The sequence below is a fragment of the Burkholderia sp. AU19243 genome (assembly GCF_018148075.1).
GTDB classification, from domain to species: domain Bacteria; phylum Pseudomonadota; class Gammaproteobacteria; order Burkholderiales; family Burkholderiaceae; genus Burkholderia; species Burkholderia latens_A.
On sequence record NZ_JAGSTV010000006.1, the window covers coordinates 57,672 to 286,528 of the forward strand.

The 228,857-nt window shown below is 66.6% G+C and carries 197 protein-coding genes, 1 tRNA gene and 4 pseudogenes (1 of these 202 only partly in view); 118 read left to right on the plus strand and 84 right to left on the minus strand.

Features of this window, described 5'->3' with window-relative positions:
• From KDW55_RS13425 to KDW55_RS13455, 7 genes are all read left to right on the plus strand, one after another.
• Positions 1-22, plus strand: the end of a protein-coding gene (locus KDW55_RS13425) for an isovaleryl-CoA dehydrogenase (protein ID WP_040138680.1). Its footprint begins 1,160 nt before the window's first position; the window shows 22 of its 1,182 coding nt (coding positions 1,161-1,182); the start codon falls outside the window, past its left edge; its stop codon occupies positions 20-22.
• Positions 23-53: 31 nt separating this feature from the next.
• A complete protein-coding gene (locus KDW55_RS13430; protein WP_040138679.1) occupies positions 54-1,661 on the plus strand; it encodes a carboxyl transferase domain-containing protein in 1,608 nt (535 codons plus the stop codon).
• Between the two features lie 19 nt (positions 1,662-1,680).
• Positions 1,681-2,466, plus strand: a complete 786-nt coding sequence (locus tag KDW55_RS13435; RefSeq protein WP_209821957.1) for an enoyl-CoA hydratase/isomerase family protein — start codon at positions 1,681-1,683, stop codon at positions 2,464-2,466.
• Between the two features lie 36 nt (positions 2,467-2,502).
• A complete protein-coding gene (locus KDW55_RS13440) occupies positions 2,503-4,503 on the plus strand; it encodes an acetyl/propionyl/methylcrotonyl-CoA carboxylase subunit alpha (protein ID WP_212160423.1) in 2,001 nt (666 codons plus the stop codon).
• Between the two features lie 255 nt (positions 4,504-4,758).
• Positions 4,759-5,901: a DUF2827 domain-containing protein gene (locus KDW55_RS13445; RefSeq protein WP_212160422.1), complete on the plus strand. Its 1,143-nt coding sequence runs from the start codon at positions 4,759-4,761 to the stop codon at positions 5,899-5,901.
• Between the two features lie 741 nt (positions 5,902-6,642).
• On the plus strand, positions 6,643-7,446 hold the full coding sequence (locus tag KDW55_RS13450) for an EAL domain-containing protein (protein ID WP_040140818.1): 804 nt from the start codon (positions 6,643-6,645) through the stop codon (positions 7,444-7,446).
• 81 nt (positions 7,447-7,527) lie between these two features.
• A complete protein-coding gene (locus tag KDW55_RS13455; protein ID WP_212160420.1) occupies positions 7,528-7,977 on the plus strand; it encodes a hypothetical protein in 450 nt (149 codons plus the stop codon).
• Between the two features lie 183 nt (positions 7,978-8,160).
• Here KDW55_RS13455 and KDW55_RS13460 read toward each other — a convergent pair whose 3' ends face one another.
• From KDW55_RS13460 to KDW55_RS13510, 11 genes are all read right to left on the minus strand, one after another.
• A complete protein-coding gene (locus tag KDW55_RS13460) occupies positions 8,161-9,297 on the minus strand; it encodes a DUF2827 family protein (protein WP_212160419.1) in 1,137 nt (378 codons plus the stop codon).
• A 28-nt stretch (positions 9,298-9,325) separates the two neighbouring features.
• The gene (locus KDW55_RS13465; protein ID WP_212160418.1) at positions 9,326-9,793 is read right to left on the minus strand and encodes a DUF4019 domain-containing protein; all 468 of its coding nucleotides are present in this window, start codon (positions 9,791-9,793) and stop codon (positions 9,326-9,328) included.
• 26 nt (positions 9,794-9,819) lie between these two features.
• Positions 9,820-10,974, minus strand: coding sequence for a DUF2827 domain-containing protein (locus KDW55_RS13470; protein ID WP_059548594.1), 1,155 nt, complete (start codon positions 10,972-10,974; stop codon positions 9,820-9,822).
• 14 nt (positions 10,975-10,988) lie between these two features.
• A complete protein-coding gene (locus tag KDW55_RS13475) occupies positions 10,989-12,134 on the minus strand; it encodes a DUF2827 domain-containing protein (RefSeq protein ID WP_212160417.1) in 1,146 nt (381 codons plus the stop codon).
• A 400-nt stretch (positions 12,135-12,534) separates the two neighbouring features.
• A complete protein-coding gene (locus tag KDW55_RS13480) occupies positions 12,535-13,206 on the minus strand; it encodes an OmpA family protein (RefSeq protein ID WP_212160416.1) in 672 nt (223 codons plus the stop codon).
• A 124-nt stretch (positions 13,207-13,330) separates the two neighbouring features.
• Positions 13,331-20,608 carry a YadA-like family protein gene (locus KDW55_RS13485; protein WP_212160455.1) on the minus strand — a complete coding sequence of 2,426 codons (7,278 nt, stop codon included), beginning with the start codon at positions 20,606-20,608 and terminating at the stop codon, positions 13,331-13,333.
• Positions 20,609-21,737: 1,129 nt separating this feature from the next.
• Positions 21,738-22,640: a hypothetical protein gene (locus KDW55_RS13490; protein WP_059544555.1), complete on the minus strand. Its 903-nt coding sequence runs from the start codon at positions 22,638-22,640 to the stop codon at positions 21,738-21,740.
• A gap of 94 nt (positions 22,641-22,734) precedes the next feature.
• Entirely contained in the window at positions 22,735-22,953 is a 219-nt protein-coding gene (locus KDW55_RS13495) for a hypothetical protein (protein ID WP_006749916.1), read from the minus strand.
• 225 nt (positions 22,954-23,178) lie between these two features.
• Complete coding sequence (locus KDW55_RS13500; RefSeq protein ID WP_040138668.1) at positions 23,179-23,829, minus strand: NAD(P)H-dependent oxidoreductase; 651 nt, start codon at positions 23,827-23,829, stop codon at positions 23,179-23,181.
• A 338-nt stretch (positions 23,830-24,167) separates the two neighbouring features.
• Complete coding sequence (locus KDW55_RS13505) at positions 24,168-25,520, minus strand: DUF3999 domain-containing protein (protein ID WP_040138667.1); 1,353 nt, start codon at positions 25,518-25,520, stop codon at positions 24,168-24,170.
• The gene (locus KDW55_RS13510) at positions 25,517-28,522 is read right to left on the minus strand and encodes a DUF2339 domain-containing protein (protein ID WP_212197973.1); all 3,006 of its coding nucleotides are present in this window, start codon (positions 28,520-28,522) and stop codon (positions 25,517-25,519) included. The genes KDW55_RS13505 and KDW55_RS13510 overlap by 4 nt, the downstream gene beginning before the upstream one ends.
• 476 nt (positions 28,523-28,998) lie before the next feature.
• Here KDW55_RS13510 and KDW55_RS13515 point away from each other — a divergent pair.
• The 4 genes and pseudogenes from KDW55_RS13515 to KDW55_RS13530 all read left to right on the plus strand — a co-directional run.
• Positions 28,999-30,291, plus strand: a pseudogene (locus KDW55_RS13515) (glycine betaine/L-proline ABC transporter ATP-binding protein); the annotation flags it as partial.
• On the plus strand, positions 30,284-31,180 hold the full coding sequence (gene choW / locus KDW55_RS13520; protein WP_040138664.1) for a choline ABC transporter permease subunit: 897 nt from the start codon (positions 30,284-30,286) through the stop codon (positions 31,178-31,180). The pseudogene KDW55_RS13515 and the gene choW, both read left to right, overlap by 8 nt.
• A gap of 118 nt (positions 31,181-31,298) precedes the next feature.
• Positions 31,299-32,300: a GlxA family transcriptional regulator gene (locus tag KDW55_RS13525; protein WP_040138663.1), complete on the plus strand. Its 1,002-nt coding sequence runs from the start codon at positions 31,299-31,301 to the stop codon at positions 32,298-32,300.
• A gap of 110 nt (positions 32,301-32,410) precedes the next feature.
• Complete coding sequence (locus tag KDW55_RS13530) at positions 32,411-33,358, plus strand: choline ABC transporter substrate-binding protein (RefSeq protein WP_040138662.1); 948 nt, start codon at positions 32,411-32,413, stop codon at positions 33,356-33,358.
• 148 nt (positions 33,359-33,506) lie between these two features.
• Here KDW55_RS13530 and KDW55_RS13535 read toward each other — a convergent pair whose 3' ends face one another.
• The 3 genes from KDW55_RS13535 to KDW55_RS13545 all read right to left on the minus strand — a co-directional run bounded on the left by KDW55_RS13535 (position 33,507) and on the right by KDW55_RS13545 (position 35,534).
• Positions 33,507-34,661, minus strand: coding sequence for a sialidase (locus tag KDW55_RS13535; protein WP_069243317.1), 1,155 nt, complete (start codon positions 34,659-34,661; stop codon positions 33,507-33,509).
• 54 nt (positions 34,662-34,715) lie between these two features.
• On the minus strand, positions 34,716-34,985 hold the full coding sequence (locus KDW55_RS13540) for a MoaD/ThiS family protein (RefSeq protein WP_212148445.1): 270 nt from the start codon (positions 34,983-34,985) through the stop codon (positions 34,716-34,718).
• A 150-nt stretch (positions 34,986-35,135) separates the two neighbouring features.
• Entirely contained in the window at positions 35,136-35,534 is a 399-nt protein-coding gene (locus KDW55_RS13545; RefSeq protein ID WP_059544546.1) for a nuclear transport factor 2 family protein, read from the minus strand.
• Between the two features lie 77 nt (positions 35,535-35,611).
• On the opposite strand from KDW55_RS13545, the gene KDW55_RS13550 reads away from it, so the two are divergent.
• On the plus strand, positions 35,612-36,553 hold the full coding sequence (locus tag KDW55_RS13550) for a LysR substrate-binding domain-containing protein (RefSeq protein ID WP_212160412.1): 942 nt from the start codon (positions 35,612-35,614) through the stop codon (positions 36,551-36,553).
• 26 nt (positions 36,554-36,579) lie between these two features.
• Here KDW55_RS13550 and KDW55_RS13555 read toward each other — a convergent pair whose 3' ends face one another.
• Positions 36,580-37,269, minus strand: coding sequence for an aspartyl/asparaginyl beta-hydroxylase domain-containing protein (locus KDW55_RS13555; protein ID WP_212160410.1), 690 nt, complete (start codon positions 37,267-37,269; stop codon positions 36,580-36,582).
• Between the two features lie 204 nt (positions 37,270-37,473).
• Here KDW55_RS13555 and KDW55_RS13560 point away from each other — a divergent pair, with 204 nt between their 5' ends.
• Together KDW55_RS13560 and KDW55_RS13565 are read left to right on the plus strand one after the other, a co-directional pair.
• A complete protein-coding gene (locus KDW55_RS13560; protein WP_212160408.1) occupies positions 37,474-37,818 on the plus strand; it encodes a DUF4148 domain-containing protein in 345 nt (114 codons plus the stop codon).
• Positions 37,819-37,890: 72 nt separating this feature from the next.
• Positions 37,891-38,151, plus strand: coding sequence for a DUF4148 domain-containing protein (locus KDW55_RS13565; RefSeq protein WP_069243573.1), 261 nt, complete (start codon positions 37,891-37,893; stop codon positions 38,149-38,151).
• Between the two features lie 184 nt (positions 38,152-38,335).
• Here the strand turns inward: KDW55_RS13565 and denD are convergent, their stop codons facing one another.
• The 8 genes from denD to KDW55_RS13605 form a co-directional block, all read right to left on the minus strand.
• Positions 38,336-39,307 (minus strand): D-erythronate dehydrogenase, encoded by a 972-nt coding sequence (denD, locus tag KDW55_RS13570; protein WP_212197974.1) that lies wholly within the window; start codon positions 39,305-39,307, stop codon positions 38,336-38,338.
• A 28-nt stretch (positions 39,308-39,335) separates the two neighbouring features.
• Positions 39,336-40,112 (minus strand): 2-oxo-tetronate isomerase, encoded by a 777-nt coding sequence (gene otnI / locus KDW55_RS13575; RefSeq protein WP_069243314.1) that lies wholly within the window; start codon positions 40,110-40,112, stop codon positions 39,336-39,338.
• A gap of 67 nt (positions 40,113-40,179) precedes the next feature.
• A complete protein-coding gene (locus KDW55_RS13580) occupies positions 40,180-41,505 on the minus strand; it encodes an MFS transporter (RefSeq protein ID WP_040138654.1) in 1,326 nt (441 codons plus the stop codon).
• Positions 41,506-41,655: 150 nt separating this feature from the next.
• Positions 41,656-42,294, minus strand: a complete 639-nt coding sequence (locus tag KDW55_RS13585) for an aldolase (RefSeq protein WP_040140805.1) — start codon at positions 42,292-42,294, stop codon at positions 41,656-41,658.
• Entirely contained in the window at positions 42,294-43,592 is a 1,299-nt protein-coding gene (gene otnK, locus KDW55_RS13590) for a 3-oxo-tetronate kinase (RefSeq protein ID WP_212160406.1), read from the minus strand. The genes KDW55_RS13585 and otnK overlap by 1 nt, the downstream gene beginning before the upstream one ends.
• A gap of 19 nt (positions 43,593-43,611) precedes the next feature.
• Positions 43,612-44,661 (minus strand): L-threonate dehydrogenase, encoded by a 1,050-nt coding sequence (gene ltnD, locus KDW55_RS13595; protein ID WP_257785764.1) that lies wholly within the window; start codon positions 44,659-44,661, stop codon positions 43,612-43,614.
• Positions 44,564-45,268, minus strand: a complete 705-nt coding sequence (locus tag KDW55_RS13600) for an FCD domain-containing protein (protein ID WP_069243312.1) — start codon at positions 45,266-45,268, stop codon at positions 44,564-44,566. The genes ltnD and KDW55_RS13600 overlap by 98 nt, the downstream gene beginning before the upstream one ends.
• A gap of 218 nt (positions 45,269-45,486) precedes the next feature.
• Entirely contained in the window at positions 45,487-46,560 is a 1,074-nt protein-coding gene (locus KDW55_RS13605; RefSeq protein ID WP_059544540.1) for a GlxA family transcriptional regulator, read from the minus strand.
• A 245-nt stretch (positions 46,561-46,805) separates the two neighbouring features.
• Between KDW55_RS13605 and KDW55_RS13610 the strand changes: the two genes are divergently transcribed.
• From KDW55_RS13610 to KDW55_RS13635, 6 genes are read left to right on the plus strand one after another with little or no spacing between them, the layout of a single operon-like run.
• Complete coding sequence (locus KDW55_RS13610; RefSeq protein ID WP_040138649.1) at positions 46,806-48,191, plus strand: L-serine ammonia-lyase; 1,386 nt, start codon at positions 46,806-46,808, stop codon at positions 48,189-48,191.
• 15 nt (positions 48,192-48,206) lie between these two features.
• Entirely contained in the window at positions 48,207-49,451 is a 1,245-nt protein-coding gene (locus KDW55_RS13615) for a sarcosine oxidase subunit beta family protein (RefSeq protein WP_034204196.1), read from the plus strand.
• 26 nt (positions 49,452-49,477) lie between these two features.
• Complete coding sequence (locus tag KDW55_RS13620; protein WP_040138648.1) at positions 49,478-49,789, plus strand: sarcosine oxidase subunit delta; 312 nt, start codon at positions 49,478-49,480, stop codon at positions 49,787-49,789.
• A complete protein-coding gene (locus KDW55_RS13625; RefSeq protein WP_040138647.1) occupies positions 49,786-52,797 on the plus strand; it encodes a sarcosine oxidase subunit alpha family protein in 3,012 nt (1,003 codons plus the stop codon). The genes KDW55_RS13620 and KDW55_RS13625 overlap by 4 nt, the downstream gene beginning before the upstream one ends.
• A complete protein-coding gene (locus KDW55_RS13630; protein ID WP_212160404.1) occupies positions 52,787-53,416 on the plus strand; it encodes a sarcosine oxidase subunit gamma in 630 nt (209 codons plus the stop codon). Before KDW55_RS13625 ends, KDW55_RS13630 begins: the two co-directional genes overlap by 11 nt.
• A complete protein-coding gene (locus KDW55_RS13635; protein WP_212160403.1) occupies positions 53,413-53,847 on the plus strand; it encodes a dihydroneopterin aldolase in 435 nt (144 codons plus the stop codon). Before KDW55_RS13630 ends, KDW55_RS13635 begins: the two co-directional genes overlap by 4 nt.
• A gap of 212 nt (positions 53,848-54,059) precedes the next feature.
• Here KDW55_RS13635 and KDW55_RS13640 read toward each other — a convergent pair whose 3' ends face one another.
• From KDW55_RS13640 to KDW55_RS13665, 6 genes are all read right to left on the minus strand, one after another.
• Entirely contained in the window at positions 54,060-54,719 is a 660-nt protein-coding gene (locus KDW55_RS13640) for a lytic transglycosylase domain-containing protein (RefSeq protein WP_209821942.1), read from the minus strand.
• 229 nt (positions 54,720-54,948) lie between these two features.
• Positions 54,949-55,344, minus strand: a complete 396-nt coding sequence (gene arr, locus KDW55_RS13645) for an NAD(+)--rifampin ADP-ribosyltransferase (RefSeq protein ID WP_212197975.1) — start codon at positions 55,342-55,344, stop codon at positions 54,949-54,951.
• Between the two features lie 32 nt (positions 55,345-55,376).
• Entirely contained in the window at positions 55,377-56,144 is a 768-nt protein-coding gene (locus tag KDW55_RS13650) for an ABC transporter permease (protein ID WP_212160401.1), read from the minus strand.
• Positions 56,141-57,079, minus strand: a complete 939-nt coding sequence (locus KDW55_RS13655) for an ABC transporter ATP-binding protein (RefSeq protein ID WP_069243306.1) — start codon at positions 57,077-57,079, stop codon at positions 56,141-56,143. The genes KDW55_RS13650 and KDW55_RS13655 overlap by 4 nt, the downstream gene beginning before the upstream one ends.
• Complete coding sequence (locus KDW55_RS13660) at positions 57,076-58,254, minus strand: ABC transporter permease (protein WP_040138641.1); 1,179 nt, start codon at positions 58,252-58,254, stop codon at positions 57,076-57,078. Before KDW55_RS13660 ends, KDW55_RS13655 begins: the two co-directional genes overlap by 4 nt.
• On the minus strand, positions 58,251-59,174 hold the full coding sequence (locus tag KDW55_RS13665) for an ABC transporter substrate-binding protein (protein WP_040138640.1): 924 nt from the start codon (positions 59,172-59,174) through the stop codon (positions 58,251-58,253). The genes KDW55_RS13660 and KDW55_RS13665 overlap by 4 nt, the downstream gene beginning before the upstream one ends.
• Positions 59,175-59,340: 166 nt before the next feature.
• On the opposite strand from KDW55_RS13665, the gene KDW55_RS13670 reads away from it, so the two are divergent.
• Complete coding sequence (locus KDW55_RS13670; protein ID WP_212160400.1) at positions 59,341-60,270, plus strand: 2-hydroxyacid dehydrogenase; 930 nt, start codon at positions 59,341-59,343, stop codon at positions 60,268-60,270.
• A gap of 333 nt (positions 60,271-60,603) precedes the next feature.
• Here KDW55_RS13670 and KDW55_RS13675 read toward each other — a convergent pair whose 3' ends face one another.
• A complete protein-coding gene (locus tag KDW55_RS13675) occupies positions 60,604-62,550 on the minus strand; it encodes a Xaa-Pro dipeptidyl-peptidase (protein WP_212160399.1) in 1,947 nt (648 codons plus the stop codon).
• 599 nt (positions 62,551-63,149) lie between these two features.
• Entirely contained in the window at positions 63,150-63,488 is a 339-nt protein-coding gene (locus KDW55_RS13680; protein WP_040138636.1) for a helix-turn-helix transcriptional regulator, read from the minus strand.
• A 78-nt stretch (positions 63,489-63,566) separates the two neighbouring features.
• On the opposite strand from KDW55_RS13680, the gene KDW55_RS13685 reads away from it, so the two are divergent.
• Both KDW55_RS13685 and KDW55_RS13690 read left to right on the plus strand, forming a co-directional pair.
• The gene (locus tag KDW55_RS13685) at positions 63,567-64,472 is read left to right on the plus strand and encodes a hypothetical protein (protein WP_040138635.1); all 906 of its coding nucleotides are present in this window, start codon (positions 63,567-63,569) and stop codon (positions 64,470-64,472) included.
• 275 nt (positions 64,473-64,747) lie between these two features.
• Entirely contained in the window at positions 64,748-64,978 is a 231-nt protein-coding gene (locus tag KDW55_RS13690) for a hypothetical protein (protein ID WP_040138634.1), read from the plus strand.
• Between the two features lie 271 nt (positions 64,979-65,249).
• Here the strand turns inward: KDW55_RS13690 and KDW55_RS13695 are convergent, their stop codons facing one another.
• From KDW55_RS13695 to KDW55_RS13705, 3 genes are all read right to left on the minus strand, one after another.
• Complete coding sequence (locus KDW55_RS13695; RefSeq protein WP_212160453.1) at positions 65,250-66,098, minus strand: alpha/beta hydrolase family protein; 849 nt, start codon at positions 66,096-66,098, stop codon at positions 65,250-65,252.
• Positions 66,099-66,243: 145 nt separating this feature from the next.
• Positions 66,244-66,675 (minus strand): YciI family protein, encoded by a 432-nt coding sequence (locus KDW55_RS13700; RefSeq protein WP_040138632.1) that lies wholly within the window; start codon positions 66,673-66,675, stop codon positions 66,244-66,246.
• Between the two features lie 178 nt (positions 66,676-66,853).
• The gene (locus KDW55_RS13705; RefSeq protein ID WP_212160398.1) at positions 66,854-68,623 is read right to left on the minus strand and encodes an ATP-binding protein; all 1,770 of its coding nucleotides are present in this window, start codon (positions 68,621-68,623) and stop codon (positions 66,854-66,856) included.
• A 153-nt stretch (positions 68,624-68,776) separates the two neighbouring features.
• Here KDW55_RS13705 and KDW55_RS13710 point away from each other — a divergent pair, with 153 nt between their 5' ends.
• The gene (locus tag KDW55_RS13710) at positions 68,777-69,007 is read left to right on the plus strand and encodes a hypothetical protein (protein WP_040138630.1); all 231 of its coding nucleotides are present in this window, start codon (positions 68,777-68,779) and stop codon (positions 69,005-69,007) included.
• A gap of 36 nt (positions 69,008-69,043) precedes the next feature.
• Here KDW55_RS13710 and KDW55_RS13715 read toward each other — a convergent pair whose 3' ends face one another.
• From KDW55_RS13715 to KDW55_RS13725, 3 genes are all read right to left on the minus strand, one after another.
• Positions 69,044-69,745, minus strand: coding sequence for an MBL fold metallo-hydrolase (locus KDW55_RS13715; RefSeq protein ID WP_040138629.1), 702 nt, complete (start codon positions 69,743-69,745; stop codon positions 69,044-69,046).
• 146 nt (positions 69,746-69,891) lie between these two features.
• Positions 69,892-70,662: an ABC transporter permease gene (locus KDW55_RS13720; RefSeq protein ID WP_040138628.1), complete on the minus strand. Its 771-nt coding sequence runs from the start codon at positions 70,660-70,662 to the stop codon at positions 69,892-69,894.
• Between the two features lie 5 nt (positions 70,663-70,667).
• The gene (locus KDW55_RS13725) at positions 70,668-71,612 is read right to left on the minus strand and encodes an ABC transporter ATP-binding protein (RefSeq protein ID WP_040138627.1); all 945 of its coding nucleotides are present in this window, start codon (positions 71,610-71,612) and stop codon (positions 70,668-70,670) included.
• Positions 71,613-72,041: 429 nt separating this feature from the next.
• On the opposite strand from KDW55_RS13725, the gene KDW55_RS13730 reads away from it, so the two are divergent.
• The 6 genes from KDW55_RS13730 to KDW55_RS13755 all read left to right on the plus strand — a co-directional run bounded on the left by KDW55_RS13730 (position 72,042) and on the right by KDW55_RS13755 (position 78,721).
• Positions 72,042-72,338: a cupin domain-containing protein gene (locus KDW55_RS13730; protein WP_040138626.1), complete on the plus strand. Its 297-nt coding sequence runs from the start codon at positions 72,042-72,044 to the stop codon at positions 72,336-72,338.
• Positions 72,339-72,930: 592 nt separating this feature from the next.
• Positions 72,931-74,529, plus strand: coding sequence for a DUF2957 domain-containing protein (locus KDW55_RS13735; protein WP_212160397.1), 1,599 nt, complete (start codon positions 72,931-72,933; stop codon positions 74,527-74,529).
• Positions 74,530-74,600: 71 nt separating this feature from the next.
• Positions 74,601-75,848, plus strand: coding sequence for a DUF2957 domain-containing protein (locus KDW55_RS13740; RefSeq protein WP_212160396.1), 1,248 nt, complete (start codon positions 74,601-74,603; stop codon positions 75,846-75,848).
• Positions 75,849-75,924: 76 nt separating this feature from the next.
• A complete protein-coding gene (locus KDW55_RS13745; RefSeq protein WP_040138623.1) occupies positions 75,925-76,749 on the plus strand; it encodes an OmpW family outer membrane protein in 825 nt (274 codons plus the stop codon).
• A gap of 122 nt (positions 76,750-76,871) precedes the next feature.
• Positions 76,872-77,375 carry a hypothetical protein gene (locus tag KDW55_RS13750; RefSeq protein WP_040138622.1) on the plus strand — a complete coding sequence of 168 codons (504 nt, stop codon included), beginning with the start codon at positions 76,872-76,874 and terminating at the stop codon, positions 77,373-77,375.
• A gap of 224 nt (positions 77,376-77,599) precedes the next feature.
• Positions 77,600-78,721, plus strand: a complete 1,122-nt coding sequence (locus tag KDW55_RS13755; RefSeq protein ID WP_212160395.1) for a hypothetical protein — start codon at positions 77,600-77,602, stop codon at positions 78,719-78,721.
• A 79-nt stretch (positions 78,722-78,800) separates the two neighbouring features.
• Here KDW55_RS13755 and betA read toward each other — a convergent pair whose 3' ends face one another.
• From betA to betI, 3 genes are read right to left on the minus strand one after another with little or no spacing between them, the layout of a single operon-like run.
• Positions 78,801-80,501, minus strand: coding sequence for a choline dehydrogenase (gene betA, locus KDW55_RS13760; protein ID WP_209825385.1), 1,701 nt, complete (start codon positions 80,499-80,501; stop codon positions 78,801-78,803).
• A gap of 22 nt (positions 80,502-80,523) precedes the next feature.
• Complete coding sequence (gene betB, locus KDW55_RS13765; RefSeq protein ID WP_212160394.1) at positions 80,524-81,993, minus strand: betaine-aldehyde dehydrogenase; 1,470 nt, start codon at positions 81,991-81,993, stop codon at positions 80,524-80,526.
• Between the two features lie 32 nt (positions 81,994-82,025).
• Positions 82,026-82,610: a transcriptional regulator BetI gene (gene betI, locus KDW55_RS13770; RefSeq protein WP_040138618.1), complete on the minus strand. Its 585-nt coding sequence runs from the start codon at positions 82,608-82,610 to the stop codon at positions 82,026-82,028.
• 719 nt (positions 82,611-83,329) lie between these two features.
• Between betI and KDW55_RS13775 the strand changes: the two genes are divergently transcribed.
• From KDW55_RS13775 to fdhA, 8 genes are all read left to right on the plus strand, one after another.
• Positions 83,330-84,232 carry an alpha/beta hydrolase gene (locus KDW55_RS13775; protein WP_069243570.1) on the plus strand — a complete coding sequence of 301 codons (903 nt, stop codon included), beginning with the start codon at positions 83,330-83,332 and terminating at the stop codon, positions 84,230-84,232.
• Positions 84,233-84,298: 66 nt separating this feature from the next.
• Entirely contained in the window at positions 84,299-84,868 is a 570-nt protein-coding gene (locus tag KDW55_RS13780; protein ID WP_040138616.1) for an isoprenylcysteine carboxylmethyltransferase family protein, read from the plus strand.
• Positions 84,869-84,885: 17 nt separating this feature from the next.
• Entirely contained in the window at positions 84,886-86,169 is a 1,284-nt protein-coding gene (locus KDW55_RS13785; protein ID WP_212160392.1) for a nucleotide disphospho-sugar-binding domain-containing protein, read from the plus strand.
• Positions 86,166-87,755 carry a DHA2 family efflux MFS transporter permease subunit gene (locus tag KDW55_RS13790; protein WP_059544527.1) on the plus strand — a complete coding sequence of 530 codons (1,590 nt, stop codon included), beginning with the start codon at positions 86,166-86,168 and terminating at the stop codon, positions 87,753-87,755. The genes KDW55_RS13785 and KDW55_RS13790 overlap by 4 nt, the downstream gene beginning before the upstream one ends.
• Positions 87,756-87,766: 11 nt before the next feature.
• A complete protein-coding gene (locus tag KDW55_RS13795; protein WP_040138613.1) occupies positions 87,767-88,705 on the plus strand; it encodes a glycosyltransferase family 2 protein in 939 nt (312 codons plus the stop codon).
• Positions 88,706-88,713: 8 nt separating this feature from the next.
• A complete protein-coding gene (locus tag KDW55_RS13800) occupies positions 88,714-90,540 on the plus strand; it encodes an efflux transporter outer membrane subunit (protein WP_212160391.1) in 1,827 nt (608 codons plus the stop codon).
• Positions 90,540-91,730, plus strand: a complete 1,191-nt coding sequence (locus KDW55_RS13805) for an HlyD family efflux transporter periplasmic adaptor subunit (protein WP_212160390.1) — start codon at positions 90,540-90,542, stop codon at positions 91,728-91,730. The genes KDW55_RS13800 and KDW55_RS13805 overlap by 1 nt, the downstream gene beginning before the upstream one ends.
• Before the next feature lie 297 nt (positions 91,731-92,027).
• Positions 92,028-93,224 (plus strand): formaldehyde dehydrogenase, glutathione-independent, encoded by a 1,197-nt coding sequence (gene fdhA, locus KDW55_RS13810; RefSeq protein WP_151062825.1) that lies wholly within the window; start codon positions 92,028-92,030, stop codon positions 93,222-93,224.
• Positions 93,225-93,378: 154 nt separating this feature from the next.
• Here fdhA and KDW55_RS13815 read toward each other — a convergent pair whose 3' ends face one another.
• A complete protein-coding gene (locus KDW55_RS13815) occupies positions 93,379-94,206 on the minus strand; it encodes an ATP-dependent serine protease (protein WP_212160388.1) in 828 nt (275 codons plus the stop codon).
• A gap of 8 nt (positions 94,207-94,214) precedes the next feature.
• Positions 94,215-95,636, minus strand: a complete 1,422-nt coding sequence (locus tag KDW55_RS13820; protein ID WP_040138608.1) for a PLP-dependent aminotransferase family protein — start codon at positions 95,634-95,636, stop codon at positions 94,215-94,217.
• A 292-nt stretch (positions 95,637-95,928) separates the two neighbouring features.
• On the opposite strand from KDW55_RS13820, the gene KDW55_RS13825 reads away from it, so the two are divergent.
• Positions 95,929-97,341: a discoidin domain-containing protein gene (locus tag KDW55_RS13825; RefSeq protein ID WP_069243291.1), complete on the plus strand. Its 1,413-nt coding sequence runs from the start codon at positions 95,929-95,931 to the stop codon at positions 97,339-97,341.
• A 54-nt stretch (positions 97,342-97,395) separates the two neighbouring features.
• On the opposite strand, the gene KDW55_RS13830 is transcribed toward KDW55_RS13825, so the two are convergent.
• Complete coding sequence (locus tag KDW55_RS13830; protein ID WP_040138606.1) at positions 97,396-98,427, minus strand: GlxA family transcriptional regulator; 1,032 nt, start codon at positions 98,425-98,427, stop codon at positions 97,396-97,398.
• A 447-nt stretch (positions 98,428-98,874) separates the two neighbouring features.
• Here KDW55_RS13830 and KDW55_RS13835 point away from each other — a divergent pair, with 447 nt between their 5' ends.
• From KDW55_RS13835 to KDW55_RS13885, 11 genes are all read left to right on the plus strand, one after another.
• A complete protein-coding gene (locus tag KDW55_RS13835) occupies positions 98,875-100,149 on the plus strand; it encodes a serine hydroxymethyltransferase (protein WP_069243290.1) in 1,275 nt (424 codons plus the stop codon).
• A 42-nt stretch (positions 100,150-100,191) separates the two neighbouring features.
• On the plus strand, positions 100,192-101,163 hold the full coding sequence (locus KDW55_RS13840) for a dipeptidase (protein WP_040138604.1): 972 nt from the start codon (positions 100,192-100,194) through the stop codon (positions 101,161-101,163).
• 139 nt (positions 101,164-101,302) lie between these two features.
• Entirely contained in the window at positions 101,303-101,836 is a 534-nt protein-coding gene (locus KDW55_RS13845; protein ID WP_209825390.1) for a DUF5943 domain-containing protein, read from the plus strand.
• Positions 101,837-101,918: 82 nt separating this feature from the next.
• On the plus strand, positions 101,919-103,982 hold the full coding sequence (locus KDW55_RS13850; RefSeq protein WP_040138602.1) for an NADH:flavin oxidoreductase: 2,064 nt from the start codon (positions 101,919-101,921) through the stop codon (positions 103,980-103,982).
• A gap of 3 nt (positions 103,983-103,985) precedes the next feature.
• On the plus strand, positions 103,986-105,911 hold the full coding sequence (locus KDW55_RS13855; RefSeq protein WP_212160386.1) for a (Fe-S)-binding protein: 1,926 nt from the start codon (positions 103,986-103,988) through the stop codon (positions 105,909-105,911).
• Between the two features lie 4 nt (positions 105,912-105,915).
• Positions 105,916-107,085: an electron transfer flavoprotein subunit alpha/FixB family protein gene (locus tag KDW55_RS13860; protein WP_040138600.1), complete on the plus strand. Its 1,170-nt coding sequence runs from the start codon at positions 105,916-105,918 to the stop codon at positions 107,083-107,085.
• Complete coding sequence (locus KDW55_RS13865) at positions 107,082-107,867, plus strand: electron transfer flavoprotein subunit beta/FixA family protein (RefSeq protein ID WP_212160384.1); 786 nt, start codon at positions 107,082-107,084, stop codon at positions 107,865-107,867. Before KDW55_RS13860 ends, KDW55_RS13865 begins: the two co-directional genes overlap by 4 nt.
• Positions 107,868-107,919: 52 nt before the next feature.
• The gene (locus KDW55_RS13870; protein ID WP_040138598.1) at positions 107,920-109,161 is read left to right on the plus strand and encodes an aromatic ring-hydroxylating dioxygenase subunit alpha; all 1,242 of its coding nucleotides are present in this window, start codon (positions 107,920-107,922) and stop codon (positions 109,159-109,161) included.
• A gap of 36 nt (positions 109,162-109,197) precedes the next feature.
• On the plus strand, positions 109,198-110,346 hold the full coding sequence (locus KDW55_RS13875) for a hybrid-cluster NAD(P)-dependent oxidoreductase (RefSeq protein ID WP_040140803.1): 1,149 nt from the start codon (positions 109,198-109,200) through the stop codon (positions 110,344-110,346).
• 133 nt (positions 110,347-110,479) lie between these two features.
• Positions 110,480-111,343, plus strand: a complete 864-nt coding sequence (locus tag KDW55_RS13880) for a glycine betaine ABC transporter substrate-binding protein (protein WP_040140802.1) — start codon at positions 110,480-110,482, stop codon at positions 111,341-111,343.
• A 225-nt stretch (positions 111,344-111,568) separates the two neighbouring features.
• Entirely contained in the window at positions 111,569-113,224 is a 1,656-nt protein-coding gene (locus KDW55_RS13885; protein WP_069243287.1) for an APC family permease, read from the plus strand.
• 137 nt (positions 113,225-113,361) lie between these two features.
• On the opposite strand, the gene purU is transcribed toward KDW55_RS13885, so the two are convergent.
• Both purU and KDW55_RS13895 read right to left on the minus strand, forming a co-directional pair.
• On the minus strand, positions 113,362-114,246 hold the full coding sequence (gene purU / locus KDW55_RS13890; RefSeq protein ID WP_040140800.1) for a formyltetrahydrofolate deformylase: 885 nt from the start codon (positions 114,244-114,246) through the stop codon (positions 113,362-113,364).
• A gap of 229 nt (positions 114,247-114,475) precedes the next feature.
• Complete coding sequence (locus tag KDW55_RS13895) at positions 114,476-115,402, minus strand: LysR family transcriptional regulator (protein ID WP_209821920.1); 927 nt, start codon at positions 115,400-115,402, stop codon at positions 114,476-114,478.
• 200 nt (positions 115,403-115,602) lie between these two features.
• On the opposite strand from KDW55_RS13895, the gene betC reads away from it, so the two are divergent.
• From betC to KDW55_RS13915, 4 genes are all read left to right on the plus strand, one after another.
• Positions 115,603-117,138, plus strand: a complete 1,536-nt coding sequence (betC, locus tag KDW55_RS13900) for a choline-sulfatase (protein ID WP_059544514.1) — start codon at positions 115,603-115,605, stop codon at positions 117,136-117,138.
• 45 nt (positions 117,139-117,183) lie between these two features.
• The gene (gene choX, locus KDW55_RS13905; protein WP_040140798.1) at positions 117,184-118,155 is read left to right on the plus strand and encodes a choline ABC transporter substrate-binding protein; all 972 of its coding nucleotides are present in this window, start codon (positions 117,184-117,186) and stop codon (positions 118,153-118,155) included.
• Positions 118,156-118,409: 254 nt separating this feature from the next.
• Positions 118,410-119,549: a porin gene (locus tag KDW55_RS13910; protein ID WP_040140797.1), complete on the plus strand. Its 1,140-nt coding sequence runs from the start codon at positions 118,410-118,412 to the stop codon at positions 119,547-119,549.
• A gap of 198 nt (positions 119,550-119,747) precedes the next feature.
• Entirely contained in the window at positions 119,748-120,998 is a 1,251-nt protein-coding gene (locus KDW55_RS13915) for an MFS transporter (RefSeq protein WP_059544511.1), read from the plus strand.
• A gap of 139 nt (positions 120,999-121,137) precedes the next feature.
• Here the strand turns inward: KDW55_RS13915 and KDW55_RS13920 are convergent, their stop codons facing one another.
• From KDW55_RS13920 to KDW55_RS13945, 6 genes and pseudogenes are all read right to left on the minus strand, one after another.
• Complete coding sequence (locus KDW55_RS13920) at positions 121,138-121,506, minus strand: YbjQ family protein (protein WP_040140794.1); 369 nt, start codon at positions 121,504-121,506, stop codon at positions 121,138-121,140.
• A 148-nt stretch (positions 121,507-121,654) separates the two neighbouring features.
• Positions 121,655-121,805: pseudogene (locus KDW55_RS13925) on the minus strand (M20/M25/M40 family metallo-hydrolase); the annotation flags it as partial.
• A 5-nt stretch (positions 121,806-121,810) separates the two neighbouring features.
• Positions 121,811-122,755, minus strand: a complete 945-nt coding sequence (locus KDW55_RS13930; RefSeq protein ID WP_040140792.1) for a GlxA family transcriptional regulator — start codon at positions 122,753-122,755, stop codon at positions 121,811-121,813.
• Between the two features lie 260 nt (positions 122,756-123,015).
• Positions 123,016-124,542 carry a CYTH and CHAD domain-containing protein gene (locus tag KDW55_RS13935; protein WP_040140790.1) on the minus strand — a complete coding sequence of 509 codons (1,527 nt, stop codon included), beginning with the start codon at positions 124,540-124,542 and terminating at the stop codon, positions 123,016-123,018.
• A gap of 22 nt (positions 124,543-124,564) precedes the next feature.
• Complete coding sequence (locus tag KDW55_RS13940) at positions 124,565-126,355, minus strand: SulP family inorganic anion transporter (RefSeq protein WP_212160383.1); 1,791 nt, start codon at positions 126,353-126,355, stop codon at positions 124,565-124,567.
• Between the two features lie 150 nt (positions 126,356-126,505).
• Positions 126,506-127,270, minus strand: a complete 765-nt coding sequence (locus tag KDW55_RS13945; protein ID WP_069243280.1) for an SDR family oxidoreductase — start codon at positions 127,268-127,270, stop codon at positions 126,506-126,508.
• A gap of 139 nt (positions 127,271-127,409) precedes the next feature.
• On the opposite strand from KDW55_RS13945, the gene KDW55_RS13950 reads away from it, so the two are divergent.
• Together KDW55_RS13950 and KDW55_RS13955 are read left to right on the plus strand one after the other, a co-directional pair.
• Positions 127,410-128,327 carry a LysR family transcriptional regulator gene (locus KDW55_RS13950; RefSeq protein ID WP_040140784.1) on the plus strand — a complete coding sequence of 306 codons (918 nt, stop codon included), beginning with the start codon at positions 127,410-127,412 and terminating at the stop codon, positions 128,325-128,327.
• A gap of 164 nt (positions 128,328-128,491) precedes the next feature.
• A complete protein-coding gene (locus tag KDW55_RS13955) occupies positions 128,492-129,619 on the plus strand; it encodes an aminotransferase class V-fold PLP-dependent enzyme (protein ID WP_212160382.1) in 1,128 nt (375 codons plus the stop codon).
• 318 nt (positions 129,620-129,937) lie between these two features.
• Here KDW55_RS13955 and KDW55_RS13960 read toward each other — a convergent pair whose 3' ends face one another.
• Positions 129,938-130,750: a DNA-binding transcriptional regulator gene (locus KDW55_RS13960; RefSeq protein WP_212148546.1), complete on the minus strand. Its 813-nt coding sequence runs from the start codon at positions 130,748-130,750 to the stop codon at positions 129,938-129,940.
• 163 nt (positions 130,751-130,913) lie between these two features.
• Between KDW55_RS13960 and KDW55_RS13965 the strand changes: the two genes are divergently transcribed.
• The 7 genes from KDW55_RS13965 to KDW55_RS13995 are packed head-to-tail and all read left to right on the plus strand — an operon-like array spanning position 130,914 to position 138,735.
• A complete protein-coding gene (locus KDW55_RS13965) occupies positions 130,914-132,761 on the plus strand; it encodes a bifunctional 3-(3-hydroxy-phenyl)propionate/3-hydroxycinnamic acid hydroxylase (RefSeq protein ID WP_069243278.1) in 1,848 nt (615 codons plus the stop codon).
• Position 132,762: 1 nt separating this feature from the next.
• Positions 132,763-133,716, plus strand: coding sequence for a 3-carboxyethylcatechol 2,3-dioxygenase (locus KDW55_RS13970; protein WP_069243277.1), 954 nt, complete (start codon positions 132,763-132,765; stop codon positions 133,714-133,716).
• 4 nt (positions 133,717-133,720) lie between these two features.
• Complete coding sequence (gene mhpD / locus KDW55_RS13975) at positions 133,721-134,509, plus strand: 2-keto-4-pentenoate hydratase (RefSeq protein WP_040140774.1); 789 nt, start codon at positions 133,721-133,723, stop codon at positions 134,507-134,509.
• Between the two features lie 17 nt (positions 134,510-134,526).
• The gene (locus tag KDW55_RS13980) at positions 134,527-135,474 is read left to right on the plus strand and encodes an acetaldehyde dehydrogenase (acetylating) (protein ID WP_040140772.1); all 948 of its coding nucleotides are present in this window, start codon (positions 134,527-134,529) and stop codon (positions 135,472-135,474) included.
• A gap of 15 nt (positions 135,475-135,489) precedes the next feature.
• Complete coding sequence (dmpG, locus tag KDW55_RS13985) at positions 135,490-136,512, plus strand: 4-hydroxy-2-oxovalerate aldolase (RefSeq protein WP_349252601.1); 1,023 nt, start codon at positions 135,490-135,492, stop codon at positions 136,510-136,512.
• Positions 136,513-136,570: 58 nt separating this feature from the next.
• Entirely contained in the window at positions 136,571-137,824 is a 1,254-nt protein-coding gene (gene mhpT, locus KDW55_RS13990; RefSeq protein WP_212160380.1) for a 3-(3-hydroxy-phenyl)propionate transporter MhpT, read from the plus strand.
• Between the two features lie 14 nt (positions 137,825-137,838).
• Positions 137,839-138,735 carry an alpha/beta fold hydrolase gene (locus KDW55_RS13995; protein WP_212160379.1) on the plus strand — a complete coding sequence of 299 codons (897 nt, stop codon included), beginning with the start codon at positions 137,839-137,841 and terminating at the stop codon, positions 138,733-138,735.
• 224 nt (positions 138,736-138,959) lie between these two features.
• Here KDW55_RS13995 and KDW55_RS14000 read toward each other — a convergent pair whose 3' ends face one another.
• The gene (locus KDW55_RS14000) at positions 138,960-141,260 is read right to left on the minus strand and encodes an NADP-dependent malic enzyme (protein ID WP_040141282.1); all 2,301 of its coding nucleotides are present in this window, start codon (positions 141,258-141,260) and stop codon (positions 138,960-138,962) included.
• Between the two features lie 136 nt (positions 141,261-141,396).
• Between KDW55_RS14000 and KDW55_RS14005 the strand changes: the two genes are divergently transcribed.
• From KDW55_RS14005 to KDW55_RS14035, 7 genes are all read left to right on the plus strand, one after another.
• A complete protein-coding gene (locus tag KDW55_RS14005; protein ID WP_069243274.1) occupies positions 141,397-142,368 on the plus strand; it encodes a LysR substrate-binding domain-containing protein in 972 nt (323 codons plus the stop codon).
• 322 nt (positions 142,369-142,690) lie between these two features.
• Entirely contained in the window at positions 142,691-143,644 is a 954-nt protein-coding gene (locus tag KDW55_RS14010) for a choline ABC transporter substrate-binding protein (protein ID WP_040140764.1), read from the plus strand.
• 131 nt (positions 143,645-143,775) lie between these two features.
• A complete protein-coding gene (locus KDW55_RS14015) occupies positions 143,776-144,705 on the plus strand; it encodes a 3-keto-5-aminohexanoate cleavage protein (protein WP_040140762.1) in 930 nt (309 codons plus the stop codon).
• 87 nt (positions 144,706-144,792) lie between these two features.
• Positions 144,793-145,758, plus strand: coding sequence for an L-carnitine dehydrogenase (locus tag KDW55_RS14020; protein WP_069243272.1), 966 nt, complete (start codon positions 144,793-144,795; stop codon positions 145,756-145,758).
• 6 nt (positions 145,759-145,764) lie between these two features.
• On the plus strand, positions 145,765-146,253 hold the full coding sequence (locus tag KDW55_RS14025; RefSeq protein ID WP_069243271.1) for a thioesterase family protein: 489 nt from the start codon (positions 145,765-145,767) through the stop codon (positions 146,251-146,253).
• A 51-nt stretch (positions 146,254-146,304) separates the two neighbouring features.
• Positions 146,305-147,261: an alpha/beta hydrolase gene (locus tag KDW55_RS14030; protein ID WP_212160377.1), complete on the plus strand. Its 957-nt coding sequence runs from the start codon at positions 146,305-146,307 to the stop codon at positions 147,259-147,261.
• 22 nt (positions 147,262-147,283) lie between these two features.
• Positions 147,284-148,477, plus strand: a complete 1,194-nt coding sequence (locus tag KDW55_RS14035; RefSeq protein ID WP_212160376.1) for a TauD/TfdA family dioxygenase — start codon at positions 147,284-147,286, stop codon at positions 148,475-148,477.
• 193 nt (positions 148,478-148,670) lie between these two features.
• On the opposite strand, the gene KDW55_RS14040 is transcribed toward KDW55_RS14035, so the two are convergent.
• The 3 genes and pseudogenes from KDW55_RS14040 to KDW55_RS14050 form a co-directional block, all read right to left on the minus strand.
• Entirely contained in the window at positions 148,671-148,973 is a 303-nt protein-coding gene (locus KDW55_RS14040; protein WP_040141280.1) for a DUF4148 domain-containing protein, read from the minus strand.
• A 215-nt stretch (positions 148,974-149,188) separates the two neighbouring features.
• A pseudogene (locus tag KDW55_RS14045) lies at positions 149,189-150,174 on the minus strand (oxidoreductase).
• Positions 150,175-150,343: 169 nt separating this feature from the next.
• The gene (locus KDW55_RS14050) at positions 150,344-150,631 is read right to left on the minus strand and encodes a DUF3331 domain-containing protein (protein WP_040140750.1); all 288 of its coding nucleotides are present in this window, start codon (positions 150,629-150,631) and stop codon (positions 150,344-150,346) included.
• Positions 150,632-150,711: 80 nt separating this feature from the next.
• On the opposite strand from KDW55_RS14050, the gene KDW55_RS14055 reads away from it, so the two are divergent.
• The 10 genes from KDW55_RS14055 (at position 150,712) to KDW55_RS14100 (ending at position 160,573) form a co-directional block, all read left to right on the plus strand.
• On the plus strand, positions 150,712-151,203 hold the full coding sequence (locus KDW55_RS14055) for a hypothetical protein (protein ID WP_209821907.1): 492 nt from the start codon (positions 150,712-150,714) through the stop codon (positions 151,201-151,203).
• A 107-nt stretch (positions 151,204-151,310) separates the two neighbouring features.
• The gene (locus KDW55_RS14060) at positions 151,311-152,075 is read left to right on the plus strand and encodes an SDR family oxidoreductase (RefSeq protein ID WP_212160372.1); all 765 of its coding nucleotides are present in this window, start codon (positions 151,311-151,313) and stop codon (positions 152,073-152,075) included.
• Positions 152,076-152,152: 77 nt separating this feature from the next.
• Positions 152,153-152,995: an ureidoglycolate lyase gene (locus tag KDW55_RS14065; RefSeq protein ID WP_040140746.1), complete on the plus strand. Its 843-nt coding sequence runs from the start codon at positions 152,153-152,155 to the stop codon at positions 152,993-152,995.
• A 22-nt stretch (positions 152,996-153,017) separates the two neighbouring features.
• Entirely contained in the window at positions 153,018-154,295 is a 1,278-nt protein-coding gene (locus KDW55_RS14070) for an L-fuconate dehydratase (RefSeq protein ID WP_040140744.1), read from the plus strand.
• A gap of 72 nt (positions 154,296-154,367) precedes the next feature.
• On the plus strand, positions 154,368-155,144 hold the full coding sequence (locus KDW55_RS14075; protein WP_069243266.1) for an SDR family oxidoreductase: 777 nt from the start codon (positions 154,368-154,370) through the stop codon (positions 155,142-155,144).
• Positions 155,145-155,156: 12 nt separating this feature from the next.
• Positions 155,157-156,704, plus strand: a complete 1,548-nt coding sequence (locus tag KDW55_RS14080) for a sugar ABC transporter ATP-binding protein (RefSeq protein WP_069243265.1) — start codon at positions 155,157-155,159, stop codon at positions 156,702-156,704.
• A 26-nt stretch (positions 156,705-156,730) separates the two neighbouring features.
• On the plus strand, positions 156,731-157,768 hold the full coding sequence (locus tag KDW55_RS14085; protein WP_209821903.1) for an ABC transporter permease: 1,038 nt from the start codon (positions 156,731-156,733) through the stop codon (positions 157,766-157,768).
• 90 nt (positions 157,769-157,858) lie between these two features.
• Positions 157,859-158,800: an ABC transporter substrate-binding protein gene (locus KDW55_RS14090; protein ID WP_040140737.1), complete on the plus strand. Its 942-nt coding sequence runs from the start codon at positions 157,859-157,861 to the stop codon at positions 158,798-158,800.
• Positions 158,801-158,843: 43 nt separating this feature from the next.
• Positions 158,844-159,734, plus strand: a complete 891-nt coding sequence (locus KDW55_RS14095) for an amidohydrolase family protein (protein ID WP_212160371.1) — start codon at positions 158,844-158,846, stop codon at positions 159,732-159,734.
• 77 nt (positions 159,735-159,811) lie between these two features.
• The gene (locus KDW55_RS14100; protein WP_040140733.1) at positions 159,812-160,573 is read left to right on the plus strand and encodes a FadR/GntR family transcriptional regulator; all 762 of its coding nucleotides are present in this window, start codon (positions 159,812-159,814) and stop codon (positions 160,571-160,573) included.
• A 48-nt stretch (positions 160,574-160,621) separates the two neighbouring features.
• Here KDW55_RS14100 and KDW55_RS14105 read toward each other — a convergent pair whose 3' ends face one another.
• Entirely contained in the window at positions 160,622-161,863 is a 1,242-nt protein-coding gene (locus tag KDW55_RS14105) for an FAD-binding oxidoreductase (RefSeq protein WP_212160370.1), read from the minus strand.
• A gap of 492 nt (positions 161,864-162,355) precedes the next feature.
• Between KDW55_RS14105 and KDW55_RS14110 the strand changes: the two genes are divergently transcribed.
• The 3 genes from KDW55_RS14110 (at position 162,356) to KDW55_RS14120 (ending at position 164,922) form a co-directional block, all read left to right on the plus strand.
• Positions 162,356-163,063 carry a YfiR family protein gene (locus KDW55_RS14110; RefSeq protein ID WP_212160369.1) on the plus strand — a complete coding sequence of 236 codons (708 nt, stop codon included), beginning with the start codon at positions 162,356-162,358 and terminating at the stop codon, positions 163,061-163,063.
• The gene (locus tag KDW55_RS14115) at positions 163,060-164,328 is read left to right on the plus strand and encodes a diguanylate cyclase (protein ID WP_040140727.1); all 1,269 of its coding nucleotides are present in this window, start codon (positions 163,060-163,062) and stop codon (positions 164,326-164,328) included. The genes KDW55_RS14110 and KDW55_RS14115 overlap by 4 nt, the downstream gene beginning before the upstream one ends.
• An 84-nt stretch (positions 164,329-164,412) precedes the next feature.
• Entirely contained in the window at positions 164,413-164,922 is a 510-nt protein-coding gene (locus KDW55_RS14120) for an OmpA family protein (protein WP_040140725.1), read from the plus strand.
• Between the two features lie 13 nt (positions 164,923-164,935).
• On the opposite strand, the gene KDW55_RS14125 is transcribed toward KDW55_RS14120, so the two are convergent.
• On the minus strand, positions 164,936-165,649 hold the full coding sequence (locus KDW55_RS14125) for an IclR family transcriptional regulator (RefSeq protein WP_040140723.1): 714 nt from the start codon (positions 165,647-165,649) through the stop codon (positions 164,936-164,938).
• 165 nt (positions 165,650-165,814) lie between these two features.
• On the opposite strand from KDW55_RS14125, the gene KDW55_RS14130 reads away from it, so the two are divergent.
• The 10 genes from KDW55_RS14130 (at position 165,815) to KDW55_RS14175 (ending at position 176,913) form a co-directional block, all read left to right on the plus strand.
• Complete coding sequence (locus tag KDW55_RS14130; RefSeq protein WP_209822802.1) at positions 165,815-166,513, plus strand: RraA family protein; 699 nt, start codon at positions 165,815-165,817, stop codon at positions 166,511-166,513.
• Positions 166,513-167,460 (plus strand): hydroxyacid dehydrogenase, encoded by a 948-nt coding sequence (locus KDW55_RS14135; RefSeq protein WP_040140719.1) that lies wholly within the window; start codon positions 166,513-166,515, stop codon positions 167,458-167,460. Before KDW55_RS14130 ends, KDW55_RS14135 begins: the two co-directional genes overlap by 1 nt.
• A gap of 21 nt (positions 167,461-167,481) precedes the next feature.
• Complete coding sequence (locus KDW55_RS14140) at positions 167,482-168,411, plus strand: SMP-30/gluconolactonase/LRE family protein (protein WP_059544477.1); 930 nt, start codon at positions 167,482-167,484, stop codon at positions 168,409-168,411.
• Between the two features lie 86 nt (positions 168,412-168,497).
• Positions 168,498-169,877 (plus strand): MFS transporter, encoded by a 1,380-nt coding sequence (locus tag KDW55_RS14145; RefSeq protein ID WP_040140715.1) that lies wholly within the window; start codon positions 168,498-168,500, stop codon positions 169,875-169,877.
• Between the two features lie 46 nt (positions 169,878-169,923).
• Complete coding sequence (locus KDW55_RS14150; protein ID WP_212160368.1) at positions 169,924-171,075, plus strand: porin; 1,152 nt, start codon at positions 169,924-169,926, stop codon at positions 171,073-171,075.
• 10 nt (positions 171,076-171,085) lie between these two features.
• On the plus strand, positions 171,086-172,132 hold the full coding sequence (locus KDW55_RS14155) for an amidohydrolase family protein (protein ID WP_040140711.1): 1,047 nt from the start codon (positions 171,086-171,088) through the stop codon (positions 172,130-172,132).
• Complete coding sequence (locus KDW55_RS14160; RefSeq protein ID WP_212160366.1) at positions 172,129-173,409, plus strand: MFS transporter; 1,281 nt, start codon at positions 172,129-172,131, stop codon at positions 173,407-173,409. The genes KDW55_RS14155 and KDW55_RS14160 overlap by 4 nt, the downstream gene beginning before the upstream one ends.
• The gene (locus KDW55_RS14165; RefSeq protein ID WP_212160365.1) at positions 173,406-174,644 is read left to right on the plus strand and encodes an MFS transporter; all 1,239 of its coding nucleotides are present in this window, start codon (positions 173,406-173,408) and stop codon (positions 174,642-174,644) included. Before KDW55_RS14160 ends, KDW55_RS14165 begins: the two co-directional genes overlap by 4 nt.
• An 11-nt stretch (positions 174,645-174,655) precedes the next feature.
• The gene (locus tag KDW55_RS14170) at positions 174,656-175,978 is read left to right on the plus strand and encodes an MFS transporter (RefSeq protein WP_069243256.1); all 1,323 of its coding nucleotides are present in this window, start codon (positions 174,656-174,658) and stop codon (positions 175,976-175,978) included.
• A gap of 2 nt (positions 175,979-175,980) precedes the next feature.
• The gene (locus KDW55_RS14175) at positions 175,981-176,913 is read left to right on the plus strand and encodes an amidohydrolase family protein (RefSeq protein WP_040140703.1); all 933 of its coding nucleotides are present in this window, start codon (positions 175,981-175,983) and stop codon (positions 176,911-176,913) included.
• Between the two features lie 87 nt (positions 176,914-177,000).
• Here the strand turns inward: KDW55_RS14175 and KDW55_RS14180 are convergent, their stop codons facing one another.
• Positions 177,001-177,573, minus strand: a complete 573-nt coding sequence (locus KDW55_RS14180; protein ID WP_249173892.1) for a hypothetical protein — start codon at positions 177,571-177,573, stop codon at positions 177,001-177,003.
• A gap of 765 nt (positions 177,574-178,338) precedes the next feature.
• Here KDW55_RS14180 and KDW55_RS14185 point away from each other — a divergent pair.
• The 5 genes from KDW55_RS14185 to KDW55_RS14205 all read left to right on the plus strand — a co-directional run bounded on the left by KDW55_RS14185 (position 178,339) and on the right by KDW55_RS14205 (position 183,323).
• A complete protein-coding gene (locus KDW55_RS14185; RefSeq protein ID WP_040140699.1) occupies positions 178,339-179,457 on the plus strand; it encodes a branched-chain amino acid ABC transporter substrate-binding protein in 1,119 nt (372 codons plus the stop codon).
• A gap of 185 nt (positions 179,458-179,642) precedes the next feature.
• Positions 179,643-180,569, plus strand: a complete 927-nt coding sequence (gene livH / locus KDW55_RS14190) for a high-affinity branched-chain amino acid ABC transporter permease LivH (RefSeq protein WP_040140697.1) — start codon at positions 179,643-179,645, stop codon at positions 180,567-180,569.
• Positions 180,570-180,580: 11 nt separating this feature from the next.
• Positions 180,581-181,852: a high-affinity branched-chain amino acid ABC transporter permease LivM gene (locus KDW55_RS14195; RefSeq protein ID WP_040140694.1), complete on the plus strand. Its 1,272-nt coding sequence runs from the start codon at positions 180,581-180,583 to the stop codon at positions 181,850-181,852.
• Positions 181,849-182,622, plus strand: coding sequence for a high-affinity branched-chain amino acid ABC transporter ATP-binding protein LivG (gene livG / locus KDW55_RS14200; protein WP_040140691.1), 774 nt, complete (start codon positions 181,849-181,851; stop codon positions 182,620-182,622). Before KDW55_RS14195 ends, livG begins: the two co-directional genes overlap by 4 nt.
• On the plus strand, positions 182,622-183,323 hold the full coding sequence (locus KDW55_RS14205) for an ABC transporter ATP-binding protein (protein ID WP_040140689.1): 702 nt from the start codon (positions 182,622-182,624) through the stop codon (positions 183,321-183,323). Before livG ends, KDW55_RS14205 begins: the two co-directional genes overlap by 1 nt.
• Before the next feature lie 168 nt (positions 183,324-183,491).
• Here the strand turns inward: KDW55_RS14205 and KDW55_RS14210 are convergent, their stop codons facing one another.
• The 3 genes from KDW55_RS14210 to KDW55_RS14220 form a co-directional block, all read right to left on the minus strand.
• A complete protein-coding gene (locus KDW55_RS14210) occupies positions 183,492-183,899 on the minus strand; it encodes a DUF2000 domain-containing protein (RefSeq protein WP_040140687.1) in 408 nt (135 codons plus the stop codon).
• Positions 183,900-183,943: 44 nt separating this feature from the next.
• A complete protein-coding gene (locus tag KDW55_RS14215; RefSeq protein ID WP_069243252.1) occupies positions 183,944-184,801 on the minus strand; it encodes an AraC family transcriptional regulator in 858 nt (285 codons plus the stop codon).
• A gap of 91 nt (positions 184,802-184,892) precedes the next feature.
• Positions 184,893-186,194 (minus strand): aspartate aminotransferase family protein, encoded by a 1,302-nt coding sequence (locus KDW55_RS14220; protein WP_059544463.1) that lies wholly within the window; start codon positions 186,192-186,194, stop codon positions 184,893-184,895.
• A gap of 102 nt (positions 186,195-186,296) precedes the next feature.
• On the opposite strand from KDW55_RS14220, the pseudogene KDW55_RS14225 reads away from it, so the two are divergent.
• From KDW55_RS14225 to KDW55_RS14250, 6 genes and pseudogenes are all read left to right on the plus strand, one after another.
• Positions 186,297-187,141, plus strand: a pseudogene (locus KDW55_RS14225) (LysR family transcriptional regulator).
• 195 nt (positions 187,142-187,336) lie between these two features.
• Complete coding sequence (locus tag KDW55_RS14230; RefSeq protein ID WP_059544462.1) at positions 187,337-188,236, plus strand: LysR substrate-binding domain-containing protein; 900 nt, start codon at positions 187,337-187,339, stop codon at positions 188,234-188,236.
• A gap of 164 nt (positions 188,237-188,400) precedes the next feature.
• The gene (locus KDW55_RS14235; RefSeq protein ID WP_069243249.1) at positions 188,401-189,150 is read left to right on the plus strand and encodes a glucose 1-dehydrogenase; all 750 of its coding nucleotides are present in this window, start codon (positions 188,401-188,403) and stop codon (positions 189,148-189,150) included.
• A 74-nt stretch (positions 189,151-189,224) separates the two neighbouring features.
• A complete protein-coding gene (locus KDW55_RS14240; protein WP_059544458.1) occupies positions 189,225-190,550 on the plus strand; it encodes an MFS transporter in 1,326 nt (441 codons plus the stop codon).
• A 40-nt stretch (positions 190,551-190,590) separates the two neighbouring features.
• The gene (locus tag KDW55_RS14245; RefSeq protein WP_040140675.1) at positions 190,591-191,436 is read left to right on the plus strand and encodes a transketolase; all 846 of its coding nucleotides are present in this window, start codon (positions 190,591-190,593) and stop codon (positions 191,434-191,436) included.
• Complete coding sequence (locus KDW55_RS14250; RefSeq protein ID WP_040140670.1) at positions 191,433-192,431, plus strand: transketolase family protein; 999 nt, start codon at positions 191,433-191,435, stop codon at positions 192,429-192,431. Before KDW55_RS14245 ends, KDW55_RS14250 begins: the two co-directional genes overlap by 4 nt.
• Positions 192,432-192,587: 156 nt before the next feature.
• On the opposite strand, the gene KDW55_RS14255 is transcribed toward KDW55_RS14250, so the two are convergent.
• Positions 192,588-192,672, minus strand: a tRNA-Leu gene (locus tag KDW55_RS14255).
• A 149-nt stretch (positions 192,673-192,821) separates the two neighbouring features.
• Here KDW55_RS14255 and KDW55_RS14260 point away from each other — a divergent pair.
• Positions 192,822-194,147, plus strand: coding sequence for a leucine-rich repeat-containing protein kinase family protein (locus tag KDW55_RS14260; RefSeq protein WP_212160363.1), 1,326 nt, complete (start codon positions 192,822-192,824; stop codon positions 194,145-194,147).
• Positions 194,148-194,177: 30 nt separating this feature from the next.
• Here KDW55_RS14260 and KDW55_RS14265 read toward each other — a convergent pair whose 3' ends face one another.
• From KDW55_RS14265 to KDW55_RS29640, 8 genes are all read right to left on the minus strand, one after another.
• The gene (locus KDW55_RS14265) at positions 194,178-194,807 is read right to left on the minus strand and encodes a LysE family translocator (protein WP_040140664.1); all 630 of its coding nucleotides are present in this window, start codon (positions 194,805-194,807) and stop codon (positions 194,178-194,180) included.
• An 87-nt stretch (positions 194,808-194,894) separates the two neighbouring features.
• Positions 194,895-195,071: a hypothetical protein gene (locus KDW55_RS14270; protein ID WP_167432681.1), complete on the minus strand. Its 177-nt coding sequence runs from the start codon at positions 195,069-195,071 to the stop codon at positions 194,895-194,897.
• A gap of 30 nt (positions 195,072-195,101) precedes the next feature.
• Positions 195,102-195,548 carry a copper chaperone PCu(A)C gene (locus KDW55_RS14275; protein WP_209825406.1) on the minus strand — a complete coding sequence of 149 codons (447 nt, stop codon included), beginning with the start codon at positions 195,546-195,548 and terminating at the stop codon, positions 195,102-195,104.
• A 52-nt stretch (positions 195,549-195,600) separates the two neighbouring features.
• A complete protein-coding gene (copC, locus tag KDW55_RS14280) occupies positions 195,601-195,966 on the minus strand; it encodes a copper homeostasis periplasmic binding protein CopC (RefSeq protein ID WP_040140658.1) in 366 nt (121 codons plus the stop codon).
• A gap of 222 nt (positions 195,967-196,188) precedes the next feature.
• Complete coding sequence (locus KDW55_RS14285; RefSeq protein WP_040141274.1) at positions 196,189-196,566, minus strand: DUF2946 domain-containing protein; 378 nt, start codon at positions 196,564-196,566, stop codon at positions 196,189-196,191.
• A 218-nt stretch (positions 196,567-196,784) separates the two neighbouring features.
• Positions 196,785-197,087: a 2Fe-2S iron-sulfur cluster-binding protein gene (locus KDW55_RS14290; RefSeq protein WP_040140656.1), complete on the minus strand. Its 303-nt coding sequence runs from the start codon at positions 197,085-197,087 to the stop codon at positions 196,785-196,787.
• 107 nt (positions 197,088-197,194) lie between these two features.
• The gene (locus tag KDW55_RS14295) at positions 197,195-199,087 is read right to left on the minus strand and encodes a sigma-54-dependent Fis family transcriptional regulator (RefSeq protein ID WP_212160362.1); all 1,893 of its coding nucleotides are present in this window, start codon (positions 199,085-199,087) and stop codon (positions 197,195-197,197) included.
• A 178-nt stretch (positions 199,088-199,265) separates the two neighbouring features.
• Positions 199,266-199,394 carry a hypothetical protein gene (locus KDW55_RS29640; protein ID WP_282972513.1) on the minus strand — a complete coding sequence of 43 codons (129 nt, stop codon included), beginning with the start codon at positions 199,392-199,394 and terminating at the stop codon, positions 199,266-199,268.
• A 123-nt stretch (positions 199,395-199,517) separates the two neighbouring features.
• On the opposite strand from KDW55_RS29640, the gene KDW55_RS29430 reads away from it, so the two are divergent.
• Positions 199,518-199,793: a DUF2964 family protein gene (locus tag KDW55_RS29430; RefSeq protein ID WP_315854907.1), complete on the plus strand. Its 276-nt coding sequence runs from the start codon at positions 199,518-199,520 to the stop codon at positions 199,791-199,793.
• A 244-nt stretch (positions 199,794-200,037) separates the two neighbouring features.
• Positions 200,038-200,325 carry a DUF1488 domain-containing protein gene (locus KDW55_RS14305; protein WP_014898618.1) on the plus strand — a complete coding sequence of 96 codons (288 nt, stop codon included), beginning with the start codon at positions 200,038-200,040 and terminating at the stop codon, positions 200,323-200,325.
• Positions 200,326-200,637: 312 nt separating this feature from the next.
• Here KDW55_RS14305 and KDW55_RS14310 read toward each other — a convergent pair whose 3' ends face one another.
• Complete coding sequence (locus KDW55_RS14310) at positions 200,638-201,939, minus strand: NCS2 family permease (protein ID WP_040140648.1); 1,302 nt, start codon at positions 201,937-201,939, stop codon at positions 200,638-200,640.
• 790 nt (positions 201,940-202,729) lie between these two features.
• Between KDW55_RS14310 and KDW55_RS14315 the strand changes: the two genes are divergently transcribed.
• Positions 202,730-203,011 (plus strand): hypothetical protein, encoded by a 282-nt coding sequence (locus tag KDW55_RS14315; protein WP_040141270.1) that lies wholly within the window; start codon positions 202,730-202,732, stop codon positions 203,009-203,011.
• A gap of 173 nt (positions 203,012-203,184) precedes the next feature.
• Here the strand turns inward: KDW55_RS14315 and KDW55_RS14320 are convergent, their stop codons facing one another.
• From KDW55_RS14320 to KDW55_RS14340, 5 genes are all read right to left on the minus strand, one after another.
• Positions 203,185-203,568, minus strand: coding sequence for a DUF2917 domain-containing protein (locus KDW55_RS14320; RefSeq protein WP_069243565.1), 384 nt, complete (start codon positions 203,566-203,568; stop codon positions 203,185-203,187).
• A gap of 251 nt (positions 203,569-203,819) precedes the next feature.
• A complete protein-coding gene (locus KDW55_RS14325; RefSeq protein ID WP_040140647.1) occupies positions 203,820-204,107 on the minus strand; it encodes a hypothetical protein in 288 nt (95 codons plus the stop codon).
• A 91-nt stretch (positions 204,108-204,198) separates the two neighbouring features.
• Complete coding sequence (locus tag KDW55_RS14330; RefSeq protein ID WP_212160360.1) at positions 204,199-205,104, minus strand: metal-dependent hydrolase; 906 nt, start codon at positions 205,102-205,104, stop codon at positions 204,199-204,201.
• A gap of 34 nt (positions 205,105-205,138) precedes the next feature.
• Positions 205,139-206,926, minus strand: coding sequence for an SDR family oxidoreductase (locus tag KDW55_RS14335; protein WP_212160359.1), 1,788 nt, complete (start codon positions 206,924-206,926; stop codon positions 205,139-205,141).
• 47 nt (positions 206,927-206,973) lie between these two features.
• Positions 206,974-207,873, minus strand: coding sequence for a M24 family metallopeptidase (locus tag KDW55_RS14340; protein WP_212197976.1), 900 nt, complete (start codon positions 207,871-207,873; stop codon positions 206,974-206,976).
• A gap of 488 nt (positions 207,874-208,361) precedes the next feature.
• Here KDW55_RS14340 and KDW55_RS14345 point away from each other — a divergent pair, with 488 nt between their 5' ends.
• Positions 208,362-209,639 (plus strand): haloacid dehalogenase-like hydrolase, encoded by a 1,278-nt coding sequence (locus KDW55_RS14345; protein WP_040140641.1) that lies wholly within the window; start codon positions 208,362-208,364, stop codon positions 209,637-209,639.
• A gap of 116 nt (positions 209,640-209,755) precedes the next feature.
• Here KDW55_RS14345 and KDW55_RS14350 read toward each other — a convergent pair whose 3' ends face one another.
• From KDW55_RS14350 to KDW55_RS14360, 3 genes are all read right to left on the minus strand, one after another.
• A complete protein-coding gene (locus KDW55_RS14350; protein ID WP_212197977.1) occupies positions 209,756-210,529 on the minus strand; it encodes a slipin family protein in 774 nt (257 codons plus the stop codon).
• Positions 210,526-212,094 (minus strand): nodulation protein NfeD, encoded by a 1,569-nt coding sequence (locus KDW55_RS14355; protein WP_212160357.1) that lies wholly within the window; start codon positions 212,092-212,094, stop codon positions 210,526-210,528. The genes KDW55_RS14350 and KDW55_RS14355 overlap by 4 nt, the downstream gene beginning before the upstream one ends.
• A gap of 121 nt (positions 212,095-212,215) precedes the next feature.
• Positions 212,216-213,253: an AraC family transcriptional regulator gene (locus tag KDW55_RS14360; RefSeq protein ID WP_209825412.1), complete on the minus strand. Its 1,038-nt coding sequence runs from the start codon at positions 213,251-213,253 to the stop codon at positions 212,216-212,218.
• A 137-nt stretch (positions 213,254-213,390) separates the two neighbouring features.
• Here KDW55_RS14360 and KDW55_RS14365 point away from each other — a divergent pair, with 137 nt between their 5' ends.
• From KDW55_RS14365 to KDW55_RS14390, 6 genes are all read left to right on the plus strand, one after another.
• Entirely contained in the window at positions 213,391-214,524 is a 1,134-nt protein-coding gene (locus tag KDW55_RS14365; RefSeq protein ID WP_059544579.1) for an acyl-CoA dehydrogenase family protein, read from the plus strand.
• Positions 214,525-214,748: 224 nt separating this feature from the next.
• Entirely contained in the window at positions 214,749-216,455 is a 1,707-nt protein-coding gene (locus KDW55_RS14370) for an AMP-binding protein (RefSeq protein ID WP_040140633.1), read from the plus strand.
• Positions 216,456-216,573: 118 nt separating this feature from the next.
• On the plus strand, positions 216,574-218,103 hold the full coding sequence (locus tag KDW55_RS14375; RefSeq protein ID WP_212160355.1) for a CoA-acylating methylmalonate-semialdehyde dehydrogenase: 1,530 nt from the start codon (positions 216,574-216,576) through the stop codon (positions 218,101-218,103).
• Positions 218,104-218,121: 18 nt separating this feature from the next.
• On the plus strand, positions 218,122-219,021 hold the full coding sequence (gene mmsB, locus KDW55_RS14380) for a 3-hydroxyisobutyrate dehydrogenase (RefSeq protein WP_212160354.1): 900 nt from the start codon (positions 218,122-218,124) through the stop codon (positions 219,019-219,021).
• Entirely contained in the window at positions 219,021-219,812 is a 792-nt protein-coding gene (locus KDW55_RS14385; protein WP_059544437.1) for an enoyl-CoA hydratase, read from the plus strand. Before mmsB ends, KDW55_RS14385 begins: the two co-directional genes overlap by 1 nt.
• Positions 219,809-220,948 (plus strand): enoyl-CoA hydratase/isomerase family protein, encoded by a 1,140-nt coding sequence (locus KDW55_RS14390; protein WP_059544435.1) that lies wholly within the window; start codon positions 219,809-219,811, stop codon positions 220,946-220,948. Before KDW55_RS14385 ends, KDW55_RS14390 begins: the two co-directional genes overlap by 4 nt.
• Before the next feature lie 42 nt (positions 220,949-220,990).
• Here the strand turns inward: KDW55_RS14390 and KDW55_RS14395 are convergent, their stop codons facing one another.
• A complete protein-coding gene (locus KDW55_RS14395; protein WP_059544434.1) occupies positions 220,991-221,926 on the minus strand; it encodes a LysR family transcriptional regulator in 936 nt (311 codons plus the stop codon).
• 186 nt (positions 221,927-222,112) lie between these two features.
• Between KDW55_RS14395 and KDW55_RS14400 the strand changes: the two genes are divergently transcribed.
• The gene (locus KDW55_RS14400) at positions 222,113-223,651 is read left to right on the plus strand and encodes an MFS transporter (protein WP_212160353.1); all 1,539 of its coding nucleotides are present in this window, start codon (positions 222,113-222,115) and stop codon (positions 223,649-223,651) included.
• 255 nt (positions 223,652-223,906) lie between these two features.
• Here KDW55_RS14400 and KDW55_RS14410 read toward each other — a convergent pair whose 3' ends face one another.
• Together KDW55_RS14410 and KDW55_RS14415 are read right to left on the minus strand one after the other, a co-directional pair.
• The gene (locus KDW55_RS14410; RefSeq protein ID WP_059544430.1) at positions 223,907-224,488 is read right to left on the minus strand and encodes an HD domain-containing protein; all 582 of its coding nucleotides are present in this window, start codon (positions 224,486-224,488) and stop codon (positions 223,907-223,909) included.
• Between the two features lie 107 nt (positions 224,489-224,595).
• Positions 224,596-225,153: a helix-turn-helix transcriptional regulator gene (locus KDW55_RS14415; RefSeq protein WP_209825415.1), complete on the minus strand. Its 558-nt coding sequence runs from the start codon at positions 225,151-225,153 to the stop codon at positions 224,596-224,598.
• 326 nt (positions 225,154-225,479) lie between these two features.
• On the opposite strand from KDW55_RS14415, the gene KDW55_RS14420 reads away from it, so the two are divergent.
• On the plus strand, positions 225,480-226,883 hold the full coding sequence (locus tag KDW55_RS14420) for a DUF308 domain-containing protein (protein WP_212160350.1): 1,404 nt from the start codon (positions 225,480-225,482) through the stop codon (positions 226,881-226,883).
• A 204-nt stretch (positions 226,884-227,087) separates the two neighbouring features.
• A complete protein-coding gene (locus KDW55_RS14425) occupies positions 227,088-227,819 on the plus strand; it encodes a ribonuclease T2 (RefSeq protein WP_212160349.1) in 732 nt (243 codons plus the stop codon).
• Positions 227,820-227,903: 84 nt separating this feature from the next.
• On the opposite strand, the gene KDW55_RS14430 is transcribed toward KDW55_RS14425, so the two are convergent.
• Complete coding sequence (locus tag KDW55_RS14430) at positions 227,904-228,539, minus strand: isochorismatase family cysteine hydrolase (RefSeq protein WP_059544425.1); 636 nt, start codon at positions 228,537-228,539, stop codon at positions 227,904-227,906.
• Positions 228,540-228,857 lie beyond the last annotated feature (318 nt).

Genomic DNA, 228,857 nt, shown 5'->3' on the forward strand with positions numbered 1-228,857 from the left:
GCTGTTCGCGGAAACGATGTAACGCCCCACGTCACGCGAACGGAGCCCCGTCGATGCCGATCATCGAATCGAAACTGAACCCGCGTTCGGAAGATTTCCGCGCGAACGCCGCGGCGCTCGAGGCGGTCGTCGCCGACCTGCGCGCGAAGATCGAACAGCTTGCGCAAGGCGGCGGTCAGGCCGCGCGGGACAAGCACCTCGCGCGCGGCAAACTGCTGCCGCGCGACCGGATCGCGCAACTGCTCGATCCCGGCGCGCCGTTCCTCGAGTTCTCGCAACTCGCGGCGAACGGCATGTACAACGACGACGCGCCGGGCGCGGGCGTGATTACCGGCATCGGCCGGATCGCGGGCCGCGAGTGCGTGATCGTGTGCAACGACGCGACGGTCAAGGGCGGCACCTACTACCCGATGACCGTGAAGAAGCACGTGCGCGCGCAGGAAATCGCCGCGGAAAACCGGCTGCCGTGCGTGTATCTCGTCGACTCGGGCGGTGCGAACCTGCCGAATCAGGACGACGTGTTTCCCGATCGCGACCACTTCGGCCGCATCTTCTTCAACCAGGCGACGATGTCCGCGGCGGGGATCGCGCAGATCGCGGTCGTGATGGGCTCGTGCACGGCAGGCGGCGCATACGTGCCGGCGATGAGCGACGAATCGATCATCGTGAAGAACCAGGGCACGATTTTCCTCGGCGGCCCGCCGCTCGTGAAGGCCGCCACCGGCGAGGAAGTGAGCGCCGAGGATCTCGGCGGCGGCGACGTGCACACGCGCCTGTCGGGCGTGGCCGATCATCTCGCGCAGAACGATTCGCACGCGCTGTCGATCGCGCGCAACATCGTCAGTCATCTCGCACCGAAGATCGCGCCGCCAGTGACGCTGCGCGAACCGAAGCCGCCGCGTTACGACGCGAAGAGCCTGTACGGCGTGATTCCGGTCGACACGCGCAAGCCGTTCGACGTACGCGAGGTGATCGCACGCATCGTCGACGATTCGGAGTTCGACGAATTCAAGGCGCGCTTCGGCACCACGCTCGTCACGGGCTTCGCGCACATCTGGGGGCATCCGGTCGGGATCGTCGCGAACAACGGGATCCTGTTCTCGGAATCCGCCGTGAAGGGCGCGCATTTCATCGAGCTGTGCTGCCAGCGCAAGATTCCGCTGGTGTTCCTGCAGAACATCACGGGCTTCATGGTCGGCCGCAAGTACGAGAACGAAGGCATCGCGCGTCACGGCGCGAAGATGGTGACGGCCGTGTCGAACGCGAAGGTGCCGAAGTTCACGGTCATCATCGGCGGCTCGTTCGGCGCCGGCAACTACGGGATGTGCGGCCGCGCGTTCGGTCCGCGCTTTCTGTGGATGTGGCCGAATGCGCGGATCTCGGTGATGGGCGGCGAGCAGGCCGCATCGGTGCTCGCGACGGTGCGCCGCGACGGGATCGAGGCGAAGGGCGGCACGTGGTCGGCCGACGACGAGGATGCGTTCAAGCAGCCGATCCGCGACCAGTACGAGCGCCAGGGGCATCCGTATTACGCGAGCGCACGACTGTGGGACGACGGCGTAATCGATCCGGCGCAGACGCGCGACGTGCTGGGGCTCGGGCTTGCGGCGTCGATGAACGCACCGATCGAAGACACGCGCTTCGGCGTGTTCCGCATGTGACGGCCCGGAGGACTGACCGATGCGATACGAAACGATCAAGGTAAGCGACGCCGGCCGCGTGGCGACCGTCACGCTCGCGCGGCCAGACGTGCGCAACGCGTTCAACGAGACGACGATCGCCGAGCTGACCACCGCGTTCGAGTGGCTCGACGCGCACGAAGGCGTGCGCGCGGTCGTGCTCGCCGCCGAAGGCGCGGCATTCTGCGCGGGCGCGGACCTGAACTGGATGAAGAAGATGGCCGGGTACTCGGACGACGAGAACCGCGCCGATGCGCGCAAGCTCGCGCGGATGCTCGAGGCGATCCATCGCTGCGGCAAGCCGGTGATCGCGCGCGTGCACGGCGACGCGTATGCGGGCGGCGTGGGGCTCGTCGCGGCGGCCGACATCGCGATCGCCGCCGACGGCGCTAAGTTCTGCCTGTCCGAGGCGCGGCTGGGCCTGATTCCGGCGACGATCGCGCCGTACGTCGTGCGTGCGATGGGCGAGCGCGCGGCGCGCCGCTACTTCACGACGGCCGAGGTGTTCGACAGCGCACGTGCGGCGTCGCTCGGCTTCGTTCACGACGCGGTGCCGGCCGATGCGCTCGACGACACGGTCGCGCAGCTGGCCGCGGCAGTCGTCGCGAACGGTCCCGCCGCGGTGCGCGCGTGCAAGCGGCTCGTCGCCGACGTGGCCGGCCGGCCGCTCGACGCGGCGTTGATCGAGCAGACCGCCGACTGGATTGCGCGCACCCGCGCAGGCGCGGAAGCGCGCGAGGGGATCGCATCCTTCCTCGAGAAGCGCACGCCTTCGTGGCGTGAATGACGGCGTGCCCCTAACTTTCCGGACGACATCGAAGCCATGTTCGACAAGATTCTGATCGCCAACCGCGGCGAAATCGCGTGCCGCGTCGCCGCGACGTGCAAACGTCTCGGGATCGCGAGCGTCGCCGTTTATTCCGACGCGGACGCAAACGCGAAGCACGTCGCCGCTTGCGACGAAGCGGTGCACATCGGCGGCTCGGCCGCCGCGGACAGTTACCTGCGCATCGAGCGCATCATCGAGGCCGCGCGCGCGACCGGCGCGCAGGCCATCCACCCGGGCTACGGCTTCCTGTCGGAGAACGAGGATTTCGCGCATGCGTGCGAAGCGGCCGGCATCGTGTTCATCGGGCCGCCGGTCGACGCGATCGCGGCGATGGGCTCGAAGGCGGCCGCCAAGGCGCTGATGCATGCGGCCGCGGTGCCGCTCGTGCCGGGTTATCACGGCGACGACCAGGACGCGCACAACCTGCATCGCGAAGCGGACCGGATCGGCTATCCGGTGCTGCTGAAGGCGAGCGCGGGCGGCGGCGGCAAGGGCATGCGCGTGGTCGAGCGCTCGGAGGATTTCCTGGCGGCGCTGGCATCGTGCCAGCGCGAGGCCGCGAGCAGCTTCGGCAACGACCGCGTGCTGATCGAGAAATACCTGACGCGTCCGCGTCACGTCGAAGTGCAGGTGTTCGGCGACACGCACGGCAACACCGTGTACCTGTTCGATCGCGATTGCTCGGTGCAGCGCCGTCATCAGAAGGTGCTCGAGGAAGCGCCGGCGCCGGGCCTGCATCCGGACGTGCGGCAGGCGATGGGCGAGGCGGCCGTCGCGGCCGCGCGCGCGGTGCATTATGTCGGCGCGGGCACCGTCGAATTCATCATGACGGGCGAAGCGTTCTACTTCATGGAGATGAACACGCGCCTGCAGGTCGAGCATCCGGTCACGGAGATGGTCACGGGGCTCGATCTCGTCGAGTGGCAGCTGCGCGTCGCCGCGGGCGAGCCGCTGCCGCTGAAGCAGGACGAGCTGCGCGTGCACGGGCATGCGATCGAGGCGCGTCTTTACGCGGAGAACCCGGCGCGCGGTTTCCTGCCGTCGACGGGCACGCTGAAGCACCTGCGGCTGCCGGACGGCGTCGAGTTCGCGATCGGTGCGCCGGTGCGCGTCGACAGCGGCGTGCGCGAAGGCGATGCGATCACGCCGTTCTACGATCCGATGATCGCGAAGCTGATCGTGCACGGCGCAGACCGTGCCGAAGCGCTGGGCCGGATGCTGCGCGCGCTGCAGGCCTGCGAGGTGGTCGGCTTGCACACCAATGCCGCGTTCCTGCAGCGGATCGTCGCGTGTCAGCCGTTTGCGATCGCCGATCTCGACACGGGCCTGATCGAGCGCAACCACGACGTGCTGTTTGCGCCGCAACAGCCGCCGCGCGCGACGCTCGCGCTCGCCTGCGCGGCGCTCCTCGCGCGGGAGCGCGATGCGGCCGGGGGGCAGCGCACGTCGCCGTGGAGCGCGCTGCCTGACTGGCGGCTGAACGGCGGATATCGGCGCACGCTCGAATGGCATGCGCCGGAACGCGAAGCGGACGTGACGGTCACCTATGAAGACGATGGCGGCGGCGCGCGTGTCGCGACCGGCGATGCGCCCGCGCAGTCGTTCGCGTGGACGCGCGGCGCGACGCCGCTCGACTTCGACGTGACGCTCGGCGGCGTGCGCAGCAGCGGGCGCGTGTATGCGGACGGCGACAGTTTCCACGTGTTCACGCAGGGCGTGGCCGAGACGTTCGAGTGGCGCAACGTGCTCGCGCACGCGGGCGATGCCGAGCACGGCGGCGGCCGCCTCACCGCGCCGATGCCCGGCAAGGTGATCGCGGTGCTGGTCGAGGCCGGCCAGAAGGTCGACGCCGGCACGCCGCTGATCGTGATGGAGGCGATGAAGATGGAGCACACGATCGGCGCGCCGGGTGCGGGCGTCGTCACGGAAGTGCTCTACGGCGTCGGCGATCAGGTCGCCGACGGCGCGCAGTTGCTGGTGATGGCGCAAGCGTAAACCGCGTATTGGCGATGCACGGGCCGGCGTAGCGTGTTGCAGCGCGACGCCGGCCTTGTCGCGTCCGGCGGGCGCGTCGATCGCAGTCGAGCGGCGTGAGGCGCGCGCATCGCGCATCGCGTGCGGAACGTTCGACACCGCGCATGACGATCCATGACAGTTCGTTGGCGCGCGCTTCGCTACACTGGCGGATTGCTCGCGCGGCTGCGTGCCGCGCGCTACACTGCGTCCATTCACTCTCCCATCCCGCCGACGATGACGTCTCCTGTCCTGACCGGCCTGCGCATCGGTATCACGATCGGACTGCGCGCCCCCGACGAAAGCCTGTGGATCAACGGCATCAAGCAGAACGCGTTGTTCCTCGCGAAGCTGCTGATGGCGTCGCCGCACGGCTACCGCGTGACGCTGGTCAATACGACCGACGTGCCGCTCACCGATGCACTGTCGTGGGATCGCACCGTGTACGACACGCGCGCGTTCGCGGACATGAAAGACGCACTCGACGTGCTGATCGAGCTCGGCGGCCAGATCGACGCCGCACAGACCGCTTATCTGAAGGCGCGCGGCGCGAAGATCGTCAGCTATTGCTGCGGCGTCGAGTACATCAACGCGATGGAGTCGATGCTGTTCGGCCGCCGGCTGTGGGATTCGCTGTTCATCAACCGCGGCTACGACGAGGTGTGGGCGATTCCGCAGATCGCGCCGTCGTCGCTGCCGTTCCTGCAGTCGTTGCGCCGCTGCCCGGGGCGCGTCGTGCCGTTCGTGTGGGATCCGATGTTCCTGACCGAGCGGGCGGCGCCGCTCCCCGAGCACGGCGAGTACCGGCCGCGCGGCGAGCCCGGCAAGCGGCTCACGGTGATGGAGCCGAACCACAACGTGGTCAAGTTCTGCGTGTACCCGATGCTGATCATCGACGAGGCGTACCGCCGCGACCCCGATGCGATCTGCTTCACGCACGTGACGAATGCCGACCGTCTCGCGCACGACAGCCCGGAGTTCGTGATGCTGATGAACTACCTCGACATCGTGCGCGCGGGCAAGGCGAGTTTCGTGGGCCGTTTCGATACGCCGCTGTTTCTCGCCGACCTGACCGACGTTGTCGTATCGCATCAATGGTCGAACCCGCTCAACTACTTCTATTTCGATGTGTGCTGGCAGGGCTATCCGCTCGTGCACAACGCTAGCCTTGCGCCCGATCTCGGCTACTACTACCCGGACAACGATGTGCAGAAGGGTGCGGACGCACTGCTGCACGCGCTCCACACGCACGACGACGACTGGGAAGGGTACACGCGGCGCCAGCGCGAGATACTCGGCCGCTACACGTCGGCCAACCCCGCACTGGTCGCCGAGTACGACGCGTTGCTCGCGAACCTGATTGGCGCGACGGCTGCGTGAGATCGTGCGCGTGGCGTCGCCCGCATTATTTCCGGTTAATGTCTGAAGAAAGCGCGGCGTTAAAAAAGAAACCGCCGAGCCGGGGAGACTCGACGGTTTTTGAAGGCACGAATTCGACGGCTCCGAGGGAAGTCCGTCCGGAATTATTTTAGAGGTTAACAAGCTGAAAAGATTGTTAAAGATCTTTCAATCGGTTGATGTCATATAATCAAGCGACCGATATCTATTCGATGCCGCGGCCATTGTCTTGCGGGTATTTTCAATATCGTTTGAAACGACGAAATTAGTTTCGACAATGATCGAATGCCGACGGGAACGCTCGTTCCGTGGCCATGCATGGCACGCACCGCGTCCGGGCGGTCCGCGACGGCACGATTCCGACGATCGATATACTCATACCAAATAACGAGCCATCGTGCATGTGAAACGGAAATTCCGGCAAATCGGGCGCGCGGCGTAGTTTAAAGGCGTCAAATAAACGCTTATCTGCGATAAATCAATGATGGTTTTATGTAACCTGTCGCACAATCGCCGGTTCTCATGCGTGGTGTATTTGTCGTGTTTGAATATCGTTAACAATATCGGATTTGACGGCGCGACGAAATGAAAAGTACGCTCCCGGAAAAGATCGAAACAAGAGGTTGGGCCGGGTAGGCAGTGGCGCGCGTCGTGGTCGGCTCGCTCCACGAGTATCGATAGCGCGGGCCGTCGCCGACGGCCCGACACTTGCCGGAGCGCCGGATGAATGCGGTCGAACCTCGCCTGGAGGCGAACAGGGTAGCGAATCCAAACGAGATCGAACTCGTGTTTGGCGCACCCGACGATCACCCCGACCTCGCGTCGGTACGCAGTTTCGTCGAAAGCCGGCTTGCGTTTGCACGCGAGCCGGTGTGCCGGGCCGATCTGTCGGGCGGCGTGCTGTATCACGAATGCCTTGCGCGGTTGCGCTGGGGCGCGCACGACGCGTTGCCGCCGATCGCGTTCCTGCCCCGGATCGAGTCGCTCGGGCTGATGCGCTGGTTCGACCGGCTCGTGGTCGGCCGGACGATCGACGCGCTGCGCGCCGAGGCGAACGCCGTGTACGGCTGCAACATCGCGGCGGCGAGCGCGGTCGTCGACGACGCGTGGTTGCCGATCTTCAGGCGGCTCGAGCGCGAGCCGTCAGTGGCGGCGCGGCTCGTCGTCGAAATCACCGAGACGGGGCCGCTGAACCCCGTCGCGGGCCGGTCGTTCGTCAATCGGTTCCGGCAGGCCGGATGCCGCGTCGCGATCGACGATTTCGGCGTCGGCTTCAGCGCGCTGAACAATCTCGTGATCGGCAACCCCGACATCGTGAAGCTCGACCGGTCGGTGCTGTCGTTGATCAAGCGCAACGCGATCGGACGCTACCAGTTTCGCCGGCTGATTGCGTTCGCGCACGAAAGCGCGCGGCACGTCGTCGTCGAAGGCGTCGAGAACGAGGTCGATCGGCAAATCATCCTGGATTCCGGCGTCGCGTGGGCGCAGGGAATCCGCTTTTCGAGGCGGTCGCCAGCGGCTGCATGAGCTTGCGTGAGGCCGTACGAGCCCATCGCGGGCAGCGCATTCCGGCATCGCGCAAGGACGGATTCTAAAAGGGGCGTGGGCATGATGAGGACGAAGGCGTGGGGCGGGCACGGAGCGGGCACGCGGGCGGCTGGCGCGCACGCGCTCGTCGCAATCGGCGAATTGGCGGACGTGCTGCGCCAGATCGGCGCCGACCTCGCCGAAAGCGCCGATGTACGCGATACGCCCGATGCGCCGACGGACGTCGAGCTGCTTCTAGACGGCCTTGGCCGCGTCTCGCAACTGATTTACCGGATGAAGCCACTCGATGCCGATGGCCGCGAGCGCGCTGCGCGACACTATTTCGCCGGCGTGTTCGCGGGCGCGTGCGGCGACGATTCGGCGATCGCGTGCGGCGTCGCGGGCAGCCTCGCGCAGCAGGCGGGCGCGGTCAGCCCCGCTGCGGCCCGCTGTTTCGCAACGCTCGCACGCGTCGGCCGGCGTCATGGCCGCATGTTTGCAGAATGGCGGGGGCAGCGCGTGCCGGCATAGCGCGTGTTTGCACGCCGGGCCGTCGTCGCGATGTGAACGAGCGGATAGCGAGTGCTTGCGCTTTGATCCGTGGGCCGCTTGCCGGGGCGATGTATCTGTCGATGGCGAACGGGCCGTGGATCCGGTCGATCACCGCGCAATTTCAAACGGTGTCCTTAATCGGCGAAACGCGCGCCGGCGCGCTCAGCCGAGCGCACGCGCGCCGAACAAACGCTGGATCTGCCCGGAATATGCGCCGACGTTGTGATCTGCGAGCGCGTCGACCCGCTGCAGGCAGCGGCGGGATGCCGTCGCGTATTCGTCGAGCCGCGCGTCGTGCGTCTGCGCGGCGGTTGCGATCGCACGCGCGGCGTCGAATATCTCGAAGTCCGGGTAGTAGTAGCCGACGTCGCGCAGGAACGGCGAGTTGTGCACGAGCGGGTAGTTGCCGTACAGCGCGTCGTACAGCAGGTAGTTCAAGCCGTTTTCCCAGTGGTGCGATACGACGATGTCGGTGTGGTGCGCGGCCCATGCAACGAACGGCGCGCGCACGTCGGCCGTCGCCTTGCCGTCGCGCACCATCTCGAGCCCGAGCGCGAGATGCTTGAAGGCGACGTTTTCCTTCTTGTCGAACGTATTGGTCATGTACACGTGCTCGACCAGCTCGGGATGGTCCACATAGCAGGCGTTTGCGGCCAGCATCGGGACGATCGAACTCTTCACGACGTTCAGGTTCGGTTCGAAGAACGCGATTCGCTTCGCCGGGCCGCGGTTGCGGTAGCCGAAACGCGCCTTCAATTCCGGATCGGCGTCGAGGCTGCGTTCGATGAAGTACGGCGACCAGATGTGCGGCAGCTCGATTACCGGTGCGCGATAGACGGCCTGAAAGTATGCCGCGCACGTATGCATGTGCTGCGGGTTGGTCCAGATCTCGTCGAACTGCACGCGCTGCGGGTTCGGCCGCCAGTCGTTCTTCTCGAAGTTGATCGTTTCGACGGCGATCACGTAATCGTTGCCGAAGCGGTAAGACACGCACTTGCCGCCGCGCCGGCGCACCGCGTCCGTGTGCGACGGATCGATGAACGCGTTCATCTCGATCAGCAGGTCGGTCTGATGGACGATCGCCGACAGCGGCCGCAGCGCGTCGCCGAATGCATCCATCATCAGCGCCTGCGGGTAGTCGGTGATGCCGTCGTCGTGCGCGAGCCACACTTCGCCGATCAGCGGCGAACGCTTGAGCAGCATGTACAGGTACACGCAATGCTGGTTCGCGCCGTTGTACCAGATCGACTGCGTCGCGTCGCGCTGAACGTTCATCGTAATCGCGACATTGATTTTCATCGGCGGCTCCGGGCGGACGGTGCGCGGTTCAAGGCGTGTAGTTCTGCGACTGGCGCGGCACGTAGCCGGTCAGGTGCCAGCGGCCGTCGTCGCCGAGGCGAAAGCTCAGTTTTTCGTACACGGTCGTCCCGGTCGCGAGCGTCGTTGCATAGTCGACGTTCGCATAGAGCCCGTCGGGCATCGACGATGAATTCGTGTAGCGAATTCGCGTGATCTGCGCCCAGCCGCGATGGCCGACCATGCCGACCGACTGGCGCGCGCGCTGCATGTCCAGCGCGAACTGGTCCTGCTTGATGCGCGCCTTCACGAACGCGGCGGCGTCGTTCCACACCGCACCGTACTGGCCCGCGTCGAGCTGCCTGAAGACTGCATCGGCGTCGCGCAGCAGCGCGTCGGCAGATTCGCCGTCGGATTGCGCATGCGCACCGATCGCGATCGACGCGACGGCGCAGCCGATCAGCCATTTCGTGCGAGAGACGGGCGGATGTGCGTTCATGTCGGAGTCCGGGGGAAGGCGGCGCGTCATGCGTCGCGATAGAGCGACGCGATCGCGTCGGAATACGCGGCGACGTTGCCGGGGTTGTAGATGCTGACCGAGTCGAGCACGTGCTTCGATTGCTCGCGGTACGCGTCGAGGTTCGCATCGTGCTCGGCAAACGCCTGCAGCAGCGCGCGGCCGCCGGCCTGGCAGTCGAAGTCCGGATAGAAATACCCGGCCTTGCCGAGGAACGGCGAGTTGTGGATCAGCGGGTAGTCGCCGTACAACAGTTCGTAGTACAGGTAGTTCTGCGCGTTTTCCCACGTGTGGGACACCACGGCGTCGCCGTACGCGGCCATGAACTCGTACACCGCATAGCGGCTTTCGAACGTCGTGATTCCGTGGTTCACGATATCGAGGCTTTTCGCGAAGTGGACGAACGTCGCGTGTTCCTTCAGGTGCAGCGTGTTGCACACGCGCACGAACTCGAGGAACGCAGGCTTCGCGCGGTACGCTTCCTCGGTCACCAGCATCGGGATGATGCTCGTCTTCACCATGCAGATGTTCGGCTCGAACATCGTCACGCGCCAGCGCGGCTTGCCCGGCCGATAGCCGAATGACAAACCGGCGCCAAGCGTCGCACGCGCCTTGTCGAACAGCATCGGATGCCAGATGTGCGGAACGATCGTCACCGGCGCGCGCAGGCCCGTCTGGTAATAGTGCAGGCAAGAGCGCTCGAATTCCGGAATCGTCCACACCGCGTCGTACGGCGCGCCCGAGAACAGGAAGCCCGACGGCTTGTCGAACATCGCACGCTCGATGTCGATCACGTAGTCGTTGCCGACCCGCATCGTGACGACCTTGCCGCCGCGCGCGCGGAACGCGCGCAGGTAGTCCGCGCCGAACTGCGCACTCATTTCGATCAGCACGTCGCAGCGTTGCAACGCTTCGTCCATCGACAGCAGCGGCACGTTCCACTCGCCGAGCATCATCTGCGGATCGGCGACCTGTTCGCCGCCGTTCACCATCACGGCGTCCGCGACGAGCGGTGACTGACGCAGCAGCAGGATCAGCAGCAGGCAGTTCTGGAAAATGCCGTTTTCCCACAGCGACTGGCCCGCGCCGCGCACGAACAGCGATACGCCGACGACGAGACGTTTGCCGTCGCCGGGCGCTTGACGGGCATTGGAGTCCGACATGCGTGTGCTCCGGTTCAGGCGACCAGGCGCGCGACGAACGCGTCCAGGTTCGCGGGGTTGTCGATCGAGACCGACCGCAGCAGCCGGCCGGCTTTCGCGCGATAGTCGTCGAGCCGCTCGTCGTGATGCAGCCACGCGTCATACAGCGCGCGGGCGCCGGAGACGGAATCGAAATCCGGGTAGTAGTAGCCGGCGTCGCCGAGCAGCGTCGAGTTGTGGATCAGCGGATAGCCGCCGTACAGCACGTCGTAATAGAGGTAGTTCTGCGGATTTTCCCAGTGATGCGATACCACGGCATCCGCATGGCGCGCCATGAAGCCCGGCAGATCGAGGCGCGGTTCGAACGTCGCCTTGTGCTGGCGCACCAGCTCGAGGCTGTTCGCGAAGTGCACGAAGGTTGGATGCGCCTTCATGTGCAGCGAGTTGACGACGAACAGATGCTGCACGGCGTCCGGATGCGCGCGATAGAACTCGTCGCACGCGAGCATCGGGTAGTGACAGGACTTCACAACCGAGATGTTCGGCTCGAGCGTCGCGAGACGCCATGGGCGGCGGCCACGGCGATAGCCGAAGGTCACGCCCTCGTTCGCGAGCGCGGCGATGCGGCGATCGAGGAAGTACGGCGACCAAAGATGAGGAATCGTATAGACCGGCGCGCGGGTGAGCGTGCGCAACAGCGGCACGTCGATCTTCTGCGACTTCTCGAGCACCCACACTTCGTCGAATTGCGTGCCGTTGAAGATGTGGCCCGACGGCTTGCCGAAGATCGGCGTCTCGGCGAGACCGCTGTACGTATGACCGACATAGCACGCGACGAGCTTCGTGCCGAGCGCCTTCACGTGCCGCATCCATTCGACCGGCAACTGCGCGCCCATCTCGATCACGACATCCAGTGCGTGCGTGACGTCGGCGGGTTTGACGAGCGGCACGTCGAGTCCGTCGAGTTCGAGGCCGGCCGGCAGTGCGTTCGCGTCGCCGCCATTCAGGAAATAGACGGGGCCGACGTGGTCCGAGCGTTTCAGCATCATCGCGAGGTACGCGATGTTCTGGTGGATGCCGTTTTCCCAGATCGCCTGGCCGTCGCGCGCAAACAGCGAGATGCCGACGGCCGGCCGTTGCGTGCGCGTGCTGCCCGAGGCGGTTTGATCGATGTCCGTCACCGGTTGGTTTCCTCTGCGGCGCCGCGCGTTCGGCGGGGGCGTCGAGCGCCGGGCCGCGAAACGGCGCGCCGTGGATTGTCGTGGTTGCGTTCGCGTCGGCGCATGCGGGAATACGAGTCGGGCTGCGCGGAGCGCTGAGCGGCCGCCGGATTCCGCGGTTGCGTCGGGCGCGATTGGCACGGCGCGCGACGCGGGCGGAACGGCCCGGCAACTGTCTGCGGCGATTGTGGCACGGAAGTCGCCGGTTTGTGGAGGGGCATGACGAACTTTGACATACCGTCCGGCGCGGACTCGCGCGGACGGGTGGCAAGCCGCGCCCGCGTGGTTCGGCAGTGCGTCGGCCGGGCGGGAATGCGCAGCCGGTGCCGGCCGCCGCGCAAGGATCGCCGCGGCCGGGCGCTCAGCGCTGCAGCGAGATCTCGACGCGGCGGTTGCTCGCGCGGCCTTCGGCCGTCGCGTTGGATGCGACCGGATCGGTCTTGCCGCGGCCGGAGACCGTCATCGAGCCGGCCTTCAGCCCATGCGCGTTCAGATAGGATGCGACCGCTTCGGCGCGGCGCTTGGACAGCGCGAGGTTCGACGCATCGCTGCCGACCGAGTCCGTATAGCCGGTGACCGACACCTGGGTATATGTGCGGTCCTCGCGTTCGCTCAGCAGTTTGTCGAGCGAGGCGCGCGCGGCGGGCGTCAACGTGGCCTGGCCGGTTGCGAACAGCGCGTCGCCCGCGAGGTTCACGTGTTCGACCGCGGCGGATGCAGGGGCCGGCGCCGAAGCTGCGGGCGCCGCTTCGGCCGGCGCCGCGCCGCACTGGAATATCAGCGTCGCGGGATCCGCGCCGTCGCGCCGCGCGCGGGCCGAGTCGATCGTGCGTACCGGCTGGTCCGCGCAGATCTTGCGTGCGGCTCTCATGCACGTCTGCGGGCCCGACAGCAGGCCATGGCAGTCCACCTGGAACGTGCGCACGCCGTCGCGCGGCTGCAGTTCGGATGCGCTGTAGGTCGGGCCCGATGCGGTCGAGCACGCGGCGAGGCCGATCGCGGAAAGTGCGAACGCCAGAGCGAGTTTGTTCACGGTTACATCCTCAAAACTGTGGTTGACTGAAGCGCACCGCACGATGGGCGGTGCGCTCGTCCTGCCGTCGTGGCCGCCGCGCGCGACCCGGCTCGCAAGCCGGGCGGCGTGGCGTCGCGACCGGTTACTTCCACTGATACAGCATGCCGGCGCCGATCACCTTCTGACCGCCGCTGAAGCCGCCGTTGATCGACGCCTTCAGGTTTTCCGTGATGCGAGCCTGCATGTTGACCGCCATGGCCTTCTGGCCGAGGAAGGTCGACGTGCCGACCCCCATCCCGAAGTTGGCGTCGCGGTCCAGCTGCGGAATCGACGCCATCGCACCGACCGCCGCGATACCCTGCTTCGCCATCTGGTCGGTCTGCTGCAGCTGCGAGCCCAGCGAGTTGATCTGCGCCTGCTGGCCCGACAGTGCCGTCGACAGCGTCGTCTGCACCTGCGTCAGCTGGTTCACGTTCACCGCATCGGTGCCTTGCGTGCCCGGCGCGACGTTCGTGATCTGGCGTTGCTGCTGGTCGCTGCCCACCGACACCACGTTCGAGCGACCGCCGTCGTTCGACGCCGCACCGATCGCCACCGAGTTCGAGCCGGCCGTGACGACGGGCCTGTCGTTGCCGGTGCCGTTCATGTCGGCGGCGATGCCGTTGTTGTTCGCCGTGCGGGTCGTGTTGTTGATCGTCGTCGACAATTGGCTCAGCTGGTTGTTGAGGTTGGTCACGCCCGTCGACAGCGACGCCACAGTGCTGTTGGTCGAGCTCAGGCCGGTCGACAGCGAGCCGATGCCCGTCGACGTCGACGTGGACAGCGACGTGAGGTTGCTGTTGGTCGAGCTCAGGCCGGTCGACAGCGAGCCGATCGCCGTCGACGTCGACGTGGACAGCGACGTGAGGTTGCTGTTGGTCGAGCTCAGGCCCGTCGACAGCGAACCGATGCCGGTCGACAGCGACGAGATGTTCGACGCGGTCGACGTCGACAGGCTCGTGATCGCCTGGTTCGTCGCGTTGAGCTGGCTGCCGTTGATCGCGTCCGTGCTCGTGGCCGAGATCTGGCCGGCCGACACGTTCGTGATCTGGCGCGTGGCGCCCGTGGCCGCGTCGCCGACGCTGACCACGCCTGCCGGCGAACTGCCCGCGAAGAAGTACGTGACGCCGCCAATCGTTGCGCTCGACGTGCCGACTGCGTTGCCCGTGACCGAGTTCGCGCCGAGGGCGATCGAGTTCGCGACGTTGGCCGTGGCGTTCGAGCCGAACGCGAGGGCGTCGGTTGCCGTAGCCTTTGCGTTCGAACCGTAGGCCTGCGCGCCGATTGCGCTGGCCGTCGCCTGGTTGCCGAGCGCGATCGTGTTGTCCGCGGTGGCCTGGTTCGCGCTGCCGAGGGCCAGCGCGCCGTTGCCGGTTGCGGTGTTCGCGTTGCCGAGCGCCACTGCGCCGGTGCCGGTCGCGGTGTCGTTTGCGCCCATCGCGACTGCGCCGGTGCCCGTTGCAACACTCGGGTCGCCGATCGCGACCGCGCCGTCGCCGCTCGCGGTGTTGCCGGAGCCGATCGACACCGCCTTGCCGCCTGCGGCCGATGCATTTTGGCCGATCGCGACCGCACCTGCCGTTTGCGCGTTCGAGCCGTCGCCAACCGCCACGCTGCTGGCGCCGGCCGCGCTGGCATTCGCGCCGGCGGCGAGTGCGTTGACGCCGGTTGCGCCGTCATTTGCGTAGTTGCCTTGCTGCGTGCCGTTGTCGTTGACGCTGAAGTAGTGCGTCTTCGCGGCTTCGATCGCGGTCGACGTCGACGTGGACAGCGACGTGATCGAGCTGGTGGCCGACGACAGGCCGGTCGATGTGGACGTGGACAGCGACAGGATCGTGCTGGCAGCCGTCGACAGACCGGTCGAGGTCGACGTCGACAGGGAGGCGATCGAGCTGGCAGCCGACGACAGGCCGGTCGACGTCGAGGTCGACAGTGAAGCGACGGAGCTGTTGGTCGAGCTCAGGCCCGTGGACAGCGACGTGACGCTGCTGGCGGTCGACGTGGACAACGACGTGAGCGAGCTGTTCGTCGTGCTCAGGCCGGTGGACAGCGAGCCGATCGAGCTGGTTGCCGACGAGAGGCCGGTCGACGTCGACGTCGACAGGGAGCTGATCGAACTCGTAGCCGACGAGAGGCCGGTCGACGTGGAGGTCGACAGCGATGCCACCGAGCTGTCGGTCGAGCTGAGGCCGGTCGACAGCGAGCTGATGCCGGTCGAAGTCGAGGTGGACAGCGAGCTGATCGAGCTGGTCGCCGACGACAGGCCCGTTGACGTGGAAGTCGACAGCGAAGCGACGGAGCTGTCGGTCGAGCTGAGGCCGGTGGACAGCGAGCTGATGCCGGTCGACGTCGACGTGGAAAGCGAGCCGATCGAGCTGTTTGCCGACGAGAGGCCCGTTGACGTGGAAGTCGACAGCGAAGCGACGGAGCTATTGGTCGAGCTGATGCCGGTCGACAGCGAGCTGATGCCGGTCGAAGTCGAGGTGGAGAGAGACGAGATCGAGCTGTTGGCAGACGAGAGGCCGGTGGAGGTCGACGTCGACAGGGAGCTGATCGAACTCGTAGCCGACGACAGACCGGTCGACGTGGAGGTCGACAGCGATGCCACTGAGCTATCGGTCGAACTGAGGCCAGTGGACAGCGAGCTAATGCCGGTCGACGTCGAGGTGGACAGCGAGCCGATCGAGCTGTTTGCCGACGAGAGACCGGTCGACGTGGAGGTCGACAGCGATGCCACCGAGCTGTCGGTCGAGCTGAGGCCGGTCGACAGCGAGCTGATGCCGGTCGAAGTCGAGGTGGACAGCGAGCTGATCGAGCTGGTTGCCGACGACAGGCCGGTCGACGTCGAAGTCGAGAGCGACGCCACGGTGCTATCGGTCGAGCTGAGGCCCGTCGACAACGAGTTGATGCCGGTCGAGGTCGACGTCGACAGCGAGCTGATCGAGCTGGTTGCTGACGAGAGACCCGTCGACGTGGAAGTCGACAGTGAGGCAACCGAACTATTGGTCGAGCTGATGCCGGTCGAAGTCGACGTGGAGAGCGACGAGATCGAGCTGTTGGCAGACGAGAGGCCGGTGGAGGTCGACGTCGACAGGGAGCTGATCGAACTCGTAGCCGACGACAGCCCGGTCGACGTGGAGGTCGACAGCGATGCCACTGAGCTATCGGTCGAACTGAGGCCAGTGGACAGCGAGCTAATGCCGGTCGACGTCGAGGTGGACAGCGAGCCGATCGAGCTGGTTGCCGACGAGAGACCGGTCGACGTGGAGGTCGACAGCGACGCCACCGAGCTGTCGGTCGAGCTGAGGCCCGTCGACAACGAGTTGATGCCGGTGGAGGTCGACGTCGACAGGGAGCTGATCGAACTCGTAGCCGACGAGAGGCCCGTTGACGTCGAGGTTGACAGCGACGCTACCGAGCTATCGGTCGAGCTCAGGCCGGTCGACAACGAGCTAATGCCCGTCGAAGTCGACGTGGAAAGCGAACTGATCGAGCTGGTGGCCGACGACAAGCCCGTTGACGTCGACGTCGACAGCGAAGTGACGGAGCTGTCGGTCGAGCTGAGGCCGGTGGACAGCGAGCTGATGCCGGTCGACGTCGACGTGGAAAGCGAGCCGATCGAGCTGTTTGCCGACGAGAGGCCCGTTGACGTGGAAGTCGACAGCGAAGCAACGGAGCTATTGGTCGAGCTGATGCCTGTGGACAACGAGTTGATGCCGGTCGACGTCGACGTGGACAACGAGCTGATCGAGCTGTTTGCCGATGACAGACCCGTCGACGTGGAAGTCGACAGCGAAGCAACCGAGCTATTGGTCGAGCTGATGCCGGTGGACAACGAGCTGATGCCGGTCGACGTCGAGGTGGAAAGCGAGCCGATCGAGCTGTTTGCCGACGACAACCCCGTCGACGTGGAGGTCGACAGCGAAGCAACCGAGCTATTGGTCGAGCTGATGCCGGTGGACAACGAGCTGATGCCGGTCGACGTCGACGTGGAAAGCGAGCCGATCGAGCTGTTTGCCGATGACAGACCCGTCGACGTGGAAGTCGACAGCGAAGCAACCGAGCTATTGGTCGAGCTGATGCCGGTGGACAACGAGCTGATGCCGGTGGACAACGAGCTGATGCCGGTCGACGTCGAGGTGGAAAGCGAGCCGATCGAGCTGGTTGCCGACGACAACCCCGTCGACGTGGAAGTCGACAGCGAAGCGACCGAGCTGTTGGTCGAGCTGAGACCGGTCGACAGCGAATTGATCCCCGTCGAAGTCGACGTGGAGAGCGAAGCGATCGAGCTGTTCGCCGACGACAACCCCGTCGAAGTCGACGACGACAGCGAGGTCACCGAGCTATTGGTCGAACTGAGCCCCGTCGACAACGAGGTGATGCCAGTCGACAGCGACGAGATCGCGCTGCTGGACGACGATACCGTCGTTGACAGCGAATCCACGATGGAATTGGTCGCGAAGAGTTGGGAGCCGTTGATCGCGTCCGTGCTGGTCGGCGTTATTTGGCCTGCCGCGACATTGGTGATCTGGCGTGTGGTGCCCGTGCTCGCATTGCCGACGCTCACCACGCTGCTCGGGTTGCCCCCCGCGAACGTGGAGGTCACGCCGCCAACGGTACCCGTGGGCGTCGGGGCGGGCGCGCCGGTAACGGAGCCGCTGCCGAGTGCGACGTCGCCCGCGTGGTTGGCGATCGCATTCGGGCCGATCGCGACCGAGTCGGTGCCGAGTGCCTGGCTGTCGGCTGCCGTCGAATTCGCGTGGAAGTACTTGATGCCCTGGTTGTTGATGCTGTTGATCGCCGAGCCAACACTGTTGGCGGTCGACGTCGTGCCGTTCGCGTTGTACGTCGTGTACGACGGAGCGGAAACGGTGCCGGTTGCCGGGTTATAGCTTGAACCGCCGCCGAGGGCCGCGGCCGTGCTGTTGCCGAGATTGTCGGTCTTGGTGGTAACCGTGCTGAGGCCGGTCGACAGCGAGCTGATCGAGCTATTGGCCGATGAGAGGCCGGTCGATGTAGAAGTCGACAGCGAAGCGACCGAACTATTGGTCGAGCTGAGGCCTGTCGACAGAGAATTGATGCCCGTCGAAGTCGAGGTAGACAGCGAGCCGATCGAGCTGTTAGCCGACGACAGCCCCGTCGACGTGGAAGTCGACAGCGAGGCAACCGAGCTATTGGCCGAGCTGAGGCCGGTCGACAGCGAGTTGATCCCCGTCGAGGTAGAGGTGGACAGCGAGGCGACCGAGCTATTTGCCGAGCTGAGCCCGGTCGACAGAGAATTGATGCCCGTCGAAGTCGAGGTAGACAGCGAGCCGATTGAGCTATTAGCCGACGACAGCCCCGTCGACGTGGAGGTCGACAGCGAGCTGATCGAGCTGTTAGCCGACGACAGACCGGTCGACGTGGAAGTTGACAGCGAAGCGACCGAGCTATTGGTCGCGCTGAGGCCGGTCGAGGTCGAGGTGGACAGCGAGCTGATCGAGCTGTTAGCCGACGACAGCCCCGTCGACGTGGAAGTCGACAGCGAGGCAACCGAGCTATTGGCCGAGCTGAGGCCGGTCGACAGCGAGCTGATCCCCGTCGACGTCGAGGTAGACAGCGAGGCAACCGAGCTATTGGTCGACGACAGACCGGTCGACGTGGAGGTAGACAGCGAGCTGATCGAGCTATTAGCCGACGACAGCCCCGTCGACGTGGAAGTCGACAGCGAGGCGACCGAGCTATTCGCCGAGCTGAGGCCGGTCGACAGCGAGTTGATCCCCGTCGACGTGGAGGTAGAAAGCGAGCTGATCGAGCTATTAGCCGACGACAACCCCGTCGACGTGGAAGTCGACAGCGAAGCGACCGAGCTATTGGTCGAGCTGAGGCCGGTCGACAGCGAGCTGATCCCCGTCGACGTCGAGGTAGACAACGAGGTGACCGAGCTATTGGTCGACGACAGACCGGTCGACGTCGAGGTAGACAGCGAGCTGATCGAGCTATTAGCCGACGACAGCCCCGTCGAGGTGGAAGTCGACAGCGAATTGATGCCCGTCGAGGTCGAGGTGGACAGGGAGCCGATCGAGCTATTAGCCGACAACAGCCCCGTCGAGGTGGAAGTCGACAGCGAAGCAACCGAGCTATTGGTCGAACTGAGGCCGGTCGAAGTCGAGGTGGACAGCGACGAGATCGAGCTGTTAGCCGACGACAGCCCCGTCGAGGTGGAAGTCGACAGCGAGGCGACCGAGCTATTCGCTGAGCTGAGGCCGGTCGACAGCGAGTTGATCCCGGTCGAAGTCGAGGTGGACAGCGACGAGATCGAGCTGTTGGCCGACGACAGCCCCGTCGACGTGGAAGTCGACAGCGAGGCAATCGAACTCTTGGTCGAACTGAGGCCGGTCGAGGTCGATGTGGACAGCGACGAGATCGAGCTGTTGGCTGACGAAAGCCCCGTCGACGTCGACGTCGACAAGCTGCTGATCGCACTGGTCGTCGTGCTCATCCCGGTGCTGAGCTGAGCCACGGTGACCGCATCCTGAGGTGCAGAGCCGTCGGCGACGTTCGTGATGCGACGCAGCGCCGTCGAACTGCCGACCGACACTTCCGACGTCGGGGCGGTGCTGCCCGTCAGATACCCCGTTCCCGTCGGTGCCGCCGCGCCGGTCACGCTGCCTGCACCGATTGCGACACTCGACGTGTAGTTGGCCGTGCCGCCGAGCGCGATCGCGTTGGTGCCCGTCGCCGTAGCGCCATTGCCGAGGGCGGTTGCGCCGGAGCCCGCTGCCGTGGCTGCCGAACCGAGCGCCGTGCCGTTGGTGCCAACCGACGTGACCGTCGCATTCGAACCGATTGCTATACCTGACGTCGTCGCCGCGTTGACGTTCGAAAACCGACCCAGTGCGATCGCGTTGCTGCCGGCTGCCACCGCCCCGCCCGAGCCCGAGCTGTTGCCGCCGCCAATTGCGATCGAGCTGGAGCCCGAAGCGGTCGCGTCGTTGCCGACCGCGGTCGCGCCCGTGTTGAGTGCCTTCGCGCCGGAGCCTATCCCGATCGCGCTCGAGCCGGTCGCCGTCGTGGCCTGACCGAAAGCTTGCGAGTAGTTGCCGGACGCCGTGGCGTTCGCGCCGATTGCAATCGACGTAGCCCCGCTCGCCGTCGTGGTGCTGCCGCCATTGCCGCCGATCGCAATGCCCTGCGTGCCGGTGCCCGTGACAGTGCCGCCGCCAGCCGCGTACTGCGCGTACACGATGTTGCTATTGGCGACGCCGGCAACGAGCGCGGCGGCGGCGACCGCCTTCACGACGGCCGACTTGTTCGGCTTGCCCCGTGCCGAATCGTGTTCGGATGCCGCGACCCAGGCGCCAAGGGCTTCGTTCCAGATCGAACGGTATGTGCGGTTCATGTCGTACTACCTCCAAATAAGCACGTCACACACCGGTCTCTTTCGTTAGATGAATCTGCCGTGCGCCGCGCGAATCTCAAAAATGATGGGCGGAGTTTATTGGAGGCGTTATTTTGAGATTGATAAACAGTGAAAAATTGCTGGTCGGAAAAGTTAAAGAATGGTTAATGAATCGCGCTTTGATGTATTGAGGGGTCGTTAAGTCGATAACTCGTAGAGAGTTGAGGGTGGGCGGCTTCTCAACGCGAGGATTGGTGTGAAAATCCTTAAAAATCAATGCCTTATTATGTTTTGGGGTCTCTTTGGCCACTCACGAACATCAGAAAAGTACGACGAATTCGAGCGCAAACGTTTGCGCAACCGAGATTTCTTTCTGTTCTGTAAGATTTCTGTCATGCTAGTTGATAATGGTTTTGCGTATCTATTAACTTATTATATTTTTGTTTTATGGATGGTTTTCGTCGGATTCAGTGCGTATCTCTAAAATGGAATAAAAGTTAAAGGCGTATTGCCCGAGTGTGCCGATTTGCGCATCGCATCGGTCCCAGTTGCCCGTCGGACGGGCGTTTCGTTGCCCCCGCTTTCATGAAGTTGTAAAAAAATGCAACGAGCGCATCGGTGCCGTGAACGGGATTCGGCTATCGAATAGCGCGCAAAGGCGGCATTCATATGCGGGTTCAGGTTCGGCGATGAGCCGAGGCCTCTGTGGCGCCTGGCGCGGGCGGCCCGCATGCGCGGCCATTGCGGCGGCGACCGACTTTCGCAATCGTTTGCATGTGAAGCGGAAGGTCGGTGTTACGGGGGGACGTAGGGGAATGTCGGATCCGCTCCACGCCGACGACGCTGTCCGGCTCGGGCGCGGATGCAGTCCGCCGGAGCCGGGAACGGACGTGCAACGTGCGATGCGCGTGCAGTCGTGCCCGGCGGGCCGCTGCACCCTTGCAACGTCGGCGCCGGCCGAGTCAATCTGCGGCGGTAAGATTTGCGGCGGGCGCGCGTATCGATTCGATGGACGGGCGCGGATGACGGCAGGGGCGAAACCCGCTCCCGCCGCCCAGTTCCGGCACCGAAGCAGACCGCCGCGCGCGATTGGCATTCGCGCCTCGGCCCGCTACGGGCCGCCGCAGCGCTACTTCCGCATGAAGCGCAGCGCGAGGCGCGCCATGCGTGGTACGAACATCGGACGCAGCAACCGTTTGTCGTAGCCGGCCATACGGCGCTCGTTCTCGACGAGGCACAACTCGATCAGCTCGCGCGGGTTAAGCGATTCGCCGATGTCCGCCGTGCTCGTCGCCGGGAAGTTCGCGTCGCGGGCGACGCCGTCGGCGTCGATGCCGCGCGCGATGCTGACGCGCTCGCGAATCAGGAACGCCCACACGGCCGCGACGCGTGCGAAGAACCACGGCCGACGCCACCACGGCAGGTTGCGCCAGTACCACGCATACCAGTTCACGAAAAACAGGATGTGGCGACCTTCCTCCTGGATCACGGGTTCGAAGGTATCGACGAGTTCGGTCGGGAAATAGCCGGAGCGCTGCGCGGAACGGAACAGGCCGAATGCGAAGAAGCTGTCGATGCATTCGCTGAAGCCGGTCACCATCCACGCCCATTCGGGATCCTTCGGCGCCGGATAGGGCGGTTCGGGGGCGAGATCGATCCCGTATGCCTCGACGAGCTTCGACAGCACGACCTTGTGCCGGGCCTCCTCGCCGCCGTCCATCTCGAGCGCGCGGCGCAGCAGCGGATCGTCGACGGTGGCCGCGAACGTGGCAACGCGGATCGACGCGCGGCCTTCCGTTTGCACGGCAATGTCCCAGATCGGCAGCGACGTGAGCCGCTTGAGTTCGTCGGGCTTGAGCGGCGGCCAATCGATGACGGCCGGCTTGTACGGGTTGTGCGTGTCGAGCAGCATGCGGCAGAACATTTGCCTGTGCGCATCGGAACCGATCCGGATTGGGCCCGGATGCTCGAAGGTCCAGTTGCGCATTGCGTGATCTGCCGCCGCATGTTCGTGCTGCAGCGTGTCGGACATGGCTGTTGTTATGCGATTACGAGACGAAAGATTCTTGCATAGCTTCCGTAATCGCGCATTTTCGTGCGGCCGTCCGCGCCGCCGCGCGCGGCGTTTACGCTTGCGTATCGACCCACAGGCGTCCCCAGCGGGACGCATACGCGAGCGCGTGTTCCTCTTCGAAGAAGAAGTCGATGGCGTCGAACGACACGGCGCGCGGCGACGGGCCGCCGCTTGCCTTCTCGATCGTCAGGTTCGCGGCGAACAGCCCATTCGGCAGCCGGGCGGCGGCGGGGGCGACTTCGTAGCCCTTGTAGCGGATCGTGCGGTTCATGGCGGGCACATAGCAAGTACGGGCTTTCAGCGTACGAAAACCCGCGGTCCGCGTGAACCAATCTTTCGGCCAATGCAAATCACGTGGCGAGCCGAATTGTTATCGGGCGGGAAACCGGGATGCGTGCGGGTGTCGGGGCAGTGCGCGCCGGCCGGAGGGCCGGATGCGCGCCGCCAGCACGCGGCGAGCGTCGCCGGCCGGGTGCGGGCGGTGCAAAGGCGGGCGTTACTGATTGGCGATCTTCAGCACGGGCGCGAGCGCATCGACCGATGCGGCGTGCGTGGCCGCACGATGCGATGCGAACGCGAGCGCGAATTCGGCCGCCTGCGCGCCGACGGTCTCGAGCTGCGCGACGACTTTCGGGTCCGAGCAGCTGTCGGCACTGTCGAAGCGCGTTTCGAGCGTATTCACGGTGGCGCCGAACGGCGTCGGCCAGCCGCGCAAAGCATGCACGATCGAACGCAGCGACGTAAGCACGGTGCCCGCGGCCTGCCAGCCGTACGCGGTGACGATCAGGCCGACCGCGCGGCCGTCGAGATACGGGCGCTCGTCGGCGCGCAGTTCCTCGAGCGTGTCGAGTGCGTTCTTCACGAGACCTGAAACGCCGCCGTGATAACCGGGCGTCGCAATGATGATTGCGTCGGCTTCGCGCACGGTGTCGATCAGTTCGCGCTGCGAGTCGGTCAGCGTTTTATGCTCGGGGGCGTAGTGCGGCAGCGTATGCAGGAACGGGCCGTCGAACAGGCGCGTGCGTGCGCCGGCGGCCTGTGCGCCGCGCAGCGCGAACGAAAGCGCGCGCTCGGTCGACGACGCGGCCCGGGTGGTGCCGCCGATGCCGACCACGAACGGGCGGCGGTGTTGATCGAATGCAGTCAAGGGGCGCTCCTTGGGGTGGCTTGCCCGGCTAAGCACAGGCTTAAAACCAGATGGTAACGACCCCGCCGCCACTGTGAAAACGACTTTTCGTTCTATCGATATGCGCTGCATGCGGGGCGAGTGTACGCGCGGCGAAGCAGATGAATAGCAGAAAAGCTTGGTTGGGGCGGCGCGCCGGGCTCGATAAGATGGGCCTGTCTCCTCCATGATGTCTCTACTGACATGGGTTGGCCCCGCCACGCGGATGCAGGCGGGGCTTTTTTTCGTCCTGCGCCGGCGAAGCGGGGCGCGATGCTCGGACGCGCGCCACGCAGCGGCCGCTGCACGATCGGGATACCCTATTCGTCGCGCTTGCGTGTGCCGGTGCCGCCGCGCGCGACGCGCAATGCGATCGTGCCGAGCACACCGACCGCCACCACAAGCGCGCCCCACAGCACGTAGCGGCGTGTCGCATCCGCATCGTTGAGCAAATCCGGCTGCATCGGCGATGCCGGCAACGCGTCGCCGACGCGCGCGGGCCGCACTTCCGGCGCCATCCCGACCAGCAGCGCGTCGCGACTCACGGCCGACGACGACAGCGACGCATTGCCGACGCCGAGCGTGAACGGCGCCGTGCCGCGCGCGACGAAGGTCAGCGCGGCAGGATGCCAGCCAACCGCGACGGCCGGCTGGCCGCCGCCGAAGCCGCCGTTGCGCATGTCGACGACGATCCGCCACGCGCGATCGCTGTCCGGCGCGAACGCCAGCGGCGCGTTGCGCTGCTCGCCGCCGTTGCCCTGCAGCCGGAACAGCACCGCGCCGGCGACGTCGCGCCACGGCGTCTGCGCGTCGGCGCGGCTCTGCAGCGTTGCGCGCGCAACCGTGTTTGGCTGCGGCAGGTCGATGCGCACCCGATCGACGGGATATGCACCGTCGGTGTCGAACAGATACTCGCCGGGTGCGCCGCCTGCCCGCACGCGCACGGCGTCGCGCCATTGGCGCGGCACCGCCGCGGTGTCGGCCGTGCGCGCATCGCGCGGCTGCGTTTCGATGTCGATCGACTCGATCGCGGGTACACCGTCGAGCCAGCCGAGCCGTACGTAGCGCGGCACCGTGCCTTCGAGCGCGATGCGCTCCTGCACCAGCATGTCGTTGCCGCGCCCGACTTTGAGCAGTTGCGTGGTGCCGAGTGCGCGCCAGCTGCGCAGGTCGTCGCTCGCTTCGACGGCGACGCGCCCTTGATAGCTGGCGTCGCTCACGTGCACGAGCAGCGCGCCGACTTCGCCGTCCGCATGCGACAGGTCGACGAGATCGGCCGCGTGCTTCGCGTGCAGCGGCGCGGTGGCGGCCGCGCGCAGCGAACCGTCCGGTGCGACCGACACGCCGAGCGGCGCATGACCGTCGTCGGTGCGCGGCGGCGGCAGCGGAAACCAGTGCGCGGGCATGCGCGACGGCGGCACGGCGGCCGCTGCCGGTGCGTCGAGCGAATACGGGACGGGCTCGCCTGCGGCGTTGAAGATGCGCACGTCGCCGAGATCGCTGCGCCGGCTGGCTGCATACACGGCTTGCGGCACGGTGAGCTGGTAATACGCGGCGCTGCCGTCGAGGTCGAGTGCGAAGCGTCGTGCGACGCGTTCGGCGCCGGGTGTGCCGCCCGCTGCCGCGAACGACGTCAGCAGGCTCAAACCGAGCAGGGCTGCGAATCGTTTCATGGTCGGGTGCCGTTCCGGGGGGCCGCGGCCTTTGGCGGCAGCGGCGAGAAATAGCCGATCAACAGCAGCAGCACACCGATGCCGATGAACGACACGATGCGTTCGATGCCGGTGACGTGCGACAGGTCGAACAGGAACAGTTTGATCACGGTGAGCGCGAGCAGTGCCGCGCCGACGAACCACAGAGGACGCAAGCCGCGACGCGTGGCCCAGATCGTCGTCGCAAGCGCGCAGAGCGTCCAGTAGACGGAAACGGACGCCTGCACGAGCGTCGATGCCGCCATCGCTTCGACTGTATACGGCACGCCCGTCCAGTGATGCAGCGTGCGCAGCAGCAGCGCGTTGAACCACAGGAAAGCGATCGCGAGCACCGCAAGCCCGGACGCGAGCGGATGTATGTTGACGTCGAGCGTCTTCACGCGGCGCAGCCAGGCGGCGAACGCGACGAAGATCAGCAACTGCGCGACATCGAGCGGGTTGAGCAGCGGCAACCATAACAGCGGCGACGCATCGCCGTCGCTTGCGGTGCTGGCGATGCTCCACAGCCACAACAGCGCGGCGAGCGGCGCGGCGCCCCATAACTGATACGCACGCGGGAATGCCGCGACCGGCCAGCGCAGGCGCGAGCCGGGGCCGGACACCAGCAGAAGCAGCGCGCCGAAGCCGTAGGCCCACGCGCTCCAGCTCCATGCGCCTTCAGGCACGAACGCGCGCAGGCGCCAGAACCCTTCGAGCGAGCACAGGCCGCACAACGTCCAGAACATCAGCGTGTGCAGCGGCGCGATGACCGGCGTCGGGATGGATGTTACGGCCGACGTGGCTGATGTGGCTGATGTGCCGGCGCCGGCCGTCGCCGACCCGGCGCCGCCCGCCGCCGACCCGGCGGCCGCTGCGCCGCGCGACTGACGCAGCAGCAGCGCATAGCATGCAATGACGGCGGCCGGCCATGCGAATGCGCCGATGCCGGACAGCGGCGGTTGATGCGAATCGAACGCACGCAATGCGAGCAACGCGAGCACCGGCGTCAGCGCGAGCGCCGGCCATTCGGCGATCGGCCATGCGAGCTTGCGGCGTGCGACGTGCGCGAGCCACGCGGTGGCCGCGGCGAACAGCGCGGTTGCATCGACGACGAAGCGGTCCGCATGCAGGTCGACGTGGCGGCTCGCATAGACGAGGATCTCGTGCAGCCCGCCGCTCAGCCACCACAGCAGCCCCCACGCAGCGGCGGCTATGCCGAGGTCCGGCATCCACGGATGCCACGCGCGCGCCTCCCCGCGCCCGTGCAGCCACCAGCCGGTAAATAACCCGGCGAGTGCGATCAGCAGCATCGCGATGTATCCACTGTTGAGCACCGGCAGCGCGTTCGTATCGGCCGGCCCGAGCAGGCTCGTGAAGAACGCGCCGGCCGCGGCGAGCTGCATCGCAAGGCCGAAGCCGAACGCCAGCACGCGTTTCTGGCGCACGCCCAGCCACACGACGGCCGCGCCTTCGATGGCCCACGCGGCGCTCGTTGTCGGCCCCGAGAATGCGAGCGGCACCGCGAGCGTCGCGAAGATCGCCGCGAGCGCGAGCATCGATTCGAACAGCAGCCCGAGCCGATCGCGGCGCCTCGAAAGCCATGCGGCCACCGCCACGTAAAACGCCGACAGTGCGACCGCGCTCCACGCGAGCGCGAACGGCATGTCCTTCACGAGGGATGCCTGAAGCGCAGTCGCGACGATCGGCGTGCCGAACACGAGCGTGCCGTCCACGTAGTGGCGCAGCGCCAGCTCGCGCTTGATCGCGTACAGCAGCGCGATGCCGGCATACATCAGGAAGAACAGGATCAGGAACGGCTCGGTGGTGGCGAACAGCTCGGGGCGATAAGCGGTCACGCCCCATGCCGAGCCGATCGTGAACGTGAACACGAACCCGAGCAGGTTCAGCGGCCGCCACGCCTTGAACCATGCGATCGCGAAGATGCCGGCGTTCAGCAGCGCGTAATAGCTGAACAGTGCGATGTGGCTGCCGTGCCCGGTCGACAGCAGTACGGGCGCGAGAAAGCCGCCGGCACTTCCCATGAACGCGAGCGGCAGCGCATTCTGCTTCACCGCGAGAAACGCGCTCAGCGCGCATACCGCAACCATCAGCGGGAACGCGGCGCCGACTGGCAGCAGCGCGTAGAGCTTGGTCGCGGCGAAGATCGTCAGGTACAGGATGCCGACTCCGCCGCCTTGCAGCACGAGGCCGTACGCGGCGCGGCGCGCGCGCACGCGCCAGCCGATCGCGAGCAGCGCCCCCGCGGCGAGTGCTGTGCCGGCCAGGCGGAATTCGATCGGCAGCATGTCGTTGTCGGCCGCGTACTTGAGCAGGAACGCGACGCCGAAGAACAGCACGATGACGCCGACGCGCACCACCGTGTTGCCGCCGAGCAGCCAGTCGCGCGCCGCCTGTAGTGCGCGTTCGACGATGCCTGGCTCGCGCGGCTGCGCGGTAGCAGGATGTTCTGTCGTTGCACGTGCATCGATCTCTGCTGCGGCAGTGACAGCGGCGGTGGCGGCGGCCGGCCCTTCGCTCGCGCGCGCGGCAAACGGTTGCGTCGGCGCAGGCGTCGATATCGACGATGCCGTGCCGGCACTGGCGGCGGCCGGCTGCGCGACGGGGAACGGTGGCGTGGCAGCGGGCGTTGTTGACGGCGCGGGCGCGGCGCCGCTTGCTGCCGTCGCTGTAACCTGCGTGCCGGCGAGCTGCGTGCGCAGCATGTCGAGCTCGCGTGTAAGCGCATCGACGGTCGTTTCGAGGCGCGCGACGCGCTCCGCAAGCGGCACGGGCGGGGGCGCCGGCGGCATCGCCGAGGTGCCGGTCGCCGCGCCGCCGCTCTCGCGATTGCGCTGTTGCAGCACGCGGCCGATGGCGAACCCGAGCGCCGCGCCGAGCAGCATGCCGCTGGCGGCCGGGAAATCCCCGAACAATGCGGCGATACCGCCCACGATGAAACCGATTGCGGCAAAGGCCCAATTCATCGCCTAGCTTCCTCTCTCATTTCGTTATCGTCCTTCGATCGTCGCGCGGCCGATCGAGGCTGTATCGGCAAGGCCGGCAGGCGAACCGGCGTCCGTGTATCGCCGGCACGCCGCGGCGCGCAAAGGTGCGCGGCGAGGTCGCAACCGGTGTGGCTGCCGGCAATGTATCACAGCGCCCATGCGGGATTTTCTGGGTTGCCGGCGCGGTCGAAAACATGACTCGCGCGCGTTCGTGGTGCATGTTTTCGTACGACCATTCGCTTTGTGCGCTCGACGCAGCCGGCTCAGTCCGATCGGACGTGAAATTGTCGCAAAGCGACGCGCGCCCGCTGGCGATTGTCGCAAAACGACCGCGCATTCGTGTCGCGCTGCTTCGCACAACGCCGGCGGGCGATGCCCGTCGTTGTTGGGCGCGCGCGTACTGCATTGCCGCAATCAGGTGCGCTCGGGCGCAGCGCCCCGCCTGGCGCGGCTGTCGGGCGTGTCGTATTTGCGCAAGCGTTTGTCGTAATTCGTCGGCAGGTCGGGGTTTTTTCTGGCAACTATGTAGGCACGCTAGGAACACGCGTGAGTCCCCGCTACACGAGGAGAAGGTTTCGATGGATGCCCCCAAGGTCGTGGTCGAAGGTCTGTGCAAGGTGTTTGGAAGCAACCCGCAACAGGCGCTCGACATGCTCGCCGCCGGTGCGACGAAAGACGATGTGCTCAAGCGTACCGGCCAGGTGGTCGGCGTGCACAACGTGTCGTTCAATGTGCAGGAAGGCGAAATATTCGTGCTGATGGGCCTGTCCGGCTCCGGCAAATCCACATTGATCCGCCTCGTGAACCGGCTGGTCGATCCAAGCGCCGGCAAGGTGCTGATCGACGGGCTCGACGTCGCATCGGCCCGCCGCTCGGCGCTGACCGCGCTGCGCCGCAAGGACATGAGCATGGTGTTCCAGTCGTTCGCGCTGATGCCGCATCGCACCGTGGTGTCCAACGCCGCGTTCGGCCTCGAAGTTGCGGGCGTCGGCAAGAAGGAGCGCGAGCGCCGCGCGATGGAAGTGCTGGAACAGGTCGGTCTCGCACCGTTCTGCCACAAGCTGCCGTCCGAGCTGTCCGGCGGGATGCAGCAGCGCGTCGGCCTTGCCCGCGCGCTTGCCGTGAACCCGTCGCTGATGATCATGGACGAGGCATTCTCCGCGCTCGATCCGCTCAAGCGCCGCGAAATGCAGGATGTGCTGCTGCAACTGCAGAAGGAACAGCGCCGCACGATCATGTTCGTGTCGCACGACCTCGAAGAGGCACTGCGCATCGGCAACCGCATCGCGATCATGGAGGGCGGCCGCCTCGTGCAGGTCGGCACGCCGCAGGACATCATCGCAAACCCGACCGACGATTACGTGCGCGCATTCTTCGACGGCATCGACACGAGCCGCTACCTGACGGCTGGGGACCTGATGCAGACGGGCGCCGTGCCGGTCGTGTCGAAGTGCGATGCCGCGCACGTCGCGGCGACGCTGAACGGCAGCGCCGAATACGCATTCGTGCTCGACGCCCAGCGCAAGATCCGCGGCTTCGTCACGCGTGAGGCGATCGGCCAGGACACGCCGTCCGTGCGGCCGATCGAAAGCATTCGCCGCGACGCGTCGCTCGAACACGTCGTCGCGCGCGTCGTCGCGAGTCCGAATGCACTGCCCGTCGTCGACGACGACGGCTGCTACTGCGGCTCGGTCGACCGTGCACTCATCCTGAAGGCCATCACGCGTTCGCGAGGCTCCCATGTCTGAAATGATTCCGCTCGGCAGCTGGGTCGACCAGTCCGTTCATTACCTGCTCGACCATGACGCGGCGACGTTCGATGCGATCGGCCGCGCGATCGAAGGGCTTGCCGCATTCGTCGAGCACAGCCTGCAGGCGGTTCCGATGTGGCTGATGATGGCCGTCTTCATCGGCGTGGGTTTGTGGCGCGTGGGCTGGCGCTTCGCGCTGTTTACCACACTGTCGTTGCTGCTGATCTTCGCGACGGGCTTCTGGGATCAGACGGTCATCACGCTCGGCCTCACGCTGTCGTCGACGATCATCAGCCTCGTGCTCGGCATTCCGCTCGGCATCTGGGCCGCGAAGAGCAAGTGGGTCGCCGCGATCGTGCGTCCGATTCTCGACCTGATGCAGACGATGCCCGCATTCGTCTACCTGATTCCGGCTGCGATGCTGTTCGGTCTCGGCCGCGTGCCGGGGATCCTGTCGACGGTGATCTTCGCGATGCCGCCGGCCGTGCGGCTGACGAGCCTCGGCATCCGGCACGTGAATCGCGAGATCGTCGAGGCCGGCCAGGCATTCGGCTGCACGCCGTGGCAGTTGCTGTACAAGGTGCAGTTCCCGAACGCGCTGCCGTCGATCATGCAGGGCGTGAACCAGACGATCATGATGGCGCTGTCGATGGTGATCATCGCGTCGATGGTCGGCGCCGGCGGCCTCGGCAACGACGTGCTCGCGAGCATCCAGCGCCTCGACATCGGTCTTGGCTTCGAAAGCGGTCTGTCGGTCGTGCTGCTCGCGATCATTCTCGACCGCATCACCGAGAGCTTCGGCCGCGCGCCGGGCACCGTGAAAGCACCGCTGTTCTCGGGCCTGAAGCAGCTGTTCCGCGCGAAGGGCGCGCCCGTTCAAGCCTGATTCACCGGCGGCCGGCGCGTCTGCCGGCCGCCTTCCCGATTCGACTCCGGCCCTCCGCTGCATATGCCGCGGGGGCTGGCATCCTGCAACCTGCTCAACCGTTCGTCAGGAGCCCGATGTGACGTCCGCCGCCGCCGCCGCCGTGCCCGCCGCTTGCGTTTCACCGGTTTCGTCGCTTGCCCATTTCGGTTTCCTCACGCTGCCGAACTTTTCGATGATCGCGTTCTCGAGCGCCGTCGAAGTGCTTCGGATGGCGAACTACGTCGGACGTGCGGACCATTACCGCTGGTCGATCTATTCGCTCGACGGTGCGCCGGTCCATGCGAGCAATGGAATCGCCGTGCGGCCGACCCAGGCGCTCGACTACACGAACCTGCCCGACGTGATGATCGTGTGCGGCGGAATCCGCATCCGCGACGTCGTCGACGACCGTGCGCGCGACACGCTCGCGGCGCTCGCCGAACGCGGGTTGCCGCTCGGCGGCATCTGTACCGGCGCGTACGCGTTGATGTCCGGCGGGCTGCTCGACGGCTATCGCTGCACCGTCCACTGGGAAAACCTGTCCGCGCTGCATGCGGAATTTCCGCAGGTCGGGTTTGCCGACGAGCTGTTCGTCGTCGATCGCGACCGCCTCACGTGCACCGGCGGAACCGCGCCGCTCGACCTGATGCTCAACCTCGTCGGGATGCGCTTCGGCCAGCAGCTGGCCGCGCAGGTGTCCGAACAGTTCATCCTCGAGCGCATCCGCAGCTCGACCGACACGCAGCCGATTCCGGTCGATGCACGCGTCGGATTCTCGCGCGCGGAGCTGATCGAGGTCGTGCGGCTGATGGAGGCGAACATCGAGGAACCGCTGTCGCTGGAGGAACTCGCGCGGCTCGTGCGGCTGTCGCAGCGGCACCTGCAGCGGATGTTCAAGGTGTACCTGAACGTTTCGCCGACGCACTATTACCTGACCCTGCGGTTGAAACGCGCGCGCGATTTGCTGCGCACGACCGATGCGTCGATCGCACGCGTGACGACGACGTGCGGCTTCCATTCGCCGTGTCACTTCAGCAAGGCGTATCGCGCGCAGTTCGGTCACGCGCCGAGCTACGAGCGCCGGCTGCCGGGGCGCTGATGCGACCGGCGCGAACCACTTGCGCCGCGACGCCGCCGGGATCGCGGCGCGCGGTTTCAATCATCGATCCCGCACCCATGAAAAACGACGTCACTTTGAGGAGAAGACAGATGAAGCGCCTATTGATCGCAGCGGTATGCGGGATCGGAATTGCCGCGCCGACGTCGGCCGTATATGCGGCCGATCCGCCCGTGTGCAAGAACGTGCGCTTCGCGGACGTCGGCTGGACCGACATCGCGGCCACCACCGGCCTCGCGGCCACGATGCTGCAGGGGCTTGGCTATACGCCGACGAAGACGATCGCGTCGGTGCCGATCACGTTCGCCGGCATCAAGAGCAAGCAGATCGACGTGTTCCTCGGCTACTGGTCGCCGACGATGGACCCGATCATTCAGCCGTTCACGAAGGCCGGCACGATCAAGGTGCTTGCCACGCCAAACCTGACCGGCGCGAAATACACGCTCGCGGTGCCCGACTACGTGTACCAGGGCGGCTTGAAGTCGTTCGCCGATATCCAGAAGTACGCGGACAAGCTCAACGGCAAGATCTACGGGATCGAGCCGGGTAACGACGGCAATGCGCTGATCAAGAAGATGATCGACGGCAACCAGTTCGGTCTCGGCAAGTTCAAGCTGGTCGAATCGAGCGAAGCCGGGATGCTCGTCGAGGTGAATCGCGCGATTCGCGACAAGCAGTGGATCGTGTTCCTCGGGTGGGAACCGCATCCGATGAACGTGCAGATGAAGATCGACTACTTGAGCGGCGGCGACGACGTGTTCGGCCCGAACTACGGCGAAGCGAAGGTGCTGACGGCCACGCCGCCCGACTATGCGCAGCGCTGCCCGAACGTCGCGAAGTTCGTGTCGAATCTGCAGTTCACGACGTCGATCGAGAACCACGTGATGGTGCCGATCATGAACAAGGAAGACCCGAACAAGGCCGCTGCCGCGTGGCTGAAGGCGAACCCGCAATCGCTCGACAAGTGGCTGGCCGGCGTGACGACGATCGACGGCAAGCCGGGCCTGCCGGCGGTGAAGGCGTATCTCGGCGTGCATTGATCGACGCGCGCGGGCTTGCCGGACGTCGCCGGCAAGCCCGGGTCGATATCGCGCCGCCGGTGGCAGGGCAGACGTCCTGCTGCCGGCGGCTTTGTCATTTTCTGCGCGCAGCGCGGCGCGCTTTGCGTCGTTCCACGTTCGCCGAGCGTCACCCGAAGCGTACGCAATACACGGGCGGCAAATGTGCGGAAATCTGCCGCCAGTGGTCGCCGCCATCCTCGGACGTCCATAGTCCACCCGTCGTCGACGCCATCGCGACACGCGTGCCCGAGTCGTCCACCGCGAGCCCGTGCCGGTACACGAGGTCGTAGGCGGGCGCCGGCGGCAAGCCGTTCGACAGGATCTCGAAACTGCGCCCGCCGTCGCGCGTGCGCGTGACGACCAACCGGCCGTTCACCGGAATCCGGCACGCATCCTTCACGGCCGGCACGAACCACGCGGTGTCGGGATCGCGCGGATGGACGGCCACCGCGAAGCCGAAGCTCGACGGCTGCGCTTCGATCCGTTGCCAATGCGCGCCGCCGTCGGTCGAGCGGAAGATCGCGCAGTGATGCTGGGTCCACAGCACGTCCGGGTTGGCCGCGCACTGGACGACGCGATGCGGATCCTGCACGTTGGGCTCGCCGCGCCGCTCGGGCGGCATGTAGTCGGCCTCCATGCCGTCTGCGCTGACGCGCCACGTCGCGCCGCCATCGACGGTCTGCCACACGCCGCCGCACGAGATGCCGATCGTCACGTGCCTGCTGTCGCGCGGATCCACCATCACCGAATGGATGCCCGGCGCGTCGTAGCCGCCGCCGAACCACTCCAGCCGCTCCGGACGGTCCCACAGCGCGCGGTCGAGCACCCACGAATCGCCGCCGTCGCCGGAGCGGAACAGCCCGCCCGGGATCGTGCCGGCCCACAATACGCCGGGCTCGTCGGCGCCGCCGGTTTCGAGCGACCAGATCTGCTGGAGTGTCCACGGCGGGCGCGGCGGCGCGGGCGCTTCGTCCGCGGCGTCGGCGTCGCCCGTGCGCGCATGTGCGCCGGTGTCGGCCCGCGGCGGCTCGGCGGGCTGCGGCGGATAGACGGGCACCGCGCATTCTTCCCATTCTGCCGCGCCGGCGCGACGACGATGCAGCTTCACGCCGAAATGGCCGAGATTGAGCGCCGCATACAGCGTGCCGTCGCGCGGGTCGGCCAGCGCCATGCTGACGGGTTCGCCGATGAAGTCGGGTTCGCCGAGCGACCAGCCGCCATTACCGTCGGCGTGAAGCACGAACAGGCCCTTGCGGGTCGCGACGAGCAGTCGATCGTTCATGTCGGGTGTCTCCTGGGGCGCGATCGGGCGCTGGCTACGGTGCGGATACGCGAGTTACCCGCCGGACAATGCCTGCACGACGTACACGCGGCTCTCCGTACCGAGCGGATCCGACAGATGTTGCCGGTCGCGCGCCGGCTGGCCGTCGATGAACACCGACAGGTGCTTTCGCAGCGCGCCCTGGTCGTCGACGATATAGCCGCGCAGCCGCGGCTGTTCGCCGAACACGGATTCGAGCGCTTCGCCGAGCGTGCGCGCGTCGACGTCGCGCTCGGGCGTGTCGATGTGCCGCTGGATCGATGCCGCGAAGAAGATGTGGGCCATGTCAGTGGCTGGCAGGAGCCGCGCGGAGCCGGAATCGTCTGTAGTGTAGGCGATCGATCGGGCCGATGGCGGCACAGTCGTACGCGTCAGTCGCTGGCGAGGTTGCTGCGGCGCGCCATTGCCCGGGGCGTCCGGGCGCGCGCCGCCGCGTCATGCATACTTGTCGCCGACCGTACTGCGGATCGGATACGTGTCGTAGACGATGATCATGCGCTCGATGCGCGCGTCCTCTGCGAATTCGAATACGTCGACGCACTCGAACCGCACGGCGGAGCCGTCTTTCAGTCCCCAGTCGTAGACGAAATAGCCGGTGGCCCGGCGTGCGCCCGTCGTGCTGACGCAGATGTCGATCGGCGTGATCCGGCTTTGTCCCGATGCGGCCACGACCTTGTCGAAGAACGGCTGCGGCGACATCCATCCGAGGAATGGCGAAAATATCTGCGCGTCCGGCGTGAACAATGCACAGATCTCGGCTGCATCGCCGCGTTCGAGCGTTTTCAGGTAGGTATCGACCTGCCGCGTGTATAGTGCGCTGGACGATTCGACCATGGTATTTCTCCGCTGAGTGTTGAAGGGCCATCGCGACCGCGGTCGCGATGCGGTCCAACCACGATAGCGATGCAGCGATGACCGAACAAACGAAAAATCCGCAATCCGGGTATGCCGGACGCGCATATCCGCTCGCGGACCTCACCCGCGCGCTGCCGCCGCTGACGGCGTTCCAGGTCTTTGTCGCTGCCGCCGAACTTGGCAGTTTCAATCGCGCAGCCGAACATCTGTGCCGGACGCAAGGCGCGGTGAGCCGGCAGGTGCAGCAGCTCGAAGCGCATTACCGGTGCGCATTGTTCGTGCGCCATCCGTCGGGGCTCACGCTGACCGCCGAAGGCACCGCATTGCTGGCAGTCGCCGTCGACGTGCTCGCGCAACTGGCGCGACACGCGCATGCCCACGCGCACGCTGCGTCGACGCTTACGTTGCGCTTGCCGTCGACGTTCGCGATTCGCTGGCTGCTGCCGCGGCTGGCGGCGCTCAATCATGCGTTGCCGCGCACCGAGCTGCGCATTCACACATCGGCCGACGACACGCCGGATTTCACCGACGCCGGTTTCGACGCGATCGTCGTGCGCGGCAGCGGACACTGGACGGGCATCGTGGCGGTGCCGCTGTTCGACGAATGCCTGACGCCGCTGTGCACGCGCGAGACCGGCGCGTCGTTGAAGTCCGCCGCCGATCTTGCACGGGCGACGCTGCTGCATCCGGCGGGCAACCGCGACGAATGGCGATGCTGGTTGAACGCCGTCGGCGCGGTGCAGGTCGACCCAGCTACCGGGCTGGTGTTCGATACGCTCGAACTGACGCTGACGGCCGCGGCACAGGGGCATGGCGTTGCGATAGGCGATCCGCGCATGGCGGCGGACCGGCTCGCGGCCGGAACGCTGGTTGCGCCGTTTCCGGAGGTGGTGCGCAATGGTCTCGGCTACTACCTCGTCTATCCGGCGCAGCGTGCCGCGCAACCGGCGATTCAGGCGCTTGCGGACGTACTGACGCGGCTCGCGCGCGAGGACTGAATGCGCAGCGCGCGTGTGCCGGCCCGCTAGACCGGAATCGACTGCCCGCGCACGCGAATCCCGAGCCGCACGATGCCGATCACAGCGTCCGACAGCCACGTGAGCACGCGCGGCATTCCGCGCCGGCGGATATCGAGCAGCAGCACGATCCGCACTTCGTCGCTGTCGTTCCAGACCTCGTGCACGAACGTGTCGTCCCACAGCAGGAAACGGCCTTCTTCGAGCCGATATTCGCGGCCGTCGACCTTGAGCACGGCAGCCGGCGTGCCATCTGCGCGCTTCGGCATCGACAGCACCAGATAGCCGCGCAGAATGCCGCGGAACGGCCCGCGATGCGGCGGGATGTACTTGCCCGGCGCAAGGAACGACAGCGACGCGGACAGCACGTCCGGCGACGCCGCGACGATTGCTGCGACGGTCGGGCAGCGCGACAGGTTGCGCGGAAACGGCTGTCCGTAAGCCTGCATGATGAACATTCGCCAGTCGCGCGCATCGTTGGCCGAGATGTCGCGCTGCTCGCGCATGATCTCGTGAAAGCGCGGGATGCGCGGCAGATCGCGCGCGACGTCGAGCGCTTCTGCGCGAATGGCCGGCCACGCGCGAACGAAACGTTCGGCGTCGGGGAATGCGGCCGTATCGAGTACGGCGCCGCTGTCGATATGGCGGTCGTACAGCCTGCGAAGCAGGCCGGCTGCATAGTCGTATACGACGGACATGGTCGGTGAGCGGTCCACAAGGTGTCGTCAGTCTGCCCCACGCAAGGTGGGGCCTGCGTTACGTCAGGTTACGCCGGCTGACGAAAGAATGACAGCACGCGGAAATCCGGCGCATGCAGCGCGCGACTGCGGGAATAAACACCCATCGGGCGTCGTCATACGGGATGTAGCACGTCGTCTCGTTGACTTCCGAAGGAGCTGAGCATGAATACGTATTGGCTGGTGGCCGCCACGGTGGCGGCAATTTCCGTCGCGAGTGTCGCGACGCCCGCGTCGGCACAGGCGCTGACGCGCGCGCAGGTCAGGCAGAAATTGATCGACGCCGAAAACGACGGGTTGCGCTTCGTGACCGACACGTCATACCCGGCGGTGAGCCCGATGTTCGAGCGGCAAGCCGCGCAAATGCCGCAACGGCAGGCGGAGACTGCGCTCGGCAGCGCGCCGGCCGCGACGACCGATGCGGGCAAGCCGGCAATGCCCGCGCCGAGTGCGCGCACGGCAGCATGCGTGGGTCCCGAGAGCTTCTGCACGCTGTACTTCGGAAGCTGAGCGGGCGGCACGCTTCGCCGTATTCTCGTCTTCACCTCGTTTGATCAGCAAGGAAAACTGCAGGAGCCGATGATGAAAACTTGTATCGCACTACTGATCGTGGCCGGCGCGTGTGCCGCTCAAGCGTCGTTCGCGCAATCGAATACGCCGCTGACGCGCGCGCAGGTTCGTGAAGAGTTGATGCGTCTGGAGGCGGCCGGGTACGACCCGTCGAAAGGCGACGACGGCGAATATCCGGCGGACATTCAGGCGGCACAAGCGCGGGTGGCCGCGAACGAGCATGCACGAATGGCGGCGTCTGCCGCTGGCGCGCCGGTCCCGCTCGGAAACTAGATGGCGATGTGCCCGTACATGCTTGCCGGTCGCCCAGCATCCGGACCCGCTCGGGCGCGCATGTCGCGGCGCGCACCCGTGGACACTACCGCGCCGTGCGTCGGCGGCGCGGCGCGCGCGTGGCGTCATGCGGGCTGCATGCGCCCTTCGCGCCGCGTGCCGCGCCGGCCGATGGGCGCGGCCGTCAATGCCGTTCGTCGGCGATGTAGCTGCGAATCACGTCTACGAACGACGTATCGCCCTTCAGTCCGAGCGCTTCCGCGCGCGTCGTGTCCCAGCGGCCCGGCCAGCTGCCGACGATCTTCTCGATGCGTTCGTCCGGCGCATGGCGGATCAGTTTCACGACGTCGTTGCCGGCGACTTCGCGCAGCGCGTCGATCATTTCATCGACCGACACCGACAGGCCCGGCAGGTTGATCGCACGCTTGTTGCCAAGCCGCGCGCCGTCGAGCTCGCACCCGGCGACGAGCGCTTCGATCGCGCCGCGCGGCGACAGCAGCCACAACCGGGTCGAGCCTGGCACCGGGCACACGCTTTCCTCGCCGTTCAGCGGCTCGCGGATGATGCCGCTCGCGAACGACGACGCTGCCGCGTTCGGGCGGCCTGGCCGCACGCTGATGGTCGGCAGCCGCAGCACGCGGCCGTCGACGAAGCCGCGGCGCGCGTAGTCGCACAGCAGCAGTTCGGCGATCGCCTTCTCGGCGCCGTACGACGATTGCGGGTTCAGTTCGGTGTCGTCCTGCACGACGTCGGGCAGCGCGCCGCCGTAGACGGCTACCGAGCTCGTGAACACGACGCGCGGCTTGTGGCCGCGCGCGCGGCACACTTCGAGCAGCGTGCGCGACGCATCGAGATTGATCCGCATGCCGAGATCGAAATCGGCTTCGGCCTGGCCGCTGACGATTGCCGCGAGGTGGAAGATCGCGCCCGTCTGCGTGTCGATCGCACGCTCGAGCACCGCGCGGTCTGCGATGTCACCGACGATGGACGTCACGCGTGCATCGCCGAAGTCGCTGCCCTGGACGACATCGAGCAGCACCAGCTCATCGATCTTGCCGGTCCGGCCGTCGGGGCCGGTCAGTTCTCCGCGCTCGAGCAGCTTGCGCGCGAGACGCTGGCCGAGAAAGCCGGCGCCGCCGGTGATCAGTACTTTCATGTTCGTTGCCCTCGTTGAAATACTTGAATTACAGGTACGGCTTCAGCCAGCCCAGGCCTTCCGACGTGCCGGCCTTCGGCCGATATTCGCAGCCGATCCAGCCGTCGTAGCCGAGCGCGTCGATCAGCGCGAACAGATACGGGTAGTTCAGTTCGCCGACGTCCGGCTCGTGACGCTCGGGCACGCCGGCGATCTGGATGTGGCCGATGCCCGCGAAATCGCGCTTGAGCTTCATCGCGAGATCGCCCTCGACGATCTGACAGTGATAGCAGTCGAACTGCACCTTCAGGTTCGGCGCGCCGACTTCCGCACAGATGTCGTGCGCGTCGTCCTGGCGGCTCAGGAAATAGCCGGGCATGTCGCGCTGGTTGATCGGTTCGATCAGGACGGTGATACCGAATGCGGCTGCGGCCTGCGTCGCATGGCGCAGGTTCGCGACATAGGTGTCGCGATGGCGCGCGCGGTCCGCGCCCGGCAGCACCATCCCGGCCATCACGTGCAGCTTCTTGTTGCCGAGCACGCGTGCATAGTCGAGCGCCTGATCGATGCCGCGCCGGAATTCTTCCTCGCGGCCGGGCAGCGACGCAATTCCGCGTTCGCCTGCAGCCCAGTCGCCCGGCGGCGCATTGAACAGTGCCTGCTCGAGGTTGTGCGCATCGAGGCGTGCGCGGATATCGTCCGCGGCGAAGTCGTACGGGAACAGGTATTCGACGGCCTTGAAGCCGTCATGCGCGGCGGCGGCGAAGCGGTCGAGGAACGCGTGCTCGTTGTACATCATCGAGAGATTGGCGGCGAAGCGGGGCATGGCAGCAGGTCCTGTGAATGAATGAGCGGGGCGCTCGGCACCCCGCGTCGAATGGCAAATCGTCGGCTCAGCGGTTCACGAGTTTGGCCGGCGTGAGCCACACGGCGATCGCGCCGATCACGAGCATCCCGGCGAGCACGTACATGCCGGACGACGTGCTGTGCGTGAGGTCCTTCAGATAGCCGATCACGTACGGGCTCGCGAACCCGGCGAGGTTGCCGACCGAGTTGATGATCGCGATCCCGGCCGCCGCGGCGGAGCCGGCGAGAAACGCGGTCGGCAGCGACCAGAACAGCGGTGCGCAGGTCAGCACGCCGCCCGCCGCGAGCGACAGGAACACGATCGACACCGCCGTATTGTGCGAGTACGACGCGGCGACCGCAAACCCGATCGCACCCATCAGCGCGGGCACGATCAGGTGCCAGCGGCGTTCGCGACGTTTGTCCGCGCTGTGGCCGAACACGTTCATCACGACGATCGCGACGACGAACGGAATGGCGGACAGCAGACCGATCTGGAACGTATCGGTGATACCGGTCGACTTGACGAGCGTCGGCATCCAGAACGTGAGCCCGTACTGGCCGGTGACGAACGCGAAATAGATCAGCGACATCCACCACATGCGCGGGTCGGCGAACACGGCTTTCAGCGTGTGACCGTGCTTGTGCTGTTCCTGCGGCTGCGCGGCGATTTCATCCTCGAGCAGTTGCTTCTCGCGCTCGTCGAGCCACTTCGCGCTGCGGATGCCGTTGTCGAGATACAGGATCGTTGCAATGCCGATCAGCAGGGCCGGGACGGCCTCGATCACGAACATCCATTGCCAGCCGTGAAAGCCCGAGCCGCCGTGAAAGCGCTCCATGATCCAGCCCGACAGCGGATTGCCGAAAATGCCCGATACCGGAATCGCCGACATGAACACCGCGATGATTTTCGCGCGGCGATGCGACGGGAACCAGTACGTGAGGTACAGGATCACGCCCGGATAGAAGCCGGCTTCCGCGAGGCCCAGCAGGAAGCGCAGCACGTAGAACTGCGTCGGCGTCTTCACGAACGCGAACAGTGCGGACAGCAGCCCCCACGTAATCATGATCCGCGCGATCCAGATGCGCGCGCCGATGCGATGCATCAGCATGTTGCTCGGCAGCTCGAACAGGAAGTAGCCAAGGAAGAAGATGCCGGCGCCGAGGCCGAACACCGTTTCGCTGAACGCGAGATCCTGCGACATCTGCAGCTTCGCGAAGCCGACGTTCACGCGGTCGAGATACGCGACCACGTAGCAGAGCATCAGGAACGGCACGATGCGCCAGAAAACCTTCTTGTAGGTGCGGTCGAGTTCGCCCGCTTGGGCGGCCGCGGCGGTTGAGCGGCTTGCGGCCGCGTCGAGAGCAGTCATCGTTGTCTCCAATGATGTCGTGTGCCGGCGGCGCGTACGCCGCCGGATCGTGTGTGTGCTGACGGAAGGGCCCACGCACACGGCGGGCGAGATAATCGGTTGGTAGTCCTCTATGACGCGCAATGCACGATGCGTGCGATGTACGTTGGGCTACCAGCGCGCGCCGAAGGTTTCGCGAAGTTCGTCGAGCGCAGTGCCGGAAAGCGGTTCCGGTTTCGGGTTCGACATCAGCCACAGCTTCGCCGTTTCCTCGAGTTCCTCGAGCGCGTACGACGCATGCGATACCGACGGTCCCCACATCACCGGGCCGAGGCGCTCGAGCAGCACGCCGCGCACCTGGTCGGCGAGCGCCGCGACTTCGGCCGCGACGGCCGGATCGCCGGGGCGGCGATAGCGGATCAGCGGAACGTGGCCGACTTTCATCACGTAGTACGGCGTGATCGGCGGCAGCACGTCGGTGTCGCGCCACACGCCCGCGAGTGTCAGCGCGACGAGATGCGTCGAATGCGTGTGGACGACGCCGTTGGCTTGCGTGTTGCGTGCGTAGATCCCGCGATGCAGCGCGAGCGTCTTCGACGGCTTGCCGCCCGAGACGGGCTGGCCATCGAGGCCGACCTTCGCGATGTCGGTCGGATCGAGGCGGCCGAGGCAGGCGTCGGTCGGCGTGATCAGCCAGCCGTCGGCAACCCGCGCGCTGATGTTGCCGGCGCTGCCGACCGCATGCCCGCGCGCATACAGGCTCGCGCCGACGACGCAGATTTCTTCGCGCAGTTTCGCTTCGTTGCTCATCATGCGGCTCCGTCGAACGCGCGCAGCGCCTTGTCGAAAAAGTCCACGGCGCCGAAGTTGCCGGATTTCAGTGCGAGGCCGAGCGGCTGCGCGCCGATGGTGGCGGTGGCCGGCACACCCGGATCGATCTGTGCGCCGATCTGCAGCGATTTCACGTCGAGCGCCTGCACGACCGCGCCGGACGTCTCGCCGCCCGCGACGACGAACTTGCGCACGCCAAGCTCGCGCAGCCCGCGCGCGATCGCCGCGAGTGTGGTTTCGACAAGGTGGCCGGCCGCTTCGACGCCGAGTGCGTGCTGAACGGCCCTCACTTCGTCGGGCGTCGCGGTCGCATAGATCAGCACGGGCTGCGGCAGATGCGAACGCGCGAAGGCGAGCGCTTCGCCGACGACGGGTTCGCCGCGCGCTGCGGCAAGCGGATCGATCCGGAAGCTCGGGCGGCTTTCGCGCCAGGCGGCAACCTGGGCATTCGTCGCCTTCGACGCGCTGCCGGCGAGCACTGCCGACAGCCCGTCGATGCGGGGCAGCGATGCCGCGTTGTCGCGCTGCGGCAGCAGCCCCGCGCGGCGGAAATTCTCCGGCAGGCCGAGTGCGATACCCGAGCCGCCGGTGACGAGCGGCAGGTTCGCGCACGCTTCGCCGAGCACGTGAAGATCGTGGTCCGACAGCGCATCGGCAATCGCGAAGCGCACGCCATCCGCGCGCAGCGCGTCGATGCGCGCACGCACGGCCGCTGCACCCTGCGCGATCGTGTCGTAGCGGATCAGGCCCACCGGCGACTTCGTCTGTTGCTGCAGCACGCGCACGAGGTTCGCGTCCTTCATCGGCGTGAGCGGATGATGCTCCATTCCCGATTCGTTCAGCAGCACGTCGCCGACGAACAGGTGGCCGCGAAAGATCGTGCGGCCGTTCTCGGGGAACGCCGGACACGCGATCGTGAAGGCGTCGCCGGCCGCATCGAGCAGCGCGTCGCCAACCGGCCCGATGTTGCCGGCATCGGTCGAGTCGAACGTCGAGCAGTACTTGAAGAAGAACTGCCGGCAGCCTTGCGCGCGCAGCCATGCGTACGCGGCGAGCGATTGCGCGACGGCGTCGGCCGCGGGAATCGTACGCGACTTCAGCGCGACGACGATCGCGTCGGCGTCGATCGGCGTGTCGATCGCGGCGCCGTCGGCGGGCACGCCGATCGTCTGCACGGTGCGCATGCCGCTTTTGACGAGCATGTTCGCGAGATCGGTCGCACCGGTGAAATCGTCGGCGATGCAGCCGAGCAAGGGACGGAAAGCGGAAGCGGTCATGGCAGGTACGTCGTTCGAATCAGCGGGCGGGCGGCAGCGTGATGCCGGGGAAAGTCTTGATCACGGCGGAATCGTCCTCGCCGCCGTGGCCGGCGCTCGACGCATTCATGAACATCTGGTGCGCGGTAGCCGACAGCGGCAGCGGGAACTTGCTGCGGCGCGCGGTATCGAGCACGAGGCCGAGATCCTTCACGAAGATGTCGACGGCGGACAGCGGCGTGTAGTCGCCGTTCAGGATGTGCGGCACGCGGTTCTCGAACATCCACGAATTTCCCGCGCTGTGCGTGATCACGTCGTACAGCGCGTCCGCATCGACGCCTTCGCGCAACCCGAGCGCCATCGCCTCGGCCGCCGCCGCGATATGCACGCCGGCCAGCAACTGGTTGATGATCTTCACCTTCGAGCCGATGCCGTGCGCGTCGCCGAGACGGTAGACCTTGCCGGCGATCGCGGCGAGCACGTCGTCGCACGCCGCGTACGCGGCGGCAGGGCCCGACGTCATCATCGTCATTTCGCCCGACGCCGCGCGCGCGGCGCCGCCGGACACCGGCGCATCGAGCATCTGCAAGCCCGCGGCTTCGATGCGCGCACCGAGCGCGACCGCGAAATCGGGCGCGACGGTCGCGCTCGCGATCACGACGCCGCCGGGCTTCATCGCAGCGACCGCGCCGTGTTCACCGAACAGCACCGTGTCGGTCTGCGCGGCATTGACGACGAGCGTGACGACGACGTCGCACCGCGCGCCGAGTTCGGCCGGCGTCGCGCACGCGACGCCGCCTTCTGCCGCGAATGCCTGCAATACGGTGTCGCGCACGTCGCACGCGTGTACGCGGAACCCCGCGCGCAGCAGCGAGCGGGCGACGCCGAGGCCCATCGCGCCGAGGCCGATGACTCCAACATTTCGTGACATGGTCAACCTTGATCGATTCGATAGAGATTCGGGACAACGGCGACGCGCGCGCCGCCGGGCTTCAACAGATGCCGGCTTCCGCGAGACGGCGGGCGGCGTTGTACATGTGCGTGCGCGCCGCGTTGCGCGCCGCCATCGGGTCGCGCGCGCGGATCGCATCCGCGATCGCCGCGTGTTCGTCGCGCACCTGCCGCGAGAAATCCTCGCGCGTTGCTTCGTTGCGACGCGTGACCTTCACGCCGGCCTCGAGGTACTGGTTCAGGAACTGCAGCGTCTTGAGGAAATACGGATTACCGGTGACGCCCGCGATCGTGCGGTGAAACGCGACGTCTTCGGCGACGCCGTCGCGCCCTTCGGCCACCGCGTCGTCGATTTTGCGCAGCGCGTCGTCGATGTCGGCCATGTCGTCGGCGGTGTGGTGCAGCGCGGCTTCGGCCGCGACTTCAGCCTCGATCGCGCGGCGCACCGCGAGCAGGTGCGGCAGCGAACTCGCCTCGACGGCTTCCGCGTAATCGATCCGCAGCGGCCGGATCGCGCCGTGCTGGTTCACGAACACGCCGCTGCCCTGGCGCGGCTCGACCACGCCCTCGTTCTTCAGCCGCGAGATCGCTTCGCGAATCACGGTGCGGCTCACGCCGAATTCCTGCGCGAGCACGGCTTCCGTCGGCAGCTTGCCAGTGGCCGAGAAACTGCCGGCTTCGATCTGCTTGAGCAGTTGCTGCGCGACGTGGTCGCTCATCGCACGGGCGGGAATTTTCTCGAACATGGCGCAATGGTTTGTAAGGTGATGTGGTCATCATACAAATTTGTGCGCGCGTGTCAGTATCGGGAATAACCCTCGGTCAGCGACGCTCAACGTCGGCCAATTTGACTGGAACCGGTTTCAATCGGTGCTGATTTGCGGCGATCCTGATGGGTGTGGTCCGCGGGGACAAGTGAGATGAGGCGAATGCGCGCGGCAGCGTCTGCGGCGGCGCGCAATCGTCAGTCGGCGATGTCTTCAACGGGATCGGCGTCGGTCGCGGCCGGCACGCCGGCGTCCGCGACGTCCGCGCCGCGCTCCCGGTACGTCGCGGGCGGCACGCCGAATTGCTTGCGGAATTCGCGGCCGAGGTGCGACGCATCGGCGAACCCGCAGCTCGACGCGATATCGGCGACGGTGCGGTCGGAGCTCGTCAGCAGCCACGCGGCCGTGCGCAGCCGGACCTGCTTCGCGAATGCCTGCGGGCTCTTGCCGGTCTCGGCCTTGAACAGCCGCTCGAGCTGGCGCGTCGACATGTCGAGCTTGCACGCGAGTTCCTCGAGCGGCAGCGCGCGCCCGACATGCTGTTCCATCAGAAGAATCGCGCGCTTGACCTTCGGGTGCGTGGCCGGCTCCAGGCCCGGCGGATGCGGCTGCGGCGCGTTGCCTTTCTGCATCTCGCCGACGAGCAAGATCCGCAGTGCCTTCTGCACGGTCGCGTGGTCGAAATGGCGCAGCAGGATCGCGGCGGCGACGTCGATCGAGGCGCGCCCGCCCGAGCAGGTGATCCGGCGTCGGTCGATCACGAACAGACGGTCGGCGATCAGCATGTCGGGGGCGGCGTTCGGGAAGCGTTCGATGAAGTCCCAGTAGTGGAACCAGCTTACGCACGTGCGGTAGCCGTCGAGCACGTTTGCACGCATCAGCGTAAACACGCCCGTGCAGATCCCGACGATCGTCGCGCCGCCGCCCGCCGCGCGGCGGATGAACTCGAGCGTTTCGGGGCCGGCTTGCGGGCCCGAATGCAACAACCCGCCGACCACGACCACGTAATCGAACGGTTCCGCGCTGTCGAAGGTTTCCCACGGCGTGATCTGGATCCCGCAGCTCGCGCGCACCGGCGCCAGCGTTTCGCCGATCACGCTCCATGCGCAGCGCACCGGCTTGCTGTAATCGCCGTCGTCGGCGGACAGGCGCAGCATGTCGACGAAGCCCGAGAACGCCGTGAGCGTGAAGTTCGGCAGCAGCACGATTCCGAAGCGGATGCGCTGCGGCGGCGGTTCGGCGATCGGGGAAGCGGGTACGTCGGGTGTCATTGCGGTCAATCTCGTCACGCCCGGAAGGCGGGTCTCACTCGGTTCATTCACTCTGCGGGCACTGCTCGCGGCCGACTTGTGGTTTTTCGTCGTCAATCATCGCCAAAACGCACTTTCCGACCATCCGTCGCGGCGCTTGGCGGCGGTATCCCACGCCGATGCCGTTTTTGTTCTATCGGCCAATTTTACGCTTTGATGTACTGACGCCAACGACATTTCACGTACGCCCACCCAGAGGAAGCCAGATGAACGTCAGCGCGTTCGACCTGTTCAAGATCGGCATCGGCCCGTCCAGCTCGCATACGGTCGGCCCGATGATCGCCGCCTGCCGTTTCGCGTCGCACATCGAAGACGCGAACCTGCTTGGCTTCGTGCGCCGCGTGCGGGTCGAACTATACGGCTCGCTCGGTGCGACGGGCAAGGGCCACGGCACCGACAAGGCGGTGTTGCTCGGTCTCGAGGGCCATCTGCCGGACACTATCGATCCCGACCTGATCGAGCCGCGGCTCGCCGCGATCCGCGCGGAGAAGTCGCTGTCGCTGCTCGGCAAGCAGACGATCCGCTTCGACGAGAAGGAGAACATCGGCTTCTACCGCAAGCTGATGAGCGGCACGAGCATCGTGCATCCGAACGGGATGCGCTTCCAGGCGTTCGACGAGCACGGCCAGCTGCTCGTGGAGAAGGAGTATTACTCGGTAGGCGGCGGCTTCGTCGTAAACCGCGACGGCGATCGCGTGAACGGCGTGCGTGCGGCCGCCGAGGTCCCGTATCCGTTCCGCACCGGCGACGACCTGATGCGCCAGTGCCGCGAACACGGGCTGTCGATCGCCGAAGTGATGCTGCGCAACGAATGTGCGCTGCGCTCCGAAGACGAGGTGCGCGCCGGGCTGCTCGCGATCTGGCGCACGATGGCCGCCTGCGTCGAGCGCGGCTGCAAGGTCGAAGGCGACCTGCCGGGCCCGATGCGCGTGAAGCGCCGTGCGGCGGAACTGAACGGGCGCCTGCGTGCGCGCTCCGAGGAGTCGCTGCGCGATCCGCTGTCGATGCTCGACTGGGTCAACCTGTATGCGATGGCCGTCAACGAAGAAAACGCGGCGGGCGGCCGTGTCGTCACCGCGCCGACGAATGGCGCGGCCGGCGTGATTCCCGCGGTGCTGCACTACTACGTGAAATTCGTGCCGGGCTCGAACGAAGCCGGCATCGTCGAGTTCCTGCTGACGGCCGCCGCAATCGGGATCATCTACAAGGAAACCGCGTCGATTTCCGGCGCGGAAGTCGGTTGCCAGGGCGAAGTCGGCGTCGCGTGCTCGATGGCCGCGGCCGCACTCGCCGCGGTGATGGGCGGTACGCCGGACCAGGTCGAAAACGCGGCGGAGATCGGCATGGAACACAACCTCGGGATGACTTGCGACCCGGTCGGCGGGCTCGTGCAGATTCCGTGCATCGAACGCAACGCGATGGGCGCGATCAAGGCGCTGAACGCGTCGCGCATGGCGCTCAAGGGCAACGGCCAGCATTACGTGTCGCTCGATTCGGTCATCAAGACGATGCGCGAGACGGGTGCCGACATGAAGACGAAATACAAGGAAACGTCGCGCGGCGGCCTCGCCGTGAACGTCATCGAATGCTAACGAAGGATCACTAACATGAGCCGCTACTCGATATTCAGCCTGTTCCGCAACGGCCTCTCGTATCACGAGAACTGGGAAAAGCAGTGGAAGAGCCCGGAACCGAAGAAGGAATACGACGTCGTGATCGTCGGCGGCGGCGGCCACGGCCTCGCGACTGCCTACTATCTCGCGAAGGAACACGGGATCACGAACGTCGCGATCCTCGAGAAGGGCTGGATCGGCGGCGGGAACACCGCGCGCAACACGACGATCGTGCGCTCCAACTACTTGTGGGACGAATCGGCCGCGCTGTACGAGAAGGCGATGAAGCTGTGGGAAGGGCTGTCGCAGGATCTCAACTACAACGTGATGTTCAGCCAGCGCGGCGTGATGAACCTCGCGCACACGCTGCAGGACGTGCGTGACACCGAGCGGCGCGTGAACGCGAACCGGCTGAACGGCGTCGACGCCGAATTCCTGACGCCCGCGCAGATCAAGGAAATCGAACCGACGATCAATCTGAACAGCCGCTACCCGGTGCTCGGCGCATCGATCCAGCGCCGTGCCGGCGTCGCGCGTCACGACGCGGTGGCCTGGGGCTTCGCGCGCGGCGCCGACCGCGCCGGTGTCGACATCATCCAGAACTGCCAGGTGACGGGCATTCGCCGCGAAGGCGGCGCGGTGGTCGGCGTCGATACGGTGAAGGGCTTCATCAAGGCGAAGAAGGTCGCGGTGGTGGCCGCCGGCAACACGACGACGCTCGCCGACATGGCCGGCATCCGCCTGCCGATCGAGAGCCACCCGCTGCAGGCGCTGGTGTCTGAGCCGATCAAGCCGGTCGTGAACTCGGTGATCATGTCGAACGCGGTGCACGCGTACATCAGCCAGTCAGACAAGGGCGACCTCGTGATCGGCGCGGGTATCGACCAGTACACGGGCTTCGGCCAGCGCGGCAGCTTCCACATCATCGAAAGCACGCTGCAGGCGATCATCGAGATGTTCCCGGTGTTCTCGCGCGTGCGGATGAACCGCCAGTGGGGCGGCATCGTCGACGTGTCGCCGGATGCATGCCCGATCATCACCAAGACCGACGTTAAGGGCCTGTATTTCAACTGCGGCTGGGGTACCGGCGGCTTCAAGGCGACGCCCGGCTCGGGTTGGGTGTTCGCGCACACGATCGCCCGCGACGAACCGCATCCGCTGAACGCACCGTTCGCGCTCGACCGCTTCTACACGGGCCACCTGATCGACGAGCACGGCGCAGCCGCCGTCGCGCACTAACCCCCCGCACTGAAGGAGAAAGAAACATGTTGCTGATCGAATGTCCGTGGTGCGGGCCGCGCGCCGAATCCGAGTTCACGTGCGGCGGTGAAGCCGACATCGTGCGCCCGGTCGCAAACGAGACCATGACCGACCGCGAATGGGGCGAATACGTGTTCATGCGCGAGAACAAGCGCGGTGTTCACCGCGAGCAGTGGCTGCACACGCAAGGCTGCCGCCGCTGGTTCAAGGTGACGCGCGATACGGTCACTTACGATATCAAGGGCTACGAAAAGTTCGGCGGAGCTGCCAATGGCGCGGCTGCCGGCAACGCACACGAAGAGGGCACCAGCAAATGAGCCAGAAAGACCGCCTCGGCACCGGTGGCCGCATCAACCGCGCGATTCCGTTGACGTTCACGTTCAACGGCCGCACGTATCAGGGCTTCCAGGGCGACACGCTCGCGTCCGCGCTGCTCGCAAACGGCGTGCACTTCGTCGCACGCAGCTTCAAGTACCACCGTCCGCGCGGGATCGTGACGGCCGACGTCGCGGAACCGAATGCCGTCGTGCAGCTCGAGACCGGCCCGTACACGGTGCCGAACGCGCGCGCGACCGAGATCGAGCTGTACCAGGGCCTCGTCGCGACGAGCGTGAACGCGGAGCCGTCGCTCGAGAACGACAAGTACGCGATCAACCAGAAGCTGTCGCGCTTCATGCCGGCCGGCTTCTACTACAAGACGTTCATGTGGCCGCGCAACATGTGGCCGAAGTATGAAGAGAAGATCCGCGAGGCCGCCGGCCTCGGCAAGGCGCCGGAGGTGCTCGACGCCGACCGTTACGACAAGTGCTACGCGCACTGCGACGTGCTCGTGGTGGGCGGCGGTCCGTCGGGTCTCGCGGCCGCGCATGCGGCAGCGATCGCCGGCGCGCGCGTGATCCTCGTCGACGACCAGCGCGAGCTGGGCGGCAGCCTGCTGTCGTGCCGTGCGGAAATCGACGCGAAGCCCGCGCTGCAGTGGGTCGAGAAGATCGAGGCCGAACTGCGCAAGTTGCCGGACGTGACGATCCTGTCGCGCAGCACCGCATTCGGCTACCAGGACCACAACCTCGTGACGATCACGCAGCGCCTGACCGATCACCAGCCGGTGTCGATGCGCAAGGGCACGCGCGAGCTGCTGTGGAAAGTCCGCGCGAAACGCGTGATCCTCGCGACCGGTGCGCACGAGCGTCCGATCGTGTTCGGCAACAACGACCTGCCGGGCGTGATGCTGGCGGGCGCGGTGTCCACCTACATTCATCGCTACGGCGTGCTGCCGGGCCGCAACGCGGTCGTGTTCACGAACAACGACCGCGCGTATCAGACGGCGCTCGACCTGAAGGCATGCGGTGCGAAAGTGACGGTCGTCGATTCGCGCGCGTCGTCGAACGGCGCGCTGCCCGCCGCCGCGAAGCGGCAGGGCGTGACGGTGATGAGCGGTGCGGTCGTGACGGCCGCTTCGGGCAAGTGGCGCGTATCGTCGGTCGACGTCGCGTCCTACTCGAACGGCCAGACGGGCGGCAAGCTGCAGTCGCTGGCGTGCGACCTCGTCGCGATGTCGGGCGGCTTCAGCCCGGTGCTGCACCTGTTCGCGCAGTCCGGCGGCAAGGCGTGCTGGAACGACGAAAAGGCGTGCTTCCTGCCGGGCAAGCCCGTGCAGGCCGAGGCGAGCGTCGGCGCGGCCGCGGGCGAGTTCGGTCTCGCCCGTGCGCTGCGGCTCGCGGTCGACGCGGGCGCCGAAGCGGCGAACGCGGCAGGCTTCACGGCCGCGCAGCGTCCGGTCGCACCGCAGGTTGCGGAGACGGTCGAAGGCGCACTGCAGCCATTGTGGCTGGTCGGCAGTCGCGAGGCCGCCGCACGCGGTCCGAAGCAGTTCGTTGACTTCCAGAACGATGTGGCCGCGGCCGACATCCTGCTGGCCGCACGCGAAGGCTTCGAATCGGTCGAGCACGTGAAGCGCTACACCGCGATGGGCTTCGGCACCGACCAGGGCAAGCTCGGCAACATCAACGGGATGGCGATCCTCGCGCAGGCGCTCGGCAAGACGATTCCGGAAACGGGTACGACGACGTTCCGCCCGAACTACACGCCCGTGTCGTTCGGCACGTTCGCCGGCCGCGAGACGGGCGACTTCCTCGATCCGATCCGCAAGACATGCGTGCACGAGTGGCACGTCGAGCACGGCGCGATGTTCGAGGACGTCGGCAACTGGAAACGGCCGTGGTATTTCCCGAAGAACGGCGAGGATCTGCATGCGGCCGTGAAGCGCGAATGCCTCGCGGTGCGCAACAGCGTCGGCATACTCGATGCGTCGACGCTCGGCAAGATCGACATCCAGGGCCCCGACGCAGTGAAGCTGCTGAACTGGATGTACACGAACCCGTGGAACAAGCTCGAAGTCGGCAAGTGCCGCTACGGGCTGATGCTCGACGAGAACGGGATGGTGTTCGACGACGGCGTGACGGTGCGCCTCGCCGACCAGCATTTCATGATGACGACGACGACCGGCGGCGCGGCGCGCGTGCTCACGTGGCTCGAACGCTGGCTGCAGACCGAATGGCCGGACATGAAGGTGCGGCTCGCGTCCGTCACCGATCACTGGGCGACGTTCGCGGTGGTTGGCCCGAAGAGCCGCAAGGTCGTGCAGAAGGTGTGCCAGGACATCGACTTCGGCAACGACGCATTCCCGTTCATGAGCTACCGGAACGGCACCGTCGCCGGCGTGAAGGCGCGCGTGATGCGGATCAGCTTCTCGGGCGAACTCGCGTATGAAGTGAACGTGCCGGCCAACGCGGGCCGCGCGGTGTGGGAAGCATTGATGGCGGCCGGGGCCGAGTTCGACATCACGCCGTACGGCACGGAAACGATGCACGTGCTGCGTGCTGAGAAGGGCTACATCATCGTCGGTCAGGATACGGACGGCTCGATCACGCCGTACGACCTCGGGATGGGCGGGCTCGTCGCGAAGTCGAAGGACTTCCTCGGCAAGCGGTCGCTGTCGCGCTCGGATACCGCGAAGGAGGGCCGCAAGCAGTTCGTCGGCCTGCTGACCGAAGACGAACAGTTCGTGTTGCCGGAAGGCGCGCAGATCATCGCGAAGGACACGCAGGTGTCGGCGGTCGATCCGACGCCGATGATCGGCCACGTGACGTCGAGTTATTACAGCCCGATCCTGAAGCGCTCGATCGCGCTCGCGGTGGTGAAGGGCGGTCTGAACAAGATGGGCGAGAGCGTCGTGATTCCGCTGGCCAACGGCAAGCGCATCACCGCGAAGATTTCGAGCCCGGTTTTCTACGATACCGAAGGGGTGCGCCAGCATGTGGAATGAAACGAGAACCCAGACGCCGGTGGCGGGCGCGGGCGTGACGCTTGAATCGCCGTTCGTCGGCGCGGCCGATGTGCTGAAGCCGCATCACGCACGCGCATCGAAGAAGTTCACGCTGCGTGAACGGGCGTTCCTCGATCTCGTCAACGTGCGCGGCGAGCTGAGCGACCCGGCATTCGTCAGCGCGTTCGAGCGCGTGGTCGGCTGCCTGCCGCCGTCGGTGCCGAACACCGTCGCGCGCGGCGCCGAGTACGACGTGCTGTGGCTCGGCCCCGACGAGTGGCTCGTGCGCTCGAACGGCCCGGTGCAGGCCGGCGTGCTCGAGGCTCGCCTTGCCGAGGCGGTGCAGGGCTCGTATGCGGCGGCGGTCGACGTCGGCAGCGGCTACACGGTCGTCGAGGTCACCGGCGAGCGCGTGCGCGACGTAATCGCGCGCGGCTGCCCGCTCGATCTGCATCCGCGCGTGTTCAAGCAGGGCCAGTGCGCGCAGTCGCATTATTTCAAGTCGCCGATCACGCTGATCGCGACCGGCGACGATACGTTCGAGATCGTGGTGCGCCGCAGCTTCGCCGACTATTTCGTGCGCATCATGCTCGACGCCGCGGCGCCGCTCGTATCATGAAGCCGTTCGACGAACCGTTCGTGGCGATCGACACGCCGCGCCTGCGCGGGGCTGGCTGGAGCGTGTTCGTCGACGAATTGAAGGTGCCCGCGCGGATCGGGATCCACGCACACGAGCACGAGGCGCCGCAACCGGTCGTGATCGATGCGCGGCTCGGGTATCGGTGCGAGCCGAGCGAGCAGGGCGAGTGGATCGACTATGACGGGTACTGCGCACGCGTTGCATCATTCTTGTCGCACAAGCCGCACACGCGGTTGCTCGAAACGCTCGTCTCGGATGTCGCGGTAATGTCCTTCCGCGAGTGGCCCGCGCTGGAGTCGCTGACGCTGTCGATGTACAAGCCGAAGATCCGGCCGGGGACGAAGCGGGTCGGCGTGTCGCTCGACTGGACGCGCGGGGATTACCTGCGGTGGACGGAGGCGGCGGGGTAGTCGCGATTCGAAGGAGCCGCGGCAGGCCCCCGTGCTCCGCTGGGCGTCGTTACGGCTGCTGATTCGATGGACACCCTCTGGCCGTGTGGCGTGAACCTTCGTGAGGCGCGAACGCACATCGGCACAGGCCGGCGGTACTCGCGCTTCGTGTTGCCATGATGGACGATGCTGGCCTGCAGAGGCGGCGCGCCGCGAACGCGCGTGCGCGTTGCTTACTTCACGTTGCGGCCTGCGGCCGGCATCGCGCCGGACGGATCGCTGACCGGCACCATGCGCGCCTTCCCGTCGCTTGCCGCGTTCGCGCCGTCTTCCGGTTCGAGCACGAACCGGAACGCGTCCACGCGCTGCATCACCTTCGCCGCATACGCATTGGATCCGCCATAGCTCTTCAGCCCGGCCTGCACGTTGCCGCCGGCCGCCTTCACGTAGCCCGACAGGATCCGCGAGCCGGCTTCGACGTTCGCATTCGGTTCGGTCAGGTCCTTCACGTCTCGCAGCATGCCGCGGTGCGCCGACGGCACGACCTGCATCAGACCAGTCGCGCCGTGCTGGCCGCGCGCCTTTTCCTGGAAGCGCGATTCGATCGAGATAATCGCGTAAACGAGTGCCGGAGGCAGCGAATATTTCGTCGCGGTTACGCTCACGATATCGGCGAGCTTCGCGGCCTTTTCCTTCGCGACACCGAATTTCTTCGTGAGGTACGACGTGATGCGGCGGTTTTCTTCGTTCGGCTGATCGTTCGCAAGCGGCGCGGACGCCGCGGATGCGGCCGCTTCGGGCGCGGACGCAGTCAGCGCGGGCGCCTGCTGCGCCGACGCCTGTTGCGCAATGCCGAGCGAAAGCACGATCAGCCAGAAAAACCGTCGTCGCATGGTCGTGTACGGGGAAATGGAAGGCGCATAGTATATCGGCCAATCGACGCGTGCGGTCGAGCGCCGGCTCGAATGAAAGCCGCGTGTAGGCTTGTTGCGTTCGCAATGGTCGGCGCGCCGGCCGTTGCACGCACACGCATCGCAGTCCGGACGACCAACGCGCATGCCGCTCGCTTGCGTCATTCCGCGCGCGGTTCGCGCGTTGCTGACGAAGCGGCCAGCCGCGACGCTAGTTGATGATCTCGCCCATGCCGGTTTCGATGCGACTCCTGAGTTGCGCGATGAACTCCGGGTCGTACGGTTCCCAGCTATCGAGTTCGCCGACGATCTTCAACGGGCGTGCGCTTCGATACGATCGCGTGGGATTGCCCGGGAATTTCTTGTTCGTCACGTTCGGATCGTTTTCGAATTCCCCGGTCGGTTCGACGATGTAGACGCGTGGCTTACCGTCGCCTTTGGCCATTTCCGCCGCGAGGCCGGCGCCTTTGGGCAGCGCAGTGAAATACACGTGATTCATCACGACGTCGTCGCGATAATTCGACCGGAAACCCGCGGTCAGCAGGTCGCCGATCCGCAGATTCGCTTTCGTGCCGTGAAAGAATGGGCCGGTGTCCAGGACAGCCATGGCGTCTCCTTCGTAAAGTCTCGCGGCGGCTTCTACGTGCGCCGCGCGCGCATCATTCGCCCGAGCGTGCCGATCGCATCGCTGACCAGCACGGCGAGCAACCCGACGATCACGCCGCCTTGCAGGACGAACGCGGTGTTCGACGTCTGCAGCCCGGCGATGATCACGTCGCCGAGACCGCGCGCGGCAACCGTCGAGCCGATCGTCGCGGTGCCGAGATTGATTACGATCGCGAGCCGGATCCCGTTCACGATCACTGGAAGCGCGAGCGGCAGTTCGACCGACACCAACTGCTGCCAGCCGCTCATCCCCATCCCGCGTGCGGCTTCGACGACATCGCGCGGCACGTCTTCGAGCCCCGCGATCGTGCTCTCGAAAATCGGCAGGAGCCCGTACAGTACGAGCGCGATCAATACGGGCTTCAGCCCGAAGCCCACGGCCGGCACGGCGAGCGCGAGCACCGCGACGGGCGGAAACGTCTGGCCGATGTCGACGATGCTGCGTGCGAGCGGCAGGAAATCCGAACCCGCCGGCCGCGTGACCGTGATGCCGGCGGCGACCGCGACGAGCGTGCCGATCAGGCTCGACAGTGCGACGGTGCCGAGGTGCGCGAGCGTCAGGTCGAGCAGGCTCGCGCGATCGTAGATGACGGGCGCGCCGTTGTCCGCGAACGGCGCGAACAGCCCTTGCAGCCACGCAGGGCGCAACAACAGCACGAGCAACAGTGCAAGCGCGGCCGCGCGCGCGACATATGCCGGCAGCCGATGCGGCAGCGTCGGACCCGCTGGCCGCGCCGTCATGCGGGCTGCCTCGCATGCGCGCGAATCGCATCGAGCGTGATGCGGCGCGCCGCGTGTCCGTTGCCGTCGTCGACGGGCAATGCGTCGGCGCCGCGCCACAGCAGTTCCGAGACCGCATCGCGCAGCGTGCGCGTCGCGGCGATCGGCTCGCCATCGGCGTGACCCGGTTCGGCCACCGCGTCGACCGGTGTCAGCGCGAGCAGGCGCAGCGGCCGGTCGACACCGGCGACGAGCTGTTCGACGACACCCGGCGCCGGCTTGCCGAGAATCTCGGCCGGTGACGCAACCTGCAGCAGCCGACCGCCGTCCATCACCGCGATGGTATCGCCGAGCTTCAATGCTTCCTCGATATCGTGCGTGACGATCACGATCGTGATCCCGAGGCGGCGCTGCAATGCGTACAGATCGTCCTGGGCCTTGGTGCGGATGATCGGGTCGAGCGCGCCGAACGGCTCGTCCATCAGCAGCATCGCGGGCTCGGCCGCGAGCGCGCGCGCGACGCCGACGCGCTGCTGTTGTCCGCCGGACAGTTCGTGCGGCAGCTTGTCCGCGAACTCGGCAGGGGCGAGGTCGAACAGCTCGAGCAGCTCATGCACACGCGCATCGATGCGCTGCGCGGGCCAGCCGAGCAGGCGCGGTACGGTCGCGATATTGCGCGCGACGCTCCAGTGCGGAAACAGGCCATGCCCCTGGATCACATAGCCGATGCGCCGCCGCAACTGCTCTGGCGGCACGCTTGCGGTGTCGACGCCGTCGATGCGGATCGTGCCGCTGCTCGGTGCGATGAGCCGATTGATCATCCGCAGCAGCGTCGATTTGCCGCTGCCCGAGGCGCCGACGAGTGCGGTGATCGTGCATTGCTTCATCGTCAGCGACACGTCGTCGACCGCGACGATATCGCCGAAGCGTTTGCCGATGCGTTCGATCTCGATCATGCGGTGCGTCCCTTCGCGAGTGTGGTCGCTGCTTCGAACACGACGGCGGCCGCCAGTGCGAGCGCGATGGTCGGAATCGCGCCGAGCAGCACGAGGTCGGCGGCCGCTTGTCCGATCCCCTGGAAGATGAAAGTGCCGAACCCGCCGCCGCCGATCAGCGCGGCGACCGCGGTCAGCCCTATGTTCTGCACGAGCACGATGCGCACGCCGCTCAGGATCACCGGCAGCGCGAGCGCGAGATCGACGCGCACGAGCCGCTGCGTTCGCGTCATCCCCATTGCGCGCGCCGCTTCGGTCACGTGCGGCGGCACCTGTTCGAGGCCGACCACGACGCTCGACGCGATCGGCAGCAGCGAATAGAGAAACAGCGCGAGCGCTGCCGGTGCGATGCCGATTCCGCGAATACCGAGCGCGGCCGCGAGCGGCACGTGTGCGGCAAGCAGGCCGAGCGGCGCCATCATCAGCCCGTACATCGCGATGCTCGGGATCGTCTGCACGATATTGAGCACCGGCATCACGACGGTGCGCAGGGGTGCGATCCGCGCGCATGCAATGCCGAGCGGCAGGCCCGCGACGAGCGCGGCCGCGACCGAGCCGCCCGCGAGCGAGACGTGCCGGATCGCCTCGCGCCAGAAATCGTCGCTGCGCACCGCGTATTCGCGCATCACCGACAGCCCGTCCCACCAGCCGCTCGCGAGCGGCAGCGAAATCGCTGCTATCGCGACGGCGAGCGCGACGACGCGTCGCCACGGGCCGAACGCGAGCCGTGCAAGCGCGTCGGCGACGAGCACTGTCCATGCGAACAGCAGCATCCACACGCCGGCCGCAGGCGACACGCGCGCGAGCATGTCGTCGGGCGCGACGACGTGCGCCGCTGCCGCGCCCACCGCATACGCGAGGGTCGTGAGCCCCGTGCAGCCGGCCGCGAGTCGCCACGCGGGGCGGCTCGCCGTCATCGCCCACAGCGCGCCGGCGATCCACAGCGCGGCGAGCGCGGCCCCCTGCATCGCGGGCAGCGCGGCGAACACCGACAGCCCGGTGCCGGCCGCGATGCGGTTCGGCCGCAGCACGATGAATGGCATCGCGGAAACCGCGGCGATCGTCAGCACACCGATCAGGATGCCGACCTTGTCGAGCGTGACGCGCCGCGCGGACGCCATCGCGCGTCCCGTCACTTAACGAAGCCCTTCGACTTCAGGTAGCTCTTCGCGACGCCGGCGGCCGGTTCGCCGTTGATCTGGATGCGTGCGTTCAGCATTTGCAGCGTCTTCAGGTCGAGGCTCGCGAACACCGGTTTCAGATAATCGGCGATTTGCGGATGCGCGTTCAGCACGGCTTCGCGAATCACCGGCGTCGGCGCATAGACGGGCTGCACGTGCTTGTCGTCGTCGAGCACGGCGAGACCGCTCGACGAAATCCCGCCGTCGGTGCCGTACACCATCGCCGCATTCACGCCGTCGGTCTGATTCGCGGCGGCCTTGATCGTCGCGGCCGTGTCGCCGCCGGACAGCACGACGAGCTGGTCGGGTTTCAGCTTGAAACCGTACGCCTTCTCGAACGACGGCAGCGCCGATGCGCTGTTCACGAATTCGGCCGATGCCGCAAGTTTCAGCTTGCCGCCGCCCGCGACCCATTTGCCGAGATCGGAGAAAGTCTTCAAATGCTGGGATTGCGCGACCTGCGCGAGCACGGCCACGCCCCACGTATTGTTCGCAGGCGCCGGTGCGAGCCAGACGAGATGATTCGCCGCATAGTCGAGCTTCTTAGCGGTCTCGTAGCCCTGGGTTGCGTTCTTCCACACGGGATCGTCGGCCTTGTTGAAGAAGAACGCGGCGTTGCCCGTGTATTCGGGGTAGATGTCGATTTCGCCGCTCGTGAGCGCCTTGCGCACAATCGGCGTCGTGCCGAGCGCGATTTTTTCGGTGACGGGAACGCCGTGCGCCTTCAACACCTGCGCGATGACATTGCCGAGCAGGTTGCCTTCGGTGTCGATCTTCGACGACACGACGACGGGAGTATCGGCGTGCGCGCCGGGTGCGACGACGGCGGCGGCGAACGCGAAGCCCAGGATTCGGGCGGGCAGGGCGAGCTTCATCGGGGCCAATCTCCAGAATGCGGACGTACGCCGAAAGTTACTTGAGTGAGTCGGCTTTGGCAAACCGCGTGCGGCGGCGCGCCCACAGCGAGCGTGGGGATAACCGGCGCGCGTCACACGCCGTTGTTACACTGGAGCGCATTACCGCCTGCGGACATTTGCTGACATGAAGCCCGAGCTGCTGGCCCTGATCGCGCTGCGCGGCGACGCGCACCGCCGGATTGCCGCGTCGTACGACGTGCACTACGCGCCCACCATCGACGAACGCGAGCGCGCGGTCGTCGAACATGGCGGCACGATTCGCGCGGTGCTCACCAACGGCAGCACGGGCCTGACTGCCGCCGAGATCGACCGGCTGCCGCAACTCACGTTCGTCAGCGCGCTCGGGGCGGGCTACGAGCACATCGATGTCGCGCATGCGAAGGCGCGCGGCGTCACGGTGGTCACGGGGGCCGGCACCAACGACGATTGCGTCGCCGATCACGCGTTCGCGCTGCTGCTCGCCGTCGTCCGCAACGTCGTGCAGCTCGATGCGAAAACCCGCGCAGGCGTGTGGCGCGACGGGCTCGCGATGCCGCCGAACGTGTCGGGCAAGAAGCTCGGCATCGTCGGGCTCGGCAAGATCGGCGAGAAATGCGCGCGTCGGGCGGCCGGCTTCGATATCGAAATCGCTTATCACAATCGCACGGCGAAGCCCGTGCCGTATCGCTATTTCGACCGGGTGGACGCGCTCGCGCAATGGGCCGATTTCCTGATCGTCGCGACGCCGGGCGGCGCAGGCACGCGCCATCTGATCGACCGCGCGGTGCTCGATGCGTTGGGCCCCGGCGGTTTTCTCGTGAACGTGTCGCGCGGCAGTGTTGTCGATACCGCTGCTTTGGCGGACGCGCTGCGCGAACGGCGCATCGCGGGCGCGGGGCTCGACGTGTACGAAGGCGAACCCGAACCGCCGCGCATGCTGACGGACCTCGACAATGTCGTGCTGACGCCGCACATGGGCGGCTGGTCGCCGGAGGCGCTCGATCGTTCCGTGCAGCAGTTTCTCGACAATGCCGCGCGGCATTTCGCGGGGGAGCCGGTGCTTACGCCGCTGTAAGCGGGGCGGATGTGCGTCTGCCGAACCGGATACGAGCCGTTTCTTCCGCGAGCGGCGCGCGAAGGCTGTAGAAAACTGCAATGCGGCTGCAAGCCAGCGGCCGGAACATCCATCCCGGGGAAACGACGTTTTGCCTCATGCAGCCGGACAGTGGCGGACCCGTGCCGGTACTGCAGATCGCAGATAACGGACGACTTTCTCTGTAGTCAGGCCGCTGCGCCGCGTCGACGCCGGATCGCGAGCCGATGCGTGCGCGGCCGCGGCCGCGAAGCGAACCCGGTCGCCGCACGCGTGCGATCGTTTGCGATCGCACGCGCTTCACGTCGAATACGCTCAGGACGTAACCAGCGGCACGGTCACCGACGTTCCCGCTGGATCCAGCGCAAGGCCGGTGCCCGGCGTCGGCCGCAGCGTCGCTTCGTTGTCGCTCGACAGCACGACGAGGCCGAGCTTGTGGCCCGCCTGGAGCGTGTAGTCTCGTGGCATGAAGGTCAGCTTCAGGTCATACGGCATCCCCGGCAACAGCGGTTCGGAGAACCAGTCCGACACGCGATTGCGCGGATCGGTCCACGCGCGTGTGACGATCGTCGCCGTGCCGTCCGGTGCGCGGTCGACCAGCAGCGCCGTCACGTTCGCGACACCGGTGAACGTCAGTCGCACGCGCGCTGTCGCGGTGCCGGCCAGGCGCGTCGCGGTTGCGAACGGCGCGGTCTCGAAGCGGCTGCGATGCTCGCCCGTCGTCGCGTTCGCCAGCGTGAGCGCCGGAATCGTCGCGTCGTCGGTGAAGCGTGCAAGCGGGCCGCCGCTCGGTGTGCGCAACAGCGTGCCGGTGCCAGCGCCGTCGCCGCCCGCGAAGTACGCAACCGGCGTCGCGCGCCGGGCGGCCCAGTCGGTTTCCTTCAGCAGCGTGCCGTCCGTCTGCTCGACCACCGCGCGCGGATCGCGTTCGACGTCGTTGTCGACGCCGATCAGATAGCGCGTGAACCAGCGGTTCACCTCGGCAGTCCACGCGTCGGCCATCGCCGGCACGCGGGTCGGGTCGGTATGCTTCAGGCGATGCAGCCACAGCTGTGTCGGCACGCCCTGGCGGCGCATCGCGAGATACCACGACGTCGACTGGTCGACACGCACGTTGTCGTCGGTCAGCCCTTGCGCGACCAGCGCAGGCGCGACCGCGCGCGCGGTCGGAATGTCGCGCGCGGCCCAGAACGGCGAGTAGTCGCCGGTCTTGCGGTCTTCCTGTTGCAGCGCTTCGTCGACCAGGTGCGCGCAGCGTTCCGGATGCGCATTCGTCAGCAGCGCCTTGATGTAGACGTCGACGTCCTCGCCTTGGTACCCGTCCGGCGCGCGCACGAGCCCGCCCGAACGGTAGTAGCCATACATGTTCGACAGCCCGGCGACCGGCACGATCGCGTCGAGCCCGCGCGTGCGCAGGCTCGCGACCATCTTCGGCAGCGTGCCGTCGTACGACACGCCGTACATGCCGACGTGGCCCGTCGACCAGCTCGCGACGACGGGCTTGCCGCTCGCGTCCTTCGCGGTCGCATCGCGGCCGAGCCAGCGAATCACCGACGCCATCGCGACGGATTCGTCACGCGTGAGGATCGTCGGGCAGCCGTCGGAACCGGCGGTGCCCAGGGAATCCGCATAGACGATCGTGAAGCCGCGCGGGATGAAATAGCCTTCGATCCATGAACGGCCAGCCGCGGCCGCTTCGAGCTGCTGCAGTATCCGCAGCTGCGGCGCCGCAGCCATCACGCGTGCGGATGCGCCGCCGGCGGCCGCTGACGTTGCGACGGGATGCGGCGTGCCGTCGAGTTCGACGTCGACGTCGTGGTTCGGGCTGTCGGCCAGCCCCGCGTAGTACGGGCTCGCGAGCACGATGACCGGCGTGCGGGCGCCGTTCGCGGTTTCGGACGGACGCACGATGCGAACGTGAATCCGGTCTTTCGTGCCGTCGCCGTCGGAATCGACCGGCGTGTCGACCCACGCGTTTTCCTCGATCGTGCCGCCCGATAACGATGGCTGCACCTGGCCGTTGCTGATCACCGGCTTGTAGCGGCCGCCGCTGGCCGGGTTCGCATACGGAACGCCGGACGGCGACACGCGCCGCTGCGCGGCGCCATCGGCCTGTTGATCCTGAGCCTGACCTTGATTTTGCGCGAGCGCGGACACGCCGGCCACGCTGCCGCCGTCATCGCCGCCGCAAGCGGCGAGCGTCGCGGCGGCGACGAGCGCGGGTAGCCATGCGCGACGCGATCCTCTGACATGAATTTGCATTGCCGACCTCGTTCTTGTGTTTGTGTAAATGCGACCGTTCCGCGAGACGCCCCCTGCGGGCCGGGCCGATTACTGCATGAAACGAAGACCAAAACTGCGCACTAGGAACAGCGCCGCGGCGCAATGCGCCGGCGCCGTACCGCTGTCATGCAGGACTACGAATCAAAAATGCGCATGCCGCACATCCTTCCAGATGAAACGGAACGACATCGTTCGACGAGGCGGGGATGATGCGAGCTGCGGTGCTGCGCTGCGGAAACACACGACGCGACGCGCGTGCGGCGGCGGAAGGAAACGGATCGGCGGTTTCGGCCGCGCCGCGCATCGTGATGGCTTGCCGGTTTGCATTTGCTTTCCGGAAGCTTGCACAAAAGTTATCTCAGGGAAAACGGCGTGTCAAACTTTTTTAACTGACGGCAAAAAAGTTTCGATAGTGGGACGCGCAGGCCGTGCGGCGCGCGTGCGGCGCGCTTGCCGTTGCTTTGGTGCGGACGCCCGACGCAAATGCAGAACGGGCGGTCGCGAATCGTATTCGCCATCGCCCGTTCTGCGGATGCCTGCATTCGTGTTCGATTCAAGCCATCGAAGCCTGCGCGCCATCAGCCGTCATCCGCCTTCGCCTGCAGATCCTTCAATCCCTGAATCACGACCAGCAGGGCGCGCCCGTGCTCGTCGGAGCCGTCCCATGCGTCGACGATCGCGTCGCGCAGCAGGTCGTTATAGCGGCGGCGTGCCGGGCCGGTATCGACGCCATAGAAATTGCATAGCTTATTGAATGGCGCACTGCGTCGCAGCCGGCGCCCGTTCGATAGCCGCAAGCGCGACACCGTCGGTTGACTGACCCCGGAAAGCCGCGCTATTTCGCTGGACGAACGCGTATCCGCCATCAAGCGGCGTAACAGGTCTTGAACAGGAAAATCGTGATCCGGGGCTTCCATGCGATGCATTATACCTATACAGTTACGGTTGTTGAATGGGCTTGCTGTCACCGGCGAGGCTGTATCCCGAGAAAGTTGATGACACTGAAACACCTCCCTCCCACGTTCTGCTGGACGAAGATCGGTACCGAGTCCGGCGAGGAACTGCCGACCGTCGTGCTCCGCAAGGAATGGGAGCGACGGCTGGGTGGCGGGCGTTTTCTGTGGGGCATCAGCCAGCCGCTCGGCAGCAGTGCGCAGGTGGCCGCGCACCGCACCGGTTCGCTGCTCGCGCTGTTCTCGCCGGTTGCGTCGCGCACGCGTGCCGGCGAGCGCAAGCGTGAGGACGCGCTGCTATGGAATGCATGGGTCGACGCCGGCGGCCAGGTGCGGCCGCTGCCGCCGCACACGTTCATCGCGAGCCGCGCCACGCTGCCGTCGGGCCGCCGTCGCGAGCAGCACTACGCGCTGGTTTGCGCATCGTCCACTGCGTTGACGGTCGGCACGCAATTGCGCGTATTTCCCGATCATCTGCGTAGCGTGAGCACCGGCAAGCCGCTTGGCGTCGCGCAAGGCGCGGCCGTGGTCGACTGCATCGGGCGTGCGAAGGAGCAAACGGGCAGAAGTTATCCGCTCGCGCTGTCCGTGGAACTCGAGGCGCCGTATTTCGTGCGGCTCGCGCAGCCATGCGTGCTGAAGGCGCGAGATCTCGCAGAGGTAAACAAGGCGACGCGCGCCGGCGATTTCGATCGGTTCGTTGAACTGGTCGCGCGTTTGCGGGGCAGGTCGCCAACGGATGCCGTGCGCGGCGTCACGCGAGATCTGTTCGACGTCCCGCCGATCGAAACGGCGGCCGCCTATGTCGCCCCCGCACATGCGGTTCGGCTGCGCAGCCGGCCCGCGGCCGAGCATCCGGGTGAACTCACCGGCGATCTGTTCGATCTGTCGCCCGCCGACGCGGCCGCGTTCGGCGGTCTCGCGCATTCGCGCATCGGGCGCGCGTGACGTGCGTGCCGGCGATGTTCGGCGCGTGATGTGAAGCAGTGCAGCGTTACGACCGTGCAGCGACGCGCGCCAATGCGAGCGCGATTCGATACGCAAGAATTTGTTGCAATCTCGCCGTAGCGGATCGACGAGTGTGGCGCGACAATCGCGACGAAGCGGGCTGCGCGGCGATCGTGCGACGGCACGTCCGCTGTCGTCGGTCACGTCGACGACATGCGCTGCACGCACACTGAGTGCCGGCTCGCTTCACACAGCAACCTGAGGGAGAAGTGTCGATGCCGACTCATGTCTGTTCGCGGGAAGCCCGGGCTGCACAACGCTTCGTCGAAGCGACGCGCAACGTCGACCAGGCGTTTCGCGCCGTGCGCGGCGAAGGCGACGACGACATCTCGTCGGCCGAATATGCACGCGCGATGTCGCGCCTCGATCGTGCGCTCGCCGAATTGGCGCGTGCGCAGGAATTCTTCGATCGCGTGGTGAGCGCCGACGCGGCGCACGGGAATTGAACTTCAGCCGCGGGCGATTTCCGTTTTCCGCTTTGTTTTCACGTCGCGTCGCGCGATGTCGGGCGCACCGCACGTCCACGCGCCGGATGATCGCGCCGGCCATGTCGTTCATCCATCGGCGCAATCGGCAATGCGGAACCGGCAGCCGGCGAGCCCGGGTAGAGCGAGAGGCGGTTGATCGCGTCGATCAGCGCGTCGCGCGCGGTGCCGTTATGGGGCGTCTTTTTCAGATGAAATTGCGAGTCGTTGGCACACTATGGCGTGACGAGTGCTATGCGTAGCCGCTGTGCTGGAACGACGTCGCGAAGAAACGCATTTGGTAGCGGATCGCATGCGCCCAGTAGTCCCACGTATGGCCGCCCGGACGTTCCGCATAGTCGTGCGGCACGCCGAGCGCGACGAGCCGCTCGTGCAGCGTGCGGTTCGAGCCGACGAACGAGTCGTCGCGGCCGCAGTCGATGATCAGGTCCAGATGCGCGCGGACGAATGCGCGTGCGTTTTCGACGATCGCGCTGCGGTTCCAGAACGACGGATGACGGACGGGGTCGCCGAACACGTGGGCGATGCCGGGCTCGTCTTCGCAGCAGCGCGGATCGACCGCGCCGCTGATGCTGCCGACCGCGCCGAACGTGTCCGGCCTATCGAGCGCGATGCGCAGCGCGCCGAAACCGCCCATGCTGAGCCCGGTGATCGCGCGGGCGCCCTTGGTCGCGATCGTTCTGAAGTGCATGTCCGTGTACGACACGACTTCGTCGCCGACGAAGGTTTCATAGCGGCTGCCCGAGTCGAACGGGCTGTCGATGTACCAGCTTTCGTGGCCGCCATCCGGCATCACAAGGATGACGCGATAGCGATCGGCGAGCGCGGCGATCCGGGTGTTGGCGGTCCAGTCGGTATGGTCGCCGCCGGAGCCATGCAGCAGGTAGACGACCGGAAAGCGTTCGACGCTGCGCTCGGGGCCGTGATGCAGGCGCGCGTACGCGTCCGGCAGCACGACGGTCGCCTGCAGCGTCTGGTTCATTGCCGCGCTTGGAATCGCGACGACCCGCGCCTGATAGGCAAGCGCGGGGGCTGCGGCGGCGAGCAGCAACAATAGCCAGAACGTGCGTAACAGGTTCATGGAGCCTCGCATGTGTCGTTTCCGTTCGGCAGTCGGACATCGGGAAAACCCTGCGGAGGACTCTAGCAACGGCGCCTTTCAACCAAATTTCAGCGAATCCTACGAGGTTGTCAGGTGACGGGGGAGGAAACCGCGAGGTGCCGCCTTACCCGCCCGACTTGCCTTCCATCTCCGCCCGCAGCCGTGCTTCCTGTTCCTGCAGTTCCGGCGTGAAAGCCTCGCCGAAATCCTCCGGCGAGAAAACGGGACGGATCTCGATGTCCGACTCCGTGGGCATCGGGTTCGGGCAGCGCTTCACCCATTCGACAGCTTCGTCCATCGAATTGACCTGCCACAGCCAATAGCCGGCGATGAGTTCCTTGGTCTCGGCGAACGGGCCGTCGATGACGGTCCGTTCCTTGCCGGAGAAGTGCACGCGCTTGCCGCGCGAACTCGGATGCAGCCCTTCGCCGGCAAGCATCACGCCGGCCTTGACGAGTTCCTCGTTGTACCGGCCCATTGCCGCCAGCAGTTCGGTATCGGGCATCGCCCCCGATTCGGAAGCGGCTGTTGCCTTGACGATCACCATCACGCGCATTGTCGTTACTCCTTGAACGGGAAGGGGAAACCTTTGCCGGCCGTGCTGACGGCAAAACGGGCGGTTACGACACTACGACGCGCGACGATCGCGCGAATCGACATCGAACGCAGAAAAATCATTCGACCGCCGGCGGGCCGGCCGCGCAGGCAGGGGCGCCCGCCGGCCGGCCCGCCGCTTACGCCGCCTTCACGTGCGCGTCGAGCACCGCGCGGATCCGTGCCGCGAGCTCGTCGCGGCGGTACGGCTTGCCGAGCAGCATGACGCCGGGATCGAGCCGCCCGGAATGGAAGATTTCGTCGCGCGTATAGCCGGACGTGAACAGCACGGGCAACGGCGGCGAGCGCAGCGCGGCACGGCGCGCGAGCTCGCTGCCCTTGATGCGGCCCGGCATGATTACGTCGGTGAACAGCAGATCGATCGGCGTGCCGCTATCGAGCATCCGCAACGCGGCTTCGCCGTCGGATGCGGTGAGGACCTTGTAGCCGAGCTGCGCGAGCATGTCGACGACGGTGAGCCTGACATCGGCATCGTCTTCGACGACGAGGATGGTTTCGCGGCCGCGCACCGGATCGTGCTGCGGCACACGGGGCGGCTCCTCGGCGTACGTATCGTGGCAGCGCGGAAACGTGAGGCGCACCGTGGTGCCCTGGCCGGGCGTGCTGTCGATCGACGTGTGACCGCCGCTTTGCTTGACGAAGCCGAACACCATGCTGAGGCCGAGCCCCGTGCCTTCGCCGTCCGCCTTGGTCGTGAAGAACGGTTCGAACACGCGCTCCAGCACGTCGGCCGTCATGCCGGTGCCGGTGTCGGTGACCTCGAACGTCACGTAGTCGCCGGGCGGCAACGGTGCGCGGCGCACGCCCGCGGCCGGCGCGGGGGCCACGCCGTTGTACGCGCCAATCGTCAGCGTGCCGTCGCCGCGCATCGCGTCGCGCGCATTGATCGCAAGATTGAGCAGCGCGTTTTCGAGCTGGTGCCGATCGGCGAGCACGTTGCCGACGTCGGCCGCGAGCGCCGGTACGATCCGTACGGATTCGCCGAGCGCGCGATGCAGCATCTCGTTCATGCCGTCGATCAGCTGGCGCGGATTGAGCACCGTCGGCGACAGCGGCTGGCGCCGCGCAAAGGCCAGCAGGTGCGATGCGAGCTGCGCGCCGCGCCGCACCGCGTTGTTCGCGCTTTCGATCCGCGGCTGCGCGCTCGCGCGCTCGCCGAGTTCGACCGCGAGGATCTGCAGGTTGCCGCTGATCACCTGCAGCACGTTGTTGAAGTCGTGCGCGATGCCGCCGGTCAGGCTGCCGATCGCTTCCATCTTCTGCGCATGGCGCAACTGTTCCTCGATCGCCGCGCGCTCCGCGATCGCGTCGGCCACCCGCTGTTCGAGCGTTTCGGTCAGCCGGCGCAGCGCATCGTTGGAAGCCTGCAGCGCCGCTTCCGCCTGTTCGCGATGGCGCCGGGCGAGCACGCGTTCGGTCGTCTCGATCACGACGGCGAGTACGCCGCCCGGCGCACCGTCGTCATCGGGCAGCGGGCTGTAGTGCAGGTCCATCCATACGTCTTCGGGGCGGCCGTTGCGCAGCAGCACGAGTTCCTTGTCGCGATACGACAGCGTGCCGCCCGCGAGGCAGGTATGCATCACGTTGCGGTTGAAGTCGGCGACCTCGGGCCAGCCGAGTTCGACGGCCTTGCCGAGCAGATACGGATGGCGTCCGCCGGCAAATCCGGCATACGCGTCGTTGTAGATCATGTAGCCCGGCTCGCCCCACAGCATCACCACCGGCAGCGGCGACGCGAGCACGGTGCGGACGGCAGCGACGAGGCTCGCCGGCCAGCGCTCGAGCGGCCCGAGCCCGGTTGCCGACCAGTCGAAGGCGGCGATGCGCTGCGCCATTTCGCCTTTCCAGCCCGGACAATCGTGGTGCTGCGCGAACAATTCGACATGCATGGAATCACTCCAGTCAGGACATGACGGCCGCGGTTCGGTGCAGCAAGTGGCATAAGCGATTCATTCTAGTGCAGATCGATCGCGCGGCGGCGCGTCCGAGCCGCCGGTCAAAGCTGATATGCTGATCGGCATCACGTCGATGCGGAGGGCGTCATGGCAACGAAGGAAGTGTCGAAGAAAAAGTACCTGAAGATCCTGAACAAACGCCTGCGGGCGGAGCCGAATGCGCCGGCCGGCGCGTCGTTCGTGTTCTTTCCGCTCGGCGCGAAGGCCAAGCATGCGACGGGCGTCGTGTCCGGCGAGCCGTGCAGCGAGCGCGAGCTCGCGGTGATGGCCGCGATCCAGAGCAAGGCGGCCGCCGAATTCGTCGTGACCGGCGCGTAACCGGCCGCCGCCGGCCGTACGCAAAGCGCTTGCGCGCTACGCCGCGGCCGCCTCGCAGTGTTCGATCACGCCGGCGATCACGCGCGGAATGTCGCGCGTGATCGCCGCGCCGTGCATCGGCAAGATGATGTCGAGATCGAGCGCCTGAATGCGGCGCAGCGCGCCGGCGAGATGCCGGAGCGACGGCAGGTAATCCGAGCGCTTGATTGCGTCGACGATTGGCGGCAATGGATCTTCGGCATCGTCGCGGCCGAAGCGCATCAGGATGTCCGACGACAGCAGCGCCTTGTACGCCGGCAGATACACGACCAGCGCGTCCCACTGATGCACGTGCTTCGTGAAGACGGGCACGACGTCGATGCCCGACAGCGTCACCGGTTCGCCATCCTTCAGCGGGACGGCGCGCACGCCGAACACGTCGGCGAGCCCCCATGTGCACATCGGATGTCCATACGCGACGAGCGCCGGGTTGGCCGCGAGGAAATCGGGCAGCGCGCCCATTTCGTCGGCTTCGAAGTGCGGGACGATCACGTTGCTGACCATCGACGGCGCGATGCCGACGGTGTCGAGCGCCGCGCTCAGCTGCGTGAAATTCGAACGCGTGCCGGTTTCCACGCAGAGCACGTCGCCATGCGGCGATCGTACGAAGAACTGGCTGAAGCAGAGGTCAAGCGTGTCGACGTAGGACGTCGCGCGAAACAGGCCGTCGCGGACGGCGTCGATTCGGGAGGCGCTCATCGGGATCCTCGCGCAGGGAATGGGGCGGGAGCGGCGGCGCCCGCGCGCCGCAGGTTGCGGCGCGGCGCGCGGCAGCAGTCGATCTCCGATCCAGTCTAGCAGCGTCGCCGCCGATCCGCGAACCAGCCGGCGGTGGCCGTGGCGCGTCAGTTCTTCAGTTTGTAGCCGGTGCGGAACATCCACGCGACGATCGCGAGCAGGATCGCGAGGAACAGCGTGGTTGCGGCGAGGCTGATCCACACGTGCACGTCGGCGAGCCCGTAGAACGACCAGCGGAAGCCGCTGATCAGATAGACGATCGGATTGAACAGCGTCACGATGCGCCAGGCGGGCGGCAGCATGTCGACCGAATAGAAGCTGCCGCCGAGGAACGTGAGCGGCGTGATGATCAGAAGCGGCACGAGCTGCAACTTTTCGAAGCTGTCGGCCCAGATCCCGATCACGAAGCCGAACAGGCTGAACGTGACGGACGTCAGCACGAGGAACAGCACCATCCAGAACGGATGCAGGATATGCAGCGGCACGAACAGGCCGGCCGTGGCGAGGATGATCAATCCCAGCAGCAACGACTTCGACGCGGCCGCGCCCACGTACGCGATCACGATCTCCCAGTACGACACGGGTGCGGACAGAATCTCGTAGATCGTGCCCGTGAAGCGCGGGAAGTAGATGCCGAACGACGCGTTCGAGATGCTCTGCGACAGCAGCGACAGCATCACGAGCCCCGGGACGATGAACGACCCGTAGCCGATCCCGTTCACGTCGCTGATGCGCGAGCCGATTGCCGAACCGAACACGACGAAGTACAGCGATGTCGAGATCACCGGCGCGATGATGCTTTGCATCAGCGTGCGGCGCGTGCGGGCCATTTCGGCGCGGTAGATCGCGCGGATGCCGTGAAAATTCCAGTTCGCCATGTGCGTTAGGCCCCTTGTGCGCCGTTGCGGCGATTGTCGATCAGGCTGACGAAAATGTCCTCGAGCGAGCTCTGCGTCGTGTGCAGGTCGCGGAAGCCGATGCCGGCCGTGCCGAGCGCGTTGATCAGCGTCGCGATACTCGCGTCGTCGCGCTGCGAGTCGTACGTGTAGACGAGCGCGGTGCCGTCGGCTGCGCGTTCGAGCCCGAACGCAGCGAGTTCCGCCGGCACGGCCGCGAGCGGATGCTCGAGTTGCACGGTCAGCTGCTTCTTGCCGAGCTTGCGCATGAGTTCGCGCTTCTCTTCGACGAGCACGAGCTCGCCGCCGAGAATGATGCCGATCCGGTCGGCCATCTCCTCGGCTTCCTCGATGTAGTGCGTGGTCAGCAGGATCGTCACGCCGCTTTCGCGCAGCGAATCGACGAGCTTCCACATGTCGCGGCGCAGTTCGACGTCGACGCCGGCGGTCGGCTCGTCGAGGAACAGGATGCGCGGCTCGTGCGACAGTGCCTTCGCGATCATCACGCGGCGTTTCATGCCGCCCGACAGCGTCATCAGCTTGTTGTCGCGCTTGTCCCACAGCGACAGCGCCTTCAGCGTCTTTTCGATGTAAGCGGGATCGGGCGCCTTGCCGAACAGGCCGCGGCTGAACGATACCGTCGCCCATACGGTTTCGAACGCGTCGGTCGTCAGTTCCTGCGGCACGAGGCCGATCATTTCGCGCGCCGCGCGGTAGTGATCGCGAATGTCGTGGCCGCCGACCGTTACGCGGCCTTCGGTCGGTGTGACGATGCCGCAGATCGAGCCGATCAGCGTGGTCTTGCCCGCGCCGTTCGGCCCGAGCAGCGCGAAGATTTCGCCGGGCTGGATGTCGAGGGTCACGTGCTTCAGCGCCTGGAAGCCGGACGCGTAAGTCTTGGAGAGATCGGAGACGGAAAGGATCGGTTGCATGCTCACGGGTGGCATGGCCGCTCGGTCAGACGCAGTGCGCCGCGCTTGCCCGATGCCGCAGCCGCGCGGCGGCCGGTGTCGGGTGCGGCATGGCGAACGGGCGTCATGTCGAACGGCGTTGTGGTGGGGGATCGCAGGACCGCCATATTAGCAATCGGAACATGGAAATGCATTTTGATGAGTACGACACGCGATGCCTATGCGGGATTCGCATGAAATGTGTGGAAAATCTTCAATAAAGCGGTGCTTTATTTGGCGCGAGAGAACAATGCGCGGCATTTCCCGGCCGCTGCAGTGGACGCGCGTTGCGCGCGGAAGCGTGATTGGCGCCGTCGCGACTGTGCTGCCGGAACGCCGCCGCGCCGTACCGGGACGGCCCGCCCCGCACTGGCGATAATGCGGTCCTCTCGTGTTCGCGGAGCGGTGCGCATGTCTTTGATCGATTTCAAGTCCGTCGCGGCCGCGCAGGCCGCCGCGTGGAAATCCACGATCGTCGGTGAAGTCGGGCCGGCCAGGATCAAGGTGCTGCGGATGGACGCGCAGCCGTACGACGCTGAAGTGCATGACTACGACGAAGGGCTGCTCGTGCTCGACGGCCGGTTGATGCTCGAGGTCGACGCGCGGACGATCGTGGTCGAGCCCGGCCAAATGTATCTCGCAACGGCCGGCACCCGCCACGCGGTGCTGCCCGGCAGCCACGGCACGCTCGCGATCATCGACGTATGACGTTGCGCCGCAGCATGCGCGCCGCGCGGGCGATACATGTCGCGCGCGCTTCGCGCGGGTTTGAACGGGTCTCCTTCAAACGCAGTGAGATTGCGCGGGTATTTGTCTGAGCAAATAAATTGAAGGCCGTTTGAAAAACTGTCAAACACCGCGCGCGCACGAGGATCACGCACGCTCCGTTCGTTTGGAACTCTGCATCCATTTACTTGCGCGCGGGGTCCGCTCATAGTCTCGGCAAACGACGCATCACGATAACGAATCCAGCGTACGTACGGAGACCAAATCATGAGAGGCCCATTCGAGGGGGCAGCCGCACTGCCATTTTCTTGCTCGTCGCCGGATGCGGGCGCGCCGCGAGTTGCGCCCCCGCATCATCGCTTCGCGTCGCCGGTGTAGCGACGCACACCATCCCGTTTCGATTTCCCGAGCGCGCCGGCGTGTCGCGGCTGGGTTCGCCGCATCCGCGCGAACCGCGACACCGCGCGTAGGCGCTCCGCATCATGCGCCGCATGCCGGTGCGGCGGCGCGATACCAACCGGCGGGCCATGCAGCCCGTCCGGACGAGACTGTCGTACCTCAAAAGGAGGGGTTGATGCTTTGCATTCCTGAATGGCGTAAGGCGATCCTGTCGGGCGCCGTGCTGGCGCTGCCGTTCGTCGCCGGTTGCGGCGGCGGCGACGATCCGGGTCCGATCAACGTGCCGCAGTGCTCGGGCAGCGCATGCGGGCCGAGCGGCGCCGAAACGACACCGCCCGTGGTGACGAAACTGTGCCCGGATTCGCTGGACTACACGACGACATACGCGGGCGGCGCCGGTAGCGGCGAATACGTGAAGGTGAAGTTCGATACGACGAAGCTCACGTATCAGATGCAGTTCATCGACTCGTCGGTGCCGACGTCGGCGGGACAGGTCAACAACACGCGCGCCGGTCTGACGATCAGCGGCGCGTTCCATCATCCGGCCAACCTGCCGACCGCCGAGCAGAACCGTTGCGCGTTCGTCCTCGACAGCGGCGCGACGAGCGACGGCGCGTATGCGGTGACGATCAACCGTGCTGACCCGCCGATGCTGTTCGTCGGTAACGGGGTGGTGGGCGGCGGGATTCCGGGGGCGACGATCCAGTTCGACGGCATTCCTGTCGTGCCGGGGCTCAATATCGGCACCGTGCCGTCGCGTACGTTCGATTTCTATCCGTTCATCGGCTTTTCCGACACCGAGACCGATTTCGCGAAGGTGGCCGGCGTGTACAACGAGGTCGGCATTCATCTGTCGCCGACCGGCAGCACCTATCAGACCGCGACGCCGCAGGGTTGGCAGCCGGATGTCGTGAACTGGACCCAGACGCTCAATGCGGACGGCACGTGCACGACCACGCCGGGCAGCGACTACTCGTGCCAGACGACCGGCACACCGTGGACGCTGCGCAAGAACGCGGACGGGAGTGCGGACAACGTGTTCGTCAGCGGCGCGAATCCGGGCTCGCCGTATCCGTCGGCCGGGCAGGAGCAGCCGCTCGTGCTGCTCGCACCGACCCAGGCGCATGGCGTGATGATCGCCGGCAAGCTGAACGGCGTGCTGGTGCCGATCGTGATCCGCGTCGGCTATTCGCATGCCGATGCGAGCAACCTGCTCGCGTCCGTCGCCGATGCGGAAGTCGGCATCTCGATGCTGTCGCGCGCGCAGCTGGTCGCGGCCAACGTGCTGAAGGGCGGCTTCATCGGTGCGACGAGCGCGTCCGCGTGCGGGGTGGTGACGTCCAACGGCGTGTCGGGCGCGCCGGCGATCCCGGGGCCGAGTTTCAGCAGCACCACCGCGCATCCCGATCTGCCGGGTACGTTCAACGGCACGTTCTTCCTGCCCGAAGCCGGAAATTGCACGGACGGCACCGCGGTATCGACGATCGCCGCGAACTATACGTCGACGCTGTTCCAGGGCGCGACCGCCGCGTTCATCGACCCGCAGACGTCGTCGGTCACGTCGCAGTTCGCGCTCGACTACACGCAGGCTACGCCCGGCAAGATCAAGGTCACCGCCACACAGGACTTCAACGCGAAGGGAGCGAACGGCAACGTAGCGATCTTCAGCAAGGGCGACACGGGCTGGCTCGTGACGGCCGGCAACATCTACGCGATGGTCGTCAACAACAGCAAGGTCAATCCGTTCTTCACGGTCGGCGCGTTCGTTCAGTAAGGGCGTATAAGGCATGGAACACCGGCGGCGCATGCGTCGCCGCCGGCGAATCGAAATTCAAGAGGATTCCTATGAATGTGAAGCATTGGATGGCTGCTGTGTCGGTCGCGCCGCTGCTTGCCGCATGCGGCGGCGACCCGCCGCCCGCGCCGGTGGTCCGGCTGTGCCCGCAGACGATCGACTACAACACTGTGTTCATCGGCGGCTCCGGATCGGGCGAACTCGTGAAGGTGCAGCTCGACACGACGAAGATGACGTATCGCGTGACCTACCTCGCGTCGCCGGTGCCGAGCACCGCCGGCACGGTTCAGCCGACGCGCGACACGGCCCCGGCCAACGTCGTCGACGGCACGCTGGCCGACGAAACCGGCCTGCCGACCGTCAAGCTGAACCAGTGCACGTTCCGGATGCAGAACGCGAGCCTCGATCCGAACCGGCCCGCGCGGCTGTTCCTCGGCGAAGGCGTGCTGGGCGGCGCGATTCCGGGCGCGACGATCCAGTTCGACGGTGTGATCGGGGTCGGCAGGATTCCGAAGACGACGTTCCCGTACTACCCGTTCATCAGCTTCTCGGCACTCGAAACCGATCTGTCGAAGATCGCCGGCGCCTACAACCAGCTCGGCTATCACCAGGTGCCGTCGCAGAATTTCCAGCCCGTGGCGCTCGACCAGCAGGTGACGATCAACGCGGACGGCAGTTACGTCGAAACCGACAACTTCGGCAAGAAGAACGGCGGGCAGCCGCTCGTGTCGAGCCCGACGGTGAACCAGCCGTTCACGTTGCGCGCCGATGCGCCGGCGTTCCAGTCGCTCAACTACCAGCCGCAGATTGCGCCGACGCTCGCCGCGCTCGATCCCGCGAAGGCCGGCAAGGGGATCCTGATCGTCGGCAAGCTGCGCAATCAGCTCGTACCGATTTTCATCCGCACCGGTGCCGCGAACGCGGACCTCACGCAGGGGCCGCCGAGCGCGGACGACGAATCGGGGATTTCGTTCCTGAGCCCCCGGGCGGCGGTCGCGCAGGGGTCGCAAAACGGCGAGTACACGGGTGTCGACAGCGCGTTCAACTACCGCGCAACCGCGCTCGTCGGCGCGCAGGCGACGTTGCTCGATCCGTTCAACGCGTCACAGGCCGCGCTCGCTCGCGCGCTGAACCTCGATTTCACGCAGAAGGTGCCGGGCGTCGTGACGACCGTGCATGCGGATGCGGCGTCGGGGCCGGCGACCGGCAAGTTCGTGTTCACCGGCGGCGTGTTCGGGTTCCTCGACATGGCCGATGCGAGCAATCCGTACTTCACGGTCGGTGCGTTCGTGCAGTGATCGCGCGCGGATGGAGACACGGCGGTGCATGCGCGTACATGCGCGGCGCCGCCCGGACAGAATGAGGGGAGACTTGATGAAGAAGCTGATTGTCGCGGGTGTCGTCGCAGGCGTGTCGACGCTCGCATCGGCCCAGCAGGCGGGCGACAACGTCGCGACGCTGGGCTGGCTGCACATCATGCCGCAGGATTCGACCAACGGGTTGACGACGAATCTGGCGAGCATGCCGATCAACGGGCCGCTGCGTCTGCCCGGGTCGTTCACGTCGCCGGGTACGAGCCTGACCGTCAACAATGCCGATACGGTCGGTCTCACGCTCACGCACTTCTTCACCGACCATATTGCAGTCACGTCGGTGCTCGGCATTCCTCCGGAGTTCACGCTCACGGGGCACGGCGTGATCCGGCCGCCCGGCCCGTCCGGCGCGCTCGGCTCGGTCGACATGGACAAGACGTCGAACCAGCCGGCGGTAAAGAACGCTCGGCAATGGAGTCCGACAGTCATTCTGCAGTACTACTTCAACGCGCCGACCGCGAAGTTCCGCCCGTTCGTCGGGATCGGCGTCGCCTACAGCTGGTTCAGCAACATCGAGCTGAACGGCAACTTCGCGAGAGACATCAACGAGAACCTCGGCAGCGTGCTCGCGGCCGGCGCCGGCAAGCCGGGGCCGACGTCGGTCGAGGGCAAGGCGTCGTCGTCGTTCACGCCGGTCTACAACGTCGGCGCGAGCTATGCGATCGACAAGCATTGGGGACTGACGGCGACGCTCACGTACATGCCGCTGAAGACCTATTCATCGCTGGTAATCAAGGCCGCCGACGGATCGACGCTCGCGACCACGCGCACGCGGTTGAAGGCCGATCCGCTGATCACGTTCGTCGGGATTTCCTACAAGTTCTGAGCCGTGCGGCGCGCATCGCGCGCGCCGGCGGTGTCCTGCGACCGGTCGGCCCGGAGCGATCCGGCCGGACGGTCGCGTTTCTGGCGGCGTGCCGCCATTTGTCAAGAGAGGGGGCAGTGCAAATGAGCATTCGCAAAATCGTATCGCTTGTTGCTGCAGTGGCGTTCACCGCGGTTTCGGCCGCGCCCGCGTTCGCGGTGACCGTGTCGCGCGCGGACGGTCAGCCGATGAATCCGAACGGCGAACCGTTCTCCGCGTCGGGGATCACGACGCTCAGCAAAGGGGCCGTCAACGCGAGCTGCAATGCGACGTTCAACGGCACGATCACGTCGACCGGCATCGTCAGCATCACGTCGACGACGTTCTCGGGCGGCGCGACGTGCGGCCTGATCAGCGGGAGCGCGACGAGCGCGGCACCGTGGACGGGGCAGGCCGACAGCACGACGCAACTGTCGATCAACAACGCGAAGGTGAGCGTCACGCTGCTCGGCACGTGCGGGCCGAGCAAGGTCGTGACGACGTGGAGCGATCCGAACTCGTCGCTGACGTTCAACAACGCCGTGCTGACGCCGGACTGTACGGTGAGCGGCACGGTCGCCACGTCGCCGAAGTTCCACGTGCAGTAAGCATCGTGATCGACGCCGGGCGCCCGCCAGATACGAGGGCCGTGCAAGGATGCGCGGCGGGCGCACCGGTTTCGGCGTCACGCTTGGCGGCGTGACGAACGGGGCGCCGCCCGCGTCGCGATCCGACGCGGGCGGCAATGCAGCGGCCGGTGCGATGGGCGGTGCCGCCTGCGTCGACCGACACGCCAGACCCATTCCGATTCGTAGAACCATTCCGAACCACCATGCTCACCGATCCCGCGAAGTATGGCCATGCCCGCGGTGCGACGCCCGACCGGCTGCGCACGGCTGCGTGGCTGCAGTATCTGATCGACCATCTGGACGACGCGGCGTGCATCGCGGCGTCCGATGCACGCGCAGCGATCGGCGGGCCGTCGCCCGACGCGCGCGCGCAACCGGGCATGCACCTGTCGCACGACGCGATCGCTGCGTTGCATGAATTCGCACCGTGGACGGCGGCGGGCGGTAGCGGCTGCGCTTGCAACGCGACGGACCCGCGCGAAACATGCATGCACGTACCCGACGCGCGGCAGCTTGCGCACGCGGAGCGACGCTGCCCGGGATCGCGCGCGGTATTCGAATCCGCGCACGGTTTCGTCGACGCGTGGGCGTTCGACGACCCCGACGACGGCTGGGCCGCGCTGGAGCGGATCGTCGGCGGCGTGGATGCCGGATGCGGCGAAGGCGACGCCGCGTACGAGCGCGAAGAACAGCCCGAGATTGACGAAGCGCCGCCTGCGAAAAACCTGAGAGAACGACGCGCGGCCGTCGTGGCGCGTCGCGTGAATCCGTCGGCGCGGCCGGGCGCGATCATCGACGCGAACGTGCTGCACGTCTGCGGGCCCCGCAACGATGCCGCGCGTATCGACGAGCTGGCCGCGCTCGCGATGTTCAGCGCGGAACTGGCCGCCGGCAAAGGGGTGTCCGTCGCTGCGTACGGCGGGCGGCACAACCTCGTCGCACGCGCGATCCGCGACCGGCGCGCGGATCTCGGATCGGTCGCCGGGCTGCTTGCAGCGGTGTCCGTGTGTCGTCTCGACCGGCTCGTCGGCGCGGGCAGCTTCTGGGCGTACTACCTGCTCGCCGGCATCGTGATCGCGGCACCGGACATGGTGCGCGGATTCGCGCGCCGCTTTCACGGCGATGCGTGGAAGGCCTGGCTCGATGAAACGCTCGCATGGCCGGCAGCGGGCCGCTTCGGACGAAACGAAGATGTCGCGTTCGACCGGTTGCGCGGTGCGATGAGCCTGACGTCGCGATCGAACCCGATCGTGCATGCCAAACGCGCGCGGCCGGCCGCGACGTCCGTCGCACGCTTGCGCACGCGCGGCGGCCGCGCCCGGTGAAATGAAAAACGGCCCGCGGCGAGTGTGCCGCGGGCCGCGCCCGTCGTGACTGCCGCGCCCGGCGACGGGCGCTTGCCGACTACACCGTCTCCGGCTGCCGCACTGCCTTCGCGACGTTGCGCGCCATCGCGCCGTTTGCGACGAAGTAGGGGACGTCCACGCGCGCGAGCGGCTTGCGCCCGCGAATCTTGTCCGCGATCTTCTCCGCGATCATGATCGTCGGCGCGTTCAGGTTCCCGGTCGTGATGATCGGCATGATCGACGCGTCGACGACACGCAGCCCTTCCAGCCCGTGCACGCGGCCTTCTTCGTCGACGACCGCCATGTCGTCATAACCCATCTTGCACGAGCACGACGGATGGAACGCGGTTTCCGCGCGAGCCCGCACGAACGCGTCGAGCTCCTTGTCGGTCTTGCAGTCGGCGCCCGGGTTCAGCTCGCGGCCGCGATAGCGATCGAGCGCAGGCTGCCGCATGATCTCGCGGGTCGCGCGGATCGCGTCGCGGAACTCGCGCCAGTCGAGCGCCTCGGCCATGTAGTTGAACAGGATGCTCGGATGATCGTTCGGATCGCGCGAACGCAGCTTCACGCGGCCTCGGCTCGGCGAGCGCATCGAGCCGACGTGCGCCTGGAAGCCGTGCATCTCGATCGCGTTCGAGCCGTTGTAGTTGATCGCGACCGGCAGGAAGTGATACTGGATGTTCGGCCACAAATCGTCGTCGCGCGTGCGGATAAAGCCGCCCGCCTCGAAGTGGTTGCTCGCGCCCAGGCCGGTGCCGTTCAGCATCCATTCGAGGCCGATTTTCGGCTGGTTCCACCATTTGAGCGCCGGATACAGCGACACCGGTTCCTTGCATTCGTACTGGATGTACATCTCCAGGTGATCCTGCAGGTTCTGGCCGACGCCAGGCAGATCGAGTACGACCGGAATGTCGAGTTCCTTGAGCCACGCGCCGGGGCCGACGCCCGAGCGCTGCAGCAGTTGCGGCGACGCGATAGCGCCGCTGCAGACGAGCACTTCGCGGCGCGCACGCGCGGTTGCGCGCTCGCTCCCGCGCAGGTACGTGACGCCGGACGCGCGCTTGCCGTCGAACAGGATGCGGTCGGCGAGCGCGTGCGTGACGATCTCGAGATTCGGTCGCGCCTTCGCCTGGTCGAGATAGCCGCGTGCGGTGCTCGCGCGGCGACCCTTCGGCGTGACGGTGCGATCCATCGGGCCGAAGCCTTCCTGCTGATAGCCGTTCAGGTCGTCAGTGCGCGGATAGCCTGCCTGCACGCCCGCGTCGACCATCGCCTCGAACAGCGGGTTCGCGCCCGGCTTGCTGGTCGTGACCGACACGGGGCCGTCGCCGCCGTGATAGTCGTTCGGGCCGACGTCGCGCGTCTCGGCCTTCTTGAAGTACGGCAGGCAGTCGAGATACGTCCAGTTCTCGAGCCCCTTGTGCGTCGACCAGTTGTCGTAGTCGAGCGCATTGCCGCGGATGTAGCACATCCCGTTGATCAGCGACGAGCCGCCGAGCCCCTTGCCGCGACCGCATTCCATCCGGCGGTTGTCCATGTGCGGCTCGGGATCGGTTTCGTAGGCCCAGTTGTAGCGGCGGCCCTGCAGCGGATAGGCGAGTGCCGCCGGCATCTGCGTACGGAAGTCGAAGCGGTAGTCGGGGCCGCCCGCTTCGAGCAGCAGCACCGTGACGTTCGGATCTTCCGTCAGGCGCGTCGCGAGCACGTTGCCCGCGGAACCGGCGCCGCAGATGATGTAGTCGTATTCGCGTGTCGTCATGACGGGTTAACTCCTCTCGTTCTCAAAACACCGGGTTGTAGCGGCCGAGCTCGACCTGTACCGACTTGATGCGAGTGTAGTGTTCGAGCGTCGTGATGCCGTTCTCGCGTCCGACACCGGATTGCTTGTATCCGCCAACCGGCATTTCGGCCGGCGATTCGCCCCACGTGTTGATCCAGCAGATGCCGGCTTCGAGCCGATGGATCGTGCGATGCGCGCGCGACAGGTTCTCGGTGACGACCCCGGCGGCCAGGCCGTAGTGCGTGTCGTTCGCACGGGCGACTACTTCGTCCTCCGATTCGAACTCGAGAATGCTCATCACCGGACCGAAGATTTCCTCGCGCACGATCTTCATGTCGTCGCGGCAGTCGCCGAACACGGTCGGCGCGACATACTGGCCGCTGGCGAAGTGGCCTTCGGTCAGCCGCGTGCCGCCGGCGAGCAGTTTCGCGCCTTCGGCCTTGCCGCTTTCGATGAAGCCGAGCACCTTGTCGAGCTGCGCCGCCGACACGAGCGGACCGAAGTTGGTGTCCGCATCGGTCGGCTTGCCGATGCGGATGCGCTTCACGCGTTCGAGCACCTTCTGCGTGAAGGCGTCCTTGATCGAGCGATGCACGAATACGCGCGTGCCGTTCGTGCAGACCTGGCCGGAGCTGAAAAAGTTGGCGGTGACCGCGATGTCGGCCGCGCGGTCGAGGTCCGCATCGTCGAACACGATCAGCGGCGACTTGCCGCCGAGCTCCATCGTCACTTCCTTCAGCGACGACGCGCCGGCGAGCGACATCACCTTCTTGCCGGTCTCGACGCCGCCGGTGAACGACACCTTCGCAATGTCCGGATGGCCGGTGAGCAGCGCGCCGACCGAGCCGTCGCCCTGCACGACGTTGAACACGCCGGCCGGCACGCCGGCTTCGGTATAGATTTCCGCAAGTTTCAGTGCGGTGAGCGGCGTGACTTCGCTCGGCTTGAACACCATCGCATTGCCGGCCGCAAGCGCCGGCGCCGTCTTCCAGCACGCGATCTGGATCGGGTAGTTCCACGCGCCGATGCCTGCGCATACGCCGAGCGGCTCGCGGCGCGTGTAGACGAACGATTCGGCGCGCAGCGGCACCTGCAGCCCTTCGATCGCGGTTGCGAGGCCCGCGTAGTACTCGATCACGTCCGCGCCGGTGACGATGTCGACGGCGAGCGTCTCGCCGATCGGCTTGCCGGTGTCGCGCGTTTCGATCGCCGCGAGCTCGTCGTTGCGGTCGCGCAGCAGCTCGACCGCGCGGCGCAGGATGCGCGAGCGCTGCATCGCGGTCATCGCCGCCCATTCGCGCTGGCCTTCCTGCGCCGACGCGACCGCCCGGTCGACGTCGGCCGCGCTCGCCTGCTGCACCTGCGCGAGCAGTTCGCCGGTGGCCGGATCGAAGGTGTCGAAAGTCTTGCCGCTGGTGGCGTCGACGTAACCGCCGCCGATGTAGAGGCGCTGCAAACCGTATACGGACATGAGGATCTCCTTGAGGGCGACTGCGTCGCGCGTCAGTGGGACGCGAGCAGCAGGTCGATGTAATCGTTGGCGAGCTTCAGTGCAGCCCGGGTATCGATCGGGCCGCCGGCCAGCGCGCCGCGCAGCCACAGGCCGTCGATCAGCGCCGCAAGGCCGCTGGCGGCTTCGCGTGCCTTCGCACGCGGCAGCGCCTTCGCGAATTCGGCGCACAGGTTCGAATGGAGGCGGCGCGTGTTGACATGCTGCAGCCGCTTGAGCATGGCGTCGTGCATGCTCTGCGACCAGAACGCGAGCCACGTCTTCATTACCGGTGCGCTGACCTGCGTGTCGTCGAAGTTCGCGGCGACGATCGCGCGCAGCCGCGAACGCGGATCTTTGCGGGCGGCGACGCGGCGCTGCGTGGTGGCGGCCCACAGATCGCGCAGCACGTGGCGCATCGTCGCTTCGAGGAGACCGTCCTTGTCGCCGAAGTAGTGGCTGACGATGCCGGTCGAGATATTCGCGCGCTGCGCGACCGATGCGAGCGTCGTGCCGGGCAGGCCGGCCTCGTCGATCGAGCGCAGCGTCGCGTCGATCAACTGTGCGCGGCGAATCTCCCGCATTCCGACTTTCGGCATCGCGACTCCCTTCGCCCGGACGGGCCCGTTGCTGGAAGTCGTGAGCTTAGCGGTTTTTTATTGATCGTTCAATCAAAGAAAAAATAAGGGTCCGACGAATAAATCCGCCAACAGGCGGGGCGCTGACCGTGGCAACGATTGTGCGGATGCGGAAAAATCGATTGAAAGCAGGTTAAATAATTTTAAGTTTGTTTAAAACGTCGAGAGTCTCGGCGGCTTAATAGGTGCGGTAGTTTCAAATTCCGATTCATTACATCTCGAAAGAATGTCGAATTCCGTCAGATTTGTAAATTTCAAAGTATTTGCAGGTTCATCCGGCGGGCTGTCAATTTGGGTGAATCCGTTTCAATCACGCGATTGGGCGGCACGTAATCAATTGAATTTGAAGAGAATATTGTTCTCTGTCCGATGGTGTGGCACTGCCTCGCAAACGATTGCCATTCACCGTCGACGAACTTCGCATACCATAAAAAACACCGGAAAAATTTGAATCGGCCGTATTTCCGGATGGACTAGAGGGGATCGTTGGAATGACTTGAGTAAGTAATATTGCCCGTATTAGTATGGCGCCGCACTTCAAGGAATGAATCGGCGCCGCGCGAATTTGCCGCGGTGCATCGGCAATGAGCGCGGGCAATAACCGCGACGCGGCGGGCGCCGGCCCTTGCGCACCGCAGCATGCCGTGACGCCGAGATGCCGCATCCACCGGAGAACGACGATGCCGACCGAAAAACACGTGGTCCCGCTACCGAATGGTCTGAAGGTCTACGTCGAACGGAACGTGTTCGACCCGTCGTTCGATACGGCGATGCTCGTCAACGGCGCGCTTGCGACGACCGCGTCGTTCGGGCAGACCGTCCAGTACCTCGGTGAGCGGATGAATACGATCTGCTTCGACTTGCCGTATGCGGGGCAGTCGCGCCAGTACAACCCCGGCCGCTTCATCCTGACCAAGGACGACGAGGCCGCGATTCTCCAGTACCTCGTCGAGCGCTTTGCGCCGGCGTTCCTCGTGTCGGTGTCGTGGGGCGGCGTCGCGTCGCTGTTCGCACTCGCTCGCGGGTGCCCGAGCGTGCGGCGCGCGGCGATCTGCTCGTTCTCGCCGTTCCTGAACGACGCGATGGTCGATTACGTGACGCGCGCCCGCGATCACATCGCGGCCGGCGAGAACCTGAAGGCCGCGCAGTTGCTGAACGATACGGTCGGCCGCTACCTGCCGCGCATCATGAAGCTGTACAACTACCGTTATCTGACGCGCCTGCCCCGAGACGAGCAGGACCAGGTCGCGTTCCACGTCGACCAGATCCTGTCGCTGCAACCGGAGCGTTACCTGAGCGAGTTCGCGAACATCGGCTGCGAGCTGCTGTTCCTGAACGGCGAGCGCGACGAATACACGACGCCGGCCGACGTTCGCCAGCTCGGCGCACACGTGCCGCGCGCGCGCTTCGCGACGATCCTCGACGCCGGGCATTTTCTCGACATCGAGGGCCGCGCGCAGCGTGAAAGCACGCGCGCCGCGCTCCTTGGCTTCTTCTGCGACGCGCCGCCTGCCGCCGCGAGCGTCGCGCCCGACGCCGCGCATGCGTGCGTGTCCGCGCCGATGCCGGCGCTGTCGTCATAGTCCCGTACTGCGCGCACCGGCCCGCCGGGCGCGTTCGAATTCTCATCCACACGAGGCAGGCCAGCCGTGAATATCGTTCAGACCATCGCCATCGTCGTTCCGTGGGCCGTGTGGCTCGCTTACTGGATCGCGACGTCGCAGGCCGTGAAGACGACCGTGCGCAAGGAGGCGTCGCGCTCGCGCACGCTGCAGTCGATTCCGCTGATCGTCGGCGGCGCGCTGATCGTCCTGCCCGATCCGTCGTGGCAGGCGCTCGCGCCCGACTGGCACCGCTTCGGGCTGCAGGCGCAATGCGGGCTCGCGGTGCTCGTTGCCGGGCTGCTGTTCTCGGTATGGGCACGGCTGCATCTCGGCACGAACTGGAGCGTATCCGTCACGCTGAAGGAAAACCACGAGCTCGTGCGCACCGGCCCGTACGGCCTCGTGCGCCATCCGATCTACACCGGTTGCCTGATCGCGCTCGTCGGCGCCGCGCTGATCGGGGGCGAATGGCGCGGTGCGTTCGGCGTGGCGCTCGTATTCGCGTCGCTCGCGTACAAGGTGCGCGTCGAGGAGAGCTGGCTTACCGGCTATTTCGGCGCGGCGTACACCCAGTATCGCCGCGAGGTCGCGGCGCTGATCCCCGGCTTCTACTGATTTCCGCGAGGCGCGCGATGGCGAAGGTGATCGTGACGGCGATCGGCTCGGCGGGCGACGTGCATCCGCTGCTCGGCGTCGCGCGCGCGCTCGCGACGCGCGGCCACGACGTCGTGTTCTGCACGCACCCGCCGTTCGAAGCGAGCGTGCGCCGCTGCGGCTTCGCGTTTGTGCCGGTCGGCACGGCGGCCGAGTACGACGCGGCGATGGCGAACCCGGCACTGTGGGATCCGCGCACGTCGTTTCGTACGCTGTGGCAGGTGATCGCGCCGGTGCTGCGCCCGCATTACGACGCGCTGCGCGCGCTGACCGATCGCGATACCGTGCTGGTCGGCACGCTGTGGGCGTTTTCCGCGCGCTTCATGCAAGAGCTGCATCGCACGCCATATGTGTCGGTGCAGGTGTCGCCGTCGACGCTGCTGTCCGCGCACGTGCCGCCTACACATCCGCGCCTCACGATTCCCGCGCGCTGGCCGCTGCCGGTGAAGGCGGCGTTGATGACGCTGATCGAGCGGCAGGTGCTGGACCGTGTGTGCGGGCCGGCGCTCAATGCGGTGCGGGATGAACTCGGGCTCGCACCTGCGCGGCGCGTGCTCGGTCGCTGGCTGCATTCGACCGACGGCGTGCTGTGCCTGTTTCCCGGCTGGTTCGCGCCCGCGCAGCGCGACTGGCCCGCGCATTGTGTGCAGAGCGGCTTTCCGCTGTTCAACGACGTCGCCACACCCGCAGACGATCCGGCGCTCGAGGCATTTCTGGCGGCCGGCGAGCCGCCCGTGGTGTTCACGGCCGGGTCGACGCTTATCGACCACGCTGCGTATGCGCGCGCGGTCGCGCACGCGACGCGTGCCGTCGGTGCACGCGGCATTTTGTTGAGCGCGCATGATGCGGCGCCGGGCGACGACCAACTGCTGGTGCGCCGTTTCGTGCCGATGCGCACGTTGCTGCCGCGGTGCCGCGCACTCGTGCATCACGGCGGAATCGGCACCGCGGCGCTCGCGTTCGAAGCCGGCATTCCGCAGGTCGTCACGCCGTTCGCGCACGATCAGTTCGACAACGCGCAGCGCGTCGCGGCGAGCGGCAGCGGGGTGCGCGTCGATGGTCCCGTCGACGGCGTGCGCATGGGCGAGGCGCTCGCGCGCGTGCTCGGCGAACCCGACTTCGCGCGCCATGCGCAGCGCGCGCGTGCGCTGATCCACGCCGCGCCGGACGGCTGCGAGGCGGCCGCCGACTTCATCGAGCGCTTCGCGCCGAAGCCGGGCCGCGTGCCGGCTTCGGGCGCTGTCGCGACGGCGGGCGCATGAGTACGGCGTCGTCGCCCCGACACGCGCCGGCCAGCGCCGGCGCGGGCGATTCGGTATCCGCCGCTGCGGCGCCCGTGCGCGGTGCGCGGCTCGCGCTGCTGACCTTCGCGCTGTCGCTCGCGACTTTCATCGAAGTGCTCGACTCGACCGTGACGAACGTCGCGGTGCCGGCGATCTCCGGCAGCCTCGGCGTATCGAACAGCCAGGGCACGTGGGTGATCAGCTCGTACTCGGTCGCGGCGGCGATAGCGGTGCCGCTGACCGGCTGGCTCGCACGGCGCGTCGGCGAACTGCGGCTGTTCGTCGGCGCGGTTCTGCTCTTTACGCTGACGTCGCTACTGTGCGGTCTCGCGCGCGACCTGCACGTGCTGGTCGTGTGCCGCGCGCTGCAGGGGCTGTGCTCGGGGCCGATGGTTCCGCTGTCGCAGACGATTCTGCTGCGCACGTTTCCGCCCGACAAGCGCACGGTCGCGCTCGCGCTGTGGGCGATGACGGTGCTGCTCGCGCCAATCTTCGGGCCGGTGGTCGGCGGCTGGATCGTCGACAGCTTCTCGTGGCCGTGGATCTTCCTGATCAATCTGCCGATCGGGTTGTTTTCGTTCGCGGTGTGCACGGCAATGCTGCGGCCCGACGCGCAGCGCGGCGCGGCCGGCCCCATCGACGTGCCTGGCATCGTGCTGCTCGTGATCGGCGTCGGCTCGCTGCAGGCGATGCTCGATCTCGGCCACGACAAGGGCTGGTTCGATTCGCCGTTGATCGTCACGCTCGCGGTGATCGCGGCGCTCGCGATCGTTTCGCTGTTGATCTGGGAGGCGGGCGAAGCGCATCCGGTCGTCGACCTGAGCCTGTTTCGCGACCGCACGTTCTCGTTCTGCGTGCTCATCATCTCGCTCGGGATGATGAGTTTCTCGGTGGTGGGCGTCGTGTTTCCGCTATGGATGCAGGCGGTGATGGGCTACAACGCGTTCCATGCGGGGCTCGCGACCGCATCGCTCGGCGTGCTCGCGCTCGTGTTCTCGATCCTCGTCGGCCTGCACGCGCACCGCTTCGATGCACGCGTGCTCGCGACGTTCGGCTTCGTCGTGTTCGCAGCCGTGCTCGCATGGGACGCGCACTTCACGCTGAAGATGACGTTTCTGCAGATCGCCGCGCCGGGGCTGATTCAGGGCATCGGGCTGCCGTGCTTCTTCATTCCGCTGACGGCCGCGACGCTGTCGCGCATTCCGGACGACCGGCTCGCCGCCGCGTCGAGCCTGTCGAATTTCCTGCGTACGCTGTCGGCCGCGTTCGGCACCGCGATGAGCGTGACGCTGTGGGACAACCGCGCGACTTATCACTACGACGTCGTGTCGCAGTCGGTCACGCATGCGTCGGCCAACACGCAGCGCTTCGTGCATACGCTGAACGCGATGGGCGTCGATGGCGCGCGCGAGCTGTCGACGCTGCACCACGTCGTGATGCAGCAGGCCTACATGATGGCGACGGGCGACATGTTCTGGATGGCGAGCATGACCTGCGTCGTGCTCGCCGCGATGATGTGGCTGACGCGGCCGAAGCGCGGCGCGGCGGCTTCGTTCGGACATTGAGGAGGAGCGGCATGACGACACTCGGCGCACTCGTGATCCTGTATCACCCGACCGACGCTCAGCTCGAGGCGCTCGCCGCGTGGCGGCATGCGTGCGACGCGCTGCTCGTCGTCGACAATACGCCGCGGCCCGATGGGCGCGTGCGCGAGTTGTGCGCACGCGACGGCATCGCGCTGCTGCATCACGGCAATCGTGGCGGAATCGCGGGCGCGTACAACGCGGGGCTGGCCGCGCTGTTCGGCAACGGCGTCGATGCCGTTGCGCTGTTCGATCAGGACTCGTCGGTGCCGCCGGGGTACTTCGCGACGATGCGCGGCGTCTGCGCGACGCGCGCGGCGCGCCCGTTCCTCGCCGGCCCGCGCATCTTCGACGAGAACGCGCAAAGCTTCCTGCCGGAGCTCGCGACGAACGGGATCGGCTTGCGCCGGCTGAACCTCGCGCCCGACGCGCCGCTGCAGCGCTGCGCGTTCCTGATCTCGTCGGGCTGCGTCGTGTCGCGCGCCGCATTCGACGTGCTCGGCCGCTTCGACGAGACGCTGTTCATCGATCACGTCGACACGGAGTACAGCTTCCGCGCGCTCGCGCGCAACGTGCCGCTCTATGTCGTGCCTTCGCTGGTGCTGTCGCACCGGATCGGCGCGAAGCAGCGTCACTCGTTTGGCCCTTTCGAAATGACGTCGATGAATCACTCGTGGCAACGGCGCTACTACAGCGCGCGCAACGCGGTGCAACTCGGGATCCAGTACGGGTTGCGTTTTCCGGTGGCGATCGTGCCGAATCTGCTGACCGTGTGGCAGGTCGTGCAGATCGCGCTCGTCGAGCGCGACAAGCGCGCCAAGCTTGCCGGCATCCTGTTCGGCATCGCGGACGGCCTGTTCGGACGGCTCGGCCCGCTCGAGCGGACGCGGCCGCGCCTTGCCGCGCGCGCGCAGCGCATTCAGCACGGGTGAGGGACGCGATGGAACGGGTCACGAAGGCGGCGCGCGCAGCGCAGGGCGGCTGGACGATCGTGGCGGCGGCAGCGCTGCTGACGCTCGGCGGGTGCGTGCCGTCGGGCTTTTTGCCGTCGCTGTCGCTGCGTGCTCCGGCCGGCGACGCGCTCGCGCAGACCGCCGGGCCGGGCGCGAACGGCGCGTGGCCCGCGCCCGACTGGGTCACGCAACTGCAGGATCCGCAACTCGACGAACTCGTCGCCGAGGCAGCGCAGAACAATCCGGATCTGCAGGTCGCGCAGGCGCGGCTGCGAATCGCGCAGGCGCAGCTTCAGCAGTTCGATTCGCTGACGGGATTGACCGGAACGGCGGGTGCGACGGTCAGCCGTGCGCGGATGCCGAAACCGGGCGACATCGCCGACGTGACGGCCGGCGGCTATCGCGTGCCGGTGGAGATTTTCGGCGATCCGGTCGTGTCGCCGTCGTCGGTGTTCGTCGGGTTGAACTACCAGCTCGACCTGTGGGGCAAGAACCGCGCGGCGACGAAGAGCCTGATGTCGCTGCGCGACGCGTCAGCAGTCGAGGCAGAGCAGGTGCGGCTCACGCTCGCGGTTGCGATCGTCACCGTGTATTGCCAGCTCGACCAGGCGTACGCGGTGCGCGACCTCCTGCAGCAGAAACTGAAGATCGGTCAGCGCGTGACGGCCGTACTACGCGAGCGCACTGCGCGCGGCCTGGACAATGCATACGACGCGAGCGATGCGTCGATCAAGCGCAGCCGCCTGCTCGCGCAGATCGCGCTGAACGACGAGCAGATCAGACTCGCGCAACTGCAGCTCGGCGTGCTGTCCGGCCGCGGCCCCGAGCGCGGACTGTCGCTGCAGCGGCCGCGCGTCGGCGCGTTCGCCGGCGGCGCGCTGCCCGCCAGGCTGCCGGCCGACCTGCTCGGCCGCCGACCCGATATCGTCGCCGCGCGGCTGCGCGTCGAGGCCGCGTTCGCGAATGCCGATTCGACACGCGCCCAGTTCTATCCGGACGTGAACCTCGTCGCGCTCGGCGGCGTGTTCGCGCTGACGCCCGCATCGCTGTTCTCGCGGGACTCGCTGGCTGGTTCGGTCGGCCCGGCAGTCTCGCTGCCGATTTTCGATCGCGGCCGGCTGAAGGCGAAGCTCGGTGCGGACGTCGCGCAGGCAGACGTTGCGATCGGGCTGTACAACAAGACCGTCGACGACGCGCTCGGGCAAGTCGCGCAGATCGTCACATCGCTGCAGACCGCGCAGACGCTGGTTGCGCAGCAACAGGACGCCGTGGCCGCCGCGCAGAAAATCGTGCAGATCGCGGCCGATCGCCATCGGCGCGGCGTGCTGATGCAGAAGGATGTCGATGTCGCGGACCTGACGCTGATCGACGAACGTGCGCAGCTGATCGCGTTGCTCGGCAAGCAGCGGACGCTGCGGGTCGGATTGATCGGCGCGCTGGGCGGCGGATTCGATGCGCGCGCAACGACTGCTGAGGCCGCTACGCCGGGTGCGCGTGCCGCGCAAAGCGCGCACAACGCGCGAGCGAAGCGTGGCGGGACGGCGAACGCCGTCGCCGGCGACGCGACGGACGCGGGCGCGCAAGCACGTCGAGCGGCCGTGTCGGGCAGCGCCGCCGCGGTGCGCATCGCACCGGCCGATCGTTCGGCTGCGGTCGTGATTCAGAGCGGCGGCGCGAACGTCGGCACGGTCGGTGCGAGCATCGACGCGAGCACGAGCAAACGCGCTGCAGCACCCGCTGTCGCCGCCGCCCCGCGGGCGTCCGCGATTCCCTCGTTTCAGCATGACCGCCTGATCGTTACGCAAAGCGACTGATGCACCACGACAATGTTCATACCGCCGCGCAGCCGGCCGCACTGACCGACCCGGCTCTCGATGCGCGCCGCGCGACGCGCCGCAAGCGCTTCATGGTTTTCTTTGCGCTCGTATTGTTGGCCGCCTTCGTCTGGATCGCGTTCTGGCTGCTGCACGACCGCTATTACGAAGACACCGACGACGCTTACGTCGCGGGCAGCGTCGTGCAAGTCGCCGCGCAGATCCCGGGCGCCGTTACCGACGTGCTGGTCGCCGACACACAGGCCGTGCGCGCCGGGCAGACGCTGGTGAAGCTCGACGATACGGAAGCGTCCGTCGCGTTCGCGCAGGCGAAGGCGCAGCTCGCGCAGGCGGTGCGACAGGTCGCGAACGCAAAGATCTCGAACGCGATGTACGTGGAGGCCGTGAATGCGCGCCAGGCCGACCTGTGGCTCGCGCAGCGCGCGCTTGCCGCGCGCTCGGGGGCATCGGTGGAGATTGTCGCGCCGGAGGAGCTCGCACGTGCGCGCGCGGCCGTGGCCGGCGCGCAGGCGAACCTCGCAGCCGCGCAGGCGCAGCTGGAAGCCGCGCGCGCGCTCGGCACGCGGCTTCCCGTCGACGAAAGCCCGGCAGTGGTGCAGGCGGCCGCGCAGTTCAAGCTCGCGTACCGGAACCTGAAGCGCACGACGATCGTTGCGCCGGTAGACGGGACGATCGGCCAGCGTTCGGTGCAGGTTGGCCAGCAGGTCGGGCCCGGCGTGCCGCTGATGTCGATCGTGCAACTGAACCGCCTGTGGATCGAAGCGAATTTCAAGGAAGGGCAGATTCGTCACATGCGTATCGGCCAGCCGGTCGACGTGGTGTCGGACCTGTACGGATCGCGCGTCGTCTATCGCGGTCGTGTGCAGGGATTTTCGGCCGGGACCGGCAGTGCATTCTCGATGCTGCCGTCGCAGAATGCGGCCGGCAACTGGATCAAGGTCGTGCAGCGCGTGCCGGTCGTGATTGCGGTCGACCCGCGTGACCTGGCCGCGCATCCGCTGCGGGTCGGCTTGTCGATGCGCGCGACGGTCGACACGCGCAACCGCGACGGACACGCGCTCGACAGCGAGCCGCCGACGCCGCCCGTCAGCACGCGCGTGCACGACGGCGTCGCGAGCGATGCGGAAGCGGCCGCTGCCGCGATCATCCGCGAGAATCAGGGCGGGTAATGCACGATCGGGCGGCGCGCCGCCCAGGTGCGCTCGGCCGTGCGACTCGACCGGCAGGCCGGACCAACCGCGCCGGGTCGTCCTCCGGCCGTGCGTTCCGGACCGCCGTGCCCCGCGTGCCGGCTCCCGCCCCGACTTTCGCATTTCCGCCATCGATGTCGGCGCCGTTCAAACGCATGTCGGGTTTGAGACATCGGCGCCCCCGTCTCCGGGACTACTCTCGAACAGCACGTTGCGTGCGTGTCCGCATCCGCCGCCGCATCGCGACGCCATCCAACGAGACATGGAGACAATACGATGAGCAGCAATCGAGGTGTCGTCTATCTTGGGCCGGGCAAGGTCGAAGTTCAGAAGATCGATTATCCGAAGATGGTCGACCCGACCGGCCGCGCGATCGGCCACGGCGTGATCCTGAAAGTCGTCAGCACGAACATCTGCGGGTCCGACCAGCACATGGTGCGCGGCCGCACGACTGCGCCGATCGGCCTGGTGCTCGGTCACGAGATCACCGGCGAAGTGATCGAGGTGGGCCCGGACGTCGAGACGCTGAAAATCGGCGATCTCGTGTCGGTGCCGTTCAACGTCGCGTGCGGCCGCTGCGCGATGTGCAAGGACACGCATACGGGCGTCTGCCTGAACGTGAACCCGTCGCGTGCCGGCGGCGCGTACGGCTACGTCGACATGGGCGGCTGGATTGGCGGCCAGGCCGAGTACGTGCTCGTGCCGTATGCCGACTTCAACCTGCTGAAATTTCCGGACCGCGATCAGGCGATGGCGAAGATCCGCGACCTGACCTGCCTGTCCGACATTCTGCCGACCGGTTATCACGGCGCGGTCAGTGCGGGCGTGAAGCCGGGCTCGACGGTCTATATCGCCGGCGCAGGCCCGGTCGGGATGGCGGCGGCCGCATCGGCGCGTCTGCTCGGCGCCGCGGTGACGATCGTCGGCGACATGAACGCGGAACGCCTCGCACATGCGCGTGCGATGGGCTTCGAGACGGTCGACCTGTCGAAGGACGCATCGCTCGGCGAGCAGATCGAACAGATCCTCGGCGTACCGGAGATCGACTGCGCGGTCGACTGCGTCGGCTTCGAGGCGCACGGCCACGGCTCGTCGGGCCACTCGGAGGAAGCGCCCGCAACGGTGCTGAACTCGCTGATGGAAATCACGCGGCCCGCCGGCGCGATCGGCATCCCGGGCCTGTACGTGACGGATGATCCGGGCGCGAAGGACAAGGCCGCGCAGCATGGCAGCCTCAGCATCCGCTTCGGCCTCGGCTGGGCGAAGTCGCACTCGTTCTTCACGGGCCAGACGCCGGTGCTGAAATACAACCGCAACCTGATGCAGGCGATCCTGTTCGACCGCCTGCCGATCGCGAAGATCGTCAACGTCGAAGTGATCTCGCTCGATCAGGCGCCCGAAGGCTACAAGAAGTTCGACGGCGGCGCGCCGCGTAAATTCGTGATCGATCCGCACGGGTTGCTCGCGGCCTGACGCACGAACGGCACGCAAGCAGCGGGCGGCGCCGGAAGCGGCGCCGCCCGCTTTTTGCTGTGGGCGCTGCGAAGCGACAGCGTGCGGCGTCGCTATCGATGAATCCCGATCGCGGCGTGCCGTTCAAGAAATGGAACCGGTGCACGCCGCGCGTTCAATGCCCGCGGTAGAGCTCGGCCATTTGCATCTCGGTAGCCACGGCGCGATGCTTGTGGCGAGCGTGCATGCTCACGCGGTGGATCGGATGCGGGCGGCGAGCGGCGCCTTTCCAGTCGGCGACGCGCATGCCGCTGCGTACGCTGTCCGGCCCGCGAACCTGTGGTGCATGTCGAGCGAGCGTCGTCGCCGCGCGCGCCGACGTGCGGGCAGCCGCGTGTCCGCTCGCGCGTGCGGGCGTGCCGGTATCGGCAAGGGGCGCCGCGGCGGCCACCTGTGCCGGCTCGCCCTCGGTTGCGCGCGCGGCGTCGGCCGGGGCGCGCAATGCAAGCACGGGTGGGGGCGCGACCGGCTGCGTCGGCGTTGCATCCGCCGCATGCGCACCGGCGTTGATCGTTGCCGCGTCCCGCGCACCCTGGCCTCGACAGACGGGGTCGGCTCGGCACATCCGGTCGAACGTCACGTAACCGCCGACCATCAGCACGAGCGTGAGGATGCTCAGCAGCGGCGCGCTGGATGCGCGCGGCCGCCGTTGCGCCGCGCCGCGCACCGCGGCCGCGACGCGCGACGACCAGGTCGGCGCGGGTTGCGGCGGGTGCGGCGCATGCATCGGGGGGGCCGGCTGCGTGTCGTAGCGCGCGTCGCCGAGTGGCGCGAACGGCCAGTTCCCCAGTCCGCAGACGGGGCACTGCTCGCGCGCGCGAAACGCCATGAAACCGCACTGCCGGCAGCGCTGGCTGACGGCGCCGCGCACGTCGGCACGCAAAGATAGCGCGCCGCGCAGCGTGTCGCGTGTGCGGACCTTCCGGTTGGGCATGACTCGCATGGTCGTTGCTACCTCGTTTGCTGTTGCCGCCGCGCGAGCGTACCGATGGTTCGCATCGCGTCCTCGACGGCAGGGGTCCACGGCCGGCCATAGTTCAGCCGGACATAACGGCGAAAGGCGCCCGTCACGGAAAAGATCGGGCCGGGCGCAACGCTCACGCCGTTCTCCATCGCTTCGTCGAACAATCGCATCGCATCGACGTGCGGCGGCAATTCCATCCAGAGGAAATAGCCGCCGCGCGGCGCATACACCTGGGTGTCGGACGGAAAATACGCGCGAACGGCCGCCAGCATCTGCGCCTGATGCGCGGCCAGATTGCGCCGCAGCCGGCGCAGAAAGCGGTCGTACGCGCCATTGCGCAGGTAACTCGAGATGGCCAGTTGTGCGGGCACGTCCGCCGCCGGCGCGCTCGCGTTCTTCACATGGCCGACCTGCTTCGCATAACGGCCGGCCGCCACCCACCCGACGCGGAAACCGGGCGCGAGACATTTCGAGAACGAGCCGCAATGAAGGACGAGCCCGTCGTCGTCGTACAGTTTCGCGGGGCGGGTGGGCGTCGGGCCGAAGTGCAGTTCGCCATACACGTCGTTCTCGATCAGCGGTATTTTTCGCGTCGCGAGCAGATCGACCAGCGCGTGCTTGCGCTCGTCGGGCAACGTCGCGCCGGTGGGATTGTGGAACGACGTCATGAACCAGCATGCGCGCACCGGATGCGTGTCGAGCGCGTCGGCGAGCGCGTCGAGATCGAGCCCGGTGCGCGGATCGACCGGGATTTCGATGGCCTTCAGGTGCAGCCGCTGCACCGTCTGCAGCACCGCGGGGAACGCCGGGCGTTCGATCGCGACGATGTCGCCCGGCCGCGTGAGCGCCTGCAGGCACAGCGTCAGCGCTTCGGCTGCGCCGGTCGTGATGACGATCTCGTCCATCGGCAACGACGCCCCCGCATTCAGGTAGCGCGATGCGATCTGGCGACGCAGCGCTTCGTGCCCCGGCGGCAGCCCGGCGAGCAGTTTCGCGCGGTCCATGTTGCGGGCCGCCGATGCCGCGAACCGCCACAGGCTGCTCATTGGAAACAGCGAGTAACTCGCGAACGTGGAACCGAGCGGCACGATGTCGTCGCGCTTGAGCGAGTCGGCCAGCTGGAACAGTGCACCGTCGTCGCCGGTTTGGGCCGCCCCCGGCTTGCGCGGCACGTCGTGATCTGCCCGCACGCGTTTGTCGTGAAGGTTCGAAACGAAATAACCGGAGCGTGCGCGCGCCGTGATCAATCCCTCGCTTTCCAGCGTGTAGTAAGCGCGAAACACGGTGGAAGGGCTGACACGGTACGCACGGCAAGCCGCGCGCACCGTGGGAATGCGCGCGCCAGCCGCGAGGTCGCCGCGCCGGATCGCGTCGGCAATCATCTGTGCGAGCTCCGCGTATCGCTTCATGCCTGCCCTCCGGCCCGCAGGCCGTCGCTGAAAAAAAGAGTAGCACGGCGTTCGTCGCGTTCAATCCCGCCCCCAATCGCCGCACCACCGATTGCTGATCCGCACGTTCCGGCGCCCGTCTGATCCTTTTCTTCAGACGACAGAACCGGCATCCTCCGCAAGTTTCATTCCCGACGTCCGACCGATATGGAATTTCACGCGGCCCGCTCCCCGGATCCGTGACCCCGCTCAGTGTGCGGGGACCTCGGCACGGCGTCCTCGACCCTCGTCAACCTACCCGGAAGTAACCAGCGTGAAATTGAAGTTCCTCGCCGTGACCATCGTGGCCGGCATTGCGGCCCATCTGTTCAGCAGCACCGCATCGGCAGCCTGCATCAGCAATCCTCCGACTCAGTCGAACGCGTCGTTCCCCGCCGCACTGACCGGCAAACTCGTCTATCACAGCTACGTCAAGTACGGCGACGGTACGAGCCAGCTGTTCCTGTACGATTTCTCCGCGCATACGCTCACGCAACTCAGCAAGAGCAGCTGGGGCATCACCGATCCGATGAACGGCGTGTTCAGCCCCGACGGCAAGTGGCTCGCATTCATGGGCATCAGCAACGGTGCGTGGAACGTGTTCATGCTGCAGCTCGGGGCGGGCACGGCGCCCGTCAACCTGACGCACAGCACCGGCGCGACGCGCAACGAGGATCCGAAGTTCAGCGCGGACGGCAAGACGCTCGTGTTCAAGCAGAACGGCGACGTGAAGCAGGGCACGCTGTCGTACACGAGTGCGGGGCCGGTATTCACGTCCGTCGTGAGCCTGACCAATGCGCCGGCCGGCGCCGAATACTCGATGCCGTTCCTCGCGCCGGACGCGAGCGCCGTGTACTACGCGACGGGCACCGGGTCGAACATGGGCCTGATGAAGCGCACGATCGCGACCGGCGCGACAGCGGTATTCGATCATCCTGCCGGGCTACAGACCTATTACCCGATCGTGCGCGCGGACGGCATGGTGTTCTACGCGCGCTGGAAGGACAGTGGCGGCGCCGACCAGATCTACGCGAAGACCGCCGATCCGGCATCGACGCCCAATGTGCTGCCGGTCAACGACTGCATGAGCAACAACTCGGATCCGGCGCCGGTGAGCGGCACGAACTACGTGTTCTTCTCGTCGACGACGGCGGGCGGCTATCAGCTCTACGTCGGCGACGTGACGACGGGCCAGCGCTGGAGCCTGTCGCAGTTCGGCGTGAATGCCGATTCGAACAAGGCGAAGCTTGGGTCGAATTACTACGGCGGCCCCGCGAGCGCGCAGCCGACCCTGCTGTCGCAAGGGCGTCCTGCTGCCGCATCGGCGAGCTACAACGCGACGCTCACGGCCGACAAGGCGTTCGACGGCAACACGACCAGCACGCGCTGGGATTCGCCAGAAGGCGCGGGCGTCGATCCGCAATGGATCTCCGTCGATCTCGGGGCGGTGAAGAAGATCAGCAGCGTCGACCTCTACTGGGATGCGGGCGCGCTCGTCTATCAGATCCAGACGTCGAACGACAATGTGAACTGGACGACGGTCTACTCGACGAACAACGGCGTGTCGTACGGTCACGTTACGCTGCCGAACCTGAACGCGCAGGGGCGCTACGTGCGGATGCTCGGGACCAAGCGGGCGACGCAGTGGGGATATTCGCTCGACGAAATGCAGGTGTGGGGATCGTAAGCGCAAATGAAAAGCGGCCGTGACGGCCGCTCTTCATATTCAATCACGCTCGCTTCACGCGTGGGCCATATGCGTCTGAAACGCCGGGGTCGGCGTCGGCGTCCCCGCGCCCTGCGCGAGCGGCGCGACCTGCTTGCGGCGTTCGCGCGTCGGTGCGACGCCGAACGCGTCGCGATAGCTCTTGCTGAAGTGGCACGCCGACTGGAAGCCGCACGCCATCGTGATGTGCATGATCGACATGTCGGTCTGCAGCAGCAGTTCGCGCGCGCGCCGTAGCCGCAGCGTCAGGTAGTAGTGCGTCGGCGTCATCCCGAGGTGCTCGCGGAACAGGCGCTGCAGCTGGCGCTGCGACATGTTCGCGAGCCGCGCGAGTTCCTCGCGCGACAGCGGCTCCTCGATGTTGTTCTCCATCAGCGAGATCACTTCGAACAGCGACTTGTTCGCGGAGCCGAGCCGCGCGACGAGCGGCATCCGTTGCTGCGCGCTGGTATCGCGCACGTGTTCGACGATGAACTGCTCGGCGATCTGCGTAACGCGTGCGGTGCCCACGCGCGCGGCGATCAGGTTCAGCATCATGTCGAGCGGCGCGACGCCGCCGGTGCACGTGATGCGGTCGCGATCGACCACGAACAGTTCCTTCAGGAAGCGCGTGTCCGGAAACTCTTCCTTCAGCGCCGACATGTTTTCCCAGTGAATCGCGCACGCGTAGCCCGCGAGCAGCCCCGACTTCGCGAGTGCATACGTGCCCGTGCACAGACTGCCGAGCGGAATGCCGGCGCGCGCGAAGCGGCGCAGCGTCGACAGATGGGCGGGCGTCGTCGCGCGCTGCACGTCCACGCCGCCGCATACGAATACGATATCCGGCTGCCCCGCGCACTCGGCCGGCCCCGTGTCGACCGTGAGCCCGTTGCTCGCCGTGACCGGGCCGCCTTCCGGGCTGATCACCGACCAGCGGTAGAGCGGCTGTCCGCTCAGGTAGTTCGCCATCCGAAGCACCTCGATCGCATTCGTGAACGCGATCATCGTGAAGTTCGGTAAAGGCATGAACGCGAAGTGAGACAGCGACGCTGTGCGGTCGGGCGACATGGGGAGCGTTCCTTGAATCTCTAATAGCTTTTGGCCCGAGGCACGGATCGGGCTGCCGTATTGTGTGAGCGAGCGCAACAAGCGTGCCATACGGCTAAACCCTAGCTCCATACGTTGTATGGACGTGCGGGCGATGTTGCGCTGCACCGTAAGCGGGCTGCGCTGCACTCCCGACGCGCAGCACAGGCACCGGCGAAGTGCCTGTCCATGGGCGGAACCGCGGCGGACGGTTTTCTTGGTCATCCGAAAAAGCACGACCGGTCACTTGTACAAAACGGACGCGCATGGCGGAAAAGGCAAAGAACGCGTCTAAATTCATCAATCCGCCGAAAATCCGAACGACAAGAATAGAGCCGTCGGCAGCCTTGCACTGGATGCACTGGAATCCAGGTACGGCGGGCCTCGAGCTTCGGTCTTACGCCCTTTATTCTTCGTCACGGACGCACTATGTCGAACACCCAGCCTTTCTTCTCGCAGCCCCTCGCCGAACGCGACGCGCCGGTGCGCAGCGCCATCCTGAAGGAACTCGAGCGTCAGCAGTCGCAGGTCGAACTGATCGCGTCGGAAAACATCGTGTCGCGCGCGGTGCTCGAGGCACAAGGCTCGGTGCTGACCAACAAGTATGCGGAAGGCTATCCGGGCAAGCGCTACTACGGCGGCTGCGAATTCGCGGACGAAGTCGAAGCGCTGGCGATCGAGCGCGTGAAGCAGATCTTCAACGCAGGCTATGCGAACGTGCAACCGCACTCGGGCGCGCAGGCGAACGGCTCGGTGATGCTCGCGCTGGCGAAGCCGGGCGACACGGTGCTCGGCATGTCGCTGGACGCCGGCGGCCACCTGACGCACGGCGCGAAGCCGGCGCTGTCGGGCAAGTGGTTCAACGCGGTGCAGTACGGCGTGAACCGCGACACGATGCGCATCGACTACGACCAGGTCGAGGAACTCGCGCACCAGCACAAGCCGAGCCTGATCATCGCGGGCTTCTCCGCATATCCGCGCGCGCTCGACTTCGCGCGCTTCCGTGCGATCGCGGACAGCGTCGGTGCGAAACTGATGGTCGACATGGCGCACATCGCCGGCGTGATCGCCGCGGGCCGCCATGCGAATCCGGTCGAGCATGCGCACGTCGTCACGTCGACCACGCACAAGACGCTGCGCGGCCCGCGCGGCGGCTTCGTGCTCACCAACGACGAGGAGATCGCGAAGAAGATCAACTCGGCCGTGTTCCCCGGCCTGCAGGGCGGCCCGCTGATGCACGTGATCGCCGGCAAGGCAGTCGCGTTCGGCGAAGTGCTGCACGCCGACTTCAAGACGTACATCGACAACGTGCTGGCGAACGCGCAGGCGCTCGGTGAAGTGCTGAAGGCGGGCGGCGTGGATCTCGTGACCGGCGGCACCGACAACCACCTGCTGCTGGTCGACCTGCGCCCGAAGGGGTTGAAGGGCGCGCCGGTCGAGCAGGCGCTGGAACGCGCGGGCATCACCTGCAACAAGAACGGCATTCCGTTCGACACCGAGAAGCCGACCGTCACGTCGGGCATCCGCCTCGGCACGCCGGCCGGCACGACGCGCGGCTTCGGCGTGGCCGAGTTCCGCGAGATCGGCCGCCTGATTCTCGAAGTATTCGACGCGCTGCGCGCGAATCCGGAAGGCGACCGCGCGACCGAACAGCGCGTGCGCCGCGAGATTTTCGCGCTCTGCGAGCGCTTCCCGATTTACTGATCGACGACCCACACACAGCAGAGACTGGAGCGAGAGGCAGATATGAGCACGCTGCATCAGGACAGCATCATCATCGACGGATTGAACATCTCGAAGTTCGAGAAGCCGGTGTTCGAGGACATGCGCCGCGGCGGCATCACGGCCGCGAACTGCACGGTGTCGGTGTGGGAGAACTTCACCAAGACCGTCGACAACATCGGCGTGATGAAGAAGAAGATCCGCGACAACAGCGAGCTGCTGACGCTGGTGCGCACGACCGACGACATCTTCCGCGCGAAGAAGGAAGGCAAGACAGGGATCATCCTCGGCTTCCAGAACGCGCACGCGTTCGAGGACAACCTCGGCTACATCGAGGCGTTCGCCGACATGGGCGTGCGCGTCGTGCAGCTCTGCTACAACACGCAGAACCTCGTCGGCACCGGTTGCTACGAGCGCGACGGCGGCCTGTCGGACTTCGGCCGCGAGGTGATCACCGAGATGAATCGCGTCGGCATCATGGTCGACCTGTCGCACGTGGGCGGCAACACGTCGTCGGAAGCGATCGCGTTCTCGAAGAAGCCGGTGTGCTACTCGCACTGCCTGCCGTCAGGTCTGAAGGAACACCCGCGCAACAAGAGCGACGCGCAGCTGAAGGAGATCGCCGACGCCGGCGGCTTCGTCGGCGTGACGATGTTCGCGCCGTTCCTGAAGCGCGGGATCGAAGCGAACATCGACGACTACATCGAGGCGATCGACTACGTCGTGAACCTGATTGGCGAGGACGCGGTCGGCATCGGCACGGACTTTACGCAGGACTATGCGAAGGAGTTTTTCGACATGCTCACGCACGACAAGGGCCGCTATCGCCAGCTGACGAACTTCGGCAAGGTGATCAACCCGGACGGCATCCGCACGATCGGCGAATTCCCGAACCTGACCGCGGCGATGGAACGCCACGGCTGGAAGGAGTCCCGCATCCGCAAGATCATGGGCGAGAACTGGGTGCGCGTGTTCAAGGACGTGTGGGGCGCATAAGCGCTCGACGGCCCTAACCGCCAACCGCCATTCAACACCAGAACAATCGGGACGTGCCGGCGCCTGTCGCACCGGCACGCGGACGATGTCGCGCCAGCGCCCGAGCCGCGCGGCCATTTTTCCTCACGGAGTCACCACGATGCAACCGCAACTTCCGATCGACGTCGATCCCGATACCGGCGTCTGGACCACCGACGCGCTGCCGATGCTGTACGTGCCGCGCCACTTCTTCACGAACAATCACGTCGCCGTCGAGGAAGCGCTGGGTGTCGAAGCGTATGCCGAGATCCTGTACAAGGCCGGCTACAAATCCGCGTATCACTGGTGCGACAAGGAAGCGAAACTGCACGGCCTCACCGGGATGGCCGTGTTCGAGCACTACCTGAAGCGCCTGTCGCAACGCGGCTGGGGCCTGTTCTCGATCATCGAGGCCGACCCGGCCGGCGCGCGCGCGAAGATCGAGCTGCGCCATTCGTCGTTCGTGCTCCAGCAGCCGGGCAAGGAAGGCAAGCTCTGCTACATGTTCGCGGGCTGGTTCGCCGGCGCGATGGACTGGGTCAACGACACGACGCCGGAAGGCAAGAACGCGCCGCGCGCGCAGTCGAAGGAAGTGCAGTGTGCGGCCGAGCACCACGACCACTGCGTCTTCGAAGTGTCGCCGATCGCGCACTGATGCGCTGACGTCGAGACACAGCAATACGGCAACACAACAACACCCGCAATACGAGACATTCGAACGCCAGAGGTCGCCTGCGATGCGTTATCCCCACCTGTTCAAACCCATGCAGCTGAACCAGCTGACGCTGCGCAACCGGATCGTCAGCACCGCGCATGCGGAGGTGTATGCCGAGCCGGGCGGCCTGCCGGGCGACCGCTACATCCGCTATTACGAAGAAAAGGCGAAGGGTGGCGTCGGCCTCGCGATCTGCGGCGGTTCGAGCCCCGTGTCGATCGACAGCCCGCAAGGCTGGTGGAAGTCGGTGAATCTGTCGAACGACAAGATCATCGACCCGCTCACGCGCCTGGCCGACACGATGCACAAGCACGGCGCGAAGATCATGATCCAGGCGACGCACATGGGCCGCCGCTCGTCGTTCCACGGCGAGCACTGGCCGCACCTGATGTCGCCGTCGGGCGTGCGCGAGCCGGTGCACCGGGGCAATGCGAAGATCATCGAGATCGAGGAAATCCGCCGCATCATCGGCGACTTCGCGGCAGCCGCGAAGCGCGTGAAAGCAGCCGGCATGGACGGCATCGAAATCTCCGCCGCGCACCAGCACCTGATCGACCAGTTCTGGAGCAAGCGGTCGAACCATCGCACCGACGAATGGGGCGGCAGCCTCGAGAACCGTCTGCGCTTTGGCATCGAAGTGCTGACGGCCGTGCGCGAAGCGGTCGGCAAGGACTTCTGCGTCGGCCTGCGCATGTGCGGCGACGAATTCCACGAGGACGGTCTCGATCATGAAGCACTGAAGGAAATCGCGCAGGCGATGTCGGAGACGGGCCTGATCGACTATCTGAGCGTGGTCGGATCGGGCGGCGACACGCACAACACGATCGCGAACTGCATGCCGCCGATGGCGCTTCCGCCGGAGCCGTTCGTGCACCTCGCGGCCGGCATCAAGTCGGTCGTGAAGATTCCGGTGATGCACGCGCAGAGCATCCGCGATGCGGGACAGGCGGAGCGCCTGCTCGCGAACGGGATGATCGATCTGGTCGGCATGACGCGCGCGCAGATCGCGGATCCGCACATGGTGATCAAGATCCGCGACGGCCGCGAAGACGAAATCAAGCAGTGCGTCGGCGCGAACTACTGCATCGACCGCCAGTACAACGGCCTCGACGTGCTGTGCATCCAGAACGCCGCGACGTCGCGCGAAGCGACGATGCCGCACATCATCGAGAAGTCGCGCGGCCCGAAGCGCAAGGTGGTCGTGGTCGGTGCGGGCCCCGCAGGGCTCGAGGCCGCGCGCGTCGCGAAGCTGCGCGGACACGACGTCGTGCTGTTCGAGAAGAACGCCGAAGTGGGCGGCCAGGTGATGATCGCCGCGAAGGCGCCGCAGCGCGAACAGATGTCGGGGATCATCCGCTGGTTCGACATGGAAACGAAGCGCCTCGGCGTCGACCGACGCCTCGGCGTCGCCGCCGACGAGAAGATGATCATGGCCGAGAAGCCGGACATCGTCGTGCTTGCCACCGGCGGGTCGAGCTTCACGTGGCAGGTGCCGGCGTGGGGCGTCGCCGAAGGATTGGCCGTCAGCTCGTGGGACATCCTGACCGGCAAGGTCGAGCCGAAGCAGAACGTGCTGCTGTTCGACGGCGTGAGCACGCATGCGGGTGCCGGCGTTGCCGATTTCATGGCGAGCCGCGGTTCGAAGGTCGAGGTGGTGACGCCGGACGTGAAGGTCGCCGACGATTGCGGCGGCACGACGTTCCCGATCTTCTACCGCCGCCTCTACGCGCTCGGCGTGATCCAGACGCCGAACACGATGCTCGACCGCGTATACGAGGAAGACGGCAAGAAAATCGCCGTGCTGCGCAACGAATACACGGAGGAACTGGAAGAGCGCGCGGTCGATCAGGTCGTGATCGAGAACGGTTCGTCGCCGAACGACGAGCTGTACTGGAAGCTCAAGCCGGAGTCGGTGAACCGCGGCCAGATCGATCCGCATACGCTGTTCGCGGCGCAGCCGCAGCCGTGCCTGTCGGAAGAACTGGGCAACGGCCGCTTCCTGCTGTTCCGTGTCGGCGACTGCATCTCGATGCATAACGTCCACGGTGCGATCTACGATTCGCTGCGTCTCGTCAAGGATTTCTAAAAAATGAACCCGGCTTTCCTCATTACCGCACTGCTGTGGCTGTCGGTGGCGGGGCTCGCGTTCGCGGTCGCGAAGCGCTCGTCCTACTGGCGTCTCGGGCGCGCGACGGCGCCGGGCTCGTTCGGCGTCGCGAACCTGTTCGCGATTCCGAAGCGCTACTTCGTCGACCTGCACCACGTCGTGGCTCGCGATCCCTACATCGCGAAGACCCACGTGGCGACCGCGGGCGGCGCGATCGCCGCGCTCGCACTGGTGTTCGTCAACTACGGCCTCGCGATCTATTCGCCGTGGCTCGACAAGCTGATCTTCCTCGCGGCGCTCGCGATGCTTGTCGGCGTGGTGTTCGTGTGGCGCCGCCGCGCGGCGAAGGACGTGCCGGCCCGGCTGTCGCGCGGCCCGTGGAACGCGCTGCCGTGGCTGCTCGGCTCGTTCGCGCTCGGCCTCGTGCTGTTCGTGGTGGTGCCGGCCGGCGCGATGTCGGGTGCGTTCGCGGTGCTCTGCGCGCTGCTGATCGGCGCCGGCGCATTCACGATGACCATCGGCGCCGCGAAGGGCGGCCCGATGAAGCACGCGATCGCCGGGTTGCTGCACCTCGCATTCCATCCGCGCCAGGAACGCTTCGCGGCGACCCGCGAATCGTTCACGGGCAACGGCACGGCCACGCCGCCGACCGCGCTCAAGCTGCCGGACATCGAGCACGAAGAATACGGCGTCGCGAAGCCCGTCGAATTCCGCTGGAATCAACTGCTGAGCTTCGACGCGTGCGTTCAGTGCGGCAAGTGCGAAGCCGCGTGTCCCGCATTCGCGTCGGGCCAGCCGCTGAATCCGAAGAAGCTGATCCAGGATCTCGTCGTCGGGATGGCGGGCGGCACCGATGCCGCGTATGCGGGCAGCCCGACGCCGGGCCTCGCGGTCGGCCAGCATCGCGGCGAGCCGAACGGCCCGATCGTGTCCGGCCTGATCGAGGAGCAGACACTGTGGTCGTGCACCACCTGCCGCGCGTGCGTGCAGGAGTGCCCGATGCTGATCGAGCACGTGGATGCGATCGTCGACATGCGCCGCAACCGCACGCTCGTGCACGGGACGGTGCCGGGCAAGGGACAGGAAGTGCTGGCGAACCTGCGCGAGACCGGCACGATGGGCGGCTACGACACGGCGGCGCGCTACGACTGGTCGGTCGACCTGAATGCACCGGTCGCGCAGCCGGGCAAACCGGTCGACGTGTTGATCGTCGCGGGTGAAGGCGCGTTCGACATGCGTTACCAGCGCACGCTGCGTGCGTTCGTGAAGGTGCTGAACAAGGCGGGCGTCGATTACGCGGTGCTGGGTGCGACCGAGACCGACACCGGCGACGTCGCACGCCGCCTCGGCGACGAAGCGACGTTCCAGCAGATGGCGAAGCGCCTGATCGGCACGCTCGGCTCGCTGTCGTACAAGCAAATCGTGACGGCGGACCCGCACGTGATGCACAGCCTGCGCAACGAATATCGCGCGTTGGGGCTGCGTGTGACGGTCAAGCATCACACGACGTACATGGCGGAACTGGCCGACAGCGGCAAGATCGCGCCGAAGGCGGTCGACGCGCTGCTCGAAAAACGTACCACGTATCACGATCCGTGCTATCTCGGCCGCTACAACGGCGAGACGGAATCGCCGCGCAAGCTGCTGAAGACGATCGGCATCCAGGTCGTCGAGATGGAGCGCAACGGCATGCGCGGCCGCTGCTGCGGCGGTGGCGGCGGTGCGCCGCTGACCGACATCCCGGGCAAGCAGCGTATTCCCGACATCCGCATCGCCGACGCGCGCGCGATCGGCGCGGACGTGGTCGCAGTCGGATGCCCGAACTGTACGGCGATGCTCGAAGGCGTCGTGGGCCCGCGCCCGGACGTGCTCGACGTGGCCGAACTCGTTGCCGCCTCGCTGGAGTGAATCGATGAACACGATCAAACGAATCGATCCGCGCCGGCCGTTCATCATCACGGCCGCCGGGCTCAAGCGCATCACGCTCGGCGAGGAAGGCAGCGCCGATGCGAGCGCCGCGCAGTGGGCCGCGCACGGCCACGGCGCCGCGGCCGCGAAGCCGCGCCGCGCGGTGCAGGACCCGAAGCACGTGATGCTGGTGGTCGCGCATGCCGAACGCGGCGCGCTCGACGAGCATGCGCGGCAGGTAATTGCCGCCGCCGCGATACTCGCCGACGCGCAGACGGAAGTCGCGCTGCTGGTATTCGGCGAACTGAAGGATGACGCCGCCGAACTCGGCGTCGACAAGCTGATCGAGCTCGCGGGCTTCGACCGCCGCGCGTTCGCGCCCGAAAGCGAATTGCAGGCATTGCAGGCATGCGCGGCAGCGCTGGCGCCAAAGCACGTGTTCGTGCCCGACAACGCGACCGGCGACGGCGATCTCGGCCGGCGTTATGCCGCGGCGGCCGGCGCGAGCGTCGCGACCCACGTGGTCGAGATCGACGCGAAGCATGTCGGCGCATACGCGCACGCCGGGCGCGCATTCGCGACGCGCGGCTTGCCGGACGTGATCCTGCTCGCGCAGAACGCGGTCGAGGCGAAGCTGCCGTTCGTCGGCGCGGGCGAACGCCTGGCCGCCGACTTCATCCGGCCGGCCGCCGGCGCGGTGCAGCCGTACCGCGATCTCGGCCTCGACGAAATCGACGCGGCGCAGGTCGCGCTGGAGGAGGCCGACTTCATCGTGTCGGCGGGCAACGGCGTGTCGGACATCGCCGCGTTCGAGCGGCTCGCCGGCGCATTCGGCGCGGCGATCGGCGCGAGCCGCGTGGCGGTCGACAACGGTCACTTCACGCGCGACAAGCAGGTCGGCGCCACCGGCAAGACGGTCGAAGCGAGCGTGTACATCGCGTTCGGCATCTCCGGCGCGGTGCAGCACTTGCAGGGGATCAAGGACTGCCGCCACGTGATCGCGGTGAACCTCGACGGCAGCGCGCCGATCGCGAAGCGCGCGAACCTGACGGTGGTGGGCGACGCGCAGGCGACGATCGCCGCGCTGATCGAACAGGTGCAGGCCGCGCGCGCGGCGCGCGGGCAATCGCCGGCTGTTGTCGGCAGCCGTGAAACGGAAGGAGTCGCAGCATGAACGCCCCTCGCCAGTTGCAACGTATCGCGGTGCTCGTGTCCGTGGGCCGGCACCCGGTCAGCGGCGCCGCGCGTTACAGCCGCAACGACGCGGCCGCGCTCGAAGCCGGCCGCCAGCTCGCGGAGCGGCATGGTGCGCAGCTCGACGTGATCCATGCGGGCGACCCCGCGAACGAAGCGCTCGCCGAATACCTTGCGCTCGGCGCGCGCCAGGTCGAAGTGCTGGCCTGCCGCGACGGCGACGATGCCGTGCACGCGATCGCCGCACGCGTCGACGGCTACGACCTCGTGCTGACCGGCACGCGCGCAGAGGGCGCGTACGACACCGGGATGCTGCCGTATCGCGTCGCCGCGGCGCTCGGCTATCCGCTCGTCGGCTCGGCCGTGGACGTGGCGGTCGACGGCGGCCGCGCGGCGGTCCGGCAATTCTTGCCGAAAGGGCTGCGGCGGCGCGTCGACGCCGCTCTGCCGGCCGTGGTAGCGGTCCATCCGCTCGCGAACGTGGCGCCGCGCTACGCGTACGCGCGCCTGCGGGCCGGCGCGATCCGCCCGGCGCTCGCGTCGACCGGCGCGGATGCCGATGCGGCCGCGTGGAAGGTCGGGCCGATCGAGCGTAAACCCGTAAAGCTGGTCGCGGCCGAGAAGCGCTCCGGGCATGCACGCATGCTGTCCGCGACGACGACCGAAAGCCGCGGCGGCAACGTCGTAAATGAAGGGAGTTCGGTCGAAAAAGCACAAGTGATCCTCGCGTATTTGCGCGAGCATCAGCTCATCGACTACTGATTTTGATGCCTGTCGGCAACCACACTGGGATGCAAGGAATCCGGAGCAAACGATGAAAGTATCGGCAGACATTCGTGCACTGATCGAACGCCGCAAGGCAGGCTACAGCCTCGAGGCGCCGTTCTACACGAGCGAGGAGATTTTCGCCCTCGACATGGAGGCGATTTTCCGCCAGCACTGGATCCAGGTCGCGGTTGAACCGGACATTCCGGAGCCGGGCGACTACGTGACCGTCGAACTGGGCAGCGACTCGATCCTGATCGTGCGCGACGACGACATGGAAATCCGCGCGTTCCACAACGTGTGCCGCCACCGCGGCGCGCGCCTGTGCAACGAAGACAAGGGCTCGGTCGGCAACATCGTGTGCCCGTACCACAGCTGGACCTACAACCTGACGGGCCAGCTGATGTTCGCCGAGCACATGGGCGAGCAGTTCGACCGCTGCAAGCACAGCCTGAAGTCGGTGCACGTGCAGAATCTCGCGGGCCTGATCTTCGTGTGCCTCGCGGAAGAACCGCCGGCCGACTTTGCGCAACTGCGCGCCGAGATGGAGCCGTATCTGCTGCCGCACGATCTGCCGAACACGAAGATCGCCGCGCAGGTCGACATCATCGAGGAAGGCAACTGGAAGCTCACGATGGAGAACAACCGCGAGTGCTATCACTGCGTCGCGAACCATCCGGAGCTGACGATCTCGCTGTATGAATACGGCTTCGGCTATCAGCGCTCCGAAGCGAACGCCGAAGGCATGGACGCGTTCGCTGAAACGTGCGTGCGCCGCGGCAAGGAGTGGGCCGAGATGGGCCTGCCGTCCGCCGAAATCGAAAAGCTGCTCGACGTGACGGGCTTCCGTACGCAGCGCCTGCCGCTCGATCGCAGCGGCGAATCGCAGACGCTCGACGCGAAGGTTGCGTCGAAGAAGCTGCTCGGCAAGTTCGATCAGGCCGACCTCGGCGGCCTGTCGTTCTGGACGCAGCCCAACTCGTGGCACCACTTCATGAGCGATCACATCGTGACGTTCTCGGTGATTCCGCTGTCGGCGGGCAAGACGCTCGTGCGCACCAAGTGGCTCGTGCACAAGGACGCGAAGGAAGGCATCGACTACGACGTGAAGAACCTGACGGCCGTGTGGAACGCGACCAACGACCAGGATCGCGCGCTCGTCGAATTCTCGCAGCGCGGCGCGACCAGCAGCGCGTACGAACCGGGCCCGTATTCGCCGTACACGGAAGGTCTCGTCGAAAAATTCTCGGCCTGGTACATCGGCCGGCTCGCCGCACAAACCGGCGCGTAGTACCCGGCACTACCCAGCACTGAAGCGGAGCTACACATGATGCGAGATGCGGCCAATTTCGAGCCGGCGGACAGCCGGGTCACCCACCCGGCGTTCTGGAACGCGCTTCCCGAGCGCTGGACGAGCGACGTCGAGGAAACGCTGCTGTGCTGCCACGTCCGGCAGGAAACCCACGACGTGAAGAGCTTCTTCTTCCGTTCGCCGCAAGGCCGCGCGTTCTCCTTCGAGCCCGGGCAGTTCATCACGCTCGAGCTCGACATCGACGGCGAGACGATCAACCGGTGCTACACGATCTCGTCGTCGCCGGCACGGCCGCACACGATCTCGATCACGGTGAAGCGCGTGCCGGGCGGCAAGGTATCGAACTGGCTGCACGACAACCTGCAGCCGGGCGCGTCGGTTCGCGTGCTCGGCCCGGCCGGCGAATTCACGTGCGCTCGGCATCCGGCGCGCAAGTACCTGTTCCTGTCGGCAGGCTCGGGTGTCACGCCGCTGATGTCGATGAGCCGTGCGCACCACGATCTCGCCGAAGACCGCGACATCCTGTTCGTGCACAGCGCCCGCACGCCGGACGACATCATCTTCGCGCGCGAGCTCGACCTGATCGCGTCGAATCACGCGAACTTCCGCACGTCGTTCGTCGTCGAGCGCGTCGGCGCGCGCACGAACTGGCCGGGTGTCACGGGCTTCCTGACGCTGCCGCTGCTGAAGCTGATCGCACCGGATTTCATGGAGCGCGAGATCTTCACGTGCGGCCCGGCGCCATACATGAAGGCGGTGCGCGACCTGCTCGACGAAGCCGGGTTCGACCGCAAGCGTTATCACGAGGAAAGCTTCTCGTTCGAAACGCTCGCGCAGACGGCGAGCGACGAGGTGCTCGCCGAACTCGTGCCGGCTGCCGGCGGCGACGACGTCGCGACGAAGCAGTACACGGTCAGCTTCGCGAAGAGCAACCGCGAAATTTCCTGCGGCTCCGAGCAGCACGTGCTCGACGCGGCGCGCCAGTCTGGCGTGCGGCTGCCGGCATCGTGCACGCAGGGCATGTGCGGCACCTGCAAGGTGAAGCTCGTGTCGGGGCAGGTCGAGATGAAGCACAACGGCGGTATCCGCCAGCGCGAGATCGATCAGGGGATGGTGCTGCTGTGCTGCAGCAAGCCGCTGTCGGATCTGGTGATCGACAAGTAGTCCAGCAGGCCACCGGCTGTCCGGACGCGTCGCGTTCGGACAAGCATCCGTCGGAAAAGAACGATACCGCGGATTTGTGGTTGAAGAACCTAGAGAGACATCGCGCGGTGTGCGCATATCAAGGAGATCGACCATGAAACTGTTCGGAAAAATGCTATGGAGTGGTGCCCTGTCGGCGATGGTGGCACTGAGCGCGTCCGCGCTTGCCGATACGAAACCGACGCTGAAAATCGGTTACGTCGAAGGGTGGGACGACAGCGTCGCGACGTCGAACGTCGCGGCCCGCGTGATCGAGAAGAAGCTCGGTTACCAGGTCCAGCTCGTGCCGGTGGCTGCCGGGATCATGTGGCAGGGCGTCGCGCGCGGCGACCTCGACGCGACGCTGTCGGCATGGCTGCCGGTCACGCACGGCTCGTACTGGAGCGAATACAAGAGCAAGGTCGTCGACGTCGGCGCAAACTTTCCGGACGCGAAGATCGGCCTGATCGTTCCCGACTACGTGAAGGCGAAGAGCATCGAGGATCTGAACGCCGAGAAAAGCAGCTTCGGCGGCCGGATCGTCGGCATCGACGCCGGTGCCGGCGTGATGCGCAAGACCGACGAGGCGATCAAGAACTACGGGCTGAGCTACACGCTGATGCCGAGCTCGGGCAGTGCGATGACAGCCGAGCTGTCGCGCTCGGTGGGCGCGAACAAGCCGGTCATCGTGACCGGGTGGGCGCCGCACTGGATGTTCGCGAAGTGGAAGCTGCGCTTCCTCGACGATCCGAAGAAGGTATTCGGCGGTGCGGAGCACGTCGACAGCGTCGTCAATCCGCAGCTCGAAACGAAGGCGAAGCCGGTCGTTGCGTTCCTGAAGAAGTTCCAGTGGAAGCCGGGTGAAATCGACAGCGTGATGCTGGCGATCCAGAACGGCTCGAAGCCGGAAGCGGCAGCGGATGCATGGATTGCCGCGCATGCGGACCGCGTGAATTCGTGGACTGAAGGCGCGCAGTAACACCGCGGCGATTCGTCGCGAGAATCAACACAACAACACGCCGGGAATGGCATGCAGGAATCCGAAACAATCGTGAATTCATGCAGCCAGATCCCGGTTTTCTTTTGCTGATTCTGCAAAAATGCGCGTAAGTTGTTACACTAGCGCCCTTGTGCGGAGTCATCTGCTTTGTATCGGACCAGAGTGAGCGCTGTAGCGCTGACGCTGAACGAGAGGAGGAATTGGATGAGTCAGGCAGGACTGCGTGCGAATCGCACCAGTGACGTTGAGGCAACCATCTCACATGATTCGACGGGCCACACGCTGCATCGTGGCCTGACCTGGAAAGACGCTTTTTGGGTAACGAGCGGTGTGCCGGCAGGCGTGCTGTTCACGATCGGCGGCGTATGCACGACGATCGGCCAGCCCGCGTGGGCGATCTGGATCGCCGCGATCACGATGGGGCTGATTCAAAGCGCGACTTATGCGGAAATATCGGGGCTATTTCCCCATAAATCGGGCGGCGCGTCGGTGTATGGCGCGATCGGCTGGGTCCGTTACAGCAAGCTGATTGCCCCGGTTTCCGTGTGGTGCAACTGGCTCGCATGGTCGCCGATGCTCGCGCTCGGCTGCGGCCTCGCGGCGAGCTACGCACTCACGAGTCTCTTTCCCGCCAATGCGGCGGTGCTGCACTGGCAGTTCAGGGTGGCGGATCTCGGTTTCATCAAGCCAGGTCTGTCGCTGCGAATCAACGCGACGTTCATCGTCGCGACGATTCTGCTTCTCATCACGTTCAAGCTTCAGCACAGTGGCGCGTCGAAGGCAGCGCGCACGCAGCGCATTCTCGGCATTGCATCGCTGACACCGCTCCTGATCGTCGGCATCGTGCCGTTCGTCACCGGCGACGTGCCGATGTCGAATCTGCTGCCGCTGCTGCCGCTCGGTCACGATGCCCAAGGCAACGTGACGGCCGCGACGTTCGGCTCGTGGAACGGGCAGGGCGTCACGATGGCGCTCGGCGCGATGTTCATGGCCGGCTGGGCGTCGTATGGCTTCGAGACGGCCGTCTGCTACACGCGCGAATTCCGCGATCCGCGACGCGACACCGCGAAGGCGATCTTCTGGTCCGGTGCGCTGTGTCTGGTCGTGATGACGCTGGTGCCGATGGCATTCCAGGGGGCGCTCGGCACGCAGGCGATGCTCGATCCGGCGATCGGCGACGGCACCGGCGTTGCGGCCGCGATGGCGAAAATCGTCGGCGGCGGCGCATGGGTCGCGAACGCTGTCGTCGTGATGCTGATGCTGTCGATCCTGCTGATCGTGATGACGTCGATGATGGGCTCGTCGCGCACGTTGTATCAGGCATCGGTCGACGGCTGGCTGCCGAAGTACCTGTCGCACGTGAACGAGCACGGCTCGCCGACGCGCGCGATGTGGACCGATCTCGGCTTCAACCTCGTGTTGCTGATGATGTCGGACTACATGACGGTGCTGTCGATCTCGAACGTCTGCTACATGCTGTTCGTATTCCTGAACCTGCAGTCGGGCTGGATCCACCGGATGGATCGCGGCAACTGGGAGCGGCCGTTCCGCTGCCCGACGTGGCTGCTCGTCGCCGGTTCGATCTGCGGCTACGCGAACCTCGTTTATGTCGGCGCGGGCGCGAACCTGCAGGGCGAAGGCACGCTGCGCAACGGGCTGATCGCGATGCTGTTGATCGTGCCGGTATTCCTGTATCGCCACTACTGGCAGGATCGCGGCCGCTTCCCCGCTCAGATGCAGCGCGACATGGAACTCGAAGTGCCGAAGCGCGCGATGTGGCTGAACCTGATGCCGTACGCGGCGCTGGTCGGCGCGGCGCTCACGATCTGGCTGTCGTACTACTTCGCGTGGGTGAAATAGAAGCACGCGGACGACGCTTCGCGCGGCCACCCGGATACCGCACCCGGGCCGTCGCGCGAAGCGGCCAACGACTGCACAAAAAAACGGCCGGCTGATTGCCGGCCTTTTTTTGTTCGCGTTCCGCCGAACGCGGGCGCTTACGGAAACACCACGGTGCGGTCGCCGTTCAGGAACACACGGCGCTCGATGAATGCCTTCACCGCGCGCGCGAGCGTGATGCATTCTACGTCGCGTCCGACCGCCAGCAGTTGCTCGGGCCGCAGCGCATGGTCGACGCGCTCGACCACCTGCTCGATGATCGGGCCTTCGTCGAGATCGTCGGTCACGAAGTGCGCGGTCGCGCCGATCAGCTTGACGCCGCGCGCATGCGCCTGATGATACGGCTTCGCGCCCTTGAAGCCCGGCAGGAACGAGTGATGGATGTTGATCGCCCGGTTCGCGAGCTTCGCGCTGGTTTCCTGCGACAGCACCTGCATGTAGCGCGCAAGGATCACGAGCTCGGCGCCGCTCGATTCGAAGAAGTCGAGCCACTGCGCTTCCTGCTGGGCCTTCGTGTCGGCCGTGATCGGGAAATGGCGGAACGGCAGCCCGTGCTGCGCAGCGAGCGGTTCGAAGTCCGGATGATTCGACACGATCCCGACGATGTCCATCTTCAGCTCGCCCATCCGCCAGCGGAACAGCAAGTCCGCGAGGCAATGCTCGAGCTTCGACACCATGATGAGCACCTTCGGACGCGCGTTCACGTCGTGAATCGCCCATTGCGTGTCGCCTGCGCCGCCGGCCAGCGCAGCCGCGATCGGCCCGAACTCCTGGCGCAGCGCGTCGATCTGCAATGTTTCGTCCGTCGGATGAAACACGCAGCGCACGAAGAAATGGTTGCTGAGATCGTCGTCGAACACGTTCAGCGCATCGACGTAGCAGCGATGGCGCTCGAGAAAGCCGACGACGGCGGCGACCTGGCCGGCCGCGCTCGGGCACGACAGCGTCAGGACGAATTGATCGGGGCGTGAGTCGGCGGTCATGAGATTCCTCGGATGTCATGGGGCGCGGACCGATGCGGCGGCGCACCATGGCGCCGCACGGCACGGGCCGCGGGAGCCTCAAGTAAATCAGGACGATATGGGCGCGGATAGAACCAACGCGCCGTGTGGCTGGTATCGGCGCGCCAGCGCGATGGGGCTCGCGCGGCGCGTCAGCGCGCCGGTCGCGCCGCGATGGCGCGCGCGTTCGCGCTTGCGGCGGAACGGCGCGTTACACCGACGCGCACGCGTCGAGCAACCAGCGCCGGAACACGTGTGTCGCGTCCGGCTCGGGCCGCTGCGGCGGCCGCACGAGAAAGTAGCCGCGCGACGTGACGACGGGTGCATCGACGAGCTTCAGGAGCTGCCCGGATGCGACGAGCTCGTCGACGAGCGGCGACCAGCCGAGCGCGACACCCTCGCCGAGCAGCGCCGCATGGATCACCAGCGCATAGCTGTTGAACGTCACACCGCGCGCGGCGGCCGCCGCGTCGAGGCCGTGCGCGTCGAACCAGGCCGCCCACGACAGCCAGCGCTCGGGGCGCGTCGGCTGCACGTGCAGCAGCGGCAGCGCGTGCAGATCGTCGGGCCGTGCGACGTGCGGATGCGCGTCGCGGAACGTAGGGGAGCACACGGGCGTGACCGATTCGGGAAAGAGGCGTGCTGCCGTGCATGACGGCCAGTGACCGTCGCCGAACAGGATCGCGATGTCCGCGTGGTCGCGCTGCGCGTCGTAATCCTGCGATGTGACGACCCGCACGTCCACATCCGGCATCACGCGCTTCAGGCCCGCGAGGCGCGGCATCAGCCAGTAGGTCGCGAAGCCGAAATCCGTGACGATCGTCAGCGTGCCTTGCTCGCGGCGCGCGCGCAGCGTCGCGGTGGCGCCGCGCAGCGTGTCGAGGCTTACCCGCACCGCTTCGTACAGGCATTGGCCGTCGCTCGTCAGCGTGACACCGCGCGGGCTGCGCTCGAACAGCGGCACGCCGAGCTCCGCCTCGAGCTGGAACACCTGCTGGCTCACGGCCGGCTGCGTGGAGCCGAGCTCGCGGGCGGCGGCGGTGAAGCTCTGCAGGCGCGCAGCCGATTCGAACGCGCGCAGCGCCTGCATCGACGGTAACGCTTCGGGTTTCGACATAAGTCTCTCTAATGGCCCCATAAGGGCCGGACGCCTTCCCGCACGAATTCGGGCGGGCGATAGTGCATCGGACGGCACGATGGTGGTGCCGCCTTTCCGCGATTCTGCCAGTCGCGGAACGTGCGCGCGGCACTTTCTGCACGCCGCGTCCGTCATGCCGGTTGCGGCGCCGCCGAAGCGCCGCGCCGCTCCGTTCGAACACCGATTTCTCCACGACCGCGATGACGAACCCGACTCCCAACATTCTGATCCTGATGGCCGACCAGCTGACGCCGTTCGCGCTGCCGGCATACGGCAACCGCGTCGCGCGCACGCCGACGCTCGACCGCCTCGCGACGCAAGGCGTGGTGTTCGACGCCGCCTACTGCGCGAGCCCGCTGTGCGCGCCGTCGCGTTTCTCGCTGCTGACCGGCAAGCTGCCGTCGGGTATCGGCGCCTACGATAACGCCGCCGAATTGCCCGCGCAAACGCTGACCTTCGCACACTACCTGCGCGCCGGCGGCTATCGGACGATGCTGTCCGGCAAGATGCACTTCTGCGGCCCGGACCAACTGCACGGCTTCGAGGAGCGGCTCACGACCGACATCTATCCGGCCGACTTCGGCTGGGTGCCCGACTGGGACCATCCGGCCGAGCGGCCAAGCTGGTATCACAACATGAGCTCGGTGCTCGAGGCCGGCCCGTGCGTGCGCACGAATCAGCTCGACTTCGACGATGAAGTGACGTTCGCGGCGAAGCAGAAGCTGTACGACGTCGCGCGCGAGCGTGCGGCCGGGCACGACGAACGGCCGTTCTGCATGGTCGTGTCGCTCACGCATCCGCACGATCCGTACGCGATTACGCGCGAGTACTGGGATCTGTACAGCGACGACGAGATCGACATGCCGGCCGTGCGGCTCGCGGCTGCGGACAGCGACCCGCATTCGCAGCGGCTGCGCTTCGTCTGCGAGAACGACCGCACGCCGCCTACGGACGCGCAGATTCGCGCCGCGCGCCGCGCATACTATGGCGCGACGTCCTACGTCGACGCGCAGTTCGGCAGCGTGCTGGCCGCGCTCGAGCAATGCGGATTCGCCGACGACACGATCGTGATCGTCACGTCCGACCATGGCGACATGCTCGGCGAGCGCGGGCTCTGGTACAAGATGACGTTCTTCGAAGGCGGCTGCCGCGTGCCGCTGATCGTGCATGCGCCCGGCCGCTTCGACGCCGCACGCGTGCGCGCGCCGGTGTCGCACGTCGACCTGCTGCCGACGCTCGCCGACCTCGCAGGCGTGGCGCCGGCCGGCGGCTGGCCGGACCCGGTCGACGGCGCGAGCCTCGTTCCGCATCTGCACGGCACGCCCGCGCACGACGTCGCGCTCGGCGAATATCTCGCGGAAGGGGCGATCGCACCGATCGTGATGATTCGCCGCGGCGACTGGAAGTTCGTGCATTGTCCGGCGGATCCCGATCAGCTCTACAACCTCGCCGACGATCCGCGCGAGCGTACGAACCTGGCCGGCTTGCCGGAAGCCGCCGACGTGCTGGCTGCATTTCGCGCGGAAGCCGTGCAACGCTGGAACCTGCCGGAGCTCGACGCACGGGTGCGCGCGAGCCAGCGTCGTCGCCGCTTCCACTACGCGGCGACGACGCAGGGCCGCATCCACGCGTGGGACTGGCAGCCGTTCACCGATGCGAGCCAGCGCTACATGCGCAATCACATCGAACTCGATACGCTCGAAGCGATGGCGCGCTTTCCGCGCGTCGGGCGCTGAACGATCCGCATCGCGGACATTGACGAACGACGGAGGAAGCAGACCATGAAACGGCAAATCCATGCAGCAAACCGCAGTTTCGGCACGGCGCTGGCCGTGGCCGCGTGTGTGTTGGCGATGCAGCAGCCCGCACGCGCCGCCGATCCGCAGACATGTCGCGACGTGAAGATGGCGGCGCCCGGCTGGACCGACATCGACGCGACGAACGCGATGGCAGGCGTCGTGCTGAAGGCGCTCGGCTACCGGCAGGACGTCGCGAACCTGTCGGTGCCGATCACATACCAGGGCTTGAAGAAAGGGCAGGTCGACGTGTTCCTCGGCAACTGGATGCCCGCGCAGGCGCCGCTCGTGAAGCCGTTCGTCGACGAGAAGTCGATCGACGTGCTGCACGCGAACCTCAGCGGCGCGAAGTTTACGCTCGCGGTGCCCGACTACGTCGCGGCGGCCGGCGTGCACACGTTCGCCGATCTCGCGCGCTACGCGGACCGCTTCGGCGACAAGATCTACGGGATCGAGCCCGGCGCGCCGGCGAACCAGAACATCAAGCGGATGTTGTCCGATCATGCGCTCGGCGCCGCGAACTGGTCGCTCGTCGAATCGAGCGAAACGGGGATGCTCACGCAGGTCGAACGCGCGGTGCGCGACAAGCGCTGGATCGTGTTTCTTGCGTGGGAGCCGCATCTGATGAACACCAAGTTCCATCTGACGTATCTGTCGGGCGGCGACGCGTATTTCGGGCCGAACTACGGCGGCGCGACGGTCAACACGGTCGCGCGCGCGGGCTTTGCCGGGCAGTGCGCGAACCTCGCACGCCTGTTCCGGCAGATGACCTTCTCCGTCGACGTCGAGAACCGGATGATCGCCGACATGCTCGACAACAAGACGTCGCCCGCGGTCGCCGCGCAGCGCGTGCTGAAGGCCGACCCGGCGCTCGTCGCGGGCTGGCTCGACGGCGTGACGACGGCGTCCGGCACACCGGCGCTGCCCGCCGTGCGCGCGGCCCTCGACGCCCGTTGATCCCCGTCCGGGCGGCCGGTTTTTGCCGCGCCGCCCGTCTCCGTGTTTTCCCGACCCGTCGCATCAAGACCATTTGGTGTCGCCTTCAGACGGGTGACCTGAAATATGGGTTTGTATTTTTCGCCAATGGCTGCGTTATTGCGGAAAACGAAATGCCGGAGCCAGCGGATGTACCGAATTCGAATCAGCCGGCGTATTGCGTCGCGCGCCGAGCCACGGTTCTTTCCATCGAACGGTTCAGGGGGTAGTCGACAATGAAGCAAAAGAAAGTTGCCGTAGCTGCCGCGCTCGCTTGCGCGGCCTGTATTCCCGCCATCGGTCATGCGCAGAGCAGCGTGACGCTGTACGGGATCATCGACGCGGGCATCACGTACGTGAACAATACCGGCGGCTCGCACGTGGTCAAGTTCGACGACGGCATCGCGTACGGCAACCGCTTCGGCCTGAAGGGCACGGAGGACCTTGGCGGCGGCCTGAAAGCGGTGTTTACGCTCGAGAGCGGCTTCCACCTCGGCAACGGGCAGCTCGGCTTCGGCGGCGCGGAATTCGGGCGTCAGGCTTATGTCGGCCTGCAGAACGACTGGGGCACGCTGTCGTTCGGCAACCAGCTGGACATTACCAACGAGCTCGTGTCGATCTACAACATCTCGGCATGGGGCAGCGGCTACGCAATCCACCAGGGCGACTTCGACCGCTTCAACGGCGACCGCCTGCCGAACTCGGTGAAATTCCTGTCGAACGACCTGAACGGCTTCAAGTTCGGCGCGATGTACTCGTTCGGCAACGTCGCCGGCAACTTCCACCGCAACAGCGCGTGGAGCGCGGGCGCGAGCTTCACGAAGGGCGACTTCTCGATTGGCGCCGCGTACACGCGCCTGAACAACCCGAACGGCATTTATGCGTTCGATCCTTACGCGATGATCGGCACGCACACGTTCCTCGGCCAGCAGACCGTGACCGTCGATCCGGCGACGGGCGCGCGCACCGACCTTTTCTCGAACACCGCGATGGATGTCGACAGCCAGGGCACGTTCGGCATCGGCACGAGTTACACGATCGGCAAGCTCACGCTCGATGCGAACTACTCGTACACGACGATCAAGGGCTTCGGCCAGTCGTCGCACATGCAGGTGTACGAAGGCGGCGGCCTGTATCAATTCACGCCGGCGCTCAGTTTCATCGCGGGCTACCAACACACGCGCTTCGAAGGGCATCACTGGAACCAGGGCACGGCCGGCCTGCACTACCTGCTGTCGAAGCGCACCGACGTGTACATCTCCGGCGATTACCTGCGCGCGTCGCAGGGTGTCGATGCGGTGATCGGCTACAGCTTTACGCCGTCGACGACGCAAACGCAGGCCGATGTGCGGATCGGGATGCGGCATTCGTTCTGAGCACGGCGGCCGGATCGTTCTACGTCTTCAGCGAGGTCTCTCTTTGGCGCGAACCGCGGTTCGCGCTTTTTTTTTGCGCGGCGCGATGCCGCGCGCGAGCGGGTATCCGGCAGCGTTCCGGCGGTTGACGCTATCATCGCGCTTTGGCCGCATCCGCGTCTCGCCGATCGCGGGCCTCGTCCGATCACGTCTCTCCCGATGACCGCCCCGTTACCCGAATCCGCCTCGCCGGCGCCGTTACCCGTCAACCTGTTCCGTCACGCACCGTTCCAGCGCTTCTGGGGCACGCGCGTGATGTCGTCGCTCGCGTTCCAGATCCTGTCGGTCGCAATCGGCTGGTATGTGTATGCGCTCACGCACAGCGCGTTCGCGCTCGGGCTCGTCGGGCTCGCGCAGTTCGTGCCGATGTTCGTGCTGACGCTCGTCGTCGGCCAGGTGGCGGACCGTTACGACCGTCGCCGCATCGCGACGATTTGCCAGAGCGTCGAGGCACTGGCCGCCGGCGTGTTTCTGCTCGGCGCGGCGAAAGGCGGACTCACGGCACCGGGCGTGTATGCGCTGGCGGCGATCGTCGGCACCGCGCGCGCGTTCGAATCGCCGTCGGTGTCGTCGCTGCTGCCGGCTGTCGTGCCGCGCGGCGACCTGCCGCGCGCGACCGCGCTGTCGACGTCCGCGAACCAGGCCGCGCAGATTCTCGGCCCCGCATTCGGCGGCGTGCTGTACGGCGTCGGCGCGCCGGTCGCATTCGGCACGAGCGTCGTCGCGTTCGCGATCGCTGCGCTGCTGAGCGGTACGATTCCGCTGCGCAGTGCGCCGCCCGCGCGCGAACCGGTCACACTGCGTTCGGTGTTTTCCGGCATCGCGTTCATCCGGCGCGAGCCGGCGATCCTCGGTGCGCTGTCGCTCGACCTGTTCGCCGTGTTGTTCGGCGGCGCGACCGCGCTGCTGCCCATCTATGCGCGCGACATCCTGCAGGTCGGGCCGTGGGGCCTCGGCGCGCTGCGCGCCGCGCCAGCCGCCGGTGCGCTCGCGGGCACGCTTTGGCTCACGCGCTTCCCGCTGAAGGGCAAGCCCGGCCGTGCGATGTTCGGCGGCGTGATCGCGTTCGGGATCGCGACGATCGTATTCGGGCTGTCGCGCAATTTCGTGCTGTCGCTTGTCGCGCTGGCGGCGTTGGGGGCGGCGGACGTGGTGAGTGTCGTCGTGCGCCTGTCGCTCGTGCAGTTGCGCACGCCCGACGACATGCTCGGCCGCGTGAGCGCGGTCAACTCGCTGTTCATCGGCACGTCGAACCAGCTCGGCGAATTCGAATCGGGCGTAACGGCCGCGTGGTGGGGCGCGCCGGCCGCGATCGTCGTTGGCGGCGCGGCGACGATCGCCGTCGCGCTGACGTGGATGCGCCTGTTCCCGACGTTGCGAAACATGACGTCGCTCGAACGCGATCATTGAATCGCCGTCGTTAATCCGGGCATTCGCGAGTCGCAGCCTTATTCGGGCGAATCGCTTCAAGCTGCCTTTTTCAATTGAATTCCCGACGGCACATCGGCGGGATACGGCCCGTCGATACGCTCGAGGGCGCGCCTGCCGATCAGATGCCGCCGTTCGGCGCAACCTGCACGGCCGTGCCGTAGCAGATGACTTCCGTGACGCCCGCGCCGATCTCGGTCGAGTCGTAACGCATCGCGACGACCGCATTTGCGCCGAGCTTGCGTGCATCGGCGAGCATCTTGTCGAATGCCTGCTGGCGTGCTTTCTCGCACAGCGACGTATACAGCGTGATGTTGCCGCCGAAGATGGTCTGCAGCGACGCGCCGAACGAGCCGACGATCGAACGCGACCGTACGATGATGCCTTGCGCGACGCCGAGCGAGCGCACGGTCGTGTGGCCGGGCAGGTCGAACGCGGTCGTCACGCGCTCGGGTGAGAGATCGCCGGTAGAGCGGGAAAGGTCGGTCATGGCGGGGCACCGTGAGGCGGGATTGAACGAACGACGATTCTATCCGGAACGGGAGCCGCGCCCGTCCGGTGCGCTGCGGCGCGAGCCGGCCGCGGCCGCTCAGTGCTTGACCGTCGCGCCGCCGTCGCCGCCGAGGTCGGCCGCATACGCGCGACGCGAGCAGGCCGGCTTCCTCGGCTTCGTACCCGACGAACTCGATCGTCCGCTTCGGCTTGTAGCGGTTCGCGAGCAGCACGCGCAGCGCTTCGGTCAGGCATCGCGATGCCCGATGCATCGTCATCCGCGCCGGGCGAGCGGGTGTCGTTCAGCGCGTCGCGCGCCGGTCGCTGCGCGGGCTCACGCCGAAGCGCGAGCGATACGTGCGCGAGAAATGCGAAGGCGACTCGAAGCCGCACGCGACGCACACCGACGTGATGCTCATGTCGGTCTGCTGCAGCAGCTCGCGTGCGCGGTCGAGGCGCAGGTTCAGGTAGAAGTGCGTCGGCGTGTCGTTCAGCGTCGCGCTGAACAGCCGTTCGAGCTGGCGGCGCGTGATCGACACCTCCTGCGCGAGCGCGTCGGAGCCGAGCGGCGTCTCCATGTGCCGCTGCATCGTACCGATCACCTGGATCAGCTTGCGGTTGTGCACGCCGTAGCGCGCGGCGATCTCGAGCCGCTGGCTATCCGAGCGCTGCCGGATGCGGCTCACGACGAACTGCTCGGAGATCGCCGCCGCGAGATCCGCGCCGTGCCGGCGGCCGATCAGGTCGAGCATCATGTCGATCGACGCGGTGCCGCCCGCGCACGTGATGCGCCGATCGTCGATCTCGAACAACTCCTGCGTCGCGTTCAGGCCCGGGTAGCGTTCACGGAATGCGGCCAGCGCTTCCCAGTGCAGCGTGAGCGTTTGCGATGCGTCGAACAGTCCGGCTTCTGCGAGCACGAAGCTGCCGGTGTCGATGCCGCCGAGCGTCGCGCCATGACGGTTCTGGCGGCGCAGCCAGTCGGCGAGCGGTCGGTCGTAGCACACGAGCGGATCGAATCCCGCGACGACGAATACCGTCTCGACCCGTTCGACGTCCGCGCATGCGGCTTCCGCCGCGACCGGAATGCCGTTGCTCGCGGCGACGGGCGCGCCGTCCGCACTGATCACATGCCAGCGGTACAGCTCGGTGCGGAACCGGTTCGCGACGCGCAACGGTTCGACCGCTGACATGAAGCCGAGCGCGGAAAAGCCGGGCAGCAACAGGAAATGAAAATCCTCGGGCATCGGAGCGTGGGTCGAATCGGGTGGTCGTCGCGCCGCAGCGAGCGGTCCGCGGCGCGCGCCTGACCGGCTCGCCGCAGTCGCGGGTTCAGCACGGGATTATCGCGGGTTTTGTGCGCGCTTAGCGCGTTTTTGCGGTGCGTGCCGTCTGGCGCGCAGCCGCACGAGCACGGCCTGCATCGTAGATGCGTTCCCGCGCGTGGCGACCGCATCGCCAACGCACGACGCAATCGATCGTGCACGCGGACAGGCATCGCGACGACTCAGCGTGGCGGCGACAGCCGTTTGAAGCGGCTCCACAGCTTCTTCAGCGTCTGATGATCGGACGCGGCACGCGCGGCGAGAAAGCCGCGAGCGAAGCCAGCGCCCGGCGCGGCTTCGGGCGATGTACGAGGGAGTGCCTTCAGAAGCCGATCCGCGACCACGGCATCGTTGCGCCAGCCCAGATCGTCCTGAAGCCCGGTCAGCGCGCCGACATACGCGCGGACGGCTTGCTTGCTGCACAGCGACGCGAAAAATTCGGTGGCGTACCGCACTTTCTTGGCCGCGATGCGTGCACGGTGACGACGGTGATCGTCGAGATCGGCGAGCCGTTTGCCGCGTTTGATCAGTTTCCGGTGGCGGCGACGCAGCACGTCGCGGGCAAACGGACGCGCCGGCTGCACGAGCGCCGCGCGCTGTTCGTCGGACATCCCGTCGCGCCAGCCCTTCCGGTTCAACCATGACGCGAGCCGCAACGCGAGCCGCGTGTAGCGAACCGACTGCACCGCGGCAGCCGCGCGCTGACGATTCGTGATCGCAATACGCTGGCACGCGTGGCGGACGGGACGGATCTCGTCCTGGTTGCCATTCGTGCCGGCGTGGTCGAGCGTCGTTCCCGCAAGCACTTCCCAGTCACGCGCGGCGCCGAGCTCGCCGGCGATCCAGCGCAGCTCGTGATCGAGGCCGGGAAACGCCGGAATCGCTTTCTCGAACAGGTCGAGCGCCGAGCGCAGCCGACGAAGCCCCACCCGCATCTGATGAACGCTCGACGGATCATGGCCGGACTCGACACCGCGCTCGTTCGCGTGGATCTGGTCCAGGCAGTTGCGCACGATCCGGCAGAAGGCGTCTTCAATCGAGTCATCCCGCGTCAGTTGCACCGGTTGCGCCTTGACGGCCGGTTGATGCTCGGCGACGAGGAGTCCGTAGCCGAGATCGGCCTTGCTTTCATGATCGATACGCAATGGCACGACGTCGAGCAATTCCAGTGCGATGCCGTACAGGTTTTCAGCGCGGCCCCGTTTCAGCTCCAGTTCGACCGCGGCGATCGGGAGCGAATTCGCGTTCGCGTCGACCGTCCCCTTGTCGAGCGCAACCTCGACCTCGTCTCCGGACGGCAGACGCAGCGGTAAAACGGTCCGCTTGATTCGCGTGACGAATACAGGGCGAAGATCGGGCGCGGTGGCTTCGTCGCGAACGAGGCGACCGCAGTCGGTGTCGTCGGGGAGCTTGTCTCGCAGCAGTGTCAGATCGGGCGCGTCGCCATCGACGGGCATCTCGAATTCGTCCCGGTCGAACAGGCCCGCCTGCGGCGACCCTTCCAGTTTCAACGTCTGGATCCGCTCGTTGCCGACCGCGCGTACGCGCAGGGAAGCCGCACATTTGTGAAACGCCAGCGCGGCGGTGTCGAAGTACGTGCTCGTCAGCTGTTGACGCGCGCGGGCGCCATTCGCGTGCGCGAGCAACGGTGCGTGGCGCAACTTGTCGAGATCGTTGACGGAAACCCGCAGCTTCAGCTCTCGTTCCATACCGCCTCCGAAGGGTCGCCGACTATCGGCCTGCGCCCGGTCCGCGGGCGTCTTCCCAGTCGTGCCAGTCGATTCGATGTATTTCCACATACCGGCCTACCGCTTCGCCGATCGTCGGAAAGAAGTTGTCGTCGCCGAACATGCTGTACATCCCGTAACGCTTCAGACTGTCCTTGACCGGGCCTTTCAGCTCGGCGAACACGAGCTTCACCTGCCGCGCCGCAAGTTCGCGATGCAGCCGTTCGAGTACGTCGGCGGCCGTCAGATCGATGTCGGTCACGGGCTCCGCTGCGATGACGATCCAGCGTGCCGGCTCCGGCGACGCGTCGACCGCACGCAACACGCGTTCCCGGAAAATTTCCCCGTTCGCGAAAAACAGCGGCGCATCCCAGCGCAGCAGTACGAGCCCGGGCACGCGACGCGCGTCCGGATGACGCGACACGTCGTGATAACCCTTCCTGCCGTCGACGCGCCCGAGCACGGCTGCGTACGGCCGCCATGCACGCCATAGAAACGACAGCACGGTGAGCAGTAATGCCAGGGCAATACCGTTCACGACCCCGACGGTCGCCACGCCGACGAAGCACGCCAAGGCCTGCACGAACTCGCTTTTGCGCAGCCGGTAAAGCCGCACGACGCCGCGCACTTCGATCATGTTCACGCATGCGGCGATCACGACGGCGGCCAGCACGGATTGCGGCGTGTGCGCCAGCGCACGCGGCGCGAACAGCAGCAGCGCGGCAACGACGGCGGCGGCGACCACGCCCGTCGCCTGCGTCTTTGCGCCTGCTGCTTCCGCAACGGGCGTGCGGGAGCCGCTGGCGCTCACGGCGAACCCTTGCACCAAACCGGCTGCGAGGTTCGCCAGCCCGAGCGCGACGCATTCGTGATTGCGGTCCACGCTTGCGTCGTTGCGCAATTCGTAGGCACGGGACAGCACGCTGATATCCGTGAACGAAACGAGCGCGATCGCCGCCGCGCTTCCCGCGAGATGCAGCCAGTCGTCGACGCTCACGTCCGGTATCCGCGGCACAGGCAGACCTTGCGGGACCGCGCCGACGGTCGCGACACCCGCGCGCGTCGCCAGGTCGAACCACATCACCGCAGCCGTCGCGCCCGCCACGGCGAGCAGCACGCCCGGCACCCTGGGGCAGAGCCGTTTGCATGCGAGTATCAGCACGAGCGACGCGCCACCGAGTGCGAATGACGTTGCGTTCACGTTCGATGCCGCGATGCCATCGACCACGGCGCGCACCTGCTCGATGAACGATTCGCCGCCACCCTTGTACCCGAGAAGCTTGGGCAACTGCCCGATGCTGATCGTCAGCATGATGCCGTTCAGAAAACCGTACCGAATCGGCAGCGACAGCAGCTCGGTGACGAAGCCGAGCCTGAGCGCGCCGACCGCGATGCAGATGGAGCCCGTCAGTACCGCTAGTGCGCCGGCAAGGGCTAGCGCATGCGCGGCGTCGCCGCGAGCGAGCGGCGTGATGCTGGCGGCGATCAGCGCGACGAGCGCGGAGTCGGGGCCGAGCACGAGGATACGGCTCGGACCGAAGAGCGCATACGCAAGCATCGCGGCAAACGACGCATAGAGGCCACTGACGGCGGGCAGGCCGGCTGCGTTCGCGTACGCCATGCCGGCGGGCACGAGCACGGCGCTCAGCGTGACGCCGGCCAGCAAGTCGTGCGGCAACCACGCCAAGCGATAGGTGCGCACCGCGGCGAGTCCGTTGATCCACCGCAGCGGGCCGGCATCGGGCTGGCGGGTCGGTCGGGCCGTGTGCGGGCGGGCACGGCTTTTGATGTTCATCGCAGGACGTCAGGGAACCCGGCGGAAACGGTCGCCATGTCCGCCGGTATCGTTAAAGATTATGTTCCCGTGTCGCCGCAGGGCAAGGCCGGTTTCACGATGTTGCGCATCGGCGCGCCGGCGTTGCCTCCGGCGCGCGTCGCGCATCATTCAGATCTGTTGCTGGCCGCCATCGACGAACAGCTCGATCCCGTTCACGAAGCTCGCATCGTCCGACGCGAGGAACAGCGCGGCTGCGGCAATCTCTTCCGGTTCGCCGAGACGGCCCATCGGAATCAGCGAGGCCAGGTAATCGGCCAGCCCTTGCCGTTGCGCGGCGTCCTGACCGGCGAGGTCGAGCAGGCCCGGCGTACGCGTCGCACCCGGGCTGATCGTGTTCACACGGATGCGGCGTTCCTTGAGGTCGAGAATCCAGTTGCGTGCGAACGCGCGCACGGCGGCCTTCGACGCCGAATACACGCTGAATGCGGCGGTCCCCGCACTGCCGGCCGTCGAGCCGGTGAGGATGACCGATGCGCCGTCGGCGAGCAGCGGCAGCGCCTTTTGCACGGTGAACAGCACGCCCTTCACGTTGCGATTGAACGTATCGTCGAAATGCTCTTCGGTGATGCTGCCGAACGGCAACATCGAGCCGCCGCCGGCGTTCGCGAACAGCACGTCGAGCCGGCCGCGTTCTTCGTTGATCTGCGCGTACAGCGCATCCAGTTCGGCGAGCTGCGTGGAGTCGATGCGCACGCCAGTTGCGCTGCCGCCGCTGTCGCGGATCGCCTGCACGGCGGCATCGAGTTCGGCCTGACGCCGGCCGGTCACGTAGACGTGTGCGCCTTCCGCCGCGAAGCGCCGGGCGGTGGCGAGGCCGATCCCGCTGGTGCCGCCGGTGACGAGTGCGATCTTGTTGTCGAGCTTGCGTGCCATGTTGCTTCTCCTTTGGTTCGGTACGTTGACGAAGGGTTCGTGTTGCGTGCTGCGATGTAAGGAGAATATCGACGGCCCTTTCTTTTCGAAATAGAATTGATCGCAAACCAACGTTGCAAAATTGCAAGGATGATCCGCAATGGCGAGACTGCCAGACTTCGAAGGGCTCGCGATGTTCGCGAAGGTTGCCGAGGAGGGATCGTTCGCGGCCGCGGCGCGCTTGATGGGCGTGTCGGTCGCGACGGTTTCGCGCGGCGTCGCGCGGCTGGAAGACCGTCTGGGCGGGCGGCTCTTCAACCGGACGTCGCGTCAGCTCGCGCTGACCGAATTCGGCAGAACCCTCAGCGAAAAGGCCGGCGACATGTATCGCCATGCCGAAGAGGCCGAGAGCGCCGCACGCGAGCTGGCCGTACAGCCGCGCGGGCTCGTGCGTTTCGCCGTGCCGATGTCGTTCGGATTGCGGTGGGTCGCGCCGCTGCTGCCGGGTTTCTTTCGCGCCTATCCGGAAGTGTCGATCGACCTGCACCTGTCGGATGCGGCGGTCGATCTGATCGCCGATGGTTTCGATGCGGCATTGCGGATCGCCGCGCTGCCGGATTCGTCGCTGGTCGCCCGGCGCTTGTGCGCCGTGACGCAATACGTGGTTGCGTCCCCCGCGTATCTGAAGCGCGAAGGGCGCCCCGCGCATCCGCGCGACCTCGCGGGGCGGCGTTGCCTTTCGTATGCGTATCGCGCGCATAGCGACGTGTGGCGCTTCACGAACGACGCCGGCGACGAAGAGCCGGTCATGCCGAATGGCCCGCTGCGTGTGACGAACGCCGATGCACTGCTGCCGACGTTGCTCGATGGCCTCGCGATCGGCGAACTGCCGGAGTTCATTGCGGGCGAATATCTGGCCGACGGCCGCCTCGAAGCGATCCTGACCGACTGGTCGCTGACGAAGGGCGGCCTCTACTTCGTCACGCCGTCCGCGCGTGCACGTCCGGCGAAGGTCGCCGCGCTGTCCGACTATTTCGCCGAGCACCTGTCCGCTCCGTCCTGGCGATGGCCGAAGTGAGGGGCGATGCCGCAAGCCGTGCGATACACCGAAATTCCCGGCCGAAGGTCGCATTCGCTAGAATCGGTCGTCGTCGAAGCAATACGCCGAAATGCATTGGCGCAGCGGTGCCGAACGCACGAATGCCGCTCGCGCTCATCCCATGTCCTTTACTGGAGGCGAACGTGCCAGGATTACTTCCCGATGTCGACCGCGACGGGCTTCTCGAATACTCGGTCGTGTACACCGACCGGTCGATCAATCACATGTCGCAGCGTTTCCAGCACGTGATGCGCGACATCTCCGCTGCGCTGAAGCATGTCTACAACGCGAAAGCGGTTGCAATCGTCCCCGGCAGCGGGACGTTCGGCATGGAGGCCGTGGCGCGGCAGTTCGCGACGAACCGGAAGTGCGTCGTCATCCGCAACGGCTGGTTCAGCTTCCGCTGGTCGCAGATTTTCGACATGGGCGGCATTCCGTCCGAATCGATCGTGTTGAAGGCGCGTCCGGTCGAAGCGGGCAGGCAGGCCGCGTTTGCGCCGGCGCCGATCGACGAAGTCGTCGCGGCGATTCGCGAGCACAAGCCGGATCTCGTGTTTGCGCCGCACGTCGAAACCGCGTCGGGGATGATGTTGCCCGATGCGTATTTGCGTGCGGTGGCCGACGCCGTGCATGCGGTCGGCGGCATGTTCGTGCTCGATTGCATCGCATCCGGCACGATCTGGGTCGACATGGAGGCGAGCGGCGTCGACGTGCTGATCAGTGCGCCGCAAAAGGGCTGGAGCGCGTCGCCCGGCTGCGCGCTGGTAATGATGAGTCCGCTGGCACGCGAGCGAATCGATGCGACGACCAGCACGAGCTTTGCGTGCGATCTGCGCAAGTGGGTGCAGATCATGGAAGCGTACGAGAACGGCGGGTTCGCGTATCACGCGACAATGCCGACCGACAGCCTCGCGACGCTGCGCGACGTGATCAAGGAAACGGAAGCGTACGGCTTCGACAAGGTGAGGGCGGAACAGCTCGAACTGGGCACGCGGATTCGCGCGCTGCTCGCGGAGAAGGGGTTCCGCAGTGTCGCGGCCGAAGGTTTCGAGGCGCCGGGTGTCGTCGTTTGCTATACCGATGACGACGATATCCGGTCCGGCAAGAAATTCGCCGATGTCGGCATGCAGATCGCGGCGGGCGTGCCGCTGCAATGCGATGAGCCAGCGGATTTCAAGACGTTCCGGATCGGCCTATTCGGTCTCGACAAGCTGCACGACGTCGACGCGGCGGTTGCGCGGTTCGCTAGCGCGCTCGAGCGCGTGCTGTAGCGGGTCGCCCCGCTGTGCGGGTGCGCGGCGCATGACGTGACGACACCGGTTCGATCCATCTCACACATGCGCCGCGGTTCCCGGAGGTCGCCGCGATGGAGCGGCGGCCGATGAGCGCAGAGGCGCGACGCGAAGCGGATACGCGCCGGTTGCCAGTGCTTGTCAGTGCAGCCGACACGTGACGGGTTGGACTGGATCAGACCGGCGGCGGATTGGCTGACGCCGCTTGGCCACTCTCGGCCGTCCGGGATGGCCGGGCACATCGTCATTCGCGTGACGATTCACCTCCCGTTCGCGTGATTCAGCCGGTCAGGCTGCCTACATTGATGCGCGAGGACGCGTGGCCGGTTCCTGCCTCAATGCTTCGGCAATGTCCGATGCTGCTTTTTGCAGCTCGGGCACATAGCGGCGAGTGGCATCTGCAAGACTTACCGCGCGTGACAGGAACACGACATTGAGACTGGCGATCACGCGTTCGTCCGCGCTGATCGCGACCGCCACCGCGCCGATTTTCGCCTGCGCGGTCCAGTCGCCGTGATTCGATCCGAAGCCATCGTCGCGCACGCGCCGGATCAGCTTGCGCACGAGCGCATCGTTTCTCGCGAACGCCTGTTGCTCTTCACCCCCTGCACCGGAGCGCAACAGTTCCAGAATATCCTCGCGCTCCTCATCGGGGCACATCGCGAAGTACGCGCGACCCGCGGCCGTCAGCAACATCGGCAAACGCCGCCCGACCATTGCGCGATGAAACGACAAACGGCTGAAGCGATGCGTCGTCTCGCGGATGATCATCGCGTCGCCATCGGGCGTGGTCAGATCGGATGGCCACGCGACGCGCTGCAGCAACTGCCCCATGATCGGCGGCGCCACGGTCGCGATGCGCTCGGTATCGGTGAAGCCCTCGCTCAATGAACGCACCGCGAGCGTCAGGCGGAAGCTGTCGTCCGATGTACTGCGGCGCACGAATCCTTCCTCCATCAACGTTTCGAGCAGGCGGCGCACCGTAGTGCGATGCAGGCCGGTCAGATCGGCGATTTGCTGACTCGTCGCCCGGCCGTTTTCCATCGCATTCAGCGCCCTCAGCACCTGGAGGCCGCGCGCCAGACCGCGCACGTTCGTGTAGGTCGTCACGTAAAAATACCCTTTGGAATCAACAATGTGCATTCTATGCACATTCCGGAGATTTTGTTGAGGGTGTTTTTCGCGCCCCATAAACTGCGTTCGCAAGCTGAACGATCGAGAGCCACGCGCTTCGCCGGTTCGGCACATCGGACAAGACATTCAGGAGACAAGCATGCGCCCCGCCTTTGAACCGGCGGCCGGCAACGGCCGCGCTCATCCTCAAGAAACGACACATCGTTCGATCGACGCAGATGTCGCCATCATCGGCGCGGGCCCGGTCGGCCTGATGATCGCGAACATTCTCGGCCTGCAGGGCGTGCGCGTCGTCGTTATCGAGAAGCTCGCGCAGATCATCGACTATCCGCGCGCCATCGGCCTCGACGACGAAGCGCTGCGCGTGTTCCAGTCGGTCGGCCTTGTCGACGCGCTGCTGCCGCACACCACGCCGAATCACTGGATGCGCTTCACGCTGAAAGGGAAATGCTTCGCGTCGATCGAGCCGCGCACCGACGAGTTCGGCTGGCCGCGCCGCAATGCCTTCATCCAGCCGCTCGCCGATCAGATCCTGTACAGCGGCCTCGAGCGTTTCGAGAATGTGTCAACGCTGCTTGGTCACAGCGTCGACAGCTTTGCACAGGACGAGGGCGGCGTGACCATAGAAGCGACCGACGCGCACGGTGCGAAGACAACGATCCGCGCCGCGTACATGGTCGGCGCGGACGGCGGCAACAGTTTTGTGCGCCGCACGCTCGGCGTGCCGTTCGAAGGCCGCACGAAGCCGAATCAATGGATCGTGATCGATGTGCGCAACGACCCGATTGGCTCTCCGCATGTTTATCTGCATTGCGACGCGCGGCGTCCGTACGTCTCTGCGGCGCTGCCGCACGGGATCCGGCGCTTCGAATTCATGGTGATGCCGGGCGAGACGGAGGAGGAGCTGTCGAAGCCGGAGAACATGGCGGCGTTGGTGCGCGGGGTTGTCGACGATCCCGACAAGGTCGACTACATTCGCCGGCGCGTCTATACGCACAACGCGCGGCTCGCGAGCACCTTCCGGGTGAAACGCATCCTGCTCGCCGGGGACGCCGCGCACATCATGCCCGTTTGGCAGGGGCAGGGCTATAACAGCGGCATTCGCGACGCGAGCAATCTCGGCTGGAAGCTCGCGATGGTCGTGAAAGGCACGGCGCGCGATTCTCTGCTCGATACCTACACGACGGAGCGGCGCGCGCACGCGCGTTCGATGATCCACCTGTCGGAAGTCGCGGGCGACATCTTCGCGCCGACGAGTTTCTTCGGATCGAAAGTGCGCGACGCGTTCGTGCGCTGTTTCGACGTGCTGCCTTCCATGAAACGCTACTTCATCGAAATGCGTTTCAAGCCGATGCCGCGCTATGAGGAGGGCGTCGTGCTTCTGGCGCCGCGCGAGCGGTCCGACGGCGTGCTCGCACGCATGATCGCGAAGCGGGGGCATGGCGCGTTCGGGCGCCTCGTCGGTCTGATGAGCGAGAAGCGCGAATCGCTGGTCGGCCGGATCGTGCACGGCCGCGATGCGCAGGCGGGCACGCCCGTGGGCCGCATGTTCATCCAGCCGCGCGTGCGTCTCGCGGATGGCCGCATCGTCCGGCTCGACGACGCGATCGGCAACCGCTTCGCGATCGTGGGGTGGGGCGCCGACCCGACGTTCGGCTTGACTCCCGAGGCGCGCCGCATCTGGCGCGCGCTAGGCGGCTGCTTCGTGATTGCGAAGCCCGACCCGCAGCTTGCCTTCCATGAGGACGTGCCTGACGACGTGATCGCGATTGGCGATGTCGACTCGCGCCTGCGCGACTGGTTCGCGCGTGTGCCGGAATCCGTCGTGCTGCTGCGGCCCGACCGCTTCGTGGCCGGCATGTGCTCGCCGCAACGTGTATCGGGTTGCGTGTTGCAGCTTGCGCAACGGCTGTCGCTTGCCATGGCAGCCGGCGCGACGCCCGGCGGCGCGACGTTCGCGCATGCTGCCGACCTGGTAGGGGCCTGAGATGCCGATTCATCTTGAATGCATGTCGCACACGCCGTTGCACGGGTATTTCGACCCCAGGCCGGAAGTCGTCGCGGAAGTCGAACGCGTGCAGCGCGCGGCGCGCGAGCGGGTCGATGCGTTCGATCCGGAGTTGGTGATCGTGTTCGCGCCGGACCACTACAACGGATTTTTCTACGACGTGATGCCGCAGTTCTGCATCGGCGTGAGCGCGACGGCAATCGGCGATTTCGGCAGCGCGGCCGGCCCGTTGCCCGTTGCGCGCGATGCGGCGCTCGCGCTCGCCGATGCCGCACTCGCGAGCGATATCGACGTCGCCGTTTCGTATCGCATGCAGGTCGATCACGGCTGCGCGCAGGCGCTCGAGGTACTCGCGGGCGGCATCGACCGCTATCCAGTGGTACCCGTTTTCATCAACTCGGTTGCGCCGCCGATGGCGTCGTGCCGCCGCGCGCGGCTGCTCGGCGATGCGATCGGTCGTGCCGTCGCGCGCATGAACCGGCGCGTATTGCTGATCGGCTCGGGCGGCATGTCGCACGAGCCGCCGGTGCCGGAAATTGCGGGCGCGGACGATGTCGTCGCGGAGCGGTTGATTGCGGGACGCAACCCGTCGCCGGCGTCGCGCGATGCGCGGCAAGCCCGCACCGTCGCCGCGGCCAAGGCGTTCGCTGCGGGTGACAGCAGGCTGCATCCGCTCAATCCCGCATGGGACCGTGCGTTTCTCGAATTGCTCGAACGCGGCGAACTCACCGCCGCCGACGGCCTCACGAACGAAGCGATCACGCGCGACGCAGGCAAGTCCGCGCACGAAATCCGCACGTGGGTCGCCGCATTCGGGGCGCTTGCGGCGAGCGGCGCTTACGACGCATCGATCGATTACTACCGTGCGATTCCGGAATGGATCGCGGGCTTCGGCGCGATGCACGCGCGGGAACGGACTCTTTCCAGGAGATAGAACCATGTCGGACGACAGCAACATTTTTTCGCTGGCCGCGCGCCTGCGTGACGCGCAGGCGTCGCGTCGCACGATCGCGCCGCTGCGCGAGACGTGTCCTGCAGGCGACGCGACACTCGCCTACGCGATCCAGCAGATCAACAACGACCTACGCGCGGCGAACGGAGAGCGTGTCGTCGGCAGGAAGATCGGCCTGACTTCGCCCGCGGTGCAGAAGCAACTTGGCGTCGATCAGCCGGACTTCGGCGCGTTGTTCGCGTCAATGGCCTACGGCGACAGTCAACCGATGCCGCTCGCTTCATTGATTCAGCCGAAGGTCGAAGCGGAAATTGCACTCGTGCTCGAACGCGACCTGACCGCCGAAAAGCACACCTTCGCGGATCTGATCTCCGCGACCGCCTATGCGGTGGCGGCGATCGAGGTCGTCGACAGTCGCATCCGCGACTGGGACATCCGGTTTTTCGACACCGTCGCGGACAACGCGTCGAGCGCGCTGTTCGTGCTCGGCAGCAGGCCCGTCCCGCTGCGCGATATCGATGTGAGCGCTTGCGCAATGACGCTCACGCAGGACGGCGAAGTCCTTTCACGTGGCAATGGCGGCGCGTGCCTCGGCAATCCGCTGAATGCGGCTGCATGGCTCGCGGATCGGATGGTTCGACTCGGCACGCCGCTGCGTGCGGGCGACATCGTGCTGACGGGCGCGCTTGGGCCCATGGTCGCGGTGAAGGCGGCCGGCACTTATACGGCGCACATCGACGGCCTCGGCAGTGTGCGCGCCAGTTTCAGCGAATGACGGACGGAGACATTTCCATGGCAACAGACATCAGCAAGTGCAAAGCCGCGATCATCGGATCAGGCAACATCGGCACCGACCTCATGATCAAGATCATGCGCCGCAGCAAGCATCTCGAAGTCGCGGCAATGGTCGGCATCGATCCCGCCTCGGACGGCCTCGCGCGCGCCGCGCGGCTTGGCGTGGCAACGACGCACGAAGGCGTGGAAGGGCTGGCGCGCCTGCCCGTGTTCGACGAGATCGACTTCGTGTTCGATGCGACGTCCGCCGGCGCACATGTGAAGAATGACGCGTTCCTGCGCACGCTCAAGCCCGGCATTCGCGTGATCGACCTGACGCCCGCCGCCATCGGCCCGTACTGCGTGCCGGTGGTGAATCTCGACGCGCATCTCGATGCGCCGAACGTGAACATGGTCACGTGCGGCGGACAGGCGACGATCCCGATGGTCGCCGCCGTGTCGCGGGTCGCAACGGTGCATTACGCGGAGATCGTCGCATCGATCAGCAGCAAGTCTGCCGGCCCCGGTACGCGCGCCAACATCGACGAGTTCACGGAGACGACGTCGAAGGCGATTGAGGCGGTGGGCGGCGCCGGCAAGGGAAAGGCGATCATCGTGCTCAATCCGGCCGAGCCGCCGCTCATGATGCGCGACACGGTCTATGTGCTCTCCGAAGCGGCAGACCGGACGCTGATCGAAACGTCGATAAATCAAATGGCCGCTGCGGTTCAGGCCTATGTGCCCGGCTATCGCCTGAAGCAATCCGTGCAGTTCGACGACATCCCGTCCGCTGCGCCGTTGCACATTCCGGGACTCGGCCATTTCAGCGGACTCAAGACCTCGATCTTCATCGAAGTGGAAGGCGCGGCGCATTATCTGCCGGCCTACGCCGGCAATCTCGACATCATGACGTCGGCCGCGCTGGCAACGGCCGAGCGCATGGCCGCGTCGCTTGTGAACGCCTGAAGCAGGGAGCACTCGATCATGGACAAGAAACTCTACATCTCCGATGTGACGCTGCGCGACGGCATGCACGCGATCCGTCATCAGTATTCGATTGAAAACGTGCAGGACATTGCACGCGCGCTGGACGACGCGAAGGTCGACAGCATCGAGGTCGCGCACGGCGACGGCTTGCAGGGCTCGAGCTTCAACTATGGCTTCGGCGCGCACAGCGATCTGGAATGGATCGAGGCGGTAGCCGATGTGGTGAAGCACGCGAAAATCGCGACGCTGCTGCTGCCCGGCATCGGCACGATTCACGACCTGAAGGCTGCGTACGACGCAGGCGCGCGAGTCGTACGTGTCGCGACCCATTGCACGGAAGCGGACATTTCGAAGCAGCACGTCGAATATGCGCGCAGCCTCGGCATGGATACGGTCGGCTTCCTGATGATGAGTCACATGACCACGCCCGACCAGCTCGCGATCGAGGCGAAGAAGATGGAAAGCTACGGTGCGACCTGCGTGTACGTGGTCGATTCCGGCGGCGCGATGAACATGCACGACATTCGGGCGCGCTTCAGGGCGCTCAAGGCCGTGCTTCGCCCCGAGACCCACACGGGCATGCATGCCCATCACAACCTGAGCCTCGGCGTGGCCAACTCGATCGTCGCGGTCGAAGAAGGCTGCGACCGTGTCGATGCGAGCCTGGCGGGCATGGGCGCGGGAGCGGGCAACGCACCGCTCGAAGTGTTCATCGCGGCGGCCGAGCGCCTTGGCTGGCATCACGGCACGGATCTCTATCGGTTGCTCGACGCGGCCGACGATATCGTCCGCCCGTTGCAGGACCGACCGGTGCGCGTGGACCGCGAAACGCTCGCGCTCGGCTATGCGGGCGTGTATTCGAGCTTCCTGCGGCATTCCGAAATCGCGGCGAAGAAGTACGGGCTGAAGGCCGTCGACATTCTCGTCGAACTGGGCAAGCGGCGCATGGTGGGCGGTCAGGAAGACATGATCGTCGATGTCGCACTGGATCTGAAGAAGCGCGCAGCCCACGCGTGAACCTTTCGCTATGCCACGCGCCATGAAGAGCGCCGCATCGTTCAACCTGGAGACATCAATGAAAACGTCAACGGCTTCCCCGTCGCGCAGCGGCGGCGCCATCACCATCGGCCTGTGCTTCGCAGTCGCGCTCCTCGAAGGGCTCGATCTGCAATCCACCGGCATCGCCGCACCGCGCATGGCTCGCGAGTTCCACCTCGCTGCCGCGCAGCTCGGCTGGGCGTTCGGCATCGGCGCGCTCGGTTTGTTGCCGGGCGCGGCGATCGGCGGCAGGCTCGCGGATCGCATCGGCCGCAAACGCGTGCTGATGATGGCGGTCGCGCTGTTCGGGATATTTTCGATTGCAACGACCCAGGTGTGGGATCTGCACAGCCTGCTGGTCGCGCGCCTGCTGACGGGGCTCGGTCTCGGCGCTGCGATGCCGAACCTGATCGCGCTGTGTGCGGAGGCTGCCGCGCCCGGACAACGCAGCACGGCGGTCGGTGCGATGTACTGCGGCATGCCATTCGGAGCGGCGCTCGCGGCGGTAATCGGCATCGTCAGCCCGAGCGTCGAGGCCTGGCGGCACATCTTCTATGTCGGCGGGGTCGGGCCGCTGCTGACCCTGCCGCTGCTGGCGCTGTTCATAAAGGAGTCGACGCATTTCGTCGCGGCAAGCCAACACGCGACCCGCGATCCGAAGGGCGGCATCGTGCACGCACTCTTCAGCAACGGGCGCGCGGCGACGACCATCGCGTTGTGGATTAGCTATCTGGGAACGCTGATCGTGCTGTACTTCCTGATGAACTGGCTGCCGTCGATGGTCCTCTCGCGCGGCCTTACGCCGGTACAGGCGAGCATCGTGCAGATGATGTTCAACATCGGCGGCGGCATCGGCGCGATCGTGATCGCGGGGCTGATGGATCGCATCGGCAAGCGGATGGTGGTGGTCGGCATGTATACGGGCATCGCGACTGCGTTGCTTGCGCTCGCCAGTGCGAACGGCAGCATGTCGATGGGATTCGGCGGCCTGCTGGCCGGCCTGTTTCTCGTCGGCGCGCAGTCGGTGCTGTACGCGCTCGCCGGTGCAACGTATCCGACGCAGTTTCGCGGCACGGGCGTCGGCGCGGCGGTGGCCGTCGGCCGCGTTGGCTCGATGGTAGGCCCGTTGATCGCCGGGCAATTGTTTGCACTCGGCCAGAGCGGCTCGGTGCTCGTGATCTCCAGCATTCCGATCATCGTGATCGCGGCGCTCGGCGCGCTCGCGGTGGTCAGGAAGTTTCCGTGCGAGTCGGCCGACGGCTCGCGCACGTTTGGAACCGAATCGATCTGACGAAGGATATCGACATGACTGACACTGTGACTCATCGCGAAGCCGCGACCAGCAAGTACGTGAACGTGGCGGAAGGTGGCGTGGAACTGCGCGTGCACTACAACGACACCGGTGCGGGCAAGGAAACGCTCGTTCTGCTGCACGGCTCGGGTCCGGGCGCGACTGGCTGGGCGAACTTTCATCGCAATGTGGACGCGTTCGCGAACGCGGGTTATCGCGTAATCCTCGTCGACTGTCCCGGCTGGGGCAAGAGCGATTCGATCGTCTGCACCGGCTCGCGCTCCGACCTCAACGCGCGCGTGCTGAAGGGCGTGCTGGATACGCTTGGCATCGAGCGCGCGCATCTCGTCGGCAACTCGATGGGCGGGCATAGCGCGGTGGCCTTCGCGCTGGCGTATCCCGAGCGTGTCGGCAAGCTGGTGCTGATGGGCGGCGGCACGGGCGGTCCGAGCCAGTTTGTGCCGATGCCGACCGAGGGCATCAAGCTGCTGCAAGCGCTGTATCGCGACCCGACGCTCGAGAACCTGAAGAAAATGCTGAATGTCTTCGTCTACGATGCGAGCACGATGACGGAAGAGCTGATGCAGACGCGGCTCGAGAATATGCTGGCGCGGCGCGATCATCTCGAGAACTTCGTGAAGAGTCTGGCGGCCAATCCGAAGCAATTTCCGGACTACGGTCACCGGCTGAACGAGATCAAGGCGCCCGCGCTCGTGATTTGGGGGCGCGACGACCGTTTCGTGCCGATGGACGTCGGCCTGCGCCTTGTTTGGGGCATGCCGAACGCAGATCTGCATGTGTTCGGGCGCTGTGGGCACTGGGCGCAATGGGAGCACGCGGAGCGCTTCAACCGGATGGTGCTGGAGTTTCTGCGCCGGCAACAAGACGTTGCATCGGTGGGGGCCGTTTAGCCTGCTGCCTTTCGCAATTCGTCCGGCGGGCCGCTGCCGTGCTTCGAAAGCGGCCCGTCGACAGGCACTGGCGCCGGACGACCAAGACGGGCCGCTCCCGAACATTGAAGGCGCGCGGTCGATCGTCCGTGGCCCAATCTGACGTTGACCGACCGATCAGATATCGGCCTGTGAGTACAGGGCCGGCCGCGGCCCGCCGGCCCGGGGGGTCACATCGCGCGCACTCAGCCGGCCGCGTTCCGATTCGCCTCGATCACCGTCAACGCGGTCATGTTCACGATCCGCCGCACGGTCGCGCTCGATGTGAGGATGTTCACCGGCGCATTGACCCCCAGCAGGAACGGCCCGACCGCGACGTTGCTGCCGGCTTCCGTCTTCAGCAGGTTGTAAGCGATGTTCCCCGCATCGACGTTCGGGCACACGAGCAGGTTCGCCGCGCCCTTCAGCGGCGACATCGGCAGCAGTCGCGCGCGCAGCGCTTCATCGAGCGCACAGTCGCCATGCATCTCGCCATCTGCTTCGAGATCCGGCGCATGCGCACGAATGATTTCCAGCGCCTTGCGCATTTTCGGGCCCGACGCCGCGCTGCCCGATCCGAAGTTCGACCGCGACAGCAGCGCCGCCTTCGGCGTCAGGTTCAGCCATTCCATCTGCCGCGCGGCCGCGATCGTGAACTCCGCGATCTGCTCGGCATCCGGATTGTCGTTGACGTGCGTATCCACGAGCGCGACCGTCCGCTGATTCAGCAGCAGGATATTCATCGCCGCGTAGGTCGATGCATCGGGCTTCCTGCCGATCACTTCATCGACGAAGCGCAGATGATTGTGATACTCGCCAACCGTGCCGCAGATCATCCCGTCCGCGTCGCCGAGCCGCACCATCATCGCGCCGATCAGCGTCAGGCGCCGCCGCATTTCGACGCGCGCCATCTCCTTCGAAATTCCGTCGCGGCAACGCAGTTCCCAATAGGTGGTCCAGTATTGCGGGAAGCGCTCGTCGTATTCCGGGTTCGTCACCTCGACGTCCTGACCGAGACGCAGCCGCAGGCCGAACCGCTCGATCCGCGCGAGCAACACCTCCGGACGGCCCACCAGGATCGGACGCGCAAGCTTCTCGTCGACGATTACCTGCACCGCGCGCAGCACGCGCTCGTCCTCGCCTTCGGTGAACACGATGCGTGCGTTGCCGCCGTCGCGCACGAGCTGGCGCGCGGTCGCGAACAGCGGCTTCATGAACGCGCCGGAGTGGTAGACGAACTGCTGCAGCTGCTCGACATACGCGTCGAGATCCGCGAGCGGGCGCGTCGCCACGCCGCCTTCGATCGCCGCCTTCGCGACGGCCGGCGCGATGCGCACGATCAGGCGCGGATCGAACGGCTTCGGAATCAGGTATTGCGGACCGAACGACACTTCGTCGCCGCCGTACGCGGCCGCGACGATGTCGTTCTGCTCTTCCTGCGCGAGCCCGGCGATCGCGTGAACCGCGGCGATTTCCATTTCGCGCGTGATCGTCGTGGCACCCACGTCCAGCGCGCCGCGGAAGATGTACGGGAAGCACAGCACGTTGTTGACCTGGTTCGGGAAATCCGAGCGGCCGGTCGCGATCACGACGTCGTCGCGCGTCGCATGGGCGAGCTCGGGAAAGATCTCCGGCGTCGGGTTCGCGAGCGCGAGAATCAGCGGCCGCGCGGCCATCGCCTTCAGCATCTCCGGTTTCAGAATGCCGCCGACCGACAGGCCGAGAAACACGTCGGCGCCGCCGATCACTTCGGCCAGCGTACGCGCATCGGTTTCCTGTGCGAAGCGCTCCTTGGCCGGGTCCATCAACGCGGTACGGCCGCGATAGACGACGCCTTCGATGTCCGTCGCCCAGATGTTCGCGACCGGCAGCCCCAGGTCGACCAGCAGGTCCAGGCACGCGAGCGCGGCGGCGCCTGCGCCCGACGTGACGACCTTCACTTCCTTGATCGACTTGCCGACCACCTTCAGTCCGTTGATGAACGCGGCCGCGACGGTAATCGCCGTGCCGTGCTGGTCGTCGTGGAACACGGGAATCTTCATGCGCTCGCGCAGCTTGCGCTCGACGGTGAAGCATTCCGGCGCCTTGATGTCTTCGAGGTTGATGCCGCCGAACGTGGGCTCGAGGCCGGCGATGATGTCGACGAGCTTGTCCGGGTCCGTCTCGTTGATCTCGATGTCGAACACGTCGATGCCGGCGAACTTCTTGAACAGCACGGCCTTGCCTTCCATGACCGGCTTCGACGCGAGCGCGCCGATGTTGCCCAGACCCAGCACCGCGGTGCCGTTGGTGATGACGCCCACCAGATTTCCGCGGCTCGTGAAGCGGTGCGCGTTCAGCGGCTCGGCGGCGATCGACTCGCAGACGCTCGCGACGCCCGGCGTGTACGCGAGCGCGAGATCGCGCTGCGTGACGAGCGGCTTGCTGGCGACGACGGAGATCTTCCCCGGGGTCGGAAACTCGTGGTAGTCGAACGCGGCCTGCTGCTGTGTCTCTGTCTGTTTCATGGTTGTCGGTCCGGGCGTGCGCGCCAGGCCAGTCCCGACGCGATCCATGGAGGTGATTCTAGGGATCCGCCATAACTAGATGATTCTGTTTTAATATCGGCCCATCACTTTTTCATGATGGCATGGCCGTCCGGCAATGACTTTCGACGCGAACGACGTGGTGAGGCGCCTTGGCGCGCGCCTGAAGATGCGGCACCTGATGCTGCTGCTGCAGATCCAGCAGCACGGGTCGCTGACGCGCGTCGCCGAGCACATGGCCAGCAGCCAGCCGGCCGTGACGAACGCGCTGGCGGAGCTGGAGAGCATGTTCGGCACGCCGCTGTTCGAGCGCTCGTCGCGCGGGATGCGGCCGACCGCGCTCGGCTCGGTCGTGCTCGAACGGGCCAGGGCCATGCTGAAGGACCTCGACCATCTCGCCCGCGAGATGGAGGCGGTCGCGGCCGGCCATGCGGCGCATCTGCATATCGGTGTGATTCCGTTTATTTCGGGGCAGATGCTGTCGGCGGCGCTGAAGCGGTTGCAATCGCGGATGGAGCGGCGTCTGACCGTGACGATCCACGAAGGCACGAGCGACCAGCTGCTGCTGCAGTTGAGGGACCACAGCGTCGATCTGGTAATCGGGCGCGCGTCGTCGGCGGTCGATCTCGGGCAGGTGTCGTTCGAAGTGCTGTACCAGCAGCAGCCGCGGATGATCGCGAGCCGCCGCCTCGCGGCGAAACTGGCGCGCACGAGGCTCGACTGGGAGAAGCTGCATGCGCTCGACTGGATTCTCGGCGCGCCGCATACGCCGATGCGCGAGCAGGTGACCGACCTGTTCCTGTCGGCCGGCATCGCGCCGCCGGTGCCGATCGTCGAGAGCTACTCGTCGAAGCTGATCGGCGAAATGATCGCGTCGAGCGACGATGCGGTGTCGATCGTGCCCGCCGATATCGCGGAAGAAATGGTGCGTATCGCCGGCGTCGCGATCGTCCCTTATTCGCTGGTGTGGACGCTGCCGCCGATTGCGCTGTTTACGCGCGCCGCCGAACCGCATGCGCCGGCGCGCGATCTGCTGGTCCACGCGCTGCGCGAGATCTGCCGCGAAACGTACGTCGAAGCGCCGCGATGACGCCTCGCAACCCGGGCCGAATGCGCGCGGCCGGCGGCGGCGTCGCACCCGCATGGATGGCGCCAACGAAGTGCACGCTCGCCCGATATTTGCGACGCCGCATCCGGGCAAACCCGTTTCGGCCAAAATCCCCCGGGAATCCCCGCCGCGCAAGCCGCTGCCCGCGTATAGTGGTTTCCACTCATAGTCGCAAATAGTCAAGAAAAGGTCGCCGGCGGTCGTCTTGCGGCCAATATGGCTCGTTACTTTTACTCCCACGATGCAGCCCGGGACGCACTCCGCGGACCCGTCAGGACATCGGTCCAACCGAAGGGGAGAAACCATGAAGTCGACAAAGATCGCCGCGTTCGTCGCGGCCGTGCTGGCGACCGGCGCATTCACGACCGCGGCGCAGGCCGAAACGGATCCCGCGACCTGCCGCAACGTGCGTTTCGCCGACATCGGCTGGACCGACATCACGTCGACGACGGCGCTCGCGTCGACGGTATTCGAAGGGCTCGGCTACAAGCCGACGACGACGATCGCGTCGGTGCCGATTTCGTTTGCCGGTCTGAAGAGCAAGCAGCTCGACGTGTCGCTCGGCTACTGGTGGCCGGTGCAGCAGAAGCAACTGCAGCCGTTCCTTGACAGCAAGTCGATCAACGTCGTCGAGCCGCCGAACCTGTCGGGGGCGAAGGCGACGCTCGCGGTGCCGAGCTACGCATACCAGGCGGGCCTGAAGACCTTCGACGACATTGCGAAGCATCGCGCGGAGCTCGACGGCAAGATTTACGGGATCGAGCCGGGCAGCAGCGCGAACGCGACGATCCAGAAGATGATCGACACGAACCAGTACGGGCTCGGCGGCTTCAAGCTGGTCGAGTCCAGCGAGGCGGGAATGCTCGTGACCGTCGAGCGTGCGATCCGCGAGAAGAAATGGGTGGTGTTCCTCGGCTGGGAGCCGCATCCGATGAACATTCAGATCAGCATGAACTATTTGTCGGGCGGCGACGCGGCGTTCGGGCCGAACTACGGCGAGGCGCGCGTGTACACGCTGACGGCGCCCGACTTCATCTCGCGCTGCCCGAACGCGGGCAAGCTCGTGACGAACCTGCGCTTCTCGACGCAGCTCGAAAACCAGCTGATGCAGTCGGTGATGAACAAGACGAAACCCGGCGACGCAGCGAAGGCATACCTGAAGAAGAATCCGCAGGTGCTCGACGCGTGGCTCGCCGGCGTCAAGACGTTCGACGGCAAGGACGGACTGCCCGCGGTGAAGGCCTATCTCGGCCTGTAACGGCCGGCGCGCGGCGGCAGCATGCGTCGCGCCCAATAATGATCTGCAGTACGACGGAAATCGGGCGATATGAATCGCTTCGAGAGCGAATCACGCACGAATCAAGCACGAATCAAGCGAGGGCTTTCAGCATGAACAACGAAGTCATCATCACCTGTGCGGTCACCGGCGCGGGCGATACGGTCGGCAAGCACCCGGCGATTCCGGTTACGCCGAAGGAAATCGCCGCTGCGGCGATCGAAGCGGCGAAGGCCGGCGCGACGGTCGCGCACTGCCACGTGCGCGATCCGCAGACGGGCCGTGGCAGCCGCGATCCGAACCTGTACCGCGAAGTGGTCGATCGCATTCGCTCGGCCGACGTCGACGTGATCATCAATCTGACGGCCGGCATGGGCGGCGATCTGGAAATCGGCCCGGGCGAGGACCCGATGCGCTTCGGCAAGGGCACCGATCTCGTGGGCGGGCTCACGCGTCTTGCGCACGTCGAGGAGCTGCTGCCGGAAATCTGCACGCTCGATTGCGGCACGCTCAATTTCGGCGACGGCGATTACATCTACGTGTCGACGCCCGCGCAACTGCGTGCCGGCGCGAAGCGCATCCAGGAACTCGGCGTGAAGCCCGAACTGGAAATCTTCGATACGGGCCATCTCTGGTTTGCGAAGCAACTGCTGAAGGAAGGACTGCTCGACGATCCGCCGCTGTTCCAGCTGTGTCTGGGCATTCCGTGGGGGGCGCCCGCAGACACCGGCACGATGAAGGCGATGGTCGACAACCTGCCGCCGGGCGCGCACTGGGCCGGCTTCGGAATAGGCCGCATGCAGATGCCGATGGTCGCGCAGGCGATGCTGCTCGGCGGTCACGTGCGCGTCGGTCTCGAGGACAACATCTGGCTCGATCGCGGCGTGCATGCGACCAACGGCACGCTCGTCGAGCGTGCGCGGGAAATCATCGAACGGCTCGGCGGCCGCGTGCTGACGCCGGCCGAAGGACGTCGCAAGCTCGGTCTGCCTGCGCGCGGCGAGCGTCTGCTCGAGCGCCGTGCGGTAGCCGAATTCGCGTGAGTGCCGGCGACCGGTTCCGATTCATGATCGCGGCGCGCACGTGCGTGGCCGCGATCCGATTCCCCTCGATTTGAAGGATGCGTTGACATGGCTGTGAAGACCGACATCAAGACGTTCGCCGCAATCGGCACTGGCGTCATCGGCAGCGGATGGATTTGCCGTGCGCTCGCGCACGGTCTCGACGTGGTCGTATGGGATCCTGCGCCCGGCGCCGAAGCGCGGCTGCGCGCGAACGTCGCGAATGCGTGGCCCGCGCTGGAGCGCGTCGGCCTCGCACCCGGCGCCGATCCCGCGCGATTGCGCTTCGAAGCGACGATCGAAGCGTGCGTCGCCGACGCGGATTTCATCCAGGAAAGCGCGCCCGAGCGCGAGGCGCTGAAGCTCGAACTGCACGAGCAAATCAGCCGCGCAGCGAAGCCGGACGCGATCATCGCGTCGTCGACGTCGGGATTGCTGCCGACCGATTTCTATGCGCGCGCGACGCATCCCGAGCGTTGCTTGGTCGGTCACCCGTTCAATCCGGTCTACCTGCTGCCGCTCGTCGAGGTGCTCGGCGGCGCGCGCACGTCGCCGGAAGCGGTCGAAGCCGCGATGGACATCTATCGCAAGCTCGGCATGCGGCCGCTGCACGTGCGCAAGGAAGTGCCGGGCTTCATCGCCGACCGCCTGCTCGAAGCGTTGTGGCGCGAGGCGCTGCATCTCGTCAACGAAGGCGTCGCGACGACCGGCGAGATCGACGACGCGATCCGGTTCGGCGCGGGCATCCGCTGGTCGTTCATGGGCACGTTCCTGACCTATACGCTCGCCGGCGGCGACGCAGGCATGCGACACTTCATGCAGCAGTTCGGGCCCGCGCTCGAGCTGCCATGGACGAAGCTGGTCGCGCCGAAGCTGACCGACGCACTGATCGACAGCGTCGTCGAAGGCACGAGCGAGCAGCAGGGCACGCGCAGCATCAAGGAGCTCGAGCGCTATCGCGACGAGTGCATCACCGAAGTGCTCAAAGCGATCGCCGCAGTGAAGGCGCGGCACGGAATGCGATTCGAGGACTGAACGAACATGACCGGCGACACCCCGCTGACGATCTACCGCGACGTGGTCCGGCCCGAATGGGTCGACTACAACGGCCACCTGCGCGACGCGTTTTATCTGCTGATCTTCAGTTTCGCGACCGATGCGCTGCTGGATCGCATCGGTCTCGACGACGCCACGCGTCGCGCGCGGGGCCGATCGGTCTACACGCTCGAAGCGCACGTGAACTATCTGCAGGAGATCAAGGAAGGCACGCGCGTGCGCGTCGATGCGCGGGTATTCGCGCACGACGCGAAGCGCATGCATCTGTACCTCGAATTGTTCGCAACCGGGCATGACGACGCGGTGTCGGCGAGCGAGCAGATGCTGCTGCACGTCGACACGCGCGACGGCGCGAAATCTGCACCGTTCGATGAAGACGTCGCCGCGCGCGTCGCCGCGCTGCACGCATTGCAGCGCGATTGCGCGGCGCCCGCGTATGCGGGACGCGTGATCGGATTGCCGCCGCGCCGGTAGCGCGGCGCCGTTCGACGTCGAACGTTCAACTCTCGATCGCGGAGCGCCACGATGCTCGAACCGGAAATCGCGGCGTTCGTCGCGGCCGTCGACGCCGCATACCCGGCCGGCGCGGCGGCACTTTCGCCCGGCGAGCAGCGTCGCCTCTACGACCGATTCGCGGCCGCTTGGACGCCCGCGCAACTCCCCGCCGGCGTCATGCAGCACGACGCGGTGTGGCACGCACCGGACGGGCGCGCGATCGCGCTGCGGCGCTACGCGCGTGCACACGCCGCGCCGCGCGGCACTGTGCTGTTCTTTCATGGCGGCGGCTTCGTCGTCGGTTCGCTCAACAGTCACGCGCTGATCACCGCGCAACTGGCGGCCGACACGGGGCTCGCCGTGATCGCGGTCGACTATCGGCTCGCGCCGGAGCATCCCGCGCCGGCCGCACTCGATGATTGCGTCGCCGTCACGCGCGCCGCGCGCGACGCGGCGCACTGGCCTTTCGACGCCTGCGCGCGACCGTTGACGCTCGCGGGCGACAGTGCGGGCGGCAATCTTGCCGCGGCCGTCGCCGCTGTGCTGCGCGACGCCGGCGAAGGCGGCATCGACGGGATCGCTGTCGCATATCCGATGCTCGGTTTCGAACCGCAATCGCCGGCACGCGAAGCGCAAGCGCATGCGCCGATGCTGACGCTCGACGACGTCCATCGCTACCGCGCGCTGTACTGGGGCGACGCGGACGAAGCCGCGCTGCACGACGATCCGCTGCTGCGTGCGTCGGTGCCGCTCGCGGCGGCGCGCTTCGACGGGCTGCCGCCGGTACTCGCGATCGGCGCGGAACACGATCCGCTGCGCGACGACGCACGCGTCTACGTCGAACGGATTCTCGCGGCCGGCGGGGCCGCGCGTTACTGGATTGGAGAAGGGCTGGTGCACGGCTGCTGGCGCGCGCTCGGAACGAGCCCGCAGGCTGCGCGGATGCACCGGATGATCGGCGGGTTTCTGCTCGCACCACACGCGTAGCGGGCGTTTCCGGGAGGCAACGATGCAGGCAGCGCAACAGCGTATCGAGGATTGGCGGACGTTTTCCGACGACGCGGCCATCGCGGCGGCGACGATCGGTGATGGAGCGGTGGACGTCGAGTGGAGCGATGCGCGACGATCGCCGTTTCACTTCGACTGGTTGCGCGACAACTGCGCGTGTCCCGCGTGCGTGCATGTGCTCACGCGCGAACAGGTGTTCGAGATCGCGGATGCGCGCGAGGATCTGTCCGCCGTTGCCGTGCATGTCGAAACCGATGGCGCACTGCACGTCGAGTGGGACGACGGGCATCGCAGCACGTGGTCGCCCGGATGGTTGCGCGCGCACGCATACGACGATGCGTCTCGCGCGGAGCGCCATGCGGCGCATGCACGGCACATATGGACCGGCGACGATGCGACGGCGATCGGCGTGTTCGCGTGGCGCGACGTGATCGGTGACGACGATGCGTTGCTCGCGTGGCTCGCTGCGCTGCAGCGCACCGGGCTGACGCTCGTCGAAGGCGTGCCGGCCGAACGCGGAAGAGTCGACGAGATCGCGCGCCGTATCGGGCTGATCCGCGAAAGCAATTTCGGCGTGCTGTTCGACGTCGAATCGAAACCGCGCCCGGACAGCAATGCGTACACGTCGCTCAATCTGCCGCCGCACACCGACCTGCCGACGCGCGAGTTGCAGCCGGGCGTGCAGTTCCTGCATTGCCTGGCTAACGACGCGACCGGCGGCGACAGTATTTTCCTCGACGGCTTCGCGCTTGCCGATGCATTGCGGCGCGAACACCCGGCCGATTTCGGGCACCTTGCGTCGACGCCGTTCGAGTTCTGGAACAAGAGCGCAACCAGCGACTACCGTTGCTCGGCGCCGGTGATCGGGCTCGATGCGCGCGGCAACGTGACCGAGGTGCGTGTCGCGAACTTCCTGCGCGGGCCGCTCGATGCGCCGGCCGGATCGGTCGCGGCCGTCTACCGCGCGTACCGGCGGTTTCTCGCGCTCGCGCGCGAGCCGCGCTTCCGCGTGCAGCGACGGCTGCGCGCGGGCGACATGTGGGCCTTCGACAACCGGCGCGTGCTGCATGCGCGCTCCGAGTTCGATCCGTCGACGGGGCGCCGGCATCTGCAGGGTTGCTACGTCGATCGCGATGAATTGCTGTCGCGGTGGCGCGTACTGTCCCGCACGGCACCTGCGGCCGCGGCCCGTTGATCTGCTCGTTCGCCTGCGTTGCGCCTGCCTCGCCGGCGAAAAAGCGCCCGGACGCATCGCGTCCGGGCGAAGCCTCCCGTTGCCGGGCGGCGGAGGTATGCGTGTGACAAAAAAGACGAGCCCGCATGACGGGCTCGTCCGGATACAGCGTGGGTCGCGCGACGCGCGGTGCGCCCGCCGGGGGCGCGTCGGCTTACTGGCCGAAGAACACCGAGTCGCGGGCGTTCGACGACGTTGCGGTCACCGGGGCGCCCGAGTGCACGACCGGAGCCGGTTGCGCGCCGTAGCCGCTGGCATCGGCGCCATGAACGCGCGCTTCCGCCGACTGGATGTCGTTCGGGTAGTACGGGCTCGACACGCCCGGCTTGTAGCCGGCTTGTTCGAGCTGGACCAGTTCGTTGCGGACTTGCGCGCGCGTCACGGTGCTTTGTGCAAAAGCGCCGAACGAAGCGGTGAGGGCGGCAGCGGCAACGACTGCGGAAACGAGCGATTTCATGATGACCTCCGGTGTTTTATCGAGTTCGCTTGCGACACCATGTCTGCAGCGATTGACTAAATCTTAGTCACCGGGTCGTACAGGGTAAACGCTGATTTTGACGATAGATTGTTTCCGGACTGGTAACAGTAGGGCGCCGATTCAGCCTTTCATCGCGCTTTCATTTCTGTAAGTGTAATAAGTATGAAGAATATGACGGCAACGCAGCGCGCGACTCAACGCATCTCGGCTGCGGTGTCGGACGGCTGGCCGGGCGATCGTCCGGCCGATGCGCCTGAACTCAGGAAGCGTACGCCAGTGGCGGCTTCCGACGCTTCCCACAGCAGCGCGGCGACGGCTACGTCGCGCGCCGCGCGCGGCACGCTCGCGGGGGCGGGCAGCCCGCGCGCCTCGAACCAGCCGGACGGTCCGATGTACGCGCCGCCGGTCAGATCCGGCGACGTTGCCGCATGGATGGCCGGCAAAGCGCCCTGGGCGGCCGATTGCGCGAGATAACGGTTCGCCGCGCGCATCAGGGCGACGCGCGCGGGCGAGCCGTCCATCGCGGGGCCAGCGAATTGCAGATTGGTCGCCGCGTAGCCGGGATGCGCGGCGACGCTGATCCCGGCGAGTGCCGCGCGCTGAAAGCGGCGTTGCAGTTCGATCGCGAATACGAGGTTCGCGAGCTTGCTGTCGCAGTACGCGAGATAACGGTTGTAGCCGCGCTCGGCGCGCAGATCGTCGACGCGGATGCGGCCGCCGCGGTTCAAGCCGCTCGACATCGTGACGACCCGCGCGCGCCGGGCGGCGCGCAGCGCGGGCAGCAGATGGCCGGTCAGCGCGAAATGGCCGAGGTGGTTGGTGCCGAACTGCATCTCGAAGCCGTCGCGCGTGTGGCGCAGCGGCAGGAACATCACGCCGCGTTGTTGCAGAGGATGTCGACACGCCCGTGCCGGTCGGATACATCGGCGGCGAAGCGCTGAATCGACGCGAGATCGGCGAGGTCGAGCGGCTCGACTTCGACGCGCGCGGCAGGATGGAACCGGCGAATCGCGGCGGCGGCTTGCGTCGCCCGCGCTGCATCGCGGCAGCCCATCACGACGGTCGCGCCCTTGGCTGCGAGCGTTTCCGCGATATGCCAGCCAAGGCCGCTATTGGCGCCTGTGACGATCGCGACCTTGCCGCCCTGCGCCGGGACGTGGCGTGCGCTCCATGCATGCATGTCTGCCTCCATCGGCGCGGCCGGGGCGCCACGACGCGGTATCGTTACATTGATCGATGTAACGATAGTCCGCGCAAGCGGGACAGACAAGCGGGGGAATTAGACCGGCGCTTCTAGAGCGGGCATCGGCGCGTTGCGTTCGGCGCGCAAACGCAGACGACGGGCGATATCAGTTGCCTGCCAGCGCGAGCACTTCGGCGGCTGAGATCATCGCGGCCGCGTTCGCCGGGGCCGGACGCTCGGCCGGGCGGAATACTTCGTCGCCGCGCTGGATCACCTGGCGCGACAGCGCGCACGTGCCGGTGCGCTGCGCGAAGCGACGGCGCCAGCGTTGTTCACCGTAGTGACAGCGGCCGGGTTCGACCCAGCGTACGACGAGCAGCGTATCGGAACGTTCGAGGATTTCGACGTGGACGTCGGCGGGATCGAGCGCAGGCAGGGATTTGGAAGCCTTCATTTTGCCGTTTCCTAAAGCTCGTGCGGGTTCGGCCATGGCAGTGGATGTCACTACCTGCGGGCGAATCCGTAGCGGTTTCCATGAGTGGTGCGCTAAATGTAAGCGTCTGTGACCGGAAAAAACATCCTGTCTGGCTCAAATTACCTTTTGCCGATTTAGAAACAATCGCCGCGCATTTTCTTGAAATAGCCAATGACAAAAGCGCCCCGGACGCGAACGTCCGGGGCAAACGACTGGCCCTCGCCTCCGTGTCTGCTCGCTCAGGCACGGGGCGCACCGCGGGGGACGGAGGCGCCCGCCACGGATGGGTGGCGGGCGGTGCGGTGAACCGGAAAGCATGGGCCGGCAACCCGATGATCGCGCGCGAATCCCGTTCGGACGCTGACGCGTGCATGACTTTTTTGTCAGCTTCGGCGGACGGCGCCGTGGCGCAAACGTACCGGCCCCGCCGGAGCGCCACGTCCACCTTGGTTTTGCGGGCGACGCGCCCGATCGCACGGTGTCGAAAAACCCCGGAAACGAAGCCGCCCGCGCTGCTGGCGACGCGATTTCGTCGCTCGGGAAAACACTGAATCCCGCGTTCGTGACAAATCCGGATTCTGTTCCTATGATTGGTTGGACCTTTAGTCCTTTGTGCCAATCCACCGGCGTGGCGGCCGGGTTTTCGGGAGAGCTGCTCATGAGATTGCGGGGCAAGCGCGCGCTGGTGACGGCGGCGGGGCAAGGCATCGGGCGCGCGACCGCGCTGCGGTTCGCAAGCGAAGGGGCCGACGTGCTCGCGACCGACATCAACGAAGCCGCGCTCGCGCAGCTTGCCGCCGACGCCGAGCGGGCCGGCGGCCGGCTCGCCACGCGGCGGCTCGACGTGACCGACGCCGGCGACATCGCGGCGCTCGCCGCGAAAGAACGCGCGTTCGACGTGCTGTTCAACTGCGCGGGCTTCGTGCACCACGGCTCGATCCTCGACTGCGACGACGACGCATGGGCGTTTTCGCTGAACCTGAACGTCACGTCGATGTACCGGTTGATTCGCGCGCTGCTGCCGGCGATGCTGGACGCGGGCGGCGCGTCCATCGTCAACATGGCGTCGGCGGCGTCGAGCGTGAAGGGCGTGCCGAACCGTTTCGTCTACGGGACGACCAAGGCGGCCGTGATCGGCCTGACCAAGTCGGTAGCCGCCGATTTCGTCGAGCGGCGCATTCGCTGCAACGCGATCTGCCCGGGCACGATCGAATCGCCGTCGCTGGAGCAGCGCATCGCCGAGCAGGCGCGCACGCGCGACGTGTCGATCGACATCGTGCGCCAGGCATTTGTCGCACGTCAGCCGATGGGGCGCATCGGCAGCGCCGACGAAGTCGCCGCGCTCGCGTTGTATCTCGCGTCCGACGAGTCGTCCTTCACCACCGGCACGATTCACCTGATCGATGGCGGCTGGTCAAACTGACCGTGTCAAACTGACCGTGTCGAACTGATCGTGTTTGACCGCCGCTCCTGTCCACTTTCCGCTTCCGCTTACACGACATGAAACTGCTGAGATTTGGCGACAAACATCAAGAGAAACCCGGCCTGCTCGATGCGCAGCGCAGGATTCGCGATCTGTCGGGCGTAATCGACGACGTCGCCGGCGACGCGCTGACGCCCGGGTCGCTCGCGCGGCTGCGCGACATCGACCCGTCGTCGCTGCCGCTCGTCGACGGCGCGCCGCGGCTCGGCCCGTGCGTCGGCCGCGTCGGCAAGTTCATCTGCATCGGGCTCAACTATTCGGACCACGCGGCCGAGTCCGGAATGGAAGTCCCGAAGGAGCCGGTCGTGTTCGGCAAGTGGACGAGCGCGATCTCCGGGCCGAACGACGACATCGAGATTCCGCGCGGATCGGAGAAGACCGACTGGGAAGTCGAGCTCGGCGTCGTGATCGGCAAGGCCGGCCGATATATCGACGAAGCCGATGCGATGACCCATGTCGCCGGCTACTGCGTGGTGAACGACGTATCGGAGCGCGAATACCAGCTCGAACGCGGCGGCACATGGGACAAGGGCAAGGGCAACGACACCTTCGGGCCGATCGGGCCGTGGCTCGTCACGGCGGACGAAGTGCCGGATCCGCACGCGTTGCGGCTGTGGCTCGACGTCGACGGCCATCGCTATCAGAACGGCTCGACCGCGACGATGGTGTTTCGCGTACCGCATCTGATCAGCTACCTGAGCCGCTTCATGAGCCTGCAGCCGGGCGACGTGATTTCGACCGGCACGCCGCCCGGCGTCGGGCTCGGGCAGAAGCCGCCCGTTTATCTGCGCGCCGGGCAGGTAATCACGCTCGGCATCGACGGGCTCGGCGAACAGCGCCAGCGCACCGTGCAGGCCTGATTCCCTTCAACGGACGATTCGTATGCCAATCATTCGATCGATGCGCGTCCTCGACGTGCGCTTCCCGACCTCGCGCCAGCTCGACGGTTCCGACGCGATGAATCCGGACCCCGATTATTCGGCCGCGTACGTCGTGCTCGAAACCGACCGCGACGGCCTCGAAGGTCACGGGCTCACGTTCACCATCGGGCGCGGCAACGAGATCTGCTGCGCGGCGATCGACGCGATGCGCCATCTCGTCGTCGGCCTCGACCTCGACTGGATCCGCGAGGACATGGGCCGGTTCTGGCGTCACGTGACGTCGGACAGCCAGTTGCGCTGGATCGGCCCGGACAAGGGCGCGATCCACCTCGCGACGGGCGCCGTCGTCAACGCGGTGTGGGACTTGTGGGCGAAGGCGGTCGGCAAGCCTTTGTGGCGGCTCGTCGCCGACATGAGCCCCGAGGAAATCGTGCGTGCGATCGATTTCCGCTACCTGACCGACTGCCTGACGCGTGACGAGGCGCTCGACCTGCTGCGCCGGCAGGCGCCGGGCAAGGTCGAACGGATCGCGGCGCTCGAGCGCGACGGCTACCCGTGCTACACGACGTCGGCCGGCTGGCTCGGCTATAGCGACGACAAGCTGCGCCGGTTGTGCCGCGAGGCGGTGGACGCCGGTTTCGAGCACGTGAAGCTGAAGGTCGGCGCGAACCTGGACGACGACATCCGCCGCGTGACGATTGCGCGCGACGTGATCGGCCCGGACCGCAAGCTGATGATCGATGCGAACCAGGTATGGGAAGTGCATGAAGCGATCGACTGGGTGCGCGAGCTGTCGTTCGCGAAGCCGTGGTTCATCGAGGAGCCGACGAGCCCCGACGACGTCGAAGGGCATCGCAAGATCCGCGAGGCGATCCGCCCCGTGCAGGTCGCGACCGGCGAGATGTGCCAGAACCGCGTGCTGTTCAAGCAGTTCATCGAGCGCGGCGCGATCGACGTCGTGCAGATCGACGCATGCCGGCTCGGCGGCGTGAACGAGATCCTCGCGGTGTTGCTGCTCGCCGCGAAGTATGGGTTGCCGGTGTGTCCGCATGCGGGCGGCGTCGGGCTGTGCGAGTACGTGCAGCATCTGTCGATGATCGACTACGTGTGTATTTCCGGCACGAAGGAAGGGCGTGTCGCCGAATACGTCGATCACCTGCACGAGCATTTCGTCGAACCCTGTGTCGTGCGCGGCGCCGCGTACATGCCGCCGACGGCGCCCGGATTCTCGATCGAGATGAAGCCCGAATCGCTCGAGCAGTACCGGTTCCGCGGCTGAAGCACGCCGCGCGCGGCACGGCGATGCACCGCGCGGCGTACGCGGCGACAACATGAACGACGGAGACGCGAAGTGGATTTGAATCTGCAACAGAAGGTCGTGATCGTGACCGGCGGCGCGTCGGGCATCGGCGCCGCGATCTCGATGCGGCTGGCCGGCGAAGGCGCGATTCCGGTCGTGTTCGCACGCCACGCACCGGACGACGGTTTCTGGCGCGAACTCGTTCGGCGGCAACCGCATGCAGCGAACATCGCCGTCGAACTGCAGGACGACGCGCAGTGCCGCGACGGCGTCGCGCAGACCATCGCGCGCTTCGGCCGCATCGACGGGCTCGTCAACAACGCGGGCATCAACGACAACATCGGCCTCGATGCCGGCCGCGACGCGTTCGTCGCCTCGCTGGAGCGGAACCTCGTCCACTACTACGTGATGGCGCATTACTGCGTGCCGCATCTGAAAGCGACGCGCGGCGCGATCGTCAACATCTCGTCGAAAACGGCCGTCACCGGGCAGGGCAACACGAGCGGCTACTGCGCATCGAAGGGCGCGCAGCTCGCGCTCACGCGCGAATGGGCGGTCGCATTGCGCAACGACGGCGTGCGCGTGAACGCGGTGATTCCGGCCGAAGTGATGACGCCGCTCTACCGGAGCTGGATCGCCGGCTTCGACGATCCGCAAGCGAAGATTGCGGAAATCGCCGGCAAGGTGCCGCTCGGCAAGCGCTTCACGACGGCCGACGAGATCGCGGACACCACCGTATTCCTGCTGTCGGAACGCGCGTCGCACACGACGGGCCAGTGGCTGTTCGTCGACGGCGGCTATACGCATCTCGATCGCGCGATCGGCTGAGGACGGCGAGCCATGCAACCCGATTCGGACCGGAACCTGCATACTGCCGCACCGCCGTTGATCGCATTGGCCGGCGTCAGCAAGCGTTTTCCCGGCGTGCAGGCGCTCGACGATTGCCGGTTCGACCTGCGCGCCGGCGAAGTGCACGCGCTGATGGGCGAGAACGGCGCCGGCAAATCGACGTTGATGAAAATTCTCGCCGGCGTTTATCAGAAGGACGAAGGCGAGATCCGGATGGACGGCCGCGCGGTCGAGATCGCCGATCCGCGCGCGGCACAGGCGCTCGGGATCGGCATCATCCATCAGGAACTGAACCTGATGAATCACCTGAGCGTCGCGCAAAACATCTTCATCGGCCGCGAGCCGCGCGGACGCTTCGGCGTGTTCGTCGACGAAGACAAGCTCAATCGCGACGCCGCCGCCATCTTCGCTCGGATGCGGCTCGATCTCGATCCGCGCACGCGGGTCGGCCGGCTGACGGTCGCGAAGCAGCAGATGGTCGAGATCGCGAAGGCGCTGTCGTTCGATTCGCGCGTGCTGATCATGGACGAGCCGACCGCCGCGCTGAACAACGCCGAGATCGCCGAGTTGTTCCGGATCATCCGCGACCTGCGCGCGCATGGCGTCGGCATCGTCTACATCTCGCACAAGATGGACGAGTTGCGGCAGATCGCCGATCGCGTGACGGTGATGCGCGACGGCAAGTACGTCGCGACCGTGCCGATGGCCGGCACGTCGATGGAGTCGATCATCGCGATGATGGTCGGCCGTCAGCTCGATACGCAGTTCCGCACGCCGCCCGATACGACGAAAAACGACATCGCGCTCGAAGTGCGAGGGCTGTCGCGCGGCCGCGCCATTCGCGACGTCGGCTTCACGCTGCGGCGCGGCGAGATCCTCGGCTTCGCGGGGCTGATGGGGGCGGGCCGCACCGAGGTTGCGCGCGCGGTGTTCGGTGCGGATCCGGTCGACGCGGGCGAGATCCGCGTGCACGGCAGGACCGTGACGATCCGCACGCCGGCCGATGCGGTCAGGCACGGGATCGGTTACTTGTCGGAAGATCGCAAGCAATTCGGGCTCGCGGTCGGAATGGACGTGCAGAACAACATCGCGCTGGCGAGCATGCAGCGCTTCGTGCGTCGCGGCATGTTCGTCGATGCGCGCGAGATGCGCGACGCCGCGCGGTCGTACGTGCGGCAACTCGCGATCCGTACGCCGTCGGTCGCGCAGCCCGCGCGGCTGCTGTCCGGCGGCAACCAGCAGAAGATCGTCATCGCGAAGTGGCTGCTGCGCGACTGCGACATCCTGTTCTTCGACGAGCCGACGCGCGGCATCGACGTCGGCGCGAAAAGCGAGATCTACAAGCTGCTCGATGCGCTCGCCGCCGAAGGCAAGGCGATCGTGATGATCTCGTCCGAATTGCCGGAGGTGCTGCGGATGAGCCACCGGATCCTGGTGATGTGCGAAGGGCGCGTGACCGGCGAATTGCGCGCGGCCGACGCCACGCAGGAAAAGATCATGCAGCTCGCGACGCAGCGCGAGTCGACCGTATTGTCCTGACTGTTTTGTTCAGACGCCTACCGATCATGTCCAACGATACGCATCCCGTTCCGCCTCTTGCCACCGGCGACGCGCCGGCCGGCGCACCGGGCCTGCGCGCCCGCTTCTTCAATCCGGCCGCGCGGCAGAAGCTGCTCGCGTTCGCGAGCCTCGTGCTGCTGATCGTGTTCTTCGGCTTCGCGTCGTCGAACTTTCTCGAAGTCGACAACCTGGTCGCGATCCTGCAGGCCACCGCGGTGAACGGCGTGCTGGCCGTCGCGTGCACATACGTGATCATCACGTCGGGGATCGATCTCTCCGTCGGCACGCTGATGACGTTTTGCGCGGTGATGGCCGGCGTCGTGCTGACGAAGTGGGGAATGCCGCTGCCGCTGGGGATCCTGGCCGCGCTGTGTTTCGGCGCGCTGTCGGGCAGCGTGTCCGGCTTCGTGATCGCGAAGATGAAGGTGCCGCCGTTCATCGCGACGCTCGGGATGATGATGCTGCTCAAGGGGCTGTCGCTCGTGATCTCGGGCACGCGGCCGATCTATTTCAACGACACGCCGGGCTTCACGTCGATCGCGCAGGATTCGCTGATCGGCGCCCTGATTCCCGCGCTGCCGATTCCGAACGCGGTGCTGATCCTGTTCCTCGTCGCGCTCGGCGCGTCGATCGTGCTTAACCGCACGATCTTCGGCCGCTACACGTTCGCGCTCGGCAGCAACGAGGAGGCGCTGCGGCTGTCCGGCGTGAACGTCGATGCGTGGAAGATCGCCGTCTACACGTTCAGCGGCGCGGTGTGCGGGATCGCCGGGCTGCTGATCGCATCGCGGCTCAACTCCGCGCAACCGGCGCTCGGGCAGGGCTACGAGCTCGACGCGATCGCGGCGGTCGTGATCGGCGGCACGTCGCTGTCGGGCGGCGCGGGCAGCATCGTCGGCACCATCATCGGCGCGTTCATCATGAGCGTGCTGACCAACGGGCTGCGCATCATGTCGGTCGCGCAGGAGTGGCAGACCGTCGTGACGGGCGTGATCATCATCCTCGCCGTCTACGTGGACATCCTGCGCCGGCGCCGGCGCTGACGCGCGCGCGGACGGACGAAAACAGGCACACAGGCGCATCACCGCCGGCCGGGCCGGCATTTCAGTCGATACGAACCAAGGAGACGCGAAGTGATCAGGAGCAAGGTGTTGAACGCGATCGTCGGGCTGACGTTCGCCGTCGGAGCGACGGCCGGCGCGCACGCGCAGGAAAGCTACATCCCGCTGATCTCGAAGGGCTTCCAGCATCAGTTCTGGCAGGCCGTGAAATCCGGCGCGGTGCAGGCGGCGAAAGACTACAAGGTGAAAGTGACGTTCGAGGGCCCCGAGACAGAGGCGATGGTGGACAAGCAGATCGACATGCTGTCCGCCGCGATTGCGAAGAAGCCCGCCGCACTCGGCTTCGCGGCGCTCGACAGCAAGGCCGCGCTGCCGCTGCTGAAGAAGGCGCAGGCCGAGAAGATCCCGGTCATCGCGTTCGACTCCGGCGTCGACAGCGATATCCCGGTGACGACCGCCGCGACCGACAACAAGGCCGCCGCCGCGCTCGCCGCGGACAAGCTCGCCGCGCTGATCGGCGACGACGGCGAGGTGGCCGTGGTTGCGCACGACCAGACGAGCCGCACCGGCATCGACCGCCGCGACGGCTTTCTCGAAAGGATGAAAGCGGCGCACCCGAAGGTGCAGGTCGTGACCGTGCAATACGGCGAAGGCGACCAGCTGAAGTCGACCGAAGTGACGAAGTCGATCCTGCAAGCGTATCCGAAGCTCAAGGGCTTGTTCGGCACCAACGAAGGCTCGGCGATCGGCGTGGTCAACGGCGTGCGCGAGATGAAGCGCAAGGTCGTGATCGTCGGTTACGATTCCGGCAAGCAGCAGAAGGACGCGATCCGCAGCGGGCTGATGGCCGGCGCGATCACGCAGAACCCGGTCGGGATCGGCTACAAGACGGTCGAGGCGGCCGTGAAGGCGATCAAGGGCGAGAAGCTGCCGAAGATCATCGACACCGGCTTCTACTGGTACGACAAAACCAATATCGACGACCCGAAAATCAAGGCGGTGTTGTACGACTGAGCGTGACACGACGCCGCAAGCGACGGCGAAACACGAGGACACCATGGGCGCAGTGCGTATCGATTCCCATCAGCATTTCTGGCGTTACCGCGCGGCCGACTATCCGTGGATCGGCGCCGGGATGGGCGTGCTCGCCCGCGATTACCTGCCCGCCGCGCTGTGGCCGCAGATGCATGCGCAGGCGCTCGACGCATCGATCGCGGTGCAGGCGCGCGCCGGGCGCGACGAGACCGCGTTCCTGCTCGAGCTTGCCCGCGACGACGCGCGCATTGCGGCGGTGGTCGGCTGGGAGGATCTCGGTGCACCCCAGCTGGCCGATCGTATCGCCGAATGGCGCAGCCCGAAGCTGCGCGGCTTTCGTCATCAGCTGCAGGACGAAGCCGACGTCGCCGCATTCGTCGCGGATCCCGCGTTCAATCGCGGTATTGCGTGGCTGCAGGCGAACGGCTATGTGTACGACGTGCTCGTGTTCGAGCGTCAGTTGCGCGACGTGCGTGCGTTTTGCGCGCGGCACGATGCGCACTGGCTCGTGCTCGACCATGCGGGCAAGCCGGCGCTCTCCGAATTCGACCGCGACGATAGCGCGCTCGCGCGCTGGCGGGCCGGCCTGCGCGAGCTGGGCGCGCTGCCGCACGTCGTGTGCAAGCTGTCGGGGCTCGTGACCGAGACGGACTGGCGGCGCGGCTTGCGCGGGCCGGATATCCGCCACATCGAGCAATGCCTCGACGCGGCGCTCGACGCGTTCGGACCGCAGCGGCTGATGTTCGGATCGGACTGGCCCGTGTGCCTGCTCGCGGCATCGTATGACGAAGTGGCGTCGCTGGTCGAGCGCTGGGCCGAAGCGCGGTTGTCGGCGGCCGAGCGCAACGCGTTGTGGGGCGGCACGGCCGCACGTTGCTATGCGTTGCAGGGCGATACCGGGCCCGGCAGATAAAATAGGCGCGAACGGCCCGATGCGCCGGATGCAAGCATCGCGCCGTCCGCAACACAACCGCTTACCTGTATCAATGTATGTCCATCCAGCCGATTCAGAACCGCCGCCTGTACCAGCAGATCGCCGACAAGCTCAGCGCAATGATCGAGTCCGGCGATTTCCCGCCGGGCAGTTATCTGCCGCCCGAGCGGGAACTGGCCGAACGGTTCGGCGTGTCGCGCACGTCGGTGCGCGAGGCGCTGATCGCGCTGGAGGTGAACGGACTCGTGAGCGTACGCGTCGGCGACGGCGTGAAGGTGCGTCAGCCCGGGGCGATCGCCGCACCTGCGCCGGCGATCGATACGAAGGTCGCACCGTTCTCGATCGTCGAGATCGATCCGGAGCTCGGCATCGCACTCGACCTCGATACCGAGATTCCGCCGTTCGCGCTGCTGCAGGCACGCCGGCTGATCGAGCCGGAAGCCGCGGCGCTCGCCGCGAAGCACGGCTCGGACGCGCAGATCGAAGGCATTCACGACGCGTTCCTGCGCAACCAGGAAGACAATCGCAGCGGCTCGCTCACCCATCCGGGCGACCGGCTGTTCCATATCCGTATCGCGGAAGCGAGCGACAACGCGGCGTATGCACTGATGATCAAGCAGCTGCTCGCGCACAAGTACGACCCGATGTTCCAGCGGCTGCAGTCGCTGTACATGCCGAACGACATGCCGCACCGGTCGGAACTCGAGCACCGGGCGATCCTCGATGCAATCCGTGCGCGCGACCCGGAGGCCGCGCGCCGTGCGATGGCCGCACACCTCGACGAAGTGATCGAAATCTTCGGCCGCGCGCTCGACTGAGCGCGGGCGATCGCACGCGCGCGCGGTTCAGGCGTTTCGCATCCCGCATCAGAAGCGGTCGGCGCGGTAGGGCGTCGGGTCGGTGAACGGCGTCTCGCCGGTCATCATTTGCGCGAGCAGGCGGCCGGACACAGGACCGAGCGTGAGCCCGTGATGGTTGTGCCCGAACGAAAACCACAGCCCGCGATGCGCGGGCGCGGGGCCGATCACCGGCCGCATGTCGGGCGTGCACGGCCGGAAACCCAGCCACGGCTGCGGATCGAGCCGCGCGCCGAAGCCGAACACCGGGCGCGCGATGCGTTCCGCGCGATCGAGCTGCACGCCCGTCGGCGGCAGCCCGCGCCGTGCGATTTCGACGCCGGTCGTCAGCCGCAACCCGCGCCGCATCGGTGCGATCACGTACCCGTATTCGCGATCGACGATCGGTGCCGACGGCGTGCCGCGTTCGGATGGTGCGTAGTGCATGTGATAGCCGCGCTTCTCGCGCAGCGGGATCTTGTAGCCGAACTTGCCGAATACCGTGTCCGACCACGGGCCCAGCGCGACGACCACCGACGGCGCGGCGATGTTGCCGTCGTCCGTCATGACTTGCCACCCGGGCGACAACGCGTCGAGGCTCGCCGCATCGCCGGTGAGCAGCGTGCCGCCGCCTTGCACGAAGAGCTGCGCGTAGGCTTTGACGAGCGCGGACGGATCGACGACGCTTTTCGGGTCGAGCCAGTGCAGCGCACCGCAGAAGCCCGGTGCGAGGCTCGGTTCCCGTGCGCGCAGTGCGGACGCGTCGAGCGGCGTGATGCCGAGCCCGTGGCGGCGCGCGGTGAGCCCGGCATCGGCGACCGCGCGTTCGAACGCGGCCGGCGTGCGGAACGCTTCCATCCAGCCGCTTGCGCGCACCAGTTCACCTGCGCCGGCCCGCGCGATCAGCGCGTCGTGCTCGACGATGCAGCGCTCGATCAGCGGCAACATGTCACGCGATGCTGCCGCGTGGCGCATCGGCGCGGATTCCCACCAGAAGCGCGCGAGCCACGGCGCGAAGGCAGGCAGCGACATGCTGTGCCAGTAGAGATCGGTCGAGCGGTTCAGCGCATAGCGCATCAGCGTGAACGGGCTGCGCGGAAACGGATACGGCTCGATCGACGAGCGCTCGATCAAGCCCGCGTTGCCGAAGCTCGTGCCTTCGCCGGGTGCGCCGCGGTCGACCAGTGCGACCTTGCGGCCGCGATCCTGCAGATGCAGCGCGGCGGATACGCCGACGATGCCTGCGCCCAGAACGATTACGTCGAAGTCCATTCGGTAGTGGCCATTGGCGGTGCGCTTGGCCGCGATGCGGCGGGCGCGCCCTGGTTGGAGATCGTATGAAGTGAAAGCATACTCGCGGCCGCGTGACGCACCAAGAGGGTATGCGCTGACGACATGGTGCAGGTGGCCCGCGCACGACGAATCGGGATCGTTCGGGTCAGTCGGGGCAGCCGCGTGCGCACGTTTCGGCATTGATGTACGGCCCGCGCTGTAGATTCGGCAAATCGCCGCCGACGAATGCATGACGCTGGCGCATCGACGTTTCCAACCGGCTCGCCGATCGACGTCGTCGCCGCAGAATCAGCGTCACGTGCAGCGTTCCCGATTCAGCAGATTTTTCCGCGCTATTCGCGGGTGTATCCCACTGGTTTGGGATGCGAATTTTTATCTAAGATTGAAGGACCTGTGCGCGGGATACGGTCGCTGCACGCGCATGGCTGGCAGGGCGCAGCACCGGAACCACTGCAACAGAATGTCTTCATCATGGACGCGAGCGTGTGCGCGGCGGCTGCGGGTATTGCAGTCGCATCGACGCCAGCGTGCGCGGCGGCAATCGCTGCCCGCAAGGCGTCCGGCCCACAGGGCCGAGCCGCCACGCTGCGTCACGCGTTCGTCGCAATCGTTTGCGTTCTGAGCATCGCCCGCGGCGTCCTCGCAGGCGCACCCGCCGATGCCGGCGATCCGGTCGAGCCGATGCAATTCGCCGGCACCACGACCCCCGCCAATCCCGCCGGCCCAGCCTTTTCGTCACACGACTCCGCCGTGCGGCAGGTCGTGCTCGGCATCGTGAGTTTCACGCGCTGGCCGACCACGTCCGGTCGCCTGCGTCTGTGCGTGACCGGCAGAACCGGCTACGCGAGCGGCCTCACCGACACGTTGCAAGCCGGTTCGATGGCGATCGATACGCGGCGTGTGCGCGCCGACGATCCGGCACTCGGCGGCGAGTGCGACGTCGTCTATCTCGGCGCGCTCGGCAGCGATGAGCGAACGCGCGTGCGCGCGGCGCTGGCGGGCCATCCGGTCCTGACCATCGACGAGCACGATCCGTCCTGCACGGCCGGCAGCATGTTTTGTCTGACCGTAGAAGGCGAGCGCGTGACGTTCGACGTCAATCTGGATGCGGTCGAGCGCAGCGGCGTGCGCGTTCATCCCAATGTGCTCGGCCTCGCGCGGCGACCGGTGACGCCATGACACGTTCCGCGCCCCCCGTTGCCCCGTCACGCGTGCCGCGCCCGACGCTGCAAAGCGTGTTGCGCCGTGCGCACCTGCGCCTCGCGTTCGTTGCGGTCGCGATGGCCGCCGTGTCGCTGATCGTCGTGGCCGTGATCGCGTTGCGCGCCTATGCCGGCAACAATCTGAACCTGCTTGCCCGCTCGCTCGGCTATACGGTCGAGGCGGCGCTCGTGTTCGGGGACCGCGTCGCGGCGAACGAGGCGATCGCGACGATCGCCGGCGACGAGGACGTCGCGCAGATCGTCGTCGTCGACGGCAACGGGCAACTGTTCGCGACGTGGAAGCTGCCGGCCAGAGGCGGAATCGCCAGCCTCGAGCGCGGCGTCGCCGGTCTCGTGTTGCCGGGGCCCGCGACCGTTCCGGTGATGCACGACGGTATCGTCGTCGGTCAGGTCATCGTGCGTGGCCGCGGGCACCAGTTCTTCGGGTTCCTGGTCGGCGGCATCGGCGGCATTCTCGGCTGCCTCGTCGTCAGTATGTTCGGCGCTTACATCAGCTCGAAGCGGCTGCTGCACAACATCGTCGCGCCGCTGCGCGCGCTCGCCGGCGTCGCGCACGCCGTGCGGCGCGAGCGTGCGTTCGCACGGCGCGTGGAGCCGGTGGCGATCGCGGAGCTGAACCAGCTCGGCGACGACTTCAACGCGCTGCTCGACGAATTCGAAGAATGGCAGAACACGCTGCGCGACGAGAACGCATCGCTCGAGCACAAGGCAACGCACGACGCGCTCACCGGTTTGCCCAATCGCGCGCAGTTCGAGTCGCGTCTGTCGGTTGCGTTGTGCGATGCCGTGGTGACGGGGCAGCGGGTCGCCGTGCTGTATCTCGATTGCGATCGCTTCAAGGAAATCAATGACGGCCTCGGCCACGACGCCGGCGATGCGGTGCTGGTTGGCGTCGCGGCGCGGCTGCGCACGCAGGTGCGCGAGACCGATCTGGTCGCTCGGCTCGGGGGCGACGAGTTTGCGGTGATGCTGGCCGGCGTGCGCGAAGCGGACAGCGTGTGCCGGATCGCCGACGAGATCTTGTCCGGCATGGCGCCGTCGATCGCGCTGTCCGACGGACACATGGTGGCCACCATGATGAGTGTCGGCGTTGCGCTGTATCCCGATCACGCGTCGGACGCGAGCGGTCTGCTGCGCGCGGCGGATGCCGCGATGTACCGCGCCAAGCGAGCGCGGCCGGGTTCGTGGCAACTGGCGGAAGGTGTTGCCGGGCGAGTTTGATGGCAATCGTTTCGCGCTGCGGACGAGGCCGCAGCTGCGGGATAAAAAGCGCACGCGACGCGGGCGCACGAAGGGGACGCGATCATGAAAAGCTCGTTGCCAATGAGCATTGGGAGGATGGGCGTCGGGGGCGCGGTGCTGCTGTGCGTGCTGCTTGTCGGCTGCAAGACGGCGCCGTTGCATCGGGGGCTCACGCAGACGCAGGTCACGGCGCTGAAGTCGGCCGGGTTTCACGAGACCGAACAGGGTTTCGAGTTCGGTTCGGCCGGGCCGATCCTGTTCGACTTCGATCGGTATAACCTGAAGCCGGATGTCAGGCGGATCGTCGAGCGGATCGGCAGGACGTTGAAGTCGGCGGAAATCAACGGGGTCCGGGTGTACGGGTATTCGGATCAGGAAGGGGAGGCGGCTTACGACCTGGAGTTGTCCCGGCGACGGGCCGAGGTGGTGGCCGGTGAGCTTGTCGATGCGGGGCTGGACGGGAAGCGGATTTCGATCGTCGGCAAGGGGAAGAGCGATCCGGTCGGCGATAACCGCACGCCGGCCGGAAGAATGCAGAATCGGCGGGCGGCGATCGTGGTTTCGCCGAGGTGACGGGTATCGTCGTTCAGCGTGAGCCGTAGATGTTCTCGCAGAGCGCGACACTCGCGCCGAGCTTGCGGGATAGATCGGCCGCTGCGTCCAGTTGCGGCCGATCCAGTTCCCCCGACTCGTGCGCGACGCTGAGGCGAGACGCGGGACCGGAAAGCGTCAGCGCCGCCATGAACTTGTCGCCTGCACCAAAGATCGGCACCGCGAACGCTGCCGTGTGCACATCGCGCGCGCCGGCGGTGAAAAGGGGCAGTGCGGGTGGCGTGTCATAAATCGGTTCGCCGAGTCCCCAGAAGCGGATCACATGGCTGATGGCCGTGTCGTCGAGCGGCAGCATCGTCCCCGCGAGCCGCGTTTCACGCAGGCCTTCGGACGGCTCGGCGCGAAACAGGCAAAGCCGCTGCCCGTTGTCGTGCACGTAGTACGACGCGCTTTCTTTCGTCAGCGCGGCCAGCGCGTGCAGCGCCGGTTCGACTACCGTGGACAGATGGAATGACTGCTCGTACAGTTTGCCGAGGTACAGCACGCGGTGTCCAAGCGAATAGTTGCCGGATTGCGCGCGCACGACATACCCCATTCGCTCCAGCGAATTCATGAGCCTATAGACCGTCGTCTTGTGCATGCCGGATGCCTGCGACAGCATCGCAAGCGACTGCGATTCGGCGCCGGGCTTGAAGCAGTCCAGCAGCGAAAGCGCCTTTTCCACGGCAACGACCCCGTCGTTTCCCATTCTGTCTCTCCCGTCGATTCTCTCCAGATATTGTACAGAGTAAAACGCTGGTTTACCACGTAAAAGGGTAAACGCCAGTGTCATCGTGCACGCCTGATGGTTATAGTGATTTCACCATGTACACCAGTGTTGTACAGAGTACAACGCTCAACCCGAGGTCGAATCATGAGCAAGCCATCCATCAGCCCTTCTCCGATCAATCGCGACATCGAGCGCGTGCCGCCCGAACTGGTTCAGGCCGCCGCGCGCTATCAAGCCGCGATCCTGGCCGACGTCGCCGGCCGCCGCGGCACGGTGCATGGCCGTGTGCGCCCGCTGTCGCCGACGATGAAGGTTGCCGGCCCCGCGATCACGGTCGAAGTTCGCGCGGGCGACAACCTGGCGATCCATGCGGCGCTTGCCGTCGCGAAGCCGGGCGACGTCGTCGTCGTCGATGGCAAGGGCGACATCTCGTGCGCGCTGCTCGGTGAAATCATGGCGGCGCAGGCGAAGGCGAGCGGCATCGCCGGCATCGTGATCGATGGCGCGGTACGTGACGCGCACGAACTGGCCAACGGCGACTACCCGATCTTCTCGGCCGGCCTCAATCCGTGCGGGCCGACCAAAAGCATCGCGGGACGCGTGAATGCACCGATTTCGCTGGGCGGCGCGGCGGTCAATCCGGGCGACCTGGTGGTCGGGGACGCCGACGGCGTCGTCGTCATTCCGCGCGCCGACGTTGCGCGCATCGTCGATCTCGCGCAGAAAAAGCTCGACGTAGAGACCGCGCGTATTGCGGCGATTCACAAGGGCGATCTTCGTCCGGGCTGGATCGAGAAGGAACTGCGCGCGGCGGGCATGCTGGCCGAAGACGAGGTGCTGTGATGCTGGCCGCTTCGCACAAGCCCGTGGTCCTCGTGACCGCCGCCGACCTCGCGCCGCAAGCGCTCGAGATGCTGGCGCAGTTCGACGTCGTGTTCGCCGGCAAGCAACCGACCGAGGACGACATCGTGTCGCTCTGCACGCGGCACAAGCCGGTCGCGATCATCGTCCGGTACGGCAAGATCAACGCACGCATCATGGATGCGGCCGAAAACCTGCAGGTGATTTCGAAACACGGCAGCGGCATCGACGTGATCGATCAGGACGCTGCCGCCGCACGCGGTATAGCGGTGCGAGCCGCTGTCGGCGCGAACGCGGCCGCCGTAGCCGAGCACGCGTGGGCGCTGCTGCTCGCGTGTGCGAAGTCGGTTCCGCAGCTCGATGTCCGCATGCGCGAAGGCCATTGGGACAAGTCCACGCACAAGTCCATCGAACTCGACGGCCGCACGCTCGGTCTCGTCGGGCTCGGCGCGATCGGGCGCCGCGTGGCCGCGATCGGCGCGGCGTTCGGCATGCAGGTACTCGCGTTCGATCCGTTCGCGAACGAAGCGCCCGCGGGCGTGAAGCTGGTGCCGCTCGACACGCTGTACGCGGAGTCGGACGTCGTGTCGATGCATTGTCCGTTGACGGCCGACAACCGCCGGATGCTCAACCGCGACACGCTCGCGCGCTTCAAGCGCGGGGCGATTCTCGTCAATACCGCACGCGGCGGCTTGATCGACGAAGCCGCGCTCGTGGACGCATTGACGAGCGGTCAATTGCACGCGGCGGGACTCGACAGCTTCGACGTGGAGCCGATGACGGCGCCGCACCCGTTCCAGCGGATCCCCAACGTGATTCTGTCTCCGCATATCGGCGGCGTGAGCGATGCCGCATACGTGAACATGGGGAAGGGCGCCGCTGCGAACATTCTCGCGGTGCTCGACGAACGCGCGCACAGCGCGGCCTGAACGCTGAACATCGAGGTAAGCATGTTTTATCTGACGAGTCCGCAAGTGCGCGAAGCCGACGTATTCACGCGCATGCCGGAGAAGTTCCGCAAGCCGGACGTCCGCACGGAATGGGCGCGCGCGAACCGCGGCGGAATGGTCACGGATTCCTTTCTCGAAGGGCCCGTCTGGGATCCGGACGGTTATCTGTTCGTCACCGACATTCCGCACGGGCGCATCTTCCGCATTTCGCCGTCGGGCGACTGGGAACTCGTTGCCGAATACGACGGCGAGCCCAACGGGATGAAGCGCTTCGATGCATCGCACCTGATCATCACCGACTACCGGAACGGCCTGATGCTGCTCGATATCGAGCGCGGTGAAGTCCGTCCGTACCTCGAGCGGCGCAACACCGAGCGCTTCAAGGGCGTGAACGACCTGACGTTCGACTCGGCCGGCAACATCTATTTCACCGACCAGGGGCAGACCGGGCTGCACGATCCGACGGGCCGCGTGTATCGGCTGTCGCCAGACGGAAAGCTCGACATGCTGATCGGCACCTGCCCGAGCCCGAACGGGCTCGTCCTGTCGCGCGACGAGAAGGTGCTGTTCGTCGCGATGACGCGCGGCAATGCCGTCTGGCGCATGCCGCTGCAGGCCGACGGCTCGGTCACCAAGGTCAGTCAGTTCTTCACGTCATACGGACCGAGCGGCCCCGACGGCATCACCGTCGATCTCGAAGGCCGCCTGTTCGTCGCGAATCCGGGGCTCGGCCGCGTGTGGGTGCTCAACCACTGCGCGGAGCCCGTCGAGATCCTGACCGGGCCGAAAGGCGCGTCGCTCACGAGCGTGTGCTTCGGCGGCCCGGAGATGAAGACGCTTTTCATTACCGAATCGACGTCCGGTTCAGTGCTGAAAGCGGATATGAGCATTGCCGGTCCGCTGCCGAACCTGGCGGCGAAGAAGGACTGAAACCCGCGAGCCGGGACGCCGCTGGTCGGCGTCCCGCCAGCATGCCGAAAGATCGCGCCGTCAGCTGCGCGACGAAGGAGACAAGCATGACCGTTTCGCACGTGCTGCGTGCCGGCGACGACTCACCGCGCGCCGACGCGCAACCCGCAGAGCGTCTGGCCGGCGACGATTACGCGGCCAGCGAGCGCACGCTCGCCAGGGCGTTCCGGCGCATTCTGCCGTTCATCTTCGTCTGCTACGTAATCAGTTATCTCGACCGGACCAACGTCGGCTTTGCCGCACTTACGATGAACAAGGATCTCGGCCTCACGGCCGAGCAGTTCGGTGTCGGTGCGGGACTGTTCTTCATCGGCTATTTCCTGTTCGAGATTCCGAGCAACCTGATCATGCAGAAGGTCGGGGCGCGCGTGTGGATCGCGAGAATCATGATCACGTGGGGACTGTTCTCGATGGCGACGGCGTTCGTCGTCGGACCGACGAGCTTCGCGGCTGCGCGCTTTCTGCTCGGGCTCGCCGAGGCGGGATTCACGCCCGGCATCTATCTGTATTTCACGCACTGGTTTCCCGGCAAATGGCGCGCGAAGGTAACGGCTGCATTTCTCGTCGGCATTCCTGTCGCAAACATGATCGGCTCGCCGATTTCCGGTGCGCTGCTCGAGCTCGGCGGCCTGCATGGGCTGCGCAGCTGGCAGTGGTTGCTGCTGATCGAAGGCATTCCTGCAGTGATGCTCGGCATCGCGTGCCTGTTCGTGCTGGCCGACCGTCCCGAGAAAGCCGCGTGGCTCAGTGACGAAGAGAAGGCGTCGCTCGCGAAGCGCCTCGCGTTCGAGCAGCGCGACATCGGCGCGAAGCACGGCAGCAACCTGCGCGACGCCATGACGAACTGGCGCGTGTTCGTGCTCGCGTTCATCAACTTCTGCGGGATCGTCGGCTCGCTCGGCGTCGGCTTGTGGATGCCGCAGATCATCAGGCAGTTCGGCGTCGAACATGCGGTGGTCGGCTGGCTGACGGCCATTCCGTATGCGATCGGTGCCGGCGCGATGCTCTGGTGGGCGCGCGTCGCCAATCGTGCGGCCAACCGCATTCCGCATGTCGCAAGCGCGTTGGCCGTCGCGGCCGTGGCGTTGTGCGCGAGCGCCTTCATTCATGCGCCGGCCTTCAAGCTGATCGCACTGTGCGTCGCGGTGAGCGGGATCCTCGCGTTCCAGGCGACGTACTGGGCCATTCCGTCGGGATTCCTCACCGGGCGGGCCGCCGCGGGCGGACTCGCGCTGATCGTGTCGGTCGGCAATCTCGGCGGCTTCGTCGGGCCGTCGATGATCGGCGCGCTCAAGCAGTTCTCCGGCGGCTTTACCGCGCCGCTCGTCGCCGTGTCCGGTGTGCTGCTGCTCGGCGCGTTGACCATTGCATGGCTCGGCGATCCGGGTTCGGACGCCGGCGAAGCGCCCGCAGCTCGCGAGTCGTGAATTTTCCTTCGTCAGTTCCGCCTACAAAAAACAGTTTGGAGACTCCATGTTGTCGAATCACGCCAGTCAGAATGCCCGCCCGAAATCCCGTTTCGCGCTCGGCGCCGTCACCGTCGCGAGCGCGACCTTGTGGTGCGGCGCCGCGCATGCGCAAAGCAGCGTCACGCTGTACGGCATTGCCGACGTCGGCATCGAGCACATCAACAATACGAGTACCGGCGGCGCTCAGACGCGCGAAGCGTCGGGCAATCTGTCCGGTTCGCGCTGGGGACTGAAGGGCGTCGAGGATCTCGGCGGCGGCATGAAGGCCATTTTCCAGCTGGAAAACGGCTTCAACATCAATGACGGCACGTCCGCGCAGTCGACGAAAGGCCTCGGTTCGAACGCCGCCACGACGTCGCGGATTTTCGGCCGGCAGGCGTGGGTCGGGCTGTCGTACCGCGGTCAGCAGTTGACGTTCGGCCGCCAGAACTCGCTCTTCTACGAACAGGCCGTCGCGTTCGACCCGATGGGCGCGTCGTCGCGATACTCGGTGCTGTCGCTCGACTACGCGGCGGCCGCGCGTATCGACAATTCGGCGAAGTACACCGGCGTGTTCGGTCCGGTGACCGCGCAGGCGATGTACAGCACCCGTTACGACACCGGGTACGGCGCCGAGGTGCCGGGCGCGCAACTCACCGGCCGCTTCTTCAGCGGCGCGCTGAGTTTCGCGCAAGGACCGCTCGCCGCAAGCGTGTCGTACGAGCAGCGCAACAGCAACACCGTCGCGACGAACACGGGCACCGAGCGTCGCGCGACGGCGGCCGCGTCGTATGCAATCGGACCGGTGAAGGGATTCGCCGGCTATCGCTACCTCCACGCGTCGAACGCGTTCCTGCCGGCAAATCCGATTCGCGTCGCGAACGGCGCCGAAGCCAGCGCGGCGAACCTGTACTGGGCCGGCGCGCAATACGCGGTGTCGCCGGCGTTCGTGGTCACGGCAACCGCCTATTACCAGGACGTGCATTCGACCAGCGCCGATCCGTGGCTCGCCGTGCTCTGTGCGGACTATCTGCTGTCGAAGCGCACCGATATCTATGCGACGGCGGGCTTCGCGCGCAACAGGGGCGGCTCCGCGCTCGGCGTGAACGGCTATGGCACGGTCGCACCCGATCACAACCAGACGGGCGTGGTGATCGGCATGCGCCAGAAGTTCTGAGGCGAGCGCGATGCAGACCGTTCACGCACCGCATCTTCCCGTCCGGCCCGAGTGGCTCGCACTGCGCGACGAGCCGGCACTCGAACCCGCGCTTGCGATCGTCGACGCCCATCATCACCTGTGGGACCGCCAGACCGGGCGTTATCTCGCGGACGAGTTCGGCGCGGACGTGCGCAGCGGGCATCGGGTCGTATCGACGGTCTATGTGCAGTGCCGCTCGATGTTGCGCGCCGGCGGGCCGGATGCGTTCAAGCCGGTTGGCGAAGTGGAATTCGCGACAGGCGTCGCCGCGATGTTCGCAAGCGGCGCATACGGCCCAACGCGCTGCTGCGAGGCCATCGTCGGCGGCGCCGATCTGTCGCTCGGCGCGGAACTCGATGCAGTGCTCGACGCGATGCTGGCGGTTTCGGGTGGCCGGCTGCGCGGGATCCGCAATCCGCTCGCGTGGCATGCGAGCCCCGACGTGCGATCGAGCCCGGTTACGCCGCCGCGCGACCGTATGTCGAATCCCGCTTTCAGGCAGGGCGTGATGACGCTCGGCCGCTATGGGCTGTCGCTCGACGCGTGGGTCTATCACACGCAGCTCGACGACCTGTATGAACTCGCACGCGCATGCGAGAACGTCACCGTCGTCATCGACCATTTCGGCGGTCCGCTCGGCGTGGGCCCGCATGCCGGCCGGCGCGAGGAAGTCCATGCGCAATGGAGACGCCAACTCGCGCGTCTGGCCGCGTTGCCGAACACGTGCATGAAGCTTGGCGGCGCGGGCATGACCGTGTTCGGCTCGGACTTCGCCGCGCGCGACCTGCCGCCGTCGTCGCAGGAACTGGCGGCGGCGTGGCAGCCGTATTTCGACACGTGCGTCGAACTGTTCGGCGTCGATCGCTGCATGTTCGAAAGCAACTTCCCCGTCGACAAGGGGATGTTCAGCTATCGCGTGCTGTGGAACGCCTTCAAACGCCTTGCGTCCGCGATGTCGGCCGACGAAAGGGCCGCGCTGTTCAGCCGGACGGCTGCATCGACGTATCGCATCGCGATTCCCGGAGACAACCCATGAAGACGACTGCAACCTTGGCGACACCAGAGATGGAATCCGCAGCCGCTGAAAAAGGCCTCACGCGCGTGACCGGTACCGAGTGGCGTTCGCTGTCGCTCGCGGGGCTCGGCTGGATGTTCGAGAGCTACGACTCGTTTCTGCTTTCGCTGCTGCTGCCGACGCTCGCGCTGCAGTTCGGATTGAACAAGGCGCAGCTCGGCATTTTCACCAGCGTCACGGCGGCCGGACAGATCGTCGGCGGCATTCTGTTCGGCTTCGTGTCGGACCGGATCGGGCGCGTGCGCACCGCACTGCTCTGCATCGGCATCTACTCGCTTTTTTCCGGCCTGATCGCATTTGCGCCCGACGCGCACTCGTTCGCCGCGTTGCGCTTTCTCGGCGCGCTGGGCATGGGCGGCACCTGGACCGCCGGCGCGGCGCTCATTGCGGAAACCTGGCATTCGAGCCGGCGCGGCAAGGGCGGTGCGCTGATGCAGATGGGCCTGCCGGTCGGCGCGATTCTCGCGATCGCGATCTCGGGCATCGTCGGCTCCGCGCATGGCGGATTGACCGGCGACAGTTGGCGTCTGCTGTTCCTGATCGGCGCGTCGCCGTTCTTCATCCTGTTCTGGGTCGCGCGCAAGACGCCGGAATCGCCGATCTGGCTCGAACGCAGAAACGCGAAGGCACAGGGCCGCCAGCTCGACACGGCAGGTCGCGAGAAGCTGAACGTGCGTGGACTTTTCACCGCTTTCTGTTTCATCTTCTTTCTGCAGTACCTCTACTGGGGTGTATTCACGTGGACGCCGACGTTCCTCGTCGCGGTGAAGCACCTCGATTTCGTGCATAGCCTGAAGTTCGTGCTGGCGCTGCAGTTCGGCGCGATCGCCGGGTTTCTGCTGTTCTCGGCATGGGTCGACCGGCTCGGCCGGCGGCCGATGTTCCTGGCCTATCTGCTGGTCGGCGCGATGGCCGTCGGCGTGTATATCGTGTCGGCAAATCCGTTGCTGCTGATGACCGCAATCTTCCTGACCGGCTTCAGCGTGAACGGCATCTTCGCGGGCGCCGGTCCGTTCCTCGCGGAGATCATCGGCAACACCGCATCGCGCGGGTTTTTCATGGGCCTCGCGTACAACGGCGGCCGGCTCGGCGGCTTCATCGCGCCGTTGATCATCGGTGCGCTGGCGTCGACGTCCGGAGGCTTCGTGCTCGGGCTCGCGACGACGATCGTCGCGTTCATCGCCGCGGCCGCGGTCGTGCTGTTCGCGCCCGAAACCCGTGGAAAGGCGCTGTCATGAACGTGGCAACGCAAGCGGGTTGGGTGAACAGGCTGTTTCCAGCGCTGACGGAGGCATCGCTGCGGCGTTATCTGAGCGGGCAGGTCGCGTCGGTGCTCGGCAGCTGGACGCAAAACGTCACGCTCAATCTGCTGATCTATCACCTGTCCGGATCGGCGGCGATCCTGGCGCTGCTCAACTTTCTGCTGTACGGGCCGCAGCTGATCGTCGCGCCGGTGGCGGGGTCGCGCATCGGCTCGGCCAACGCGCGCCGAGTGACGCTATGCGTGCTCACGACGTCGCTGGTGCTGACGGGCAGCCTCTTCACGTTGTCGCTCCTCGGCATGCTCGGGGTGAAGCTGATCCTTGCGCATGCGCTCGCGATCGGCGTGTCGAGCGCGGTGGAGGCGCCTGCGCGGCAGGTGCTGCTGCTGACGAGCCTGCAGGACGCCACGCACACCTCCAATGCGGTCGCGATGAACACGATGGTCTACAACGTCGGGCGCATGGTCGGCCCGACCATCGCCGGATTCGTCTATCCGGCGCTGGGCCCGAGAACGTCGTTTGCCATCTACGCGCTCGCGCTGTGCTTCATGGCGGCGTGCGTGCGGTCGATCCGGGCCGCGCCGGTGAATCGCCCAGCGCGCGCGGAGAGCGGTTTGCGCGACGCGGTCGGCTACGTGCTGTCCGACGCGTTCTCGGCGCGCTATCTGCCGATTCTCGCGTGCATCGGCCTGTTTGCCGGCAGCTACCAGACGCTCGTGCCGCTGCTCGCGGACCAGGGCTTTCACGACGCGGCGCGCTTTACCGGCGTGTTCTTCGCCTGCGCCGGCGCGGGCTCGTTGAGCGCGGCGGTGCTGCTGTCGTCGGCGTGGGGGCCGCGCGCGTCGCACCGGTTCATTGCGTATGCACCGTGGACGGCAATCGGCGCGCTGGCCGTGCTGGCTGCGACGACCGATGCGGCGGGATCGATTCCCGCGTTCTATGCGCTCGGCTTCAGCCTCACGTTCGCGGCCACGTCGACGAACGCGACCATTCAGCGCCGGTGCCCCGAACACGTGCGCGGCGGGCTCGTCGGGATGTACGGCATGGCCTACAACGGCACGATGCCGTTCGGTTATCTGCTCGTCGGCAGCGCATCCGAGGCGCTGGGCGTGCGGCACACATTCGCGGCAATGGCCGTCGTGCTCGCCTGCGGCGTCATTTCGATCATCGCGTGGCAACGGTTCACGGGAACGCGCTCAGGCGCACAATAAACGGAGACAACATGCAAGTCGGTTTCATGGAAACGTCCGCGATCGAGCGCCGGACCGTACGAAAGGTCGTCTGGCGGCTCATTCCCTTTTTGATGATCTGCTACCTGCTTGCCTTCATCGACCGGGGCAACGTCGGGATGGCGTCGTTGCAGATGAACCAGGACCTCGGGATGTCGGCGAAGGTCTTCGGCTTCGGAAGCAGCCTGTTCTTCATTTCATACTTCTTTTTCGAAGTGCCGAGCAATCTCGCGTTGCAGAAATACGGCGCACGGATCTGGATCGCGCGGATCATGATCACGTGGGGCATCGTGTCGGCGGCGACCGCGCTCGTGCACAACGCGACGTCGTTCTACGTGCTGCGCTTTCTGCTGGGCGCCGCCGAAGCGGGCTTCTTCCCGGGCGTGCTGCTCTATCTGTCGTACTGGATTCCCGCGCAGTATCGCGCGCGGATCGTCGCGACGTTCATGGTCGCGATTCCGGCCGCGAGTTTCATCGGTTCGCCGATCTCCGCGCTGCTGTTGCAGATGGACGGCGTCTGGGGCCTGCGTGGCTGGCACTGGCTGTTCATCCTCGAAGGCATTCCGACCGTGCTGCTCGGCGTCGCATGCCTGTTCATGCTGACGAACAAGCCGGAGAACGCGAAGTGGCTCGACGACGACGAGCGTGCGTGGCTTTCGGGCGCGCTTGCCGCCGGCCACAAGACACGCAAGAAGGTGCCGTCGCTCCCGCTCGCGCAGCTGTTCCGCAATCGCTACGTGCTGTGCCTCGCGCTCGTCGACACGTGTGCGTCCGCGGCAGGCAGCACGCTGTCCGTGTGGCAGCCGCAACTGCTGAAGTCGTTCGGCCTGACCGTCATGCAGACGGGCCTGCTGAATTCGGTGCCGTACGCGGTAGCCTCGGTGCTGATGGTCTATTGGGGCCGGCGCTCCGACCGCGTCGGCGAACGGCGCTGGCACACGGTCGTGCCGATGCTGCTGATCGGCGTGGGGCTGTTCGCGACGTCGCTGAGCGGATCGCTGCTCCCGACGATCTGCATGCTCTGCGCAGTGCTGGTCGGCGCGTATTCGTTCAAGGGGCCGTTCTGGGCGCTCGCGACCGACATGCTGTCCAACAGTACCGTGGCGGCCGGTCTTGCGACGGTCAATGCGATCGCGAACCTGCTCGGCGGCGGGCTGATGGTGAACGTGTACGGATGGGTCAAGTCGGCGACGGGCAGCTACGCGCTGGCATTGATGCCGCTCGCGATCCTCACGCTCTTGAGCGTCGCGACGCTTTTGCTGCTCACGCGCAATCATGCGTCCGACAAGCTGGTCGGCAAGACGGGGACCATCTGATCATGGCGCGGATGGCGAGACGCGGGTTCCTCAGGATCGCGGGCGCGACGCTGGCTTCGGCGGCATTGCCGATGGGGGCCGCCGCCGACGAAACATGGTCGAGCGGCAACGAGCAGCCTGCGTTTCGGCTGCCAGTCGGGGCGATCGACTGTCACATGCATATCTATGACGACCGGTTTCCGGTTGCGCCGGGCACGACGCTGCGGCCGCCGAATGCGACTGTCGAGCAATACAGGCGCCTGCAGACGCGTATCGGTGCGAAGCGCAGCGTGGTCGTGACGCCGTCGACGTACGGCACCGACAATCGCTGCACGCTCGCGGCGATCGCACAGTTCGGCGACGCCGCGCGCGGTGTCGCGGTGGTGGACGGCACGGTGAGCGACGACGAACTTCGGATGCTCGATCGCGGCGGCATCCGTGCGATCCGGTTCAATCTCAGCTATCCGGGCGCGACGACGCTCGACATGCTTGGGCCGCTCGCCGCGCGTATCGCGAACCTCGGGTGGCATATCGAGCTGGTGGTTCAGGGCGCGCGGCTGCCGGAGCTGGAGCCGCATCTCGCGGCGCTGCCGTGTCCGCTCGTCATCGACCATATCGCGCATGTGCCGCAGCCCGGCGGGCTGGCGTCGGCCGCGTTCGGTACCGCGCGGCGCCTGGTCGAAAAAGGCAATACGTGGATCACGTTGTCGGGACCGTACGTCGACAGCAAGACGGGTGCGCCCGCGTACGACGACGTCGCCCCGGTCGCGAAGGCGCTGATCGCGATGGCGCCCGAGCGCATGCTGTGGGGCACCGACTGGCCGCACCCGACGCAGAAGACGGACAAGCCGGACGACGCGAGCATGCTGGACGTGATCGCCGGCTGGATCGGGCGTCCGGACTGGCAGCAACTGATATTCGTCGGCAACCCCACGAAGTTGTACGGGTTTGCATAGCGCGGACGAGGCGATGCGAACGCGAGAGCACGCGATCGGGAAGGCGCGAGCGTCAATTCACGCGCCCCGCATCGTCGCCCCCCGGCGTCACCACGCGATATGGCAGGACGACCGCGCCGTCCCCGCACCGCCGGTCGCCGTGCAATGCGACCCTGCGCCGTCGTCGTAGAACGTCCGCGTCTCCGGTTGAGGCACGGACGGATCGTACGGATTCGGCGTGCTGCGCGGGCCGCGCGCGGGTTCGAATGGGCGCGTCGGCGCGTACGAATTCCCGCCGCCATGCGCATGCGATCCATTGGCTCTCAAATACTCGTTCCAGTTCAGCTCGCGCTGTTCGTGTCGCGGCAACGCACGGCCGAAGCTGTCGCGACCGCCCGCGCCGAGTTCAACGCGATTCGGCGGCCACGCGGAATCACTACGTTCGACGGGCGCCGCGTACTGGATAGGCCGCGTCGAGTTCTTCACCGTGTGCCAGTCATCCGGGGCCAGAGCGCGGCGTTCCGAACGAAACACATTGGCACTGCGCGAACGATCGACCAGCGTGTCGCTGGCGCAAGCATCGACAGCAGAAACAGAAAGCGCGCACGCAAGCGCGGCGGCGCGGGACAAACGGTGAAGATGATTCATCGGCGACTCAAAGCAGGTGATGTGCAATGACAAAAACGGCAGATCACTGGCTGGCGGTTCGGCGACGGACGGGCGTCGGAGCGGCGACGAAGCGGGGCCGACGCGACGGAGGGAAGGCTGGCTGGATTGCTGAAGCGAATTCGTATTATTTCATAAAACCAACATATTACTTTCTGTCATGGTGCGCATGTCGGCAAATAGAAGGTTTTGCGGGCACGGCGGAGTGCCCCGTTGTGGGGCGCTTCGCGTGAATCATCAGTTGATTGATGCCAGACGATCCGGCGACGAACGATCCAGCGATCGCGCACGGCGACACGAAACATCCACCGAAGCCAATGCCGGCGGGCACGAGCGCCGCAAATCAGTCCAAAATCGCAACCCGATTGCACCTGCCGCAAACGTTGACTCACGCGTGCGGTTGCTCCCGGGTCGCCCTTCCGGTACGCCAAGTTTCTCCGTGTTTTCCCTCGGTATGCCGGCATTTTTGACAGACGATTTAAAAACGCCCATATAATTTCGACTGCCTTGCCAACGGCTGTCGGACCATCCCTCCGGACGAGCAGTTGGCAAGCGGGGCAGGCGAAACGCTTGCGCAATGCAAGACGCATCACGATGTCTTTCCGAACCAGACGTCCCCTTCGGGGACTGCAAGAGCCGGGCCCCGCTACGCATCATCCATCCGCAGGTCCGTCTTCATGTGTCTCGGGCGTGTCCCATGTTCTCGCCCCGGGTGCTGTTCGATTGCGCAAGTCATGCCGCCTTTGCCCGTATGACTAAACAACATCGAGGAGCTCCCAGATGACGCTGTCCCGTCTTACGTCCATTTCCGTCGCCGCCGTGCTGTTCGCCGCCGGCGCCGCCGCCGCGCAAGCGGAAACCGTGAAGATCGCCATCGCTGGTCCGATGAGCGGCTCGGTCGCTCAATACGGCGACATGGTGAAGGCCGGCGCGCTGACCGCGATCGAACAGATCAACGCGGCCGGCGGTGCGGGCGGCAACAAGTTTGAAGTGGTGATGATGGACGACGCATGCGAACCGAAGCAGGCGGTCGCCGTCGCCAACAAGATCGTCAGCCAGAAGATCAAGTACGTGATCGGCCACGTGTGCTCGGGTTCGACGATCCCCGCATCCGACATCTACGAAAACGAAGGCATCGTGATGGTCACGCCGTCGGCCACCGCGCCGCAGCTGACCGAAGGGAAGAAGCGCCACTTCATCTTCCGCACGATCGGCCGCGACGACCAGCAGGGCCCGGCCGCCGCGCATTACATCATCAACAACGTGAAGCCGAAGAAGGTCGCGGTCCTGCACGACAAGCAGTCGTACGGCCAGGGCATCGCGTCGTCGGTGAAGAAGGACCTCGAAGCAGCGAAGATTCCGGTCGTGCTGTTCGAAGGCATCAACGCCGGCGATTCGGACTACTCGGCGATCATCACGAAGCTGAAGTCGCAAGGCGTCGATTTCGTCTACTTCGGCGGCTACCACCCGGAAATGGGCCTGCTGATGCGTCAGGCGCGCGAGCAGGGCGTGAAGGCGACCTTCATGGGGCCTGAAGGCGTCGGCAACAAGGACGTGACGGCGATTGCCGGCCCGGCTTCGGAAGGCATGCTCGTCACGCTGCCGGCCGACTTCTCGGCCGACCCGGCCAACGCGGCGCTCGTGAAAGCGTTCGCGGACAAGAAGCGCGACGCGAACGGCCCGTTCCAGATGCCGGCGTACGCAGCGGTGAAGATCATCGCCGACTCGATCGCGGGCGCGAAGACGACGGACCCGACGAAGGTCGCCGCGTACATGCACAAGACCACGTTCGACACGCCGATCGGCAAGGTCGCGTATGACGCACAGGGCGACCTGAAGGCGTTCAAGTTCGTCGTCTATACGTGGCACAAGGACGCGACGAAAACCGCCGCCCGGTAATAACGAAGTACCCGCCCGCGCACCCGCCCTGTCCGCGAACCGGACGGGGCGCGTGCGCATTTGGCCGCGCATTCCCCGTGCGCGGCCAACGAGGGCGGCCCGAGACGACACCGTGCGTTGCGCGCGGCCGAACGCCGTGATCCGGCGACGGCATGCGCGCCAACGCCAACGGGAGCTTCCCGCACATGACTGACTTCTTTCCTCAATTCGCCCAGCAGCTGGTCAACGGCCTGACGCTGGGTGCGATCTATGCGCTGATCGCCATCGGCTACTCGATGGTCTACGGCATCATCGGCATGATCAACTTCGCCCACGGCGAGATCTACATGATCGGCGCATACGTGGGCCTCGTGACGCTCACAGCGATCGGCGTGTCCGCCGGCTACCCGTTGCCGCTCGTGCTCGGCGCCGCGCTGATCGTGTCGGTGATCGTTACCGGCCTGTACGGCTTCGCGGTCGAACGCGTCGCATATCGCCCATTGCGCGGCGGCCCGCGCCTCGTGCCGCTGATCTCCGCGATCGGCATGTCGATCTTCCTGCAAAACTACGTGCAGATCGGCCAGGGCGCGCGCGACGTGTCGGTGCCGGTGCTGATCTCCGGTGCGTTCGACATCCATCTCGGCGGCGACTACGACGTGACGGTTCCGTATGCGCGTCTGCTGATCGTCTGCGTGACGATCGTGCTGATGATCGCGCTCACGCTGTTCATCTCGCATTCGCGGATGGGCCGCGCGTGCCGCGCATGCGCGGAAGACATGAAGATGGCGAACCTGCTCGGCATCGACACGAACCGCGTGATCTCGTTCACGTTCGTGCTCGGTGCGATGCTGGCCGCCGTCGGCGGCGTGCTGATCGGGCTGACGATCGGCAAGCTGAATCCGTACATCGGCTTCGTCGCAGGCATCAAGGCGTTCACCGCCGCGGTGCTCGGCGGGATCGGCAGCATTCCGGGCGCGATGCTCGGCGGCGTGCTGCTCGGACTGGCCGAAACCTTCGCCGCAGGCTACATGCCGGCCGAGTACAAGGACGTGGTCGCGTTCGGCCTGCTCGTGCTGATCCTGCTCTTCCGCCCGACCGGCCTGCTCGGCAAGTCGGACATCGAAAAGGTCTGAGGGAGACGCAGATGAGTCAAGTCATTTCCGTTCGCCGCCCGGCCGCCGACGCATCGATCGGCCAGGCGCTGAAGAACGCGGTCGCTGCTGCGCTGCTGACCGCGGTCCTCACGATTCCGGTGCTCGGCCTGCAGCTGAAGCTCGACGGCTATCAGGTGGTGCTGACGCCGCATTGGCGCCCGGTGTGGATTGCGGTCGCGGCCGTGTTCCTGTTCCAGTTGTTCAAGCCGTGGCTGATGCGCGCGAAAGCGGCCGTGAAGCTGCCGGCGGCGCCGACGATGGGCGCGCGACAACAGCGCGCGATCATCTGGGTGCTGCTCGCGGTCGGCCTCGTGTGGCCGTTTTTCGGCTCGCGCGGCGCGGTGGACGTCGCGACGCTCGCGCTGATCTACGTGATCCTTGGTCTCGGGCTGAACATCGTGGTCGGCTTCGCGGGGCTGCTCGATCTCGGCTATGTCGGGTTCTACGCGGTCGGCGGCTATACGTACGCGATGCTGAACCAGTATTTCGGGCTGACGTTCTGGGAGTGTCTGCCGATCGCGGCGATCGCGGCGGCGACGTTCGGCTTCCTGCTCGGCTTCCCGGTGCTGCGGCTGCGCGGCGACTATCTCGCGATCGTCACGCTCGGCTTCGGCGAAATCATCCGTCTGCTCGCGAACAACCTGACGAGCCTGACCGGCGGCCCGGACGGCATCTCGAGCATTCCGAAGCCGACGGTGTTCGGCTTCGAGATGGCGCGCTCGGCGAGCGTCGAAGGCGCGAAGACCTTCCATGAACTGATCGGGCTGGAATACAGCGGCGAGCACATGGTGATCTTCCTGTACCTGATCGCGCTGGTGCTGGTCGGCTTCACGCTGTTCGTGACGAGCCGCCTGATCCGCATGCCGATGGGCCGCGCGTGGGAAGCGCTGCGCGACGACGAGATCGCGTGCCGTTCGCTCGGCCTGAACCCGACGCGGATCAAGCTGTCGGCGTTCACGCTCGGCGCGGCGTTCGCGGGGATCGGCGGCGCGTTCTTCGCCGCGCGCCAGGGCCTCGTGAATCCTGAATCGTTCACTTTCATCGAATCGGCGCTGATCCTCGCGATCGTCGTGCTCGGCGGGATGGGTTCGCAGCTCGGCGTGATTCTCGCGGCGATCCTGTTGACGGTGCTGCCGGAGGTCGCGCGCGGCTTTGCCGAGTACCGGATGCTGATCTTCGGTCTGGTGATGGTGTTGATGATGATGTGGCGTCCGCAGGGCCTGCTGCCCGCGAGCCGCCCCCACGTGGAGCTGCCGCAATGAGCGCGAATGCAGAACTGTTGAAGGTCGCCGGGCTGCAGATGCGCTTCGGCGGGTTGCTCGCGGTGGACGGCATCGATTTCGACGTGCGCCGCGACGAGGTGTTCGCGATCATCGGGCCGAACGGCGCGGGCAAGACCACGGTGTTCAACTGCGTCGGCGGCTTCTACAAGCCGACCGGCGGCGACGTCGTGCTCGACGGTCACGCGATCGGCGGGCTGCCGAGCCACAAGATCGCGCTGAAGGGCCTGGTACGCACGTTTCAGAACATTCGGTTGTTCAAGTCGCTGACGGTCGTCGAGAACCTGCTCGTCGCGCAGCACCGCAAGGTGAAGTCGGGGCTGCTGCCGGGCCTGTTCTCGACGCCCGCGTATCGCCGCGCCGAAAAGGAAGCGCTCGAACGCGCAGCCGTATGGCTCGACCGGATGGGGCTGACGTCGGTTGCCAACCGGCCGGCCGGCACGCTGTCGTACGGGCACCAGCGGCGCCTGGAAATTGCGCGCTGCATGATCACCGAGCCGCGCCTGTTGATGCTGGACGAGCCGGCGGCCGGTCTCAACCCGCAGGAAAAGATCGAGCTGCAGCACCTGATCGACAAGCTGCGCCGCGAGTTCGGCGTATCGGTGCTGCTGATCGAGCACGACATGAGCCTCGTGATGGGCGTGTCGGACCGCATCCTCGTGATGGAGCACGGGCGGCCGATCGTGATCGGCACGCCGGAAGCGGTCCGCAACGACCCGCGCGTGATCAAGGCGTATCTGGGGGAAGAGTGATGCTGAAGCTGGAACAGGTCCATACGCACTACGGCGCGGTCGAAGCGCTCGCGGGCGTGTCGATCGAGGTGAACAAGGGCGAGATTGTCACGCTGATCGGCAGCAACGGCGCCGGCAAGACGACGCTGATGATGACGGTATGCGGCGCGCCGCGCGCGTCGTCGGGCCGCGTGCTGTTCGAGGGCAACGACATCACCGCGATGTCGACGCACCAGATCATGCGGCAGGGGATGGCGATCTCGCCGGAAGGGCGGCGCGTGTTCCCGAGCCTGACGGTGCTCGAGAACCTGAAGATGGGCGGCTTCTTCGCGAGCCGTCACGAGATCGACGACGGCATCGAGCACGTGTTCAAGCTGTTTCCGCGCCTGAAGGAACGCGCGACGCAGCGGGCCGGCACGATGTCGGGCGGCGAACAGCAGATGCTCGCGATCGGCCGCGCGCTGATGAGCAAGCCGCGCCTGCTGCTGCTCGACGAGCCGACGCTCGGTCTCGCGCCGCTCGTGATCGCGCAGATCTTCGACATCATCCGGACGATCCGCGACGAAGGCGTCACGGTGTTCCTCGTCGAGCAGAACGCGAACAAGGCGCTCGGCGTGGCCGATCGCGGCTACGTGCTCGAAACGGGGCGCGTGGTGCTGGCCGACACGGGCGCGAACCTGCTCGCGAACGACCGGATCAAGCAGGCGTATCTCGGCGGTTGATCGAACGGAAGCCGCGGGCCTGCAATGGGCCGGCGGCTTTCTTCCGCGTTGTGCGGATGCGTCGGTACGACGGCCGCCCTGCCGTCCGCGCAGCGGAGTCGCAGCCGGTCCTGCATCAACGTGCTCGTGCATCGCCGGGCGGCGACGGCGAACCGGGCATGCACGCGTTCATGCGTGCAATGCCAGCCCCTTTACCGCCTTGTCGACGGCCTTCTTCGGCCCGTGCAGCGCCAGGCCGACCAGATCCGGGTGGTCCGCATCCTCGGCGCGAAATGCTTCGCGGTTGGCCGCGTCATGGCCGGTCGAGAACATCGCGCGCACGTACGGCACGATCGTCAACTCGCGCGACAGTGCCTGCCGGTGCGCGGCCTGCAATCCGTTCAGATCGGCCGCGAACACCAGCATCGGCTGGCCGAGCATCCGGCCGTAGCGGCGGCCGGCCGCATCCTCGTAAGGCTCGCCGAGCGCCTCCGGCGCCCCGGCGGCGACGCCCGTCGCGAGAAACGCGACGACATTGAGTTTCTGCCACGCGGCGAGATCGTCGCGCACGATCAGCGCTACCTTCGTATCGAACATGCTTGCTCCTGGTTGGAGCGCTCATGATCGGATGCCGCGCGCGATCAGTCTGGAACGTTTGTGCAGAGTTGCCGGTACGCGGCCGGCGTGATCCGGTATGCGCGGCGGAACCAGCGGCCGAGGTGGCTTTGGTCGGCGAAGCCGACGTCGGCGGCTACCTGAGCCGGCGTGCGGCCGGCTGCCAGCAGCCGGCGTGCCGCGCGCAGTCGCATGCGCACGAGGTACGCGTGCGGCGACGTGCCGAACGCGCGCTGGAACATCCGCGTCAGCCGGAACCGGTCGATGCCGGCGACGCTCGCGAGTTCGTCGAGGCCGACGTTGCCGTCCATCTGTTCGTGCAGCAGGTCGCGCACCCGCGCGATCGCGGGCGGCACGGCATTGCTTTCCGGCGCGAGCGGTTTGCCCAGCTGGCTGCCGAGACGCATCAGCAGGCGGTCGAGCGTCTGGTCGCGCGCGAGCCGGCCTTCGTTGTCGTGGATCGCGAAGAACGCATTCCGGATCGCGTCGACGAGGCCGCGATCGTCGACGAGCGTATGGCCGAACGTGGTCTCGACGCTGCCGAGGCCCGGCAGCCCGAGCCGGCGCGCGGCGCGCTCGACCCACGCCTGCGGCAAGTAAAGCATCCCGTACGTGAAGCCGCCGGCTTCGGGCGCATGACCGTCGTGCATCGCGCCCGGCTCGATCAGGATCGCGCGGCCGGGCACGCTCGTATGGAGCGAACGGTGGCACTGGAAGCGTTGCACGCCGTGTTCGGTGAAGCCGACCAGCATGTCGTCGTGATCGTGCGGATCGTACGCATGGCCGCTGAAATGCGCGCGCAGACTTTCGATCCCCGTTTCCGCGTCGCGGCGCGCCTGAAGCCAGTGCCCGTTCGTGCCGTCGTCGTTCGCCGCGCTTGCCATCGCTTGCCTCGTTGCCCGAAGTTGCCTGCCGGATAGTGTACGCAGATCGCGGGCGCCCGGTGCTGCAGCGACGGCGGGCGGCGCGGCGGCGTTACAGTGCGCGCGTGATCGCCTGCTCCAGCAGCGACAGCCCAAGATCGATCTCTGCGTCGCTGACGGTCAGCGGCGGTGCGATCCGGAACACGCCGCCCATCCCGGGCAACTGCACGATGTTCATGCTGAGCCCGAGCTTCATGCACTCGCGCGTGATCTGCGCGCCGAGGCCGTCCGCCGGCTCCTTCGTGCGCCGGTCCTTGACGATTTCCACGCCGAGCAGCAGCCCGCGCCCGCGCACGTCGCCGATGCAATCGAAGCGCTCCATCAGGTCGAGCAGGCCGCGCCGGAGCCGGCTGCCCATCACGTTCGCGCGTTCCACCAGACCGTCGCGCTGCACGACGTCGAGCACGCGCAGGCCGACCGCGGCCGGCAGCGGATCCGACACATGCGTCGTATAGAACAGGTAGCCGAGCTCGTGCGCGCGTTCCTCGATCTGCGCGGACGTGACGACAGCCGCGAGCGGCAATCCGGCGCCGAGCGTTTTCGACAGCGTGAGGATGTCGGGCGTCACGCCGTCGCGCTGGCACGCGAACATCGTGCCGGTGCGGCCGACGCCCGTCTGCGCTTCGTCGAGGATCAGCAGCATCGCGCGTTCTTCGCACTTGCGCTTGAGCGCCGCCATGTAACCGTCGGGCAATTCGATGATGCCGCCCGAGCTGAGGATCGGCTCCGCGATGAACGCGGCGAGGTTGCCGCTCGACTGGCGATCGATCAGATCGAATGCGTAGTCGAGTTCGGCGAGATAGTCGTACGTGCCGTCGCGCTCGAAGCGCGGCCGGTACGCGAACGGGGCCGGAATCGCGAACGAGCCGACCGACGCCGGCCCGACGCCCTTGCGGCCGGCGCTGTACGTCGCGGACGCGGCCGCGCCCGTCATCCCGTGCCACGACTGCGCGAAGCCGACGATCTCGTACTTGCCGGTGACGAGCTTCGCCATCCGGATCGCGGCTTCGTTCGATTCCGCGCCGGTGCTGAGCAGCAGCGCGCGATCGAGGCCCGGCGGCGTGATGTCGGCGAGCCGCGTCGCGAGATCGACGACCGGGCGCGACAGCATCCCGCTGAACAGATGATCGAGCTTGCCCGCGTATTCGGCGATCACGGCGACGATCTCCGGATGGCAGTGTCCGAGCACCGCGCTCATTTGTCCCGACGTGAAATCGAGGATTGCGCGGCCGTCCGCGTCGTAGACGAAGCTGCCTTGCGCTCGCTCGACGATCATCGGCTCGAACGTGCCGCCGTAGCGGATCAGGTGCTGCCTGGCGTTGCGCCAGAACGTGGCGTCGTCGTTCAGTGACATCGGGCTTCTCCGGGCATGGGCAGGGATCGCTTGCAGTCTAGGCGCCGGTCTGGTTTTATGGAAACGAATAGTTCTTATGCAAGGTAGAAAAGGAGCTAATACTTGGCACGTTCGCTCGACATCGACCTGCTGCGCTCGTTCGTCGTCATCGCCGAGGTGCGTGCGCTTAGCCGCGCGGCAGCGCGCGTCGGCCGCACGCAGTCGGCGCTCAGCCAGCAGATGAGGCGGCTCGAGGAAATCGTCGAGCAGCCGCTGTTCCAGCGCACCGGGCGCGGCGTGGTGCTGACGCACCCGGGCGAGCGGCTGCTCGTGCATGCGCAACGCATCCTGCGGCAGCACGACGAGGCGATGGCCGATCTGTGCGGCACGGGGCTGTCGGGCACCATCCGGTTCGGCTGCCCGGACGATTACGCGCAGGTCTGGCTGCCCTCGTTGCTGCGACAGTTCTCGAGCCAGCATCCGCACGCGATCGTCGAAGTCGTGTGCGGGCCGACGCCGCGGCTGCTCGAGCAGCTCGACAAGCGCGCGGTCGATCTCGCGCTGATCTCGTTGCCGGACGACGGGACGAGCGGCGCTTTCATTCGCCGCGAGCAACTGGTGTGGATCGGTTATCCGGGGCTCGACGCGGCGCGGTTCGATCCGTTGCCGCTTGCGCTGTCCGATCCCGATACGCTCGATCACATTGCCGCGTGCGAAGCGCTCGATCGCGCCGGGCGCGATTATCGTGTCGCGTATGCGAGCAGCAGCCTCGCGGGGCTGATCGCGCTGGTACGTTCGGGGCAGGCGTTCGCGGTGATGACGCAAACGGCGGTGCCCGGCGATCTGGCGATCGCGGGCTGCCGCCGCTGCCGGCGGTGGGCGTTACGTTGAAGTTCAGCCGCAAACGGCCCGCGCATCTGACTGCGGCATTCGCCGAGCATATCCGGGCGGTGTTGCCGCTGCTGTGACGGCACGGCAGCACGGCCGGCTTCGCGAACCGCACACCGGCAGCCGGCGCATGTCGCATTGCGTCGCGCGACCGGCGCCGGGCGGCGCTTTAGAATTGACGCCTGATCGCCCGCGGCGCCGCTGCGCGGACGATGTTCCGATATCGCAGGCGGCCCGGCCTGTCTGTCGAACCGCTGTATTCACCGGATTCCAACATGCGCATCCCCCCGCTCAAGGCGATCATCGCATTCGAAAGCGTCGCCCGCACCAAAAGCGTCAATCGCGCGGCGGAAGAGCTAGGCCTGACCGCGTCGGCCGTGAGTCACCAGCTCAGCAATCTCGAATCCCAGATCGGTCAGCCGTTGTTCCAGCGCTCGGGGCGCGGCCTCGTTCTGACGCCTACCGGCGAACGCTATCTGGCCGACGTCACGGGCTCGCTCGCCGATCTCAGCCGCGCGACCGAGCGTGCATCGAGCCGCACCGAGGTCGACATTCTGCGCGTGCACTCGAGCCCGAGCTTCGGGCTGATGTGGTTGCTGCCGCGGTTGTCGTCGTTTCAGGAGGCGAACGGCGATATCCAGTTGAACCTCGCGTGTTCGTACGAGAACGTGTCGTTCTCGAACGGCTTCTACGATATCGACGTCCGCCATGGCTACGGCAACTGGGACAACCTCGAGGTGAAGACGGTGCGCGGCGAGTTCATCGCGCCGCTCGCGTCGCCGCAATACCTCGAACGGCATCCGGTGAACGCGCCGGAAGACCTGCTCGCGCATCGTCTGATCTATTCCGAAACGCCGCTGGTGCAGTGGAAGCAGTGGTTCGGCCGGGTGGGCGTGCCGTTTGCCGCGCAGAAGACGTTCGACTTTTCGTTCGACCGGTCGTACATGTCGCTCGAAACGGCCGCGCTCGGCCTCGGCATCGCGCTCGAAAGCCTGATGCTCGCGTCGGTGAAGATCCGGGAAGGCCGATTGGTGCCGGTATTCGACGCGACTCATTCGGTCGAAGTCGGCGCGCATCATCTCGTTTACCCGCGGCAGAACGCCGAACTGCCGCGCGTAAAGCGCTTCCTCGCGTGGATCGAGCGGGAGGTCGCCGCGCAGGGCCGCGCGGATTGAGCGTGGCGGGTTCCGGCCGCCTGTCATAGTGCGTTGCAGCACGCCGCGTCGACCCGCGCGGCGACATCTGAAATTTTCTCAGCCATGGCTGAGCGTTTCCGCGTTGATGCGGGTGTCCGGGCAGCCGACACTCTGCTCACACACATCAACACAGGAGACGACCGATGTTGCTCGACCGCAAGACCATCATCGTGACCGGCGCCGCATCGCCGCGCGGAATCGGCAAGGCCACGGCACGCGCACTCGCCGCACACGGCGCGCGCGTGGCGATCCTCGACCTGCGCCGCGAAGACGCCGAGGCTGCCGCAGCCGATCTTGGGGCCGGCCATCTCGGGCTCGCGTGCGACGTGACCGACCGCGACGCGTGCGTGGCGGCAGCTCGTGCGACGCTCGAGCGCTTCGGCCGCATCGACGGCCTGGTCAACAACGCCGGCATCACGCAACCGGTGCGGACGATGGACATTTCCGCGCGCGACTTCGATGCGATCGTCGACGTGAACCTGCGCGGCACGCTGTACATGTCGCAAGCGGTGCTTCCGGCGATGAAGGAGCAGCGCGGCGGCAGCATCGTATGCATGTCGTCGGTGTCCGCGCAACGCGGCGGCGGCATCTTCGGCGGTCCGCACTACAGCGCCGCGAAGGCCGGCGTGCTCGGCCTCGCGAAGGCGATGGCGCGCGAATTCGGCGCCGACCGCATCCGCATCAATTCGATCGCGCCGGGCCTGATCCAGACGGACATCACGGGCGACAAGCTGACGCCCGCGATGCGCGAGAACATCATCAACGGGATTCCGCTGGGCCGCCTCGGCGACGCCGACGACGTCGCCAATGCGTGCCTGTTCCTGCTGAGCGACCTGTCGAGCTACCTGACGGGCATCACGCTCGACGTCAATGGCGGGATGCTGATCCACTGACAACGGCGCCGCGACACGCGCGGCGCCGCCCATCATGCACCCGGGACAACCCGGGGCCGTGGCAGGAGACAAACATGAGAGCCAAGTACCCCGCACCGCCGGTTCAGCGCGACATGCTGGAACGGGACGATGCGCAGACGTTCGAGGCGGCAACCTATGCGAAGGTCGCGCGCCGGCTGATCCCGTTCCTGATGCTGTGCTATCTCGGCGCCTATCTGGATCGCGTCAACGTCGGCTTCGCGAAACTGCAGATGCTCAACGACCTTCGTTTCAGCGAGACCGTGTACGGCATGGGCGCAGGCATTTTCTTCCTGGGCTACTTCCTGTTCGAAGTACCGAGCAACCTGATCCTGCATCGCGTCGGTGCGCGCCGCTGGCTCGCGCGCATCATGCTGACGTGGGCCGTGATTTCGGCGAGCTTCGTGTTCGTGAAGTCGCCCGCCGCGTTCTACGTGCTGCGGTTTCTGCTCGGCGTTGCCGAAGCCGGCTTCGCGCCGGGCGTGATCCTGTATCTGACGTACTGGTTCCCGGCGGCGCGGCGCGCGAAGGCGCTTTCGCTGTTCTTCATGGCGATTCCGCTCGCGGGAATCGTCGGCGGGCCGCTGTCCGGCGCAATCATGCACTCGCTGCACGGCGCGATGTCGATGGCCGGCTGGAAGTGGCTGTTCCTGCTCGAAGCGCTGCCTTCGTTGGTGCTCGGCGTCGCGATCCTGCTGTATCTCGACGACGGCATCGACCGCGCAACCTGGCTGACCGATACCGAAAAGGCCTTGCTCGCGCGCAACGTGTCGGCCGACGCCGCGCACACGACTGCGCACCTGTCGATCCGCGCATTCGTTGCCGACCGCCGGCTCTGGCTGATGGCCGCGATCTATTTCTGCGTCGTGCTCGGGCAGTACGGGCTCACGTTCTGGCTGCCGACGATCATTCGCAAGGCAGGCGTCGCCGATCCGTTGTGGGTTGGCCTGTTCACCGCGATTCCGTATGCGTGCGCGATCGTCGCGCTGCCGTTGATCGGCATGAGCGCCGACCGCCGCCGCGAGCGGCGCTTCCATCTCGCAGTGCCGATGCTGATCGCGGCGGCGGGCTTCGCGACGTTGCCGATGCTCGGCAGCGTCGGCGCGTCGATCGTGTGCCTGAGCATCGCGTCGGCCGGCATTCTCGCGTCGTCGTCGCAGTTCTGGTCGCTGCCGACGGCGCTGCTCGGCGGGATGTCGGCCGCCGCGGGCATCGCCGCGGTCAATTGCTTCGCGAACCTCGCGGGCTTCTTCTCGCCGGCGATCGTCGGCTGGCTGAACGATCTGACCGGCAAGTCCACTGCGGGGCTCGTCTTCATCTCCGTTGCGATCACGTTCGGTGCGCTGCTGGTGTTTCTCGTGCCCCGATCCGTGAACCGCTGATTCGATCTGCATCCCTTTCGACCCGATACTGGAGTTATCGATGGATACCGAAACCATCCATGAAGCGGTCCCGCTCGCCGAGCGCGCATACCGCATCCGCAGAAACGCCGTGCTGATGGGCGAAGTGCAGGGCCAGGGCTATGTCGGCCAGGCACTCGACATCGCCGACGTGCTGGCCGTCGCGTACTTCGGTGCGATGCGCTATCGCCCCGACGATCCCGAGTGGGAAGGGCGCGACCGCTTCCTGCTGTCGAACGGCCATTATGCGATCGCGCTGTACGCCGCGCTGTTCGAAGCCGGGATCCTGCCGGCCGACGAGCTCGAGACCTACGGCAGCGACGACAGCCGTTTGCCGATGTCCGGGATGGCAAGCTACACGCCCGGGATGGAAATGTCCGGCGGTTCGCTCGGGCAGGGCCTGACGATCGCCGTTGGCCGCTGCCTCGGGCTCAAGCGCAACGGCTCGGACGCATTCGTCTATACGCTGTTCTCGGACGGCGAACTCGACGAAGGCGCGATCTGGGAGGGGCTGATGTCCGCCGCGCACTGGAAGCTCGACAACCTGATCGCGATCGTCGACGTGAACAACCAGCAGGCCGACGGGCCGTCGACGCAGATCATGGCGTTCGAGCCGCTGGTCGACAAGCTCCGTGCGTTCGGCTGGTACACGCAACGTGTGGACGGCAACGACATCGATGCGGTGAAGCGCGCGTTCGACAACGCTCGCGCGCATGACGCGCCGCAGCCGCGCATCATCGTCTGCGATACGAAGATGGGGCGCGGTGTGCCGTTCCTCGAAGCACGCGAGAAGAGCCATTTCATTCGCGTCGATGCGCACGAGTGGCAACTCGCGCTCGACGCACTCGAAGCAGGGAGACACGCATGAGCACCGTCGACAACAAGCCGCGCCTGAAGACATCTGCGATGATCGCGTCCATCGCCGCCGACGGGCAGGCGACGCGTGCCGCGCCGTTTGGCCATGCGCTCGCGAAGCTCGCGCGCACCCGCGACAACGTGATCGGCATGACGGCCGATCTCGGCAAGTACACGGACCTGCACATCTTTGCGAAGGAATTTCCGGAGCGCTATTACCAGATGGGCATGGCCGAGCAATTGCTGATGGGCGCGGCCGCCGGGTTCGCACACGAAGGCGCGCAGCCGTTCGTCACGACCTATGCGGTGTTCGCGACGCGTCGCGCGTACGACTTCATCCATCAGGCGATCGCCGAGGACAATCTCGACGTCAAGCTCGTATGTGCGCTGCCGGGGCTCACGACCGGCTACGGGCCGAGCCACCAGGCGGCCGAGGATCTGGCGCTGATGCGCGCGATGCCGAACATGACCGTGATCGATCCGTGCGACGCGCTGGACATCGAACAGATGGTGCCGGCGATTGCCGCGCACAAGGGGCCGGTGTATGCACGCCTGCTGCGCGGCAACGTACCGGCGGTGCTCGACGAATACGATTACCGGTTCGAACTCGGCAAGGCGAAGCTGCTGCGCGACGGTAACGACGTGCTGTTGATCTCGTCCGGGATCATGACGATGCGTTCGCTCGAGGTCGCGAAGGCGCTCGAGGCGGACCGCATCGATGCGGCCGTGCTGCATGTGCCGACGATCAAGCCGCTCGACACGGCGACCATCGTTCGCGAGGCGTCACGCAGCGGGCGCATGGTGATCGTCGCCGAAAACCATACGGTGATCGGCGGCCTCGGCGAAGCGGTGGCAAGCGCGCTGATGACGGTCGGCGTGGCCGTGCCGTTCCGGCAGATCGGGTTGCCCGATGCATATCTGGCCGCGGGCGCGTTGCCGACGCTGCACGATCGCTACGGGATCTCGGCCGGCGCGATGCGGGCGAACATCCGGTCGTGGGCCGGATGATGGATCGGCGCCGGTGCCGCGGCCGATTCGCGCTCGTGCCGGCGGCGTCCGACCGGGATCCTGTCGGACGACAATACCCGCAGAAACAAAAAAACCGCGAAGCGTTGCGCTGTCGCGGTTTTTTGCATCTTTCCGAAATACGGTGAAAACCGTATCTGGTGCCGACGGCGAGACTCGAACTCGCACAGCTTTCGCCACTACCCCCTCAAGATAGCGTGTCTACCAATTTCACCACGTCGGCACTTCGGTACTGCAAGGGCCGCAATTCTAGCGTCACATTCCGCGTTTGTGAAGGGGGGGGGACACGGTTGCGAGGAAGCCGAAGTCGATCCCGGTAGAATTCGCCGGATCGATCCGACGAATATCGCAACCGGAACCCGCTTTCTCTCCGTGACGACCCCCCTCGAACAACTGCAGGCCGGCCAGCTGGCCGGCGCCCGGCAACTCAAGCTCGCGTGCGGGCTGACCGAATTTCCGCGCGAGATCTTCGACCTGGCCGACACGCTCGAAGTGCTGGACCTGTCCGGCAATGCGCTGTCCGCGCTGCCGGACGACCTCGCGCGGCTGCGGCGGCTGCGCATCCTGTTCGCATCCGGCAATCGCTTCACCGAATTGCCGGAAGTGCTCGGCACGTGCGCGCAGCTCGACATGATCGGCTTCAAGGCGAACCGGATCCGCGCGGTGCCGCGCGGATCGCTGCCGCGCGCGCTGCGCTGGCTGATCCTGACCGACAACGAAATCGGCGAACTGCCGGGACAAATCGGCGAATGCTCGCGGTTGCAGAAACTGATGCTCGCGGGCAACCGGCTGCGTGCGCTGCCCGCCGAAATGGCCGCGTGCCGCGCACTCGAACTGGTGCGCGTGTCGGCGAATCGTCTCGACGCGCTGCCGGACTGGCTGTTGCGGCTGCCGCGACTCGCGTGGCTCGCGGCCGCCGGCAATCCGTTCGGCGCCGCGCCTGAGGCCGCGGCGTCGGCCGAGCCGGGCGTTGCCGACATCGACTGGGCGTCGCTGTCATGCGAGCAGAAGCTCGGCGAAGGCGCCTCGGGCGTGATCTATCGTGCGCAGTGGCGCGCGAGCGGACACGCGCCGCGGGCGGTCGCGGTGAAGCTGTTCAAGGGCGCGGTGACGAGCGACGGGCTGCCCGACTGCGAAATGGCCGCGTGTCTGCACGCCGCGCGTCACCCGAACATGATTCCGGTGGTGGGCAAGGTGCATGGTCATCCGGACGGCGTGCACGGCCTCGTGATGGAACTGGTGGATCCGGCGCTGACGAATCTCGCCGGGCCGCCAAGCTTTGCATCGTGCACGCGCGACGTGTATGCGGACGACGCGCGATTCGCGCCGGCGCACGCATTGCGGATCGCGCATGACATCGCGTCGGTGGCCGCGCATCTGCACGCGCGCGGCATCATGCACGGCGACTTGTACGCGCACAACATCCTGCACGACGGTGCGGGCGGCGCGCTGCTCGGCGATTTCGGCGCGGCGTCGGTCTACGACGTGAACGATCGCGTGCGTGCGGCGCGGCTCCAGCGGCTCGAAGTGAGGGCGTTCGGTTATCTGCTCGGCGAGTTGCTGGCGCGATGCGAGCCGCAGGCTGCGGACGACACGCATGCGCTCGACATGCTGGCGGCTGCGTGCATCAACGAGGACGTCGATGCGCGGCCGTCGTTCGATCAGATCGTGGCTGCGCTGGCCGCATCGAGGAACTGACTGCCCGACCGGCGGCGCCGGCTCCGGCGTTCAAGCCTGTCGCGCGGTCAGCAGCTTGATCCCGAGCCCGACGAACAGCAGTCCGCTTGCGCGCTTGGCGGTGCGTACCCACGGGCTGACGCCGAAGCCGCGGTGCAGCCGGCGCACGCCGAACGAATAGACGCTATGCACGACGACAACGGTGCACGCGATCGTCGCATACATCACGACGAACTGCATCGCGAGCGGGCGATCGTGCGCGATGAATTGCGGCATGAACGCGGACATGAAGATCATCGTCTTCGGGTTGCTGCCCGACACGAACAGCGCTTCGCGGAACAGCTTCCTGCGATCGGGCTCGACGATTGCCGTGTTGCCGTCGGGCGAGCGCCGGTTGCGGTCGCTGCGCAGTTGCCGGATGCCCAGAAAGATCAGATACGCGGCGCCGATGACTTTCATCGCGACGAACAGCGGCGGCATCGCGGCCAGCACCGCGCCGACGCCGAGCGCGACCAGCATCACGATCACACCTTGCGCGACGAGGTTGCCGGCGATCGTCGCGGCAGTGCCGCGCGAACCGTAGCGCACCGTGTTCCGGATGACGAGCAGCACGTTCGGGCCCGGCGACAGCGTCGTCGCGAGATAGGCTGCGGCAAACAACATCCAGGTCTGAACGGACATACGGCGCTCCTGAAGGGGAGGTTCTGCGGTCGGGGTGGATCCGTGCATGATGCCACGAACGAGCACGATTCACCCCGACGCACGCCTTCAACGCGCGGCGCGCGGGCAGTATGCGGCGATCGACGCCGGCGAATCGATCGCGGACGGCCGCGTCATCCACGCGACCCAACCGGCCCATAACCCGCAGACGATCAGCACGGCGAGATTCAGCGGCGTCCGGTAGCGGACGATCCGGTCGGCGAGCCGCAAGCGTTCGTTGCTCATGTTCGTCTCCATCGGTTTGGCGTTGCGACGTTACTGGCCGGTATACGACGGCGCCTTCGCGTCGCAGGTCGCGGACACCGTCGCGCCGTCCGCGAAGTGCAGCGTGAGCGGCACCGTCGTGCCGGGCGCGACCGGTTTGCGCGCATCCTCGAGCATCACGTGATAGCTCTTCGGTTTGAACGTCACCGAGCCGTGCGCGGGCACGTCGACCGTGTCGATGTGAACCATCTTGGCAGTGCTGCCGGCCGTCTGCGTTTCGTGGATCATCGCCATCCCGTACGCGGGCGTGTCGATGCCGGTGAGCGTGGCGGGCTTGTCGCCGTCGTTCTTCAGCGTGAAGTAGCCGGACGACGGCACCGTCGCCGGCATCGTGCGGATCCAGCATGCATCGGCGTGTAAAGCCGACGCCGCGAACGTGGCCGGCGCCTGCAGTGCCAGCAGCGCAAACAGCAGGCTGGCCGGAATCGAACGTTTCATTGAGCGCTCTCCTTATCGGTTGTCGAATGTCGCCGCGCGGGCATCGTGTGCGTTACTTCACCGTGAACGTGTAGCGGCCCTGCGTGCGATGGCCGTCGCTCGCCACGGCGATCCACGCGACCGTGTACGTGCCGGCGGCGAGATTGGTCAGCGCGACGTGCATCCGCTTGCGATTGCCGGAGTCGACTGCCGATTTGCCTTCGGCGACCGACTGGCCATGGCTGTCGGTGACTGCGATCGAGCTGAAGGCCGGTTCGAGCGTTTCGCTGAAGTCGATCGTGACCGCGTGCGGCGCGCTCGACAGCATCGCGTCGGCCGCGGGCTCGAGGGTTTTCGGATGCGCATGCGCGTGAGCAGCCTGGGCGATGACGAAGCCGAGCGCAACGAGTGCGCCGCGAACGATGGCAGTGGTTTTCATATTCGGGTAATCCAGTTGAAGATAATGAGGAAGACGATGCGTTCGACATGTCGCTGTATGCATTCGCACACGTGATCGCCGTAACCGGGCGAGCGCGTGCACGGCACGATGCCGCGAGCGATACGGTCGAACACGGAGGTCCTGCGAAACGTCACACACGGGCACGCGTATGCGCGTGCGGGCGACGCGATGCGCTATGGCATCACGCGTTGTGGCGACGAATCAGGATGCGAGCGGCGGCGCGCGCGGCTGCGCGGCCGTGAGCGGCAGCGTGCGCCGCAGGCTTTCGAAGCGCGTCGCTTCGCGATGTTGGAGAGGGTGGATGTTGGCCGCGAACGTTAGTTCGGGCGCGGGCAGCGCCGGTGTGTGCGCGAGCAGGCTGCAGTAGCCGCAAGCCTGCAGATGCGCGTGCAGGCTCTTCGAAGACGCGTCGCCGACGTGGTCGGCATCCGTCGCGCTGGCCGTGCAGTAACCGGCGAGCAGCGCGTCGACGCGGCCTTGCGTCGTCAGCGCTTGCGAGATCGTCGGTGCGAGCGTCGTCATCAGGATGGCGAGCATCCCGATCAGACCGACGATCTTCCGGAGACGACGACTCAGCATGCGATGTGCGGCGGCGTATGGATGGCGATGGAGCGGATTATGCCACGCGGGCGCCGCGCGGGCATGCGAGCAAGCGAATACCGTGAATGTCGCCGGGGCGCCCGCTCGGCGCGGCGCGCTGACGCGTGCGTCGCCGGGCGCTTCGCGATCGGCGTCATGTGCGCGGCCCGGCCCCGATCGTTCACCGCTGCGGAGCGATGCGCGCACGCGTACCGCATTCAGTCGATCATCACCGCGTCGGGCACGTCGAGCACGACATCCGATGTCGCGACGGCCACGCACGGCAGCGTATAGCCGTCGGCCTTTTCGTCGCGGCTCAGGCCGGGCCATTCGATCGTGTAGCGTACGCTGCCGCTGACGATCCGGCACAGGCAACTGCGGCACGTGCCGTTGCGGCACGAGCGCGGCAGCCGGACGTGTGCGAATGCGGCGGCCTCGAGCAGCGTCAACGAATCGGGCGCGTCGAACGTTGCGCCGAGCGGCTCGATGCGTACGACGGGCGAGTGGTCGGGATCGGTCATGGGGCGAAGCGGGCAGCGTTGTGTGCCGACGTTGCAGGGTAACGCAGCTGCCAAGCATACCCGAAGCGGCGCGCGGCCGGCGCCCGCGGGGCAGCCGGCGCGGCGCGTCAATGTCGGCGCAGGTAGCGGTACACGGTATTGCGCGCGAGGCCGAGCTCGCGTGCGGCGGCCGACACGTTGCCGCCGTGCCGTGCGAGCACCGCGTCGATCACCGCGGCCTGGTGGCTCTGCAGCGTCGTCGCTTCGCGCGTGCCGGCCGGCGCGGCGTTCGGCGCGGGTGCGTCGTCGCAGTCGAGCCAGAAATCGTCCGGCAGGTGCGCAAGCGTGATTTCGGCTTCGTCCTCGGCGAGCATGCCGGCCGTGCGCAGCACGTTGGTCATTTGACGCAGGTTGCCGGGCCAGCGGTGCCGCCTGAATGCGGCGAGCACGTCGGCCGCGACACGCGTCGGCATCGGCTCGCTGCGTGCGAGTCGCGCGAGAATCCGCTCGACCAGCACCGGCAGATCGGTGCGCGCGGCGAGCGCCGGCAGCGTGACCGCGAGCCCGTTGATCCGGTAGAACAGGTCTTCGCGGAACGTACCTTCGGCGATCATCGCACGCAGGTCGCGGTGTGTCGCGCACACCACCCGCACGTCGACGGGCACCGCGCGTGCGCTGCCGAGCGGCATCACCGCACGTTCCTGCAGTACGCGCATCAGCCGGACCTGCTGGGCGAGCGGCATGTCGCCGATCTCGTCGAGAAACAGCGTGCCGCCGTCTGCCTGCGCGATCTTGCCGGGGCTGCCTCGCTTGCGCGCGCCGGTGAATGCGCCGTCTTCGTAGCCGAACAGTTCGGCTTCGATCAGCGAATCCGGCAGCGCCGCGCAGTTGACCGCGACGAACGGGCCGTCCGCGCGCGGCGACGCCTGGTGCAGCGCACGCGCGAGCCACTCCTTGCCGGTACCGGTCTGCCCGAGGATCAACAGCGGCAGGTCGCGCCCGCGGATCTTCGCGACACGTTCGAGCACGGCGGCCATCCGCGTGTCGCCGGTATCGAGCGTCGCGAACGTGATCGCGTCGGGATGCGGCGCGCGCGTGCGCACCGCAGCGGGGGCGGGTGGCGCGACGGCGACGGCCGTCTTGTGCGCTTCCGCGAATTCGCAGCGCGCGAGCACGCGCACGCCGGTGGACAGCGTGAGCCGGAACGGCGCGCCGGGCGCGCGCGCCGCGTGGTGCGCGAGTTCGCCGAAGTGCATGCCGAACAGCGCATCGCAGCTGCGATGCTGCAATGCATCGAAGGTCGCGCCGAGCTGGAATTGCGCGCTGCGGTTCGCGGCGATGAGGCCGCCGTCGGGCCCGAAGGCGACGAGGCCGGCGAACAGCGAGTCGACGCAGTCCTCGTGCGCGTGAAAGCGCAGTCGCAGCGCTTCTGCGCACTGGTTTGCGAACAGATGGTTCTCGATCAGCTGAGCGGACATCCGCACGAGCGCGAGCGTATGCGGGCTGAAGCCGCGCGGGTCGCCGCTTACGTCGAGCGTGCCGAGCGTGCGGCCGAACGGATCGACGATCGGCGCGCACGAGCAGGTGAGGATGTGATTCGCGCGCAGGAAGTGTTCGGACGCGTGCACGGCGACGGCCTGGCCCGATGCGAGCGCGGTGCCGATTGCGTTGGTGCCGCGTGCGTGTTCGGCCCAGGATACGCCGGTGCATAGCGCGACGCGGTTCGCCTTTTCGATGAAGTCGGCGTCCCCGATGCTGTGCAGGATCACGCCGTCGGCGTCGGTGAGCAGCACGAGGCTTTGCGTATCGGCGATTTGCGCGTGCAGGTTTTCCATCACCGGGCGGGCGTGCGCGAACAGTGCGTGGTTTGTGTCGAGCAGTTCGCGCAGTGCGAGTTGCGACAGCGGCGAGAAGTCCGGGCGCTCGTTTGCGCGCAGGCCGACCGCGGTCGAACGGGCATGCGCCTGCGCGAGCAGGTCGGTGCGGCCCGTGGTGGCGGGCAGCACGAAAGATTGAGGCATGTCTTGTCTCCTGTCGGCCCCAGTTAGCGCTTCAGCGCTTACTGGGGCCCCATGCTTCGCGGTCGGCCCCAGTTAGCGCTTCAGCGCTTACTGGGGCCCCATGCTTCGCGGTCGGCCCCAGTTAGCGCTTCAGCGCTTGCTGAGGCCCCATGCTTCGCGGTCGATGCCGGTCGGCGCTTCAGCGCTTACCGAGGCCCCATGCTTCGCGGTCGGTGCCGGTCTGCGCTTCCTCGCTTGCCGGAATCCCGCGCTTCGCGGTCCGCGCCAGCCGGCCGTTCAGCGCCTGCCCGGACCCGACGCTTCGCATCCACTGCCTGCCGATGCTTTGCGCCGCACCATCCGCCGCCTTGAATATCGCCTCATCATACAAGCGACGCGCGCGTTGCGCGACCGCGTACAAAAACCCCTTGCTTTCGAGCGCCCGCCTGCAATGATGGAAACGGAGCACGCACGCGCCGTGTTCCGCATTGCAACATGCATGCGACGCGACATGCATCCGTTCGGGAGAAGCATCATGGTTCGGACGGAACTGAGAGTCGTGCTGGCGGCCATCGCCACCTTCATCATGCTGGGCGGCATCGCCGTGGCGATCCACGGTCTGCTGTTCGATCTGACCAACGCGGTGCAATATGGAGCGGCCGCAATCGCGGTAGGCGCGACAACCGCCGCGATCGCGCTGAACATCTGGCCGACCGATCCCCACTGACGCAGCCCGGAAAACGGTGCCGGATATCGCGCTGGTCTGATGAAAATGCGCGTCGGAGCGACGCACATTCCAAAATTTGCCTCCTGCACGAAACCGTCTAAAGTGGAAGGCAACCGGCATGCATTGTCCGCGCCATAGCCCCGCGGACGGTGCGTCCGCCGGCGAGCCCGCGTACATTTTCGTCCGGCCGGTGGCGGACGACGGACGCGGTCATTTGCTTTCTACCGGACGATAGGCGGCTCCCATGCAGATTCATTTCACGAATGAGAAGCCCGAATATTCGGGGCGCGACCTGATGCTAGGGTTCACGGCGCTGGTCAATGGCGAGCGCGTCCAATGTCAGATCACCGCCGAGGCGCTGGAGGACCATTTCGGTGCGGCATCGCCGCGCTTCGAGGACATGGTCGGTGCGTACGATCAGCACCGCGAGCGCATCGAGGCGGCCGCGCGGCGGCTGTTGTCCGAGACGCGCGCGCAATGCGTGACGCTGCGCAGCGGCTACGTGCGCTTCTACGAGGCGAACTGGCGCTGAACCGGACAACCGGCAGCGACCGAGCGGGCGCCGAATACCGGCGCCCGTGTCGTATCGGCACGCCTATGCAGCGAGCGGCGGATACGCGTTGTCCGCGCCCGTCGGTCGCCAGTTCGTTCGCCACCGGCGTCACCCAATCGTTGCGATGACCACTCGAATCGGCACGCTTCCGGCAACGCGGTCGATTTGATTCGGATCCCGCATCATTTCCCGTCAAGACGATCCGCGCATCGAGCGCGACGCGCGGGCGCAAACGACAACGCCACCCGCAGGTGGCGTTGTTTCATCGTGCGGCGCGCGGATGCGCGTGCGTCACTCGCTGCCGAGATAGAAGAAGCGGAACAGGAACACGGCCGCGATGATCCATACGATCGGCTTGACCGTGCGGCCCTGGCCCGTGAGCAGCTTCAGGCCGCCGTACGCGATGAAGCCGAACGCGACGCCGTTCGCGATCGAATATGTGAAAGGCATCAGCAGCGCGGTCAGCGCAGCCGGCACGGCTTCGGTGGCATCGTCCCACGGCACTTCGACCATCTCGCGCAGCATCAGGCACGACACGTACAGCAGCGCCGGCGCCGTCGCATATGCCGGCACGACGCCGGCGAGCGGCGCGATGAACAGGCACGCGAGGAACAGCACCGCGACGGTGACCGCCGTCATGCCCGTGCGGCCGCCGGCCTGCACGCCGGACGCGCTTTCGATATACGCGGTGGTCGACGACGTGCCGAGCACCGAGCCCGCGACGATCGCGGTGCTGTCCGCGAGCAGCGCCTTGTTCAGGCGGTGCATCTTGCCTTCGACGAGCAGGCCCGCGCGGTTCGCGACGCCCATCAGCGTGCCGGTCGCATCGAACAGCTCGACGAGGAAGAACACGAGGATCACGTTGATGATGCCGGTCGACAGCGCGGCGCCGATGTCGAGCTTGAACAGCGTCGCGTCGATCGACGGCGGCGCGGACAGCACGCCGTGGAACTGGTTGCCGGCAAAGAAGAATGAGAGGATCGTCACGCCGATGATGCCGATCAGGATCGCGCCGCGCACGCGCAGATGGTCGAGCGTGACGATCGTGAAGAAGCCGACGATCGCGAGGATCGTCTCGTGCTTGTGCAGGTCGCCGAGCGTGACGAGCGTGGCCGGGTTGCCGACGATCACACCCGACGTCTTCAGCGAGATGATGCCGAGGAACAGACCGATGCCGGCGGTGATCGAAATGCGCAGCGATTTCGGAATGCCGTTGACGATGGCCTCGCGCACGCGGAATAACGTGACGAGCAGGAACAGGCAGCCGGAAATGAATACCGCGCCGAGCGCGGCCTGCCACGTGAAGCCCATTCCCTTGACGACGGTGTACGCGAAATACGCGTTCAGGCCCATGCCGGGCGCGCACGCGATCGGATAGTTCGCGTACAGCCCCATGATCAGCGACGCCAGCGCGGCGACGAGGCACGTCGCGACGAACACCGATTCCTTCGGCATGCCGGCGTCGCCGAGGATCGCGGGGTTGACGAAGATGATGTAGGCCATCGTCAGAAACGTGGTGACGCCCGCGAGTATTTCGGTGCGGAAGTCGGTGCCGGCTTCAGCGAAGCCGAAATACCGCTTGATGGATTCCATGAAAGCGTTTCTCCGGTCGGGATGTCGTGTTGCTTGTTGTTTGGGCCGAATTGTTGTGACGGCAGCGCGGGGCCGGCGTACTGTAACCAGCCACTATTGGCACGCTATCGGCGGATTGTAATAGCGCGGATAGCTCCGACGATATAGTCGCGGGGCTCGATCGCGCGTTCGCGCGAACGGTCGGACAGGCCTGCCGCGCGACGAAGGCGCGCATTTTACCGGTTCGGAGAAGCGGGCTGGCGGGAACGACGGGAGCGACGGTGGAAACGTTTCGACGCGCGGGCGCTGCGGGCCGATGCGGGCGCAACCGCAGCGCGGATGCCGCGCATGAAGCCGCCACGCGAAGACATGCGCCCGGCGGCGAGCATCCTCACGCTGGCGGATGCGGGATGAGAGCGGACTCAGCGCCGGATGCACATGCGTGCGCAAGCGGCGGCGCGCAAACGCTCCGCACCGCGGGGGTGCGTGCGGCAGGCATTCGTCGGTCCCGGCAATTCCAGATATCGGGCTATCCTGCTCCGAAGCCGTCGCGTGCGCAACCATCATTTTGCGAGGCGGTCCCGACTGTGGTTTCTGTGTAAAAGATTGCAAGACGTCATCGCGTAAACCGGCAAGTGTTTCTAGGATAGATACACCGCGCACACACGCCGGCCGATTGCTGCCGACGCGGGGGAGTCGCAGTCCGTGCAGGCCAGGCGGTGAAGTGCGGTGACGGTCGCGGCGCATTCGGGCAGGGCGCGACCGGTTGCGATTGCCCGACGCGGGTTCGTCCGTAATCACGGAGGTCAGCATGTTGAACTGGATCAGCCGCTGGGCGATGCGACACGCCCCCACGCCGGAAAAAACCGCTGCGTCGATGCTCGTGACGGCGCGCATGGAATTGTTCGCAGCCGAACAGCGCGTCATCGATGCGAAATTACAAGCGGATTACTGGCGTACCCGAGTGTCATTTCTCGAGGAGGTGCAGAAGCAAGGCATCGACCCGTGGGTGACCTCGCAGGCGGCGCAACGCCCCGACCTCGATTCCACGCCTCGCAGCACGGGCCCGCGTCTCGCCGCCGCCAGCACCTGATGCACACGCTGTTTGTGAAAGCTGCGCACGGCGCGCGATCGCGCGCGGCACGCACCGGCGTGCCGCGCCATTCGACACGCACCTGCGGCGCGCGGCGCCGCAGGTGCGTCCATTTCCGGCTGCGCTGATTCCACGCGTTCCGGTGTTCCGGCGCGCGCCGACGCCGTGCAGCGTCAATCCGTTCTCCGCCATCGACCGACAAGCAAACGTTGCACTTGTGCGAGCGTGCGTCTGAGCCGTTCGCCGCGCCGCACGTACGCGGTCGTGATCGACGCTTCGGCTGACCGGTCGTCATCGGTGCCAAGCCAGATGCGATCGCCGCGCGCGATGCGCAGCACGTCGCCGGGCTGGATCCAGTAGTCGTCGACGCTCGGCGGACGCGTGATCCACAGCGGCGCGCCGTGCGCGCGGATCTCCGCATCGCTCGGCGCACGCCAGGTCAGCGTCGTGCGCGGCGCAACCGCGAAACGAATCACGACGGTCGGTAATGCGATCGTGGGCATCGCGCCGGCGCGGCGCGCATCGGGACGGTCGAACAACGGGCTTGCCTGGTCCATCGTCTTCTCCATTCGTTGAGCCGGACGGATGACGCGCACCAGAACAAAAAGGCCTCATCCGTTTCCGGTGAGGCCTTGTGTGACATGCGGTACTGCTCGGATGCTAACGCACAAGCGCCTCCCGTGATCCATTCTTTCGAATGTTCAGCGAGCAATGATTCGCGATGGCGATGAGCTTGAACGTAGGCATGCGAACGAGTTTGTCGATGTCGTGTGGCGTTGTCAACGACTATTTTCGAGATACGTGGCGCTTACGCATCGCGCTGCGCGAGGCCGTTCACGAGCAGTTCGGACAGCAGGCCCGTCATCCCGTTCGGGTGCGTGGCGGCACGCGCCTTCAGCTGTTCGACGAGTTCGGCGTTGAGCTTGCACGCGAACGGCACGAGGCCCTGTTCCTGGTCGAGCTTGCGCTGCGCGCGGCGATCGAGCTTCGCCGCTTCCTCGGCGCCCTTGCCGAAGCGCGAGGAGCTCGACTGCTTCATCGCGTGCGTCAGCTTGAGCGCCTTGTTCTTTTCTAGATCGGTTTTCTTCATGGCCATCGCGGCACCTCCGGGAAATGAAGCCGCGATTGTACGCATTTCGGCGGACGCGTCCCGCCGAGCGCTGTTACAAACGCGCCGGCGGACGGGGTCACGCGCCTTTCGTCGTGCCCCAGTTGCCGCCGTGCGCGGCCGCCTGCGCGGCCGGCGAGCGCGCCAGATACGCGAGCGCCTGTTCGGTCGAGCCTTCGTGATGCGGCGTATAGCCCGGCTTGAAATAACGCAGCGCCGCGCCGATCACCTTCCAGAACGACGGCAGGTGGCCGCGCCGCGATCCCTTCCACCAGGAGAGCACGAAACCCGGGTAGCGGCCGGCGGCCGGATCGCGCCGGTACATGAAGCGCGCGCCGCCGGTGATGAAATAGAGCAGCAGCACGATCACGAACGCCATATGCACGCAACGTTCGACGTACTTGCCGCCCATGTGGTTGTAGATGTCGAACGCGACGGTGCGGTGCTCGACTTCCTCCGCGCCGTGCCAGCGCAACAGGTCGACCATCGTCGGGTCGGCGCGGCCTTCGTCGAGCCCGTGCGCATTGAGCACCCAGTTGCCGAGATAGCCGAAGAAGTGCTCGAGCGACGCGATCACCGCAAGCTGCTGACGCAGCCAGAAGCGCGTGTGACCGATCTTCAGACCGAACGGCGCTTCGCCGAGCACGCGCGTGAACAGCCAGTTCAGCTTCTGCGTGAACGGTTTCGTGTCGATCCCGTGCCGGTCGTAGTAGTGCTTGAGCACGCCGCCGTGCGAGCGCGAATGCACGGCTTCCTGGCGCAGGAAGCCTTCGGCTTCGTCGCGCAGACGCGCGTCGGCGATGTGCGGCAGCGCCTTGTTGTACACACGGCAAAACCACAGTTCGCCTTCCGGAAACAGCAGGTTCAGCGTGTTGATGATGTGCGTGCTGCCCGGATCGTTTGGCACCCACGTGATCGGTGTGTCGCTGAAGTCGAACTTCACGTGCCGGGCCTTGATCCTGTGATAGTCGGCGGATTCGGTCATCTGTGTCTCCTGTCCTCTGCGGCGGCGTGCGCCGTCAATGCGACGCCATGCTGACGCGGGCGATCATCCGGCCGAGCAACGGCATGAAACGGCCGACGAAGCGCAGTGCGTGTGCTTCGGTGCCCACCGCGACGACCGGCCGGTTGCGCAGCACGCCGTCGACCATCGCCTGCGCGACGGTCTCCGGTTTCAGGCCGCGCAGCTGGTACAGCTTCGTCGCGCGCTTGCGCAACCGCGCTTCGTCCTGCGCGCTGGCGCCCTCGTACTGCGTCGACGCCATGATTCCGGTTTCCGCGAAGCCGGGGCACACGGCCGTCACACCGATGCCTTTGTCCGCGAGTTCCGCGCGCATGCATTCGCTGAGCATCAGCACGGCGGCCTTCGTCGTCGCGTACGCGGGCAGGTCGCGCGACGGCCCGAACGCGGCCGCCGACGCGGTGTTCACGATGTGGCCGCCGGCGCCGCGCGCGGCCATCTGCTGCGCGAACAGCCGTGAGCCATGGATTACGCCCCACAGGTTCACGTGCAGAATGCGCTGCCAGTGCTGCTCGCTCGTGTCCAGGATGCCGCCTGCCATGCCGATGCCCGCGTTGTTGATCACGACGTCCGCGCCGCCGAGCTCGCTGCCGACCCATGCGGCGAGCGCTTCCATGTCGTCGGCGCAGCCGACGTCCACGCGCTTCGCATGCGCGGTCGCGCCGGTCAGTCCGACCAGCAGCGCGGTGCGCTCCGCGCTCGCTAGATCGATGTCGCAAGCGACCACCGTTGCGCCTTCGCGTGCGAACGCGAGCGCCGCGCAGCGGCCGATGCCGCTGCCCGCGCCGGTGACGACCGCGACCTTGCCGCCGAAGCGGCCGCTGGTCGCGCGGCGGCGTGCGTTCGCGAGCGCCGGCGGTTCCTTGCCCGACTCGACTGCATCGATCAACTCGCCGGCGAGGCTCGCGAAGCGCGCGGGATCGGCGAGCGGCAGCCAGTGGCCGGCCGCGACTTCGCGGCGGTAGTACTGCGGCACCCAGCGCGACAGGTTTTCCGACAGCGCGGGGCTCACGTACCTGTCGCCGAGCGGCACGATGGTCTGCACCGGTGCGTGTGCATACCGCTCGCGCGGCGCGAACAGGCAGCGCACGAAGTTCGCGCGATAGAGGCGCACGCCGCGTGCGCCGTCGTCGGCCTGCGTCGCGCGCGGCGTGGCGGGCGTCTTTTCGATCCGGCGCAGCAGGCGCGGCCACGCGCGGCCGAGCCACAGCCGCCAGCCCAGCTCGGGAACGAACGGCAGGTGAAACAGGTACACGTACCACGAGCGCACGAGCTGGCCGCCGAGCTTCGCGAGCGACGCGGGCGTCGGATGCAGTACGCGTTCGCGCAGCCAGAAACCGACGTGATCGAGGCATGGTCCGGAGCACGACGTATACGACGCGATGCGGCCGGCGAGCCTCGGATCGGTGACGAATTCCCAGCTCTGGATCGAGCCCCAGTCGTGCGCGATCAGGTGCACCGCGCGCGCGGGGCAGAGCGTGTCGATCACCGCGATGAAATCGTCGGTCAGCTTCGCGAGGTGATAGTCGGCCGTGCGCTTCGGCGCGCCGGACAGGCCGGCGCCGCGCACGTCGTACGCGATCACGTAGTGCTTGCGCGCGAGCAGCGGCGCGACGCGCTGCCATACGCTGCTGTCGTCGGGATAGCCGTGCACGAGCACGACCGGCGAGCGGCCAGGGTCGCCCCAGGTCCGCACTGCGAGCGTCAGCTCGCCGGACGCGACGGCCGTTTCGCTGTGAACCGGTTCGAACAAGGCCAGCGGCGCTTCGTCGGAAAGAGGCTGCATCTTGAGTCCGTCGTTCAGGGATTCGGGAGGAACGCGCGCGGAATGCGTCAGGCGGCGGCCTGCGCGTTCGCCGCGGCCTGCGCACGCTCGGCCTGGCGGCGCTGCCAGCGGCGCACGTGCGGCAGGTCGTCGTCGAGCCAGTACGCATCGTCGTCGGTGATCACCAGCAGTTCCTCGAATTTCGCGCCGACGCCGGCGAAGCCGAGATGCGGGTCGACGGCCCACAGGCCGGGCACCGGCGCGTGCTCGGAGCGGCGGTCGATCGACCACAGCGGCGACCAGCCCTGCTGCTTCGCCGCACGGCCCTGGTCGAGCAGCAGGTTGCGCGTCGCGTTCAGCCCGAAGCGCGCGACGAACCGCGGCTTCGACAGCTTGTGGATCTTCGCGACGCGATGCGCGAGCACCTTGAACGGATACGCCTTGTGGCGCGGCTCGACGCCCTGGCGGCGGCACAGCGCGTCGACCGCCTGCGCGACTTCCGCCATCGGACGGCGCGCCTTCACGAGCCGCACGATCATGTCGCGATGGTCCATCAGGTCGTCCTGCAACTGCGCGAGGATCGGGTTGTGGCCGAGACAGTGCGCGTAGCCGACGTCCGCGACGATGCCGTCGAGCACGGGCGCGACGTCGAGGATCACCGGCATGTCGGCTTCGAGCTGGCGGTTGCTCGGAAAGAACGCGACGTTGAAGCCGCCCAGATGCTTCAGGCCCGAGAAGCCGTCGAACGCGGTGCGGTCGCCGAACCACGCAAACGGCTTGTGCAGCCAGTCGCGCACGCCGTTGTCCTGCAGCCATTCGGTCAGCAGCCGCGCGGCCTCCTTCTCGGTGATGCCGGGGTAGAGCATCGCGCCGACCGTTTCCACGCAACGGTACGCAAGCTGCTGGACTGCGCGGAATTGCGGCAGTTCGTCGAGGTGGACTTCCGGCAGCGGATGGTGGGCAGTCATGATGCGTCTCCATGTGTCGGCCCGCGTGTGCCGGTCGGCGCGCTGCGCGTGCCGTGCGATGCGGGGCGCTGATGCCGAACGCATCCGCCGGTGATCCGAAAGCGGACTATTCAGTCAGCATTTAATGTGCCATTGAATGATGTAACGATCATAGCCGGTTCGACGTTCGCGGAAGTGAGGACTTTTCCTAATCAGCGGCCGAAATGGAGGGAAAGCTCTAGCTTGCGGACGGCCGCTGCCGGATCGGCGGACGCGTGTCGAGCAGGAGCCCGCCGGGGCGGAGCACGCAAGGTTTCGGCGCGGGCGCAGGATGTCGCGCCGGAGCAACTCGCGGTCGTGTCGGCGCGCGACGCTGTCAAATTGCCGAAATAGTCTCGCCACATCATTCGCCCCCGATTCGAAGCCGTCCCGGCTTCGCGGGGCCGGTGTCCCGCGCGTCGCGCAGCGCCGCGACCGAAGCCGATTCGGCATTTCAACGGAGAGAGACCATGCAACGCCGCCAGTTCATCAATACCCTTGCCGCGGCGAGCGCCGCGACGCCGCTGATGCTCAAGGCCGGCACGGCCAACGCGAAGCGTGCCACCGCGCCCGACGCGCTCGACCCCGGCCGCTGGTCGCCGTTCAACGCCGCGCGCCTGCAAGCGGTGCTCGACCAGCATGGCGTCGCGAGCGCGCGCTACGACGGAAAGCGCCGCCCGTACGCAGTATTCGACTGGGACAACACGTGCATCATGAACGACTGCGAGGAGGCGTTGCTGATGTACCAGATCAACCATCTGCAATACAAGCTGACGCCTGACGAGTTCGTCGCCGTGATGTGGAAGGACGTGCCGAAGGGCGCGTTCATGAAGGACTACACGACCGTCGACGGCAAGCCGGTAACGATGGAGGATCTGGCCGCCGACGTCGAGTCCGACTACCGCTGGCTCCATGCGAACTACAAGGGCTTCGGCGGCGACAAGAGCCTCGACGAGATTCGCGAGACCGACCAGTTCAAGGATTTCCGCGCGAAGCTGTACTTCATGTACGACGCGATCTGCGACACGCATCCGCTCGAAGTCGGCTACAAGTGGATCATCTACTTCTACAAGAACATGACGACCGCCGAGTTGCAGGCGATGGCGGAAGCGTCGAACAACTACGGTATCGGAGACGCGCTGCGCAAGGTCCGCTACGAAAGCCCGAAGGCGCTGCCGGGCAAGGCGGGCGTCGTGGCCGATACGCATTTTCACGGCATCCGCATTCACGAGGAAATCCGCGCGGTGATGCATACGCTGCGTGCGAACGGCATCGACGTGTACGTGAGCACCGCATCGCTCGACGACGTCGTGCGCGTATTCGCCGGCAATCCGAACTATGGCTACGGCGTGCCGCCCGAGAACGTGATCGGCCTGCGTCTCGACATGCAGGACGGCAAGTACACGAGCACCTATCCGGCCGGGTGGCATTTCAACTGGGGGCCCGGCAAGACGGTGGGAATCCGCAACGTCCTCGCATCGAAGAAGGGCTACGGCCCGCTGCTGGTGTTCGGCGACAGCGACGGCGACGCGTGGATGCTGCGGGATTTCAAAGACACCGCGGCCGGCGTGATCGTCAACCGGATGAAGAAAGGCGAGATCGGCGCGGATAGCAAGCTCGCGGCCGAACAGATCGGCGACCCGGGCGCGCGCTTCCTGCTGCAAGGCCGCGACGAGCACACGGGGCTGATGATCCCGGACGAGAAGTCGATCAAGTACGGCAAGACCGAGCGCAAGCTGCTGGCCTGACGCGGGCGGCGCACGGGCCGGACGACGCGGACGCGGACGCGGCCGGTGCCGATGGGCGCGGCGCCACGGCGGCGCTGGCGTGTGCCGTGCGCCGTGCGGGCCGGCACACGCGTGTGTCAACGCTCGCGCGGCGGCCCCAATCGCTCCAGCAACGCGCCGAGCAGATCGACCGGCAGCGGAAACACGATCGTCGAATTCTTGTCCGCCGCGATCGTCGTCAGCGTCTGCAGGTAGCGCAGCTGCATTGCCTGCGGCTGCTGTGCGAGCCGCTGCGCGGCCTGCAGCAGCTTCTCCGACGCCTGCAATTCTCCTTCCGCGTGGATCACCTTCGCGCGCCGCTCGCGCTCGGCCTCGGCCTGGCGCGCGATCGCACGGATCATCGTCTCGTTCAGGTCCACGTGCTTGATCTCGACGGTGGACACCTTGATGCCCCACGCGTCGGTCTGCGCGTCGAGCGTCTTCTGGATATCGGCGTTCAATTGCTCGCGCTCGGCGAGCAGCGCATCGAGCTCGTGCTTGCCGAGCACCGCGCGTAGCGTGGTTTGCGCGAGCTGGCTCGTCGCCTCGAAGAAGCGCGCGACCTGGATCACGGCCTTCTCCGGATCGACGACGCGGAAATACACGACCGCATTGACCTTCACCGACACGTTGTCGCGTGTGATCACGTCCTGCGCGGGCACGTCGAACACAACGGTGCGCAAGTCGATCCGCACGACCTGCTGGACGACCGGAATGATCAGCACGAGCCCTGGCCCCTTCACTTTCCAGAAGCGGCCGAGCATGAACACGACGCCGCGCTCGTACTCGCGGAAGATGCGGATCGACAATGCGACGAGCACCACGACGAAGACGATCAGGACGCTGCCGAAGCCAAACGTGTAGCCCATCATGACGGTGCTCCCTGCTGTTGTTGTTCGTGTGCCGGCACGTCGTAGAGCGGCGTGACGGTCAGCGTCAGCCCGTGGCGGCCGGTGACGCGCACGCGGCAGCCGGCGGCGAGCGGCGTGCTGCTCGCGACGCGCCAGCGTTCTCCGTGCACGCGCGCCCAGCCCGCCGCCGACGGCTCGGGGCCGGCCGCGCCCTGCGGCTGATCGGCGCGCAGGCCGTCGTCGAGCACTTCGCCGATGCTGCCGACGATTGCCTCGGCGCCCGTCACCACGGGCCGCCGCCGCGCGCGTAGCGCGACGCTCGACACGGCGGCGACCAGCAACCCGCCGCCGATGGCGAGGCCGGCAATCACCGGCCATGGAATCCCGTAGCCGGGCACGTCGGTGTCGATCAGCATCAGCGCGCCGATCGTGAACGCGACGATCCCGCCGAAGCCGAGCACGCCGAAGGTCGGCAGAAACGCCTCCGCGACGAGGCAGCCGAGCCCGAGCAGCACGAGCCCGAGCCCCGCGTAACTGATCGGCAGCAACTGCATCGCGAACAGACCGACCAGCAGGCAGATCGTGCCGGCCACGCCCGGCAGCACGAAGCCGGGATTCGCGAATTCGAAGAACAGCCCGTAGATGCCGATCGTCAGCAGGATCAGCGCGACGTTCGGGTCCGCGATGATCGCCAGGAAGCGGCTGCGCCAGTCGGGCGCGAGCACGACGAGCGGTGCATGCGCGGTCGCGAGATGCAGCGTGCCGGCGGTCGTCGTCACCGTGCGGCCGTCTAGCCGGCGCGCGAGATCGGCCGGATCCTGCGCGATCACGTCGACGACGTGCTGCGTGAGCGCGTCGTTGGCGGGCAGGCTCACGGCCTCGCGCACCGCGCGCTCGGCCCAGTCGGCATTGCGTCCGCGCAGCTGCGCGAGGCCGCGGATGTACGCGGCGGCGTCCTGCGTCGCCTTGCGGATTTCGGTCGACTGCGTATCGTTCGGCAATTCGGCGGGCGCAACCGGTGCGCCAAGTACGCCCGACGACGCCGATGCAGCCGATGCACCGGCAGCGCCCGACGTGCCGGCAGGCGAGGGTTTCGGCGCGCCAGGCGTACCGCCGATCCCGAACTGCACCGGCGATGCCGCGCCGAGATTGGTGCCGGGCGCCATCGCGGCGACGTGGCTCGCGTAGACGATATAGGTGCCGGCGCTAGCGGCCCGTGCACCTCCCGGCGCGACGAAGGCCGCTACCGGCACCGGCGAGCCGAGAATCGCCTTGATGATCTGCCGCATCGACGTGTCGAGCCCGCCCGGCGTGTCGAGCTGCAGGATCGCGAGCGGCGCTTGCTCGCGCGCCGCGCGGTCGAGCGAACGCACGATGAAGTCGGCGCTGGCCGGGCCGATTGCGCCGTTGACGGGAATCACGATGACCGGCGCCGCTGCCGCGCGCGTCAGCGCGGCAACCGCCGCGCACATGACGAGCAGCGCTGCGAACAGCGCGGCGCGTGCGACCCGCGCGGACAGCGGGTGACGGGGGTGGCCGCCCTGCGATGCAGACGCAGGCGGCGGCCCATGACGGTGAATGCGCATCGGGGCGTCCGGGCGGCGCGCGGCCGCACGCCGTCCGGCTCGCGGAAAGGGCGTTGGCCCGATGCTTGAAGATTAGCCGGTTTCGGCAGAAAGCGCGAAGCCGGGGCTGAAACGCTCGCGCTCAGCCGCCGGCGCCGCCGCCGCGCGCGAGCGTTTCTTCCCGGTACTCGGCCGGACTGCGCCCGCTCCATTTGCGAAACGCGCGGTAGAACGCGCTTGGTTCGGCGAAACCGGCAGCGGCAGCGACGTCCGCGATCGTGCGCGACGGATCGGCCAGCGCCTCGAACGCGAGGTCGCGCCGCAGCGTGTCCTTGATCGACTGGTACGCGTGGCCTTCCTGGTGCAGCTTGCGGCGCAGCGTCGCCTCGGCCACGTGCAGCCGCGCGGCCATCCCGCCGGCGCCGGGCCACGACGCGGGCGGCATCCCGCGCAGCACCGTGCGCACGCGCTGCGCGAGCGCGTTCGGGTTGCGGTACTTGACGATGAAGCTGGCCGGCGCGTTGCGCAGAAACGTCTTCAGCGTCTTCGCGTTCTGCACGACGGGCAGCGTCGCGAATTCGGGATCGAAATCGACATACGAATCGGGCTGGTTGAACCGCATGTCGTCGCACAGCATCGACGGATATTCATGGTCGGCCGGCGGCGTGTCGCAGCGAAAGCTCGCGTGCAGCACCGGGATCCGCCGCCCGATCAGCCAGCAGGTGAGCCCGTACACGATGATGAAATAGGTCGCGTACGTGAACATCGCCGGTGCGGCGACGCTGTTGCGGTGCACGAAGCGCAGCCGCACGCGCTGGGGATTCGCGTCGAGCTCCGCGTGCAGGTCGTCGAGCACGCAGTGCATGAAATTCACCGCACGCGCCATCGCATGGAGCCCGTCCTGCGCGGACAGCGCGGCCTGGCTCATCGCGATGAAGCTGCCGCTGCGCATCGGATGGCGATCCTGCCCGAAAAATTCGTCGTCGAGCGCGCGCGCGATCGCATTCCACAACGCGCCATATTGCTGAGCGGACACGCGCGCACGCGGCTGCACGAGCAGCGCGGGCGCGATGCCTGCCTGCGCGAGCAGCGGCTCGGCCGCGACGCCGCGCCGGGTGGCAAGCTCGACGCTGTAAGCGACGAGGCTGATCGCGACGGTTCCCTTGTCTTCCTGCTTCATCGACGCCGCCGGTATGGCAAAAACGCTCAGTGTAAATGAGCGGCGCGAGCATCGAACAGTCGCGCGCGCTTGCCTACACTTGTTGCATCGAAACAAAAGGTCGGTCGCCGCACGCGGCCGCGGGAGACAGCAGCGCAATGGACGAGCTTTACACCGAAGACCAGCGGATGATCCGCGACGCCGCGCGCGCCTTTGCCATTGAAGTGCTGGCGCCGAACGCCGCGCAGTGGGACCAAGACGCGCATCTGCCCGACGCGGTCGTCGCGCAGCTCGGCGAACTCGGACTGCTCGGAATGATCGTGCCGCAGGAGCTGGGCGGCGCGTATACCGATTACGTCGCGTACGCGCTGGCGATCGAGGAGATCGCTGCCGGCGACGCCGCATGCGCGACGATGATGAGCGTGCACAACTCGGTCGGCTGCGGGCCGATCCTCGGCTTCGGCACGCCCGCGCAGAAGGATCGCTGGCTGGCAGAGATGGCGGCGGGCCGTGTGATCGGCGCATTCTGCCTGACCGAGCCGCAGGCGGGCTCCGAAGCGAACAACCTGCGCACGCGCGCGGAGCTGCGCGACGGCAAGTGGGTGATCAACGGCGCGAAGCAGTTCGTGACGAACGGCCAGCGCGCCGGTGTCGCGATCGTTTTTGCCATGACGGATCCTGAAGCCGGCAAGCGCGGCATTTCTGCGTTCCTCGTGCCGACCGACACGCCGGGCTTCATCGTCGGCAAGCCCGAGAAGAAGATGGGGATCCGTGCGTCCGACACGTGCCCGATCACGTTCGAGAACTGCGCGATTCCCGAGGAGAATCTGCTCGGCAATCGCGGCGAGGGGCTGAAGATTGCGCTGTCGAACCTCGAAGGCGGCCGGATCGGCATCGCCGCGCAGGCGCTCGGCATCGCGCGCGCCGCGTTCGACAAGGCGCGCCGCTATGCGGGCGAGCGCGTGCAGTTCGGCAAGCCGATCGCCGAACACCAGGCGATCCAGCAGAAGCTCGCCGACATGGCCACGCAGATCAACGCGGCGCGGCTGCTCGTGCATCACGCGGCGCAGCTGCGCACGGCCGGGCTGCCGTGTCTGTCCGAAGCGTCGCAGGCGAAGCTGTTCGCATCCGAGATGGCCGAGCGCGTGTGCTCGGACGCGATCCAGATCCACGGCGGCTACGGTTATCTCGCCGATTACGAAGTCGAGCGTCACTATCGCGACGCGCGCATCACGCAGATTTACGAAGGCACCAGCGAAGTACAGCGGATGGTGATCGCGCGACAGCTGTGAGCCGCCGCGCGCTCGCATCCGGCGTCGCGCAGTGCAACAGAAACGATCGAACAAGCACGCAACAACGCAGGCCGCAACGCAGGCAACCAACGCAGGCACGAGGGCAGCGCGGCGAACGCGGCACGCAACGACGTGACCGTGCGCCGTGCAATACGGAACCGGGCAGGTGCTGCAGCACATGCGCCGGTTGACCGCTAGGCATGGAGACTGGACGGAGACGACACATGACGGTACAGGCATTCCTGGACGCACGCGACTTCCTGCTGCGCCATCGCACCGACTACGACACCGCTTACCGCGATTTCGAGTGGCCGGTGCTCGATGCGTTCAACTGGGCGCTCGACTACTTCGATCCGATGGCGCGCGGCAACGACCAGCCCGCGCTATGGATCGTCGATGCGGCGACGGGCACGGGCGAGCCGTATTCGTTCGCGCAGATGTCCGAGCGCTCGTCGCGGATCGCGAACTGGCTGCGCGGCATCGGCGTCGTGCGCGGCGACCGGATCCTGCTGATGTTGCCGAACCGTGTCGAACTGTGGGACGCGATGCTCGCCGCGATGAAACTCGGCGCGATCGTGCTGCCCGCGACCACGCAGCTGTCGGCCGACGACGTGCGCGATCGCGTACAGATCGGCGGCGCGACCTACGCGATCGTCGACGAGCACGAAACCGCGAAGTTCGAGCAGGCCGGCCTCGGCCTCAAGCAGAAGATCGTCGCGGGCGCGCCGCGCGAAGGCTGGCTCGCGATGAACGACGGCTACGCGGCGAGCGCCGCGTTCGAGCCGGATGCAGTCACGCACGCGAACGATCCGATGCTGCTGTATTTCACGTCGGGCACGACCTCGAAGCCGAAGCTCGTCGAGCATACGCACCGCACGTATCCGGTAGGCCACTTGTCGACGATGTACTGGATCGGGCTGCAGCCCGGCGACATTCACTGGAACATCAGCTCGCCCGGTTGGGCCAAGCATGCGTGGAGCTGCTTCTTCGCGCCGTGGAATGCGCAGGCGTGCGTGTTCGCGTTCAACTACGCGCGCTTCGACCCGAAGGTCGTGCTCGATGCGCTCGTCGACTACCGGGTCACCACGTTGTGCGCGCCGCCGACCGTGTGGCGCATGCTCGTGCAGCAGCCGCTCGCGTCGTTCGACGTGAAGCTGCGCGAGATCGTCGGCGCGGGCGAGCCGCTGAATCCCGAGATCATCGAGCGCGTGAAGAAGGCGTGGGGCATCACGATTCGCGACGGCTATGGCCAGACCGAGACGACCTGCCTGATCGGCAATTCGCCGGGGCAGGCCGTCGTCGCCGGCTCGATGGGCCGCCCGCTGCCCGGCTACCGGATCGCGCTGCTCGATCCGGACGGCGCGCCGGTCAGCGAAGGGGAGGTCGCGCTGCCGCTCGGCGATGGCGCCGCGCGACCGGTCGGGCTGATGAACGGCTATGCGAACAACCCCGACGCAACGGCCCATGCGATGCGCGACGGCCATTACCGCACGTCCGACATCGCGATGCGCGGCGAAGACGGCTACTACGTGTACATCGGCCGCGCGGACGACGTGTTCAAGTCGTCCGACTACCGGCTGAGCCCGTTCGAACTGGAAAGCGTGCTGATCGAGCATCCGGCGATCGCTGAAGCGGCCGTCGTGCCGAGCCCGGACCCGGTGCGGCTGTCGGTGCCGAAGACGTTCGTCACACTGCGCCAGGGCTATGACGAAAGCCCCGCGCTCGCGCTGGAAATCTTCCGCTTCTCGCGCGAGAAGCTCGCGCCGTACAAGCGGATCCGCCGCTTGCAGTTCGCGGAGCTGCCGAAAACCATCTCCGGAAAAATTCGCCGCGTCGAACTGCGCCGCCGCGAAATCGAGCGCGGCGAAGATGCAACGACGCGGATGCCCGGCGAATACTGGGAAGAAGACTTCGCAAACGAGCTGAAATAAGAAACGACCGGCTGCGGGCCGCGCACTCGGTTTTTACGCGCGCAGCCCCGGCCTCACCGAACCGAACCCGCCGCGCGTCGCATGACGCCACGCGGCCCACTCCAAGGAGAGCGCACTGATGAACGCGAATCCGACGCCCCGTTCGGGGCAACACGTGCCGACGGTCAAGCTGCTGATCGACGGCGCCTTCGTCGAGTCGACCACGAGCGAGTGGCGCGACATCGTCAACCCGGCAACGCAGCAGGTGCTTGCACGCGTGCCTTTCGCAACCGTCGCGGAAGTCGACGCGGCCGTGCAGGCCGCGCACACCGCGTATGCGACGTGGAAGAACACGCCGATTTCCGCTCGCATGCGCATCATGCTGAAGTTCCAGGATCTCGTGCGCGCGAACCAGCAGCGGATCGCGAAGACGCTGACGGCCGAGCAGGGCAAGACGATTCCCGACGCCGAAGGCGACATCTTCCGCGGTCTGGAAGTGGTCGAGCACGCGTGTTCGATCGGCACGCTGCAGCTTGGCGAATTCGCGGAGAACGTCGCGGGCGGCGTCGACACGTATACGCTGCGCCAGCCGCTCGGCGTGTGCGCGGGCATTACGCCGTTCAACTTCCCCGCAATGATTCCGCTGTGGATGTTCCCGATGGCGATCGTGTGCGGCAACACGTTCGTGCTGAAACCGTCGGAGCAGGACCCGCTGTCGACGATGGAACTCGTCGAACTCGCGATCGAAGCCGGTGTGCCGAAGGGCGTGCTGAATGTCGTGCACGGCGGCAAGGAAGTCGTCGACGCGATCTGCACGCATCCGCTCGTGAAGGCGATCTCGTTCGTCGGCTCGACGGCCGTCGGCACGCACGTGTACAACCTCGGCAGCCAGCACGGCAAGCGCGTGCAGTCGATGATGGGCGCGAAGAATCACGCGGTGGTGCTGCCCGACGCGAACCGCGAGCAGTCGATCAACGCGCTCGTCGGCGCGGGCTTCGGCGCGGCCGGCCAGCGCTGCATGGCGACGTCCGTTGCGGTGCTGGTGGGCAGCGCGCGCGACTGGCTGCCCGACATCGTCGCAAAAGCGAAGACGCTCAAGGTCAACGCCGGCTCGGAACCGGGCACGGACGTCGGGCCGGTCGTGTCGCGCGGTGCGAAGGCGCGCATCCTGTCGTTGATCGAAGCCGGCGTGAAGGAAGGCGCCAAGCTCGAACTCGACGGCCGCGACGTGAAGGTCGCCGGCTACGAGGAAGGCAACTTCATCGGGCCGACGATTTTCTCCGGCGTGACGCCCGAGATGACCGTCTACACGCACGAAATCTTCGGGCCGGTGCTGGTCTTGATGGAAGTCGACACGCTCGACGACGCGATCGCGCTGGTCAATGCGAACCCGATGGGCAACGGCGTGGGCATCTTCACGCAGAGCGGCGCGGCCGCGCGCAAGTTCCAGAGCGAGATCGACGTCGGCCAGGTCGGCATCAACATCCCGATTCCGGTGCCGGTGCCGTTCTTCAGCTTCACCGGTTCGCGCGGCTCGAAGCTCGGCGATCTCGGCCCGTACGGCAAGCAGGTCGTGCAGTTCTATACGCAGACGAAGACGGTGACCGCACGCTGGTTCGACGACGACGCCACGGCCGCGCCGGTGAACACGACGATCCGGCTGCATTGAGCCGCGCAGGAGACGAACATGCAAATCGGATTTATCGGGTTGGGCCACATGGGTGCGCCGATGGCGCTCAACCTGCTGAAGGCCGGCCATGACGTGCATGCGTTCGACCTGAGCGCCGATGCATTGCGCGCGCTGCAGGACGCCGGCGCGCAGGTGGCTGCGTCGCCGCGCGACGCGGCGACGGGCGCGGCGTTCGTGATCACGATGCTGCCGGCCGCGCCGCACGTGCGCTCGGTGCTCGCCGGCGAGAACGGCGTGCTGGCCGGCCTCGGCGCGGGCGCAACCGTCATCGATTCGAGCACGATCGACCCGGCGAGCGCGCAGGCGTTCGGCGCGCTCGTGCGCGAGCACGGCGGCGCGTTCGTCGATGCGCCGGTGTCGGGCGGCACGGGCGGCGCCGCTGCCGGCACGCTGACGTTCATGGTCGGCGGCAGCGATGCGGATTTCGAGCGCGTGAAGCCCGTGCTCGCAGGGATGGGCAAGAACATCGTCCACTGTGGCGCGACGGGGATGGGGCAGGTCGCGAAGGTCTGCAACAACCTCGTGCTCGGCATTTCGATGGCGGCCGTGTCGGAAGCGATGTCGCTCGGCGTCGCGCTCGGCATCGACCCGAAGGTGCTTGCCGGCATCGTCAACACGTCGACGGGCCGCTGCTGGAGTTCCGACACCTACAACCCGTATCCGGGCGTGATCGACACCGCGCCGTCGTCGCGCGGTTACAGCGGCGGCTTCGGCACCGACCTGATGCTGAAGGATCTCGGTCTCGCGAACGATGCGGCGAAGCAGGCGCGCCAGCCCGTCTATCTCGGCGCGCTCGCGCAGCAGCTGTACCAGACCATGAGCAGCCGCGGCGACGGGCAGCTCGATTTCTCGGCGGTGATACGCCTGTACCAACCGGCCACGAAGAAGGACGCGTGATGATCGAACTGGACTACGTCGACGACGGCGCGATCGCGTGCGCGACGCTCAAGCGTCCGCCCGCGAACGCCTTTACCGCCGACGGGCTGCAGCAACTGCAGGCAACCGTCGCCGAACTGAATGCGGACCCGCGCGTGCGCGCGCTGGTGATCACCGGCGACGGCCCGAAGTTCTTCAGCGCGGGCGCCGACCTGAACACGTTCGCCGACGGCGACCGTGCGGTTGCGCGCGCGATGGCCGCGCGTTTCGGCGCGGCGTTCGAGGCGCTGCACGATGCGCGCGTCGTGACGATCGCGGCGATCAACGGCTATGCGATGGGCGGCGGCCTCGAATGCGCGCTCGCTTGCGATCTGCGGATCGCCGAGACGCACGCGCAAATGGCGCTGCCCGAGCCGTCGGTCGGCCTGCTGCCTTGCGGCCTCGGCACGCAGACGCTGCCCTGGCTCGTTGGCGAAGGCTGGGCGAAGAAAATCATCCTCGCCGGTACGCGCGTCGATGCGGCCACCGCGCTGCGGATCGGCCTCGTCGAGGACGTGGTCGAAAGCGGCGCCGCACGGGACGCGGCGCTGGCGCTCGCGCGCAAGGTCGCGCGGCAGAGCCCGCATGCGGTTGCGTACAGCAAGGAACTGATCGGGCTCGCACGCCGCGGCGTGCCGCGCAGCGCGGCGCTGGCGGTCGAGCGCGAGCGCTTCGTCGACCTGTTCGACACGCGCGATCCGCGCGAAGGGGTGGCCGCGTTTCTCGGCAAACGCGCGCCGCAATGGCACACCGACGGGGAGCCGCAACGATGAGCACGCCGGTCACGACTCAACCCGGCTTCGCGCAGCCGGCACCGGAGGTGCTGTTCCGCGTGGTCAATCGCGTCGCGATCATCACGCTGAACCGGCCGACCGCGCTCAACGCGTTGTCGTATCCGATGATCGGTGAGCTGGCCATGCTCGTCGAGCGGTGCCGGCACGACGAACAAATCGTCGCGGTCGTGCTGCGCGGTGCGGGGGAGAAGGGCTTCTGCGCGGGCGGCGACGTGCGCGCGCTCTACAAGATGGTCGCGCAGCGCGAGACGTGGCTGCCGTTCTTCGTCGACGAATATCGGCTCGACCATGCGATCCATACGTTTACGAAGCCCGTCGTCGCGCTGATGGACGGCGTGACGATGGGCGGCGGAATGGGTCTTGCGCAAGGCGCGGCGCTGCGCGTCGCGACCGAGCGCAGCAAGATTGCCATGCCGGAGACGCGCATCGGTCTCGTGCCCGACGTCGGCGCGACGCATTTCCTGTCGCGCATGCCGGTCGAACTCGAGTTGTACGTCGGGCTGACGGGCGCGATGCTGTCCGGCGCCGATGCGCTGAGCGCGAAGCTTGCGGATCTGTGCGTGCCGTCGTCGTGGCTCGACACGTTCGAGACGCGCATCGAGCGCGTCAAATGGGACGGCGACGTGCTGGCGGCGCTGCGCAAGGTGTTCGAGCCGCCGTGCAACGTCGTGCCGCATGCGGCGCTCGACAGCCAGATGGCGTGGATCGTCCGTCACTTCGACAAGCGCTCGACCATCGAGCGGATCGTCGCGACGCTGAAGCACGATCTCGCGCGCGACGAACTGCCGCGCGAACATCGCCAATGGCTGCAGGCGACGCTCGACGCGCTCACCGGCCATTCGCCGACGATGCTGAGCGTGACGCGCGAAGCGTTGCTGCGCGGCCGCCAGATGACGCTCGCGGAGTCGTTCCGGATGGAGCTCGGCATCGTCGCGCGTGCGATCGAGGAGGGCGACTTCTGCGAGGGCGTGCGTGCGCATCTCGTCGACAAGGACCGCAAGCCGCGCTGGGCGCCCGCGTCGCTCGTCGAAGTGCGCGCCGAACGCGTGCGGCATTTCCTGACGTCGCCGTGGAAGCTGTTCGCGCATCCGCTCGCCGATCTCGGCGCGGCGTGATCCCCGTGTGAGGGTTCGACGCGCCCGTGCGGCGCGTCGGCTTCAACCCGCCTTCTTGAGGTTGGCGGGCTCCGGGCGCTCGATCATCGGCGGCACCGCCTGCACCAGCGCGTCGATCACGCAGCGCGTCTTGCGCGGCAGGTAGCGCGTTTTCGGCCAGATCGCGTGAATGTCGCCTTCGCAAACGAAGCAGCGATCGAGCACGACGACCATCTCGCCGCGCTTCACGTACTGATCGAGCAGCCAGCTTGGCAGCCATGCGATGCCGAACCCCGAAGCGCCGGCCGCGGCGATCGCCTGCACGTCGTCGAAGCTCAGCTGGTGCGGCATGTCGATGTGCACGGACGAGCCGTCCGGCGCACGCAGATACCACGGCTGCACGACGCCCGAGCGCGAATACGCGACCGTGCGATGGTTGCGCAGATCGTCGAGCGATTGCGGCATGCCGTAGCGCGCGAGATACGACGGCGCCGCGCCGAGGCTCCCGTACTGCGTGCCGAGTCGCCGCACCGCGAGGCTCGTGCTGTCCGCGAGCGGGCCGATCCGCACCGCGAGATCGATGCCTTCCTCGACGAGGTCGACAAACCGGTCGGTGATTGATACGTCGATCCGAAGATGCGGGTAGGTGCGTGCGAGATCGAGCACGATCGGCGTCACGCAGTGATGCCCGAACGCGAGCGGCACGCTCAGCCGCAGCTTGCCGCGCGCTTCGTTGCGGCCGCAATCGAGATCGGCTTCGGCGGCTTCCAGTTCCGCCAGCGCGCGCACGCACCGGTCGTAGTACGCCTGGCCGTCGTCGGTCAGGCTCTGGCTGCGGGTCGTGCGCTGCAGCAGCCGCGCGCCCAGCCGCTTCTCGAGCCGCGCGATTGCCTTGCCGACCGCCGAGCGCGTCATGTCGAGCCGCTCCGCGGCCAGCGCGAAACTGCCGGATTCCACTACCTGGACGAAGGTCGTCACGCCGTCGAGTCTGTCGGTCATAGCGGGTTGCGTTGATTGCGTCCTGTGATTCCCCAGTTCCGGGATGCGGACGCGTCAATGGGGATCGGAACTCTCACTATAGTACCGATTCCCGCCCAGCGCGTCGCCGGCCTTCAGGCCGGCCGCCCGCGGCGACTTCCTTCTACCTGGAGGCGCACGGCCGTTGCGGGCCGCCGCGCAAAACGCATGACGCTATCCGATTCCCGCAGGAACGCGGTCGCGCTCGCGGCCGTCTGTCTCACGTCGCTGATGTTCGGCCTTGAAATCTCGAGCGTGCCGGTGATCCTGCCGACGCTCGAACACGTACTGCATGGCGACTTCAACGGCATGCAGTGGATCATGAACGCGTACACGATCGCCTGCACGACGGTGCTGATGGCGGCCGGCACGCTCGCGGATCGTTTCGGCCGCAAGCGCGTGTACGTGATCGGCACCGGGCTGTTCGGCGCGACGTCGCTGTTGTGCGGGCTCGCACCGAACGTGCCGGTGCTGGTCGCGGGGCGCCTGCTGCAAGGCGCGAGTGGCGGCGCGATGCTGATCTGCCAGATCGCGGTGCTGTCGCATCAGTTCCGCGAAGGTCGCGAGCGCGGCCGAGCATTCGGAATCTGGGGGATCGTGTTCGGGATCGGCCTCGGCTTCGGGCCGATCGTCGGCGGCGCGATCGTCGCGCTCGCGAGCTGGCCGTGGGTGTTCCTCGTTCACGCGCCGCTCGCAGCCGTCGCGCTCGTGCTGATCCGCGGTGCCGTGCAGGAATCGCGCGACCCGCATGCGGGAACGCTCGACGTGGCCGGTATCGTCACGCTGTCGCTCGCGGTGCTCGGCCTCGCGTTCTACATCACCCAAAGCGCGGAGCTCGGGCTCGCGAGCGCAGCCGGGCTCGGCGTGCTGGGTGCGACCGTGCTCGCGCTAGTCGCGTTCTTCGTCGCTGAACGCATGAGCGCGCGGCCGATGTTCGACTTCTCCGTGTTCCGGATCCGCGCGTTCACCGGCGCAATCTTCGGCTCGATGGGGATGAACTTCAGTTTCTGGCCGTTCATGATCTACTTGCCGATCTTGTTCCAGTTCGCGCTCGGCTACGACAGCGTGACGGCTGGCCTCGCGTTGCTCGCGTACACGTTGCCGACGCTCGCCGCGCCGCCGTTCGGCGAACGGCTCGCATTGCGTTACGGGCCCGGCGTCGTGATACCCGGCGGGCTGTTCACGATCGCGGCCGGCTTCGTGCTGATGCGTATCGGCAGCGGCATCGACCACGCGAGCTGGGTCACGATGCTGCCCGGCTGCGTGATCGCCGGGATCGGGCTCGGACTCACGAATACGCCGGTCACCAACACGACGACGGGCGCGGTGCCGGCTTCGCGGGCCGGGATGGCGTCAGGCATCGACATGAGCGCGCGGATGATCTCGCTCGCGCTGAACATCGCGACGATGGGCTTCGTGCTGGTGGCCGGGATCGTCGCGAGCCTGAAGGCCGGGATGGCGGGCGCGATCGATGCCGGGACGCTGCACATGCTGGCGCAGCAGATCGCGTCGGGCCGCACCGACGGACTGCATGCGATCGCACCGGCGCTCGCTCGGGCCGACCCGGCTGGCGCGGCGCTGCACGCGGCGCTCGTGCACGGCTTCGGGTGGGTGATGGTGTACGGCGCGGCCGGCGCGACCATGCTCGCGACCGCGAGCGCGGTGGCGTTCGCGCCGGCGAGGCGCAGGGCGACGGTGTGTGAATGACGCGTGCGATGCTAACGCCGCGCGGCCGCAATCGCCATCATCGGCCGCTCGCGTTCTTCTTCGAAGGCGGGCATCGCGGCGAGCTGTTCCGGTGTCGGCACCCATTCGTTCAGATGCATGAGCGTGAAGCACCGAGCGGTTCAGGCGGCTGTAGCCTGCGAAGAAAGCGGGATCGTCGTAGATGTTCCGCGTCATGCTGCGTGCCTGGCGTTCGTACGAATGCGGCGCGTGTGCCGCGCGGCCGGCTCCGCGAGCTTACGCGCCGTCGTCGCGAGTATCGATCCTGCGTTGCGTGTCCGCATCGACGATCGCGCGGATCGCGCCGAACAGCGGCGCCGCGTCGGTGTAGCGCCGGCCGTAGCCGAGATTGAACGCGTAGTCGAAATCCGGCGGATTGCTCCCCTGGTTGTGCTGCATGATCGTCTCCAGCTTGTCGAGTGCCTTCGCTGCGCGTGCTTCCGGGGAGACTGCCGCTTCATATTCGTCCCACAGTGCGACGATCTCGTCGCGCAGCGCGCGATCGAGTCCGGCTGTCAGCGTCAGCAAGTCGTCGCGTTCGTGTGTGCTCTTGTCAGGATGCGCGGCCTGCTCGATCGCGGGGATGTCGCCGTGCAGCGCTTCGCCGAGATCGTGCACGACGCAGAGCTTCAGCAGCTTCGTCGTGTCGACGTCGGGTAGCGCATCGGCAAACACGAGTGCCATCAGGCATAGCCGCCAGCTGTGTTCGGCCGTGCTTTCAGCGCGCCCGGCCGACGTATGGCCACTGCGAAGCACGTCTTTCAGGCGTTCGGCGTCGCGCAGGAAATCGAGCCGCGCGTGAATCGTATCGAGGTTCATGGCAGGGAAGGGCGTGAATCGAGCACTCAAGCGTACGCCGCGCCGATGCGATGCGTCCACGCATGAAATATGCGCGTCGCGCTTGCGCCCGGCGACTGGCGCATGTGCTACAGCGTTTCGACGAGTCGCGCGGCGGAGCCGTCCGACAGCATCATCCGCGTCCAGCGGCAGGTGCTGCCGCGGATCGGCACGATGCGCGACGCATTGGCGCCGGTCGCGAATTCGACGCTCGGCGGTCCCGCGCAATCGCGCCAGCCGAGCGGGTCGAGCGCGGCTTCCATGCGGACGATTTCCGGCGACGCGTACCGCCAGAGCGACGTGCCGAGCAACGTCGCTAGCGGCCGCGAGAACTCGGCGGCGCGCGATGGCGAACTGGCGAGCAGACGGTGCGTGAGATCGCATACGAGATGCATGCGTGACGGGCTGCTCTCGATCAGCCGGGCGAGCGCGCGATCGCCCGCTGAATCGAGACGCGCGGCAAGCAGCCGTTCGGCCATCGCGCGCTCGTCGTCGGACATCTGCTGGATGCCGGCCTCCCAGCGCGAGATCGTCGATTGCGCAACGCCGAACAACTCGGCCGCGTGACTCTGCTTCATGCGATGCAGCGTGCGCCAACGCTTGAGTTGCGGGCCGAGCGGCGGAGTATGAAGCGGTGACGCGCACATGTTCGTGTTCCGTTCGGGATGCGGGCCGCGCGGGCGCCGCGTTGCGACATGGGTGAATGGGGCCGTCATTCCCGGAATGGCAGGATCACGGCGAACTTGATGCCGGGCGTCCCGATTCGGCCGGGTTGTTTTCGCCGAGCTTTCAACCGGCTCCACCGTATCTTATTATTCGGCGAACGCGGCGTGCGCCGGCCGCCATTGCTGATGTGAAGGCATGACGCGCCGGCCGGCATTCCCGCCTTCCGGCTTTCGCATCGCACGATGCGCAGTCGGCACGACAGGAGACGCGTGGCCAGCGCGTATCCCGAAAACGATACGAGGGCGCCATGGTAAGACTGGTCTTGCTGTTGCTGGGCATCGAATATCTGCGAACGCGCTGGCGCGGGCTGACCGTGCTCGGGTGGCTGTGGATCGCCGCGGGCGTCGGCATCTTCGTCGATGCGCTCGACGGTGCGCTGCATTTTCCGATCGAACTGTTCGCGTGGCTGTTCCTGATCGAGGGGCTCGCGACGCTCGCGGTGGCCGGCAGCGGCGTCGGCGGCCAGCGCGTCCTGCGTTACGTGAAGGGCGTCGCGGCCGTGGTTGCCGCCGCGCTCGTGTTCGCGGGCCATCATCACGGCCACTTCCTGCTGTCGATGATCTTCGGCACGCTGTTCTTCGTCGACGGGTTGCTGCAATGCACGTCTGCGTGGATGGTGCGTTACCGCCGCTGGAACGTCGCATTCGCGTGGGGCGTCGTCGAGATCCTACTCGCGATCTTCTTCTATCAGCCGTATCCGACCCACTATGCGGGGACCGTGCCGTACTGCCTTGGCCTGCTGCTGACGTTCGGCGGGATGCACATGCTCAGCCTGGCGGCGCGCGTGCGGCGGCTGACGCGCAATCCGGCGTTCGTCACGTCGCCGGCACCGTCGATCGTGCCCGACATCGACGCGATGCCCGACGTCCCGCGCTTCACGCAGTCGGAATGGGACGGCCCGCCGGCCGACCATGAGCGTGCGCTGACCGTGCACGTGTGGACGCCGACCGGCACGTCGAAGGCCGAAGCGCAACGCTATCCGGTGATCGACCGTTACATCGCGGCGGTGGACATCAACGGCGTGATTTCCACCGGCCACGCGGCGCTGGAGTCGCCGGAGGGCATATACATCAGCCTGTACCCGGCCGTCGAGATCGATCGTTCTCCGGACGAATTTACGCGGATCCTGCGCGCGACGCGCGAAAACGACGTGCCGGGCCTGTTTCAGCCCGACTACGAGACCGAGTCGAGCGCGTGGTGCCCGTCCACCGTGCGCGTGCGGATTCGCAACTACGATCCGGCGAAGCTCGCGGCATTCTGGGCGTCATATCGGCAGAACGTCACGTACAACCTCACGCACCGCAACTGCTCGAGCACCGTCTCGAATGCGCTGGAAGCCGCGCTCGACGGCGCGGTATGGCGACTCAAGGGCGAACGGGCCGGCTGGGGCGCGTTCGTGCGGCTGCTGCTCACGCCCGAGTTGTGGGTCGCCGCGCAGATCCGCAAGCGTGCGGTGACGATGGCGTGGACGCCCGGGCTCACGCTGGACTATGCGCGCGCGCTCAGCATGCTGGCCGATCCGCGGCCGTTTGCGTGGTGGAAGGTGGCGCGCTCGGCCGTGCGGGCTATCGTGGCGTCGCGCCGCGCGTGGCGCGAGCAGGACAGCGCGGCGCTGTCGCCCGGTGGATCGGAAGGGGCGTCGTCGAAATGATCGCGCGGCCCCGGACGGCGGCCCGGCGCGACATCGCGGCGTCGCTGTTGTGTGCCGGCGCGCGGCGATGACGAATGCCGCGCTGCGGAAAATTGCCCGTAAGCCTTCATATTCGTGCCACGTTGCGTCGGCAACAATCGTGGGCAGACATTCGATAATCTTGCGGCGCATCCCGTGACCGCAAGCCTTTTCCGAGGAAACGCCATGCTCAAGACGCTCGCCCGCGCCGCGGCCGTAATCGCCGTCGCATCCGCCTCGCTGCACGCCGTTGCGCAGACCGGCTACGACTATTTGTTGCTCGCTGCCTCGTGGGAGCCCGGCTTTTGCGCATCGCACGACACGCCGGAGTGTACGAACCTTGCCGGCACGTATGCGGCGACGAGCCTGTCGCTGCACGGCCTGTGGCCGAACCGTTACGATGGCAACCAGCCGTTCTATTGCGGCGTGCCGCAAAGCGACGTCGATCTCGACAACGCGCATCAGTGGTGCAGCATGGACGCCTATCCGGTCAGCAGCTCGACGCGCAGCACGCTGTCGACATATATGCCCGGCGTCGCGTCGTGTCTCGACAAGCACGAGTGGTTCAAGCACGGCACCTGCTCGAATTCGGCGTCGCCGGATGCGTACTGGAGCGACGCGACCGGGATGATCAGCCGGCTCGGCAACACGTCGTTCAATGCGTTCCTGCAGGCGAATGCGGGCAAGACGGTGACGCGCAACCAGCTGCTGTCCGCGTTCGAAGGCGCGTTCGGCAGCAGTACGCGCAGCGCGGTGTCGCTGAAGTGCACGAAGACGAACGGCGTCAGCTACTTCACCGAAGCGTGGATCGCGGTTAAGACGAACGCGACCGCGCAGTTCCCCAGTGCGGCGTCGCTCGTGACGGACGGCAATACGCAAGGCACCTGTCCGACGACGGGCGTGTTCATCGCGAAGTAACGCGCGACGTTGTGCGCGCAGTGTCGGAGAATGCACCGGCCGGATGGGGACCGGCCGGCCGCGGTGTGTCGGCGTTGCCCGTTTCTATGCGAGCAGCTGCAACGCATCGTCGAGCGACAGCACCGTCGTGCGGGTCTCGAACGCCGTCGCGAACAGATGTTCGTGCACCACTTGGTCGGGGTCGTAGCAGCAGTCCTTTACCGTAAACAACCGGAAATCCGCGTCGCTCGCATGCGCGACGGATGACAGCACGACGCCGGTCGATGCGATCCCGACCAGGATCAGCGTATCGATACCCTTCGCGACGAGCCGCGGCTGCAGGTCGGTGCGACAGAACACGCTCGCGCGATGGGCGGCGATCAGCGGCTCGTGATCCAGCCGGCCGAGCTCCGGGCACGGGCCGTCGTTGACGAACAGGCCGAGCTGCTTGATGCCCTGGCCGTTCTTGTTGCGCGGGCTGACTTCGGGGTAGCCGGGGCTGAAGTGCAAATTCGCGAAGTAGACCTGGACGCCACCGGTCCGCGCTGCATCGCACAGCTTGCGCGTGTTGGCGAGCAGGGTGGGAGCGACCGACGGAAAGAGACCGAGAATGTCGGTCTGGTAGTGCATCACGATCAGCGCGGTTTGCGCCGGTACGATCGATGGAATCGGCGCGGGCGCGCCACTGCCGGTGGCTGCGTGGTGGGGCGTTGCGGGGTTTGAAGCGTGTTCGGGTTGCATGACTGACGCTCTCCCAAGAGTCACTTCGGTGGTCACTTCAAGGTGTTTGGAAAATCGACCGCTACGGATGCGTCGGCGCTCGTTTGAGCGCCGGCGTCGGCGCGCTCCTGAAATATAAACTGACGGGGAACCTTTCTTCGGGACAGACTGTGCGGGTTGGGGGCGCGCCGCCTGGGGCGAGCGAGTTTGGCCAGGAAGGGACACTGGGCCCTATGCCAGCATCGTTGACAATCGCAGCAAAAAAGCGCCTAAAGCAACTGGGGTTCACGACCAATCGAAGATAGGTTGATTGTTCGAATCAAGATTGACGTCTCCGTC

Excerpts from the sequence above, each read along its gene's own strand:
- KDW55_RS13790 (WP_059544527.1), top strand. The coding sequence starts at position 86,166 with ATGAGTACGGCGTCGTCGCCCCGACACGCGCCGGCCAGCGCCGGCGCG.
- KDW55_RS14020 (WP_069243272.1), top strand. The coding sequence starts at position 144,793 with ATGGCTGTGAAGACCGACATCAAGACGTTCGCCGCAATCGGCACTGGC.
- KDW55_RS13820 (WP_040138608.1), bottom strand. The coding sequence starts at position 95,636 with ATGAAGCGATACGCGGAGCTCGCACAGATGATTGCCGACGCGATCCGG.
- KDW55_RS13860 (WP_040138600.1), top strand. The coding sequence starts at position 105,916 with ATGAACACGATCAAACGAATCGATCCGCGCCGGCCGTTCATCATCACG.
- KDW55_RS14425 (WP_212160349.1), top strand. The coding sequence starts at position 227,088 with ATGCTCAAGACGCTCGCCCGCGCCGCGGCCGTAATCGCCGTCGCATCC.
- KDW55_RS13855 (WP_212160386.1), top strand. The coding sequence starts at position 103,986 with ATGAACCCGGCTTTCCTCATTACCGCACTGCTGTGGCTGTCGGTGGCG.
- KDW55_RS14215 (WP_069243252.1), bottom strand. The coding sequence starts at position 184,801 with ATGGCAAGCGCGGCGAACGACGACGGCACGAACGGGCACTGGCTTCAG.
- KDW55_RS14085 (WP_209821903.1), top strand. The coding sequence starts at position 156,731 with ATGTCCAACGATACGCATCCCGTTCCGCCTCTTGCCACCGGCGACGCG.
- KDW55_RS13945 (WP_069243280.1), bottom strand. The coding sequence starts at position 127,270 with ATGGCACGCAAGCTCGACAACAAGATCGCACTCGTCACCGGCGGCACC.
- KDW55_RS13915 (WP_059544511.1), top strand. The coding sequence starts at position 119,748 with ATGACCGCCCCGTTACCCGAATCCGCCTCGCCGGCGCCGTTACCCGTC.
- KDW55_RS14110 (WP_212160369.1), top strand. The coding sequence starts at position 162,356 with ATGGACGCGAGCGTGTGCGCGGCGGCTGCGGGTATTGCAGTCGCATCG.
- KDW55_RS13680 (WP_040138636.1), bottom strand. The coding sequence starts at position 63,488 with ATGGAAGCCCCGGATCACGATTTTCCTGTTCAAGACCTGTTACGCCGC.
- KDW55_RS14135 (WP_040140719.1), top strand. The coding sequence starts at position 166,513 with ATGCTGGCCGCTTCGCACAAGCCCGTGGTCCTCGTGACCGCCGCCGAC.
- KDW55_RS13615 (WP_034204196.1), top strand. The coding sequence starts at position 48,207 with ATGAGCCGCTACTCGATATTCAGCCTGTTCCGCAACGGCCTCTCGTAT.
- KDW55_RS13460 (WP_212160419.1), bottom strand. The coding sequence starts at position 9,297 with ATGAAAATCAATGTCGCGATTACGATGAACGTTCAGCGCGACGCGACG.
- betC (WP_059544514.1), top strand. The coding sequence starts at position 115,603 with ATGACGAACCCGACTCCCAACATTCTGATCCTGATGGCCGACCAGCTG.
- KDW55_RS14305 (WP_014898618.1), top strand. The coding sequence starts at position 200,038 with ATGCAGATTCATTTCACGAATGAGAAGCCCGAATATTCGGGGCGCGAC.
- KDW55_RS14205 (WP_040140689.1), top strand. The coding sequence starts at position 182,622 with ATGCTGAAGCTGGAACAGGTCCATACGCACTACGGCGCGGTCGAAGCG.
- KDW55_RS13705 (WP_212160398.1), bottom strand. The coding sequence starts at position 68,623 with ATGCATGTCGAATTGTTCGCGCAGCACCACGATTGTCCGGGCTGGAAA.
- KDW55_RS14125 (WP_040140723.1), bottom strand. The coding sequence starts at position 165,649 with ATGGGAAACGACGGGGTCGTTGCCGTGGAAAAGGCGCTTTCGCTGCTG.
- KDW55_RS13840 (WP_040138604.1), top strand. The coding sequence starts at position 100,192 with ATGAGCACGCTGCATCAGGACAGCATCATCATCGACGGATTGAACATC.
- KDW55_RS13710 (WP_040138630.1), top strand. The coding sequence starts at position 68,777 with ATGGCAACGAAGGAAGTGTCGAAGAAAAAGTACCTGAAGATCCTGAAC.
- KDW55_RS13775 (WP_069243570.1), top strand. The coding sequence starts at position 83,330 with ATGCCGACCGAAAAACACGTGGTCCCGCTACCGAATGGTCTGAAGGTC.
- KDW55_RS14095 (WP_212160371.1), top strand. The coding sequence starts at position 158,844 with ATGGGCGCAGTGCGTATCGATTCCCATCAGCATTTCTGGCGTTACCGC.
- KDW55_RS14170 (WP_069243256.1), top strand. The coding sequence starts at position 174,656 with ATGCAAGTCGGTTTCATGGAAACGTCCGCGATCGAGCGCCGGACCGTA.
- KDW55_RS13935 (WP_040140790.1), bottom strand. The coding sequence starts at position 124,542 with ATGGAACGAGAGCTGAAGCTGCGGGTTTCCGTCAACGATCTCGACAAG.
- KDW55_RS13585 (WP_040140805.1), bottom strand. The coding sequence starts at position 42,294 with ATGAGCAACGAAGCGAAACTGCGCGAAGAAATCTGCGTCGTCGGCGCG.
- KDW55_RS13740 (WP_212160396.1), top strand. The coding sequence starts at position 74,601 with ATGAATGTGAAGCATTGGATGGCTGCTGTGTCGGTCGCGCCGCTGCTT.
- KDW55_RS13665 (WP_040138640.1), bottom strand. The coding sequence starts at position 59,174 with ATGAAGCTCGCCCTGCCCGCCCGAATCCTGGGCTTCGCGTTCGCCGCC.
- KDW55_RS13980 (WP_040140772.1), top strand. The coding sequence starts at position 134,527 with ATGGCAACAGACATCAGCAAGTGCAAAGCCGCGATCATCGGATCAGGC.
- KDW55_RS14010 (WP_040140764.1), top strand. The coding sequence starts at position 142,691 with ATGAAGTCGACAAAGATCGCCGCGTTCGTCGCGGCCGTGCTGGCGACC.
- KDW55_RS13965 (WP_069243278.1), top strand. The coding sequence starts at position 130,914 with ATGCGCCCCGCCTTTGAACCGGCGGCCGGCAACGGCCGCGCTCATCCT.
- KDW55_RS29640 (WP_282972513.1), bottom strand. The coding sequence starts at position 199,394 with ATGCGAAGCGTCGGGTCCGGGCAGGCGCTGAACGGCCGGCTGGCGCGG.
- KDW55_RS14310 (WP_040140648.1), bottom strand. The coding sequence starts at position 201,939 with ATGGAATCCATCAAGCGGTATTTCGGCTTCGCTGAAGCCGGCACCGAC.
- KDW55_RS13510 (WP_212197973.1), bottom strand. The coding sequence starts at position 28,522 with ATGAATTGGGCCTTTGCCGCAATCGGTTTCATCGTGGGCGGTATCGCC.
- KDW55_RS14025 (WP_069243271.1), top strand. The coding sequence starts at position 145,765 with ATGACCGGCGACACCCCGCTGACGATCTACCGCGACGTGGTCCGGCCC.
- KDW55_RS13535 (WP_069243317.1), bottom strand. The coding sequence starts at position 34,661 with ATGAACGATCGACTGCTCGTCGCGACCCGCAAGGGCCTGTTCGTGCTT.
- KDW55_RS14015 (WP_040140762.1), top strand. The coding sequence starts at position 143,776 with ATGAACAACGAAGTCATCATCACCTGTGCGGTCACCGGCGCGGGCGAT.
- KDW55_RS13455 (WP_212160420.1), top strand. The coding sequence starts at position 7,528 with ATGATGAGGACGAAGGCGTGGGGCGGGCACGGAGCGGGCACGCGGGCG.
- KDW55_RS14055 (WP_209821907.1), top strand. The coding sequence starts at position 150,712 with ATGAGTGGTGCGCTAAATGTAAGCGTCTGTGACCGGAAAAAACATCCT.
- choW (WP_040138664.1), top strand. The coding sequence starts at position 30,284 with ATGTCTGAAATGATTCCGCTCGGCAGCTGGGTCGACCAGTCCGTTCAT.
- KDW55_RS14320 (WP_069243565.1), bottom strand. The coding sequence starts at position 203,568 with ATGGACCAGGCAAGCCCGTTGTTCGACCGTCCCGATGCGCGCCGCGCC.
- KDW55_RS13635 (WP_212160403.1), top strand. The coding sequence starts at position 53,413 with ATGAAGCCGTTCGACGAACCGTTCGTGGCGATCGACACGCCGCGCCTG.
- KDW55_RS14290 (WP_040140656.1), bottom strand. The coding sequence starts at position 197,087 with ATGACCGATCCCGACCACTCGCCCGTCGTACGCATCGAGCCGCTCGGC.
- KDW55_RS13725 (WP_040138627.1), bottom strand. The coding sequence starts at position 71,612 with ATGCAACCGATCCTTTCCGTCTCCGATCTCTCCAAGACTTACGCGTCC.
- KDW55_RS14050 (WP_040140750.1), bottom strand. The coding sequence starts at position 150,631 with ATGAAGGCTTCCAAATCCCTGCCTGCGCTCGATCCCGCCGACGTCCAC.
- KDW55_RS14410 (WP_059544430.1), bottom strand. The coding sequence starts at position 224,488 with ATGAACCTCGATACGATTCACGCGCGGCTCGATTTCCTGCGCGACGCC.
- KDW55_RS14340 (WP_212197976.1), bottom strand. The coding sequence starts at position 207,873 with ATGACTGCCCACCATCCGCTGCCGGAAGTCCACCTCGACGAACTGCCG.
- KDW55_RS13485 (WP_212160455.1), bottom strand. The coding sequence starts at position 20,608 with ATGAACCGCACATACCGTTCGATCTGGAACGAAGCCCTTGGCGCCTGG.
- KDW55_RS14365 (WP_059544579.1), top strand. The coding sequence starts at position 213,391 with ATGGACGAGCTTTACACCGAAGACCAGCGGATGATCCGCGACGCCGCG.
- KDW55_RS14185 (WP_040140699.1), top strand. The coding sequence starts at position 178,339 with ATGACGCTGTCCCGTCTTACGTCCATTTCCGTCGCCGCCGTGCTGTTC.
- KDW55_RS13625 (WP_040138647.1), top strand. The coding sequence starts at position 49,786 with ATGAGCCAGAAAGACCGCCTCGGCACCGGTGGCCGCATCAACCGCGCG.
- KDW55_RS13735 (WP_212160397.1), top strand. The coding sequence starts at position 72,931 with ATGCTTTGCATTCCTGAATGGCGTAAGGCGATCCTGTCGGGCGCCGTG.
- KDW55_RS13565 (WP_069243573.1), top strand. The coding sequence starts at position 37,891 with ATGAAAACTTGTATCGCACTACTGATCGTGGCCGGCGCGTGTGCCGCT.
- KDW55_RS14330 (WP_212160360.1), bottom strand. The coding sequence starts at position 205,104 with ATGACCGAATCCGCCGACTATCACAGGATCAAGGCCCGGCACGTGAAG.
- ltnD (WP_257785764.1), bottom strand. The coding sequence starts at position 44,661 with ATGCGATCCGCGCGCGCGACCCGATGGCGGCGCGCAACGCGGCGCGCA.
- KDW55_RS13545 (WP_059544546.1), bottom strand. The coding sequence starts at position 35,534 with ATGGTCGAATCGTCCAGCGCACTATACACGCGGCAGGTCGATACCTAC.
- KDW55_RS14375 (WP_212160355.1), top strand. The coding sequence starts at position 216,574 with ATGAACGCGAATCCGACGCCCCGTTCGGGGCAACACGTGCCGACGGTC.
- fdhA (WP_151062825.1), top strand. The coding sequence starts at position 92,028 with ATGAGCAGCAATCGAGGTGTCGTCTATCTTGGGCCGGGCAAGGTCGAA.
- KDW55_RS13800 (WP_212160391.1), top strand. The coding sequence starts at position 88,714 with ATGGAACGGGTCACGAAGGCGGCGCGCGCAGCGCAGGGCGGCTGGACG.
- KDW55_RS14195 (WP_040140694.1), top strand. The coding sequence starts at position 180,581 with ATGAGTCAAGTCATTTCCGTTCGCCGCCCGGCCGCCGACGCATCGATC.
- KDW55_RS13440 (WP_212160423.1), top strand. The coding sequence starts at position 2,503 with ATGTTCGACAAGATTCTGATCGCCAACCGCGGCGAAATCGCGTGCCGC.
- KDW55_RS14430 (WP_059544425.1), bottom strand. The coding sequence starts at position 228,539 with ATGCAACCCGAACACGCTTCAAACCCCGCAACGCCCCACCACGCAGCC.
- livH (WP_040140697.1), top strand. The coding sequence starts at position 179,643 with ATGACTGACTTCTTTCCTCAATTCGCCCAGCAGCTGGTCAACGGCCTG.
- KDW55_RS13550 (WP_212160412.1), top strand. The coding sequence starts at position 35,612 with ATGACCGAACAAACGAAAAATCCGCAATCCGGGTATGCCGGACGCGCA.
- KDW55_RS14100 (WP_040140733.1), top strand. The coding sequence starts at position 159,812 with ATGTCCATCCAGCCGATTCAGAACCGCCGCCTGTACCAGCAGATCGCC.
- KDW55_RS13430 (WP_040138679.1), top strand. The coding sequence starts at position 54 with ATGCCGATCATCGAATCGAAACTGAACCCGCGTTCGGAAGATTTCCGC.
- KDW55_RS14210 (WP_040140687.1), bottom strand. The coding sequence starts at position 183,899 with ATGTTCGATACGAAGGTAGCGCTGATCGTGCGCGACGATCTCGCCGCG.
- KDW55_RS13805 (WP_212160390.1), top strand. The coding sequence starts at position 90,540 with ATGCACCACGACAATGTTCATACCGCCGCGCAGCCGGCCGCACTGACC.
- otnI (WP_069243314.1), bottom strand. The coding sequence starts at position 40,112 with ATGCCCCGCTTCGCCGCCAATCTCTCGATGATGTACAACGAGCACGCG.
- KDW55_RS14345 (WP_040140641.1), top strand. The coding sequence starts at position 208,362 with ATGCAACGCCGCCAGTTCATCAATACCCTTGCCGCGGCGAGCGCCGCG.
- KDW55_RS13495 (WP_006749916.1), bottom strand. The coding sequence starts at position 22,953 with ATGAACCGCACGATCCGCTACAAGGGCTACGAAGTCGCCCCCGCCGCC.
- KDW55_RS14395 (WP_059544434.1), bottom strand. The coding sequence starts at position 221,926 with ATGACCGACAGACTCGACGGCGTGACGACCTTCGTCCAGGTAGTGGAA.
- KDW55_RS14030 (WP_212160377.1), top strand. The coding sequence starts at position 146,305 with ATGCTCGAACCGGAAATCGCGGCGTTCGTCGCGGCCGTCGACGCCGCA.
- KDW55_RS14140 (WP_059544477.1), top strand. The coding sequence starts at position 167,482 with ATGTTTTATCTGACGAGTCCGCAAGTGCGCGAAGCCGACGTATTCACG.
- KDW55_RS13530 (WP_040138662.1), top strand. The coding sequence starts at position 32,411 with ATGAAGCGCCTATTGATCGCAGCGGTATGCGGGATCGGAATTGCCGCG.
- KDW55_RS14150 (WP_212160368.1), top strand. The coding sequence starts at position 169,924 with ATGTTGTCGAATCACGCCAGTCAGAATGCCCGCCCGAAATCCCGTTTC.
- KDW55_RS14220 (WP_059544463.1), bottom strand. The coding sequence starts at position 186,194 with ATGTCACTGAACGACGACGCCACGTTCTGGCGCAACGCCAGGCAGCAC.
- KDW55_RS13880 (WP_040140802.1), top strand. The coding sequence starts at position 110,480 with ATGAAACTGTTCGGAAAAATGCTATGGAGTGGTGCCCTGTCGGCGATG.
- livG (WP_040140691.1), top strand. The coding sequence starts at position 181,849 with ATGAGCGCGAATGCAGAACTGTTGAAGGTCGCCGGGCTGCAGATGCGC.
- choX (WP_040140798.1), top strand. The coding sequence starts at position 117,184 with ATGAAACGGCAAATCCATGCAGCAAACCGCAGTTTCGGCACGGCGCTG.
- KDW55_RS13435 (WP_209821957.1), top strand. The coding sequence starts at position 1,681 with ATGCGATACGAAACGATCAAGGTAAGCGACGCCGGCCGCGTGGCGACC.
- KDW55_RS13655 (WP_069243306.1), bottom strand. The coding sequence starts at position 57,079 with ATGATCGAGATCGAACGCATCGGCAAACGCTTCGGCGATATCGTCGCG.
- KDW55_RS13755 (WP_212160395.1), top strand. The coding sequence starts at position 77,600 with ATGCTCACCGATCCCGCGAAGTATGGCCATGCCCGCGGTGCGACGCCC.
- KDW55_RS13600 (WP_069243312.1), bottom strand. The coding sequence starts at position 45,268 with ATGTTCGAGAAAATTCCCGCCCGTGCGATGAGCGACCACGTCGCGCAG.
- KDW55_RS14335 (WP_212160359.1), bottom strand. The coding sequence starts at position 206,926 with ATGCAGCCTCTTTCCGACGAAGCGCCGCTGGCCTTGTTCGAACCGGTT.
- KDW55_RS13720 (WP_040138628.1), bottom strand. The coding sequence starts at position 70,662 with ATGGCGAACTGGAATTTTCACGGCATCCGCGCGATCTACCGCGCCGAA.
- KDW55_RS14370 (WP_040140633.1), top strand. The coding sequence starts at position 214,749 with ATGACGGTACAGGCATTCCTGGACGCACGCGACTTCCTGCTGCGCCAT.
- KDW55_RS14360 (WP_209825412.1), bottom strand. The coding sequence starts at position 213,253 with ATGAAGCAGGAAGACAAGGGAACCGTCGCGATCAGCCTCGTCGCTTAC.
- KDW55_RS13910 (WP_040140797.1), top strand. The coding sequence starts at position 118,410 with ATGAAGCAAAAGAAAGTTGCCGTAGCTGCCGCGCTCGCTTGCGCGGCC.
- KDW55_RS14240 (WP_059544458.1), top strand. The coding sequence starts at position 189,225 with ATGAGAGCCAAGTACCCCGCACCGCCGGTTCAGCGCGACATGCTGGAA.
- KDW55_RS13560 (WP_212160408.1), top strand. The coding sequence starts at position 37,474 with ATGAATACGTATTGGCTGGTGGCCGCCACGGTGGCGGCAATTTCCGTC.
- KDW55_RS13875 (WP_040140803.1), top strand. The coding sequence starts at position 109,198 with ATGATGCGAGATGCGGCCAATTTCGAGCCGGCGGACAGCCGGGTCACC.
- arr (WP_212197975.1), bottom strand. The coding sequence starts at position 55,344 with ATGGCTGTCCTGGACACCGGCCCATTCTTTCACGGCACGAAAGCGAAT.
- KDW55_RS13605 (WP_059544540.1), bottom strand. The coding sequence starts at position 46,560 with ATGACACCCGACGTACCCGCTTCCCCGATCGCCGAACCGCCGCCGCAG.
- KDW55_RS14400 (WP_212160353.1), top strand. The coding sequence starts at position 222,113 with ATGACGCTATCCGATTCCCGCAGGAACGCGGTCGCGCTCGCGGCCGTC.
- KDW55_RS13685 (WP_040138635.1), top strand. The coding sequence starts at position 63,567 with ATGACACTGAAACACCTCCCTCCCACGTTCTGCTGGACGAAGATCGGT.
- KDW55_RS14175 (WP_040140703.1), top strand. The coding sequence starts at position 175,981 with ATGGCGCGGATGGCGAGACGCGGGTTCCTCAGGATCGCGGGCGCGACG.
- denD (WP_212197974.1), bottom strand. The coding sequence starts at position 39,307 with ATGAAAGTACTGATCACCGGCGGCGCCGGCTTTCTCGGCCAGCGTCTC.
- KDW55_RS13450 (WP_040140818.1), top strand. The coding sequence starts at position 6,643 with ATGAATGCGGTCGAACCTCGCCTGGAGGCGAACAGGGTAGCGAATCCA.
- KDW55_RS13750 (WP_040138622.1), top strand. The coding sequence starts at position 76,872 with ATGAGCATTCGCAAAATCGTATCGCTTGTTGCTGCAGTGGCGTTCACC.
- mhpT (WP_212160380.1), top strand. The coding sequence starts at position 136,571 with ATGAAAACGTCAACGGCTTCCCCGTCGCGCAGCGGCGGCGCCATCACC.
- KDW55_RS13970 (WP_069243277.1), top strand. The coding sequence starts at position 132,763 with ATGCCGATTCATCTTGAATGCATGTCGCACACGCCGTTGCACGGGTAT.
- mmsB (WP_212160354.1), top strand. The coding sequence starts at position 218,122 with ATGCAAATCGGATTTATCGGGTTGGGCCACATGGGTGCGCCGATGGCG.
- KDW55_RS14160 (WP_212160366.1), top strand. The coding sequence starts at position 172,129 with ATGAAGACGACTGCAACCTTGGCGACACCAGAGATGGAATCCGCAGCC.
- KDW55_RS29430 (WP_315854907.1), top strand. The coding sequence starts at position 199,518 with ATGATGGAAACGGAGCACGCACGCGCCGTGTTCCGCATTGCAACATGC.
- KDW55_RS13675 (WP_212160399.1), bottom strand. The coding sequence starts at position 62,550 with ATGCAAATTCATGTCAGAGGATCGCGTCGCGCATGGCTACCCGCGCTC.
- KDW55_RS13700 (WP_040138632.1), bottom strand. The coding sequence starts at position 66,675 with ATGCGCGTGATGGTGATCGTCAAGGCAACAGCCGCTTCCGAATCGGGG.
- KDW55_RS14265 (WP_040140664.1), bottom strand. The coding sequence starts at position 194,807 with ATGTCCGTTCAGACCTGGATGTTGTTTGCCGCAGCCTATCTCGCGACG.
- KDW55_RS14235 (WP_069243249.1), top strand. The coding sequence starts at position 188,401 with ATGTTGCTCGACCGCAAGACCATCATCGTGACCGGCGCCGCATCGCCG.
- KDW55_RS14390 (WP_059544435.1), top strand. The coding sequence starts at position 219,809 with ATGAGCACGCCGGTCACGACTCAACCCGGCTTCGCGCAGCCGGCACCG.
- KDW55_RS14035 (WP_212160376.1), top strand. The coding sequence starts at position 147,284 with ATGCAGGCAGCGCAACAGCGTATCGAGGATTGGCGGACGTTTTCCGAC.
- KDW55_RS14130 (WP_209822802.1), top strand. The coding sequence starts at position 165,815 with ATGAGCAAGCCATCCATCAGCCCTTCTCCGATCAATCGCGACATCGAG.
- KDW55_RS14080 (WP_069243265.1), top strand. The coding sequence starts at position 155,157 with ATGCAACCCGATTCGGACCGGAACCTGCATACTGCCGCACCGCCGTTG.
- betI (WP_040138618.1), bottom strand. The coding sequence starts at position 82,610 with ATGCCGAAAGTCGGAATGCGGGAGATTCGCCGCGCACAGTTGATCGAC.
- KDW55_RS14325 (WP_040140647.1), bottom strand. The coding sequence starts at position 204,107 with ATGGCCATGAAGAAAACCGATCTAGAAAAGAACAAGGCGCTCAAGCTG.
- KDW55_RS14115 (WP_040140727.1), top strand. The coding sequence starts at position 163,060 with ATGACACGTTCCGCGCCCCCCGTTGCCCCGTCACGCGTGCCGCGCCCG.
- KDW55_RS13950 (WP_040140784.1), top strand. The coding sequence starts at position 127,410 with ATGGCGAGACTGCCAGACTTCGAAGGGCTCGCGATGTTCGCGAAGGTT.
- KDW55_RS13650 (WP_212160401.1), bottom strand. The coding sequence starts at position 56,144 with ATGACGGCGCGGCCAGCGGGTCCGACGCTGCCGCATCGGCTGCCGGCA.
- KDW55_RS14420 (WP_212160350.1), top strand. The coding sequence starts at position 225,480 with ATGGTAAGACTGGTCTTGCTGTTGCTGGGCATCGAATATCTGCGAACG.
- KDW55_RS14275 (WP_209825406.1), bottom strand. The coding sequence starts at position 195,548 with ATGAAACGTTCGATTCCGGCCAGCCTGCTGTTTGCGCTGCTGGCACTG.
- KDW55_RS14285 (WP_040141274.1), bottom strand. The coding sequence starts at position 196,566 with ATGCTGAGTCGTCGTCTCCGGAAGATCGTCGGTCTGATCGGGATGCTC.
- KDW55_RS13490 (WP_059544555.1), bottom strand. The coding sequence starts at position 22,640 with ATGTCCGACACGCTGCAGCACGAACATGCGGCGGCAGATCACGCAATG.
- KDW55_RS14060 (WP_212160372.1), top strand. The coding sequence starts at position 151,311 with ATGAGATTGCGGGGCAAGCGCGCGCTGGTGACGGCGGCGGGGCAAGGC.
- KDW55_RS13845 (WP_209825390.1), top strand. The coding sequence starts at position 101,303 with ATGCAACCGCAACTTCCGATCGACGTCGATCCCGATACCGGCGTCTGG.
- KDW55_RS13835 (WP_069243290.1), top strand. The coding sequence starts at position 98,875 with ATGTCGAACACCCAGCCTTTCTTCTCGCAGCCCCTCGCCGAACGCGAC.
- KDW55_RS13470 (WP_059548594.1), bottom strand. The coding sequence starts at position 10,974 with ATGTCGGACTCCAATGCCCGTCAAGCGCCCGGCGACGGCAAACGTCTC.
- KDW55_RS13690 (WP_040138634.1), top strand. The coding sequence starts at position 64,748 with ATGCCGACTCATGTCTGTTCGCGGGAAGCCCGGGCTGCACAACGCTTC.
- KDW55_RS14295 (WP_212160362.1), bottom strand. The coding sequence starts at position 199,087 with ATGCCTCAATCTTTCGTGCTGCCCGCCACCACGGGCCGCACCGACCTG.
- KDW55_RS13815 (WP_212160388.1), bottom strand. The coding sequence starts at position 94,206 with ATGCGAGTCATGCCCAACCGGAAGGTCCGCACACGCGACACGCTGCGC.
- KDW55_RS13445 (WP_212160422.1), top strand. The coding sequence starts at position 4,759 with ATGACGTCTCCTGTCCTGACCGGCCTGCGCATCGGTATCACGATCGGA.
- KDW55_RS14105 (WP_212160370.1), bottom strand. The coding sequence starts at position 161,863 with ATGGACTTCGACGTAATCGTTCTGGGCGCAGGCATCGTCGGCGTATCC.
- KDW55_RS14270 (WP_167432681.1), bottom strand. The coding sequence starts at position 195,071 with ATGAGCAACGAACGCTTGCGGCTCGCCGACCGGATCGTCCGCTACCGG.
- KDW55_RS14070 (WP_040140744.1), top strand. The coding sequence starts at position 153,018 with ATGCCAATCATTCGATCGATGCGCGTCCTCGACGTGCGCTTCCCGACC.
- KDW55_RS13870 (WP_040138598.1), top strand. The coding sequence starts at position 107,920 with ATGAAAGTATCGGCAGACATTCGTGCACTGATCGAACGCCGCAAGGCA.
- betA (WP_209825385.1), bottom strand. The coding sequence starts at position 80,501 with ATGACGACACGCGAATACGACTACATCATCTGCGGCGCCGGTTCCGCG.
- KDW55_RS13850 (WP_040138602.1), top strand. The coding sequence starts at position 101,919 with ATGCGTTATCCCCACCTGTTCAAACCCATGCAGCTGAACCAGCTGACG.
- KDW55_RS14415 (WP_209825415.1), bottom strand. The coding sequence starts at position 225,153 with ATGTGCGCGTCACCGCTTCATACTCCGCCGCTCGGCCCGCAACTCAAG.
- KDW55_RS13795 (WP_040138613.1), top strand. The coding sequence starts at position 87,767 with ATGACGACACTCGGCGCACTCGTGATCCTGTATCACCCGACCGACGCT.
- KDW55_RS13640 (WP_209821942.1), bottom strand. The coding sequence starts at position 54,719 with ATGCGACGACGGTTTTTCTGGCTGATCGTGCTTTCGCTCGGCATTGCG.
- purU (WP_040140800.1), bottom strand. The coding sequence starts at position 114,246 with ATGACCGCCGACTCACGCCCCGATCAATTCGTCCTGACGCTGTCGTGC.
- KDW55_RS13610 (WP_040138649.1), top strand. The coding sequence starts at position 46,806 with ATGAACGTCAGCGCGTTCGACCTGTTCAAGATCGGCATCGGCCCGTCC.
- KDW55_RS14165 (WP_212160365.1), top strand. The coding sequence starts at position 173,406 with ATGAACGTGGCAACGCAAGCGGGTTGGGTGAACAGGCTGTTTCCAGCG.
- KDW55_RS14065 (WP_040140746.1), top strand. The coding sequence starts at position 152,153 with ATGAAACTGCTGAGATTTGGCGACAAACATCAAGAGAAACCCGGCCTG.
- KDW55_RS13580 (WP_040138654.1), bottom strand. The coding sequence starts at position 41,505 with ATGACTGCTCTCGACGCGGCCGCAAGCCGCTCAACCGCCGCGGCCGCC.
- KDW55_RS13830 (WP_040138606.1), bottom strand. The coding sequence starts at position 98,427 with ATGTCGCCCGACCGCACAGCGTCGCTGTCTCACTTCGCGTTCATGCCT.
- KDW55_RS13930 (WP_040140792.1), bottom strand. The coding sequence starts at position 122,755 with ATGCCCGAGGATTTTCATTTCCTGTTGCTGCCCGGCTTTTCCGCGCTC.
- KDW55_RS14155 (WP_040140711.1), top strand. The coding sequence starts at position 171,086 with ATGCAGACCGTTCACGCACCGCATCTTCCCGTCCGGCCCGAGTGGCTC.
- KDW55_RS14040 (WP_040141280.1), bottom strand. The coding sequence starts at position 148,973 with ATGAAATCGCTCGTTTCCGCAGTCGTTGCCGCTGCCGCCCTCACCGCT.
- KDW55_RS13885 (WP_069243287.1), top strand. The coding sequence starts at position 111,569 with ATGAGTCAGGCAGGACTGCGTGCGAATCGCACCAGTGACGTTGAGGCA.
- mhpD (WP_040140774.1), top strand. The coding sequence starts at position 133,721 with ATGTCGGACGACAGCAACATTTTTTCGCTGGCCGCGCGCCTGCGTGAC.
- copC (WP_040140658.1), bottom strand. The coding sequence starts at position 195,966 with ATGAAAACCACTGCCATCGTTCGCGGCGCACTCGTTGCGCTCGGCTTC.
- KDW55_RS14145 (WP_040140715.1), top strand. The coding sequence starts at position 168,498 with ATGACCGTTTCGCACGTGCTGCGTGCCGGCGACGACTCACCGCGCGCC.
- KDW55_RS13785 (WP_212160392.1), top strand. The coding sequence starts at position 84,886 with ATGGCGAAGGTGATCGTGACGGCGATCGGCTCGGCGGGCGACGTGCAT.
- KDW55_RS14230 (WP_059544462.1), top strand. The coding sequence starts at position 187,337 with ATGCGCATCCCCCCGCTCAAGGCGATCATCGCATTCGAAAGCGTCGCC.
- KDW55_RS14355 (WP_212160357.1), bottom strand. The coding sequence starts at position 212,094 with ATGCGCATTCACCGTCATGGGCCGCCGCCTGCGTCTGCATCGCAGGGC.
- KDW55_RS14315 (WP_040141270.1), top strand. The coding sequence starts at position 202,730 with ATGTTGAACTGGATCAGCCGCTGGGCGATGCGACACGCCCCCACGCCG.
- KDW55_RS13995 (WP_212160379.1), top strand. The coding sequence starts at position 137,839 with ATGACTGACACTGTGACTCATCGCGAAGCCGCGACCAGCAAGTACGTG.
- KDW55_RS13555 (WP_212160410.1), bottom strand. The coding sequence starts at position 37,269 with ATGTCCGTCGTATACGACTATGCAGCCGGCCTGCTTCGCAGGCTGTAC.
- KDW55_RS14385 (WP_059544437.1), top strand. The coding sequence starts at position 219,021 with ATGATCGAACTGGACTACGTCGACGACGGCGCGATCGCGTGCGCGACG.
- KDW55_RS13715 (WP_040138629.1), bottom strand. The coding sequence starts at position 69,745 with ATGAGCGCCTCCCGAATCGACGCCGTCCGCGACGGCCTGTTTCGCGCG.
- KDW55_RS13620 (WP_040138648.1), top strand. The coding sequence starts at position 49,478 with ATGTTGCTGATCGAATGTCCGTGGTGCGGGCCGCGCGCCGAATCCGAG.
- KDW55_RS13895 (WP_209821920.1), bottom strand. The coding sequence starts at position 115,402 with ATGGGGCCATTAGAGAGACTTATGTCGAAACCCGAAGCGTTACCGTCG.
- KDW55_RS13745 (WP_040138623.1), top strand. The coding sequence starts at position 75,925 with ATGAAGAAGCTGATTGTCGCGGGTGTCGTCGCAGGCGTGTCGACGCTC.
- KDW55_RS14350 (WP_212197977.1), bottom strand. The coding sequence starts at position 210,529 with ATGATGGGCTACACGTTTGGCTTCGGCAGCGTCCTGATCGTCTTCGTC.
- KDW55_RS14005 (WP_069243274.1), top strand. The coding sequence starts at position 141,397 with ATGACTTTCGACGCGAACGACGTGGTGAGGCGCCTTGGCGCGCGCCTG.
- KDW55_RS14120 (WP_040140725.1), top strand. The coding sequence starts at position 164,413 with ATGAAAAGCTCGTTGCCAATGAGCATTGGGAGGATGGGCGTCGGGGGC.
- KDW55_RS14245 (WP_040140675.1), top strand. The coding sequence starts at position 190,591 with ATGGATACCGAAACCATCCATGAAGCGGTCCCGCTCGCCGAGCGCGCA.
- otnK (WP_212160406.1), bottom strand. The coding sequence starts at position 43,592 with ATGACCGCTTCCGCTTTCCGTCCCTTGCTCGGCTGCATCGCCGACGAT.
- KDW55_RS13630 (WP_212160404.1), top strand. The coding sequence starts at position 52,787 with ATGTGGAATGAAACGAGAACCCAGACGCCGGTGGCGGGCGCGGGCGTG.
- KDW55_RS13695 (WP_212160453.1), bottom strand. The coding sequence starts at position 66,098 with ATGAACCTGTTACGCACGTTCTGGCTATTGTTGCTGCTCGCCGCCGCA.
- KDW55_RS13465 (WP_212160418.1), bottom strand. The coding sequence starts at position 9,793 with ATGAACGCACATCCGCCCGTCTCTCGCACGAAATGGCTGATCGGCTGC.
- KDW55_RS13730 (WP_040138626.1), top strand. The coding sequence starts at position 72,042 with ATGTCTTTGATCGATTTCAAGTCCGTCGCGGCCGCGCAGGCCGCCGCG.
- KDW55_RS13670 (WP_212160400.1), top strand. The coding sequence starts at position 59,341 with ATGAAGCCCGAGCTGCTGGCCCTGATCGCGCTGCGCGGCGACGCGCAC.
- betB (WP_212160394.1), bottom strand. The coding sequence starts at position 81,993 with ATGTCCGTATACGGTTTGCAGCGCCTCTACATCGGCGGCGGTTACGTC.
- KDW55_RS13865 (WP_212160384.1), top strand. The coding sequence starts at position 107,082 with ATGAACGCCCCTCGCCAGTTGCAACGTATCGCGGTGCTCGTGTCCGTG.
- KDW55_RS13940 (WP_212160383.1), bottom strand. The coding sequence starts at position 126,355 with ATGAACATCAAAAGCCGTGCCCGCCCGCACACGGCCCGACCGACCCGC.
- KDW55_RS14000 (WP_040141282.1), bottom strand. The coding sequence starts at position 141,260 with ATGAAACAGACAGAGACACAGCAGCAGGCCGCGTTCGACTACCACGAG.
- KDW55_RS13920 (WP_040140794.1), bottom strand. The coding sequence starts at position 121,506 with ATGACCGACCTTTCCCGCTCTACCGGCGATCTCTCACCCGAGCGCGTG.
- KDW55_RS14250 (WP_040140670.1), top strand. The coding sequence starts at position 191,433 with ATGAGCACCGTCGACAACAAGCCGCGCCTGAAGACATCTGCGATGATC.
- KDW55_RS13505 (WP_040138667.1), bottom strand. The coding sequence starts at position 25,520 with ATGAAACGATTCGCAGCCCTGCTCGGTTTGAGCCTGCTGACGTCGTTC.
- KDW55_RS13540 (WP_212148445.1), bottom strand. The coding sequence starts at position 34,985 with ATGGCCCACATCTTCTTCGCGGCATCGATCCAGCGGCACATCGACACG.